Source organism: Jannaschia sp. L-14R (assembly GCF_056857695.1).
The window spans coordinates 171,247-398,700 of record NZ_JBSXNP010000010.1 but is presented as its reverse complement, the minus strand read 5'-3'; the positions used below and the strand labels follow the sequence as shown (position 1 = coordinate 398,700).

Sequence of the window (227,454 nt, the reverse complement as noted above, 5' to 3'; positions counted from 1 at the left end):
GCATGGCGAGGGGCGCGCGGCCAAGGCACTTGTCGAGCGAGCACGGGGGCAGGTGGCGGAGGCGTTCGGGGCCGTCGGGTCGGACGTGGTGTTCGTGTCGGGGGCGACCGAGGCGGCGGCGCTGGCGATGGCGGGGCGGGGGCTGGCCACGGCGCCGATCGAGCACGAGGCCGTGGCAGCCTGGGGCGACGGGTCGTTGCCGGTGGATGCGGCGGGGCGTGTCGGTCTCGATGATCCGTCACGGAGCGCGGTGCAGCTGGCCAACTCCGAGACCGGCGTGATGCAGGCCCTGCCCGAGGGGCTGGCCGTCAGCGACATGACGCAGGGTTTCGGCAAGGTGCCGGTGGCCTTCGACTGGACGGGAGTCGAGATGGCGTTGATCTCGGCACACAAGCTGGGCGGGCCGAAGGGCGTGGGGGCGCTGGTGATCCGGCGGGGCCTCGACGTCGCAAGCAGGATCAGGGGAGGTGGGCAGGAGATGGGACGCCGGTCCGGGACCGAGAACATAATCGGCATCGCCGGATTCGGGGCTGCAGCGCAGGCAGCGGTGCAGGAATTGGAGGCGGGGACATGGGACCGGGTTGCGCAACTTAGAACTTTTCTAGAAACAAGTCTTGAGGATGATATCAATCCGACTATTTTAGTCGGGAAGGAATCGAAACGCCTGCCGAACACCTCCTGCCTGATTACACCGGGCTGGAAGGGCGAGACGCAGGTGATGGCGCTGGACCTTGCGGGGTTCGCGGTTAGCGCGGGATCGGCCTGCTCAAGCGGCAAGGTCCGCGAAAGCGCCGTATTGCGCGCAATGGGATACGGGCCGGGCGAGGCCGATTGCGCGATCCGCGTGAGCATCGGCCCGGACACGACGGAAGAACAGGTGGCGCGGTTCGTGAACGCGTTCCGCCGCCTAAAGGACAGGAGACGGGCATGACGGCTTTGGATGATGTGGTGGTCAAGGACGGTGTCGACGCGGAAACCGTCGAGGCGGTGAAAGGCTTGTCCGGTGTCTACAAGCATGGCTGGAACACTGATATCGAGATGGAATTTGCGCCGAAGGGTCTGTCCGAAGATATCGTGCGCCTGATTTCCGCGAAGAACGACGAACCGGAGTGGATGCTGGAGTGGCGTCTGGATGCCTATCGTCGCTGGGTCAAACTGGATGAGCCGAAGTGGGCAATGGTCGAATACCCGGAGATCGATTTTCAGGACCAGTATTACTATGCCCGCCCTGCGTCCATGGCTGTAAAGCCGAAGTCGTTGGACGAAGTCGACCCCAAGCTTCTGGAAACCTACAAGAAACTGGGCATTCCACTGAAGGAGCAAGCGTTGCTGGCGGGCGTCGAACCGTCTCCGGAAGACCGCAAGGTCGCCGTGGATGCGGTATTCGATAGCGTGTCCCTGGGCACGACGTTCAAATCGGAACTGGCCAAGGCGGGTGTGATCTTCTGTTCGATTTCCGAAGCGATCAAGGATTATCCGGATCTGGTGAGGAAGTACCTCGGCTCGGTCATTCCGGCGTCCGACAACTACTACGCAACATTGAATGCCGCCGTGTTCTCGGACGGCAGTTTCGTCTATATCCCCAAGGGTGTGCGCTGCCCGATGGAATTGTCGACGTATTTCCGTATCAATGCCGAAAACACCGGCCAATTCGAGCGGACGCTGATCATTGCGGACGAAGGATCGTATGTTTCGTATCTTGAGGGCTGCACCGCGCCGCAGCGCGACATCGCGCAGCTGCACGCGGCCTGTGTCGAACTCGTGCTGCTGGACGATGCGGAGATCAAGTATTCGACCGTCCAGAACTGGTATCCGGGCGACGAGAACGGCAAGGGCGGCATCTATAACTTTGTCACCAAGCGCGCCGATTGCCGGGGCGATCGGTCCAAGGTTATGTGGACGCAGGTCGAAACCGGTTCGGCCGTGACGTGGAAATATCCGTCCTGCATCCTGCGCGGCGACGACAGCCAGGGCGAGTTCTATTCCATCGCCATCGCCAACAACATGCAGCAGGCCGATACCGGCACGAAGATGGTGCATCTTGGCAAGAACACGAAATCCCGGATCGTGTCCAAGGGCATTTCGGCTGGCCGCGCGCAGAATACGTATCGCGGGCTGGTGTCCATGCACCCGAAGGCCAAGAATTCGCGCAACTATACCCAGTGCGACAGCCTGTTGATCGGGTCGAAATGCGGTGCGCATACGGTGCCGTATATTGAGGTGAAGAACAATTCCTCGCGCGTCGAGCATGAGGCGACGACATCCAAGGTGGATGACGATCAGCTGTTCTACTGCCGGTCGCGCGGGATGGACGAGGAAGAGGCCGTGGCCCTGGTCGTCAATGGGTTCTGCAAGGAGGTGCTGCAGGCGCTGCCGATGGAATTCGCGATGGAAGCGCAGGCGCTTGTGGCGATCTCGCTGGAGGGGTCGGTGGGCTGAGGCCTGCTGCACGGGAACCGCGATATGACCGAGACTGCCGAGAACAAGGGCTTCTATGTCCCTGAACTGACGTTCCCGCCCGAAGAACAGGCACTGGTACGCGAGATGTATTCGGGGGCGCAGACAGTACTGGAATACGGCACCGGCGGCTCGACGGTGCTGGCGCTGGACGTTGGTGTGCCGCATCTGATCGCGGTGGAGAGCGACAAGGACTGGCTCGACAACATCCAGCGTATCGTGGACGACCGGAAGCCCAAGTCAAAGGTTGATCTGTATCACGCCGATATCGGGCCGACGAAAAAGTGGGGCACGCCTGACGGAAACGACTATTGGATGAAATATCCACGCTATCCGTTGCAGGTCTGGGAGCAGCCGTTTTTCGAGCATCCGGACGTGGTCCTGATCGACGGACGTTTCCGTGTGGGTTGTTTCCTGACCGTACTGGCCCGTGCAACCAAGCCGGTTACGGTGCTATTCGACGACTATACCGGGCGATCAACCTACAGCCGGGCGGGCCAGTTCATGCCTCCCTCGCAAACTGTCGGACGTATCGGCGTCTGGGAGTTAGACGGAACATGGAAGCTCGACGGTAAGGACCTGACGATCTTCGTGGATACATTTTTCAAGATACGCTGACCCAAAATTCGCTGACACGAGACAATGACGCCGACTGGCGAGAGGTATGACATGCTGACGATCAAGAACCTGCACGTAAAACTGGAAGACGAGGACAAGCAGATCCTCAGGGGAATCGACCTGACCGTTCCGGCGGGCGAAGTGCATGCCGTCATGGGACCGAACGGATCGGGGAAGTCGACGCTGTCCTATGTTCTGGCCGGGCGCGGCGGCTATGAGGTTACCCAGGGTGAGGCGCATCTGGGCGACGTCGATCTGCTGGATATCGAACCCGAGGAACGCGCTGCCGCCGGGCTTTTCCTGGCGTTCCAGTACCCGGTTGAGATTCCCGGTGTGGGCAACATGACTTTCCTGCGGACCGCAGTGAACGCGCAGCGCAAAGCGCGGGGCGAGGAGGAACTGTCGGCAAGTGAATTCCTCAAGGTAATCCGCGCCAAGGCCAAGGATCTGAAGATCGACGCCGAGATGCTCAAGCGTCCTGTCAATGTCGGCTTCTCGGGTGGTGAGAAAAAGCGTAATGAAATCCTGCAGATGGCGATGCTGGAACCGAAGATGTGCATCCTTGACGAGACGGACTCGGGCCTGGATGTCGATGCGATGAAGCTGGTGTCCGAGGGCGTGAATGCCCTGCGCGATCCGAACCGCGGATTCCTTGTGATCACGCATTATCAGCGGCTTCTGGATCACATCAAACCGGATGTCGTGCACATCATGGCGGGTGGTCGCATCATCAAATCCGGTGGACCCGAACTGGCGATGGAAGTCGAGGTCAATGGTTATGCCGACATCCTGGAAGGGACGTCCTGATGGTGGTCGACGCACGAAAAATAACTACGGATGAGCGTCTTGCGGCCCTGACCCTGCCGTCTGGTGGCGGCTGGCTGGGTGCGGCCCGGAAGAATGCGTTGGGCCGGTTGCAGGCCGTTGGCCTGCCGACACGACGCGACGAATACTGGCGTTACACCAACCCCGCACCGTTCAATCGGGCGACGCCTGCGCAGGGCGCGGGTGGACCGGGGGAAGACCCGTTCGCCGGAATGGATGCCTATGTAATCACGATCGACGGCGATGCGCTCGACCTGCCCGACGGTGCTCCCGACGGGGTCGAGATCAACACTCTGTCGCAAGCCGCCGAGGCCGACATCCACTGGGCACGCGACCTTTATGCGACGCTGGAAGCCGCCGGATCACGCCCCGTTTCGCGGCCTTTTGCCATGCTCAACAGCGCCTTCGCCACCGGCGGTCTGGCGATCCGCGTGACCGGCCCGGTCGCGCGCCCGATCCACATCCGCACCATCGGCGGCACTGATCCGATCCTGCATCATCTGATCAAGGTGGATGCCGACGCATCCGTCACCGTACTGGAATCGGGTACGGCGGGCGCAAGGTCCAATATCGTTACCGAAGTCGACGTGGCCGACACCGCCGCGTTCCATCATATTCGTATGCAGGGACCCGACGCGACGCAGCAGATCGACACCCATCTGTTCGCCCGGCTGGGTCGGAGCGCGACATTCAAGTCTTTCACCCTGTCGGCCAACGTTCAGTTGACGCGCAACGAGGCCATTCTGGAGATCGTCGGCGACGATGCCAGCGCGCATGTCGGCGGCGCGGCCTTCGGGCGGGGCGATTTCCACCACGATGATACGGTTTTCGTGACTCACGGCGCGCTGAACGGCGAAAGCCGTCAGGTGTTCAAGAAGGTCCTGCGCGACGGGGCAACTGGCGTGTTCCAGGGCAAGATCCTGGTGCGTGAAGGCGCTCAGAAAACCGATGGCTATCAGATCAGCCAGGCCCTTCTGCTGGACGACGACGCACAGTTCCTCGCCAAGCCGGAGCTGGAAATCTATGCCGACGACGTGGCCTGTTCGCATGGGTCCACGACAGGCGCGATCGACGAGACGGCGCTGTTCTACCTGCGTTCGCGTGGGGTGCCCAAACGGGTGGCGACAGACCTGCTGGTGCTGTCGTTCATGGCCGAGGCGGTTGAGGAAATCGCCGACGAGGATCTGCGTGCCCATATCGGCGCGGTACTCGCCGACTGGCTGTCGCGGCACTGACGTGTCGGTCACCCGCGATATTCCCCGCGCATGGCTGCGTCCGCGCGTCGTGATGGCCGAACATCTGGCACGCGGCCTGCGCGATGACACGGCCTTCGTATTCCTGATGGTCGGCTGTGCACTGGTCTTTGTCTCGCAATTGCCCCGCCTGTCGCGCGAAGCCTTCCTGCGGGGTGAGGATTTCATGATCCTGATGGGGGGGACGTTGATGGCCTGGGTCTTTCTGGCACCCTTGCTGTTCTATATTCTGGCATTGATCAGCCACGTGGCCGCCCGGCTGTTTGGCGGTCGCGGCACGGGCCTGGGTGCGCGGATTTCACTTTTCTGGGCGCTTCTCGCGGTGTCTCCGGCAATGTTGCTCAACGGGTTGACGGCGGGCTTCATCGGGCCAGGTCCCGCCCTTTCAGCGGTCGGTCTGGTGACCTTCGCGGGGTTCTTCTGGATCTGGCTCAGTTCCCTCTATGTGGCGGAATATTCGGTGTGAGACATGAGATATCGGGGCTGACCGGGGCAATCGGCGGTTTCCTGTCTGACCCCGTCGGCGCGCTCGACGGGATGCGGGCCACCACACCTCCGGTTCGCATTGCGGCCATGGCGCTGGTGTGGACAACGTTGCTGATGACCATCGTGGACTATACCTACGGGCCCTTGGCCTTTCCGCATACGCCGCAGGGCAAGCGGCAGTTCGGTGCGCTGTTCGGTGCGATGCGCGATGTGATCACCGTGTTCGCGATGGCGGGTGCGGGGCTTCTGCTGGGGCGCTGGTTCGCCAGGAGCCGGGCCACAGCCGCCGAAGCGATCTGGTTAATGGTCGCATATGCGCTTGCCCTCCTGCTGTTCGAACTGGTCCAGATGGGCACCTGGGTCTTCGCGCTTGCGACGGGGATCGATACCTATGGGCCGTTTTTCTTCATCGGCTTCTCTGCGACATTGCTGGTCCTTGTCGTCGTTGTCCGCGTGTTGCATCGGCTGGATGATTGGCTGACGGCACTGCTGATTGCAGGCGGCGCCTTCCTCGTCGCCTATTTCGTGGGACCGATCGTATCGGGCCTGATCTATCTGTCGCTCGGAGGACCGCTGCCATGATCGATATCGACGCTATCCGCGCGCAGTTTCCAATTCTGTCGCGACAGATCAACGGCAAGCCGCTGACCTATCTGGACAATGGGGCATCCGCGCAGAAGCCACAGGTTGTGCTGGATACGATCCAGCGCGCCTATGGTGAGGAATACTCAAACGTTCACAGAGGCCTGCATACGCTCTCGACGATTTCGACCGAGAATTACGAAGCCGTGCGCGGCACGGTCGCGCGGTTCCTGAACGCGCCGTCGGAAGACCACATCGTCTTCACCACCGGCACGACCGAGGCAATGAACCTGATCAGCTATGCCTGGGCCGCTCCACGTTTGCAGGCGGGCGACGAGATCATCCTGTCGATCATGGAGCATCACGCAAATATCGTGCCCTGGCACTTTCTGCGTGAAAGGCTGGGCGTCAAGCTGGTCTGGGTCGATACGGATGCGCGCGGCGATCTGGACCCGCAGGCGGTACTGGATGCCATGACGGACCGCACCAGACTGATCGCGATTACACATCTTTCCAACGTGTTGGGAACCGTAGTTGATGTAAAAACCATCTGTGCCGGGGCGCGGGCGCGGGGCGTTCCGGTCGTCGTGGACGGATCGCAGGGGGCCGTCCATATGCCCGTGGATGTGGCTGACATCGGGTGCGATTTCTATGCGATTACAGGGCATAAGTTATACGGGCCAAGCGGTTCCGGTGCAGTTTTCATTAAACCCGAGCGCCTGGCCGAGATGATTCCCTTCATGGGGGGCGGCGATATGATCCGCGAGGTTCATCGCGATACAGTGACGTGGAACGATCCGCCGATGAAGTTCGAGGCTGGCACCCCCGGCATCGTCCAGACCATCGGTCTGGGGGCTGCACTGGAGTGGATGATGGACCTTGGCATGAATGCTATCGCCACACATGAGGCCGATCTGCGGGATTACGCCCGAAGCCGTCTGGGCGGACTTAACTGGCTGAATGTGCAGGGCAATTCACCGACCAAGGCCGCGATTTTCAGCTTCACCCTGACCGGTCAGGCGCACGCGCACGACATATCGACGGTACTCGACAAGAAGGGCGTGGCGGTTCGGGCCGGGCATCATTGTGCCCAGCCGCTTATGGAACACCTGGGGGTCACGGCCACCTGTCGGGCCAGCTTCGGAGTATATAACACGCGTGCGGAGGTCGATACGCTGGTCGATGCGCTGGAGCTTTGCCACGATCTGTTTTCGTGACAGCTGGTTATGACGTGACGTTCAGCTAAAATCCGCAACGGTTGCTCCCGTCAACTTCACCAGTGATCCGGGTGCGATCGGGAAGACATGCCGCGGCGGCCTGCCGCGCTGTGCGGCACTCGCCCATTTCGACAGGCTCGGACGGGATGCCTGCTTCACTCAGTGCGGTGAGAACGCGGCGAAAACTCTTGCTCATATCGAATATCTGCCCGTTGACGCCGACGCTGCCAAGGGGTCAGACCGGAGCGATGTTTCGCAGCCGTATCACCCGCACACCGATCCCCTTCGACGCAGAGGCCGGACAGGTTGCCGTCGCGATTTTGTCGCCACCGCCAGAAGTTGCTCCGCTGATCGCGGGCACGGCGGGGTGCAGTCCGTTTCTGGCCGCCACGATGGAGCGGGAAAGGGACTGGCTGACAGACCTTTGGGACCGCGAACCGGATGCGGCATTGGCCGCATTACTTGCTGATATCGACGCCATCGACGGCGACCCGAAAGCCGCACTGCGACAGGCCAAGCGGCGGGCGGCCCTGTTGGTTGGATTGGCCGAACTGGGCGGGGTCTGGCCGGTAATGCAGGCGACGGCGGGCTGGACGCGCTTTGCGGACGCGGCGCTCAATCGCGCGCTGGCCTATGGATTGGCGCGGCACGCCAAAGGCCCGGTGACGGGCGATGGCGGGCTGGTTGCCATCGCGATGGGCAAGATGGGCGCGGGAGAGTTGAACTATTCCAGCGACATAGACCTGGTCCTCCTGTTCGACGAGTCGGGATATGACCCATCGGATTACGGCACGGCCCGCGCGATTCTTCTGAAAGCGGCGCGGACGGCGATGGGCGCGATGTCAGACATAACCGCCGAGGGTTACGTTTTTCGGACTGATCTTCGGCTGCGGCCCGATCCCGGATCGACGCCCATCGTTCTGTCGATGGAAGCCGCAGAACGGTATTACGAAGCCATGGGCCGCACATGGGAGCGGGCGGCCTGGATAAAGGCGCGCGCCTGTGCCGGGGCCAAGGCGGCAGGCGAGGGATTTCTGGAACGGCTGACCCCCTTCGTCTGGCGACGGCACCTCGATTTCGCCGTCGTCGAGGAGGCGCACGACATGCGCCGCCGCATCCGCGATCACAAGGGGCTGGCGGGCGAATGGGACGTACCGGGCCACGACGTGAAACTGGGGCAGGGCGGTATCCGGGAGATCGAATTTCTGACCCAGACGCAGCAGATCATCGCCGGAGGACGCGACCCACGCCTGCGGGTGCGCGGCACGCTGGAGGGGATGGACCGTCTGACCGAGGCAGGCTGGATGAAGCCGCAGGATCGGGATATCCTGTCCGAGCAATACCGCTATCTGCGATCGGTGGAGCATCGGGTGCAGATGGTGCAGGACGCCCAGACGCACCGCATTCCACGCGACCCGGAGCGATTGCGGCGCTTGGCGTGTTTCATGGGCGAGGGCGACGTGGACCGTTTCGTCACCGATCTCCGCGACCGGATGCGCGCGGTCGAAGCGATCACCGTGCCGTCCTTCCTGCCGCCATCGCAGGGGCAGGCAAAGGCGGGGCCGGTGGGCGAAATCATCGAAGGCGCGTCTGCCGTGACCGACCGCTGGGCGACCTATCCGGCGCTGCGCTCTGACCGGGCGCAGGCGATTTTCCATCGGTTGCGACCGGGCTTGCTGGCCGCATTGGCGCGTGCGGCCCGACCGTCCGAGGCACTGGCCGCCTTTGACGGGTTTCTGCGTGGACTGCCGGCAGGTGTGCAGGTGCTCTCTCTGTTCGAGGCCAATCCCAAACTGGTCGATTTGCTGGCGGATATCTGCGCCACCGCCCCCGACCTAGCGCAATATCTGTCCCAGAACGCAGGCGTTCTGGATGCGGTGATCGGCGGGACGTTTCTGGAGCCGCTGCCGGACGTGTGGACCTTGCCGCCCGTCGAGGGCGACTTCGAAGAACGTCTGACGCGTCTTCGCCAATGGCACCGCGAGGCGCATTTCCGCATCGGCGTGCACATGCTGCGCGGATTGATCGATCCGATTGACGCCGGAGCGTCCTATGCGCGGCTGGCCGAGGCGGTAATGGCCTCGGCCTGGGTGGCCACGGACTTCGAGACGGCGCGTCGTTACGGCCGGGTGCCGGGTTTGCGGCTGGTGGCGATGGGAATGGGTTCGCTGGGTGCCAGACGGCTGGCGGCGCGGTCGGATCTGGATCTGGTTTTACTGCATGACGGGGCGGACGACTTGGCGGAATCCGATGGCAGACGGGCAATCGGGCCGGGGCAATGGGCAGCGAAGTTCACGCAGATCCTGATTACCGCATTGTCCGCACCGATGGGTGAGGGGCGCCTCTACGAGGTCGATATGCGGTTGCGGCCTTCCGGACGTCAGGGGCCAGTGGCGACGCCGCTGTCGGGGTTCCTGAATTATCAGGCCAACGAAGCATGGGTCTGGGAACACATGGCGTTGACTCGTGCACGGGTCGTCGTGGGCGATCCTGCGTTGCGGCCGATGGTCGAGGGCGCACGCTGCGACGTGATTCGGGGCAGTCGCTTCACGGACGCCGAGGTGATCGAGGCCCTGACCGACATGCGCACCCGATTGGTTGATGCGGGACGGCATGGGGGTGGCTTGTCGATCAAGTCCGGACCGGGACGGATGCAGGACATCGAACTGGCCGCGCAGGCCCATGCGCTGATGGCGGGGAACACGGCACGGGACGTGGTCGGGCAGCTGGGCGTCGAGGGCTGGCTGACACCCGAGACACGCGCGGTGCTGGCCCGGGCGCATGAACATTTGTCGCGGGTCAATCAGATGCTGCGGCTGCTGACCGATGCCGACCCGCCCGGCGATCTGGGCGCAGGCGGCGAAGCCTTCGTGGCGCACGGCATGGATCTGCCCGATCTGGCGGCAGTCACGGCAGCCTGCGATGCGGCGGCGGCCCAGGCGGCGGCGGTCATTGACGAGGCGCTGAAATAGCTGCGCTGGACGGACGTGCGGGGCTGCGCTAGCTGCGGGTCTGGCGCATGAGGAGACAGGGATGGCCAAGGATGGACAGGGACCGGACGATCCCAAGGGTCTGATCGCAGACGCCTATCGCATCGACGGAATCGACAAGGCCGAATGCCGTTCGATCTTTCTCGACTGGGCGCTGAGCCTCTCGGGCGATACCGGCCCGGCCATCGAGCGGCTGCTGGTCGGGCGGGGCGATCACCCGATGACCGAAGTGTTGCGCGAAGGATTGGGCGAGCCTGTGCGCACCGGGCGGCGCGGCGGTCGGGCGGCGCGCATCGAACGCTGACACAAGGGGCGTCAGCTATGGGTGCCCCGTTCGCGGTAGGGGGTGGTGCTGTAATGCGCGCGATAGCATTTTGAGAAGTGTGAGGGCGAGGTGAAGCCGCAGGCAAGTGCCACGTTGATGATGGACATATCGGTCTGCATCAGCAGGTTGCGGGCGCGGCCAAGGCGCAGTTCCATGTAATATCGCTTGGGGCTGCGATCGAGATACCGGCGAAACAGACGCTCCAGTTGACGCGTGGACATGCCGACGTCTGCGGCCAGCCTGGCCGGGCTGACCGGGTCTTCGATCGACTGCTCCATCTCGCGGATGACATGAGACAGGCGAGGATGGCGGACACCGATGCGCGTCGGAATCGACAGGCGTTGAGTATCCTGGTCGGTGCGGATCGAGGAATAGATCATCTGATCGGCGACCTGCGCGGCCAGATCCTCGCCGAAATCGCGGGCGATCAGGTGCAGCATCAGGTCGACCGATGCGGTGCCGCCCGCCGTGGTGATCCGCTTGCCGTCGATGGTGAAGACCGCCTTGGTCAGTTCGATATCGGGGAAATCTTCGGCAAATCCGTCCTGATTCTCCCAGTGGATCGTCGCGCGCTTGCCATCCAGAAGACCGCTGGCCGCCAGCGACCACGCGGCAGTGCACAGCCCCGCGATCATGCCGCCGCGCCGTGCCTCGCGCCGCAGCCAGCTTTGAAGTCGCGTCGTGGTGGCCCGTCCGACATTGACTCCGCCGACGACCAGAACCGTGTCGTTCCGTTCGAGAGGAACAAGATCGCCGTCCAGGACGAATTTTGTGCCCGCCGAACAGGTTGCCGTCTTGCCGCCTTCGCCAACCAGCGACCATGTATAAAGGTTCGTGCCCGACATCCGGTTGGCCAGTCGCAGGGCATCCAGTGCGCTGGCAAGGCATAGCAACGTGAACTGATCCAGCAGAACAAAGACAAAATGGTGCGGACGCTCTGGCGCGACCACAGCCGATGTCTCCGGCGCAGTGCCGAGCTTGGCCGTTGCGTGAACCGCCATCGGCGCGGCCTCCCTTTGCGTGATCGACCTATCGAGTCGCATCAATCCCCCAGACGACGCCTACGCGCAACATTCGCCAAGGATCAAGCCAATCCGGTATTTGCGGCGGCGCGATGAATGGGCTATCGCACGAGCCTCGAATCCGGCCAGAGGGAATAGACACATGGCACACGACAAGACACACCAGAACGCACAGATGGGCGATTGGTCGAAGTCGAGCTGGCGCGCGAAGCCGCGCGTCCAGATGCCGGACTATCCAGACGCCGATGCGCTGAGCGCGGTCGAGGCCAAGCTGGGCCGCCACCCCCTGCTGGTTTTCGCAGGCGAAGCGCGGACGTTGAAGTCAGAACTGGCGGCTGCCGGACGCGGTGAAGCCTTCCTGTTGCAGGGCGGCGATTGCGCCGAAAGTTTTGCGGAATTCAGCAGCAACAACATTCGCGACACCTTCAAGGTCATGTTGCAGATGGCGATGGTCCTGACGTTCGGAGCCAAGGTGCCGGTCGTCAAGCTGGGTCGAATGGCAGGCCAGTTCGCCAAGCCACGATCGGCGCCCACCGAAATACGCGACGGTACGGAGTTGCCGAGCTATCGTGGCGATATCATCAACGAGCTGGCCTTCACGCCCGAGGCCCGCATTCCTGACCCGTCAAAGATGCTGGACGCCTACACGCAGGCCGCCGCGACGCTCAACCTGCTGCGTGCCTTCTCCAAGGGCGGCTTCGCGGATGTGCATCAGGTGCATCAATGGACACTGGATTTCGCAAGCGGAGAGCGGGCGGCGCAGTATCGCGACATGGCCGACCGCATTCAGGACACGCTGGATTTCCTGACCGCCGCGGGCCTGACGTCGGACACCAATGCGGAACTGTCGACGGTCGATTTCTATACCTCGCACGAGGCGCTGTTGCTGGAATACGAAGAGGCACTGTGCCGCGAGGACAGCACTCACCCCGGCGATTGGCTTGCCGGATCGGGTCACATGATCTGGATCGGTGATCGCACGCGGCAACCCGATGGCGCACATGTGGAATTCTGTCGCGGCGTCATGAATCCGATCGGGCTGAAGTGCGGTCCGACGACGACCGCCGAAGATCTGAAGCAATTGATCGAAACGCTGAACCCCCAGAACGAGATGGGTCGCCTGACCCTGATCGCGCGGTTCGGCGCGGGCAAGGTGGCCGAACATCTGCCGCGCCTGATCAAGCAGGTGCAGGAGATGGGCGCAAATGTCGTCTGGACCTGCGATGCGATGCACGGCAACACGATCAAGTCTCCCTCGGGCTATAAAACGCGACCCTTCGACAGCGTGCTGGCCGAAGTGCGGGAATTCTTCGCCGTCCACCGCGACCATGGCACCATCCCCGGCGGCGTTCATTTCGAGATGACGGGGCAGGACGTGACCGAATGCACAGGCGGTGTGCGTGCCGTCACCGACGAGGATCTGTCGGACCGCTATCACACGGCCTGCGACCCGCGCCTGAACGCCTCGCAATCGCTGGAACTGGCGTTTCTGGTGGCCGACGAACTGTCCGCTTTGCGGCAGGATCGGATGCGCGCGGCATCGTGACCGGCCCATAGCGCGTGACTGGCCTGAAACGGTCGGTCGCGCGGATGTATCAGGCCGGGTCAGCACGGACGCCGCTGCCGAAGGGTGCTCTGTAACAGGAGTGTCATCGGCAGTCGCGGACCCGTGAGCCATAGATGATGACGGCCGGTCAATGCCATGTGATCCAGTGGCTTGGATCGTTGACTTGGGGGCAAGCGAGGTCACAAGCACAATTGCACAGCCTTAAAAGCGAGACCCCCATGACACGTACCAACGCCATGCCCGCCGTCTTTCCGCCGTTGACCGCTGCCACGCTCGGCCTGATGTTCATCGGTGGTTTCTTCGGTACGGTCGCCTTTGATTTCTGGGGGCAGATCCTCAGCCCCGGCCTCGGCTTCGCCAATCTCTCGCCCCACGGCCTCGCCAAGAGCCTGCTCGGCGCGCTCGGTCTGCCCAACAACGATTTCGCGGGCTACTTCATGCATTTCTATCTTGTCGGATTGATCGGTTATCCGGTCGGTTGGCTTTTTATCTTCGCGCCGATCTGGGTGCGCGTGACCGGCGCGCCGGGTGGCTGGCCGCTGGCTTCGGCGGTCTACGGCTTCGGCTTGTGGATTTTCGCCATCGGCGGGATCACCGCAATCGCCGGTTTGCCGTTCTTCCTCGGATTCACGGGCATCACCTGGGTCGCCCTGGTGGGCCACGTTCTCTATGGCATCGTGATGGTCGCTGCGATGCAGGTCATGACGCGCCGCCGAGCCGTTATTTGACGACCCGCAGCCACGGGACAGGCGACGGCCGCGTCGCATATGGCGCGGCGTCCTCGGCCATGCCGGCCATGATCTCGACCGGCAGATGATGATCTGTGACGCGGCGGCGAAGCAGGCCTTGCCGGGGCGCAGCTGCCGCCCCGTCGACCGGCACAAGTGTCGCATTCGTGACCGCGAAGCGCCGCGGCGCATCGGTGATCACGCGGTCGGTCACCATCACGGTCAGCGCCTTGGTCACCGCGCCCGTCGCATCCAGCAGCGGCAGCACCAGCATCCGTCCCGTCATCAGTCCGTCGCAGCCTTCGGATATCAGGTCCAGTTCAAGCGTCGATGGCGTGTCGAAGACCTGTTCTATCAGATCGACGGCGCGGGTGCGGTCGGCCAGATCGAAGAATGCCCGGATCGGCAGGCCACGCACATCCATGCCCATCACCTGATGCATGACATTGCCGCCCAGGCGGACGCGAACGGTGCCATGGCGTACCTGATCCAGGATCATCGCGTGGCCCAGAATGCGCGACATTGCCTTTGGGTCCAGCGCGGACCGGCGCGGCAGGTCAGTCCCGGTGCGCAGCGAGGTCCAATAGCGCCAGGTCTCTTCCAGCAAGGGGGATCTGCGTATCATTCGAAGCCCCGTGAAGTCCCGAACGTCATTGGTCCGAACCGGATTTGGTCCGCGAATTTCGTCCTTGCCTGCCATTCCACCTTCCCCTGAAACCGGGCGCACCCGATCCTGAACCGGATCGTGGTGCCACCTGCTACACCGCTCAAGAGAAGAAATAAGGCATGTCTCGCCAAATTGCCCGCAATTCCTTTACCATTAGTTAATGACGGCGATCTCTTGCCGCACGAAATCCGAGAGGCTAGGCCCTCGGCAGGATTTGGGTAACGGGACCGTCCCGAAGCACCCGGAACGCGGGGGGAGCATGGAACGACGCATCATGGACCAGGGCACGCGACGCGGCCTGGCGATTATCTTGTCCAGCCCGTCCGGCGCAGGAAAATCGACGATGGCGCAGCGACTCATGGCCTGGGACACAAGCCTGACGTTTTCGGTTTCAGCCACCACGCGACTGCCGCGCGACGGCGAAGTCGAGGGTCAGCATTATTATTTCCGCAGCCGCGAGACCTTTGGCCAGATGGTTTTGGACGGCGAAATGCTGGAACATGCCGAGGTCTTTGGCAACCATTACGGCAGCCCCCGCGCGCCGGTCGAGACGGCGCTGGCGGCGGGGCGCGACGTGATCTTCGATATTGACTGGCAGGGCGGACAACAGATCCGGAATTCGTCGATGGGTCGGGACGTGGTGTCCATTTTCATCCTGCCGCCCTCCATCGCTGAACTGGAACGCCGGTTGCGCCAACGCGGGCAGGACAGCGACGATGTTATCGAAGACCGGATGGCGAAGTCCGAAGCGGAGATCAGTCATTGGGCGGAATACGACTATGTGTTGGTCAACGATGATCCGGATGCCTGCGAAACGCGGCTGCGGACCATTCTGGCGGCGGAGCGTTTGCAGCGGGACCGGCAACCCTGGCTGACGGGTTTTACCCGCGCGCTGAACAATGAATTTCGGGAAAGGGCCTCGACATGATCTATGAATTGGACGGCGTGACACCAATCCTGGCCGACGATGCCTGGGTCGCTCCAAATGCGAATGTCATCGGCAATGTAACGCTGGCCGAAGGCTCAAGCGTCTGGTTCGGCAGCACGTTGCGCGGTGACAACGAACCTATTGTCGTGGGTGAGCGGTCAAATGTGCAGGAAAACTGCGTGTTGCATACAGATATGGGGTTTCCGCTGACCGTCGGGGCTGATGTGACGGTGGGGCACAAGGCGATGCTGCACGGCTGCACCATCGGGGACGGGTCGCTGATCGGTATGGGTGCGACGGTGCTGAATGGCGCGGTGATCGGCGCGGGCTGTCTGATCGGTGCCGGGGCGCTCATCACCGAAGGCAAGGTCATTCCCGATGGTAGTCTCGTCATGGGCGCACCGGGCAAAGTGGTGCGGGAACTGGATGCCGCAGCCCGTGATAAGCTGCTGCTTTCGGCGCAGGGTTACAGTGCGAATGCCGCACGGTTCCGCAAGGGCTTGAAGGCGCGCTAGACGATCAGGCTAAGATGGGAATCGTCGGCGCTGACCGAAACCGGACGGCGCAACCGGCGTGAAGCGCGGGCAAGGATGCCGAACTGCACTTCGGACCCTTTCAGATCGGCGGGCAGATCGCCGCGACCCAGACACTGCCACAGCGTCTCGTCGATCTTCAGGCGCTTGGCGTCGACATGCAGCACCCAGGCCGCGTTATTGCGCGTTACTTCGATCTGCGCGCCCCAGGGTGTCGCCACTTCGATGCAATTGAGCGCCAGGCAGGCCAGACGGATTTCGGACCGGGGGCGGGTTTCCTCGTCACGCCACAGAATTCTGGTGCGGGTGGTGCCATACATCTCTTCCAGCGCCTCGCGAATTTCGCGGGCGGGCACCTGCGCATTATCAGCCCCGGCCCCGAAGGCGAACCGGAAAAACCGGATCCGCGCCATCGCGGCGGTCAGTGACGCGCGGATCAGCGCCATCTCCTCGATGCCATCGCCGTCGGTCATCTCGAGCAGTTCCAGCCCATTGCTGATCGCTCCGATGGGGTTGACGAGGTCGTGGCAAAGCCGCGATCCAAGCAGGGCCAGAAGGTCAGGCCCCTCCGCAGTATCGAACATGTCCTGATCCACAGAATCCCTCATGCGCAGGCCCCGTTCATGACTGACCCCAACTCCTTTCTCGAACCCGGCATGCTGGTGCGGAACCCGGCCCAGCCCGACTGGGGGCTGGGACAGGTGCAATCCTGCATCGACAGCCGTATCACCGTGAACTTCGAACATGTCGGCAAACAGGTTCTGGATGGTAAACGCGTCATCTTGCAGCCCGTCTTCGATCAGGGGGGGGCGTCCGGTCGATAGACCCGACCGGACGCTCATCAGTCTCTTGTCTTGCAGCAAATGGTTACCAGAGTCTTTACGCCCTGTCGTCTGCCCCGGCCCGGAGTCGGGATTTCGCCGCTTGCGCGTGGGCGGGCCGGGGCCTAATCAGCCGGTCATGCAGCCCGGACTGACCCTGACCGTCACCCGCGATCCCGATGCGATCCGGGAGGCCAGACGCCTGCGACATGCTGTCTTCGTCGAGGAACTGGGTGCGGTTCCGAGCGCCGGTGGTCCGGTTGCCGGTGGTCAGGTTGCCGGTGGTCTGGCGGGCGAGGGGCTGGAGGGCGATGACTTCGATGCCGAATGCGATCACGTCATTCTGCGTGATCCGGCGGACCCCGCCGCAGGCGTCGTCGCGACACTCCGCGTTGGACTGGGCACCGCCTATACCGAACAGGAATTCGATCTGTCGGCGCTCAAATCCGCCGGGCGCCCGCTTGCCGAGGCCGGGCGGGCCTGCCTGCATCCGGCCTATCGTAATGGAATGGCAGGATTTATTCTTTTCAAAGGCTTGCTAAACGTTCTTCACAGTCATGACATTGCATTTGCAGTCGGCACAGCTTCCTTTCCAGGGGCCGACCTGACCCGCCATCTGCCCGGCTTGCGCCGTCTGCGACACGCGGCGCTGGCCCCGGAAAGCCTGCGGCCGGTCGCACATGGGGATGGCGCGGTCGTCATCGAGGGTGAAGCGCCCCGGTCGGCCATGGCGGGCGTGCCCGCGCTGATCAAGACCTATCTTCGGGCGGGCGCGCAGGTCGGGGACGGGGCCTATATCGACCGGGCGTTCAATACCGTCGACGTCTGCATGGTCCTCGATCTGTCGCGTGTCGCGTTGCCCGGACTGCCGCGATGATCTGGGACGACGCGCCGCAACCGCCCGTGGTGACGCCCGGTCCGCTTGGCTGGTTGCGCACCGTCCTGCGTGGGGGCGCATTGGGCGGCATTGTGTTCGGCGGGTTGTTTTTACTTCTCACGGTGCGCCTGATCGAGCGACCGGCATTCGGAATGCGCCGCCCTGTGACGCCATGGATTACACAGGGCGTCTGCAAGGCTGCCTTCGTTATCCTTGGGATGCGGCGCGATGTGCGGGGGTCGGTGATGCACGGCACCGGAGCGGTGGTATCGAACCATGCATCCTGGCTTGATATATTTGCACTCAACGCATCGAAACGGGTTTACTTTGTATCGAAATCCGAAGTCGCGGGCTGGCCGGGTATCGGCTGGCTGGCGCGAGCCACGGGCACGGTTTTCATCCGCCGTGACCGGCGCGATGCGCGCGCGCAGCAGATCGTATTCGAGGAACGTTTGCGCCTTCGGCATCGTCTCTTGTTCTTCCCCGAAGGAACCAGCACCGACGGGCGACGCGTGTTGCCGTTCAAGACGACATTATTCGCGGCCTTCCATTCGACCGACTTGCCCGACGACATGAAGGTGCAGCCAGTCACCCTGGCTTATCATGCGCCCGCTGGCGCGCCGGTCACATTCTACGGCTGGTGGGGCGATCAGAGCTTCGGCGCGCATCTGCTGGCGATGCTGTCGGCCCCGCGGCATGGCATGGTCGAAGTGATTTACCATGCGCCGTTGACCGTCACCGATTACCCCGACCGCAAGGCACTGGCACGGGCGGCCGAGGCGGCGGTGCGCGCAGGGTTCGAAGCGGCTTTTTCCGAAACGATTTCGCCGGTCAATTCCGAAACGGTGCGGTAAGCCGCGTCAAGGCGGCGGCGGGGTCATCGGTGGACCAGATCTCCTCGCCCAAGGCGATGAAATCGGTTGCCTGTGCCAGCGCCTCGATCGTGGCGGGGTCTAGCGCGCCCTCGGCCACGACGGGAAGTTCGATCATCTGCGACCACCATTCGAACAATTCGACCTCGGCACGTTCGCCCGTGCCCAACGACGCAATTCCGGCGGGTCCGAAGGCAACGTAATCCGCTCCGGCTTCGCCGGCGAGCATCCCGTCGTGACGCGAAGTGCCGCAATACGCCCCGATGATGGGGTCCGGGCCCCAGTCGGTCCGTAGTTTACGCAGGGATCTCGGGTCGGACAGATGCACACCGTCCAGACCCAGACGGTCGACCAGTGCGGCATGGTCGGTGACGATCAGCGGCACGTCGTAGCGATGCGCGACGTCGCGACACAGATCGGCGGCGCGTGTGATGCGGTCCTCGTCCCGCGTGGCAAGGTCGAGACGCAGGCAGACAATTGCATGGGCATCGAGAACGGCGGACAGGCGTGCCTCGAACCCGGCATCGATTTCGGGCGGAGTCACGAGATAAAGTTGCGGCATGTCAGTCATCGTGCATTCCCTTGGCTGCGCCGGACCTACCCCATGCGTGGATGCAAGGACAAGCGGGTCGCAGCGGGCGTTCGGCCGCATCCGCCGTTGCGCGTGCCGGGCAGGCGGGGTAGGCGCCGGGCATGTCCGAACCCGCCCCCGACCCGCGCCCTGCCTTCGTCCTGATCCGCCCGCAAATGGGCGAGAATATCGGCGCCGCCGCGCGGTCCATGCTGAACTTCGGGTTGGAGCATATGCGCGTGACCGCCCCCCGCGACGGATGGCCGAACGAACGGGCTGTGGCCTTGGCCAGCGGGGCAGGACGGCTTCTGGATGACGCGATGATCTGCGACACTACCGAAGCGGCGGTGGCAGACTGCACGTTCGTCTTCGCGACCACGGCGCGCAACCGCGATCTGACCAAGCCGGTGTTCACGCCCGAGGCCGCAATGGCCGAAGCGCGCAAGCGCGGTGCGAGGGGTGAAAAGGTTGCCGTGCTGTTCGGACCGGAACGCACCGGGCTGGAGAACGACGACATCGTACTGGCCAACGCCATCGTCTCGGTCCCGACGAACCCCGACTTCGCCTCGCTCAACCTGGCCCAATGCGTGCTGTTGATGGGCTACGAATGGCGTCGCTCGGACGATATGCCGCCCGCGATGGAGGTCGAACTGGCCGGAACTGACTGGGCCACCCACGCCGAAATGGACGCGCTGTCAGTGCATTTCGAGGAGCGGTTGGACCAGGCCGGGTTCTTCTGGCCCGATGCCAGGGCCCCGGCGATGAAGCTGCACCTGCGGAACCTGTGGTCGCGGTTGCCGCTTACCCGTGCGGACGTGCAGATATTTCACGGCATGATGCGACAGATGGTGCGCTGGAAAGACCGGGGCTGACGGTCTAGGTCAGCACCCAGACGAGGGGAACAGCATGGCAAAACGCCCGATATTCGAAGAGGTCGCGACGACGACGCGCCCAGCTGCGGCAACCGGTGGAATCGACGCAGGCAGGCGCGGGTCGCGCAGGGCCGTGCGCGCATGGCTGATCTTGCTGTTCGTCCTGGTTCTGGCCATCATTCCGGTCGGCGGCATGACGCGGCTGACCGACTCCGGCCTGTCGATCACGGAATGGGACTTGGTGGCCGGAACCGTGCCGCCCCTGACCGCCGAAGCTTGGGATGTGGAGTTCGAAAAATACCGCGCCATTCCCGAATATCAGCTTCAGAACAAGGGGATGAGCCTGTCGGAGTTTCAGTCCATCTATTGGTGGGAATGGGGTCACCGGCAATTGGGTCGGGTGATCGGCGTCATCTGGGCACTGGGCTTTTTCGGCCTGTTGCTGACGAAACGCATTCCGCCGGGCTGGACAGGGCGGCTGGTGATCGTGGGGGCCGGTGTCGGGGTGCAAGGTGCGATCGGTTGGTGGATGGTGTCGAGCGGGCTGCAGGGCTCGATGCTGGACGTCGCATCCTATCGTCTGGCGGCACATCTGGGCGGGGCCTTCGCGCTGCTGTCGCTGATCGCGTGGTTCCTGCTGTCGCTGTCGCGACCAGCGGGCGCGCTGATCCAGGCCCGTCGCCTGTCGGAACCGCGGCTGAAACGCGCAGCCAGCTGGCTGATCGGACTGACGGGGCTGCAGATTCTGCTGGGCGCGCTGGTCGCGGGCATCGACGCAGGTCGCAATTACACCGACTGGCCACTGATGGCCGGGGGCTTCACCCCACCTGGCATGTGGGAGTTGCAGCCGGTCTGGCGCAACCTGTTCGAAAACGACGGCACCGTGCAGTTCTTCCACCGATTGACAGGCTATGTCCTGTTCGTCGTCATCCTCGCCGTCTGGTGGCGGGCGCGGCAGTCGGCGAATTTCAAGACGTCGGTGGCCTTTGGCGGGGTATTGGCGATGGCCACGGTTCAGATGCTGCTGGGCATCGTAACGGTGATGTATTCCAGCCCCTGGTATCTGGCGATCCTGCACCAGTTCGGGGCCGTCCTGCTGATCTGCCTGACAGTGCGCGCGCGGCACCGCGCGAAATATCCCTTGCCCCAATCCGTCAGGACCTGACCCGATGCCCGCATACGACGATCTGATGGCGTTCCAGCGCACGACCGAAGCTCTGGGACAGGTCGCTGGCCGGACCGGTTGGGATCAGGAAACGGTGATGCCGCGCGGCTCCGCCCCGCAGCGCGCCGAGGAAATGGCCGCGCTGGAAGAGGTGCTGCATGCGCGCCGCACCGACCCGCGCCTGGGGGACTGGCTGGACGAGGCGCATGCCCCGGACGCCGCCGGGGACGCCAATCTGAGGGAGCTGCGGCGCAGCTATCACCGAAATCTCAAGGTGCCTGCGAATCTGGCTTCGGAACTGGCGCGCGTCACCTCGCTGGCGCAGGGGCATTGGGCCTCTGCTCGTGCCGCCGAGGATACTGCCGCCTTCCTGCCGGTGCTGGCCGAAGTGGTCCGCCTGCGCCGCGAGGAGGGGGCAGCGCTGGCCGTCGGCACGAACATGGATGCCTACGACGCGCTGATGCAGGATTACGAGCCGGGCGGGAACGCCGCCGATATGGCCACCATGTTCGACGCGATGCGCCCTCGGCTGCTCGCGATCCGCGAGCGGGCACTGGCGGCCGAAGAGGCACCGACCCTGTCCGGTCATTTTCCACAGGCCAATCAGATGGCCTTGTCGCGTGAAATCGCGACGGCGTTCGGGTATGATTTCACGCGCGGACGGCTGGATCTGGCGGTCCATCCCTTCAGCTCGGGCAGTGGTCTGGACGTGCGGATCACCACGCGCGTCGACGAGGATGATCCGTTCAACTGCATCTATTCCGCGATCCACGAAGTCGGGCACGCCACCTATGAACAGGGCGTGGATGCCACACATCTGCTGACCCCGATCGGACGCGGCGTGTCGATGGGCGTGCATGAAAGCCAGTCGCGCAGCTACGAAAACCAGATGGGCCGGTCCGAGGCCTATTGCGGCTGGCTCTATGGCCGTATGCGCGATGTGTTCGGCGATATAGGTGTCGGGTCGGAGCGGGATTTCTACCGCGCCGTCAATGCTGTCGGGTCAGGATATATCCGCACCGAAGCGGACGAGGTGAACTATAACCTGCACATCATGCTGCGCTTCGATCTGGAGCGCTCGCTGATCCTGGGTGAGATGGAGGTCGGCGATCTGGAGACGGCATGGAACGACCGGTTCCTGTCGGACTTCGGCGTGGCCGTCGACGTTCCGTCGAACGGGTTCATGCAGGATGTGCACTGGTCGGTCGGGCTGATGGGATACTTCCCGACCTATTCTCTGGGCAACCTGTTCGCAGGCTGCCTGATGGCGGCCGCACGGCGCGACATCCCTGATCTGGATACCGATCTGGCGCGCGGCGACCCGTCGGCGGCGACCGGCTGGATGCGGAAGAACCTGCAGCAGTTCGGCGCCCTGCGCCCGCCACGAGAGGCCATCGAACACGCCACCGGCGAGGCCCTGTCGGCAGAGCCGCTGCTGACCTATCTGGAAGCGAAATTCGGCGACCTCTATCCCTGATCGGTCATGATCATGCGCGGGCGTGGGCGCCGTAATACAGGCCCACGACGTGCTCTGCCTCGGCGAAGAACAGCCAGCGCTGGACGAAAACCCCGGCCAGATACGACAGCACTGCAATTGCAGCCAGCACATGATGGACGGGGAACAGGACCAGAAGCACGACAGGCACGACCGACATGGCCAGGATGGCAATCACGCGCAGCTTGACGGCGTGTTTACGGGCGACATGGAAAACCATTTCATGCGTCAGGTAGTTCTGCCCGGTATGCGGCTTTTCCCAGAGGCTGACACGACCCTTTAGTTGGGTCGCTGTCTCGATGGTCGATCCGGCTTCGGCAAAGCGCTGGTCGCCTTTCCACCAGTGGAACACGGTGATGGCCCCGAGGATCGTCAGGAAGATAACGGCCGTTGTGACGTTGCCCGACAACAGCGCGCCACCTGCGAGGGACGCCGACAGAAAGAAGCCGGGTGTGGCGGGCTGGTTCCAGCGGGGAATGGTCCTGAGCTGGGCATAGATCATCGAAGTGGCGAAAACGGTGGCCAGCGACAGGGCCGCGCCGGTGAAACCGAGCGTGAAAACCGTCGTGTCGAAGAACACCTGAAGGAAAGCATAAAGCCCCATCACCAGCAGCCCCGTGACCGCGAACCAGCCTTCGCGCGACAGCCAGGACGTGCGCCACTGGCTGAAGCTTTTCCACGCGTTCTTCTTGTTTCCAAGGTGAAAAACCGACGCCAGCAAGCCGCCGACGGCCAGACCGAAGGCGATCAGGTAGAAAACGAACGCGACGCCGCCCGAGACGACGGGAAAGCCGATGCCGAGGAAGAACAGCAGGCCGAAGCCCGCGCCCGAAAGTGTCGAGAAGATTATGACGGAGGGGGCGGGTTGCATCAGAGCTTCTCCAGCGCGCGGTCGACCCAGGCGAGAAAGCCCTTCGGCTCTTCGGCGACGGGGGCGAGGAAGGGGGCGAGGATATCCTCGTCGCCCGACATCACGGGCTGGATCGTGTCGCGGGGACGGGGCGGAAGATACTGATTTACGGGCTTAGTTCCCTGTTCCGGCATCAGGTCGAGACCGCCGCGCTCGGCCACCAGTTTCGACACGTGACTGTCCGGATCGGCCAGGTCACCGAAGTGGCGGGCGCCTGCGGGACAGGTTCGGACACAGGCGGGTTGCCGGTCGATTTCTTCAAGGTTTTCATTGTAGATACGGTCGACGCAGAGGGTGCATTTCTTCATGACACCCGCGGCCTGATCCATTTCCCGCGCGCCATACGGGCAGGCCCAGGCGCATAATCCGCACCCCATGCAGGCATCTTCGTTGACCAGAACGATGCCGTCTTCGGCGCGCTTATAGCTTGCCCCGGTGGGGCAGACCGTGACACAGGGCGCGTCTTCGCAATGCAGGCAAGATTTCGGAAAGTGTGTCGTTTGAGCAATTTGCGGGACGTCGTTCACAGGTTCCGGCTGAACCTGAAAGCTGTGGATGCGGTTCAGGAATGTGCCCGAGGCATCGCCGTAGGCGTCCTGGTCCGAGAGCGGCGCGCCGTAATTCTGAGTGTTCCAGCCTTTGCAGGCGGTGACGCAGGCGTGACAGCCCACACAGGTGTCGAGGTCGATGACGAGGCCGAGTTTCCTGGCGGTTGTGGCGGGGAGTGCAGTCATGTCGTCAGGGCCTCCGGGTTGAGAGGTGGGAGGCCTCCGGCGGGGATATTTCGGGAAAGAGGTAGGCGTGGGATCGGATGTATTACGGCGGTGCATACCGCGGTATTATCTGCGTATGACGTCACTGGGCGCACCGATTGCCCTGTGGCGGTGCTGATCTGTGCGCTCATTTGACGACCCACTCCAGATCGTCCGGGCCTTTGCCCACAGGGCTGACCTGCGACCCGGCGTCGGGCTCCGACTTCAGATCGGCGGGGGCGGCGACTTTCTCGATCCTGACCTTCAGGTCGAACCACGCGGCCTGTCCGGTGATCGGGTCGGAGTTCGACCAGCGCATGCCGTCCTGTTTCGGGGGCAACAACTCGTGGATCAGATGGTTGAGCAGAAACCCCTTGTTGGTTTCCGGTGCGTTGTCGTGCAACGCCCAGGCTCCCTTGCGCTTGCCGATCGCATTCCACGTCCAGATCGTGTTGTGGTTCAGCGCGGGCATGTGCGCGACTGGCACGGTGATGTCGCCATGCGGCGAGGTGATGCGCGCCCAGCTGTCATCGACAAAGCCGTGCTTTTCCCAGATTTCGGTCGGCAGATACATCGGGTTGCGACCGTGAATCTGGCGCAGCCAGGCGTTCTGGCTGCCCCAGGAATGATACATCGCCATGGGACGCTGCGTCAGGGCGTGAACGGTAAATTCATCGGTGTCACCGCAGCGATCGGCGCCGTCGACCGGATACCAGATCGGCAGCGGGTCCATGGTCGCCTTGATACGCTCGCGCAGGTGATCCGGCGGTTGGCGGTCGCCGTGGCCTTCGGCGGCCAGCTGGAACCGGCGCAGCGGTTCGCACCAGAGCGTGAAAATATAAGGCGCGGGTTTGTCGAACAGGCCGATTTCCACCGCCCAGTCCTGATAGGCCTTGTTCCACGGTTTGTAGAATTGCGCCTCGTCCGGGATGTGGGCGACGCAGAAGCCGCCGTTCTCGATATAGCGGTCGAGTTGTGCCGGGTTCGGTGCGCCGCGTCCCGTTTCGTCACCGTTGCCTCGCCAACCCATCAACGGACCGACACCGGGGCGGCGTTCGTGGCTGACGATGTAGTCGGCATAATCGGCGAACTTCGGACTGCCGTCGTCCCGGACGAACCCCGGCAGGCCGAGGCGCGCGCCGAGATCGACGAGCGCGGACTGGAAACCTTTGACGTCGCGGTCCGGCTCGACCACGGGCCAGCGGATGGCATCGGCGGCGGCCTCGGCCTCGCAGATCGGGCGGTCCAGCAGCGAGATGCAGTCGTGGCGTTCAAGGTATGTCGTGTCGGGCAGGATCAGGTCGGCAAAGGCCACCATTTCGGACGAATAGGCATCGGAATAGATGATGTGCGGGATGACGTAGTCGCCATTCGCGTCCTTGTCGGCCAGCATCTTCATGGTGCCGGTGGTATTCATCGACGAATTCCACGCCATGTTCGCCATATACATGAACAACGTGTCGATCTTGTACGGGTCGCCCGCGTGTGCGTTCGAGATGACCATGTGCATCATGCCATGCGCCGACATCGGGTTTTCCCAGGTGAAGGCCTTGTCGATGCGCGCGGGGGAGCCATCGGGTTTTAGCGCAAGATCCGCAGGGCCATGGACAAAGCCCAGGTGCGGGCCGTCGAGCGGAGCACCGGGGGTGACCTTGCTGTGCGGCTTCGGGTGCGCGGTCGCGGGCTTGGGGTAGGGCGGTTTCATGCGGAACCCGCCGGGAGTCTCGACGCTGCCGATGATGATCTGGAGGAGGTGGAGCGCGCGGCAGGTCTGGAACCCGTTGGCATGCGCGCTGATGCCGCGCATGGCGTGGAAACTGACCGGGCGGCCCTTCATTGTCTGGTGGGTGCGACCGCGGAAGTCGGTCCATTGACGGTCGATCTCGATGGCCTCGTCGAAAGCCACGCGGGCGATTTCGCTGGCCAGCGCGCGGATGCGCCCGGCGGGAATGCCGACGCGTTCGGCAACGGCCTCGGGGGCATATTGCGCGTCGAGGTATTTGTCGGCCATGTGCTGAAAGACGGTGCGATGCTTGTGCCCGTCGATTTCCCAAATGCCGGTCAGGTCGGGTGCCACGTCGTCGGCGTCATAACAACGGGCGCGTTGCTCGGCGCGGTCCCAGACAAGCTTGTGGCCGTCGTCATCGAGGAGCGCGAGGCCGTGGGTTTGGCTGTCGGGATCGGCGTCGATCAGGACGGGGGCGTCGGTGAAGTCGCGCAGGTATTCGAGGTCGATCTTGCCTGCCTTCATCAGGCAATGCACCAGCGACAGGATCAGCAGGCCATCGGTGCCCGGCGTGATGCCGAACCAGTCGTCGGCCACAGCATTGTAGCCCGAGCGGACCGGGTTCACGCCGACGATTTTCGCGCCGTTCGCCTTGGCCTTGCCGATGCCCATCTTGATCGGGTTGCTGTCATGGTCCTCGGCGACGCCGAACAGGATGAAAAGCTTGGTGCGATCCCAATCGGGCTGGCCGAATTCCCAGAACGCGCCGCCCATGGTGTAGATGCCGCCCGCCGCCATGTTGACCGAGCAGAAGCCACCGTGCGCCGCGTAGTTGGGGGTGCCGAAGGCCTGCGCCCACCACGAGGTGAAGGACTGCGACTGGTCACGTCCGGTGAAGAAAGCCAGCTTTTCGGGATTTGTTTCGCGGATCGGGCGGAGCCAGGATTCGGCGATGGCGTAGGCCTCGTCCCAGGAGATTTCCTCGAACTTGCCGCTGCCGCGTTTGCCCGTGCGCTTCATCGGGGCGCGCAGGCGGGAGGGGGCGTTATGCTGCATGATCCCGGCACTGCCCTTGGCGCAGAGGACGCCGCGGTTCACGGGATGGTCGCGGTTGCCCTCGATATAGGCGACCTTCCGGGTGCCGTCGGGCTGATTCTTCATGTGGACGTCGATGCCGCAGCGGCAGGCGCACATGTAGCAGGTCGTCTTGCGCACCTCGTCGGAGACCTTGGGGGAGAGGTTCAGGACCGGTTGGTTCATGTGCTTTTCCCTTGATCGATCTGGGCGGAGGTGACCGCGATCATGTCGATGATATCGTCGGCGGTGCAACCCCGCGACAGGTCGTTGGCGGGTTTGGCGAGACCTTGAAGGACCGGGCCGATGGCAGTCGCCCCGCCGATCCGCTGCGCGATCTTGTATCCGATGTTGCCCGCGTCGAGATTCGGAAAGATCAGCACGTTGGCCTGACCCGCGACAGGGCTGCCGGGGGCTTTGGATGCGGCCACCCCGACGTCGAAGGCGGCGTCGAACTGAAGCTCGCCGTCGATGGGGAATGTCGCGGTCTTGCGCGCGATTTCAAGTGCTTCCGTGACCTTGTTGACGGCCATGTGGTGTGCGCTGCCCTTGGTGGAAAAGGACAGCATGGCGACTTTCGGTTCGGTGCCGAGCAGGGCGCGGGCGCTGGCGGCGGCCTGATGCGCGATGGCGGCGAGTTGGATGGCGTCCGGGTCGATGACGAGGCCGCAGTCCGAGAAGATCAGGCCCGTGCCGGGGCGCGTGGCATGCGTGTCGGGCAGGACCATGAGGAAGAAGCTGGAGACGAGCGGGGCACCGGGGGCCGTACCGATCATCTGGAGCGCGGCGCGCACGGTGTCAGACGTGGTGGCGACCGCACCGCCGACGGTGCCGTCGGCCAGGCCCGTCCGGACCATGAGAGCGGCGTGGATCAGGGGGTCGGTGACCGCCTGCGCGGCATCCTCGGGCGTCGGGTGACGCTTGGCGCGGGCCTCCATATAGGCGGCGATCATGGCGTCGGTATCGGCCGTGGCCGGGTCGCGCAGGGTGACGCCATCGGGCGTATCGGTGTCCGCCGGAGCCAGCAGCGTGACCCGCGCCAGACCGTCGGCCACGGCGCGGCCGGCGGCCTCGACGACGCGTGGATCGGTGCCTTCCGGCAGGACGATATGATGGCATGCGGCCCGGGCCATGTCGCGCAGTGCGAGGAGCGGCGAGGTCATGTCGCCGCTCCGCTTATTGTTTTGTAACAGATCACTCCGCCGCGACGTTCATGTCGTTCTTGTCGATGCCCGCCACGCGCACGGGCTTTTTCATGGCATCGCGCCGGAAAGGGTCGCCCAGCTCCTGGTTGAGGATGACCTCGATCAGCGTGGTCTCGTTGTTGTCCATCTGATCCTTGATCGCGGTGTCCAGCGCGGTGGTCAATTCGTCCATGGTGCGAACCTGCACACCCTTGAGACCGCAGGCCTGAGCGATACCGGCGTAGGACACCTTCATATCCAGTTCCGTGCCGACGAAGTTGTCGTCGAACCAGAGAGTCGAGTTCCGCTTCTCCGCGCCCCACTGATAATTGCGGAAGACGATCTGCGTGACGGCGGGCCATTCCTCGCGACCGATGGCGGTCAGTTCGTTGACCGCGATGCCGAAGGCACCGTCGCCGGCAAATCCCACGACCGGCACGTCGGGACAGCCGATCTTGGCGCCGACGATGGACGGCAGGCCGTAGCCGCAGGGACCGAAGAGGCCGGGGGCGAGGTATTTCCGCCCAGCGTCGAAGTCGGGATAGGCGTTGCCGATGGCGCAGTTGTTGCCGATGTCAGACGAGATGATCGCGTTGCGCGGCAAGGCGGACTGGATGGCGCGCCACGCCTGACGCGGCGACATCCAGTCGGGACGCGCCTCGCGGGCACGTTCGTTCCAAGTGGTGCCGGGATCGTCCTCCTCGTGATCCATCGAGGAAAGCTGCTGTTTCCAGGCCGATTTGGTCTGGGCGATCTTCGACTTGCGCTCGGCGCGGCCTGCGTCGCCCGCCGTATCGGACAGTTGGGCGAGGATGCCGTTGGCGGCCTTGGCGGCATCGGCGACGATGCCCACGGTGACCTTCTTGGTCAGACCGATGCGCGACGGGTTGATGTCGACCTGGATGATCTTGGCGTCCCTCGGCCAGTAATCCATGCCATAGCCCGGCAGGGTCGAGAACGGGTTCAGACGGGTGCCGAGGCAGAGAACGACATCGGCCTCGGAAATCAGCTCCATCCCGGCCTTGGAGCCGTTATAGCCCAGCGGTCCGGCAAAGAGAGGGTGCGATCCGGGGAAGGCGTCGTTGTGCTGATAGCCGACGCAGACCGGCGCATCGAGGCGTTCAGCCAGAGCCATCGACGCGGCGATACCGCCTTCGGACAGGACGACGCCCGCACCGTTCAGGATGACCGGGTTCTTGGCCTGCGACAGCAGATCGGCGGCTCGTTTCATCGCCTGTTCGCCGCCCGAGGGCAGTTCGAAATCGACGATCATCGGCAGGTCGATGTCGATGACCTGGGTCCAGAAATCGCGAGGAATGTTGATCTGGGCGGGACCGGAGGCGCGCTTGGCCTCCATGATGACGCGGTTCAGCGTCTCGGCAATGCGCGAGGGGTCGCGGACCTCTTCCTGATAGGCGACCATGTCCTCGAACAGTTTCATCTGTTCGACTTCCTGGAAGCCGCCCTGACCGATGGTTTTGTTAGCGGCCTGCGGCGTGACCAGCAGCAGCGGTGTATGGTTCCAGTAGGCGGTCTTGACGGCCGTCACGAAGTTGGTGATTCCGGGGCCGTTCTGGGCGATCATCATCGACATTTCGCCGGTCGCGCGGGTATATCCGTCGGCCATCATGCCTGCGGAGCCTTCGTGGGCACAGTCCCAGAAGGTGATCCCGGCCTTGGGGAAGATGTCCGAAATCGGCATCATGGCCGACCCGATGATGCCGAACGCATGCCGGATGCCGTGCATTTGCAGGGTCTTTACGAAGGCTTCCTCGGTGGTCATCTTCATGGGTCTCTCCTCCCGCTGGATATCAAAAATGAGACTCTAAGTCTCGATTTGTCTTATACTTGCCGTAACATTAGGCTTCCGGTCAAGGCTTCGATAGGGCCAGCAAGGCCTGCAGCCTAGGGCCAGTTGCAAGCTTGGAACGGCTTGTCCCATAGCCATCAGGCCGCCCCCCGCGCCATCGCCGCACATTCTTCGGCCACGCGGCGGATTCCTTCGGGAATGTCGGCCACCGAAATCGACGAATAGGCCAGCCGGTAATGGGCTCCGGGGTCGCGCCCGTCGCCGAAGAAGGCCGCCGCCGGTTCGATCAGCACCTGCCGCTGGCGCAGCCGTTCCGCCAGGGCCGCCGACTGGATTCCGGGCGGGGCCTCCATCCAGAACGACGATCCGCCGAAGCTGCTGGCACCGGCGATTTTCAGTCCGTTGGACTGGATCGCGACTTCGGCCACGGCGCGGCGTTCGCGGTAGGCGCGCGCCATCTTGTGGACCTGCGCGTCGTAATGCCCCTGCGCCAGAAAATAGGCCGTCGCACGTTGCATGTGGCCCGGAACGTGGCGCACCAGCAGCGATCGCAGGGTGCGAAGTTCGCGGATCAAAGGCTCGGGTGCGACGATGTAGCCAAGCCGCAGACCCGGAAACAGGGACTTGGCGAAGCTGCCGATATAGGCCACGCGGCCGCCCCGATCCAGCGACTTGAGCGCAGGTGACGGGGAGGCGGTGAACGCCAGTTCGAATTCGTAATCATCCTCGACGATCAGGAAATCATCCTGTTCGGCGCGCTCCAGCAATTCGCGCCGCCGGGCCACGGGCATCGTCGCGGAGGTCGGGCAATGGTGCGATGGCGTGACGAAGACGACGTCGGCTGTGGGAGGGACATCGCCGGGCGGCAGACCGTGGCCATCGACCGCCACATCCAGCGTGCTGCAGCGGGCCTGTTGCAGGATTTCGCGCAATGCGGGATAGCAGGGGAATTCCATCACGGCTGTGCGGCGTTGCGTCAGCAAGACCTGCGCCAGCATCCACAGCGCGTTCTGCGCGCCCATCGTCACCAGCACCTCGGCGGGGGTCGCGACGATACCCCGGCGCGGCAGGATGTTGCGGATGATCTGCTCGATCAGGTGCGGATCGTCGCGGCCATAGCTGTCTTCGGTCATCGCGGCGAAATCGCGGGCGCCCAGGGCCTGCAAGGCACATTTGCGCCAGTTCTGGTGATCGAACAGTCGGGCGTCGGCCTGGCCGTAGATGAATGGATAGCGGTAGCGCCGCCAGTCTTCGGGCCGGGTCAGGATTGTGGCGGGCGGAAACCGCTGACCCAGCACGCGCGACCAGTCGACGCGCGATTCCGAGGGGGTCTGTGTCGGAAAGCTGGGCGGGCGCGGGGCGCTTTCGGATACGAAATAACCCGATCGACCGCGCGACGACAGGTAATCGTTCGCCACCAGTTCGGTATAGGCCAGCGTGACGGTGATGCGGCTGATGCCCAGATGCCGGGCCAGTCCGCGGGACGACGGCATCCGGTCACCGGGCCGGAAGCGACCGGCGAGGATGGCACCTGTCACGATCTCCTGCAGTTGACGCTGAAGGGTGCCGCGGTGTGCGGGATCGAGGAAGAACTGTTCGACGGCAATGGCCATGTCTGGACCTATAGCGCCGGATGACTGGACTGAATAGTGGGGCGGATTTCGGCTGGATCGCGGTGTCTGGTTTGACGCCCGTCGTGGCAGATGGTCTGGGGGAGTAGACCTGTAAACAGACCGGAAGAAGATCATGACCCAGACACCAGACACGAACCGCCGCATCGTCCTTGCCAACCGGCCCGAGGGCCTGCCGGACAACGAGACGCTGCGGCTCGAAACCGCGCCCGTGCCGGACCCCGGACCCGGCGAGATGCTGTTGCGGACGATCTATCTGTCGCTGGACCCCTATATGCGCGGGCGCATGAGCGACGCGAAATCCTATGCCGAGCCGGTGCCGATCGGAGGCGTGATGACCGGACAGGTCGTGGCGCAGGTGGTGGCATCGAACCTTGAGGGATTCGAGCCGGGGGATCACGTGTTGGCGGGCAGCGGCTGGCAGGATTATGCGCTGTCGGACGGGACGCAGGTGCTGAACCTGGGACCATCGCCCGAACATCCGTCCTGGGCGCTGGGGATTCTGGGGATGCCCGGATATACTGCGCATGCAGGACTTTTGCGGATCGGCGAACCGAAGGCGGGCGAAACCGTCGTGGTCGCCGCCGCCTCCGGCCCGGTGGGCGCGACGGTCGGGCAGATCGCGCGCATCAAGGGGTGCCGTGTCGTCGGCATCGCGGGCGGGGCTGAAAAATGCGCGCATGTGGTCGATACGCTGGGCTTCGACGCCTGCATCGACCACCGGGCCGACGATTTCGAGACGCAGCTGAAGGCGGCCTGTCCCGACGGCATCGACGTCTACTTCGAGAACGTGGGCGGGCGCGTCCTGTATGCGGTGCTGCCGTTGCTGAACCCGTTCGCGCGGGTGCCTGTCTGCGGCATGGTGGCCTGGTACAACGAGACCGGCCTGCCCGACGGCCCGGACCACGGGCCGCAGATAATGGGCACGATCCTGCGGCAGAAGGTCAAGATGGAGGGGTTCATCATCTTCGACAGCTTCCCGAAATCGGCGCAGATGGAATTCGTCAGCGACATGACCGGCTGGCTGAAGGAGGGCCGCGTCAAATATCAGGAGCAGGTGATCGAAGGGCTTGAGGCGGCGCCGGGCGCGCTGAACGATCTGCTGGAGGGGCGGAACTTCGGAAAGATGGTGGTGAAGGTCGGCTGAGGCCAGGGGCGCGCGCGACTGTGACGGTCGTGTCGCTGCTGCCGCGCCAGGATTATACGGGCGGTGCCTGATGGACGGCGGGATGGCGAACGAACGGTTCGGTCCAGGCCGACCGATGTTCCGCGATGCGGCCATGATCAGGATGCAGCGGCTGACGTCGGTCAGCCGCTACGCCTGCGATGCGACTTCAGGGGCGCGGACCCAGTTCGCCTTCCAGTGAGAACAGGCGATCCGTCTCGGACGCCGACTTGATGGTCAGCGTGCCGACCCCCGTCATCGACGCGAATTGGCCGGTGCCCGAAACAAGCTCCCAGAAGCCGTAGTCGGCCAAACGCGGCTTGTCACTGTCGTTTATGAAGACCGCTCTTACGGTGAATTTGATATTCGCAACATCGCCGTTATCGGTTGTGAACTGAAGGTAGCCGCGGGGATCGCCGCCGTTTGGCGGATCGATATCATGCCAGCCGAATTCGGACACAGATGCATTGGCAAGCGCGCCTGTGCCTTCCGATTCGCCCTCTCGGCGAACCATCAGGACGAAACGATTGCTGCCGTCCCCGAAATCCATCCGAATGGATTCCTGCGGCACCATCACGGCCTGCACTGACACGGGTTCAGCATTGGCAGGAGACAGAAGTATCATCGTCGCTATGGCGGTCAGGCCAACCGTTTTCAGTACGTTCATCATGTGATCTCCATGGGAAAACATTCTAGGGCTAGAACCTTTTCACCGGCGGCGGAGCTTTAGTCAAAGCACGGTCCGTCACGGTCGATGACATTCGGGTGCGAGGGAGGATGGATCTGACATCGATACGGGCAATTTGTTTCTTGAGGGGCAGACTGCAGGATCGGGGAAAGATTGAGCCAGCGTTGTCATTCATCCATGTCGACAGCCATACCGCGTTCGTCACCGACCACCCTGACCTGTTCAGTTTGTTCAGCATGGATCACGCGGACGTTTCGCACGAAAGGCGTGCCCGCCCGGATGACCCGGACGGGGCCTGTGCAAGATCAGCCGAAAACGCGGCCCAAGGCGCCGTCGACAGCCTCCAGAATGTTGTCGATGTCGTCCTTGGTGGCAATCAGCGCGGGCGAGAAGCATAGCGTGTTGTTATGCCCCGGAACGCTGCGGTTGGTCGCGCCGATGATGACGCCCTGCTGCATGCAATCGGCCACGACGGCCTGCACCTGCTTTTCGTCGGCGGGCGCGCGGGTGTCGCGGTCCGCCACCAGTTCGGCACCCACGAACAACCCCTTGCCGCGGGCCTGACCGATGACCGCGTGGCGGTCGGCCATCGCATGCAACTGGTCCAGCATGTAGTCACCCATCCTGGTGCAGTTGGCGAGCAGGTCCTCGTCCTCGATGATCTTCATATTGGCCAGCGCCGCCGCCGGACCCGCCGTGCAGCCGCCGAACGTCGAGATGTCGCGGAAGTAGTGCATCGGGTCGGACGGGTCATCCTTGAACATCTCGAAGACTTTCTCGGACGTTACGCAGCACGAAATCGCCGCATAGCCCGAGGCGACGCCCTTGGCCATCGTCACGAAATCGGGCTTCACGCCGTAGTGCTGATACCCGAACCATGTGCCGGTGCGCCCGACGCCGCAGACCACTTCGTCGATATGCAGTAGCAGGTCGTATTTCTCGACAATCTCCTGCACCCGTTCCCAGTATCCCTTGGGCGGGACGATGACGCCGCCACCCGCCGTGATCGGCTCCAGGCAGAGCGCGCCGACGGTGTCGGGGCCTTCGCGCAGGATGACTTCCTCGATGGCATCGGCGGCGCGGCGGCCGTAATCCTCGACGTCGCCCCAGCCCTGATCGGCCTTGCGATATTCAAGGCAGTGGGGGACGGCGACAAAACCGGGCGTATAGGGTCCGTATTGCGCGTTGCGTTCCTGCTGGCCGCCCGCCGACAGGCAGGCGATGGTCGTGCCGTGATAGTCGCGGTCGCGGTACAGGATCTTGTATTTCTTGCCGCCGTGATGGCGCGCCGAAATCTGGCGGACCATCTTGAAGGCCTTCTCGTTGGCCTCGGACCCCGAGTTGGCATAATACAGCCGCGTCAGGCCCGGCATCTTGGTCATCAGCTTTTCGGCGAACTGCGACCCGGGGATCGATCCGGCGGATTGCGCGAAATAGTTCATCTTGACCAGCTGGTCGCGGACGGCATCGGCGATTTCCACGCGGCCATAGCCGACGTTGACGGTCCAGACGCCGCCGGACACGGCGTCCAGATGCTCTTTGCCCTTCTGGTCCCAGACGCGCATCCCCTTGCCCTCGACGATGATTCGCGGGTCGTTGGTTTCAAGCGGCTTGTGGGGCAGAAGATGGTGCCAGACGTGGGCGCGGTCCGCCTCGACGATGGCGGTCATGTCGTTGGGGGTAATGTTATCCATGATTTCAGATCCTCCCGGTAAGCGCGCACGGAGGCCCGGCGCCGCGATTGTCTTTAACATGATATAACAAGGGCACCAGAATCAGGCCAACCGATAGGGCCAGTGAGGGTGTGGTCCTATGTCCAGACTGACGACTGGGTTGGAGATACGGAATGCCATCCCTAGGGTCGCCGCACGCGGGATGAGACGGGAGGTCTCGATTCTGCGTCCGAGAGGGAGAGAATGGTAACCAAAACCGCCTTTTGGACAGTTACTGGCACCCCGGTGGATCATTACGATCCGATTGCAGGGGACGTGACCTGTGACGTGGTCGTGATCGGCGGAGGCTTTACCGGACTGCGGACTGCGCTGGATCTGGCTCATGCCGGGACGGACGTTCAGGTTATCGAAGGCGGGCAGATCGGGCAGGGTGCCTCCGGTCGCAGCGGCGGCCAGGTAAACCCGATGCTGCCCGTGGCAAAGCCCGAATATCTGCGTGATGCCGTCGGCGATACCTATTTCGAGCGAATGACAGCGGCGTCCCTGGCATCGGCGGACGATCTGTTCGAGCTGATCCGCACTGAAAACATCGACTGCGAGGCGCGGCAGCACGGCTGGATCCGGGCGGAACATTGTGCGTCTGCCGCCAGGGTCGCGCGGTACAATGCGGGGCTGTGGAATTCTTTCGGGGCCGGGTTCGAATTCATGGGCGCCGGGGAGACGCGCCGCAAGACCGGCGCGCACGGCTATCTCGGCGCGGTCATGGCGCCGAAGGGCGGCGCGGTGCAGCCGCTGTCGCTGGTGCGCGGTCTGGCCCGCGCCGCAGCCCGTGCAGGAGCGCGCATCGCGACGCAGAGCCGCGTGACCGGTATGACCCGCGCCGACGGCATCTGGACGGTTTCGGTGGGCGCGCACCGTGTGCGGGCCAGTCAGGTGGTGCTGGCCACCAACGGGTATACCGACGGGACGCAGCCGGGGTTGCGACGCACGATCCTGCCTTTCACCTCGATCCAGATCGCGACGGAGCCTCTGCCTGACGACGTGCTGGCCGAGCTGCTGCCCGAGGGGCATACGATTTCCGACACCCGCCGTCTGATCATGTATTCGCGGCGCGAGCCCGGTGGCCAGTTCATCTTCGGTGGCATCGGCTATACGCTTCCGGGCATGGGACGGCGCGGGTTTTCGTGGATGTTGCAGGACGTGCCGCGTCTGTTCCCGGCGCTGCGCGGCGTGACATGGAAATATCGCTGGGGCGGGCAGATCGCGCTGACGCAGGACCGCGTTCCTCATATGCACGAACCCCAGCCGGGCGTAATCGCCGGTTTGGGTTACAACGGACGCGGCGTTGCGATGTCGCATCTGATGGGGCGCGAGATGGCGCGGCGGACGCTGGGCGCGCCTGCTGACAGCCTCGTTTTCCCGATCACGCCGATGAAACCTTATGCTTTTCGCGAAATCCAGTCCGCAGGGTCGCCCTTGGCCTTGTGTTATCTGCGAATCCGCGACCAACTGGAAATGGGTCGCAGGACCGGTGCCGCCGCCGGGTCCCGGTCGATACCCAATACGGATCCCGCCTGACAGGGTGGGTCAACGAAGGGGCGGACGAACCGCGCCGTCAACAACTCGGAGTACTACAATGAAAAAATTCACTCTCGCCACCATGACCGCAGCCGCCGCGCTGATGTCCGGTCAGGCCGCCATGGCCGACGCCCATCTCGACGAGATCACGGTCGGTTATTTCCTGGAATGGCCGATGCCGATGCTGGCGGCCAAGGCCGACGGTTCCTATGACGAGGCACTGGGCGTTCCGGTCAAATGGGTCAGCTTCGAGACCGGCACCGCGATGAGCGCCGCCATGGCTTCCGGCGATGTGCAGATGTCTGTCAGCCAAGGTGTTCCTCCCTTCGTCGTCGCAGTCTCCGCTGGACAGAACCTGCAGATCATCGACGTCGCAGTGTCCTACTCGGAGAACGATAACTGCGTCGTACGCTCGGACCTGCAGATCACCAAGGACAATGCCGGCGACCTGGCAGGTAAGAAAGTTGCCGTCCCGTTGGGCACCGCCGCGCACTATGGTTTCCTTCGGCAGATGGACTACTTCGGCGTCGATATTTCGACGCTCGATATTGTTGACATGGATCCCCCGACCGGTTCCGCTGCCTTGGCGCAGGGCGATGTGGACTTCGCCTGCGGGTACGGCGGTGGCCTTTCGCGGATGAAGGAATCGGGCAACGTCCTGCTGACCGGTGCCGAAAAGGAAGAGCTGGGCATTCTGGTGTTCGACGTGACCTCCGCCCCTGCCGAGTTCATTGCAGAGAACCCAGAAATGGCGGCCAAGTTCGTCAAGGTGACGGCGGATGCCAATGCCGAGTGGGCCGCCAACCAATCTGAGGAGATGCTGCAGTCCATCGCCAGCGAGTCCGGTCAGGAACTGGAAACCACGCGCAGCGATCTTACCGGCTTCACCTTCCCGACCATCGAGCAGCAGCTTTCCGAAGCCTGGCTTGGCGGGAACGCGGCGACCTTCATGAAGGGTGTTGCCGACGTCTTCGTTGAGGCTGGCTCCATCCCCGCCGCGCTGGACAGCTATGAGGATACGGTCAACACCGGTCCGCTGACCGACGCAAGCAGCATGTAAAACGCCTTCGGGGGCGGCCTTGCGTTGCCGCCCCCGGACACGACAAAGGGCCCCACAGAGCGGCCCGGAACGGGGGACGACGAATGAACGGATTGTCGATAGAGAACCTTTCCATGCGCTTCGACCTGCCCAACGGGTCCTATGTTCAGGCGCTTGAGGATGTATCGCTCAACCTGCAAAGCGGCGAATTGATGAGCGTGCTGGGGCCATCGGGATGCGGCAAGACCACGCTTCTGAATATCGTGGCGGGGTTTCTGGCCCCGACCGATGGCAAGGTCATCCTGAACGGCCACGAGGTCAAAGGCCCCGACGCCGAGCGTGGAATGGTGTTTCAGCAAGGTGCCCTGTTCGAGTGGATGAACGTGCGCGAGAACGTGGAGTTCGGTCCGCGCATGCGCGGCACGCCCGTGGCCGAGCGTCGGGAAAGTGCCGACCGGCTGCTGGAAATCACCGGCCTGAAGGACTTCAAGGACAAGGCGATCTATGAATTGTCGGGCGGGATGCAGCAGCGCGTGGCCCTGGCCCGCTGCCTTGCGAACGATCCCGATGTCATCCTGATGGACGAGCCGCTGGGCGCACTGGACGCGTTGACCCGCGAGAAGATGCAGGGCCTTGTCCTGAAGCTGTGGAAAGAGACCGGCAAGACGATCATCCTGATCACCCACTCGGTCGAGGAGGCGCTGCTTCTGGGCGAGCGCCTGCTGGTCATGGCCCCGAGACCGGGTCGCATCCACAAGGAATATCGCCTGCCGTTCGCGGAAATGGGCGTTGCGCAGGACCTTCGCGAAGTGAAGAAACATCCCGAATTCGGGCAAAGGCGCGAAGAGATCCTCTCCATGATCTGGGAAATGGAAGAGGAAATCATGGGCCGGACGGAGGACGCCTGATATGACCGGATTTTTGATCATCGCGGTCTATGCCGCTCTCTTCGTCATCTCGATGCTGTTGGTAAATGCCATCACCGCCCGCACGAGGCGCAAGGATTTCACCTCGCTCAAGACGGTGACCTTCGGCGACGAAACCGCCGTACGGCCCAACCGCTGGGCCTCGGTCATCTCGGTGGTGGTGCTGTTCCTGATCTGGGGGGCGTTCACCGGCTCCAAGCTGTCGCCGATCCATGTGCCGGGACCGTTTCAAGGGGACACGACGTTCACCTATACGGCGCAGAACGCGGCCGGTGCGACCGACGATGCGACCGTCACCGTGCGGGTCCACGAAGTGGGCGCCGCCGTCGACGATCCGGTGGTCGAGCCGGGCGACGGATTCGCCAAGAACGATGTCGCGCGGATCGGGCTGTACCGCTCCAAGATCATCCCTATGACAGCCAATGACATCGGCGGAGATGAGGAAGGCTATATGATCATCGCGATCAATGGCGAACCCATCGATGCCAACCAAGCGGTCCAGACGGACAACGGCCGCATTTCGATGAACGCAAGGGGCGGCATGAACTTCGTACCCGACCGGGGCTTCCAGATGCAGCCGCTCTATCTACCGTCGCCCGAACGGGTGGTCGAGGCGCTGATCGAAGTCTCACGGGACGGCTATCGCAACTTTACCCTGCTGGAGCATCTGGGCTGGTCTCTGTTCCGGGTGCTGGCCGGGTTCGTGCTGGGCGCGATCGTGGGCATTCCATTGGGATACGCGATGGGCCTGTCGAACTGGTTCCGGGGCTGGTTCGACCCTATCGTCGAGTTCATGCGCCCGGTGCCGCCGCTGGCGCTGATCCCTCTGGTCATCATCTGGTTCGGCATCAACGAGACCGGCAAGGTCGTCCTTCTGTTCCTGGCCGCGCTCTGGATCATGGCGATCGGTGCGCGGGCAGGGGTGTCGGGCGTGAACATCAGCAAGGTGCACGCGGCCTATTCGCTGGGGGCATCGAAATGGCAGATCCTGCGGCACGTCATCATCCCGAATTCCCTGCCGGAAATCTTTACGGCGGCGCGGGTTGCGATGGGGGTCTGCTGGGGCACGGTGGTCGCCGCCGAGCTGGTGGCCGCGAATGTCGGTGCGGGCATGATGATCACCACGGCGTCCAAGTTCCAGCAGACCTATATCGTGGTCATGGGCATCATCCTGATCGGTGTCATCGGGTTCAGCATCGATATCCTGATGCGCAAGGCCGAGGACTGGCTGGTGCCCTGGAAAGGGCGCAGCTGAGGATCGGATCGGGGCGGCTTTCGGGTCGCCCTTTTTCCTGGCCGGAGACACCTTGGCCGGAACCACGCCCGACCTCGGGCCTGCGATCCGGACATGTCGCGCCGCCGGGCGGCTAGGCCGTCCGGTCGCGCGTCATCCGCAGCCAGATCAGCGCACCGCCCGCCAGCATCAGGAACGGCACCATCGCGTAGTGCACTGCCGACCAGCCGCTGACGGCATCGGCGGAGGAACTCATCAATCCGCCCGATGACAGCGACGCCAGCGTCACGAGGCCGAAGACCAGCGCGTCGTTCATCCCCTGAACCGTGCCGCGTTCCTCGGGCGAATGACTGGCGGTCAGCATGGTTGTCGCGCCGATGAAACCGAAGTTCCAGCCCAACCCCAGAAGGATCAGCGTGCCGTAGAAATGCGGCAGGGTCACGCCGGACAAGCCCACCGTCCCGGCGGCGGCCAGCAGGATCAGCCCCGCCGACACGATACGGGTCACCCCGAACCGTGCGATCAGATGGCCGGTGAAGAAGCTGGGCGCATACATAGCGATCACGTGGGCCGAGACGATGTCGGCAGCATTGCCTGTGCTGAACCCGGAGCCGACCACCGCCAGCGGGGTCGAGGTCATCACCAGGTTCATCAGCGCATAGGCCACCATCGCGCAGATGATCGACACGACGATGGCGGGCGAGCGCAGCAATTCGCCCCGTGTCCGCCCGCGCGCCGCGTCAAGTGCCGGTTTGGCAGGCGTCGGAATATCCAGCAGGAAAAACAGCCACAACCCGATCAGATTGATCGCGGCAACGGTGGCATAGCTGACCACGAAGGGGATGATGGTCGCGTCCGCCGTCAGCTTGACAATCTGCGGCCCGAGCAGCGCCGACAACAATCCGCCTGCCATGACATAGCTGATCGCCTTGGGCCGGAATGCGTCGGAGGCGGTGTCGGTCGCAGCGAAGCGGTAGAAGCCCAGAGTGCTCATGTAGATGCCGGTCAGATAAGCCCCGGCAAGAAAGATCGCGAAGCTGCCCAGCGTCAGGCCCAGCACCGCAAGCCCGGCCCCGGCGGCCCCGGCCAGCGCGCCCAGCACAAAGCCGAACCGGCGCCCACGCGCCTGCATCAGCGGGCTGATCCACGGCGCCGTGGTCATCGAGCCGAAGACGATCAGGCTGATCGGCAGCGTGGCGAGCAGGGGGGTGGGGGCCAGAGCGAGACCGGCCAGTCCGCCCGCGATGAAGTTCATCGGCAGTTGCGCGCCCAGCAGCGCCTGTGCCGCGACGAGGACGAGGACATTGCGCTTGGCGCGTGAGTCGTCTTGCAGGATGTCCAGGGAAGCTGTCGTCATGGATCATACCTACGCGCCGGTCGGGCGGGGGGCCAGCGCGGGATTGTATCCAGACGGTGCGTCAGGGGGGATCAGACCTGTGCGGGCGCGATGAGATGAGCGAAAGAGCCGCTGGCCCGACCGGCGCGCAGACCCGCAGCTGGCAGGGCTGTGCCTTCGGCGTCTTGTGCCGTGAACAGCGCGTCGCCTTCGGCGCGCAGGGTCGTGGCATAATGGAATTCGTGACCGCGCCAGTTTCCGGCAAAGGGGCCGTGGTTCGCCTGCAATCGGCGATACCCCAGATGAAGGCGACGCTCGGCAAAGCTGGTCTGCAACCGCAGAAGACCTGCCATGGCATGGCGCTGGCCCGCGGCGTCGGTCAGCGTCTCTCCCATCACCATATAGCCGCCGCATTCACCATAGACCTCCCGGTCCCGTAGCGAAGCAAGGAACGTCGTATTCGCGGCCAGCCGTCCGGCATGAAGTTCAGGATACCCACCGGGCAGATAGACCAGATCTGCGTCCGGTGCAGGGTCGTCAGCGAGGGGTGAAAACGTCGCGATCTCCGCCCCGGCGGCCTGCCAGCCGCTCAGCAGGTGCGGATAGACGAAGGCGAAAGCCGCGTCGCGGGCGACGGCGATACGCTGCGCGGGGGGCGGCAGAGGGCTGTGGTCCGCACCCTTCAGAGGTGCGGCAAGACCGATCAGCGCGTCGAGATCGATGCGGTCCGCCATGATGCGGGCGGCCTGCGTCAGAAATGTCTCCAGTGCGGGATGTTCCCCGGCCTGCACCAGCCCCAGATGTCGGGAGGGTGTCGCCAGCGCGGCATCGCGGGGAACTGCCCCCAGAACCGGCAGGGGACAGGCGGCGCGCAGCATGGCTTCATGACGCGGGCTGCCGATGCGGTTGAGGATGACGGCCGCGACGTTCACTGCCGGGTCGTGATCCGCGAACCCGGCGACCAGTGGCGCGATCGATTGCGCCATGCGGGCCGCATCGACGATCAGCACCACCGGCAGGTGCAACTGTCGCGCCAGATCGGCGACCGCACCGCGCCCGTCGGGAGGGGCGCCGTCGAACAGGCCCATCGCGCCTTCGATCAGCAGAAGGTCGGGCGTTGCGGCCAGCCCCGCGATCATTGCCGGGTCCATTGCCCAGGCGTCCAGGTTGGGGCAGGACGCACCGGAGGCGGCCTCGTGAAATCGCGGGTCGATGTAATCGGGGCCGGATTTCGCCCCCCGGACCGCGATGCCGCGGTCGCGCAACGCGCGCAGCAGGCCCAGCGTGACGGTGGTCTTGCCGCTGCCCGATGCGGGGGCGGCAAGGATCAGGCCCGGCATCGTCCTGCGGGATATGAATATTTATAGAGCAAAGACAAAAGCATCATCCGGTCTCGACAGGTCGTCTGAGGTCGAGGGGGTCGAGGTTACGCGGCGCCTCGCCCCGTGCCTGAGCCTGCCAGTCGAGAGCCTGTCGCAGCGCGACCGCCATGCCGATGCAGATGATGGCGGGCGGCTCCAGTCCGGCGGCGGCAATATCGGCTTCGACGTCCGCAAGCGTGGTTTCGATGGTCCGCTGAGCGGCCAGTGTAGCCGTCGTGGTGACGGCGACCGGCTCGGACTGGGAGCGGCCCGCGGCGATCAGTCTGGCGGCAATTTCACCGATATGCTTGATGCCCATGTAGATGACGATGACCTGGCTGCCCCGCGCCAATCCGGCCCAGTCCAGCGCCGTGGGGGCCGCACCCGCCCGATCGTGGCCGGTGACGAAGGTGACCGACTGGTTCACGTCGCGGTGGGTGACCGGAATGCCCGCATAGGCCAGCCCGGCGATGCCCGCCGTGATGCCCGGCACGATGCGGATCGGGATGCCGTGCTGCACCAGCGTCTGCGCTTCCTCGCCGCCCCGCCCGAAGACGAAAGGGTCACCCCCCTTGAGCCGCAGGACGCGTTTGCCCGCGCGGGCCAGCTCTACCAGGTGCAGGGAAATGTCGCGCTGATTGGCGGACGGTTTGCCGCCACGTTTTCCGGCATAGACCTTCTCGGCCCCGGCGGCGGCCCAGTCGAGGATACCTTCGTGGACCAGCGCATCATAGACGATCACGTCCGCCTGTCGCAGCGCATTCGCCGCATGCAGCGTCAGCAACCCCGGATCGCCGGGCCCGGCCCCGCACAGCCAGACCCAGCCGGGGGCCAGTTCAGGCCAGTCGTGAGAGGGGAGTTGCATGTCCATGACGTTCTATATGCCCGCCCCGGCCCATGCGAAAGGTGGCGCGCGACCATTGGCGCTTCGGGGGCGGCATGGCATGGAGGTGGAATGAACGAGACGCCCAAACTTCGCCGTGGCTGGACCACGGGTGCCTGTGCGACGGCGGCCTGCAAGGCGGCGCTGACCGGGATGTGGGGCGGGACGGTGCCCGACCGGGTGACGATCACGCTGCCCAGGGGCGAGACGCCGACGTTCGAGATCGTGAACGTCGCCGGTCATGAGGCAGGCGTCATCAAGGACGCGGGCGACGACCCCGATGTGACGCATGGCGCGGAAATCCGGGTCCGGGTCGCGGCCTCGAAGGGCGGTATCGTGTTCCGAGCGGGCGAGGGCGTCGGGACCGTGACGAAACCGGGCTTGCCGATTGCGGTTGGTGAGCCTGCGATCAACCCGGTGCCGCGCGCCATGATGGACGAGGTAGTGGCCGAACTGGCCGCGGAATACGCCCGCGCGCCGGATGTGGAGATCACCGTGTCCGTCGTCGGTGGCGTAGAACTGGCGGGCAAGACTTGGAACCCCCGGTTGGGCATCGAAGGCGGTCTATCGATCCTGGGCACGACGGGTATCGTGCGGCCGTTCAGTTGCGCGGCCTGGATCGCTTCGATTCACCGGGGCATCGACGTGGCCATCGCGTCCGGGCAGGACCATGTGGCGGGTTGTACCGGGGCGACCAGCGAACGCGTCGTGCAGGCGCTGCATGGCCTGCCGGATCACGCGATGCTGGATATGGGCGATTTCGCGGGAGGCATGCTGAAATATCTGCGCCGCCATCCCGTCGCGCGGGTCACCGTGGGAGGCGGAATCGGCAAGCTGTCCAAGCTGGCGCAGGGGGCGATGGACCTGCATTCCGGTCGGTCGCAGGTGGATTTTGGGCTTTTGTCGGACTGGGCCGGGGTGAATTTGTCCGAGTGCAACACCGCGCTGGAGGCGGTGGAGCGGGTGCCGTCGCTGGCCGGGGTCGTGGCGGGCAGAGCGCGCGCACAGGTCATGTCGATGATCGATGCACAGGTCGATATCGTGGTGATCGACCGGGCAGGCCGTATTCTGGCACACGATGGGTAAGGTGATGATCCTTGCCGGCACGGGGCTGGCGCGGCGGGTCTGCGCCGCTGTCGCGGATTGCGACGTGCTTGCGTCCCTGGCGGGCGTGACGGAGGTGCCGTGCGATCTGGAGGTGCCGACACGGATCGGCGGGTTCGGTGGCGAGGCCGGGTTTCGGGCCGCTCTTGACGGTGTGTCGGCGGTTCTGGACGTGACGCATCCGTTTGCGGCGCGGGTCACCGAACGGACGGTGCGCATCTGCCGCGAGATGGGCGTGCCTTATCTGCGGTTGCAACAACCGCCATGGCCGAACGATCCGACATGGCATGTCCATGCCACCACCGCCGCCGCCGCCGATGCCATTCCGACCGGCGCGCGCGTGTTCCTGTCGACGGGTCCGGGATCGCTCGTGCCGTTTTTGCAGCGTGGGTTGCATCTCTGGTGCCGCCGTATCGACCATGCCCCGACGCGCGACGGCGTGACGTGGATCGTTGCTCGTCCCCCCTTCACCGAGGATGGTGAACGCGCCCTTTTCGCCCTGCTGGGTGTCACGCATCTGGTCAGCAAGAATGCCGGCGGCGCGCGGGCCAAGCTGGACGCGGCGCGCGATCTTGGGCTAGCCGTCCACATGATCGCCCGGCCGAAAGACCCCGGCGGAGAGGAAAGTCATGACATCGACCGCGCCATCGCCTTCGTCCGACACCATTCGGCGGATCGAGACCGACGCTGACATTGCGGAAGGCGCGGCATGGCTGGCGACCCACGACCCGCGCCTTGCCGAAGCTCTCGATTTGACCGGACCGCTGCCGCTGCGCCGCCGGGCCGACGGGTTTCGCGCGCTTCTGGGCGCGATCGTCAGCCAGCAGGTCAGCGTCGCTTCGGCCAATGCCATCGTCGCGCGCTGCGAGGCGGCGGACTTGCATGACCCGGAGATCGCGCGTCGGGCAACGGAGGAGGAAATGCGCGCCTGCGGTCTCTCGCGCCAGAAGATACGCTATATCGGCGCACTGGCCGAGGCGCGGATCGACTTCGACGCCCTCCGCACCGCGCCAACCGATCAGGTCGTCGCCACGCTGACCGAAGTGCCCGGCATCGGACGCTGGACGGCCGAGATCTATGCGATGTTCTCGCTTGGTCATGCCGATGTCTTTGCGCCGAACGATCTGGCCCTTCAGGAAGCCGCGCGGATGCTGTTGGACCTGCCCGAACGGCCCAAGGAACGCGAAATGCGTGTCATCGCGGAACAATGGTCGCCGTGGCGGGCGGTTGCGGCCCGCCTGCTCTGGGCATACTACGCCGAGGCCAAGAAACGGGAGGGCATCCGATGACGCTGCGCCACGAACGCCGGGGGCCGGATGCGCCGAAGCGGCTTGTGATCTTTCTGCACGGGTATGGTGCGAATGCCGCGGACCTGATGGGTCTGGCCGATCCGCTGACACCGCATATGCCCGACACCGCCTTCATCGCCCCCGACGCGCCCGAAGCCTGCGCCGGTGCGCCGATGGGGTATCAGTGGTTTCCGATCCCGTGGATCGACGGATCGTCGGAGGAGGAGGCGATGGCGGGCATGGACCGCGCCGTCGACGACCTCAACGACTGGCTGGCCACGACCATGGAGGCCGAGGGCGTGACGGCGGCGCAGACAGTCCTGTTCGGGTTCAGTCAGGGCACGATGATGGCGTTGCATGTCGGGCCACGCCGGGCCGATGCCTTTGCGGGGATCGTCGGCTTCTCGGGCCGGATGCTCAAGCCCGAGGATCTGTCGGAGGAGGTCGTCAGCCGCCCGCCCGTCCTTCTGGTGCATGGTGACTCGGATGAAGTTGTTCCGATCCAGTCCCTTCCCGAAGCCGCAGAGGCGATGGAAGCCGCCGGATTCGAGCGGGTCTATGCGCATGTCATGAAGGGCACCGGCCACGGGATCGCGCCGGACGGATTGCAGGTCGCACTGGCCTTTTTGCGCGATGTCTTCGGGATTGAGTGACCACCGTCTGAAAACATTCATATTGCCCGTCTAGCCAGACCGCATCTTGAGGCTTGTCAGGGGATCGTCCCCAGATATAGTCGCAATCAACAGGGGCCGCGCGCCCGGATCAACGGACGCGCCGCCCCCAGATGTGGAGGGCGAGAGATGTCCGCCTTGTTGCAAGCCGCCTCGACCGCGACGGGGCCTGATTTCAGAACTGAATTCTCTCGCGATCCGGCGGGCCTGAAGCATTTTCCGGCGCTGGTTCTGAATGCGGATTATCGCCCGCTGTCCTATTACCCGCTGTCGCTCTGGCCCTGGCAGGACGCGGTGAAAGCGGCGTTTCTGGACCGTGTCACCATCGTCAGTGAATACGAGGAGGTGGTGCGGTCGCCCTCCACCACGATCCGCATTCCGTCGGTGGTGGTCCTGAAGGATTACGTCGCACCGCAGCGCCGCGTTGCCTTCACCCGTTTCAACCTGTTTCTGCGCGATGAATTCGCCTGCCAATACTGCGGATCGAAGGGCGATCTGACGTTTGACCATGTCGTGCCGCGCGCGCGGGGCGGGATCACATCGTGGGAAAACGTCGTCGCGGCCTGCGGGCGATGCAACCTGCGCAAGGGTTCGAAATCACTGAAACAGGTCGGATTCCATCTTCGCAAACCGCCACGCCGGCCCGAGGCCGGACAGTTGATGAATCTGGGGCGGAAGTTCCCGCCGAACCACCTGCATGCGTCATGGATGGATTATCTGTATTGGGACGCCGAGCTGGAGGCCTGAGCGCCGTTCCATGCGCAAGACGAAAGCCCGGCGAGCATTGGAGCAATCGTTCGATCAGCACATCCTGTGCTGGGGCGCGAAAACCATCGGCCAGTGGCGGTCTCGTCGCGGGAGGCATTACATCAACTCCGGCTCGCCCCCGAGTCTTTTCGCCAGCCGCGCCACCGTCAATCCCTGCACGATGATCGAGAACAGGACCACGATATAGGTGCAGGTCAGCATCAGCGGCTTCCATTCGTTCTCCGGCAGGGCCAGCACCAGCGCGACCGAAATGCCGCCTTTGAGGCCACCCCAGGTCATGATGCGGGTGATGCCGTCCTCGAAGTTCGGACCAAAGGGCTTGAGCAGGGCAATCGGCACGGCGACGGCGGCAAAACGGGCGACCAGATGCAGGCCGATGGAGGCGATGCCGGCAATCAGAAAGCTGGCGTCAAAGGCGACGGCGAAGACCTCGACCCCGATCAACAGGAACAAAACGGCGTTCAGGATCTCGTCCACCAGCGTCCAGAACGTATCGACATGGGCGCGGGTGTCGTCGGACATGCCGTATTTGCTGCCGACATCCCCGATCAGCAGGCCCGCGACCACGGCCATGATCGGGGCCGATATTTCAAGCCAGACCGCCAGTTGATAGCCGCCAAAAGCCAGGGCAAGGGTGATCAGAACCTCCAGCGGAGGATCGTCGATGCGACGCATGATGCGGAACGCGATCCAGCCCAGCAGGCCGCCAAGGGCGGCGCCGCCGAAAGCCTCTTGCACGAAAAGACCGGCGGCTGCCGAGAGGCCGGCGCCATGGACCTCGCCCGACGGGAAGGCGATGCCCACCAGAACGAGAAACACGACATAGCCGACGCCGTCGTTGAACAGCGACTCGCCCGCGATCTTGGTTTCCAGTGTTCTGGGCAGGCTGGCCGCGCGTAACACGCCCAGCACCGCAACCGGATCGGTGGGCGAAATCAGCGCGCCGAAGACCAGCGCGATCAGCAGGGGCGCGCCCGTGATCCAGCTGAAACCGACGCCAGCGATTGCAGTGGACAGGCCGACGCCAACCGTCGCCATAAGCAACACCAGCACCCATTCGCGTTTCAGGTCGGACACCTTGACATGCAGCGCGCCCGCGAACAGCAGCAGGCCGAGCATGCCTTCCAGCAGGGCATCCGAGAACTCGATGTTCAGAACGACCGAGCGCACGTTATCGGCCATGCCCAGACCCGGCGCGAACCAGTCGAGAACCATGATTCCGAAACTGGCCGCCAGGGCAACGATCAGGATGCCGATGGCGGAGGGCAGTTTCAGGAACAGATAGTTCACCGCCCCGAACGCCGCGGCCAGAACCAGCAGAAGAGACGCGATCTGAAGCAAATCCATGGCGTTAGGTCCCATTCTTCATGTGGGGAATGTCGAAATCGGATGGCGCCAGCGTGAAGCCTTCGAATTGAAATCCGGGACTTACGGTGCAACTGACCAGTGTCCAGTCGCCCGTGGTGCGGGCGGCTTGCCAGTGGTGCTTTGGGACCATGCCCTGAAACGCCATGGTTTCCATGTCGGGACCAAGGGTCAGGTCGGTGGCTGGTCCCGCGTCATTTGCCGACGTCGACAGGATCAGCGGCGCCCCGGCGTGCCAGAACCACAGCTCGTCCGCATCGACACGATGCCAGTGGCTGCCGCCACCATCACGCAGCAGGAACAGAATGGCGGTTCCGGCGGGACGGGTGCCAGCGGGTGCGTCGCTGACGAAGGTTTGGCGGTAAAATCCGCCTTCGGGGTGTGGCGACAGGTTCAGCCGGGTGATGATCTCGTCCGCCGTCATGCTCTCCACCGTTCTTGTCACTGGGTGCAAGGCCCGGTGCAGATTGTTGTGGCGATGCCTGCCCTTCGCAAGACGGACGGGACATCGCCGACGACATCAACCCGGTCAAGATCATCGGCAGTCCGACCATAGTGATGACGCCTGCCAAAGGGGACCGGATCGGGCCTTGACGCGATACGCCGGATCAGCCGCGCAGGATCGAACGACCGGCGAACACGGCCGTCTCGCCCAACATTTCCTCGATCCGGATCAACTGATTGTATTTGGACAGCCGGTCCGAGCGCGCAAGCGACCCGGTCTTGATCTGACCGCAGTTTGTGGCGACCGCCAGATCGGCGATGGTCGCGTCCTCGGTTTCGCCGGAACGGTGCGACATGACGCAGGTCATGCGGTTGCGATGGGCCAGCGATACGGCCTCCAGCGTTTCCGAAAGGGTGCCGATCTGGTTGACCTTCACCAAGAGCGAGTTCGCAGCCTTCCTTTCGATGCCGTCGGCCAGTCGAGCAGGATTGGTCACGAACAGGTCGTCGCCCACCAGTTGCACCTTGTCGCCCAACTCCTCGGTCAGGGCGATCCAGCCGTCCCAGTCGTCCTCGGACATGCCATCTTCGATCGACAGGATCGGATAGTCCCGGACCAGTTCCGCCAGATACGACACGTTCTCATCCGATGAGAGCGTTTTTCCTTCCCCGGCAAGGTGATACGCACCGTCCTTGAAGTATTCCGTCGCCGCGCAATCCAGCGCCAGCATGATGTCTTCACCGGGTGCGTAACCGGCCTTTTCAATGGACTTGAGAATGAAATCCAGCGCATCGCGGGTCGACGACAGATTGGGGGCAAAACCGCCTTCGTCGCCGATGCCGGTCGACAGGCCCGCCGCCGACAGCTCCCCCTTGAGAGTATGGAAGATTTCGGACCCCATGCGGACAGCCTCGGCGATGCTGGCCGCAGCGACCGGCATGATCATGAATTCCTGAATGTCGATCGGGTTGTCGGCATGTTCGCCGCCGTTGATGATGTTCATCATCGGCACCGGCAGAACCCGCGCCGAGGTGCCGCCGACATATCGGAACAGGGGCAGGGCGCTGGCATCCGCAGCCGCCTTGGCGACGGCCATCGACACGCCCAGAATGGCGTTCGCACCCAGACGGCCCTTGTTGTCGGTGCCGTCCAGTTCGATCATCGCGCCGTCGATGGCCTCCTGTTCGGTCGCATCGAACCCGGCAATCACCTCCGCGATTTCTCCGTTTACGGCATCCACGGCGCCCAACACACCCTTGCCACCATAGCGGCTTTTGTCGCCGTCGCGCTTTTCCACCGCTTCATAGGCCCCGGTCGATGCGCCTGATGGCACAGCCGCGCGGCCCATCGTGCCGTCTTCGAGGAACACATCGACTTCGACCGTGGGATTGCCCCGGCTGTCGAGGATTTCGCGGGCATGAATATCGGTAATCGTGAACATGGGGCCTCCGGGGCGAATTGTGCTTGGCCGAGGGTCTAGCGCGCCCTGTTACGCTTGGGAAGCCGCCCGCAGCCTCGCTTCGCGCAGCAGGGTGAAAACACCCGACCCGATTACGATCACGACGCCGACGATCATCAGGGCATCGGGCCGTTCGCCGAAGGCGACAATGCCGACGATCAGGGCGAACAGCATCCGGCTGTAGCGGAACGACGAGACGACTGAAATATCGCCCAATCGCGTGGCCCCCACGATCGCCAGGTAGCCGACCATGCCGACGGCGACGGCAACGGCGAGGATGCCGATCTGCGCCGCATCCGGGATCACCCAGGACGCGCCGGTCAAAAACTGCAGCAGCAAGCCTGCGGGCACCAGCGATGCGAAGGCGTGCAGAGACAGACGCGCGCCAGAGACGATGCCGGGCATTGTCCGTGTTACCAGATCGCGCGCCGCCAGGCCAAGCATGCCGCCCACCGCCAACAGGGTTGCGGGGTCGAAAGCGGAGGAGCCGGGGCGCAGGATGATCAGCACGCCTGCAAATCCGACACCGATGGCCAGCCAGCGCCGCCAGCCGACGCGCGCGCCCAGAAACACCGCAGCGCCCATCGCGACGACCAGAGGCGTGGCCTGAATGACAGCCGAGGCAGTGGCCAGCGGGATCAGCGCCAGCGCCGATACGAAACAGAGCGTGCCCGCCACCTCGAACCCCGAGCGCAACAGAACCTGCGGGCGCAGGTAATGGGGCGACCAGACCGTCTGACCTGTGGCGATCAGCCATCCGACGAAGGCCAGCGATCCGCCGAGTCCCAGCATCCAGATGATCTGAGCCGCCGGGAAAGTGCCCGACAGCGCCTTGATCAGCCCATCTTCCAGCGCGAAACAGGCCATAGACCCGACCATCAGCGCAGCACCGCGCAGCGTGTCGGTCATCGGGCGGTCCAATTGTCAGACATTCGAGACGAAACGCGGCGGCTTCGCCAAATGTCAGACATTTGGCTTTCGCTTCACGCCGAACAGCTCCAACCGGTGTCCCTTGAGGTCATAGCCCAGCCGTTCCGCGATCTTTTCCTGCAGGGCCTCGATCTCGGGGTCGACGAATTCGATCACTTTGCCGGTCTGCATGTCGATCAGATGGTCATGGTGTTCGCGTTCAGCGTCCTCATACCGCGCGCGGCCATCTCCGAATTCGCGACGCTCCAGCAGCCCCGATTCCTCGAACAGTTTCACTGTCCGGTACACGGTGGCGACCGAGATATTCGGGTCGATGGCACTGGCCCGCGCGTGGATCGTTTCGACATCGGGATGATCGAACGCATCCTCCAGCACCTGTGCGATGGTCCGGCGCTGGCCCGTCATACGCAACCCATGGGTTTCACAGCGGTCGAGGATGGAGGGCGCCGAGCTTGTCATATCCGCCTCCTAGCGGGCCACGACGCGCGCGGCAATTGTGGCGCGGTCGGTCATGTGCCGCAGAACGTCTGCGTGACCCGCTCGTGCGCGGCGGCGGGGATACGATAGGGGGCGTTGGCCTCGGTCTCCTGCCACGGATCGGTCAATACGGCATTGAGCGCATGGAAGGGTGCGAAGTCGCCCGTATACGCGGCGGCAATCGCCTCCTCGACGCGGTGGTTGCGGGGGATGATCGCGGGATTGGCGCGGCCCATCGCAGCCGTGTCGGGGTTGCGGGCCAGCCATCGCGCCTGCCAGTCGTCGAACCGGTCGCGAGTCAGGACTTCGTCCCGAGCGCGTCCTGGCGCGGTGGTCAGCGCGCGGAAGACATTCGTGAAATCGCCCTGACCTTCGGACATGATATCAAGCAGTTCCATGGCAAGGCTCATGTCGTCCACGCCGATCTTCGCGTTCATCACGGCGGTCCACTCGGCGGCATAGAGGTCGCGGAATCCGTCCAGAGCGCCGGTTGCTTCGGCCACCGCCGCCTCCCGCTCACCCATCAGGGGCAAGAGGGCGGTCGCCAGTTGCGCCAGGTTCCACAGCGCGATGTCCGGCTGGTTTTTCCACGCATAGCGTCCGAACTGGTCGATGCTGCTGAACACTGTATCGGGGTGATAGGACTCCATGAATGCGCAGGGTCCATAGTCGATGGTTTCGCCGGAGATGGTCATGTTGTCGGTGTTCATGACACCGTGGACGAAACCGAGACCCATCCATTGCGCAATCAGTTTGGCCTGAACACCCATCACATGTCGCAGCAGGCCCATCGGGCCTTTGGCGTCCGGCGCATGACGGGCGAGCGTGTAGTCCAGCAGAGCCTGCAAGCCGTCCACATCGTCACGCGCGGCAAAGACCTGAAACGTGCCGACGCGGATGTGACTGGAGGCCACCCGTGTCAGGACGCCGCCGGGCAGAGGCCCTTCCTGTCGCAGAACCGTCTCGCCCGTGGTCACAGCTGCCAGAGCACGGGTCGTCGGGACACCCAGAGCATGCATCGCCTCGGATAGGATGTATTCGCGGATTACTGGCCCAAGCGCCGCGCGTCCGTCGCCCATCCTGCTGTAGGGGGTCGGGCCGGAACCTTTGAGTTGCACGTCCACCCGGCGGTTGCCGTCCATATGTTCGCCCAGCAAGATCGCGCGCCCATCGCCCAGTTGCGGGGACCAGCCGCCGAACTGATGCCCCGCATAAAGCTGCGCCAAGGGGTCGGCCCCGTCCGGCAAGGCGTTCCCGGCAAATACGTCCAACTGATCGTGCAACAGGTCGGGGTCCAGCCCCAGATCGCGCGCCAGCCCCTCGTTCAATGCGATCCAGCCGGGTGTACTGACGGCGGTGGGTGCCATCTTGGTATAGAAGCGCCCGGGCAGGCGGGCGTAGCTGTTGTCGAAGGCGAACATGCGCTTCCTCTTTCCTTAAATATCCCGGCGCACGAGGCAGAGCCGCGCTACCCCAGCCGGGCCAGACGCTCGGTCAACAACGAAAAGAACCCGTCCGCATCGACGTCGCCGATGAACATCGCATTGGCCGGGCGGTCCGTTACACGCCACCAGTCCGCGACGGTCATACCGCGGGTCAGCGGGCTGTCGACCTCGATTTCCACGTTGATCTCGCGCCCGGTGAACAGGTCGGGCTTCAACAGCCAGGCAATCACGCAGGGGTCGTGCAGCGGCGCGCCTGCGGAGCCGTATTTTTCCTTGTCGAACCGTTCGAAGAAATCGGTCCATGCGGCGACCATGCGCCCGACTTCGGTGCCCAGATCGCGGAACGCCTGCACTCGATCGGCGGTGGTCAAGGCCTTGTGCGTGGCATCCAGCGGCAGGACGGTGATCGGTGCACCGGCGGCAAAGACGATCTTGGCGGCTTCGGGGTCGACATATATATTGAACTCGGCGGCGGGGGTGATGTTCCCCACCTCGAAATACGCACCGCCCATCAATACGATGCGCTGCACCCGCGCGACGATGTCGGGCGCGCGCCGGAATGCGGTGGCGATGTTGGTCAGCGGCCCAAGCGGGCAGAGCGTGACGGTGCCGGGCGCCTCGGCCCGTAAGGTCTCGATAATGAAATCGACCGCATGGATGTCCTGCAACGGCATCGTCGGTTCGGCCATCTGCGGCCCGTCGAGGCCGGTCTTGCCATGCACGTGTTCGGCGGTCACCAGGTCACGCGCCAGCGGACGATCGCATCCGGCGAAGACCGGCACATCGGGCCGCCGTGCCAATTCGCAAACGATGCGGGCGTTTCTGGCCGTCAGGTCCAGTGGCACGTTGCCCGCTACGGCGGTCAGACCCAGCACCTGCAATTCGGGCGAGGCCAGCGCCAGCAGGATCGCGACGGCGTCGTCCTGTCCGGGGTCGGTATCGATGATGATTTTACGTGTCATGCGGTCATCAAAACGCCGCGCCCCGGATTGTCCAGAGCGCGGCGCAACGTCAGGGACCGCAGGCGGTCAATTGTCGAAGTCGATTGACTGCATGATCTTCAGCGCTTCGGCACGATTGCTTGCTACGGCTGTCAGAGAGGTGGTGTCGGGCGTCAGCTCACCCCAGCTTGCAACCAGGTCCGACGGTGGGGTGCCCGGTGTCACGGGATATTCGTTCACCACTTCGGCATAGATTTGCTGCGCTTCGGGTGACGACAGGTATTCCATGAAGGCCAGCGCCTCCGCCTCGTTCGAGGCGCCATTGACCATCGCCACGCCCGAGATGTTCACATGCGTCCCGCTGCCGTCGGCGAAGGTCGGGAAGTCGAGGCGGACGGCATTGGCCCAGTCCTGCTGTTCGGGGTCGGCCAGCATCGCACCCATGTAATAGGTATTGCCCAGGGCGATGTCGCATTCCCCGGCCCAGATCGCCTTGACCTGATCGCGGTCGCCGCCCTCGGGCGGGCGGGCAAGGTTGGCCTTCACGCCCTCGGCCCAATCGGTCGCGGCCTCGATGCCGTCATGTTCGATGATCGCCGACAGCAGCGCTATGTTATAGGCGTGGGTGCCAGACCGGGTGCAGATCCGGCCCGCCCATTTCGGATCGGCCAGGTCCTCGTAGGTTGTCACTTCGCCTTCGCCGACACGTTCCTTGCTGGCATAGACGATGCGCGCGCGGGTGGTCAGGCCGAACCAGTTGCCGTCGGGGTCGCGCATCTCTGCAGGGATATTCGCGTTCAGGATCTCGCTTTGCACAGGCTGGGTGACGCCGGCTTCACGCGCCTCTTCCAGGCGGGCGACATCTACGGTGAAGATCAGATCGGCAGGCGACCGCGGACCTTCCGCGACCAGGCGTTCCGTGATGCCGTTGTCGATGTAGACGACGTTTGCAGTATTGCCCGTCGCCTGCTGGAAGCCCGCGATCAGCGGCTCAATCAGCTCGGGCTGACGATAGGAATATACGTTCACCTCACCTGCGAACGCAGGCAGGGCAGCGAGTGCCGTAGTGGCAAGGATGAAAGTTCTGAACATCGGAGAATCCTCTGTGGTTGGATGACGGAGGTATTCCCGACTCAAACACTCAGGTCAATCCCGACAAAATCACTTTGGTATTTTTTCAGCCGATTTTACCGCGTCCCATAGCCGGTCCATCTCCGCGAGATCGGAATCTTTCGGTGTACGGCCCTCAGTGGCCAGCGCGTCCTCAATGGCCTCGAAGCGGCGGGTAAACTTTGCGTTAGCGGCGCGCAGTGCGGCTTCGGGGTCGACATCCAGATGGCGGGCGAGATTGGCCATCACGAACAGAAGATCGCCCATCTCCTCGGTCACTTCGTCGGCGGTCAGGGCATCCCTGGCATCGACAAGTTCGACGGCTTCCTCGCGCAGCTTGTCCAGAACGGCGACGGTTTCGGGCCAGTCGAAGCCGACGCGCGCCGCCCTGTTTTGTAACTTTACGGCCCGCATCAGCGCGGGCAGGCCCAACGCTACGCCATCCAGAGTCCGGCCCTGCCGTTCCCTGGCCTTTGCTGCCTCCCAATCCTGCACCTGCTGCTGGGCGGTTTTATCGCGGCTGTCGTCGCCCCAGATGTGCGGATGGCGGTCGACCATCTTCTGCGCAACCTGCTCGGCAATCGAATGAAAGTCGAAGCGCCCGTCCTCGGCCCCCATCCGGGCATGATAGACGACCTGCAACAGCAGATCGCCCAATTCCCCCTCAAGTTCGTCCCAGGCATCCCGCTGGATCGCATCCGCGACTTCGTAAGCTTCCTCGATGGTGTAGGGTGCGATTGATGCGAAGTCCTGTTCGATGTCCCATGGACAGCCCGTGACAGGATCGCGCAGTCGGTCCATGATCGCCAGCAGACGGGGCAATCCCCCGCCGGGTGCAGTGCAAAGGTCGTTTTGCGGATTTTCCGGCATTGGTATTCCTCCGTTCTCTGTGTTGTCTGCCCCTCAAAGCGAACAGGAGACAAGTCATGCCAGTCCTCAATTCCATCGCCGCGCTGCAACCCGAAATGCAGGAGTGGCGTCGTTGGCTGCACCGCAATCCGGAACTTCAGTTCGACCTGCCCAGGACCTCGGGCTTCGTGGCGGGGAAACTGCGCGAGTTCGGCATCGGCGAAATTCACGAGGGTATCGCCACTTCGGGCATCGTCGCCATCATCGAGGGACAGGGCGACGGCCCGACCATCGGTCTGCGCGCCGACATGGACGCGCTGCCCATCAAGGAAGCGTCAGGGGCCGAATACAGCAGCGAAACCAGCGGCAGGATGCACGCCTGCGGCCATGACGGGCACACGGCGATGTTGCTGGGCGCGGCGAAATATCTGGCCGATACTCGCAACTTCAAGGGTCGCGTGGCGCTGATTTTTCAACCCGCGGAGGAGGGCGGCGGCGGCGGCAACGTCATGGTGCAGGAGGGTATAATGGACCGCTTCGACATCTCGCATGTCTATGGCATCCACAACGCGCCCAACTTTACCGAAGGTGAGTTCTTCACCACGCCCGGCCCGATCATGGCCGCCGTCGACACGTTCCACATCGACATAACCGGCAAAGGCGGGCACGGCGCGATGCCGCACGATACCAAGGACCCGATCGTCGCGGCGCTTGGCATCGGGCAGGCGATCCAGACCATCGTCAGCCGCAATCATTACGCGCTGGACGAACTGGTCGTATCGATCACGCAGATCCACACCGGCACGGCGGACAACATTATTCCGGGCACGGCTTATGTCGAGGGCACGGTGCGGACATTCGACCCGGCGGTGCAAGACATGGTCGAGCGGCGGCTGGGCCAGATCGTCGCGGGGCAGGCGGCGGCCTATGACGTCGAAGCGACATGCCGGTATGAACGGGGTTATCCGGCGACGGTGAACGATGCCGAGAAGGCCGCATTCGCCGCGTCGGTTGCGGCGGATGTCGTGGGCAAGGACAAGGTCACGTCCGATGCGCGCAAGGAAATGGGAGCCGAGGATTTCAGTTACATGCTGAACGTGCGCCCTGGTGCCTATCTGTTTTTGGGGACGGGGGACGGGCCGGTGCTGCACCACCCGGAATACGACTTCAACGACGCCATCGCGCCCATAGGGGCCAGTTTTTTTGCCCGGATGGTCGAGACGGCGCAGCCGCTTTAGGGCGCGATGCGACTCCGGCGGAGGTGGGCGATCAGGTCGCCTGCCAACCATCCCGAACTGCGGTAACTGGCAATACTGCGCGCATCGTCGCGTTTGGCCAGCCGCCTGCCTTCGGCATCCCGGACCAGATCGTGGTGGTGATAGGTGGGCGTCGGAAGGTGCAGCAGACGTTGCAGGGCAACATGGATCGGGGTGGCTTCGGCCAGATCCTCGCCCCGCGTGACAAGATCGATTCCTTGCGCCGCGTCGTCGATGGTGACGGCCAGATGATAACTTGTGCCCATCTCGCGACGGGCGATGACGACGTCGCCGATGCTGCGTACGAAAGTGTCAGCGGGCATTGACCGCGGGCTGCCCCGTTCGGTCCACGACAGGTTCGGCACCGCGTCCGCATCCAGCCGCAGAGCCATACCGTCGGGCCGGGGTCCGGTGCGGGATGCCCCCCTGCAGGTGCCGGGATAGACGATGCCGTCCGGCCCCATCAACGGCGCGTTTTCCTGCGGGGCGGAGGCGGCGGTTTGGATATCGCGGCGGTTGCAGGTGCAGGGATAGAGGACGCCTGCGTTCCACAGGCGGTCCAGCGCGGCAGTGTAAGATGTCAGGCGGTCGGATTGACGCATCACAGGTGTGGGCCAGTCCAGACCCATCCAGTGCAGGTCGTTGTAAATCGCGGCCTCCCATTCCGGGCGGGCGCGGGATTGGTCGATGTCTTCGATCCGCAGCAGCATGTTTCCCAGATCGTCCGCCACCATCGCGGCCCAGGCATGACCCAGATGCAACGGCCCGGTGGGGGACGGGGCGAAGCGAGTGATCATTCCGCTGCTTCGCGCAGCCTCAGCCAGTCCTGCCAATCGGCCTTGGCGCGGTCGGTGTACATCTTGTACCGGACCTGCCGCCCCTTGCGACCGCCCTTCGCGACCACGGGGGGGAACAGGCCGAAGTTGACGTTCATCGGCTGGAAGGTCTTGGCCTCGGCCCCTCCGGTAATGTGGTGGATCAGAGCGCCCATGGCGGTCGTCTGCGGCACCGGGGGCAGGGACGTGCCGGTCATCTCGGCGGCGGCCATCCGCCCGGCCAATAGGCCCATCGCGGCACTTTCGACATAGCCTTCGACCCCGGTGATTTGCCCGGCAAAGCGAATGTGGGGCTTGGATTTCAGACGCATCTGATTGTCCAGAAGAGTGGGTGAGTTGATGAAAGTGTTCCGGTGAATACCGCCCAGGCGCGCGAAGGATGCATTTTGCAGACCGGGAATCATAGAGAAAACAGACTTTTGCGCGCCATACTTCATCTTGGTCTGGAAGCCGACAATGTTATAGAGTGTGCCCAGCGCGTTGTCGCGGCGCAGTTGCACCACGGCATAGGCCTTTTCGGCCGGATTGTGAGGATTGGTCAAGCCGACAGGTTTCATCGGGCCGAAGCGCAGCGTTTCTCGCCCGCGATCGGCCATGACTTCGATGGGCAGGCAACCGTCGAAATAGGGGGTTGGGTCAGGGGAAGAACCGGCTTCGCCCGGCTTGAACTCGGTCTTCTCGGCGGCCAGCAGCGCGTCGATGAACGCCTCGTACTGTTCGCGGGTCATCGGGCAGTTGATATAGGCGGTGCGTTCTTCCTCGGTCTCGCCCTTGTCATAGCGCGACTGCATCCAGGCCGTGTCCATGTCGATGGTGTCGAAATGAACGATGGGGGCTATGGCGTCGAAGAAGGCGAGACTGTCCTGACCCGCTTCGGCGGCGATGGCCTGTGCCAGCCCCGACCCGGTCAAGGGGCCGGTGGCGATGATCCAGTTCCCGCTGTCGGGCAGGGCTGTGATCTCTTCGTATTCGATGGAAATCAGGGGGTGCGCCAGCAATCTGGCTGTCACCGCCTCGGCGAAGGGATCACGATCCACGGCCAGAGCGCCCCCGGCGGGAAGGCGATGTGCATCCGCCGTTTCCATGATGATGCCGCCCGCTGCGCGCATTTCCCAATGCAGCAGGCCGACGGCGTTCTGTTCGCTGTCGTCCGACCGAAAAGAATTCGAACAGACCATTTCGGCCAGTGATCCGGTGCGATGCGCGAAGGTGGCGACCTTGGGCCGCATTTCGTGGAGGGTAACGGAAACGCCCGCCTGCGCAGCCTGCCACGCAGCCTCGGACCCGGCCATGCCGCCGCCGATGATATGAAGTCTGTCTGCCATGCGCCCCTCATACGGCCCCGCCCGATCGTGCGAAAGCCTGTATGAGAAAATACCCGCCGACAGGGGCGATTTGCCGACCGCAATCCGGCTGGTCCGATCGCAGGCTAGCGCACTTTACCCGCCGAAAGCAGACTGTTCATGTCGAGTTGTTCATGTCTAGGGCCGACGGGTTTACTGGCTGGCCAGCTTCAGACCGCTTTTTGAACTGGAACTGCAAAACCAATCCACGACGGCGCGCAGTGTCGTGTCACTGTGGCGGGTTTCGTGATACGTGATCCACAATTCACCCTTCAGATCGTTGTTCGGCATATCGGCCAGAACCAGATTGTGATGCGGCTGAACCATGAAATCGGGCAGAAGCCCCGGCAGTCCGGTTTGAACAACCATATCCAGCGCCATCGGCATTGATTCAACGCGGTAGCGTGGACTGGGCTTGGCGTCGGGATACACCCTCAACAGGTAATCGGCATCAGGAAAACGCTGGGTCAGCCCGATCCATTCGCCGTTCAGCACGGCGTCAGGTGCGTGATAGACGCGGAGCGAATAGTCGCAGAATTTCCGCGCCTTGAGGCGCCCCCCTTCGGGGCGTCCGATGCGAACCTGAATATCCGCTTCACCCAGGCCTTGCGAAAAGGTCTTGTCAGTCAGCGTCAGGATCACCTGTGGAAGATATTCACTCAATTCGCTGGTGCGGGGCAGGATGAACTGCCGATGAACGGCGGGCGGTGCAGCGATTTCAATCGGAATCATCACGTCGTCATTGCCTTCGGCCATGCCGACGATTTCAGACCGCAGTCTGTGGTCCAGGTCTTCGGCGATCAAGGCCAGACGTTCAGCCGCAAGTGTCGCCACAAATCCTGTCCCGCGCTTTTCGAACAGCGAAATCGAGAGGTCGTGGCTCAGCCGGTCAAGACGGCGAGACACGGTCGCGACATTGGTGTCGAGATACCGCGCGGCGGCTGACATCGTTCCGTGCCGCGTCATTGCGAGCACGAATTTCAGATCATCCCAATTGTCCAAGGTTTTAGGCATTGTCGAGACATCCCTGCTTTCTGCGGGTTCCCTCACTCTTAAGACGAGATTGGAGGGACTGTCACGCCTGCGATTGCGGATTTGCGATTTTGTCGGTCAAAGTTGCCGTATATGGTTCACTCCATATCTGTGACGTTGGTCCCATCTTCCGACACATCGTCGTCCGAACTGTCAGCGACGCGCGCGACCGAGACCACTTTTTCCGAGCCCTTGGTATCAAAGACCTTGACGCCGCCGGCGCTGCGCGAACGGAAACTGATGCCGTCGACCGGGCAGCGGATCGACTGACCGGTTGATGTGGCAAGCATGATCTGGTCGTCCATCTCGACAGGGAACGCGGCAACGATCGGGCCGCCGCGCGCCGTCTTGTCCTGTGCCCCGACGCCCATGCCTCCGCGGCCCCGAACGGGATAATCGTGCGATGACGACAGCTTGCCCGCGCCGTTTTCAGTGATGGTCAGGATCAAATCTTCATGCGCCGACATCTCGGCATAGCGCTCGGGGTCGATGGTGGCGTTGGCGTTTGCCTCCTCGTCGTCGGGCGATTCCGCATCGTCGGCCAACCCGGCCACCGCGCGGCGCATTTTCAGGTAGGCCGTGCGTTCGTCGGACGTCGCATCGAAGTGGCGGATCACGGCCATTGACACGACGGCGTCGTCCTTACCGATCCTGATACCGCGCACACCGGTCGAGGCGCGCGAGTTGAAGACCCGCACGTCGGTCGCCGGGAATCGGATCGCGCGACCGAACCGCGTCACCAGCATCACGTCATCGTCGTGCGACGCGATGCGCGCGTTGATCAGCGACCATCCCGCGCTTTCGCCCTCGAACTTCATGGCAATCTTGCCGTTACGCATGACGTTGGCGAAATCCGAGAGTTTGTTGCGCCGTACCGTGCCGCGGTCGGTGCAGAAGACCACCTGCAAATCGCCCCAGTCCTCTTCTTCGCGGTCGACAGGCATGATGGCGGCGATGCCGGTGCCAATCTGGATCGGCAAAAGGTTGACCAGCGCCTTGCCCTTGGAGGTGCGTCCACCTTGCGGCAGGCGCCAGGTCTTGAGTTTGTAAACCATCCCGTCGGTCGTGAAGAAAAGAAGCGGCGTATGGGTGTTGGCCACGAACAGGGTGGTGACGACATCCTCTTCCTTGGTGGCCATGCCGGCGGTGCCCTTGCCGCCCCGCTTCTGGGCACGGAATTCGACCAGCGGTGTGCGCTTGGCATAACCGGACGAGGTGATGGTCACGACCATATCCTCGCGTTCGATCAGATCCTCGTCGTCCATGTCACCGGACCATTCGGTGATTTCGGTGCGGCGGGGGACGGCAAACAACTCGCGCACTTCGCGCAGCTCGGTCGAGATAATGTCGAGGATGCGCGCGCGAGATCCGAGGATTTCGAGGTACTCCTTGATCTTGCCCGCAAGCTCTTCCAGCTCGTCCGTAACTTCCTTGACGCCCAGTTGCGTCAGGCGTTGCAGGCGAAGTTCCAGAATGGCGCGGGCCTGAATCTCCGACAGGTTGTATGTGCCGTCGTCATTCAACGTATGGGTCGGGTCGTCGATGAGGCGAATGAACGGGGCGATTTCCTCGGCGGGCCAGGCGCGGGTCATCAGCTTTTCGCGCGCTTCGGCGGCGTCCTGGCTGGCGCGGATGGTGCGGACGACTTCGTCCACGTTGCTGACGGCGACGGCCAGACCGCAGAGGATATGGCTGCGTTCGCGGGCCTTGCGCAATTCATAGGCCGTGCGCCGGGCAATGACATCCTCGCGAAACGACAGGAAAGACGTCAGAAATGCCCGCAGGGTCAGCTGCTCGGGCCGTCCACCGTTCAACGCCAGCATATTACAGGCGAAACTGGTCTGCATCGGTGTGAAGCGGAACAACTGGTTCAGGACGACTTCCGCGGTGGCGTCACGCTTCAATTCGACCACGACGCGGACGCCCACACGGTCGGATTCGTCCTGCACGTGGGCGATACCCTCGATGCGCCTGTCCTTGGCGGCCTCAGCGATCTTTTCGATCATCGTGGCCTTGTTCACCTGATAAGGGATTTCGTCGAGCACGATGGCATAACGATCCTTACGGATTTCCTCGATACGGGTCTTGGCGCGCATCACGACGGAGCCGCGCCCCTCCAGATATGCCTTCCGGATACCGGTGCGGCCCAGAATGATGCCGCCGGTCGGAAAGTCGGGACCGGGAACGTATTCGATCAGGTCTTCGGACGTCAGGTCCGGGTTTTCGATCAGCGCAAGACAGGCGTCGATGACTTCGCCCAGATTGTGCGGCGGGATATTCGTCGCCATGCCGACAGCGATGCCGCCCGCGCCATTGACCAGCATGTTGGGAAAGCGGGCGGGCAGGACCGACGGCTCCATATCCTTGCCATCGTAATTCGGTACCATGTCGACGGTGTCTTTTTCGATGTCAGCCAGAAGGTATGCGGCAGGCTTGTCCATCCGCACTTCGGTATAGCGCATGGCGGCCGCGTTATCGCCGTCCATCGAACCGAAGTTGCCCTGACCATCAAGCAGAGGAAGCGACATCGAGAAGTCCTGCGCCATTCGCACCAGCGCCTCGTAAATCGCGGAATCGCCGTGCGGGTGATACTTGCCCATGACGTCGCCGACGGGGCGCGCCGACTTGCGATAGGACTTGTCGTGCGTGTTGTTTGTCTCGTGCATCGCATAGAGAATGCGGCGGTGAACCGGCTTCAGACCGTCGCGCAGATCGGGGATCGCGCGCGAAATGATGACCGACATGGCGTAGTCGAGGAACGAGGTTCGCATCTCGTCGATGATCGAAACCTGCGGCCCATCGTGGTGCATGACAACGCGCTTGGGAGTTTCGTCTTCGTTTTCAGGCATTTCCGGCTCGTCGTTCATGCGATTCTCGGCCTCGGATCGGGTCTAGATATGGTTGAAGGTTCTTCTAGCACCCCCCGGATATAGGCTCAACGCCCTGAACCTCTCGAAGTGCCGAAACTTCAGGCACGCCGCGCCGCCATGATCCAGACCACCGCCAGCGCCAGGGAAAATACGCCGTTCCAGCCTGCCATCGTCAGGCCCAGTTGCCAGACGATATCGTCGCACATGATGATTGTGTCGGACACGTCGGTCGACAGAAGATCTGCACCCGAGAGCGACGACAACCCATCGCCGTTGCCGGTGCAACTGCCGGGTCCGGGCCACCAGCCCTGTTCGACGCCCGCGTGGAAAAACCCGATGGCACTTGTGGTCAGGGCCGCCAGTGCGGCCAGGCCCGCCATTGTCCGCGGGATGACACCGCTCAGAGCGATCAGTCCTGACACGATTGCAGCCGCGTGTGGCCAACGCTGCCAGATGCACATCGCACAGGGGGCATATCCCGCAAGCTGAAACAGAAATGCGCCACCCAGCAGCGTGATATGGCCCGAGGTGGCAAGCGCAATCAGGCGTTTCATATGAATTTCATCAGATAGACTGCGCCCACCAGCAAGACCATGAAAACGGTGAATACCAGGCCAAGCCGGCGTTCAATGAATGTGCGGATCGGCGCACCGAATTTCCACAGCAAAGCAGCCACCAGAAAGAACCGCAGCCCCCGTGCGACGATGCTGGCGACGATGAAGACCGGCAAGGATAGCTGCGTCGCACCAGACAATATGGTAATGACCTTATAGGGGAAGGGCGTGACCCCCGCGATCAGCACAGCCCAGGCGCCCCAGTCATTATACCTGGTGCGGAACACATCGAAACTGTCGGCCTTGCCCAGAGCGCGGAGGATCGGTTCGCCCAAGGCGTCGAAGGCGTAGAACCCGATGGCATATCCCAGCATCCCGCCCAGGACGCTCGCCACCGTGCAGACGCCAGCGATCAGCCAGGCCCGTGACGGTGCGGCGATGATCATGGGTATCAGCAGGATATCCGGCGGGATCGGGAAGACCGAGCTTTCGACGAAACTGACCAGAGCAAGAACCCACAAGGCCCTCGGGTGTGCAGCCCAGGAAAGGGTCCAGTCATACAGGCTTCGGATCATGGGCTTGCCGGTCCCATGGAACCGTCGCAGGGTCAAGTGCGATTGACAGGAAGAAAACGGAGGGCGGCGATGCGCTGGCAGGGACGACGGGGAAGCCGCAACATCGAGGACCGCCGTGGGCGGCGCAGCAGGGGTGGCCGCGTGGGCATGACCGGCGGGGCCGGGGGCTTGGGCCTGATAGCTGTCGTGCTGATTGGCTGGTATTTCGGGATCGACGTCTCACCGTTCTTGCAGGGCGGCGGCACACAGTCATCGGTGACGCAATCGCGTCCCATCTCGGAGGCCGAACAGCGCGAGGCGGAATTCGTGTCCGTCGTGCTGGCCGATACCGAGGAAGTCTGGGCGGACCTGTTCCGCACGCAGGTCGGCACGAATTACGATGCACCTACGCTGGTGTTGTTTTCAGGTGTAACGCAAAGTCCCTGCGGCGGGGCCTCAGGCGCGACGGGGCCATTCTATTGCCCGGCGGATCGCAAGGCGTATCTGGACACGTCGTTCTTCACGACACTGGAGCAGCAATTGGGCGCGGGGGGCGATTTTGCCGCCGCATATGTGATCGCCCACGAGGTTTCGCATCACGTTCAGAATGAATTGGGCATTCTGGGACAGGCGAACCGGATCAGGGCTCAATCGTCGGAGCAGCAGTCGAACGCCATTTCTGTCCGGGTGGAGCTTCAGGCAGATTGCTATTCAGGCATTTGGGCCCGCGAGGCGCAGGCACGTTTCAACAGTCTGGAGCGCGGTGATATCGAAGAAGCGGTCAATGCCGCCCGACAAATCGGCGACGACCGGCTTCAGCGCAGTCAGGGCAAGGTGCCGATGCCGCACACCTTTACGCATGGAACGTCCGAGCAGCGGGCGGGCTGGTTCGCCATAGGCTATGAGGAGGGTCGCATGGAGGCCTGCGATACGTTTTCGGCGCAGAGCCTCTAGCGCGACGATTGACGAGACGCGGATGGCCCGCTAGGGCTTCGCGCGCTGTCGCCTGATCGGCCCGTGTGGCGGAATTGGTAGACGCAGCGGATTCAAAATCCGCCGCCGCGAGGCTTGCCGGTTCGAGTCCGGCCACGGGTACCAGGCAACAGCATCCCCGATCGACACCGGCATCCGCCGGGTCGATCGAAGCTTCGGGGGATCAGACACTCCGAATACTTCGGATGTCAGGAAATTTGTCACAATTGTGGTTGCCGTGAAAGAAACAGACCATCTTTAGCCAATCCAAATCCTGCCATATTTCGATGCCAGATCGTCAACGATGCGAATGTGGCTGGCCGGTCGGCATGGGTGCCATAAGCTGCGGCCTACATCACTCAGGAAGGGCAGCATTGGCTGATCGCCCTGCGATGAAAGGGTGATTGCAACGAAGAGCCACATCTTATTGTTTCTGCTACGGAAACGTGATTCGAGAATTTTTCGGACATTTCCGGTCGCGACGTTCCCCGACATGACGCAATTGTGGCCAAGTAACCTAAATTGCGCCACATTTCGCTTTCCTCGATAGCAGTCAGTTGCTACACCGGAAGCACGCCCTTTGGGGGGTGATGTCTGCTGGCCACGGGGGCGGCCGCACTTGTGAGCATCCGTATGGATGCCGCCTGTAATGTGCGGGCGCATGCCTTTTGGGCTGCGCGCGGGTCTGCCGACCCTTCTGCATTTTTATAGCGGCTGACTGTCGGGAAAGTGCCTTCAGGTGCGTCCGCAATCTATGGTCCGCCCATCTCCTCACCTTCGGGAAAGTCGCAACTGGACCGGGTGGAGATGCCGTCATGATGACGTCGCCGAACTGCAAGCGCCAAGAAGGTGCCGTCACCCGGATTGCCTCGGTCCGTTTTCATTTTATCTCTGCCGATCTGCTGCGCGACCTGCGCGCCATGTCGCGGTATTAAGGAGTCACTGCCATGACCATTACCAGTCAAACCCTCATTGATTTCAACGATCAAAGTGCCGGGACGATCATAGACGGCCAGTATTCCAGCCAGGGCGTTACGATCGGCAGCATCAACAACGACGGGTCGGTGGACACGAAGAACCCGGCGATGATCTTCGATTCGTCCAAGCCGAGCGGCGGCGACTGGGATCTGAAGACTGATAACCTGGGCAAGGTTCTGATCCTGTCGGAAGATCGCGACAGCAGCGACCCGGACGACAATGCTTGCGGTGGCAAGTTCCTGTTCACCTTTGACAATGAAGTTACCGTCGACTCGATCACGCTGCTCGACGTTGAAGAAGGTGCCTGGATCAGGCTCTATGACGAAGATGGCAAGTTTCTGAAGAAGATCAGCGTCAAGACTGCCAACAATGGTCAGAAGGACGTTCAGATCGACACGCCCGGCGCGAAATACATGACGATTGAGCTGGCCGGGTCCGGCGCAGTCGACAACCTGAAGTTCACTCCTCAGATGCAGCCCGACGGTATCGTCAACGGTACTGAGGCGGGCGAGCTGATCGACCTGGCCTATATCGATGCACAGGGCGACCGGATCGACAATAACGACGCCCTGGGAGTCGAAGGCACCACGGGTGACGAGGATCTGGTTCTGGCCGGTGCGGGCAATGATACCGTCTACGCGGGCGTCGGCGACGATATCGTGCGCGGCGAGGCGGGCAATGACCGTCTGTTCGGCGAAGGCGGCGACGACACGCTCGAGGGCGGCGAGGGCAACGACACGATCTTCGGCGACGCTGGCAATGACAGCATCGACGGTGGCGAAGGTGACGATGTGCTGAAAGGTGGAGCCGGAAACGACACCATCTCGGGCGGCAACGGTCAGGACACGATCGACGGTGGCGAAGGTGATGACCTGATCGACGGTGGTCGCGACAACGATTCCATTCTGGGCGGTGACGGCAACGATACCCTGCGCGGTAACGGTGATGACGATACGCTGGACGGCGGCGCGGGCGACGACTCGGTTTCGGGCAGCGCCAATGACGACCTGATGTTCGGTGGCGCGGGCGACGACATTCTGTCTGGCTCCGGCGGCAACGATACGGTGGACGGCGGCGCGGGAGATGATTCCATCCGCGGCGGCAAGGGCGACGATCTGGTCGAAGGCGGTGCCGGAAACGATACGATATCGGGTGCCGACGGCGCCGATACGCTGTCGGGTGGCGATGATCGCGATGATTTCGTCAATGTCACCTCGGGCGACATGATCGACGGCGGCGAAGGCGGTGACGATTTCGACACGCTGGACCTGACCGGTGCGAATGCCGCGGTCGAATACGATGCCGACAATGCCGAGAACGGTACGATCTTCTTCCTGGATGACGATGGTACGCGGACGGGCGAGACCGCCAGGTTCATCAATATCGAGAACGTCATCGGCGCGGTCGATACACGTGACGGCATCGTCGAAGGCACGTCAGGCGACGACAAGATCGACGATGGTTACGACGGTGATCCTGATGGCGATTTCGTCGACAACAACGATGCGCTGCTGGATGGCGAAGTGGGCGACGACGACATCATCGTTGCGGGTGCTGGCAATGACACGATCCTTGCCGGTGAAGGCAACGACGAAGTCGATGCGGGCGAGGGCGACGATGTCGTAGATGCCGGAAACGGCGACGATCTGGTCGATGGTGGTGCCGGTGCCGACAAGATCGACGGGAAAGATGGCCAGGATACGCTCAATGGCGGCGATGGAAACGACACTATTTCAGGTGGCGGCGGCGACGACGTGATCGACGGTGGTAAGGGTGATGACAGCATCTCGGGCAGCGCCAACGACGATTTGATCACCGGCGGCTATGGTAACGACACCATACAGGGCGCGGGCGGAACCGATACGATCGATGGCGGCAAGGGAAATGACAAGATCCTTGGTGGCAAAGGTGACGATAGCATTGCCGGTGGCGATGACGATGACACCATTCGCGGCGGTGACGGGACCGATACGCTCGATGGCGGTGAAGGTAACGACGATATCATGGGCGGTACCGGCAACGACTTCATTACCGGCGGATACGGCAACGACACCATCTCGGGCGGCGGTGGCAACGATACCATCGACGGCGGCAAGGGCGATGATACCATTTCAGGCAGCGCCAACGAAGATTCGATCCTTGGGGGCCGCGGCAACGACACCATTCAGGGTGCCGGTGGCAATGACACCATCAAGGGCGAAGACGGTGATGACAGCATCTTCGGCGGCAAGGGTGACGACGAGATCGGTGGCGGCGATGGTGATGACCTAATCACCGGCGGCGACGGCGTAGACTGGATCAAGGGCGGAGACGGTGCGGACACCATCTCGGGTGATGACGGCGCCGACATGATCGCCGCTGGCGACGATCGCGATTTGATCCTTGGCGCAACCACCGGCGACATGATCGACGGCGGTTCGGGCAGTGATGATTTCGACACTCTGGACCTGACCGGATCGGACGTGGCCTTCATCACCTATACCTCCGACGACCGCGAAGACGGCATCATCACCTTCCGCGATGACACGACCGCGCAGTTCGAAGACATCGAAGCGGTCGTTCCCTGTTTCACGCCGGGCACCCTGATCGCCACGCCGAAGGGCGAAGTTCCTGTGGAATCACTGGAGGTCGGCGACAGGGTTATCACCCGCGACAATGGCATCCAGGTGATCCGTTGGACCGGAAAGCGTAAAATCGCTGCTACCGAGCTGAGCGAAAACAGCGCGTTGCGTGCCGTTCTGGTCCGAAAAGGCGCGTTGGGTCATGGGTTGCCCGAACGGGATATGATCGTGTCGCCGCAGCACCGCGTCCTGATCGCGAATGACGAAACCATGCTCTACTTTGATGAGCGCGAAGTTCTAGTTGCGGCCAAGCATCTGGTCGGACGCCCCGGCGTCGAACGGATGGATGCGGTGGACGTTACCTATATCCACATCATGTTCGACAATCACGAGGTCATCCTGTCTGACGGGGCCTGGACCGAAAGTTTCCAGCCCGGTGATCACTCCCTCAAAGGTCTGGGCAAGGCGCAGCGCGAGGAGATATTCGCGATCTTCCCCGAGTTGCGCGAACGGGAAGGCCGCGAGGGATATTCCGCCGCGCGACGGATGCTCAAGCGTCAGGAAGCGGAACTGCTACTTAAATGATGTCATCCTGATTGGCCGCGCCCTTAATGGAGTGGCCATTTCGACGGAGCGGGGCGCGCTGAACTGCGGGCCCCGTAACCGTTTGTAGCGGTCGGTTTTCGTGATAAGTCGCCCTTCTGAGGTAACGCGCGGAGGCGACATGCAGCGCTGGCATTTCTACGTCATGGGATTGATCTCGCTGGGATACGGACTCGTCTCCCTGGCAGAATACGTGATGGTGTCCTACGGACTCCAAATGGGGTGGCTGGATATGTATCCGCCCGAGCAGATCGACTGGCTCGCCGGGGTGCCGGCCTGGGTCCAGGGTGTCTGGGGGGCGCATGTCGCGCTGGCCCTGATCGGGTCACTGTGTCTGTTGGCACATCTGCGTCCTGCAGTATGGATGACGGCGTTCGCGTTTCTGACGCTTGTCGTGCTGGCGGTCTGGGCAGCGTTTTTTGCAAACCCCACGATCATCGCGCTGGTCGGCGGTGGCGTCATGCCATGGGTGACGATGGGTCTTGTCATACTGCTCAGCTTCCTGATTTATCTTTATACCCGGCAGGAAAAGCAGGTCGGCGAGGTTCTCTGATCCGCTTTACCCCTTGCAATTCGGCTGTTAGGCACGCCTGACTTTAATGCTCGGGTATTCAATGACGCCACGCCTGCAGACCGAAGGACTGGTCCGCCACCTGGGCGGGCGCAACGTCGTCGATGGTATTTCTCTGTCGGTTCCGGCAGGGCAGGTGACCTGTCTTCTGGGCCCCTCGGGCTGTGGCAAGTCGACGACATTGCGGATTATCGCGGGAGTCGACCGGCAGGATGCCGGAACGGTCCGGTTGAACGGCGAGATCGTGGCCGATGCCCGCACTCATGTTCCGCCCGAGGCGCGGGGCGTGGGTCTGATGTTCCAGGACTTCGCCCTGTTCCCGCATCTTTCAGTCGCCCGCAACATCGGGTTCGGTTTGCCACGCGATGCGGTGTCGGCCGCCCGGATCGCCGAATTGCTGACCCGCATTGATCTGGTCGGGTATGATGACAAGCATCCGCACGAGCTGTCAGGTGGCGAGCAACAGCGTGTGGCCCTTGCCCGCGCGCTGGCACCGCGACCGAAGATCATGCTTATGGATGAGCCTTTCTCGGGGCTCGACAATCGTCTGCGCGATGAGATTCGGGACGCGACCCTGTCCGTCCTGAAGGAGGAAGGGACCGCCGTTCTTCTGGTCACGCACGAGCCGGACGAAGCCATGCGGATGGCCGATGAAATCGCGCTGATGCGGGACGGGCGGATCGTGCAACAGGCCGCACCCTATAATATCTACAATGCTCCCATTGATCGGGAAGCAGCGGCATTTTTCAGTGATATCAATGTTCTATCTGGCGAAGTTTACGGCGCATTGACGGATACGCCATTTGGTCAGTTCCTGGCCCCCGGTCTGCCGGATGGGACTGCCGTCGACATCGTGTTCCGGCCCCAGCATGTGCGCATCGATTTCGACCGGGCGGGCAAGGGACCGTCGCCGACTCCTGCGGAGGGGGCGCCCGCGCGCGGAACGGTTCTGCGCGCAAGATTCATGGGCAAAGAAAGCCTGGTGGAATTTCTGATGGACGACGCGACCAGCCGCGTCACGGCCACGGTGCCCGCTGTGTTCCTGCCGAAGCCTGGAACGGTGATGTGGCTGTCGATTCGACGGGATCGCTGTTTCGTGTTTCCATAACTGGATTAAGATCGGGACCTTTTAACCTGTCAGGGCTTCATCTGAATTCGTCCCGGCAGCCGCCTCCAAATGGCAAAGTATCCTGAGCTGGAGCGTTACTTCGTAATCTCGCGTTCATGGCCCGACGGATATGCGTGCCAGCACTACGGTATATGCGGTGGCCAGTTCCTCGAACGCTTCAACGACCCGTCTGAAGTGTCCGAATTTGCCGGGTATCGCGCGACCGAAGTTCGCAGAAGACTGATTGCCCGATCTGAAGGTGCAGCACGTCGCAGCCAAATTGAGGTGAGATATGTGACCGCCTGTGCCATGCCGTCACGTCGCGGTCTGCCAAAACATGGAGCATAATGAACCACGGATCATATGTTTTTAGGAAATCCTGCCCACAAGGACGGAACCTGACACATATAACCCGAGAAAGCCACCCCGGGGCAACAGGGCGGCTGATCGTTTAGCAGAAGAAAATCGGAGAAGCTGTCAGGCACCCCAATTGCGGACGGAGCCGCAATCAACATGCGTGAAGTTCGACCGTGAATATTTTCCCACACCGCCCGCGGAGATGGATGCGGCCGCACGCGAAACCTGATTGACGGACCGCGAAGACAGACGGATATCTGCGGCCTGGCACTTCAGGTGAAGAGAGTTGCGCGCGACACCGCTGGACCGCGATCGCAGCATCGCGTTCGTCGCGGGCGAGCGATAGCCCGACAGAAGAAGGAACGGTTCACGCGTATCGACCAGACGATGGGTCGCGGAGATGATATCGACGGCGCGGTTGTCGATCGGCTTGACCTCATTCCGGCGCCAGTCGCGGAAGAAAAAGCTGATTTCAGCAAGGGCATCGCGGACATAATCGCCCTCGACCCAATAGATCGTCTCCATGCTTTCGCCGGTACGGGCGTTGTGCATTTTAATGGATCGGATGTCGCCGCCGCCACGCAGAAACCCTGCAGCTTTGGAATATGTTGGCGCAGCAGCGACCGCAGTCGCAGCAAAAGCGCCGAGAAGTCCGCGTCTGGTTAAAGAAATCGGCATCGAAGATGCCTGCACGCCCGTTGAGGTGTGTTCATTCACGATAATTGCCCCATTCACTGTCTTGGACCGTCTTTGCGGCCTCAGGTGTCTCATCCCCATGTGACCTCGTCGGTGTGGCATAATTTTTTCGATTCTCCACTTCTGATGACACCTGCACAGCCAATAAGCAGAATTTCGCCCATCGGTGATCGGGATGGAACCTTTTCGAGTCCTGTTGCCAACCTGCCTACAAGCACTTTCTTTGGAAATAATGAATGAACCCGGAAAATCCTGACTGCATTAATTATCCGGACGATCCCTGCGCATGCAGCGAGCTGACTGCGCGGCGCGAGGCCGGGGTGGAATTGGGCGCGTTGCAGGGTTAGATCGGCGTCGAAAGGGGCACGCCACCCCAGGAGGACCGCCATGTTCACGCTTGCACACATCGCCGAAGTTCTGGGCCAGCCGGTTCTCGGGGATGGATCGCTGACCCTGCATCGTGCCGCAGAACCCGCTGTGGCCGGACCGGACGATCTTGCCCTTGCGATGTCACCTGACTACGCCGATGCGTTGAACGCCGGTCAGGCCCGAGCCGCGATCCTGTGGGATGGCGCGGATTGGGAAAGTTTCGGCCTGCGCGGAGCTATTCTGGTGCCACGCGCCCGGCTGGCGATGGCTGGGGTCACCGCCGCGCTGGATAGTGGACCACGCATGAACATCGGCGTGCATCCCTCTGCCATTGTTGAAAAAGATGCGATCATCGGCGAGGGTGCGGCCATCGGGCCTCTCGCTGTCATCGGTGCGGGTGTCCGCATCGGTGCACGGGCCCGCATCGCGGCGCATGTCACCATCGCGGAAGACGCGTTGATCGGCGACGACGTGTTGTTGATGTCAGGTGTCCGCATCGGATCGCGGGTAAACATCGGCGACCGGTTCATCGCACAGCCCAATGCCGTGATCGGCGGTGACGGTTTCAGTTTTGTCACGCCCGAGGAGTCGGGGGTCGAGCGCGCCCGAAAGACGCTCGGAGATCAGGGCGATATAAGCGAACAGCGCTGGATCCGCATCCATTCCTTGGGATCGGTGACCATCGGCGACGATGTCGAGGTCGGCGCAAACTCTGCCATCGACAAGGGAACGGTAGCGGATACCACCATCGGACGCGGTACCAAGATCGATAACCATGTCCAGATCGGCCACAACAACCGGATCGGAGAAGATTGCCTGCTGTGCGGTCACGTCGGCATTGCGGGTGGCACGACGATCGGCAACCGGGTGGTACTGGCGGGCAAGGTGGGGGTCAACGACAACATCACGATCGGCAACGACGTGGTCGCGGGGGGGGGCAGCGACATCTATTCGCGTGTCCGCGACGGCGAAGTCGTCATGGGCTCTCCTGCGGTGAAGATGGAAACGAACATGGCGATGTATCGTGCCCTGCGCCGTTTGCCGCGCGCATTGGAACAACTGGCCAGCCTTCGTGCAATTGTCATGAAAAAGGGGCTAGGGGACGGGAATGACGACAAAACATGACATCCGGGCGCGCGTCCATGAAATCGTGGCGGATCAGGCGATGATCGACACGACGGACGTCAGCGACGCCTCGGTTCCGGCCGATCTGGGCGTTGATTCCATGGGGTTGGTCGAAGCCATTTTCGCCATCGAGGAGGCGTTCGACATCCAGGTTCCGTTCAATGCCAACGAACCTGCCAAGTCCGACTTCGACGTCTCCTCCGTGGGCGCGATCGTGGAGGCGGTGACCCGTCTGGTGTGCGAGCAACGCGGGGTGACCGACCCCTCATGAGGCGGGTCGTCATCACTGGCGCGGGCACCATCAACGCTTTGGGCATCGATGTGGCGTCGACCATGGCCGCCATGCGTGAGGGTCATTGCGCAATTGGTGACCTCGATATCCGCGATGCCGACCGCCTGACCATCCGCATCGGCGCGCAGGTCAGGGACTATGATGAGAGTGCGCATTTCAATCGCCAGCAGATCGCGCTGTTCGACCGGTACACGCAATTCGCTTTGCTGGCAGCGGGACAGGCGCTGGCACAGTCGGGGCTTGCGTTTTCGGGCGAGCTTGCGGCGCGGTCCGGTGTCATTCTCGGCACGTCCGGCGGTGGTCTGAACACCCAGGATGAGAATTACCGCGTCGTCTACGAAGAGGGTAAGAACCGCGTCCACCCCTTCGTCGTGCCCAAGCTGATGAACAACGCCGCCGCCGCGCATCTGTCGATGGAATACAACCTCAAAGGTCCGTCCTTTACCGTGGCGACGGCCTGCGCCTCTTCGAACCATGCCATCGGGCAGGCATTCCAGTTCGTCCGTTCCGGCATGGCCGACGTCATGGTGACCGGCGGGGCCGAGGCGATGCTTTGCTTCGGCGGGGTCAAGGCGTGGGAAGGTCTGCGCGTAATGTCGCGTGATACCTGCCGCCCGTTTTGCGCCACCCGGTCAGGCATGGTCCAGGGCGAGGGGGCGGGGATCTTCGTTCTGGAAGAATACGGACGGGCGCGGGCGCGGGGCGCGGAAATTCTGGCTGAAGTCGCGGGTGTGGCGATGACGTCCGACGCGTCGGACATTGTCATGCCCTCCCGTCAGGGTGCCGAGCGGGCGATGGCGGGGGCGTTGCGCGACGCGAGCATGACCCCGTCGGACATCGGGTATATCAACGCGCACGGCACAGGCACGGCAGTAAACGACAAGACTGAAAGCGCCGCTGTCGCCCATGTATTCGGCCCCCATGCGGACCGTCTCGCCATCAGTTCCACCAAGTCGATGCACGGCCATTGCATCGGCGCGACAGGGGCGATCGAACTTCTGGCCTGTATCATGGCGCTGCGCGACGGGGTGATCCCGCCCACGGCGAACTGGCGGGAACCCGATCCGGAATGCGCGCTGGACATCGTGCCGAACACGGCACGGGAGGCAGTGGTGCGGGCCAGCCTGTCGAATGCCTTTGCATTTGGCGGCATGAATGCGGTGCTGGCGCTGCGCGCTGTCTGATCGACGAAAAGGGCGCCCCGAAGGACGCCCTTTCAGGAATTGGATTCGGAACGGGTCAGTTGTCGTTCGCCACTTCGATTGCCGCCATACCGGCAGTGAATCCAATCAGTGACATCGTCAGTTCGGCCCGCTGGTCAGGCGCCAGGGCAGGGACGACAATAAGCGTGGCCTTGGCACCGCGTTTGAAGGCGGCGATATCTTCGGCGGTGAAGCCCATCCTGCTGTAGCAACCCGTGGTGTCGCAGAAGCTGTAGGGATAGCGGCGCGGCTGGCCGCCATCGACGGTCATCGTGACCTGCGCCGTCAACAGCGTCTGCAGCGGTGTCAGCACCGTGGCCCCGGCGACGATCTCGTTGCCATCGGGCAGATCGAAGAAGTTCACGTCGGCTGTCGGGTTGCCCTGCTGATCGGCCAGACGCTGATACAGCTGGCAAGGGTCGTCCTGTCCTTCGGGCGCTTTCAGGCAGCGGATTTCCCAGTCGCCATGCTCTTCGCGCACATATATTTCGGGTCCGCCGCCAAGGGCCTGACCAACGCTCTGGCCGGTGGTCAGATCTCCACCCGGAGACGTCGGCGCCGGCGTCTCGTCGGCTGTGTCACCTGCGGCATCCTGGGCAGAAGCGGGCGATGCGAAGGTAAGGGCAAGGGCCAGCGCGGCAACGAGTGCGGAATGCGGGCGGATCAGTGCTATGGTCACGTTCAACTCTCCTCGTGAGGTCATTTCCGAAGCTGACTTAGCATGCGCCACCGCAAAGGTGCAGGGGGCTTCGACGACTTCCGGCGATCAAAAGCCGCCGCCGGGCCAACTTCCAGCGAGGCAAAGAAAAAGGGTCTGTGAACAGACCCTTTTTCATTTTATTTTTTCTCTCCCCGTCGGACTGGCCGACTTGATATGGCGGACCCTAAGCAGCGTTCTGCAACCCGTCAACGACATATTTCACAGTACTGTGTATTTGCGGCTGGGTTATGACCCCGTGCCGGATAAGAAAAGGACCGCGCCATCCAAGGACAGCGCGGCCAGTTCGACAGGGAGGTGAGCCGGGACGCGACCCTGTGCGTCGCAGCTCGGGACTGTTATGTCAGGGTAAGGTTAAGATGGGGTGAACATATGGCGAACGACAAGGATGTGATATTCGCAGGGGGGGGCGGAGATGCCTATGCCACGGCGCAGAACCTGCGGCTGGACTATGCGAACCGGCATGGGTTGATCGCGGGCGCGACCGGAACTGGCAAGACTGTGACGCTGCAAATCCTGGCGCAGGGGTTCTCGGACGCGGGCGTGCCGGTGTTCCTGTCGGACGTCAAAGGCGATCTGTCCGGACTGGCGTGGGCCGGGTCCGATGGGCACAAGCTGCACGACGCCTTCACCGAACGCGCGGATAAAATCGGGCTGGACCTGACCTATGCATCAGCGCCCGTCACCTTCTGGGATCTGTGGGGCGAATCCGGCCACCCGGTCCGCACCACCGTGTCCGAGATGGGTCCCCTTCTGCTGGCCCGTCTGATGGAGTTGTCCGACGCCCAGGAAGGTGTGTTGAACATTGCCTTCCGTGTCGCTGACGAGGAAGGCCTGGCCCTGCTTGATCTGAAGGATCTGCAATCATTGCTTGTCTGGGTGGCCGAGAACCGCAAGACGCTGTCGACGCGATATGGCAATGTGGCCAGCGCCTCGGTCGGGGCGATCCAGCGGGCGCTTCTGACACTCGAGACGCAGGGCGGTGCGTTGCTGTTCGGGGAACCGGCGCTCGATCTGGACGACCTGTTCCGGTTGACGGAAGACGGGCGCGGAATGGTTAACGTGTTGGCCGCCGACAAACTGATGGCTTCACCACGGCTCTATGCGACGTTTCTGATGTGGCTGCTTTCCGAATTGTTCGAACAATTGCCCGAGATCGGCGACCCGGACAAACCCAAGCTGGTGTTCTTCTTCGACGAGGCGCACCTACTGTTCGATGATGCGCCCAAAGCCCTGATAGATAAAGTGGAACAGGTTGCGCGTCTGATCCGATCCAAGGGCGTAGGGGTCTATTTCGTGACCCAGAACCCCGAGGACATTCCAGAGGATATTCTGGGCCAGCTTGGCAACCGCATCCAGCACGCCCTGCGCGCGTTCACAGCCAAGGACAGGAAGGCCCTGCGGCAGGCGGCGCAGAATTACCGCGAAAACCCGCGTTTCGATATCGAAGATGCGATCCGCGAGGTCGGTGTGGGCGAGGCGGTCACATCGCTCCTGGAACGCAAGGGCATCCCCGGTGTGGCCGAGCGGACGTTGATCCGTCCGCCCGCTTCGCAACTGGGGCCGATCACGGATGCGCAGCGCAAGGACGTGGTGCAGTCATCGGGCCTTGCCGGAAAATACGAAACTGAGGTCGATCGCGAAAGCGCCTTCGAAGTCTTGGCGAAACGGGCGGACGCCGCCGCAAAGGCCGCTGAGCAGTCCGAGGCGGAGGAGGAACAGGCCGAGGCGGCGGTGCGCGAATACAAGGCCGGCCGGCGCTATAGCGGTGGCGGTGTCAGCCGGTCGACGTCGAAGCGGACGCGGCGGGGCGACAGTGTCGGCGAGGCCTTTGCCAAGTCCTTTGCCCGGTCGCTGGGCACGCGCGCCGGGCGGTCGATCGTGCGGGGCGTACTTGGCGGCCTGTTCCGGGGACGCTAGGATATGATCCTGCGCCCGCCGCGGCCCGCCGATGCGATGCAGATCACGGCGATCCATGCCGAAGGGCTGACCACCGGGCACGCGTCCTTCCGGGCTGAGCCGATTGATTGGGACGCGTTCCACGACGCGTATGCACTTGCCCTGGTGGCCGAAGAGCACGGGACCATTCTGGGCTGGTCCGCGCTTGCCCCGACCTCGACCCGTGATACCTATGCGGGGGTCGGCGAAGTCAGCACATATGTCGCCGCCCAGGCTGTCGGGCGGGGACTGGGAAAGGCATTGTTGTCGCGTCTTGTCGCCGACAGTGAAGCGGCGGGCTGGTGGACCCTTGTGGCGCAGATTTTCCCTGAAAATCATGCCAGTCTGGCCTTGCATCGCAATTTAGGATTCGACGTTCTGGGCACGCGTCGCGGGTTGGGGCGGATGACGCACGGGCCTTTGGCGGGGCAGTGGCGTGATGTCATTTTTCTGGAACGGCGCAGCCGCGTACGGTGAGAGAAGTGTCAGACGACGCCACAGCCACCCAAAGAACGTAGCTGCAACGGGGAAATTTTAGGGGGAAGAATTCCGTGCCACCTTACAAGTTATTTAAAAACAATTACTTACAGGTGTTAGTGGCGGAGAGACAGGGATTCGAACCCTGGGTAGACGTTAATCCACAACGGTTTTCGAAACCGTCCCGTTCGACCACTCCGGCACCTCTCCGCACGGGTGGTGGCGCGTCTTTAGGCAAGAGGCGCGACTGCCGCAAGAGGATCGGGCCTCATTTTGTATCTTAACCCTGCGCCGGGTTATGCGACTCTCACTCCCTTGTACCGGTGCTCACACGCGAAGGGCTTGATGCGGGAGGGGCGTGGCATGAAAGGAACTGTCAGTGTTCAGCACTCTGGGGCCCTGTAGGGTCCGTTGACCGAACCGATCGACCGGGAGCACCGAGGCCTCGGCGCAGGCGCTATCCGGGCCAAACCCTGCGACGGATCAGATCGGTGCCCGCGCGGCCCCGATGACCGCTTTTATAATGCCGCCATGATCCGTTGGGCCGATGTGGCATTCGGAATGATTCCCTGCGGGCAGAGCGTTGCGGCAGCTTGGTTCATGGCACAAGTGGTATTCTGACCCGCTGATACTTTCGGCCCCGCTCAAGCCCGGCCTTGCCTTGACAGGCATGGGACCGCGTGAAATAGCCCCGTCGTGGCCGTAAGGATTCTTGCGGCCAATTGATTTTTACGCCTGTCCCCTTGGGACGCGCTGTCCGAGGTGGTCTGGCATCCGATGGGTGTCGGCCGGAACGCCCCGAAAGGGGGACCGCAGGACGCGGATATATAGCAAGGAGAGAGCGGATGTTTGCCGTTCTGAAAACCGGTGGGAAGCAGTACCGGGTCGCCGAAGGCGACGTGCTTCGCGTGGAGCGTCTGGCTGCAGAAGCCGGTGATACGATCCAGTTCAACGATGTGCTGATGCTCGGCGGAGACAAGGTCACCGTCGGCGCGCCCCTGATCGCCGGAGCCGCCGTTCAGGCCGACGTGATCGATCAGATCAAGGGCGAAAAGCTGATCCATTTCGTCAAGCGCCGCCGGAAACATTCGTCGCAGCGCACCAAGGGCCACCGCCAGAAGCTGACGTTGCTGCGGATCACGTCGATCTTGGCCTCGGGTGGTGACAAGTCGGGCGTCAAGGTTGCGACGGGCACCGGGTCACTGTCGGCCGCAGACAAGGCCGCCGCCAAGCCCGCGTCGAACAAGCCCAAGACGTCGAAGTCTGGCAACAAGTCGGTCGCCGGCAAGAAGTCGGATGACGGTGTTTCGACCGCAACCAAGGTGGCTGTGGCCACCGGTGCGGCTGTCGCCGCTGGTGCCGCCGTTGCTGCCGGTGCTGTCGTCGCCAAGAACGCGGCCGACACGAAGCAGGCCGCGGCTCCCAAGAAGGCTGCTGCAAAGAAGGCCGATGCAGCCGAAGCCTCGGTCGGAAGCAAGCCCGGCAACCTGCTGAAAGCAGCGCGCGGGGACAAGGCCGACGATCTGAAGAAGATCTCTGGCGTGGGTCCCAAGCTGGAAGGCCTGCTGCACGAGAATGGTGTATTCCACTTCGACCAGATCTCCGCTTGGGGACCGGCCGAAATCGAATACATGGATGACAAGCTGTCGTTCAAGGGTCGCATCGAGCGCGACGATTGGATCGATCAGGCGACCAAGTTCGCCGCAGAACAGGAGTAAGGACAGATGGCACACAAGAAAGCCGGTGGCTCCTCCCGCAACGGCCGCGATTCTGCGGGTCGTCGTCTGGGCGTGAAACTTTTCGGTGGCCAGGCGGCCATCGCAGGCAACATCATCGTGCGTCAGCGCGGCACCAAATGGTGGCCGGGCGAAGGCGTGGGCCTTGGTCGGGATCATACGATCTTTGCCACGACCGACGGCGCCGTGACGTTCCGCAAGGGCTTCAAGGGCCGCACCTATATCAGCGTCCTTCCCGTGGCGGAGGCAGCCGAGTAAGCCGAACCTTCAGGTTCACCTTTTCAAGGGGATCGGCGACAAGCCGGTCCCCTTCGTCGTTCATGCCCCCATCTGACCGCGAGGTTCCGATGATCAACCGCATCCCCCATGCTGCCGATCAGCCGCATGTGCCGACCCTGACGGGACCGCGCATCGTTCTGCGTGCGCCACAATCCGGTGATGCGGCGAGGCGGCTGGCCCTGGGCCACTCATCGGAGGTCTTGCAGGCCTACGGCATGGATTCTGCGACCGTGCCGTCGTTGACCGAAACGGCATGCCAAGGATGGCTGGCGGAGCAACAGGCGGCGCTGGCGTGGATGATCACCCTGGGCGGCGATCTGATCGGAACAGTGCGTCTGCATAGCCACGTCATGGCTGACCGTCGGGCAAACCTTGCCATCGGCCTGCTGGATGCAGCGCATCTGGGGCAGGGATACGGCACCGAAGCATTGCGTCTCGTGATTGAACAGGCCTTCGATGGCATGGGTCTGAACCGGTTGTCGCTGCGGGTTCTCGACACCAATGAACGGGCGATCCGGTGCTATGCCAAACTGGGTTTCGTCACCGAAGGACGCGAGCGCCAGTCGGCGCGCACCGCCGACGGCTGGCGCGACGATGTGATGATGGGACTTCTGGCCTCCGAATGGGTGCCGGATTGAGCGTTGCAGTCCTTCCCTTCGTGGCCTTCGCCATCAGTCAGGTCGGCACACCCGGCCCGGCGAACATGGCGTTGATGACCACGGGTGCGGCCCACGGTTTGCGCGCGGCGCTGCCCTTCGTGGCGGGCGTTGCACTTGGCAAGCAGCTTGTCATCTGGCCTGTCGGCTTCGGTCTGATGGAATTGGCCGACCGCGCGCCCTGGGCATTCGAGACGCTGAAATGGATCTCCGCTGCCTATATCGTCTGGTTGGCCTGGCGCGTTGCACACATGCGCCTGGAACATAGGGGCGCGGCAAAGGCACCGGGTTTTCTTGCCGGGCTGATTGTTCACCCCCTCAACCCAAAGGCCTGGGCGATGATCACCGGCGGGTTCACCGCCTTCACCGCTCCCGGCACGCCCGCTTTGCAGGCGACGGCGACCATCGCCGCGATCCTTCTGGCGACACAGGTTGTGTTGCACCCGCTCTGGACCTGGGGCGGCAGCCTGGTCGCTCATCACCTTCGCGGCACCACCGGGGAACGTTACCTGATGTGGACCCTCGCCACCCTTACCGTAGTTAGTGTTTTGTTCGTATTGTTCGGAGGAGGAACGTAATGACCCCGCAACGTGCGCCCCTGCGCGTCGATCGTGTCGAAACCGGTGACCAGGCCATACTGACCACCAGTCGCCTGACGCTGCGACCCCTGCGGCGCAGCGACATGGGTCTCATCGACCTCTATGCGGGCGACAAGCGCGTAGCGTTGAACACACCGTCGATTCCGCACCCCCTGCCGCCGGGTGCAACCGATGCCTTCGTCACCCGTGTCATGGCGGGCGAAGGAGAGGATACCGTCTGGGCGATGGACGCGACCGCCGCCGGGCTTGATGAAATTGTCGGGGTCGTAAGCCTTAAGCGAATGGACCGCGACCAGTGGGAAATCGGTTACTGGGTTGGACCTGCCGTTTGGAACACCGGCCTTGCATCCGAGGCTGTGACCGCGCTGATCGAAGCGAACCCGATGAATGCCAAACAGATTTTCGGAACGATCTTTCAGGACAACCCGGCCTCGGCCCGTGTTCTGACCAACGCCGGGTTCGACTACATCGGTGACGCCGAGACGTTTTGCGTCGCGCGCAACGCCGTCGTTCCGACCTGGACCTATATTCGGCAGATGCCCGCCAGCAAGGTGTGACCCCATCGCTTGAGCCTCTGGGCAAAGGCGTCTATCGGACGGGTCTGATCGCCCAGCGGATACCAGTCTCATGAAGTTTCTCGACCTCGCACGTGTATATATCCGCTCCGGCGGCGGAGGGGCGGGTGCTGTATCGTTCCGGCGCGAGAAATACATCGAATACGGTGGCCCTGATGGCGGCAATGGTGGGCGCGGCGGCGATGTCATCGTCGAAACCGTCGAGGGTCTGAACACCCTGATCGACTTCCGCTATCAGCAGCACTTCTTCGCCAGGTCAGGGCAGGGCGGCATGGGCAAGCAACGCACCGGCAAGGATGGCGACAGCATCGTCCTGCATGTTCCCGTCGGCACGGAAATCCTCGACGCCGATCAGGAAACCGTCATCGCCGATATGGACAAGCCCGATCAGCGCATCGTGCTGGCCAAGGGCGGCAACGGCGGCTTCGGCAACCTGCATTTCAAATCCTCGACCAACCAGGCGCCGCGTCGTGCCAATCCGGGACAGGAAGGCGTGGAGCGGGAAATCTGGCTGCGCCTGAAGCTGATTGCGGACGTGGGCCTTCTGGGCCTGCCCAACGCGGGCAAGTCGACGTTTCTGGCTGCGACCTCGAACGCGCGGCCCAAGATTGCCGACTATCCTTTCACCACGCTGGTTCCGAACCTTGGTATCGTGGCGGTCGACGGGATCGAATTCGTTGTCGCGGATATTCCCGGCCTGATCGCGGGTGCACATGAAGGCCGGGGCCTGGGCGACCGTTTTCTGGGCCACGTTGAGCGGTCCGGCGCGCTGCTGCATCTGGTCGACGGCACCACCGATAATGTGGTCGAGGATTATCAGACCATCATAACCGAGCTTGAGATGTATGGCGAAGACCTTGTCGACAAGCCGCGCCTGACGGTCCTGAACAAGACCGACGCCATCCCCGACGATCAGCTGGAAGAAAAGCGCGCCGCCCTGTCGGAGGCCATCGGAAGCGAGGTCATGACCATGTCCGGCGTGTCGGGCGACGGCGTGACAGACGTGTTGCGCGCCCTCCGGATCCTGATTGGACGCGCGCCCGCATCGGAGCCGGATGAAAGCATCTCGGACGCCCCGTGGTCACCGGTCTGACATCCGGCCACGGGGCCGTCGCGCTGCGCGACGCGCGACGGGTCGTCGTCAAGATCGGCTCGGCCCTTCTGGTAGATACCGAGACGGGCGCTGTCCGCGCGCCGTGGCTGGCCGGTCTGGCCGCAGATGTGGTCGAATTGCAGCAGGCGGGCGTGCAGGTGATCCTGGTATCGTCCGGTTCGATCGCCCTTGGCCGCCGAGTCCTGGGTCTGACGCCGCCCTTGTCGTTGGAGGAATCGCAGGCCGCCGCCGCCGTCGGCCAGTTGCGCCTGGTCGCTGCCTATGACGAGGTGCTGGCCCCTTCGGCCCAGATCCTGCTGACACTGGACGACAGCGAAAACCGCCGCCGTTACCTCAATATGCGTGCGACCTTCGAGACGCTTCTCAACCTCGGCGTCGTGCCAATCGTTAATGAAAACGATACCATTGCCACCGATGAGATACGCTTCGGTGACAATGACCGTCTTGCCGCGCAGGTCGCGGCGATGGCCGGTGCGGACATCTGCGTCCTGCTGTCGGACGTCGACGGGCTTTATACATCAAACCCGAATATCGACCCAGACGCTCAACATCTGTCAGTGGTGGAGACGATCACCGACGACATCGCCGCCATGGCGGGTGAGGGGGTCTCCGGCCTATCGAAGGGCGGCATGATCACCAAGATCATGGCCGCCCGTACCGCGACCGAAGCGGGTTGCGCGCTGGTCATCACGCGGGGCGGTGACCGTCCGCTTTCGGCATTGGCCGCAGGCGCCAGGGCGACATGGTTTCTGGCCCGGGACGATCCGCGTGCCGCACGAAAGCGCTGGATCGCGTCGATGAAGACGCGCGGGACCGTGGCAATCGACGATGGCGCGGCGAATGCCCTGGCCGACGGCAAATCGCTGTTGCCCGCGGGCGTCAGCTATGTCGGCGGTGCGTTCGGGCGCGGCGATCCGGTAACCATCGAAGGACCCGACGGGCGCAAGATCGGGCAGGGCCTGATCCGCTACACCGCCGACGAAGCACGGACGATCAAGGGCCTTCGATCCAGTGACATCGCCGGAACGCTGGGCTATCCGGGACGGGCGGCACTGATCCACCGCGACGACATGGCCCTCTGACGGAGTGCTCCGATGAAAGACCTGACCGACGACATTCCCGCCCTGATGAAGGGTATCGGCGAAGCAGCCTGCGCGGCGGCTTCCGAACTCGCCTGTGCCTCGGCCGAACGCAAGCATGCGGCCCTGATCGGTGCCGCCGAAGCGCTCTGGGCACGCCGGGGCGACGTGTTGGCCGCGAACGCCAAGGACCTGGCATATGGTCGCGAGAAGGGTCTGACCGACGCAATGATGGATCGTCTGGCGCTGGACGAAGACCGCATCCGCGACATCATCGACAGCCTGCGCTCCATCGCCGAACAGCCCGATCCAGTGGGGCGCATACTGGCGGAATGGGACCGGCCCAACGGGCTTCATATCCGCCGCGTCACGACGCCGCTGGGCGTGGTCGGCGTGATCTATGAAAGCCGTCCCAACGTCACCGCCGATGCCGGTGCGCTGTGCCTGAAGGCCGGGAACGCCGTCATCCTGCGCGGCGGCTCCGAGAGTTTTCATTCCAGCCGCGCGATCCATGCCGCGATGGTGGTAGGGCTTCGGAGCGCAGGCCTGCCGGAGGCTGCGATCCAGCTGATCCCGACCCGCGACCGCGCCGCCGTCAGCGCCATGCTGAACGCAACCGACCATATCGACGTCATCGTCCCGCGCGGCGGCAAGGGTCTGGTCGGGTTGGTCAGCCGCGAGGCGCGGGTGCCGGTCTTCGCCCATCTGGAAGGCATCGTTCATATCTATGTCGACGCCTCTGCCGATGCGGACATGGCGCGCAAGATCATCATGAACGCCAAGACCCGCCGCACCGGCATCTGCGGCGCCGCAGAATGCCTGCTGATCCACCGTGACGTGGCCGACACACTGGGTGCAGACATCATCGCCGACCTGATGCGCGAAGGCGTCGAGGTTCATGCAGGCGAGGGGTTGCAGGGCAGTGTCGTGGCGACGGACGACGATTGGGGAACCGAATACCTCGACATGACCATCGCCGCGAAAGTGGTTGAAAACATTGACGAGGCTATCGCACATATCCGCCAATACGGCAGCAATCATACCGATTGCATTATCGCCGAAGAGGCCGCCCCTGTGGCCCGCTTTTTCGAGCGACTGGACTCGGCGATACTCATGCACAATGCATCGACCCAGTTCGCCGACGGCGGAGAGTTCGGAATGGGCGCTGAAATCGGCATCGCCACCGGCAAGATGCATGCACGTGGGCCGGTCGGGGCCGAACAATTGACCAGCTTCAAATACCTCGTTACCGGAAACGGGGCGATCCGCTCATAATCAGTAGTATATAAGGCGACGTTCATGTCGAAACGCCCGAACCTCGTCCGCCGGACGGCCTTCCCAAGCAGCGTCAGCCGCGCGGTCGTCACACCGTTGCAGCCCTCGGTCGTCTATTCCTCGCCCAGTCCCGACGCGCTGGACGATCAATACGGAGGACGCGCCAAGGGATACACCTATGGGCGCGAGGGTCATCCGAACGCCGATGTTCTGGCCGGAATGATAGACCGGCTGGAGGGCGGGGAAGGCGGCATTATAACAGGCTCCGGCATGTCCGCAGTGACCGCCACGCTTCTGGGCCTGCTGTCAGCAGGCGATCATATCGTCGGCGGCAATCAGCTTTATGGGCGCAGCCTGCGGATGATGGTGCAGGATCTGCCGCGATGGGGCATAACCTCGACGCTTGTTGACCCCACCGATGTCCCGGCGATGGAGGCGGCGATCACGCCTGCGACCAGGTTGATGCTGGTCGAAGTAGTGTCGAATCCCACCCTGCGGATCGCCGACATGGAGGGAATTGAACGGCTGGCCAAGGACCGCGGTCTGATCCTAGTCATCGACAACACCTTTACCACGCCCTACGGTTTTCCGGCCTATGCACGCGGCGCGGATGTCGTGATCCATTCGGTGACCAAGCTTCTGGCAGGGCATTCGGACGTCACGCTGGGATATGTGCTGGCGCGTGATCCGGACCACCGCAAGGCGATCTACGACACCAACGTCACACTGGGTCTGACGCCAAGTCCCTGGGATTGCTGGATGGCGGAGCGGGGCCTGTATACGTTTGACATGCGGTTCGAACGGGCGCAGGCCAACGCCGCCGCGATGGCGCAGCTTTTCGCGGATCATGACGCGGTCGAGACGGTGCTTTATCCGGGCAGGTCCGATCATCCCGACCACAATCGGGCAGGCGCGCTGCTGGACGGGCAGTGGGGCAATATGGTCAGTTTCCGGCTGAAGGGCGGGCGGGCGCAGGCCAATGCGCTGACCCAGGCCGCGCCGAACCTCGCCTTCGCGCCGACATTGGGCGATGTCGGCACGACGCTGTCGCATCCGGCGTCCAGCAGTCATCGTGGCCTGACGCCCGAAGGCCGTGCCGCGCTCGGCATTACGGAAGGGTTCTTTCGTGTTTCCATCGGCTGCGAGCCGTTGGAGTTGTTGCAGCACGACTTCACCGTCGCACTGGATGCCGCGCGCTAAGCCGCGGTTTACCGGGGAATTAGATTCCGGCCAGGTTTGGCCGGGTCCGAGTAACACTGTGACGCTCTGGGGTTTGCTGATCATTGATCGAACCCTGTGCCTGGAATAGGCAATGCCGATCCCGCTGGCCTGACCGGAAGCCCCGATATGATTGAAGCAATTCTGAATGCGCTGGCGGAACCGGCAATGCTGCTGGATGCCGCCGGGCGGGTGGCGGTCGCCAACCCGGCCGCGCAGGATCGGCTCGGCGTCTGGGTTGTCGGTCGGTCCTATGTCAGCGTGTTGCGTCAGCCTTCCCTGCTCCAGCCGGTCGAGGAGGCCTTTGCAGAGGGCAAACCCGGTGTCACCCGTTTCGTCCACAGCACGGGCGCCGTCGAAACGCTGTTCGAGGTGACGGTCTCGCCGATTCCGGTACCGGACGGGAGGCGGCAGGTCCTTCTGGTGTTTCGCGACCTGTCAGAGGCACGGGCAGGCGAGTCGATGCGTCGTGACTTTGTCGGCAACGTCAGCCACGAGCTGAAAACCCCGTTGACCGCCATTATGGGATTTATCGAGACATTGCAGGGTCCCGCGCGTGAAGATCCGAAGGGGCGCGACCGCTTTCTGGCGCTTATGGCGCAGGAGACGGCGCGGATGAACAGGCTTGTGTCCGACCTGCTGTCGCTTAGCCGGTTGGAGGGTCAGTCACGCAAGCGGCCCACCGACCGCATAGACATGGCGGCACTGGTGTCCGAAACGATCGGCATGCTGCGACCCGGAGCCGAGGCGGATGCGGTCGAAATCCGCTTCGATGCACCTGCGTCCGCACAGGTTATCGGTGATCGGGATCAACTGGTCCAGATCGTAAGCAACCTGATCGAGAACGCGATCAAATACGGCGCACATCCCGGGATTGTCAGCCTGAGCCTGCTCCATATCGACCGCGAGCCGGTGCTGCGCGGCCCGGCCTGGCGGCTGACCGTGAGTGATACGGGGCCGGGAATTCCGCCGGAGCATGTTCCGCGACTGACTGAACGATTCTACCGCGTCGACACGGGGCGGTCGCGGACGCAAGGCGGCACGGGGCTGGGCCTTGCCATCGTCAAGCATATCGTCAACCGACATCGGGGGCGCCTTCGGATCGAAAGCGTCGAAGGGCAGGGGACAGAAGTTACGGTGATCCTGCCGGCCAGTTAACGCTGCGTCATGACTTTCACAGAACCGACTGTCATAAAACCGTTACGCTTTCGTCACAAAAGGCCAACGCGAATTGACTAGTGCTGCCCAGAGCGCACCTCAAGACGGGGTTCGCCTGACGTCAAATGCCAACCAGGAGCATTCCATGTCCATAAACAAAGCCACCGTTTCGGGTTTTGCAATCATCGCCCTCTCGGCCACCGTGGCAACAGCGCGCGAACAGGTCCAGATCGCCGGGTCGTCCACCGTTCTGCCCTATGCGTCCATCGTCGCCGAAGCCTTCGGCGAGAACTTCGGTTTCCCGACCCCGGTGGTGGAATCAGGCGGCTCCTCCGCCGGTCTGAAGCGGTTCTGCGAAGGCGTCGGCGAGAATACCATCGACATCGCCAACGCTTCGCGCAAAATCCGCGACAAGGAACTTTCTGCCTGCGCCGACGCCGGTGTCACGGATATCATCGAAGTCCGTATCGGTTATGATGGCATCGTTTTCGCCAGCCAGCAGGACGGCCCGGCCTACAACGATTTCACGCCGTCGCAGTGGTATCTGGCACTCGCCTCTCAGATCCCCGGCGAGGACGGAGCGCTGGTCGATAATACCAACAGCACCTGGGCCGACGTCGATGCGGCCTTGCCTGCCGAAGAAATCCTGGCCTTCATCCCTGGTACCAAGCACGGCACCCGTGAAGTCTTCGAGGAAAAGGTGATCCTTCAGGGATGCGAAGATACTGGCGCGCTGGAGCGGATGACGTCCGCTGGCATGTCCGAAGACGACGCCGAGACCGCCTGCATGTCGATCCGCGCCGATGGCCGCAGCGTCGACATCGACGGTGACTACACCGAAACCCTGTCCCGCATCCAAAGCGACGCCAACGGTATCGGCGTCTTCGGCCTGTCGTTCTACGAGAATAACACCGACAAGCTGAAGGTTGCGACGATGAATGGCGTCACGCCTTCGACCGAGACCATCGCTTCGGGTGAATACCCGGTATCGCGTCCGTTGTATTTCTACATCAAGGCAGCGCATCTGGGTGTCATCCCCGGACTGAAGGAATACGCCGAATTCTTCGTCTCGGACGATATTGCCGGTCCCGGCGGACCGCTTTCGGACTATGGTCTCGTTCCCGATCCGGAACTGGCAGCGACACAGGCAACTGTATCCGACGAAACGACAATGAAGTAAGACACGACCGAGACGGGGGGGGCGATTCCCCCCGTTTCTTTTCTGCCACGTCGACCCGGAGCTGCTGCCATGCCCCTCAGCTGGATTTTGCTGATCCTTGCCGTCATTGGCACCATCGCCTTCCTGATGGCCCGGTCGCGCGCGATCGCTACCGTCGACGGGGATGCACGTCGCCTGCACAGCCTTCCAATCTATTATGGCCTGAACGGCGCGTTGATGGCATTGACCCCGGCGCTTGGTCTTCTGGCAATCTGGCTTCTGGTCCAGCCGATCCTGTTGGACCGTTCCATCCTTGCCGATCTGCCTGCCGGCGCGGTTCCCGACGGCGGCACCGCCGCGCTCGTCATGTCGGATGTCCGCCGGGTGGCCGACGGGATCGACAGCGGCATTTCATCGGGTTCCTTCACACGCGACGAACTGCGCGATCTCTCGGTCGAAGATGTCGGCGGCTTGCTGGCATCCGAGGGCACAGCGCTCGGCAGTGCGCTTACAGGTGAGGTTCTCACGGCCGCGACGTCTTATTGGCAGGCCCGCAGTAGCCTGTCATGGATCATGACTATTGCTGTCATCGGTCTGGCGCTGATCGGCGGAGCCTGGGCCGTCAGCCGGTCCAGGGGTGAGTTTCGGGCCCGAAATGTAGTTGAGCGCGGCGTCCTTATCCTGATGATCGCCGCGGCATCCATCGCCATCCTGACCACCCTCGGCATCGTTTTGTCGCTGCTGTTCGAAACTGCAAACTTCTTCCGCCAGTATTCGTGGACGGAGTTTTTCTTCTCGACCACCTGGTCGCCCAGTTTCTCGGGCCGGGGCGGGGCTTCGCAACTTGGCATTCTGCCGCTGCTCTGGGGTACGCTGTATATTTCGACAATCGCGCTGATCGTCGCTGTGCCGATCGGACTGTTTGCCGCGATCTATCTGTCGGAATATGCGGGGAAGAAATTTCGCTCCGTCGCCAAGCCGCTGATCGAGATACTGGCAGGCATCCCGACCATCGTTTACGGGTTGTTCGCGTTGATCACCGTCGGGCCGTTCCTGCGTGATGCCTTCGCTTCGCCGTTGGGCCTCGGAAATTCGGCATCGTCGGTCATGACTGCAGGCCTGGTCATGGGCATCATGCTGATCCCCTTCGTATCGTCCCTGTCGGACGACATCATCAACGCGGTACCGCAGGCGATGCGCGACGGCAGCCTTGGTCTTGGTGCCACGAAATCCGAAACCATACGCCAGGTCATCGTGCCCGCCGCCCTGCCGGGTATCGTCGGGGCAGTGCTTCTGGCCGCGTCCCGCGCCATCGGCGAGACGATGATCGTGGTATTGGGGGCAGGGGCCGCGGCCCGGCTTGACCTCAATCCGTTCGAAGCGATGACAACAGTAACTGTCAAGATCGTCTCGCAACTGACTGGGGACACTGACTTCGCCTCGCCGGAAACGCTTGTGGCCTTTGCACTTGGCCTGACGCTCTTCGTTATCACGCTGGGTCTGAACGTACTGGCCCTGTTCATAGTCCGCAAATACCGGGAGCAGTACGAATGACCGACGCGACCGCGAACACCGCCCCGGCCGGCGCCGGGCAAGGCAGCCTGCTGATCAAGGATAGCCGCACCGCCAAGCGCAACGGGGCGGAAGGCCGATTCAAGATGTATGGCCTGATCGCGGTCTGCATCGGTATCGCCATGCTGATCCTGCTGCTGACGTCGATCCTGACATCCGGTCTGTCGGCGTTCTGGCAGACGACGATCCAGATCGAGGTGACTCTGCCCGAAGAGAAGCTGGACAAGTCCGGCGTCCGCGACCCCGAGGTGATGGCCAAGGTCACGACCTTCGGCTATGCGCCATTGCTGCGCGACGGGCTTGAGGCGACCATCGCGGCCAATGGCATCGAGACCGAACTTTCAGCCAAGGACGCTGCGGAACTGATCTCGGACGAAAGCGTCGCGCAGTTGCGCAACCGCGTCCTGCGCAACCCCGACCTGATCGGCCAGACCGTTTCGGTCGAGGTCATGGCATCGGGTCGCATCGACGGCTTCTACAAGGGACGTGTGACCTATGCCTCGGCTGAGCGCGATACCAATATCAGTCCGGCACAGCTGCAACTGGCCGAAGCGCTCGAGGATAAGGGCCTGCTGAACACATCGTTCAACTGGCTGTTCCTGACTGCACCGGATGCGTCCGACACCCGGCCCGAAGCTGCCGGTCTGGGCGTGGCCATTCTGGGGTCGCTCTACATGATGCTGATCGTGCTGGTGCTGGCATTGCCCATCGGCGTGGCGGCCAGCGTCTATCTTGAGGAATTCGCGCCCCAGAACCGCTGGACCGATCTGGTCGAGGTGAATATCTCGAACCTCGCCGCCGTGCCGTCCATCGTGTTCGGTATACTGGGACTTGCGATCTTCATCAACTTCGCGGGCCTGCCGCAATCGGCACCCATCGTCGGTGGGCTGGTCCTGACGCTGATGACGCTGCCCACGATCATCATCGCCACCCGCGCCGCGCTGAAATCCGTGCCGCCTTCGATCCGCGATGCGGCGCTCGGCCTCGGCGCATCCCGCATGCAGAGCGTGTTTCATCATGTCCTGCCACTGGCCATGCCGGGTATCCTGACCGGCACGATCCTCGGTCTGGCACAAGCCCTGGGCGAAACCGCACCGCTGCTTCTGATCGGCATGGTCGCCTTCGTGCGCGAATATCCCGAAGCACCGTGGGAGGGTGGATTGTTCGATCCGGCCACCGCACTTCCGGTGCAGGTCTTCAATTGGACGCAACGGTCAGATCCGGCCTTCGTCGAACGGGCCAGTGGGGCAATCATCGTTCTTCTGGTATTCCTGCTGCTCATGAACCTGACGGCCATCTTCCTGCGCCGCCGGTTCGAGCGGCGGTGGTAGGACAGGGGCCGAGGCCATGAATGACATGCGATTGACGGAGAGAGTCTTGGACACCGAAACCGATAAACCGAAGATCACGGCCAAGGGCGTGCAGGTCTATTATGGCGATACACATGCCATCAAGGACGTGAATGTCGATATCGCCGACAAGACGGTTACGGCCTTCATTGGCCCATCAGGTTGCGGTAAATCGACATTCCTGCGCTGTCTGAACCGGATGAACGACACTATTTCCATCGCACGGGTCGAGGGCGATATCCGTATCGATGGGGAGGATATCTATGACAAGCGCGTCGATCCGGTGCAGTTGCGCGCCAAGGTCGGCATGGTGTTTCAGAAGCCGAATCCGTTTCCCAAGTCGATTTATGATAACGTTGCCTATGGTCCGCGTATTCACGGGTTGTCCAGGAACAAGTCCGATCTGGATGAGATCGTTGAAAACGCCCTGCGTCGCGCTGCACTCTGGGACGAGGCGAAGGACCGTCTGTCGCAGCCCGGAACCGGCCTTTCGGGCGGCCAGCAGCAGCGTTTGTGCATTGCCCGTGCGGTTGCCACTGCGCCGGAAATACTACTGATGGACGAGCCCTGTTCTGCGCTTGACCCGATCGCAACCGCCCAGGTCGAGGAACTGATCGACGAATTGCGCCAAAGCTATTCCGTCGTCATCGTTACCCACTCGATGCAACAGGCCGCGCGCGTCAGCCAGAAGACGGCGTTCTTTCATCTCGGGCATCTGGTCGAATACGGCGAGACGGGAAAGATATTCACGTCGCCCGAAGATCCCCGAACCGAAAGCTACATTTCCGGCCGGATCGGCTGAGGAGAGAACCATGATCAGCAACACCCACATCGCCAGCGCCTTCGATCGCGACCTGGAGACCATTCAGGGTCTCATCATGAAGATGGGCGGCATGGTCGAAGAGGCAATCGAAAACGCGTCCACCGCGCTTCTGGACAGCGATCTGGACCTCGCCAATGCGACCCGGCGCGGTGACAAAGCCATCGACGCGCTTGAACTTCGCGTGAATGAAGAAGCGGCCCGTCTGATCGCCCTGCGCCAGCCCATTGCCACCGATCTGCGGACCGTACTGTCGGTGTTTCGCATCTCCGCCGCGCTTGAACGGGTCGGGGATTACGCGAAGAACATCGCGAAACGCACTGAAATTCTTCAGGAACTTCATCCGGTGGAGGGTGGGACTGCATCCCTGAAGCGCATGTCCAAGGCAGTTCAGACCATGCTGAAGGATGCCTTGGACGCCTATATTCAACGCGACTCCGCGCTGGCCTACGACGTGCGCGCCCGAGATGAGGAGGTGGACCAGATGTATAATGGTCTGTTCCGGGAATACCTGACCCATATGATGGAAAATCCGCGCAACATAACGGCCTGCATGCACCTGCATTTCATGGCGAAAAACATCGAGCGCATGGGCGATCTGGTGACCGGTATCGCCGAACAGGTCATCTATCTGGTCGATGGCGTCCTGCCGGACGAGGACCGTACCAAGGCCGATATCACCAGCACGACACGCGGTGGAACTGTCACGTGACCCAGCCCTCGGTCCTTGTGGTCGAAGACGAAGCCCCGCAGCGAGAGGTGCTTGTCTATAACCTCGAAGCGGAAGGGTTCGACGTTCGTCAGGCGACCTCCGGTGATGCCGCGCTGGAGCTTGCGCGCGAAGATAATCCGGACCTGATTTTGCTGGACTGGATGTTACCCGAGGTGACCGGCATCGAAGTCTGCCGCCGTTTGAAATCCACCGCTGAAACACGCGGCATTCCGGTCATCATGATCTCGGCCAGATCGGAAGAAGTCGACCGGGTGAGGGGGCTGGAAACCGGCGCGGACGATTATGTCGTGAAACCCTATTCCGTCGTCGAACTCATGGCCCGCATCCGCACGCAGCTGCGTCGGGTCCGACCGGCGTCTGTCGGTGAAAAGCTGGAATTCGCGGACGTCACGTTGGATACCGTCCAGCACCGTGTGTTCCGCGACGGCGTCGAGCTGCATCTGGGTCCGACCGAATTTCGCCTGCTGACAACATTCATGGAACGCCCAGGCCGTGTCTGGTCGCGAGACCAGCTTCTGGACCGGGTCTGGGGCCGCGACATCTACGTCGACAGCCGGACCGTTGACGTGCATGTTGGGCGGTTGCGCAAGGCGCTGCGCACAGCGACAGGTGTCGACGACCCGATCCGCACAGTGCGTGGGGCAGGTTATGCGCTTGGGTAGTAGTCTGCATTTTCAGTAACTTGAACCGTGACTTTCAAGCACTGCGAGTCCTGCCTGAACCAACACATAACTATCCGATAACCAAGATTATGTAAAATAATGCCATGATATTATGTGAGTTGCTCAGAGATCGATTTCCACCACACCGTCACGCTCCGTCGCCCGGCTTTGGCACAGGATGATCGTTGTCTCTCGCTGTGCCTTGGACAATACGTAATCCCGATGCTCGACATCACCTGACACCAGCGCGCATTTACAAACCCCGCATAGCCCATCGGAACATTTCACATCGACCGGTATGCCATTCCTGGTCAACACGTCTGTCGCGCTGCTATCTGCGGGAACGTGCAACTCTCGACCTGACCGCACAAGTCTGAGTATGAAGTCGCGGTTCTCATATTCGACCTGCTCCGGCACCGAGAAATATTCCAGATGCCGGGCCGCTTCCGGGATGCCGGCAGCCTCTGCCTCCGCCATGACCGCGGCCATGTATGGCTCCGCGCCGCAGGTATAAACATGTGCGCCTTCCGGCAGCCCGCTCAGGATCTTTGCGAGATCGGCGCGTGACCCTTCGTCGGTGACGTGCAATGTCGCGCGATTTGCCCATGGTGCGCCAGCGATGTCGTCCAAGAACCCCATGGCGGCCCTCGATCTTCCAGAATAATGCATTTCAAAACAACGTCCTGCGCTATGAAGCTCATGTGCCATGGCAATCATCGGAGTAATGCCGATGCCACCGCCCATCAGAACGGTATGTGATGCTTCAGGATCCAGCGCAAAATGGTTGATGGGACGCGACACGAACACACGTCGCCCCGGCGTGAAAATCCGGTGCATCAGCTTCGAGCCCCCTCGCCCACCGTCCTCGCGCAGCACACCAATGCGATAGGTGCTGCGGTCGGCGGGGTCGCCGCACATCGAATATTGCCGCAGGAACTCGGGCGCTACGACGATATCGAGATGCGCGCCGGCCTGCCATTCCGGCAGGTCGCCGCCGTCTGGCGACCGAAACGTGTATGACATCACACCCTCGGCCGTGACCTCCGCCGCCGCGACTTCGACCTGAATGACCGGGCTGTCGCCTCCGGTGTCATAGATGTGCAAATGCCCGCGCTCATCCCGCTCCAGCAGGGACTTGTATTCCTGCGCCGTTACCATCGCCTGATAAGCCGCAATGCCCGCCTCCCGATCCATCGGGAACGGATACGGCCATGGATGCGGGGCCAGAGGCGCGGGATAGACGGCCAGAGTCTGATCCTTGTATTTCAGCTCCAGATCGCGTTGCAGCGAGCGTTCGTTGACCGGCTTGTCTGTCGAGCGGTATCCGCCGTCGTCGTCCAGCTCCAGATCCCACCACCATTTCTTGATCGGGTTCAGGCCGCCGTTTCCGACCGCATCGTCCAGTCTTGCCAACGCAGGTGCCAGTTTCGGCACGTTCATCGCAGCCCAGCGAAACGGCTTTTCCTTGAACACGCCCTCCAGATTCCACGGGCAGGTCTTCATGCACCGGCCGCACATCGCGCCACCCTCGGTCGTAATCCGATACGTGGCGCATTTCTGGCTGTCGGATTTCCAGATCTCATAGCCGTTGAACATCAGCTTCGGACCGGCTGTGATTGCCCCCGACGGGCATTCCCGCGCGCATTTGTTGCAGCTATCGCAAAACGTCTGCAGACCGAAATCAATCGGTTTGTCATGCGCCATCGGCAGGTCGGTCGTGACGACGCCCGATTTAAGGCGCGGGCCCAGAAACGGGTTCAGGATCACCTCGCCGATGCGGCTGACCTCGCCCAGACCGGACAGAAGCAACAGCGGCGGCTGCAGAACCTCGCCGTCCATCACCGAATGGGCCTTGGCTTTGTAGCCCAGATTGCGGATTTGCCTGGCGATCACCCCGCCCAACAGTGAAAACCGCAGATAGGCACGCATTGACTGCGCAACGCTGATCCAGTCGTCGCCGGACGCGCCCTCCATCGTCTCGTAGCCCTGGTCGATGATCATGCTGATCGCCTGATCGTGCGGCGGGTCGATCACGTCGCCGCGCGCGTCATGACTATACCATGTCCAGTCCGGACAGCGACTGATCCCGATGGCATCGACCCCCAGCCAATACCCCGTCGCCTTGACCAGATCTGCGGCGGCCTGTGGGTCCAGACGTGCCTTTTCGACCGCTGAGTCCCCGTCTTGCAGCAATAAGAATGCCGCCAGGGCCCGACGCTGCGCCATCGACGGCGCGGCCTTGCGAACGTAATGCCCGCCCTTCGAGGCCTCCTGCAAAGGCTTGCCCATGTCGCCGAATTGCGCACGGGCAAACATGTCGGCTCGCTTGGGCACGCGGGCGACATTCGGCTCGTCTATATAGGTCGTGGGCGTGTCGACGCGGCGCAGCGTTTCGAACGGATGCGCGCCGTCGACAAAGCGGCGCTTGGCAAATGGCACCGCGTTGAATGCGTTCTTGGCGAACCCTGCCCCGACCTTCCACGCCAGACCGTGTGCCGAAGCTGGCTGCTCAGTGGCCAGCGGTTGGTCCGGCGCGATCTTGAACGTCGTTGTAACGGCGGCCAGTCCGAAACGAGAGCCGATGTAGGGGTGGGTCAGCCCCCCGTCCCGCACCACCGCTAGACCCGCCGCAACCGCAAGCCGGTTCAGATCGACATCCGATGACGACACAGTATGTCCACGCGCGGCATATCCCAGCAAACGCAGGTAATTGGCCACGACGATGGCAGTTTCCGAAGCCAGCAATCCCGCGCGATGGGCCTGCGCGTCGGCAATCCATTCGGTGCCGACCTCGTTCTTTTCCGGGTCGCGCGGGTTCTCGTACAGAAAGACGATCGCATGAGTATGATCGTCGATGGTCGTGGGCGGGGCTTCAAGCGAGTCCCTTAGGTCGGCCATGATCGTGTCGATGCCAGAGGCGAGCGTCTTGATCTGCCGGGTCTTCAGATCTCTGGCCAACCGGGCAACATCAGGGTTCGAATGCGGCTGTTTCAACAACGCCGCTCGTGGCAGGCGACAGACCCCGACGACAGCCGCATCACAAAAATAGCCAAATGCCTTCAGGTGGTTGGAACGATTTTTCACATCGGTTGGTGCGCCAGCCAGAATCGGGTTGACCGGACCGTCGCGGATCGCGTCCAGCATGGCCTGATGTTCGGCCATCGCATTGATGATCGACGCTGCATCGCTCTTGCGGAAGATCAGCGGGCGGGCCGAAGGGACAGTCGACAGATCAGGCATCGCATCGCTGCGCGCCAAGCGCTCCGAGGGATACGGTCCCATGTGAACCGGACGATTGGCATCGGAAAAGAAGCGGAGCGTCATAAGGTGCGGGTCCATACTGTCGGTGGCATATGTCCGCCGGATGGTCTGGAATACGCAACCCCGAACTCTGATGCGCACGAATTGCCTGCCCTGGATCAGGGCAACCCTGAAGGCAGGGTCGGCTCGACACGGGTGGAACGGTCGTCCAAGGTGAATTTCTTTGATAACGAGTTTGTTTGAATGTCAAAGCGTGCCACCGATACCGAGCAGTTTCTACTCGATCTGATGGTTCAGCCGGATATCGAGAATGCCTGGTCCAAGCTAAAGGATCGTATGGCCGGTTACGGGTTCGACCGTGTTCTTTATGCGGCCACACGGTTTCGGACGGATCACACGACAGGCGATCTCAGGGATGCATTCATCCTGACCAACTATCCCAAGGAATTCACCGACCCCTATCTCGAAGGCGGCCTGTTTCGCGACGCCCCCATGGTCCGCTGGGCTATGCAGAACGTGGGCACCTTGTCCTGGGGTGAAATTGCCCGTGATGCCTCCGAAGGCCGATTGCCTCCCGAAGTCATGCGCGTGGTCGAATTCAATCGGAAGCATGGCATCGTAGCGGGCTATGGTATCAGTTTCCCGCGCCATTCCGTCCGCGCAGGTCACGGGATCGGGCTGGGCAGCACGACCATGACGCAAGCAGAAGCGGATGCGATCTGGGCGAGCAGCGGCAACGAGATCGAGTTGATCTGCCACGTTACACATCTGACGTTCCTGTCCCTGCCCTATGGTCTGCACGGGCGGAATCTGACGAATCGCCAGCGCGAGGTTCTGGAACTGATAGCCGATGGCAAGACAGTCCAGGATATAGCAGTCCTGCTGAAAAAATCGCCTGCGACGATCGAGAAACACCTGAGACTGGCGCGCAAAGAACTGAATGTCGAAACGACAGCTCAGGCGATATTGAAAATATCAATTCAAAATCAGTTTTTTATGTATGATCCTTAACCAAATTTTAATTTTTACCGAAAGGTAAGGTTTTCCCTACTTACCTTGGGTAAAGGCAAATGACATCCTGAACGTGTTCTGTGAGTGATGGCAATTTCGCCAAGAACTATTCGGACGCGGTGTGACGGTGCCCTTAAACCGCCATTGCGCTCCGCCCGATGAAGTTCGGACCCGCGAGGTTCCGGGGAATTACCCCCGGAACCGAGCACTTCGGGGACAGTCTCTTCCCTACAGCCCCGAAATGGAATCGGCGCCAAGGTTCACCCTTGGCGCCGCACCATTATCGTGATGGCAGACAGATCAGCTCTTGCCGACTGCGGCGACTTCGGCGGCGAAATCTTCGACCACCTTCTCGATGCCCTCGCCCACTTCCAGACGCACATAGCCGGTAACTTCGACGCCCGCGTCCTTGGCGGCCTGGGCGACGGTCACGTCCGGGTTCACCACGAACTGCTGGTTGAGCAGCGTGACTTCGGCCATGTATTTCTTCATCCGGCCTTCGATCATCTTTTCGATGACCTGCTCGGGCTTGCCGCTTTCGCGGGCGATGTCGATCTGGACCTGACGCTCCTTGTCGACGATTGCCGCGTCGAGGTCCGCTTCAGACAGCGATGCCGGATTGGCCGCGGCGACGTGCATCGCGACCTGCTTGCCAAAGGCGTCGTTCGACGACGACAGCGCGACCAGCACACCGATCTTGCCCATGCCCGGCGCCGCGGCGTTGTGGACATAGGAAACGACTGACCCGCCGGACAACTTGGCCATGCGACGCACGGACATATTCTCGCCGATGGTGGCGATCTTGTCGGTGACCATCGATTCGACGGTCTTGCCACCGACCTCGGCGGCCTTCAGCGCGTCGATATCGTCGACCTTCAGCGCGGCCTCGGCGATATCCGACACCATTTTCTGGAAGTCGGCGTTCTTGGCAACGAAATCCGTCTCGGAGTTCACTTCGACGGCGACGGCCATACCGTCGGCCACGGCCACGGCGACAAGGCCTTCGGCGGCGGTGCGGCCGGATTTCTTGGCAGCCTTGGCCAGACCCTTGGTCCGCAGCCAGTCAACCGCAGCTTCCATGCTGCCGTCGTTTTCGGTCAGTGCCTTCTTGGCATCCATCATGCCCGCGCCGGTCGTGTCGCGCAGTTCTTTCACCATCGCAGCAGTAATCGCCATGATCCTGTCTCCTTTAGAAATGGGGATGGGCGCGGCCTAGATGACCGCGCCCCGTAACCGATTGATGTCCCTGGGCTTACGCCTCGGCAGGGGCTTCCTTGGCGGGGGCTTTCTCGGCCTCGGGTGCGGACGCGGACACTGCATCATCCACATCGGGTTCCACGGCTTCGCCCGGATCGACGGATTCTTCGACGTTGTCCATCTCACCGATGTCTACACCGGCGGCGCCCAGCTGTGCGGACATGCCATCCAGAGCGGCGCGGGCGACCAGATCGCAGTACAGGCCGATGGCACGCGCCGCATCGTCATTGCCTGGAATGATATAGTCGACGCCATCGGGCGAGCAGTTGGTATCGACGACCGCAACCACCGGGATGCCCAGCTTCCTGGCTTCGGCAATGGCCAGATCTTCCTTGTTCACATCGATAACGAACAGCAGATCGGGCAGGCCGCCCATTTCGCGGATGCCGCCAAGCGACGCCTGCAATTTGGTCTGGTCCCGCTCCATGCCCAGACGCTCTTTCTTGGTCAGGCCGGCAAACCCCTGCTCCATCGATTCGTCGATGGATTTCAGGCGGTTGATCGAATTGGACACGGTCTTCCAGTTGGTCAGCGTGCCACCCAGCCAGCGGTGGTTCATGTAGTATTGCGCGCAACGCTCGGCGGCGTCGGCGACGGGCTTCTGGGCCTGGCGCTTGGTACCGACGAACAGGATGCGCCCGCCACGGGCGACGGTGTCGCGCACGACCTGCAATGCCTGGTCCAGCATCGGGACGGTCTGCGTCAGATCCATGATGTGGATGCCGTTTTTGGCACCGTAGATGTACGGCCCCATGCGCGGGTTCCAGCGTTGGGTCTGGTGGCCAAAGTGAACGCCGGCTTCAAGCAGCTGACGCAGGGAGAAATCAGGCAATGCCATGTCTCTAATCCTTTCCGGTTTGAACCTGAGCGGGGGATCAGAGCATGACGCTCAACCGGTGGACCGTTCGGGGATGTCTCCCCCGAGGGCCCGCCCCCGCCTGTGAAGTGGGTCGCGTCTAGGGGGTGCGGTGTCCGGGTGCAAGGGGAAATCGCGGTGAACGCAATGTATGGCGACAGTGCATATTCGGGTATTACGCGGGTCATACGATCGGCGCAGGCTGCTGTGTTGCGCGCACTTCTTCTGGAATGACACCTTGTGGTCGACACCGGCGGAGCCGGTGCCACTCTGTCAGGGAATGATCCGGGTGTATTTCTGGCCTTCCAGCGTCGCACCGGCCAGCAGTCCCGCCTGTCCGAACACCACGGCGATCACCGGGGTCAGCAGTGCAGTCGTGTCGGTCGACAGGTTGCCCGCATTGGAGGACACGGCATATTCCAGGTTCGCCCCGGCGGTCCAACCCTGCGACGCGCGGAAATTGGCCAGCGCGGGTTGCGTCATGAAGAACAGCGCGTGGCTGTATTGCTGCCCGCCGATCTGCAATCCGAAGGACGCGGCAGTTGTGGAATAGTAATCCACAGTCACGTCGTCGATGCGCAGCGCACCGCGGCCATACGCCCCGCCGAAGCCGAAGCCGGCCTCGGTCACGACCGGCATCATCAGGATGCCCGCGGCCTTGCCCGCCAGGACCTGCGTGTCAGGCAGGGTCGCATACATAAAGTTGAAAGCTGCATCGACGCGACCATCAATGCGGTCACCGCCATCGCTGCCGATGCCGTTGCCGCAGGCGGCCAGCGCCAACGGGGCGGAAGCCGTCGCAAGGAAGCGACGACGTGAAAATACGGTCATGGGTTGTGTCCTGTCCAAGTCTGCTCTGACGGTCGAAGTCTGATGCCCGATCCGTTGCGAAATATTAGCAGCCCCTGTCGGACCTGTCACCCCTCAGGGATGCCACGGCTCTGACGCGGCGGGAGCAGCGCCCGGATCGGTGCCGGTCTCGGCGGTCCCGGTGCCCTCGGGCGCGACTTCAGGGAAGGCTGCGGCAAAGCGGGTGGCCTGCCGGTGAGTCCATCGCAGGGACAGGTAAATGCCGTCTTCGCCCTGCGTTTCTTCCAGGACGGCGCCTTCTTCGTGCAACCATGCGCGGGCCTTCCCGGCATCGAAGGGCAACGTCAGCGTGATTTCGCTCAAGGCCGCCGTCATCTCGGAGGCGATGCGCTCCAGAAGCGCATCCAGCCCCTGCCCCGTCAGTGCCGACCCCAGATAGACGTCGTCACGCCGGGCGGCCAGATTTTCCGCCGCGGCCATATCGTCGGATGTCAGAGCGTCGGCCTTGTTCCACATTTCCAGCCGCGTGATGTCGTCGTCGACGCCAAGCGCCTCCAGGATGGCTTCGACGTCCCGCGCCTGAACCTCGGTCTCGGGGTGGGAAATGTCGCGGACATGCACGATCAGGTCGGCGTCCAGCACCTCCTCCAGCGTGGCGCGGAAGGCGGCGACCAGTTGCGTCGGCAGGTCGGAGATGAACCCAACCGTGTCCGACAGAATCACCTTGGTATCATGCGGCAGGTCGACCGATCGCATCGTCGGGTCCAGCGTCGCGAACAGCATGTCCCTGGCCATCACGTCGGCCCCGGTCAGGCGGTTGAACAGCGTCGATTTGCCCGCGTTGGTATAGCCCACGAGGGCCACGACCGGATAGGGCACCTTGGCACGCGCGGCACGGTGCAATTCGCGGGTCTTCACGACCTTGTCCAACTGACGCCGCAGCTTGGTCATCTGCTCATCGATGGCGCGGCGGTCGGCCTCGATCTGCGTCTCGCCCGGACCGCCCACAAAGCCAAGGCCACCGCGCTGCCGTTCCAGGTGGGTCCAGGCGCGCACCAGACGGGTCCGCTGATAGGTCAGCGCCGCCAGTTCGACCTGCAACACGCCTTCGCGGGTGGCGGCCCGGTCGGCGAAGATTTCGAGGATCAGGCCGGTGCGGTCCAGCAGTTTGACCTTCCACGCCTTTTCCAGATTGCGTTGCTGTACTGGCGTGACGGTGCCGTCGATCAGGATCAACTCGATCTCGTCGGCCTCGATCCGGGCGCGCAATTCCTCGACCTTGCCCTTGCCGAACAACATGCCGGGATGCGGGTTGGGCAGGCGCACGACGTCTCCGCCCGCCACGTCCAGCCCCGGAAGGGCGTGGGCCAGCGAGATGCATTCGTCCAATGAGTGTTGTGGCGTTCGACCGGAGCGGTCGCCAGCGCGGGTGTCGGGGTGCAGGACCAGGGCGCGCGTCGGCACAGCCTCGGTCGAGTGGGTGACGTCAGGTGGGTTCGCCAGCGGTTTCTTCCTCACCGTTGTAAAGGCTGATCGGCTGCGCCGGCATCACCGTGGAAATCGCGTGCTTGTAGACCAGTTGGCTTTGGCCGTCGCGGCGCAGCAACACGCAGAAGTTGTCGAACCAAGTGATAACGCCCTGCAATTTGACGCCGTTGATCAGAAAGATCGTCACCGGCACCTTCGTCTTGCGGACGTGATTGAGAAAAGCGTCCTGAAGGTTCTGCTTGTCCGATGCCATGTCAGCCCGTCCCTGTCCCACGCGCCCATTTTCGGGCGTCAGTTAACAATCCGGACTTTATGGGGCGGGCACGATGAAGTTTCCACCCCTGATCCGCAGGATTCTGACGTGGCGTGACAGGGCGTTGCCGAAACGACAGTCGGGCCGCCACCGCAGGACGTCCCCGGTCGATCAATCGCGCCAGAATTCCGGGTTCAGAAGTGCGATAAACGCAAGCGCTTCCAGGCGGCCCAGCACCATGGCCAGGGCCGAGACGATCTTGGCCATATCGGGCAGGGCATTCATCGCCCCCTGCCCGCCCAGCACGATTTCGGCGAGCGGTCCGGTCGTCGTCAGACAGGCCACCGCCAGGGCGAGCGCGCCGTCGAAATCGAGGCCGGTCAGTGTCAGGGCCAGCGTCACGGCCGCGATGGAGGTGGCGAACAGCATGAAGAACACCCAGGCCGCCTCGATCCCGCCGGGGGGAATACGGCGCACAGCCCCGCTGTTGCCCGCGACGGAATGCGGATGGACCAGCATGTTCATCTCGTGGCGGCCCTGCGCATAGAGCGTATAGATGCGCAGCAGCTTGACACCGCCCGCCGTGGTCGCGACCCCGCCCCCGAAGATCGTCAGACCCAGCAACAGGACCGAAGGCGCGCCCAGACCCGACCAGGCCTGCGCCGCCTGCCACTGCGCACTTTCGAATCCGGTTGTCGTCAGGAAGGACAGCGCGGTGAAGGCCGACCCCCAGATCGCGCCGACGGCGGCACGCGCATCGTCCGCGCGACCCACCTCGTAGGCGCCGATCCAGTGACGGGCGAACAGGACGACCGTCACCGTACCGACGATCATGCCCGCGATCCGAAGCTCCCGGTCATTGGCAAGATTGCGCATGTGATCGCGGTTCATGTCCGTCGTGAAGGCCTGCCGGGTGATCGCGAAGATCAGGAAGGCCGCCACGGCCACCTCGCCCGGCCAGCCCGCGCCGCTGCCTGAAATCTTGGTGCCGTCGGTGATGCCCGAGGTCGACATCGTCGACATGGCATGGATCAGGGCGGTCGTCCCGTTTTCCCCAGCGATCACGAGAATGCCCCATAGCACCACCGTCAGCGAGACGTAGACCGGCACCAGCGTCGACACTGCCCTGCGGACCCGCGATTCGGGCTCGATGGCCTGCGCCAGATCGCGGGTGGAACGGGTTTCAGCGCGCCGCGTCGTGTTCGCCTCGGCCACTTCGAAGCCACCCAGGTTCAGGGGGGCCAGGATCGCGATGGCCGCGACCCATACGATCATGCCGCCCTGCCATGCGACCATTGCCCGCCACAGATGCGCCGTCGACGACAGGCGGTCTGGCGAGAACAGACTGCCGCCGGTGGTGGTGATGGCGGCGACCATTTCGACATAGAGGTTGATGGCGCGGGTGTTCGAGACGATGCGGCCCAGCGGCAGCGCGGCCATCAGGGGCAGCAGGGTAAAAGCCGACAGCAACGCGATCAGATGGCTGCGCGTCGCATTGCGCGAGCGGTCGCGCGCCGTCGCCACGGCGATCGCCGCCAGCAGCGCCAGCAGAAGCGTTCCGGTATAGAAGAAGGCCTGTGCCTCGTGGTGCGCCCTGAGGGTCAGTGCGTGCAGTGCCGGAATATACATCGACGCCGCAAACACCGCCGAGAGCTTGACGATCAGCGGCACGCGGCGGAATACGCCGGTCACTGCGCCGGCGTCCGCACTGTGAAGCTGCCGTCCGGGTCCGTCACGGTGCGGGGCGTCAGAAACCGGCGCATCAGAAGAAGTCCACCTGCACCTGCAACAGCCGCTCTACTTCCGGGATGTCGGAGGACAATGCGAAGATCGCGACCACGTCCCCCTCCTCGATGCGGGTGCTGCCTTCCGGCCGGATGACGCGCCCGCCGGATTTCTGGATGGCGCCGACCAATGCGCCTTCGGGAAAGTCGATTTCGCTGATGATGCGACCGGTCATGGGCGAGGTGGACAAGACCTGCGCCTCGATCACCTCGGCCTCGGCATCGCCGACGGAATAGACGTTGCGGACCCGGCCATGTCGAACATGCCGCAGGATCGACGACACGGTCGTCTGCCGGGGATTCACATAGGCGTCGATACCCAGCGGTTCCAGAAGCGGCACCAGCGTCGGATCGTTGATCAGCGCGATGGTCTTGGAACACCCCGCGGCCCTGGCGCGCACGGCAGCCAGCAGATTGGTCTTGTCGTCGTCCGTTACCGTCAGCACGGCATCCGCACGGTCGATGTTCGCTTCGCGCAGAAGATCGATGTCCAGGCCGTCGCCCGACAGAACGATCGTCCGCTCCAGTGCTTCGGCCGCGCGCTCGGCGGATTTGCGGTCCCGCTCGATCATCTTGGCGCGGATGCGTTCGGGGGCCGCCTCCAGCGCCTCGGCCACGGCCAGGCCGACATTGCCGCCGCCGATGATGACGACGCGTTCCTGCTTGCGGACCTTCTTGCCAAAAATCTCCTGCGTGCGGTTCAGATCGTCGGAATGCGTCAGGATATAGACCTGATCGCCCGCCTTGAGCTGATCGCCGGGATCGGGCGCGAACAGGCGCCGGTTTTGCCGACGCACACCCACAACAACGGCACGTAACGTGCTGAAAAGTTCAGACAATTGCCGCAGCGGTGTGTCCAGAACCGGACAGTCTTCATCAAGTTGCAGACCAAGGAATTGCACCTTTCCGTCCATGAATTCCTCGACATCGAAGGCTGCGGGCGCGCGCAGGCGGCGCAGCGCGGCCTGCGCCACCTCCCTCTCGGGGCTGATGACGACGTCGATGGGCAGGTGGTCGCGGCGATACAGATCCGCGCGCACCGCCGACAGGTAGGATTGCGCCCGCAGGCGGGCGATCTTGCGCGGCACGGTAAAGATCGAATGCGCCACCTGACAGGTCACCATGTTGACCTCGTCCGAATGGGTCGCGGCGATCAGCATGTCGGCGTCCTCGGCCCCGGCCCGCTCCAGCACGTCCGGATAGCTGGCAAAGCCGGTAATGCCCTGCACGTCCAGCGTATCGGTGGCCCGGCGCACCAGTTCGGGGTTGTTGTCGACCACAGTGACGTCATTGCGTTCGCCCGCCAGATGGCGCGCGATCTGCCAACCGACCTGCCCTGCGCCACAGATGATGACCTTCATAGTGCGCCCTTTGCGGCCCGGATACAGAAGGCAATGGATAAGCCTGCCCGGCGGTGCGGGTCAACGGGGCCAGCAGATGTCTGACATTTGGTCAACAGGTCGAAATCAAATGTCTGACTTTTGAAAGCCTGCCCCGAGTGATTGCCAGCTTTGTCGCGGCTGCTAGGTAAGAAGCCATGAAGTACACGTTACCCTTCCTGATCGCGCTGAGCGCTTGCGGGGCCGGTCCCACGCAGCCCGTCTGGCTCAAACCCGGAACGCCAGCCCTGACCGCCGAGCAGGATTACCTTAGTTGCGCCGCCAAGGCCCGTCGCGATTTTCCCGCTGACCGCAGGATCGACACCTCGCCCCGTGTCACCATCGGGGCGGGTGGCTGTCGCAGCGGTATCTGCGTCGGTGTCGAAAACGGATCGGACGTATTCAACCGCGATGCCAATGCCGGTTTGCGCGACCGCGCGGTGTCGGCCTGCATGACCGGGCGCGGGTACAATCAGCGCAGCCTGCCCGTCTGCAAGGCCGGCACTGCAACGCAACTGCAAAGTCAGCCGTTCGACACGACCGGCCTGTGTGTCGCGAATGGCCGGATTGCCGCGCCCGCCCGATGATCCGCCGCTGTTAGTCGTCGACGCGCGCGACCCGTGATCCGCCGCGCGCGCTGGTCACCACGCCCAGCGACTTCAGTTTGCGGTGCAACGCCGAGCGCTCCATCCCGACGAAGCTTGCCGTGCGGCTGATGTTGCCACCGAAACGGTTGATCTGCGTCATCAGGTATTGGCGTTCGAACAATTCGCGCGCCTCGCGCAGCGGCACCGACGCCAGGCTGCCCGATAGTGTCATGTCGCCGGAATCGCCGCCGCCATTGTTCGGACTGGGCAGTTCGGTCGGCTCGATCGGGCCGGTCCCCTCGCCCAGAATCAGCACGCGCTCGATGACGTTGCGCAATTGTCTGACATTTCCGGGCCAGCGCATGGTTTGCAGCAGGGCCTTGGTCTCCTCGCCCAGTTCCCGCAACGGCAGGCCCTGCGCCTTGTTCAGCGATGCGATGAAGTGATCCGCCAGCACGGGAATGTCGTCGCGGCGGTCCTCCAGGCTGGGCACCGGGATCGGGACGACATTGAGGCGATGAAACAGTTCTTCCCTGAAACGGCCGGCGCGGATTTCATGATCCAGATCGCGGTTGGTCGATGAAATCACCCGCAGGTCCACGCGGACTTTCTCAGTCCCGCCAACCCGTGTGAAGGCCTGATCGACCAGCACCCGCAGGATCTTGGACTGCGTGCCAAGCGGCATATCGGCCACTTCGTCGAAATAGATGACGCCTTCATGCGCCTGTTCAAGAAGACCGGGTTCAACGCCTTTTTCCGGGCTTTCACGACCGAACAGCACGGTCTCCATCCGGTCCGGTTCGATCGAGGCGGAACTGACCGAGACAAAAGGCGCCGAGGCGCGGTTCGACTTGGCGTGAATGTAACGGGCGGCGACCTCCTTGCCCGAACCGGCAGGCCCGGTCAGCATGACGCGCCCATTCGAGTTCATCACCTTTTTAAGCTGCGCCACCAGACCCTTGTAGGCGACGGACTGGCCGATCATCTCGGCGGACGATGCATCTTTGCGTCGCAATTCACTGTTCTCCCGGCGCAGACGCGAGGTTTCCATCGCCCGGCCCACGACAACCATCAACTGGTCGATGTTGAAGGGTTTTTCGATGTAATCGTAGGCCCCCTGCTTGATGGCGGCGACCGCGATCTCGATGTTGCCATGGCCCGAAATGATGATGATCGGAATATCCGGGTGGCTGCGGCGCACGGATTTCAGAATGTCGATCCCGTCCATGTCGCTGCCCTTGAGCCAGATATCCAGGATCATCAGGCTGGGCGCCTCGTCCTCGATCGCGCTCATGCACTGATCTGCAGTACCCACTTTTCGACAGGAATATCCTTCATCTTCAAGGATATCCGCGATGAGACTGCGGATATCTGCCTCGTCGTCCGTGATCAGGATGTCGCCCATGTGTTAACTCTCCTCAATGCGGGGAAGCCTTATGACGGCCTCCGCCCCTGTATGACCTGTGGCATCCGGAGCGGCATCCGCCAGTTCCAGCGTGCCGCCGTGTTCCTCGATGATCTTCTTGACGATCGGAAGGCCAAGCCCGGTGCCCTTGTCGCGCGTCGTCACATAGGGCTCGAACAGTTTCGCGCGGTCTTCCGGAAGACCTATGCCATTGTCGCTGATGCGAATTTCCAAATGGCTGCCATTTGGGTCGTTGATCAGTGAAACACCCACCCGCTTGTCGAAATCATCGCCCGTCTTTTCCACGCGCGTCTCGATCGCCTCGCCCGCGTTCTTGATGAGATTGGTAAAGGCCTGTCCCATCATCGTCTGATCGAATTCCGCCTGCAGCTTGCCTGCGGGGATATCCTCGACGATCTCCACCGGGTCCAGCGCGGCGCGTTGCAACATCACGGTTTCCCGCAGAAGACCGGCCAGATCGCCGCGACGGCGCTCGGGTTCGGGCATGCGTGCAAATTTACTGAATTCATCAACGATGCGTCGCAAGTCATTGGTCTGGCGCACGATCACATCTGTCAGCTCACCCAGTTTCTCGGCGCTTTCCGGCTCCAGCTCGCGGGTGAAGCGCCGTTTGAGGCGTTCGGCGGACAACTGGATCGGCGTAAGCGGATTCTTGATCTCATGCGCGATGCGCCGTGCCACGTCGCCCCAGGCCGCCATGCGCTGCGCCGAGACCAGTTCGGTCACGTCGTCGAAGGCCACCACGTAGCCTTCGGCAGCACCGTCGGCACCGGGGCGGGTTGCGATGCGGACCAGCAGGTTCTCCAGCCGTCCGCCCCGGGCCAGCCGGATCTCTTCCTGCATGGTTTCGGACCGGACGTCGCGCAGCCGTTCGAACAGCGGTGTGAATTCCGGTACGACCTGATCCAGCAGCACCCCATAGCGTTCGCCGTCGATGCCAAGCAATCGCTGGGCCGAGCGGTTCATGAAGTCGATCTTGCCATCCGGGTCCAGCCCGATGACACCCGCTGTCACCGACCCCAGCACGCTGTCGAACAGGCGACGGCGGCGTTCGGTCTGCATGTTGGTCTCGACCAGCGCGTCGCGTTGCCCTTTCAGTTGCCGGGTCATCTGGTTGAAGATACGGCCCAGCATGGCGATTTCATCGTCCCCCGCCTCCTCCTTGACGCGAACGGAGAGGTCGCCCTGCCCGACCCGCTGTGCCGCTCCGGCCAGCCGACCGACCGGGCGCGACAGACGTTCGGCGAACCACATTCCGGCCCAGGTCGCCGCCAGAATCAGGATCAGCGCAAAGCCCAGATAGAGCAGCCCGAATTCGAACAGCAGCCGACCGCGATCCTGTTCGAGCTGCTGATAGAGCTTGGCCGTCTCGCGGGTTTCATCCAGCAGTTGCAGGATGTCCCCGTCGACCGTGCGCGACACGTAAAGATAGCGATCATTGAAGGCTGTCAGTTTAAGAAGGGCGCGGAACTCATTGACATCCTTGTCCTCCATCAGAATGACAGAGCCTTCGGCAGCCTGTTGCAACCGCAGCGGGTCGATCGGTACGAAGTCGAACAGATAGGAACGGTCGCCCCGGGCGCGGATTTCGCCGGCACCATCGACGACGAAGGCTTCGGCCAGGCCGCGCTGCACCAGCTCCTGGCCCTGCGCAAGAACCTGTCGCAGATCGCCATCGGCCATGAAAAACAGCGACCGTTTGGCGACATTCAGATACCCCGCCAACGCGCGTGCATCCTCGGTCAGGCCATCGCGGTGTTCCTGCGCATAGGCCTGCGCGGCCTCAACCGAATTGCCAAGCGCGTTGCGGACACGGTCGGAAAACCACCCTTCCAGACCGATATTGATCGTGACCGTGGCGAAAACCGCGGTCAGGATGGTCGGGATCAGAGCGATGCCAGTGAACACCCCTGTCAGCCGCAGGTGCAACTGAGACCCGGCAGAACGGTTGCGCCGGGCAGCGATCATCCGGGTGACACGGCGGACCACCAGTGCCGCGACAGCCAGGATATAAACCAGATCGGCCAGCAGGACAGCGCGGAGCCACGACAAGTCACCCGCATCAGGCCCCCGCAGACCCAGTGACAGAAACGTCAGGACGACAAGAACCGGCCCCATCACCACGAGGGAGACCGTCAGAATCGCCTGTGCCTGGCGACGACCGCTCCAGAGTATGGCGCGGGGCACAGGGCTCACGTGGCTGGCAGAAGCCCGCAAAATATCCTCATTTCAATGTCTTACCGCGCGACTGCCTGCCGGGTTGTTCCCGATCTGCAACGCCTGTGGCGGTTTTACATCAATTTGCGCCGCCGTGTCACGAGGATATCGAGATCGGTGATCTTCTTGCGCAGCGTATTGCGGTTTATGCCCAGAAGATCGGCGCATTTCGCCTGATTTCCGCCGGTCGCATCCAGCGCGATCTCGATCAGCGGGGCTTCGACATCGCGCAGAATGCGCTGATACAGGCCAGGGGCCGGAAGCTGTCCGCCCTGCAGATCGAAGTGACGCCGGAGATGCTTTTCCACCGCCTCGCTCAGTTTGTCGGTCGCGGCAATGACGCGCGGCCCGGCGGCGAAGGTGCCCAGAACCTGTTCCACCTCGGAGCGGGTGATCTCCTCGGCGGGCGACATCACGACCAGACGGCGTGTCGTATTCTCCAGTTGCCGCACATTGCCGGGCCAGGGATGCGCGCGAATCTGCGCCATGGCGTCGTCGGAGAAACGGCGCAGGGTGGCGCCGTCGCGTTCTGCACGGCTCAGGAAATGTGCCGCCAGAAGCGGAATATCGTCGACCCGTTCACGCAGGGCCGGCACGTCAAGCTGAGCCCCGGCCAACCGATAATAGAGATCGGATCGGAAACCACCCGGCCCGTCGACGTCCAGCCGGGGCGTCAGATCGCGTTGCGCGGTCGCCATGATGCGGGGGCCGTCGCTGGGAAGACTGTCGATCAGGCGCACGACGCGAGCCTGAATTTCAGGTTCCAGATCGCCCACTTCGTCAAACAGGATCGAGCCGCCACGCGCCTTGGCCAACAGGTCCGAGGGTCCATCGAAACTGACCAGATCCGCTCCGGTCGCAATCACGAAAGGCAGAGTCCGGCGATCGCTGAAGTCATGGATTGCATGGGAAATCAAAGATTTGCCAGTTCCCGATTCACCCGTAATCAAAACCGGAAGGTCGTTGTTCATCACCCGCGCGACCATCCGATATAGCGCCTGCATCCGCGGCGTGCGACCAACCAGCGGCAGGTCGTCGGTCTTTTCCGGCTCGGCCGTCGCGGGACTGGTGGTACGCTTCTGTTCCAGGGCGCGGGCGGCGCGTTTCATCAGGTCGGGCAGATCGAAGGGCTTGGGCAGATAGTCGTAGGCCTCGGCCTCGGTCGCCTGGATCGCGGTCATGATCGTGTTCTGGGCCGAAATCACGATCACCGGCAGGCCGGGTCGTTCGGCACTGATTTTTGGCAGCATTTCCAGACCGTTGCCATCCGGCATGACAACATCCGAAATAACCAGATCGCCTTTGCCCTCCTCGACCCAGCGAAGAAGCGTCATCAGCGATGACGTGGCATGCACCTTGCATCCGGCACGGGTCAGTGCCTGCGTCAGGACGGTGCGGATCGTGCGGTCGTCGTCGGCGACCAGAATTGTTCCGTCCATTCTTGTTACTCCTCAGTGCTTTGCAGGTCGGTCTTCATATCTTTTGGGGCAAGCGGCAGAGATATGCGAAACACCGTCCGACCTGGCACACTGTCGACCGAAATCCAGCCGTCATGGTCCTGAACGATCTTGGAGACCAGCGCGAGGCCCAGTCCGGTGCCGTTCTCGCGGCCGGATACGAAAGGTTCGAACAGGTTGCCGGTCAGCTCCGGCGGGATGCCTGGACCATTGTCGATGATCTCGATCTGGAGCGGCACCGATCCGCCGCTTCCATCCGGCCGACGCACACGCAACGACAGTTCATAGAAGGTTCTGATAGTAATTTCACCATCATTTTCAGCCGCTTGCGCAGCGTTCTTCAGGAGGTTCAGAAACACTTGCTGCAATTGATCGGGGTCCGCCCAAGTCGATGGCAACGAGGGGTCGTAGGCTTCGATAATGTTCATGTGGGCGGCAAAACCGACCATGGCGGAGCGGCGCGCGCGGTCGAGGATGTCGTGGATATTCACGGCCCGGCATTGCGGCGGGCGCAGGTTCCCGAACTGCTCCACCTGTTCCAGGAGTTTCACGATGCGGCGGCTTTCCTCGACTATAAGATCTGTTAATTCAACGTCTTCTCCGGTAAGGTTCATCCCCAAAAGCTGAGCCGCGCCGGTAATCCCTGCCAGCGGGTTCTTGATTTCATGGGCCAGCATTTCGGCCATGCCAATGGCACTGCGCGCCGCCGAGCGGGAATCGCGCGCCCGGTCCAGCCGTCCGGCAATATCCTGAGGCGAGATCAGGATCAGAATGCCGTTGTCCAGCGGGGCCAGATGCAGGTCGCAGCGCACGGCAAGCGACGGGCCCAGCCGCACCGTCGCATCGTGCAGAGTCAGCGGGGCGAAGGTCCGGCGCACCCGCGTCGTGGCGGCAGCCAGCCCGTCTTCCAGGTCCATCAGCGACGGCAGGGCCGCGCCCGCCAGATGCTTGGCCGACCGGTTCAGGAAGCCCTCGGCCGGGCCGTTGACGGCATCGATCCGATCGTCGGCGTCCAGAACAAGCGCCGGGATCGGCAGGGCCTGCCAGATGGGACTGCCGGTCATGCCGCGCACCGGGTCGCCGGGATCAGCGCGGCAGGCAGCAGGGCCGGAACATCCGTAGCATTCGCGGTCAGGATGCGGCGGCGCAGATCCGCTGGCGTCGCGGCCGCGTCCATGTACCAGCCCAGATGCTTGCGCGCGACGCGACCGCCCAGAATGGCACCGTAGAAGTCGATCAGCGCGGCATAATGCTCCGTGACGAGATGCACCAGACCGGAGCCGGTCGGGACATCCGGTGCAGCCCCGTGACCCAGGGCCTGCGCGATCTGCGCCAGTGCCCATGGCCGCCCCTGAGCGCCGCGTCCGACCATAACGCCCGCCGCGCCGGACTGCGCGATGGCGCAACGGGCGGCGGCGGCGTCGGTGATGTCGCCATTGGCCAGCACCGGAATATCCACGGCCCGCACGATGGGTGCGATGGCCCCCCAATCGGCGGCACCCTTGTAGAACTGGCACCGTGTGCGCCCGTGAATTGTCAGCATCCGGATGCCCGCCGCTTCGGCCCGGCGGGCCAGATCGGCGGTATCGCGGCTGTGGTCGTCCCACCCCAGCCGGGTTTTCAGCGTGACTGGCAGGTCGACGGCACCGACCACTGCCTCGATCAGGCGCAGGGCGTGGTCATGATCGCGCAGCAGGGCCGATCCGGACAGGCCGCCTGTGACCTTTTTGGCGGGGCATCCCATGTTGATGTCGATGATCCGTGCGCCCTGCCCGGCCAGCAGCTTTGCCGCCTCGCCCATCCAATAGCCGTCGCGGCCGGCGATCTGGACCGCCGTGCCGGTGACATCGGCACCCAGTTCGGCGCGGTCACGGACCGAAGGCTTGGCTTCGACCATCTCCCGGCTGGCGACCATTTCCGAGACGACGAGACCCGCCCCGAAGCTCTGGACCACCTGCCGTGTCGGCAAATCCGTGATTCCGGCCATCGGCGCCAAGGCGACAGGCGAGGTCAGGCCCAGAGCGGCCAGCCGGGGGTCGAGTGGGATTGCAGTATTTTCAGGCACGTGCTGATTTTCCGGGCGGTTCCAGGGGAAGTGCTACGAAACGGACGTCCCTATTGGCAGGGCTGACCTGCATCTTGCGGATGAACCGATGCCCTATGCACAAAAATTAGGCAACACGTTACAGGAATGCCTGTCAGATCGCCATCTTCTTGCCGAGTCTGTCTGGCGAAGGATAGGAAGGCGCGACCGACTGAACGGAATTCCCATGCCTTTCTCCGACGCCACCGCCCTGATTGTCGCCGCTGGATCCGGCACACGGGTCGGCGGCGATATCCCCAAGCAATTCCGCGATTTGGACGGTATTTCGGTACTGGCCCGGGCGGTGCTGCCCTTCAGCGGACTGGTGGACGAAGTGATTGTTGTGATCCGGCCCGAAGATCGGGCGCGGGTCGCCGCATTACTGCCCGGCACGACGTTGATTGACGGCGGTGCGACACGCGGCGCTTCGGTCCGGGCGGGGCTTGCGGCGGTGAAGACGGGTCGTGTGTTGATTCATGACGGGGCGCGGCCTCTGGTGTCGGCCGCGTTGATCGGTCGGGTGCTGACGGCCCTGAACGACGCGCCGGGGGCGGCCCCCGCAGTGCCGGTTACGGATGCGCTGTGGCTGGGGGACGACCGGGTCGCGGCAGTGCAGGACCGCACCGGGTTGCACCGCGCACAGACACCGCAGGGGTTCGATACGGCAGCTTTGCGTGCGGCGCATGATGCCTTCGATGGCGATGCTGCGGACGATGTGGAAGTGGCGCTAGCCGCCGGGCTGGACGTCACGATCGTCGCGGGCGATGAGGACAACATCAAGATCACCACACCGGGCGATTACGCGCGGGCAAGGCGGCTTATGGGACACGGAACGGACATGGATATCAGGGTCGGGAACGGGTTCGACGTGCATCGGTTCGGACCGGGCGATCACGTGACGCTGTGCGGTGTACGGGTGCCGCACGGGCGCGGGCTGCAGGGACATTCGGACGCCGATGTCGGCCTGCACACGATCACCGATGCAATCTATGGGGCGCTGGCGATGGGCGATATCGGGCAGCATTTTCCGCCTTCGGACCCGCAGTGGAAGGGCACGAACAGCGCCTTGTTCCTGAACCATGCGGCAGGTCTGGCCCGCGCGCAGGGGTATCGGATCGGAAATGTCGATGCCACGCTGATCTGCGAAGCCCCGAAGATCGGGCCGCACGCGACGGCAATGCGCGAAAGACTGTGCGATATCATGGGACTGGAACTTGACCGGGTTTCGGTCAAGGCCACGACGACAGAGCGGTTGGGGTTTGCCGGGCGCGGCGAGGGGATCGCCTGCATGGCGACTGTAACCCTGGTGAAATCATGAGCGGCGACGTGGGGCGTGACCAAAGGATCGCCAGGGCCGTCGCGACGGTCGGATACGTCGGTCTGTTGCGCCCTGCCCCGGGCACATGGGGCTCGCTGGCTGCCCTGCCGCTGGGCTGGCTGGCTATGCAGGGCGGGCCGCTGGTGTTCACCGTCCTGACCGCATTGATCCTGCCGCTGGGCTATTGGGCGACGGCTGCGGCAACGCGCGGACAGGCTGACCACGACCCATCGGAAATCGTGATTGACGAGGTGCTGGGCCAATGGATCGCATTGCTGCCGCTGGTCTGGGGCGCGGCGAATGCGGGGGTTGCGGTCGAACGTCTCTGGCCCGGATGGATTGCGGCACTGCTGCTGTTTCGGCTGTTCGATATCTGGAAGCCCGGTCCCGTCGGCTGGATGGATCGGCGCACGGATGCCTGGGGTGTGATGCTGGACGATGCGATCGCCGGAGGAATGGCAGCCATTTGCGTCGTGGCGCTGGCTGCATTGGCGCATCTGTGAGTGGGGTCGCGGACCTGCTGGCGGCGGCACGGGTCAAATGTCTGACAATTGCGACTGCCGAAAGCTGCACCGGTGGGATGGTCGCCGCCGCGCTGACGGATTTGCCCGGATCGTCAGAGATGTTTCTTTGGGGGGCGGTCACATATTCCAACCCGGCCAAGCGGTCGATGCTGGGCGTATCGCAGATGACGCTGGTCACACATGGCGCCGTGTCCGAGGAGGTCGCGCGCGAAATGGCGCAGGGTGCGCTCGCTCGCTCGGGTGCGGATATAGCGATGTCGATCACCGGGATCGCGGGCCCCGGCGGATCGGAGTTCAAGCCAGAGGGGCGTGTGTGTTTCGGAATAGCTACGGCGGACGAGACACGGACGGAGACGGTGGAATTCGGCGCCCTGGGCCGGGATGCCGTGCGCCTGGCGGCGCGGGATCACGCGTTGATGCTGTTGGGTCAGGCCGTTGGTGTGCCCGGATCGGAGCCATAAAGCGCCCGCGCGCGTTTTTCGAAGGCCGCGACTACCCGCAGCATCGCTTCGTTGAAGACGACGCCGACGACCCGACCGATGATGACGTTGCGAAACTCGTAATCGATCCAGAAATGCACGCGGCAACCGCCGTCAATCGGCTCGAAGCGCCATTCGGAATCCATGCGCTTGAAAGGACCGTCCAGATATTCCGTTTCGATCCGATACTCCGATGGCCACAGGACGACCCTGGACCCGAAGCTTTCGCGGAACACCTTGAAGCTGACCACCAGGTCGGCCAGCATCACTTCGCCTTCGGGTCCGCCATCGCGCGACCGGATGCGGGCGGCAGCGGTCCAGGGCAGAAATTCGGGGTATCGGGCGACATCTGCCACCAGATTGTACATCTGCTGGGCGGAATAAGGCAGATCTCGGGTCTCGGAATGGCGGGGCATCGTGCCTCTTGGGTTGGGGATCATCCTCGTGTTAACGCGCGTCTAGACCGGAAGGTCCGGGGGGAGCAACATGACCGAAAGCTATGTGATCGACCAGATGATCAGCGCGAAATCCATCGCCGCGCGGATCGAGGAACTGGCACGCGAGATCGAGATGCGATTCGCAGGAACCGACAAACTGATCGTGGTGGGGTTGCTGCGCGGATCATTCGTGTTCATCGCCGATCTGGTGCGGGAGCTGGACCTGCCGGTCGAAGTCGATTTCCTGGAGGCATCGAGCTATGGCAACGCAATGGAATCCAGCCGCGAGGTTCGCATTCTGAAAGACTTGCGCGGCGAGATCGGCGGGCGCGACGTGCTGGTGGTCGAGGATATCGTCGATACCGGCCACACGCTGAACCAGGTCACGGAGATGTTGCGGTCCCGCCATCCGGCCCGGTTGGAGACAATCGCCCTGCTGGACAAGCCGACGCGGCGTGAAGTGGACATTCGCGCGACGTGGACAGGGTTCGAGATTCCCGATGCCTTCGTCGTGGGGTATGGCATCGATTATGCCCAGCGGAACCGCAACCTGCCCTATATCGGAGCGGTGCGGATGACCGGGGATGCGGTTCAGGGCTGACCCATGCGGGCCAGTCGCAGATCATGGAGCTGTTGCTGGCTGAGCGAGACTTTCGGATCGCCCTTGTAGTCGACCGCAGGCAAGGTGTTGAGCTGTCGGAAGAAGGCGATCAGCAGGACCGAGGTGACGGCGATGCCGGCAATGGCCTTGAACAGGTTGGGCACGGTCGCGATCAGCGTCGGGCGATAGGCTTCGGGCGCGAACAGTTCGATTGCAACGCTCAGCGGTGTGATCAGCACAAAGGCCACAGCCACGAGGATCACCGCTTTGACAAGTCCAAAGCCGACATGTCGCGGTGCCGCGATGCGGCGCGGCAGCAGGAACGGCAGGGCGATGATCGCACCGACCGCGGCATAGGCATACATGGCGCGGGTCGGATCGTTGCCGAAGGCCAGCTGCCCGGCCTGAAAGGTGCGACCCGTCGAAATCATGTCCCACAGCAGATAGGCCGTGCCCATCAGTCCCAGCCCCAGCAGGCGCAGGATCAGCCAGTCTGCGGCAACGTAGAGTTTCATCGCGCCGCCGATGGCAGGAAGCTTCTTGTTGAAGTCTGCGATCGGGACCGTCTTGCGCTCGGCCACCGGGATGGCACGGGCTGGGTCGTTCGGGTCGGGGCGCGGCGGTTTCTGCCGACGCATATCCGGCATGACCAGCAGCAGCATCAGACCGAATGGAATGAAGAGTGACCACATCGGGGAGGCCGACTCCTGCTGGGGGGCCGTAAACGGAATATCGGGAAGCGCGAGGATCGCGGCCTGCATCGGCTCTAAAAGAAGCGGGTAGACGACAACGATAATGCCATGCACCGAGAGCCAGATCAGATCGCGGCCCTGCGTCGGACGGCGGAGGCCTCGTGGCAGCCACCAAGGGATCAACAGGAACACACCGAGTCCTGCCAGCGTGGCCTGCACCCAAAGTTCAACCGGAGGAATTGTCACGCCGAGGTTGTTGCCGGCATTCGTTTTCAGTCCGAAATAAACGAACACCATGAACAACAGGCCCAGGCCGGTCAGACGCAGATACAAGGCATAGATAAAACGCAGAACAGCCATCGGAACCTCGGGCAGACGGAAAACTCCGCGCCATACTGGTTCTGCAATCAGGCCAAAATCGGGCCTATTGTCGGTAAAGCAGAGACACTCCGTTTCGAAATACATGCACTTTCGCCGGATCTGCGGTCAGGCGCAGGGTTTTGCCGCGCAACCCGGTATGGATGCCGGGCAGCTTGGCGATGACCGCATCGTTTTCGGGGGCGCTGCGCTTGAAATAGATCAGGGTGACCTCGCCCAGCGACTCGCGGATTTCGACTTCACCTTCATAGGCATAGGCGTCGCCATCGGTCTGCACGACGTCTTCGGGGCGGAAGCCGACATTGACCTGCGCGCCCATGTCCTCGGCCTCGGACGGCACGTTCGAGGTAATCGTCCCGCCGCCTTCATGCACCTTGAGCGTCGTGACCGGCCCGGTGCCGACGATTTCACCGGCGACAAGGTTCATCGCTGGCGAGCCGATGAACTGCGCGACGAATTCGGAATTGGGACGCTCGTACAGGTCCAGCGGGGTGCCGACCTGCGCGATGCCCTTGTTGGCCAGCACGACGATGCGGGTGGCCAGCGTCATCGCCTCGACCTGATCGTGGGTGACGTAGACCATCGTGGAGTCGGGCATCTGTTCCTTGAGCTGGGCGATCTCGATGCGGGTGGCGACGCGCAGCGCGGCATCGAGGTTCGAGAGCGGCTCGTCGAACAGGTAGACCTTGGGGCTGCGCACGACGGCGCGCCCGATGGCGACGCGCTGGCGTTGACCACCCGACAGCTCCTTGGGCAGGCGGTCGAGGTATTCCGTCAGTTGCAGCTTGCTGGCGGCGGCGTCGACCGCGGCCCTGATCTCGTCCTTCGGCATCTTGGCGATCCCGAGGGCGAAGGCCATGTTATCGCGCACCGTCATATGCGGGTAGAGCGCGTAGGACTGGAACACCATGGCGATACCACGCTGCGATGGCGGGATGTCGTTGACGACCTGTCCGTCGATTTCCAGCGTGCCGCCCGAAATCTTTTCCAGCCCCGCGATCATCCGCAGAAGGGTCGACTTGCCACAGCCTGACGGGCCGACGAAGACGATCAGCTCACCCGTCTTGATGTCCAGATCGATGTTTTTCAGGACTTCGACTTTGCCGCCGTAGGTCTTGGCCACATCGGTCAGCTTCAGGTTCGCCATGATCGTCCCTCCATCATCCGTTCAGGTTGCACGCATCAGCGCATAGCCCCATCCGTTCAGCGTCAGGCCTGAGGCGTCCGGCGCGGTCCCGCCGATGCCTTCGACCGGCAGCCATGTTCCGTCGGGCAGTGCCGTCTGCGCAGGCTGATCACCCATGTTGAACGCGCAGAACAGCGTTTCGCCGCCTTCCGACCGGATGAAGGTCAGCAGGTCGCCATCGACTGTTAGCTTGTCCTGCGTGCCGTGCCGCAAGGCCGGGTTGACGGATCGCAGGGCGATGATCCGTCGGTAATGGTGTAGAAGTGCATCCTCCCGATGCTCCTGCACGCCGACGGATGCGGCCAGATGTTCGCCCGCGACCGGCAGCCATGGCTTGCCGTCCGTGAACCCGCCATTCCGGTTCGACGCCTCCCAGACCATGGGGGTGCGGCAGCCATCGCGGCCCTTGAACTCGGGCCAGAATTCGATGCCGTAGGGGTCTTGCAGATCCTCGAAGGCGACGGTGGCCTCGGGCAGACCCAGCTCCTCGCCCTGATAGAGACAGACGGAGCCGCGCAGGCAGCAGATCAGCGTCGAATAGAGCCGCGCGCCCTTGTCGCCCAGGCCCCAGCGGGTGACATGCCGCGTGACGTCGTGATTTGAAAACGCCCAGCAGGCCCAGCCATCGGGCGCGGCGGTGTCGAGGTGGTCGAACACCTCGGCCACCCGCTCGGCGGTCAGTCGATCCGGCGACAGGAAGTCGAAGGCGTAGCACATCTGCACACCCTGCCCCTCCTTCGTATATTGGCCCAAAAGCTCCATCCCGAGCTGCGCATCGCCGACCTCGCCCACGGCGGCGGTGCCGGGAAATTCGTCCAGCAAATCGCGGAAGCGCTTCAGAAAGGCCAGATTTTCCGGCTGGTTCTTCGAAAACAGGTGTTCCTGATGGTTGTAGGGGTTCACCTGGGGCGCGATCTTGGCGTTGCGCCGTTCGGCCGGAAGGGCCGGATTGTCGCGCAGTTGCGCATCGGCGAAATAGAAGTTGATTGTATCCAGTCGGAAGCCATCGACGCCGCGCTCCAGCCAGAACCGCGTCGCGTCCAGCAGGGCATCCTGAACGGCAGGTTCATGAAAGTTCAGATCAGGCTGCGAGACGAGGAAGTTATGCAGGTAGTATTGCTGCCGCCGCGCGTCCCAGTGCCAGGCCGGACCGCCGAAGATCGACAGCCAGTTGTTGGGCACGGTGCCATCGGGTTTCGGATCGGCCCAGACATACCAGTTGGCGCGGTCGTTGATGCGGTTGCTGCGGCTTTCCTGAAACCAGGGATGCTGATCGCTGCTGTGCGACAGCACGAGGTCGATCATTACCCGAAGGCCAAGGCGGTGCGCGGCCTGGATCAGGCGATCGAAATCCTCCAGCGTGCCGAACATCGGATCGACATTCCGGTAATCGCTGACGTCATAGCCGAAGTCCTTCATCGGCGAGGTGAAGAACGGGCTGATCCAGATCGCATCCACACCCAGCGATGCGACATAGGGCAGACGGTTGGTGATGCCATTCAGATCGCCGATGCCATCGCCCGAGGTATCCTGAAAGGACCGGGGATAGATCTGGTATATGATGCCGCCCCGCCACCAGTCGAGGTCGGACGCGGGCGCAGGGAATTGCGCGGTCGAGATCGCAGTCATTCGTTATCCTATTTCACGGAGCCGGCAAGCAGGCCGCGCACCAGATAGCGTTGCATGGTGAAAAACACCAAAAGCGGAACCGCGATGGAAATGAAGGCCGATGTCGCCAGAATTTCCCAATCGCCGCCGCGCGACCCCATCAGGTTAACCAGCCTTCCCGTCAAGACCAGACTGTCGTCATCCGCGCCCAGAAACACGATCGCGACCAGCAGGTCATTCCACGTCCACAGGAACTGGAAGATCGCGAAACTGGCCAGCGCCGGAAACGACAGCGGCAGGATGATCTTGGTAAAAATCTGAAAATCGCTGGCGCCGTCGACCTTGGCATTTTCGATGATGTCGCGTGGCAGGCCGACCATGTAGTTTCGCAACAGGTAGATGGCGAGCGGCAGGCCGAATCCGGTGTGCGCCATCCAGACGCCCAGGTAACCCTTCCCGATTCCGATATTATTGTGAAGCTGCAGCAGCGGGATCAGCGCCAGTTGCAGTGGCACCACCAAAAGGCCGACGATGGCCGCGATCAGCAGTGCGCGGCCGGGAAATTCCATCCAGGCAAGGGCGTAGGCCGCGAAGGCCGCGATCAGGATCGGGATGACCGTCGCCGGGATCGAGACCGTCAGCGTGTTGATGAAAGCCTTTCCGATGCCCGCCGCTGCCGTGCCCGAGAACAGAACGTTGCGGTAATTGTCGAAGGTGAATTCGGGCGGGCTGGAGGCGGTCAGGAAGACACGCGGCAGGCGTGTGCCCTCGGTCGTATCAGGACTGGTCAGGAAGAAACTGCTGTCCTCGGCGACGGTCAGGGTCTGGCCGTCGCCGATGTCGACAGTCTCGCCCGGCGCATAGGCCTTGGGCGCGCGCGACGACGCGCCCCAGGCACTGACCGTGGTATCGCCCGCGATCAAACGCCCCTCGATGGTGAAAGCACCGTCTGCGGGAACCTCCTCACCTTCGATGCGGATGGCGGGAAGCTGGCTTTCCTGCGTCGACAGCGCCTGCCACCAGCCGGAACTGCTGATCTGGTCGCCGGTCCGGAACGATGACACGAACAGGCCGACAGTCGGAAACAGCCAAAGCGCCACAAGGACGGCGACGGAGATGTGAACGGCCCACTGGAGGGACGATCTGGTCCCGGCGATGTTATCCATCAGCGCATTTCCTTGTTGGCGCTGTAGACGTTCCAGATCAGGATCGGCGACACCAACAGCATGATGATCATCGCCGCCGCCGATCCGACGCCCCAGTCGAACGACCGGAACAGCTTGTCGTACATGTAGTTGGCCAGAACCTGCGTCTCCCACTGGCCGTTGGTCATGGCCAGAACGATGTCGAAGACCTTGAGCACGACCAGCGTGATCGTCGTCCAGACCACGACGATGGTCGGCATGATCTGTGGCACCTTGATGCGGAAAAAGATCGTCCAGGGCGATGCGCCGTCTACGATGGCCGCCTCGACCGTTTCTTCGGGAATGCCGCGCAGGGCCGCGCCCAGAATGACCATGGCGAAGCCGGTCTGAATCCAGATCAGAACGATCATCAGCAGCAGGTTGTTCCAACCCGGAATCGTCAGCCATTGCTGTGGCTCGCCCCCGAAGGCGACCCAGAGCGCGTTCAGAACACCGATCTGGTCCGTGCCTGGCGGGCGGGCGTCATAAATCAGTTTCCAGATGACGGACGCACCGACGAAAGAAATCGCCATGGGCATGAAAATCAGCGATTTGGCGATATTGCCCCACGAAATCCGGTCGGTCAGCTGCGCGGCAATCAGACCGAAGGCGGTCGAGGCGGCGGGCACGACAACCAGCCACATCATGTTGTTCAGAATGGCTTCGCGGAACTTCGACTCCCCGAACATCTGCACATAATTGTCGAGGCCGACGAATTCGCTGCCGCCTCCGGCCACACGGTCATTCAAGGACAGCCAGAAGGTCGCGACCACCGGGTAGGCAAGGTAGAGGCCAAGCGCCAGAAGCGCCGGGGCAAGGAACAGCCAGGGCCTGATCGCATTCGCCCGATTGATGTTTCGCCCCGCATTGGGGCCGCGCGGCGGGAAAATCACGTTGTCCAGCAGCAGGTTGGACAACCAGAAATAGCCGATGCACCCGCCCACGCCCAACACTATGGTAATCAGTCCGAGTAACGCGGGGTTCATGGCGGGCCTCCGATCATGGAAAGGGCCGCCCACGCAGTCTGCGGGCGGCCCGGTAAGACACGCCTCAGTTGGCGGGCCAGCTTTGCTCGATCTCTGCGGCGACCTCGGCGGCGTCCTTGCCCCCGGCATAGTCGACCATCCCGGTCCAGAAGCTGCCTGCGCCCACGGCGCCCGGCATCAGGTCGGACGCATCGAAGCGGAATGTCGTGGCATCCAGAAGGATATCGCCCTGCTTCTTCAGCGTATCGTTGGCATAATTGGCGGTGTTGACCGATTTGAACGGCGTCAGGAAGCCCGACTGAGCCATCCAGATTTCATGCGCGATGGGCGTCTTGAGGAATTCCAGAAATGCGCGGGCCCCATCGCCGTCCTTGGTAATGAAGGCCAGCGTGCCTGCGCCCAGAACCGGATTGCCCAGATCTTTGCCAGCGTAGGACGGCATGTAGAAGAAGTCGGCGTCCAGACCCAGTTCGATCCCATCGGGGAAGAACGTCGGAATGAAGCTGGCCTGATGGTGCATGTAACACTGCGGCGGGCTTGCAAACAGGCCTTTGGGGCTGTCGCGGAAGTCGGTCGAGGCGACAGCCCCCGCCCCACCGGCGACGAAATCGTCGTTGCGGGCGAAATATCCGAACTCCTCGATGGCGCCGATGACGGCAGGGTCGTCGAACGGAATCTCGTGGTTGACCCATGCGTCATAGGTTTCCGGTGGCTGCGTACGCAGCATCATGTCTTCGACCCAGTCGGTGGCGGGCCAGCCGGTCGCACCGCCCGACCCCAGACCGATACACCAGGGCGTGCCCCCGTCGGCGACAATCTGTTCGGTCAGCGCCTTCAACTCTTCCATGGAAGTGGGGACTTCATAGCCCGCGTCCTCGAAGTTCTCAGGCGAATACCAGACCAGTGATTTCACGTCGATTTTATAGGGGAAGGCATAAAGGCGGTCTTCGCCGTCCGGCCCGGCATAGGTGCCCAGACTGACCCAGCTTTCGCCAGCGGCGTAGTTTTCTTCAAGCCACGTTTGCGTCTCATCACCCAGCGGTGTGATGAAACCACGGCTGGCCAGGTTGGCGATCAGGCCGGGCTGCGGCAGGACGGCGACATCCGGCGGACTGCCCGCTTCGGCGTCGATCACGATCTGCTGCTCGTAGTTCTCGGATGAAGAATATTCCACGGTCGCGCCGGTCGCATCCTCGAAATAGGCGATGACATTCTCGACCAGGGCCTGATCATCGCCGCGCCACGGACCGAACACCGTCACGGTCTGGCCGGTCAGGTCATTGGCTTCACCGAATGCCGTCAGGCTGTCCCAGTTGAAGTCACCCTCACCGGGGGTGAATGCCAGGTGCCCTTCGGCGGATGCGATCCCCGCGGTCAGCATCGCCACGGCGGTGCCGGTCAACAGATTTTTCATCTTTCCTCCCAGTAGGCATTTCTGCCTGTTCTCGCTGCGCTGCGGCGTAATAACCAAACCGCTTTCATGTTGCGAGATTGTCCGAATGTGACATCTATGTCAACGATCACAATGGCTCAGATGCCATGCTGGCAATGGCAATTTGAGCTTGCGCGCGACCTGCTTTGAGGGGCACCAATATGACCATCCGGATAATACTCGGAAAATTTGAAAACGCTTTATATGGGAGGTTCGGGTGAACCTCAGGGAATTCTCGAAGGTTTTGGGTTTGTCGCCTACCACGGTCAGCCGGGCGCTCGGTGGCTACTCCGAAGTGAAGGAGGAGACCCGTCGCCGTGTCCACGACGCCGCCATCGCCCATGGGTATCGTCCCAATCGACGCGCCGCGGCCCTGGCGACCGGGCGCGCCATGGCGATCGGCCATGTGATCCCCACTGCCTTCAACCACGAGATGGTGAACCCTGTGTTCGCCGACTTCATTGCGGGTGCCGGCGATGTCTATGCAAAGGCCGGATACGATATGCTGTTGTCAGTGGTGTCGGACGGCGACGAGGAACGCGCCTATCGTCAGATGGCCAGCGCCGGATCGGTGGATGGGCTGATCGTTCATGGGCCAAGAACAGGCGACCCCCGGATCGCGCTGTTGCAAACCACCGGCCTGCCGTTCGTCGTCCATGGCCGCGCCCCGGTCGAGCCGAAGGATTACAGCTATGTCGATATCGACAATATGCGGGCGTTCAAGCGGGCAACCGATCTTCTGCTGGATCTTGGCCATCGGCGGATCGGCTTTCTCAACGGGATCGAGACGATGGACTTCGCGCGTCGACGCCGTGACGGGATGACGTCAGCATTGACGGCACGGGCTGTGGAACTTGATCCGGAGTTGATGGCATCGTCCGAAATGACGGAACTCAGCGGCCATTCCGGAGCCTTGTCGATGCTTGCTCTGCCTGATCCGCCGACCGCGTTTCTGGTTTCGTCACTTATCATGGCAATCGGTGTGCGCCGGGCGATCGAGGACCGTGGCTTGCGGATGGGACGCGACGTCTCTGTCGTGATCCACGACGATATGCTCAGCTATCTGGCCAACGGGGTCGAAGTGCCGATCTTCACGGCCACGCGATCCTCGGTCCGGGCTGCAGGACGGCGTTGCGCCGAGATCCTGCTGGACCGGATCGGCGACGACACCCCCCCGCCCGTGCAGGAGACATGGGAATGCGAACTGGTTCTCGGGGCGTCCACGGGGCCGGCACCGACATGACAGACTTCACCTTCAGACGCAGCGATTTTCCCGACGGATTTCTGTTCGCCGCCGCCACCTCGGCCTATCAGATCGAGGGGCATGCATATGGCGGTGCAGGACGGACCCATTGGGACACTTTCGCCGCCACGCCCGGCAAGGTCGAAGGCGGCGAAAACGGCGATATCGCCTGCGATCATTACCACCGCTGGCCCGAAGACCTCGATCTGATGCGCGATCTGGGGCTGGACGCCTATCGGTTCTCGACGTCATGGGCGCGGGTGATGCCGGACGGCGTGAACGTCAACGCGGAAGGTATTGATTTTTATGATCGGCTGATTGATGGCATGCTGGAGCGCGGGCTGAAACCAATGGCGACCCTGTATCACTGGGAACTGCCCGATACGCTGGCACATCTTGGCGGCTGGACGGTTCGCGACATCCCTGAACGGTTTGCAGATTTCGCCGCGCTGATCGGCGACCGGCTGGGCGACCGGCTGTTTTCCGTCGCACCGATCAACGAGCCTTGGTGCGTTGCCTGGCTCAGCCATTACATGGGGGTCCATGCCCCCGGACTGACCGACCTTGGCGCGGCGGTCCGGGCGATGCACCACGTCGGCCTGGCACACGGATTGGCCATTCAGGCCCTGCGCGGCGCTGGCGCGACCAATCTGGGGGCCGTCTGCAACATGGAATATGCTATCCCGGCCAGCGACAGCCCGGAAGATCGCGCCGCAGCACAGCGATATGACGGCATCTACAACCGGTGGTTTGCCGGGGCGATGATGCAGGGAAGCTACCCCGTCGATATTCTCGAGGGGTTTCAGGCGTATCTGCCGAACGATTGGCAAGGTGACATGAAGATCATATCGCAAGATATTGATTGGTTTGGTGTAAATTATTATACATGCCAGCGGATCGCGGCTGGCACCGGGGACTGGCCAAATATGGAACTGGTTCAGGGGCCGCCCCCCCGAACGGAAATGGGATGGGAAATCTGCCCCGAGGGTTTCGATTGGCTGCTGCGCCGGACCGTCGCCGACTATACCGGCGACACCCCGCTTTTCATCACCGAGAACGGCATGGCCAATCGTGACACCGCCGCCCGTGCCGACGTCGAGCGCATCGCATATCTGGACGCGCATGTCACCGTGGCCCGCGAGTTGATTGCCGAAGGCCTGCCGCTGAAGGGCTATACGTTCTGGTCGCTTTTGGACAATTATGAATGGGCGCTGGGCTATGACAAGCGGTTCGGTCTGGTCCATGTCGACTTCGCGACACAGGCGCGCACGCCCAAGGCAAGCTATCACGCGCTTGCCCGCGCGCTGGCCGATTGATACGGGCTTGAGCATGTCAGATGCGCTCTTCCTCGTGGCCGATGTCGGCGGAACCAATACCCGCGTGGCCATGGCCGAGGGTGGCATCGTCCTGCCTGACACGATCCGCCGCTACTCCAATCGCGACTTCGCCAATCTTGCGCCTGTTCTGCGCCAATACCGCGTCGACCTGCCCGGACCCGACCCGGTGGGCGCCTGCGTTGCCGTCGCGGGTCCTGTGGCCGAAGGGCGGGCCGAGCTGACCAATCTCGACTGGTCGATCGACACTGCACGCCTGATCGAGGCGACCTCTGCGCGACAGGGCGCGATTCTCAACGATCTGCAGGCGCAGGGCCATGCTCTGGGTCATCTGTCGGCCGATGCCTGCCAGACGGTGATCGCTGTTGATGGCGTCCCGGAAGCCGTCCGACTGGTCATCGGCGTCGGCACCGGGTTCAATGCGGCCCCCGTCCATCAGACCGCGCAGGGCCGTCTTGTCCCGGCCTGCGAAGCCGGTCACGCCAATCTGCCGATCCGCACCGAAGCCGAACTGCGGCTCTGCACCTTCGCCTCGACCTCTCACGGGTTTCCGGCGGTCGAGGATGTGTTATCGGGGCGCGGTCTGGAACAGGTTTATCGCTGGCTGGCATCCGAGGCAGGCAGCACCGACGAACTTCTGGCCGCCGAAATCATGCAGCGGGTTACATCCGATCCCCGGGCGCAAGCCGCCGTGCAGCAGTTCATCCGCATCCTGGGCACCGTGGTGGGTAATCTGTCGTTGATCCACCTGCCGCTGGGCGGTGTGTATCTGGTCGGCGGCGTAGCCCGCGCGATGGCCCCGCATCTGGCCGCGATGGGCTTTGCCGAGGCCTTCCGCGACAAGGGCCGGTTCGCCGGATTCATGGCGAATTTTCCGGTGCATCTGGTGACCGACGACTTTGCCGCCCTGACCGGATGCGCGGCGCATTTGCGCGAGATCATCGAACACTCGGAATGATCGGCATTCAAGGGTTGGTCCGGTAACGGTTTCTTAGCGACCTGCGATTAGGCATGCCTCATCCAATTGCGAGAGGCGGTGTGCGATGCAACTGACGACAGCATGACTGATGGCGGCACGACTGCCTCCGAAGGTCGGGGCGAAACGATCGTCCTTGCCGACCGGCTCGACATCGTGACAGCACGCGATCTGCGCACGGCGGTGCTGGCGGCGGCTTGCGACATCGTCCTGGACGCGAGCCATGTTTCGGTCATGACGGCACCTGCAATTCAGGTTCTTGCCGCGGCGCGTGATCATCAGATGGCCGGACAGCACAGTCTGCGGATCGACCGTCCCTCGGCGGCGTTCATGGCATCGGCGCGGATACTGGGCGTGTCGCTTGAGCGGATGCAGACGGCGGAGTGTCCGACATGAGGGTTCTGGCCATAGACGATAGCCGGACAATCCGCGACATGGTGCGCCTGACGCTGGAACGCGAAGGTATCGAGACGACCCTTGCCGAAGACGGACTCCACGGGATCGAGGTGCTGGACGGGCTGGAAAAGCGCCCCGATGCCATCCTGACGGACCTGAACATGCCAAGGCTCGATGGGTTCGGATTCATTGAAAGGATACGCAAGCAGGAGAAATATTCGGGGATACCGATCCTTGTCCTCACAACCGAAAATGCACGCGAATTGAAATTGCGCGCGCGCGCCGCCGGGGCGACGGGCTGGATCGTCAAACCTTTCGATCCCGCCCGACTTGTCGGGGCATTGCGGACTGTGACCGGACTGACCTGATGGATCCGATGGACGCGATCAGGGTCACTTTCTTCGAGGAATGCGCGGAGCTTCTGGAAAGTCTGGAGGCCGGGCTGCTGGCGCTGCACGCCGGGACGCAGGATGCCGATACCGTCGATGCGGTTTTCCGGGCCGTGCATTCGATCAAGGGCGGTGCTGGAGCCTTCGGCCTGAAGCCGCTGGTCGCGTTCTCGCACGAATTCGAGACGGCTCTCGATGCACTTCGCAGTGGCCGCCTCGCCCCGGACGCCGCCGCCGTCAGTGTATTGCTGCGAGCCGGAGACCAACTCGGCGACCTTATCGAAGCCTGCCGCAACGGCGATACGCCCACCCTGCCAGATACGGCGGATTTGATGGGCTTGCTCGCCGGGACGGACGATGCTGCTGTCAGCTCCGATCCGGCGGTGGATTTTGCACCGGTTATGCTGGATCTGGATGTCGCGCCCCTGTTCGATGACGCCTTTACGGACATGCCGGAAACGACAGGTGTCCCTGATAATCGCACCTGGATCGTTACATTTGAACCGCTTCCTGATCTTCTGATCAGCGGGAATGAACCGCTGTTCCTGTTTCGCGCTCTTGAAGTCCTCGGCCGGATCGAGGTCGAGGCTCTTCTCGAAGGCCTGCCCCCGCTCGGGAACATGGACCCGCAGGTGCTTGGCCTGCGGTGGATGATCCGGCTGATCCCAAGTGCACCAGATCTTACCGAGACCGAGATCGAGGCGATATTCGAGTTTGCCCTCGACCTTTGCGTCCTCGACATCTGCCTGGCCCCGGCCCCAACCATCGCCCTGACGTCCGCTCCTGTCACCCATCAATCCGTAACCCCGCCCATGGAAGGATTGCGGCAACAGCCCGATGAGCCGGGGCTCGACAGTCTGCCCGACACTGAGCCGTGCAGCCCGCGCCCGCCCGACGCGCCAGCGACGCCGCTCCCTAAACCGCCCCCGATGACAACCATTCGGGTCGACCTGGAGCGCGTGGACCGGCTGGTGAACCTGGTCGGCGAACTCGTCATCAGTCAGTCGATGCTGGCACAGGGCATGATCCGAGCCGGTCTGGATCAGCATTCGGAAGCGGTAACCAACCTTGACGACCTGCAACAGCTGACGCGCGACATGCAGGACAGCGTCATGTCGATCCGCGCCCAGCCGGTCAAATCGTTGTTCCAGCGGATGACCCGCATCGTCCGCGAGGCGGCGCAGTCCACCGGCAAAGACGTACGCCTTGAAACCGATGGTGAAGGTACTGAAATCGACAAGACCGTCGTCGAACGGCTTGGTGATCCGCTGACCCACATGATCCGCAACGCTATCGACCATGGGCTGGAAGATCCCAAGGCACGTACTGCGGCTGGAAAGCAACCGACCGGAGTGGTGCGCCTGTCGGCCCGGCAGCAATCGGATCGTGTCGTAATCGAGGTATCGGACGACGGTCGCGGCGTTGATCGAGATCGCGTTCTGGAACGGGCCATCGCCCGCGGCCTGGTGCCCGCAGGAAAAATACTGGACGCAGGCGAAATTGACAGATTGCTGTTCTTGCCGGGTTTCTCGACATCGGAGACTGTGTCGTCATTGTCGGGCCGTGGCGTCGGAATGGACGTGGTGCAGCGTGCGATCCGCGATCTGAACGGCACTATCGCAATCACATCGACCGAAGGACTCGGTTGCGCGATTTCGATCAGCCTGCCGCTGACCCTGGCAATCCTTGATGGTATGATCGTGCGCAGCAACAGCCAGCGAATGGTGATACCGCTCTCTGCAATTATCGAAACGCAAACCATCAGTGCCGCGCGGATCGAACGGTTAGGCAGTCGGCAGACGGTAGTTCAGCTCCACGATCGCTTCGTTCCGATGGTCGATCTGGCGCAGGGCATGGGCTTTCCGTCCGCCTTACGTTCCCGCTCAGATGGCAGCGCCGACTGCGATGCGGCCGATGATGACGACAATGCCCTGTTGTTCGTGCAATCCGACGATAGCGGCCCCTTCGCCATTCGGGTCGATGCCATCGAGGCTCAGCGACAGGTGGTCATCAAGGGCCTCGGCGAGGATTTCGGCCATGTTCCCTGCGTTTCCGCTGCCACCATTCTTGGCGACGGTCATGTCGCACTGATTGTCGATCCGGCCGGAATCGCCGCGACATCTGGTCTGCAGACCAAACGTCCGACACCCGCCCTTTTTCCTGAGAGTTCGCTTCAATGAACCAGACCGCCACCATCGCCCCATCCGTCGCTGCCGCTGGTCCGGTCGATCCGCTTGAGGACCGCAGCGAATTGCTGACATTCCGCTGCGGCGGTCAGCGCTATGCTGTCGACATCATGTCCGTACGTGAAATTCGCAGTTGGAGTCAGCCGACACCCCTGCCCCATGCCCCGCCTTTCATGCGCGGCATGGTCAATCTGCGCGGCTCGGTCCTGCCTGTCATGGATCTTGCCCATAGGTTGGGCAGCCCTCCGACAGATGACGATCCGCGCAATGTCATCATTGTCATTCAGGACCGGGCCCGCGTTCACGGCCTCTTGGTGGAGGCGGTTTCGGACATCGTGCATCCGCGGATGGACCAGTTGCAGGACGTGCCGCAGGTCGGGGACGGTGATGACAATGCGATGGCGGACCGGCTGTTTGTGGTCGACGATGTGATGATCCAGGTCCTGCTCATCGCGCGCATCCTCCCACCTATCGGAACGCAATTCGCTGGGACGATGACGTGATCGCGCTTGCCGACCGATCTTATCGGGCAATCGCTGCGATCGTTGAGCGCGAAGCCGGACTATATATGCCCGAGACGAAAAAGACCTTTCTTGCGTCCCGCTTGCAACGACGCCTGCGGTTTCATGGGCTGAACGATTTCGAGACCTATGTCCGGCTGATAGGCGATCCGGGTGCGGCCGGTACGACCGAGCGGCGGCACCTCGTATCGGCCCTGACCACCAATGTCACGGCAATCTACCGCGAGCCACATCACTTCGATCTGCTGGCGCAGCACCTGCTGGACCGTCGGCGGCAGGGTGTGGAGGCGGGCGGCGGATTGCGGATATGGTCGGCGGGGTGTTCCACGGGGGAGGAGCCACTGTCCATCGCCGCGGTCTGTCTGCATGTCTTCGGGCCGAGCTGGACAAATGATGCCCAGATCATCGCCACCGATGTAGATCTGAGCGTGTTGGAAACGGCCCGCACCCGCGACGACAGCGCCACGCTTGGACCTGCCCTGGCGGCGGTTTCGAGTTTGCCTGGAGGACGCACCCGAGATCTGCCGCAAGCTCCCGATCACCTTCTTGCGCTGCTGCGTGGGGGAATAACATATCGGCATCACAACCTGCTGGATGATCTCGACCTGCCCGGCCAGTTCGACGTCATTTTCTGCCGCAACGTGACTATCTATTTCAGCGCGGTCGTACAAAAAGCAGTGCATGAACGGTTGCGGGCGCGCCTGGCTCCTGCCGGAATGCTGGTACTTGGTCACTCCGAGCGCCTGCTGGGTGACCGACCCGAACTGGTATCTGCCGGTCGCACGACCTTTCGACGTCCCTTACCGGATGAAAATGTTTTAGCCCGAAAGGCCATCCGATGCCGTTGAGGGACATGTTGCGCGTTCTTGTCGTCGACGACATGTCGACCAGCCGGGGGATCCTGCTGCAGGCTCTCGATACGCTTGGGATAGGCAACGTGAGCTATGCTGAAAACGGCAGAACCGGCATGCTTTACGCGCGTGAGAAAGTTCCGCATCTGGTGCTGTCCGATCTCTATATGCCGGAACTGAACGGGCTGCAGCTTTTGCAGCATCTCAGGGCGGAACCCTTGACCCAGAAGGTCGGGTTCATTCTGATCTCGGGGCGGGGCGATGCCACGGTCATCGAGACGGGGCAGAGGCTCGGGATGAACAATTTCCTGACCAAGCCTTTCACCGCGGCACAGTTGAAAAGCTGTATCGAAGCGGTGGTGGGTCGCCTGTAGATGACCGTCTGTTCCGGGGATTTCGCGGGCCGCGTTGCGAGCGAATGCCGGGAGGCGGCGTTTCGTCTTCTGCGCCTGCAAGATGCCATCAGCGAAGAAATCGCGGCCCAGGATGTATCCGGCCGTATGATCGCTGAGCTTCAGGTCCTGGATCAGGTCAGCCAGACGATCGCCGATCTGGGAGAGGTCTTTGCAAAACTGGCAGTTGCCGACGGGGAACCGATTTCCCTCGCCACTATCGCGCTCGCGCGGCAGAAGAGCCTTCGACAACGGCTCAGCGGTCAGCCCGATCTCGGGGAAACGGATGGCGACGAATTGTTCTGACGGGCACGCGCTACAGAGATCTGCGGCGGTAGATCCGGTTCAACCGATTGTACTGCTATCCGAAATTAGCTCCTGTCCGACGTACAGGCGATCCGCCGGTGCCAGGTTCGACAGCCTTCATTGTCGTATACCCTGCCTGTACGACCGCCTGTGCAAATTGCGGTGACACCCTGCTCTTCCCCCTGTCCGAACCGCACGGTTCCACCGCGAACGGGGTCAAATGCAAGATCGACAACTCGGAGTTCGCAATCGCGGGCGGGACAGACAGACCATCGCGCGCTTGTCTGGTCAGGCTGCTTCGTCTTCCGACAACTGCCGCTGCCACATCGAGGCATATCGACCGTCGTGCAGGAGAAGCTGATCGTGCGTGCCCCACTCCACGATCAGCCCGTCTTCCAGCACGACAATCATATCGGCATCCACAACCGTCGACAGGCGGTGCGCGATGGTGATGACCGTCCGACCCTGCGACATGGTCCGCAATTCGGACTGAATGGACCGTTCGGTTTCAGTATCCAGAGCCGACGTCGCCTCATCCAGCAACAGGATCGGCGGGTCTTTCAGTAAGGTCCGCGCGATCCCGACGCGTTGTTTCTCGCCGCCCGACAGCTTAAGCCCCCGTTCTCCCACCGTTGTCTCATAGCCATCGGGCAGCATGTCGATGAACGTCTCGATGCGGGCGGCGCGTGCGGCTTCGCGAATTTCCTCAAAACTGGCATCGGGGCGACCATAGGCGATATTGTAGCGGATCGTATCGTTGAACAGCACGGTATCCTGCGGCACCACGCCGATCTTGCGGTGCAGGCTGGACTGCGAGACGGACCGGATGTCGACCCCGTCGATCTCGATCGCACCGGCGTCGATGTCGTAGAACCGGAACAACAGACGTCCGACGGTCGATTTGCCGGACCCGGACGGCCCGACCACGGCGACCGTCTGCCCGGCCCCGACGGTCAGCGATACACCTTTCAGGATCGGGCGCGCAGGATCATAGCCGAACCGGATATCCCGAAAGACGACCTCGCCCCGATCAACGCGCAACTCCGGCGCAGACGGCGCATCGCGCACTTCGGCCGGTTGCCCCAGCAGGCCGAACATCTCGCCCATGTCGACCAACGACTGACGGATTTCGCGATATACTGTACCAAGGAAGTTCAACGGCAGCGTAATCTGGATCATGTAGGCATTCACCATGACGAAATCGCCGACCGTCAGATCGCCCGCCTGCACCCCCATCGCCGCCAGAACCATAACACCGACCAACCCCCCGGTGATCAGAACGGATTGACCGAAGTTCAGGAATGCGAGCGAATAGGCCGTCTTGAGGGCCGCGCCCTCGTATTGTGCCATGGCACCGTCATAGCGGGCCGCTTCGCGCGCTTCGGCCCCGAAATACTTGACCGTCTCGAAGTTCAGCAGGGAGTCGATGGCCTTCTGGTTCGCGTCGGTATCCTGATCGTTCATCACCTTGCGGATTTTCACCCGCCATTCGGTGACCTTGAATGTGAAGGCGACGTAGGCCGTGATGGTGACCAGCACGATCACCAGATACCAGACATCGAACACGAAAAAGAGGATGACGCAGATCATCGCCAGTTCCAGCACCAGCGGTCCGATGGAAAACAGCAGGAACCGCAACAGGAAGTCGACACCCTTGACCCCCCGTTCGATGATGCGGGACAGACCGCCGGTCTTGCGGCTGATGTGATAGCGCATCGACAGGCGGTGCATATGCGTAAAGGTTTCGGCGGCAAGACGGCGCAGTGCCCGCTGACCCACGGGGGCGAAAATCACGTCGCGCAGCTGTTGGAAACCGATGTTGAAGGCCCGCGCAATGCCGTAAACGACGGTCAGGCCGACCGCTCCCAGGCCGAGAGCCCACGCCGGTGTCATCGTATCGGGTGCGAGTGCGTCGACGGCGGCCTTGTAGAAAAACGGTGTCGTCACGGCGATGACCTTTGCGACCACCAGCATGATCAGCGCCGCCGAAACGCGAATTTTGACCCCGCTGTCGCCGGGGGGCCACAGATACGGCATGACGCGGCGGATGATGCCCCAGGCGTCCGCCGGCGCTTCTGTCGTGGTCAGGGTGGTGGGGGCCATGGATGTTCCGGATATATCGGTTTCTTGCAACCTATGGCGCGGTGGCCAGAATGGAAACCTGTGCTGCCGGTGCCTATTCCACGTCGGGGAGTTTGAAAACCTGACCGGGGTAAATCAGATCAGGATCGCGGATGAAATCCTGATTTTCCTCGAATATCTGAACGTACCGAATGCCTTCGCCGAAATACCCCTCGGAAATCGCCCAAAGCGTATAGCCGGGCTGCACGGTGATCGCGGTCACGCCATCGCGGCGCGAGGCCGCGGCGACTGCCGGGGCGGTGCGCTGGAACGGTGTTTCCACACGACCGGTGACGGTGCCATCGGCGGCCAGCGAGTCGATGCGCAGGGTATAGGTTCCGCTGTCGACATTGGGCAGTGGCGAGGTCCAGGTGCCTGCGCGATCGACGCGGGCCTGCTGAATGGGCCGATTGTCGAGGTAGATGCGGATCTGCGTGTCGCCGACACCGCGTCCGGCCAGCTGCACTTCGCCCGCCGCGTCATAGCTGATGGCGTCGATGCCCAGATCCTGTCGCACGTCCGGCGGGGACGTGTTGTCGGGCAAAACCGTTACGCCACCTGCCCCGGCACGGAACAGACGCGGCGGCGTCGCGGCGCGTGCAGGTGACGGGGACGGCACAGGCGGCAAGGGCGCATCTGACGCGGTAATCGACGACACCGAAGAGGGGGCGGCTGGCGCGACGTCGATCTGAGGGGGGACGGTGGGGACATCCCCGGCCGTCACGATCCGGGTTGTTCCGATCTCCGGGGCATCGGACGTCTGCGAGGGTGCGATGCCCGCAGTCGCGTCCGTCCCGATCTCATCCGACACGGTCTGGTCTTTAACGATTGCGCCCGTCCCGGTCGCATCCGCCACGCTCACGTCCTCCGCAATCACGCCGCCCTCTGCGGTGGAAGCGCTATCGAGGCGAGTCGGCGCGGGGGCGATCTGCGGGGGCGGCACCGCCGCGACGCGAAGGTTATCGCTGTCCACTGGCGGGAGTGCGCCGTTGTCCGGCGGTCGCGGGACGTCGGCCTCCGACGCGACCGTTTCCGTCACAGTTCTGGGGATGTCGTCTTGAGTGGGCGCCGTCGGGAAGGTCGGGGCAACGATGATGCTGTCGGTGGCGCGCGCCACCACGCCGTCCGCACCCCGCGTCTCGACCGTCAGAATGCGGGGTGCGTCGGTTATGGGCAAATCGAACAGCGATACGAAATTACCGTCGGCATCGGTGCGCGCCGTGGCCACCTCCTGCCCGTCCAGGCGTAATATGACGTCCACGTCGCGGGCGGCATTTCCGGCCACGACCGTCGCGCCCAATCCGTCGACGCGCACGACGTCCATCTTTGGCAGGGTCATGTCGGCCAGGACCTTGGGCGCATCCGGAGTTTCGGGCGTCGGTACGGTATCCGGCATGACCAGAACCTCGCTTGGCCCCGAGACTTTGTCGGGCGATCCGGTCCCCATCTCCGGCATCGACGGCAGGTCGCGCGGTTTCAGCAGGACGAACCCGGCCCACCCGATTGCCAGAATGACGAGGACCCCGATGGTCCTACGCCCGGCTGAAACGCCGTTCGTCATTTCCTTAATCCCCCTTGGACCCGTAGCCGGGCTTTCCGCGACCCTAGCAACGGCATAGGCTTCGGTCAAAACGACAAAAGGATGTATGCCATGACGAAATCGGTTTGTGTCTATTGCGGCTCGCGCGATGGCAACGATCCATCCTTCGCCACGGCGGCCGACGCTTTGGGTCGCGGCATCTCGGATCGGAACTGGCGGTTGGTTTATGGCGCGGGCGACGTTGGCTTGATGGGCCGGGTCGCCCGCAGCGTCCAGGCGACGGACGGCACAACCTTTGGCGTCATTCCCGTGCATCTGATGACGCTGGAGGTCGGCAAGCTGGACCTGACGGCCTTCGTCGTCACCGAAACCATGCACGAGCGAAAAAAGGTCATGTTCATGAACGCCGACGCCATCATCGTTCTTCCCGGGGGTGCGGGTACGCTGGACGAATTCTTCGAAGTGCTGACCTGGCGCCAGCTCGGACTGCACGAAAAGCCCATCGTTCTGCTGAATATCGCGGGATACTGGGACCCGCTTCTGACGTTGCTGGATACCATCGTCGCACGCGGATTCGCGGACGCGTCGATTCTGTCTTTCTTCAGAACGGCCCCTGATGCAGAGACCGCCCTGTCCATGCTGGAATGACTGTCAGGCGGCAGAATTCATTTCGGCCAAATCGTGTTTCACCAGCTTCTCGATTTCGTTCAGCGGGTGATTGGTCAACGTCTTGGGAATTTCGGCGACCACCTTGTCGGCGACTTCCTTGTGCATCTCGGCGCGCAAGACGCCCAGCACCTGCGGCGACGCGACGATCACCAGCGATGTGAACCGACCCTTGTGCGCCATCATGTAAAGCTTCTCGGCCAGATCGCTCGCAAACCGCTCCTTTTGCAGCTCATGAAAATCCGTTTCTTCGTATGCGGATACTCCGGATCCGGCGCTTTCCTGCACCCGGCCGCGACGGTTCTCGGTCTGCTCGCGATCGGGCGGATTGTCTTCCTCGTCCTTGCGTACGACTTCAAGGTTCGGATCCTCGGCGTCCGTCAGGTTCACGAGGAACAGGGCCTTTTCACTGTCGGCGACAACGACCATCGTGCCGTTTTTCAGACTGGGCATCATTTGTCCTCCAAATCTTGATCTTCTTTGGACTTCGTAACGCGCGTCACACCGGACACACCTTGTCTGGTTGACCGCTTGAGCGCGTCTTCGGTGCCAATATCACGGGCAAGTTCCCCACCCGTGCGACCTTGCTGGCTTGGCGTGTCGGGCATGTCCTTGATGAATTGATCCGTCTCGCGGGTTCCGTCGCTGGAGCGATGTCGCTCGGCCATGGTTTGTCCTCCGTTGCAAGTTCGCTAATCAACGTTCCATCACGTAGGCCGGTTCCAGGTGTGAAAAAAGGGGCCTGTTGGCCCCTTTTCATATGTCTGACATTTGATGGGGCTTCACATACGCGAAGCGACGTTTTCCCAATTCACAAGGTTTTTCAGGAAGTTGTCCAGATAAGCGGGCCGCTTGTTGCGGTAATCGATGTAGTAGGAATGTTCCCAGACATCGCAGCCCAGAAGCGCGGTCTGACCGAAACAAACGGGGTTCACGCCATTCTCGGTCTTGGTGACTTTCAGGCCGCCGTCCTTGTCCTTGACCAGCCAGGCCCAGCCCGAGCCAAACTGCCCGGCACCGGCGGCGGCGAACTCCGAATGGAAATCGTCGACCGATCCAAAGCTGTCAGTCAGCGCCTTTTCGACTTCGCCCGGTATCTTGCTGTCGCCCGGTCCCATCATTTCCCAAAACTGGTTATGGTTCCACAATTGGCTGATGTTGTTGAATATACCGCTCTGGGCAACTGACCCGGACTGATAGGTGCCGGTGATGATATCCTCAAGGGACTTCCCCTCCCACTCGGTCCCGGCAATCAGCTTGTTGCCGTTGTCGACATAGGCCTTGTGGTGCAGGTCGTGGTGATATTCCAAAGTCTCTTTCGACATCCCCTTGGAGGCCAGGGCGTCGTGGGCATAGGGAAGGTCGGGAAGCTCAAAGGCCATGATATCTCTCCTGTTGGGTTCACTTAGGGACATGTCGGTCTGAACCTGTCCGGGTCAAGCCCCGACAGGCATCGCGTTGCGCAGCACATCCTCGGCATAGAGGGCGACGGAGCGGAAGCACATGACCCGCCAGTGGTCGCCCCCGCGCCAGATCGCGGCGGGAATTTGCGCCATTCGGGTGCGGCGCACTTCGGTTTCAGCAAAAGTGTCGAAATTGACGGGCATCAGTTTTGACAGAAAATTTTCGACATCTTTTCCTTTAATATCAAAAATCTGCCGTGCGTCGCTCACGTTGATGACGGTGGTGAACGACGTGCCGAGCACCTGTGTCATATCGGCGACCAAGCGATCCGCATAGCTGTGATCACATACCAGCATCAGTTCATCCGGCGACATCCACATCAGGCGTCCGGTGTCGGACGCGGTCGACATCCGCATCGGCGGCAAAGCGCAGGCCGCTACTTTCTTCGTGGCCTTGCCAAGTGCTGTCATGTCGCCGCGAAGGGTGATCATGCCGACCGGCGGCCGGACGGTAATCGAAATGTCAGACATTTGATTTCTCCCCCTCCCGATCAAAGAAAACAGGATCGACGATCCTGGCTTCGACCGGCGACTGGCCGATACGGGTAAAGCGGATCACCTCGCCCATTCGGTCCGGGCCGCGTTCGACGAGACCCATCGCGATACCCCGGTCCAGCGTCGGCGACATATAGGTCGAGGTGACGCGTCCCTGCACGATCGCCTGCCCGTTGTCGTTAACGCCTTCGCCCACCGCATAGGCCCCGTCTTCCAACGCCGAACCGTCCAGCGTTTCCAGCCCGACCAGTTTCCATCGGTCCGGTTTCTGAAACTCGGACCGTGCCTGACCGCGCTTGCCCAGATAATCGTCCTTCTTCTTCGAGATCGCCCAGTCCAGCCCCAGATCCTGCGGAATGACTGTGCCGTCAGTCTCATCCCCGATCATGATGAATCCCTTTTCGGCCCGCATGATATGCAACGCTTCGGTGCCATAGGGAGTCGCGCCGAATTCGGCCCCGGCCTCCATCAAAGCCGTCCAGAGGGCCAGACCCTGCGACGCGGGCACGGCGATTTCATAGGACAGTTCGCCCGAAAAGCTGATGCGGAAAACGCGGACAGCAAAGTCGCCCAAACGTCCGTCGGTCCAGGCCATGAAAGGCAATGCCTCGGCAGACACGTCCATACCGCCCAGCTTTTCCAGCACCTTGCGCGCATTCGGCCCGACGACGGCGATCTGCGCGAATTGTTCGGTGACATTGACGACATGCACCTTCCAGTCCCACCATTCGCATTGCAGCCAATCTTCCATCCACCCATGTATGCGATCCGCTCCGCCGGTCGTGGTGTGGCAAAGCCATGTCTGATCGTCGATCCGCGCCACGACGCCATCGTCGATCAGGAAACCGTTCTCGTCGCACATCAGACCATAGCGGCATCGTCCCGGCTTCAGCGTGGACATCATGTTGGTATAGAGCATATCCATCAGCCGCCCGGCATCCGGCCCGCGAACGATGAGTTTACCCAAAGTTGAAGCGTCAAGCATTCCAAGGCTTTGCCGGGTGTTTTTCACCTCGCGCGAGACGGCTTCCGCATGGGTTTCACTGCCCTGCGGAAAGCAATAGGCGCGACGCCATTGGCCGACGGGTTCCCAAAACGCACCGTGGGCCTCGTTCCAATCGTGGATCGGTGTGCGGCGCAACGGTTGGAAAATAGCCCCGCGTGCTTCGCCTGCCAGAGTCCCGATTGTCGTCGGCGTATAAGGCGGACGGAACGTCGTGGTTCCAACCTGCGGAATAGTTGTATCCAGCCTATCAGCAAGGATAGCCAGCCCGTTGATGTTACTTAATTTCCCTTGGTCCGTCGCCATGCCCAGCGTGGTATAACGTTTTGCGTGTTCGACCGACTCGAACCCTTCCTGCGCGGCAAGCCGGACGTCGGAGACTTTCACATCGTTCTGATAGTCGAGCCACATCTTCGACCGCAGCGCATGATCCGCGCCTTCGGGCATCATCCAGACCGGCAGGATCGGCACCTCGGGTGAGCTTTCGCAAGGTGGGGCGTCGATTGCGGCGGCTTCGGCGGCATCGTCCAACACCTCGGCGGTGGTCAGCGCACCCGATGCCATTCCGGCAGTGATCACAAACCCCTTGCCGTCTGCCCCCCTCGGCGGCTGATCGGGATCGGGGCGGAACATGGCGCGTTCCTCATCCCACCAGAGCTTGCCCCCGCAGTGCGACCAAAGGTGGACGACCGGCGACCAACCTCCGGACATAGCCACGGCATCGCAGCGAATTTCCTGCAGGACGGTGCCGTCACCGGATTGCAGACAGATGGACACAGCCGTAACCTTGGCATTTCCATGCACCTTGGCAATGGCGCGACCCTTGTGAACATTGACCCCGAGCGCTTTGATTTCTTTTACCATTGTACTGTCGACAGCTTGGCGCGCGTCGATGATTGCCGGAACCCTGAGGCCCGCTTCGATCAACGCCTTGGCTGTGCGATAGGCATCGTCGTTGTTGGTCACGACGACCGTGCGCTCGCCCATCGAGACGCCATGATTGACGACATAATCGCGCAGGGCCGAGGCAAGGATGACACCGGGCACATCGTTGCCCGCGAAGCTGAGCGGGCGCTCGATGGCCCCCGTTGCCGTGATCACACGCCCGACCCGTATGCGCCAAAGCCGCTCACGCGGACCGGTCTTCGCGGCCAGATGACCGGTCAGATTTTCCGTGCACAGGACATATCCGTGGTCGTAGACGCCCGATCCTTCGCAACAATTTATCATCGTCACATTATCTTTTTTTTCAAGTTCTTCGATTGCGTTCTTTACCCAATCCGCTGCGGTCTTCCCGTCGATGGTCGCTCCGTCCACCACGGCGCGACCGCCCCAGGTCGCGCCCTGCTCGACCAGGATGACGCGCTCACCCGTCTTCGCGGATCCAAGGGCTGCCGTCAGGCCCGCGATGCCGCCGCCGACAATCAGGGTGTCGCAGAAGGCATACTGATGTTCGTAGCGATCGCCGTCTGCCTCGGTCGGGGCGGCCCCCAGACCGGCGGCGCGGCGGATTACCGGCTCGAATACATGTTTCCAGAAGGCGCGCGGATGGATGAACGTCTTGTAGTAGAATCCGGCGGGCAGGAAACGCGACCCGAAGTCGTTGATCCGTCCGATATCGAAGGCGAGCGACGGCCAGGCATTCTGGCTGTGTGCAACCAGACCGTCATAAAGCGATTGCATCGTGGCGCGCTGGTTCGGCTCGAAATGCGCTCCCTCGCCGATCTGCATCAAGGCATTGGGTTCTTCGGGGCCTGAGCCGACGACGGACCGGGGTCGGTGATATTTGAAGCTGCGGCCCATCACAATCTGGCCATTCGCCAGAAGGGCGGAGGCCAGCGTATCGCCGATATAGCCACGCAGGCTTCGCCCGTCGAAAGTGAACTCGATCGGTTTGCTGCGGTCGATCAGACGGCCGCCGGTCTTGAGGCGGCGGCTCATGCGCTGCGCCCTTTGGCGATGCGGGCAAGGATGTCGGCAGGCGGTTCGGTCGTCTGTGCACAATAGGTGCCGTAGACCTGCAAACTGGACGTATCGCGCGCAGCGAGGAACCACTTGCCGCAGCCATAGGCGTGGCGCCAGCGCTCGAAGTGCACACCTTTAGCGTTGTCCCGCAGAAACATGTACTCTTCGAATTGCTCGTCGGTAGATTCAGGCCCGAAGCGTTTCAGATGCGCCTGTCCACCGGGCGCAAGCTCTGTTTCTTCGACCGACAGGCCACAGTTCGGACAGGTCAGCAGCAGCATCGCACACTTCCGTCAAAATGGGCGGAGGTGCCCGGTGTCAGGCTGTTATTGCGTCGCGGAGCTGGCTTCGATCCGAACTTCAGGCGCACCGCCGACCCCAAGGTCGAACGATCCGCCCAGAAGCGCGAACATGATGAAACCAACGGCGACGACAATACCGCCGAGAAGGAAGTTGATACCGCGCGGAAGGCGTCTGGGTAAAATGCGAGCCATGGCAGTTGGCCTATGTAAGAAAACAGGTAATCCTTAACACATAGAGTCTGCCATAGGTTTCGCCTAGTCCTGCGACACAGTGTTTCAAAGTGTCGTGAAGTGTCGCGCACGGCGCACAAGGAACCGGCCATCAGTGCGCCACCCCGGCGGCGACAGATTCGTCGATGAACCGACCCTCGCGGAATCGCTCCATGCCGAAGGCGGCTGTCAGGGGGGAATGACCCTTCGCCATCAACTCGGCCATGCCCCAGCCCGATCCGGGGATCGCCTTGAAGCCGCCCGTGCCCCAGCCGCAGTTGACAAAGAGACCGTCCACCGGAGTTTTCGACAGGATCGGGGAGCGGTCACCCGTCACATCAACGATTCCCCCCCATTGGCGCAGCATTTTCAGACGCGATATCATCGGGAAAGTTTCGACCAGGGCGCGCAACGTCTCCTCGATATGCTGGAAGCTGCCGCGTTGGGTATAGTTGTTATAACCGTCGGTGCCGCCGCCGATCACCATTTCACCCTTGTCGGACTGGCTCATGTAGCCGTGGACGGTGTTGGCCATGACGACGACATCCATGCAGGGCTTGACCGGCTCGGACACCAGGGCCTGCAGCGCGACCGACTCCAGCGGCAGGCGGAACCCGGCCATCTGCGCCAGAACGCCGGAATGACCTGCCGTCACCAGGCCCAGCTTGCCACAGGCGATATCGCCTTGCGTCGTCTGCACACCTGTAACCTTGCCGCCCGATTGCGCGATGCCGGTGACTTCGCATTTCTGAATGATGTCCATGCCCATGTCGGTGCAGGCGCGGGCGTAGCCCCAGGCCACCGCGTCGTGGCGTGCGGTGCCACCACGGGCCTGCCACAAACCGCCAAGGACGGGGTAGCGCGGCCCTTCGATGTTCATGATCGGGCAGAGCTGTTTGACGCGCTGCGGTCCAATCCATTCGGTGGTCACGCCTTGCAGCGAATTGGCATGGGCCGTGCGCTTATAGCCCCGCACCTCGTGATGGGTCTGGGCCAGCATGATGACGCCGCGCGGCGAGAACATGATGTTGTAGTTCAGTTCCTGCGACAGGCCCTCATAGAGCGAGCGCGCCTTTTCGTAGATCGCCGCCGATGGATCCTGAAGATAGTTCGAGCGGATGATTGTCGTGTTGCGCCCGGTGTTGCCGCCGCCCAGCCAGCCCTTTTCAAGGATCGCGACATTGGTGATGCCGTGGTTCCTGCCAAGATAATAGGCCGTGGCCAGCCCGTGCCCGCCCGCACCGACGATAATGACGTCATAGCGTTTGCCGGGCGGTCGCCTGGCCCAGGTGCGGCCCCAGCCCTCGTGGTTGCGGAGGGCTTCGCGGGCGATGGCAAAGGCGGAAAAACGTCGCATGCGCAAAGGCTCCCCTCGATACGTATGGCCCGGTTTGCCCCGATCCGGGAGCGGGCAATATGGGCACAGCGGCATGTTTGTGAACATCCGCGACATCGGTCCCTTTCCGAGGCCCGTTTCGCATGGCCTAGACCGTCCGATCACGAAGCCGCAAGGGGGGCTTCTGTCGCGGCTCCAAGACCGTTAGAGGAGCGGAATGATAGACCGGGTGGATTGCTGATGTTCTGGATTGTCGTGGCGCTGCTTCTTGCGGCTTGTATTCTTGTGATGGCGGCTGCGCTGCGCGGCGGTGCCGGGCCGGGCGTTCGCCCTGACGTGGATGTCTATCGCGATCAGCTGCGCGAGCTGGAGCGGGACGCGGCGCGCGGAACCCTGGACCCGGAGGAGGCCGAGGCCGCCCGCACCGAAGTGGCGCGCCGTCTTCTGGCTGCCGACCGGGTCCGCGACGACGGCGTACGCGGGAGCGGCAATTCCTGGCTGGGACTGGGCCTGATCGGGGTGCCGGTGATCGCCGTATCGCTGGGCATCTATTTCTGGATCGGCACACCGGGCAAGCCGGATTACCCCCTGCAAGGGCGCATTCTGCGGATCGAGGAGGCGCGTGCCGCGCGCCCCGACCAGACCCGTGCCGAGGCTGCCGTGCCCGACGAGATCGACGACAGCCGCGCCGACGTGACCCGTCTGGCCGAGGAGCTGAAGCAGGTTTTGGCGGCCCGTCCCGACGACTTGCGGGGCTGGCGGCTGGCGGTGCAGACACAAGCGGGACTTGGCGATCTGGAGGCGGCCTGGCAATCGCAGGACCGGGTAATCGCCATTCTGGGCGAGGAGGCCGGGGCCGAGGAATTCGCCCTGCTGGCCGAGCTGATGATTCTGGCAGCGGGCGGCTATGTCTCGCCCCAGGCCGAGACCGCGCTGTCCGAGGCGGTGCGCCGCGACCGGGCAAACGGCACAGCGCGATATTATGCGGGGCTGATGTATGCGCAGGGCGGTCGCCCGGATCGTGCCTTTGGAATCTGGCGCGGCTTGATTGCCGAAAGCGCACCGGGTGACCCCTGGCTGGACCCGATCTATGCCCAGATCGAAGAAATTTCGGTTCTGGCCGGCGACCCGACCCCGCTGGATGAGCTGCCGCAGCCGCGCGGACCGTCGGTGGATGATATCGAGGCGGCGGGCGACATGACCCCGCAGGATCGGATCGAGATGATCGGCAACATGGTACAGGGCCTGTCCGAACGGTTGGCGAGCGAGGGCGGGACGGCGGAGGAATGGGCGCGGCTGATCACCTCCTACGGCGTGCTGGGACGCACCGATGCTGCCGCGACCGTCTATGCCGAGGCAAAGACCGTGTTCGCCGCCGACCGGGGGGCGTTGGACACGCTGGCCCGCGCCGCAGACCGTGCCGGGATCAACCCTTGATCCACGAGACCATCGAAGGGTTCGCCGCCGCCCTGCCCCCGCACGGCGCGCTGATGGGGCTGGACCTTGGGACCAAAACCGTCGGCGTGGCCGTCAGCGACACCTTCCGCAGCGTGTCCACGCCATTGCAGACGATCCGCCGCACCAAGTTCACCGCCGATGCCGTCGCAATCGAGGCGCTGCTGACGGCGCGAACGGTCGTCGGCATCATCCTTGGCCTGCCACTGAACATGGACGGCAGCGAGGGCCCGCGCGGTCAAGCCACCCGCGCCTTCGCCCGCAACATGGCACGGCGGATCGATACACCCATCGGATACTGGGACGAACGTCTGTCGACAGTAGCTGCCGAACGCATCCTGCTGGAGGCGGATACGTCTCGAAAGCGTCGCGCAGAGGTCATAGATCACGTCGCTGCCGGGTTTATCCTGCAAGGCGCGCTGGACCGTCTGCGCCATATCGGAGCCGCCCTGTGACTCATGATCCGACATCCGATGGCGTCTGGAGCCGTTCCGAAATTGAAAGTCCCTGCGTGAAACTTTGCGTGGTCCATCCGCAAACGCGGTTATGTATGGGCTGTCATAGAACCATGGACGAGATCGGGGAATGGTCCCGCATGACGTCCGAAGCCCGCCGCGCGATCATGGATGCCCTTCCCGCCCGTGCCGAGGCCGCCGCCCCTGTGCGGCGAGGCGGTCGTGCGGCCCGGTTGAAACGCGGTGGCTGACCGTCAGGTCGGGCGCGTCTTGGCCCTGTTGCGGTCGCGCAGACGCTCTTTCATGCGGGCCTTCGCCTCGGGTGAGCCGTCGTGGAACGTACCGAACCAGCGGTCCAGCGGGAACATTCCGTCGGCGTAATTGCACTCGAAATATTTGTGATGGAGGTAATGGGCGTAGCAATGCGTCTTGATCGACGTCTTGTCGCCGACCTCGATACGTTCGAACCCGGCATGGCCCGGCGCGGGGCTGAGTGCGGTGTGGATCAGCACAGAAAGCACATGCAGCGGGTGGAACGGGATCAGCAGGAAGACCAGCACGCCGGAGAAATAAAGTATGTGTTCGATCGGGTGCATCGACAGGCCGGACCATGGACCGGGATTGACGTTGCGATGATGCACATTGTGCGCCAGCCGATACAGCGGTGGCCAGTGGATTGCCCGGTGGATGGCATAGAAATGCAGATCGCGCAGAACCGGAACAAGCACCAGAAGGACAACAAAATAAACTGGATTGTCAGCGAAGGTCACCTGCGGCACATAGCCGTTCGCCGCGACCCAGAGCATCAGCACCTCGAACGCGGTCCAGATCGGAATGGCGCTGGCAAAGGTCCATGTCAGGTTGTCGAGCGTCTGGTTGCGGAACAGGAACTGCCCGCTGTCGCGCGACGGCCAGCGGGCATTGAACTTGAAGCGGTCGCCCTGTGCCCGCTGGACGTAGAGCCGCAAATGGAACGCCCCGAAAAACACGGCGACAATGGCGGCGTTGCGCGCCAGCAGATACGCGATCCATAGCGGGTCGAGGTCTGCCATCGCCTGCATCGGCGGGCTGAGGTACACCCAGACGACCAGCGCGACCAGGAAATACAGCATGTTCCAGGGCATGAAATACCCCGGCCAGCCAAAGATCCAGCGCAGCGCGGCGACCGGTTTTGCTGGCCATGTCAGCACCGGGGGATAGGCGATGCGCGCCTTGGGGGCCCAATCGCCGCGCCGGTCACGCTCGCCGATTTGCGTATCGTCCATGTGGCCCCCTCCGATCCCTTGTGCCAGTGCATCAGATCGCAAGGTGACCCGAAGTCAAGCCATAACCGTCAGCCCGCAAAGACCTTGCGCAGCATGTTCAGCGCCACGAGGAACAGAAAGACCGCGAAGACGCGCTTGAGCGGGGCCGGGGTCATCGAATGGGCCAGTCTTGCGCCCAGGGGGGCCGTCAGCAGGGTCATGGCAATTACGATCAGGAAGGCCGGTATGTTGACCAGACCGATGGTCATCGGCGGGCGCAGACCAGACGTGGGCAGGATCAGAAACAACAGGACGGCTGGCACCGCGATCAGCAGTCCGAAACCCGCCGCGGTGGCGACCGCGCGGTGGATCGGCACGCCGTGCAACGTCATCAGCGGCACCCCGAAGCTGCCGCCGCCGATGCCCATCAGGACCGAGGCGAAGCCGACGGCAGGCGAATACAGATATCGCTTTGCCCCCGTCGGCATGGTGTCGGCCAGCCGCCACTGCGGGCGAGAAAACGCCATGTAGAATGCCACGATCAGGGCCAGCCCGGCGAAGATAGCAGTCAGCGTTTCCGACCGAAGCTGCGTTGCCACCAGAGAGCCGACCAAAGCCCCCCCGACGATGCCCGCGCCCCAGCCGCGCAGGATCGAAACCTCGACCGCGCCCCGGGCATGATGGGCGCGCACAGACCGCAGGCTGGTCACGACGATTGTGGCCAGCGAGGTTGCAACGCAAACCTGCATGATATTGGGCCCGTCATAGCCAAGAATCTGGAAGACATAATAAAAAGAAGGCACCAGAACGATGCCGCCCCCGACCCCCAGCAATCCGGCAAGGACGCCCGCGAAGGCCCCCACAACCATCAGAAACGCGACGAGCGGAAGAAAGGTGGCGAGGTCTGGCATCGGCATGGTCCGTTGGTTTGTGTCCCGCGGCGTCTACAACCCAGCCCGGCCTGCTACCAGTGGCGATTATCGGCAGCGTCCGCGTCGGATCTTGACCTCTCTGCGCTACGGGTTCAACCGGACGCCACCCCCACGAAAGGTTTCCCGATGTCCGAGATGTTCCGCCGCGCCGCGATTCTTGGCCTGCTGTCCGCCGTCGGGCCCTTCGCCATCGACATGTATCTTCCTGCCATGCCCGCCATCGCAGAAGATCTGGCCAGCACAATCGCCGGGACACAGACAACACTGATTGCGTTCTTCCTGTGCTTCGGTCTGGCGCAGCTGGTCTATGGTCCTTGGGCCGACTCCGCGGGGCGCAAGCTGCCGCTGTATTTCGGTCTTGGCGTCTATCTTCTGGCGTCTGTCTGGGCCGCGTTGGCACCCGACATCACGAACCTGACGGCGGCGCGAGCAATGCAGGGCCTGGGTGCTGCGGCGGTGATGGTCATTCCCCGCGCGATCATCCGCGACTGGTCCACCGGAACGGAAGCGACGCGGCTGATGGCGATGGTCATGCTGGTGATTTCCGTATCCCCGATGCTGGCTCCGTTGGCAGGATCGATGGTGATATTGGTGGCGGACTGGCGCGCGATCTTCTGGGTGATGGCCGTCGCGGGGACCATCAGCCTGACGGTCACGGCGCTGGCTTTGCCGGAAACGCTGACCCCGGCGCGCCGCCGCCCCATCGCGCCCGCCCGGTTATTGGCGGATGCCGGATATCTGCTGCGGCATCGCGGGTTCATGGTGCTGACCTTCGTGGGCGCCTTCGGCATGGCCAGTTTCTTTGTCTTCATCGCCTCGGCCAGTTTTGTCTATACCGGCGAATTCGGCCTGTCGCCGACGGGCTTTTCGCTGGCCTTCGCGATCAACGCCGCCGGATTCTTCACCGGCAGCCAGTTAGCCTCGAATGCGGGCAACCGTTGGGGCATGGGCCGGGTCGTGCGCGGCGCGACGACCGGATTTGCGGCCAGCACGGTCCTGCTGCTGGGACTGGCGCTAGCCGGTCTGGCCCCCCTGCCCGTGATTGTCGGCCTGCTGGTCGCGGGCAACTTCTGCCTGGGTTTCGTGATTCCGTCGGTGATGGTCATGGCGCTGGACGATCAGGGCGAAATCGCGGGGCTGGCGTCGTCGCTCGGCGGCACGTTGCAGATGGTCACGGGCGGCGCGATGGTCGCCGTCGCCGGTCCGTTTTTTGACGGAACCGCCGTGCCGATGATCGCGGTCATCGCCCTGTGCGGGGTGCTGTCGGCGGGTTTGGCACGGCTGGTCCCGGTTCAGGCCGCCACCGTCGCCACGTGATCCAGCGCCGTGCGCACCACGTCCGCTCCGGCGCCGGGCTTCGCTGCGCCCTCCGACAAGGTCCGCCGCCAGCCGCGCGCGCCAGGCAGACCGGCGAACAGGCCCAGCATGTGTCGCGTCACCTGACCCAGCTTGCCGCCGTCGGACAGATGCGCCTCGATGTGCGGGATCATCCGCAAGGCTGCCGTCACCCGGTCGGGGCAAGGGTCGGGCCGATTGAAAATGCGGCTGTCGGCCTGCAACAGGACCGCGCCAGGGTCGTGATAGGCCGCTCGCCCGATCATCACACCATCCACGACTTTCAAATGCTCCAGCGCGTCATCCAGCGTCGCGATGCCGCCGTTGATCGAGAGATTCAGCGCCGGAAAGCGCAGCTTCATCGCATAGACCAGATCATAGTCAAGCGGCGGGATGTCCCGGTTCTCTCTGGGGCTGAGGCCTTGCAGCCAGGCCTTGCGCGCATGGACAGTGACGCGACCCACCCCCGCATCCTCCATCCGTGCCAACAGGTCCGGAAGCACGGTGGCCGGGTCCTGCTCGTCGACGCCTAGACGGCATTTCATCGTGACCGGAATATCGCCTGCCGCCTGCACCATGGCCGACAGGCAATCGGCCACCAGACCGGGTCGTTCCATCAGGATTGCGCCAAAGCAGCCAGATTGCACCCGGTCGGACGGGCAACCGACGTTCAGGTTCACCTCAGCATAGCCATATGCCACGGCCATCTCGGTCGCCTCGGCCAGTTCCGCCGGATCACTGCCGCCAAGTTGCAGTGCGACCGGGTGTTCTTCCGTGCCGTAAGCCAGCAGATGCGTCGCCCCGCCCCGCACCAGCGCCGCAGCCGTGACCATTTCCGTATAAAGCAACACTTCACGCGACAGGACACGGTGGAAGGCCCGGCAGTGCCTGTCGGTCCAATCCATCATAGGGGCACAGGATAATCTAGCGTGTTGATTTATTTGCATTTTTTGTGTATCTTCAAGCTGTTGGCGGCGAATGCTGCTACGCTGGAATACGCCCCGATATCCCCGAATTTGCCCCTCTACGACGACTCATTGCACACACAGCGCACACGAAAATGGCCTCCATCACCAAGCTCCCCTCCGGTGCCTACCGGGTTCAGATCAGACGAAAGGGCCGCTACGCGAGCGAGACGTTTCTCCGTCGCGACGATGCCCATCGCTGGGCCCGCCAAGCGGAGACCCGGGTGGATCAGGGGTTGGCGCCGAACAAGTCGTCCGTCTCCCGCCTGACCACCTTCGGCGATCTCATCGATCTCCACATAATCGATATGTGCGAGGTAGGCAAACCACCGCGTCGCAGCAAGGCCGCCACGCTCAAGACGCTCAAGCGCGATCTGGGCAAGGAGAAGATCGGGCACCTCGACCGGCAAAAGCTGATCGACTACGGCAAGATGCGCGCTGATCAAGGCGCCGGTCCGGTGACCCTCAGCATCGATATCGGCGTGATCAAGATGATCATCACCCACGCGGCAGCCGTGCACGGGCTCGACATTTCTCCGGAACCCGTCGATCTGGCGCGCGTCGCGCTCAAGCGTCTCGGGCTGATCGGCAAAGGCACCGAGCGGGATCGTCGCCCTACCATCGATGAGTTGAACCGCCTCTTCCGTTGCTTCGATGACAACGAACGCCTGACCCTGCCGATGACGCGGATCGTCAAGTTCGCGGTGGCCACGGCCATGCGGCTCGACGAGATCTGCCGCGTCGCATGGACCGATCTCGACGTCGACCGCCGGATGCTCATGATCCGCGACAGAAAGGACCCGCGCAACAAGACCGGGAACGACCAGCGGATCCCACTCTTCGCCGCCACGGGGTTCGATGCCTGGGCATTGGTCACCGAACAGGCCAAGGAACTCGGGCATGCAAGGGGCCGGATCTTTCCCTACAACTCGAAATCGGTCGGAACGGCCTTCCGGCGCGCCTGCGTCGAGGTCAGCGTGAAGGACCTGCATTTCCACGATTTGCGCCATGAGGGCACAAGCCGCCTTTTCGAGGCCGGCTTCGCCATTGAACAAGTCTCGCTGGTCACCGGCCACAAAGATTGGAAAATGCTGCGCCGGTACACACATATCCGCCCGGAAACGCTGCACCGGCTGGCCGCGTCGCGCGCCCCTTCCCCGCTGGGGGATCTCGCAGCGGAGTGACCCGAGAGTCAGAGGGGTGCCGTTCCGGCCCGTGACGGGTTTGGAGGTCGAGAGAGAGGCTTTCGGCCGCCCGTCGCGGGAGAAAACCCATGAATACCGAAATTATCGATGCCGGGCGTGATATCAGCGGCGGCTACAAGGTGGATGTGTCGCGCGGCACGAACGTGGATCGCGTGTCGTCCGAATGGTTCTCGCGGCCGGATGACGAGCGGTATCTGTCGCTCGACGATCTCTTCGCATCCGTCAAAGGCCGGGCGGAGCGGAGCCGGACCCGGACGGTGGATAGCGCGGCGATCCGGGTCGAGGCGGATCGCGACAACCCGGAGAAGCTCGGGCTGGTCCTGCCCGGGGTGGATGAGCCGATTGCGCCGACTCATTGGAGCTTCGGTCAGCTCTCGAGCCTGGTCGGCGCACCTGCGGCCTATTTGCGGCAACTGCCCGCGCCGCTGGCGGGCATCAACCTGCAGTACGGGCTGACGAACCACCGGGCCGAGCAGATCAAGACCATGGAGGTCGCGAATGGCCGCACGGAACTGCGCGCCGTGACCGGACCCGACTACGGCCGCATCTTCGACCATGAACTGGTCTCCGCCGTCCAGCGCATCGCGGGCAACGGCACGGGCGACACGCGCTGGAAAGTGCCGGGCGTGCTCGACTGGTCGACGGGCATCTACAACCCGCGCGTGGACGTGACAAAGGAGACGACGACACTCTACGCCTCGGACCGCGACGTGTTCCTGTTCCTCGTCGACGATCTGAACCCGATCGAGGCGGGGCTGCTGCCCGACGGCTCGCCCGATCTCTATTTCCGGGGATTCTATTGCTGGAATTCCGAGGTGGGCGCCAAGACGCTCGGCATCGCCTCCTTCTACCTTCGGGCGGTTTGCCAGAACCGCAACCTTTGGGGCGTCGAGGACTTCCAGGAGATCACCATCCGGCATTCGAAATACGCGGCCTCCCGCTTTGCCCATGAGGCCGCCCCGGCGCTCAGCCGCTTCGCCGAGTCCTCGCCCGCGCCCTTCATCGACGGCATCCGTGCGGCGCGGGAAAAGATCGTTGCACGGTCGGACGAAGACCGGCAGGACTTTCTGCGAAAGCGCGGGTTCTCGAAGGCGGAGACGGGGCGGATTGTCGAGACGGTTTTGGCCGAGGAAGGCCGCCCGCCCGAGAGCGTCTTCGACTTCGTGCAGGGGATCACCGCGGTTGCCCGGTCAAAGCCGCAGCAGGATGCGCGGCTGGTGATGGAGGGCAAGGCGAAGGTGTTGTTGGAGAAGGTATAATGCCGTTTAATATGTATGTTTTTCAATGCTCTAACGAGTTAATCTCAAGCACTAAATGAAGATTTCGAGGGGCGTTATAGCCCCTCGATTGTGTACTCGGGTGCACCTTGCCAGACCAGCTTCCAGCTCGCGCCAGGGCGGACATTCTGGATGATCCCGGGATCGCAGGCGACGAAGCACCGCCCGCCCGAATGACGGACGGAGGGGTAGATCAGCCCGCGATGCCCCTCTGATCTCAGATCCGCTGCAAGGCGCTGCCCGGCCGCGTAACCCCGCTCGGGGACCGGATCGAGCGCCGGATGCTCCTCCCCGTGCAAATCCGGGAAATCCCCGATGAAATCCGCCAGCAGTTCCACGTAGCGGGCCTCGTCCTCGTAGCGGCCGATGAAGCCCAATTCACGGGTCCGGTGAAACCCAACCTCCTGCGCGCTCGTCAGCATGTCCCAGGCGCAATACCACGCGCCGCGCTCACCGGTGTTGAACCGGTTGCCCGAGGGTCGCGTGTAGGTGAAGGCCGCATTGATATGGCTATGACCGTAAAGGGTCAGGTCATGAGACCGCCGCGCGAAGGCCAGTTCGCGACGGTCGAGCGCGGGGCTGCCCTGCGCTTCAGCGATCAGGCGCGCACTGGTCTCGCCTTCGATCTCGGCGAGAACCGCGGCCTCCTCGTCACTGTCGACCAGCCCCCGCAGCACTGGGGGCTTGTGATGGGTCTCGGAAATCAGCCTAACAAGAGCACGGTCATTGACCGACGTAATCCTCAAACCCCGCCCCGCAGTGCATCGACATAGCCCCGCACGCGCAGGATCTTGGGTAATCCCCCTTCGATCATCGCGTCCACGGGCCGCGCACCGTCGAACTCCGGACCCCGGTTCGGCAGCTTCGCCCACTCCCGCGAGATCGGTTCGTTGAAGTAAAGCTCAAGCGACTTGTAAAGGCCGATCAGCGCGCTCAATCGCAGCATCTGGTCCCGCGTCAAATCCCCCGCAAAATCGGGCTTCTTCGCCCGCTTCCAGGTCGACTCCGACATGTCCGCCAGTGCCGCCGCTTCCCGCAGGGTGAGCGACCAGGCGTCCGCAATCCGAGCGAAGGCCTTGAGAGCAACACCCTGCCGGTCCGGTGCAGGACGTTCTAGAACAACGTTTTCCATGTTTTTGCGCTCCTTCATAGCTTGACTGATGATATAAGTCCATATGGATCGCATTGCAAGTCCATATGGCCTATTTGGTGCCTCCAGAGTAAGAGGGGTGCCGGGTTTTCCGTGACGGGTTTGGAGGTCGGGAGAGAGGCTCCCGGCTGGCCTGTCGCGGAGATATCCCGATGACAAAGCAACAGAAAATCACCCTCAGCGCCTCGCGCGACATTCCCTTCAACAAGCTGATGCTCAGCCAGTCGAACGTGCGCCACGTCAAGGCCGGCGTGTCGATCGAGGAGCTGGCCGAGGACATCGCGCGGCGGACGCTGCTCAGCTCCATCACCGTGCGGCCCGTGCTGGACGACAGCGGCGCCGAGACCGGCATGTACACGATCCCCGCCGGCGGGCGGCGGTTTCGGGCGCTGGAACTGCTCGTGAAGCAAAAGCGGATGAACAAGACCGCGCTGGTGCCCTGCATCGTGCGAACAGACGGGCTCGCCGAGGAGGACAGCCTCGCCGAAAACGTCCAGCGCGCGCCGCTGCATCCGCTCGACCAGTTCCGCGCCTTCCAGGCGATGCGCGTCAAGGGCCGCACCGAGGAGGAGATCGCGGCCGCCTTCTTCGTCTCGGCCAGCGTGGTCAAGCAACGGCTGAAGCTCGCCGCGGTCGCGCCATCGCTGCACGACGCCTATGCCGAGGAGGAGATGACGCTCGACCAGCTCATGGCTTTCACGGTCAATCCCGACCATGCGCGACAGGAACAGGTCTGGGAGGCGCTGCAGCGGCATTATTCCCGGCAGCCCTACGAGATCCGCCGCATGCTGACCGAAGGTTCGGTGCGGGCCTCGGACAAGCGGGCGCAGTTCGTGGGGCTCGACGACTACGTCGAGGCCGGGGGCGAAATCCTGCGCGACCTGTTCCAGCAGGATGACGGCGGCTGGCTGCAGGATGCCGCCCTTCTCGACGTCATGGTGCGCGAGAAGCTGGCCGAAGAGGCGGAGGGCGTACGCTCCGAGGGCTGGAAATGGGTCGAGGTCGACACCGAGTTCCCCTATGGCCACACCTTCGGGATGCGCCGGGTCCACGGCGAGGCGGTGCCGATGACCGACGAGGAGGCTGCCCGCTACCAGTCGCTGAAGGCCGAATACGACGCGCTCGAGGCCGAGCATGCGGAGGCCGACGAGTTGCCCGACGATGTCGATGCCCGGTTGGGCGAGATCGAGGAGGCGATGGAGGCGCTCGAGGCGCGTCCGATCCGGTTCGAGGCCGACGACCTTGCGCTGTCCGGAGCCTTCGTCAGCATCGACAGTTCCGGGCGGCTGCGGGTCGAACGCGGCTACGTGCGGCTCGAAGATGAGCCCGTCGAGGAGGTGGAGGACACCGGCGAGATCGCACCGGAAACGGCGCCGGTCGAGGACTCCGACAACACCGTTGCGTCGGCTTCGGACGAGGAGGAAGAGGACGACGGCCTGAAACCGCTTTCCGACCGCCTCGTCATGGAACTGACGGCCCATAGGACACTGGCACTGCGCAATGCGCTGGCCCAGGATCCGCAGGTCGCCTTCCTCGCGGCGCTGCACGCGATGGTCCTGCGGCTCTTCTATCGGCATGCCGTCAGCAGCTGCGTCGAGATCGAACCGCGCAACGCGGGGTTCGGATCGCAGGTGCCGGGCCTCGGCGACACGGCCTATGCGCAGGCCATCGACCAGCGCCACGAGACCTGGGCGCGCAACCTTCCGAAAGCATCCGAGGATCTCTGGGAGGCGCTGACCGAGTTCGACAGTTGCAGCCGCGAGGCGCTCTTCGCCCACTGCGTGGCGATGAGCGTGAATGCCGTCCACGACCCCTACCAGCGTCGCCCGCGCGCCATCGCGCATGCGGATGTGCTGGCCGGGACCGTCGGGCTCGACATGGCCAAGGCGGGCTGGACGGCAACAGGCGACAGCTACCTCGGTCGCGTGACCAAAGCGCGCATCCTCGAGGCCGTGTGCGAGGCAAAGGGCGAGGACGCCGCTGATCGGATCGCGGGGCTGAAGAAGGCCGAAATGGTGACCGCCGCAGAGGACCTGCTCGTCGGCACCGGCTGGCTGCCCGACGCGCTGCGCACGCCGCCCCTGCCGGAAGAGGACGCGCCTGAGATCGAGTTGATCGACGACGCCGACACCGCCGACGGAGGACCTTCGGACGACGATCCCGACAGTGGCGAAGCGCAATCGGCGGAAGACGGCGGCGAACCGGCTGTCGGAGATTCCGACCCCTCGGGCGAAGATGATCCCGTCGCCGGTGACGCCTTCGCCCGGACAGCAGCCGAGTGACCTTCGAGCAGGTCGGAGCTCCTTCCCCCCGAGTTCCGGCAGCCGGGGTCCGCCAGAAACGGCGGGCCCCTTTTTCTATCCACGACAGGAGGCACAAAGCATGCACAGCCCCGCCGCCGACATCGCCCGCCACCTTGCCGAGGATGCCGAGGCCGTCTGCCGTCATTACCTCACGAACGGGCGCAAACAGGGCCAATACTGGATCGTTGGCGATGTGCAAAACACGCCGGGCCGAAGCCTCTATGTCCGACTGACCGGTCCGATCTCTGGTCCCGGTGCCGCCGGAAAATGGACCGATTCCGCAACCGGGCAGCACGGGGACCTTCTGGACCTGATCGCCCTGAACATGGGTATCACCACGCTGAGGGACGCGCTGGACGAAGCGCGCAGGTTTCTCAGCCTGCCGCAGACGGAAGGGTACCGCGTGACCGGCCGGCCAGCCAGTCGTGGCTCACCCGAGGCCGCGCGGCGGCTCTGGGCCATGGGCCAGCCGATGTCGGGCACCTTGGCCGAACGCTATCTCGCCGGACGCGGCCTCACCGGGCTGGGCCATCTCGACAGTCTACGGTTTCACCCGAACTGCTTCTACTGGCGCGAGGATCACGCACTGAACGATCCGCCCGAGACTTGGCCCGCCCTGCTCGCCAAGGTGACGGACCTCGATGGACGGCTCACCGGCCTGCACCGCACCTGGCTTGACCCCGCCACTGCGGACAAGGCCCCGGTCATTCCACCGCGCAAGGCGATGGGCAATCTCCTCGGCCATGGTGTTCGCATGGGCAAACCGGTCAGCGTGCTGGCCGCAGGCGAAGGGCTTGAGACCATGCTCTCCATGCATCTGGCCCTGCCGGGGTTGCCTGCGGTGGCGGCTCTGTCCGCCAATCATCTCGCAGCCCTGCAGTTGCCCGCCGATCTTCGCCGCCTCTACATCGCCGTCGATGCCGACCCGGCAGGCCTGTCCGCCGCAGACCAACTGGCGCATCGGGCCATTGGGGCCGGGATCGACGCGATCCACCTCTCCCCCTGTCTCGGCGATTTCAATGACGATCTGCGGGCCAATGGCCGCGACGCGTTGCGCGCGCATCTGCGTCCGCAACTGGCGCCCGAGGATGCCGTGACCTTCCTCGACCACGCCATCGATTGATCGGGATCGGCGCAGCCGGCCAGCGCCTCCGCGATCAGAGCCACGCCTTCCGGCCCTCCGAGAGCGGGCTAGACGGAGCAGAGCCCGGACGGTCCCGCAACGGCCATGGCCGTCCTCCGCTACGCTCCGGTTCCACCCCATCGCGCGGGCGCGACGGGGACCCCTGAGAATGCAGACCCGCCCGGCCCCCGCTTTTCCGTCGCCCGGGAAGGCCGCGAGAGGCGCGGTCTTCGACAAACGGAGACGACATCATGACCGACACACATCTTCAAACCCGATCCTCCACCGCCGTCGTGCTCGAGGAACTGCAGCTCTACGGCTGGCGCCCCTTCACCGACGAGCCCGATCCCCGCCCCTTGCCGGAGCCCGACGCCATTCGCACCGCCGTCGTCGACATTTTCGACGCGCTCGTCACGACGCTGTCTGACACGCGGCTGGAACCCGACCTCGAAGATCTGCTCTGGTCCACTACGAACCTGTTTCACCGCATGGCGACGCGGATAAACCGTGAGCTCGACAGCAACGAACAGGCGCAGAAACGGGCGCAGCGCGAACAGGACGGCTCCGAGGTCCGCTCGGTCGAACTGGAAACCCTGATCGCGGAGGGCATCACGCTCATCGAACGGCGCAATGCCTTTGAGGCCATGCGCGATCTCGCCGCCGAGGGCTTCGAGGCGCATCTCGGCCAGACCTGGCACCCGCGCACGGGCAGCCACGTGAAACGCCGCACCCTGACCGCCTCGTTGATCGACAGCCGCGATCACTTGGCCGCAAGACGTAGGGCCGATCTGGAACCGCTCCTGCCCCAAGGCACAAAAATCGCCTTCACCGGCGGGCTGGACTGCAACGATCACGCGGCCATCTGGGCAGCGCTCGACCGCGTCCACGCGAAACACGCTGACATGGTCCTGTTGCATGGCGGCGCACCGCGCGGGGCCGAACGGATTGCCGCCGCCTGGGCCGACAACCGCGGCGTGACGCAGATCGTCTTCAAGCCCGACTGGACGCGGCACGGCAAATCGGCCCCCTTCAAGCGCAACGACCAGCTGCTCGACACCCTGCCCATCGGGCTCATCGTCTTTCCGGGCTCGGGCATCACCGAAAATCTCGCCGACAAGGCCCGCGCGATGGGCATTCCCCTCTTCGACTTCCGGCCGAAAGCCGCCCCACTGGCATGACCGGATTTCCGCCGATGCCCGCCCCGGACCCTCCCGGGGCGGGCCGTTTTCTGCTATGATTTGCCCGTGCCAATGGAGGAGGTGGCGGCGCGATCCTTGTTCTCGAAAGGAGTGCCTCATGTTTTTCTCCACCCTCTTCACGCTGTTCGGCCTTGGTGCCCTCTGCTGGATCCTGTTCAACTTGGCCGTCTACGCCCTGCCCTTCGCAATCGGGCTGACGTCCGGCATGTATCTGTATGAAACGGGCCAAGGCGTTTTCCTGTCGATCATTGCGGGCCTCTTCATCGGCGGCTTCGTCGCCGCTCTCGGAGAATTCGCCTTTGACCGCATCCGATGGGCCCCGCTCAAACTCGCAATCGGTCTGATCTACGCGGTCCCCGCCGGTATCGCCGGATTTCATGCGGCAAAGGGTCTTGCCGAGTTCGGCAGCGCGGGCGACGCGACCATCACCCTCCTGTCTTGGCTGGGCGCGTTGGTCGTGGGCGGGACCGCTTGGGCGCGGGTGTCGGGCTGGTCCGAGGTCAACGCCATGTCCGACCCGCATCCGCACAGGTCTTTCGACGAACACTGAACGCCCTGTGAAGCTTGCGCCGGTGCCTACCGTCCCTCCACATCGTCAGCGTGCGCCGCAACCGATTGCTGCAAAAGGTCTCGATCCTCGCCGTCACCGCAGCGTTGCGGTTGGGCGGGATCGGCTGAGCAAAGCCAGATCACTGAGACCCACGTTGTGGCGCATGGCCCCGGTCGCGCATGCACCTGGATCGCCGGCAGACCGAACATCACGGCAGACAAACACAGACACAGCGAGAGGGGGCAATCCCGGAGCAGCGAGGCACGTCCGGGACATGCACCGTTTCCGCCTGCACGCCAAAACCTGTCTTTGCACGACGTCCGCTGCCGGGGTCTTGCGCGGTCCAGAGGTAGCCTGTCATCCCCTCTTCCATGGCATGACGCCACGCGTCCCTTGCGGGCCTCTCAGCGGCTGATCTGACCGGGATCGGCTGACGCCTCGACCGCCTAGGCCGCAACGGCCGGTCCGGACTTTCTTCCCCTGGCGGACGCCATTCCTCGCGCGGCAAGAAAGACCGGCCTTGCCGTCCTCCGCTGGCGCTGCGGGCCACAGGGGCTGCGTCTGCGGATCGCCCCGGTCCTGACGATCGCCATCGAGGCCGCGAAGGGCGCGGGCTCGAACAAGCCAAAAGGAGATATGACATGGCCACCATCGGAACCTTCAAGAAGACCGGCAGCGAATACGTCGGCGAAATCGTCACCCTGAGCGTTCAGGCGAAAGCCGTCCGCATCGTCCCCGAGGACAGCACCCCGAACGACAACGCCCCCTCCCACCGCGTCTTCGTCGGCCGTGCCGAGATCGGCGCCGCCTGGTCCAAGCGCTCGACCGAGGGCCGCGACTACCTGAGCCTCAAGCTCGACGACCCGAGCTTCACCCAGCCGATCTACGCCAACCTCTTCGACGACACGGTGATCGAAGGCGGCGAAGAGACCTTCAGCCTCATCTGGTCGCGCCCCAACACCCGCCGCAACGGCGACTGACAGCAGACCGCCCCGTCCGGGATCACCGGGCGGGGTGAACTTTGCTCGTCTTATGTTGACCGCGAGCGGCTCGCGGTGATGCTTAAACACAACGCGTCCAGAAAACCTGCCGTTGCGGATGTCGTCAAGCACTGTGGTGCAGCTTCGCAAGAATAGACTTTCGGACTTCGTCTTATTGATGCATTAGCCTTAGACCTTAGAACAGCTCGTTCCGTACTATACCTCTACCCATGCTTGTAAGACTGCTCAAATAGGCTGCAACCAACATGAACCGGCTACTGCGCCGCCGATAGTACTCCCTTCGTCTTGCGGTCATAGTTTGACCGTCCCTCAAGCATACTAACGAACGCCTCATTGCGGTTGCTGGCCCGGTCAATTAATCTATCGAACGCAAGTACTTCGATAATTAGGTTCAACTCCCTATAGTAACGGTAGGCCATCTGCCCGCCAAAATTAGTGCGGATGAAGTCTTCCGTTTTCAAGTAGCGCTCAAGCTTATCGTTCCAGTCGGCCAAAATGTATCCACGCACCATGGATGTGTCATCAATCGCGATTTCCCGTCCGCCAGAAGTGATGACTTTGCCGCGCTCACGGATGTCCAAGACTTGGTTCTTCAACTGGTCTACGGGGTTCTTTGTGTCGGCCTCCTTAGTGCCGTCATAATCCTTTTTCTGAGGTCGCTTCATTTCAACAATCATGAGCTCATCGTCATTATTTATTAGTAAGTCGTGCGCAAATTCACCCTTTCGCCGAGCGTTTCCTTCCGGTGTTCGGTCACTTGAGATGTAGCGCGCATAGGCAAGATCGTCGTCAATCAGCCAAAGATTGTGAGACGAATAGTCGATTTGCTCACTGTCCCTGTATCGAGGGTAAATCAGCTTGTGGACCTTGTCTTCCGTCGCTAAGCCGTCATCGTCTTTGTTGAGCAACTGCCGGAAGACTTGAATCACGTTGTTCCGGTATGCCACGTAGACCGCCAATGCCTCTTTGGCATCTTCCGGTATCTTGTCCCGCACAAGCCGTACAAGTTCTTCGACGCTCGTTTCTTCACTCAGCTTGGTGAAATCAAATTTCTGTCGAAAGCGTTCGACAAATAAGTCTTGCGCCAATTGTTCGCGGGTTTCTGTGATGCCGCGCTTCTTGACAAACTCTTCGCTGGTCTTGCCGCCCAAGCCACGCCTCAGAAGCGGATCAATCGCAATTAGGTGGTCAACGTGTTCTTTCATCTTTGATCGTCGGCCGGACGTGTATGCTTGTTCAAGGTCCAAGATGTGCGCTTTCGCCATCGCAATCAGATGGTCCTTAATCGACTTCTTGGTTCTGTTATGGTCAATCTTACCGTGTAGGTTTGTGATCCGGTCACGCGACTGGGAAGACTTAAAGAAGTCGCTCGAAACAGCCACCAAGTAGTAATATCGGAATTCATCTTCGCCCTTCATTTCGATGAATGGGTTCGAATTCAAGCCAGAAGAAATGCTTTCCAGGTCGCTTGCTGCGCGGTTGTTCGCATAAAAATATAAGCGATGCTTCTTGGCGTGTTCTTCCCCAACTTTGAAATAGTCGAACGTAAATTCAACGGTCTCACTGCCTATGATCATTTCCTCTTTTCGATTGCCACCGACCGCTAGAGACTCGTGGAAATACTGATATATGTTGAATTTTGCACCCTGAATGCTGAGGACGAAGTGTTTTGGCACTTTCTTCTGAATGAACTCGATAAGAAAGTGATCCAAAAGCGCAGATACAATGTCTTCTGCAGTGTGGTTGTGTTTCCGTTCTTTGCCCTCCAAAACGAAATAGTCTTCAAAATCTGCCTTGGGCGAGCGCATTAACACCGTAACGCCACAGTCATGCGAATGCGCCCCGGCACCATCTGCCTCTTCGACCACGATTAGGTTGTCATCGCTCGAAAAAGGATCGTAACGATAGCAGCCTTTCGTCTGCATCCCGTCTGAAATTTTCTGCCCCGATGAATAGAAGACTCTGCTATAAACCTTGAACGCCATAAACCGGCCAAAACCCTTGCCGCCGCGCTCATACTTGTTGCCCGTAAGAGGCGTCAAGAAAGCTGATAGGTTTGCGTCATCGAAGCCACTGCCGTTGTCTACGACCGTGACTTCGCGCGCTCGATCGTCAAAGACCACATCCAAGCGGCCTTTTTCTTCCAAGGCGTCATCCCACCTATCTTCAATTGAGTGTAAGGCATTGGAAATTGCCTCGTATATGGGGAAGAGGAAGCCATGCAGGCCGTCCGGCAATGCAGCGCGCTTTACTTCCGTAGCCAAATCGATCGGTTTATGTTTCAAATAGAATGGCCTTCATGTTTCAGCATTGCGTCCGTGATGGGCTTGGCCCCGTCAGATCTTTGTATCACTTGGTTTGAACAACGCCAACGTCCGCTCACCGCCCCAACCCGAACAGGTTGCAAATCTTCCAACGCTCGTTAATATGACTAAGTCATACCACGGAGCCAGACATGACCGTCAAGACAACCCTCAGCTTCACCGACCGCCACCACCGGTTCCTGATCGACAAGGTGGGCCAAGGCGTCTTTGCCTCGCAAAGCGCGGCTGTGGCGGCGGCGCTGGAGCAGATGATGCGCGATGAAGAGGAACGCGAGCTGGCCCTTGGCGCGATTGCCGAGGAGATCCGGGCGCGGCTCGACACGCCACGCGCCGACTATGTCCCAACCGAGGACGCCTTTGCCACCGCGCGGGCACGGCTGCAGGCTGCGCGTGAGGCGTGAGCTATTGCATCCGGTTCCATCCGACGGTCACGGATGATCTCGACGCGATCACGCGCTGGCTGATCGACTATGCCGGCCCGCAATCCGCCTCGCGCCGGCTGGACGAGATCGAGGCCACCATCGCCAGCCTCGCTGACCTGCCGCACAGGGGCAGCCGCCGGGACGAGATTGCCCCCGGGCTGCGCGCTATTCCAGCAGGCCGCAAGGCCGTGATCGCCTTCGCCGTCGACGATGATGCCCGCGAGGTTCATATCCACGCCGTAACCTATGCCGGAGCCGACTGGATCACGCGCAGCAAAGCGCGCGGGCGGTAGCAGCATGGCGCGCAAACCTGTCCACAAATGGGCCTTCAAACCCGGCATGCGCGCAAGCGCTTTCGGATGGCGCGGCTCCGCCAAGGCGACCCAGCGGTTGAAATCGGCCAGCGCGGAGATCCGGGCCGTAAATCGCGCGGAGCCTGTCACGGCGGCGGACGGCGTGGTCGCATTGGCCGCGCGGATCTGGCCCGCGTTTGAGCATATCGACACCTCGTCGGGTGCGCTTGGCACCGCCGTGCGCCGCACACTTGATGACCTTGTGCCGATTCTGATCGCCGCCCCTGCGGATGAAAAGACGCGCGCAAAATGGCTGGAGCAGCTGCGCGCGGCGATCGAGGACGATGGCGTCGACTACCTCGCCCCGATCTCGGAGCGGTTCGGCGAGATCGCTATATATCCCGCGCTCATGACCTTACATGCCGACCGGGATCTCGTCTTGATCCATCGCGCCTGGTCGGATTGGGAGCGGTATTCCCATGTCAGCACCGCGACGCTCACGCTGTCCTGCCTGCTGGAGGCCGGGCGGTATGACGATCTGCTGGCGCTCCTCGCGGTCAAGAAATCCCGGCTGTGGTTCGATGACAAGTTCGGGGCCGAAGCCCTGCTTCGACAAGGCCGCGAGGATGACGCATTGGCCTATGCCGAGGCGCTTCTGGAGGGGGACCGCCAGACATGGGGCCATCACGACATCTGCCGGTTCTGCGAGGCGATCCTGGTACGCCAAGGCAAGGCGGACGAGGCCTATCGCCGTTTCGGTCTGCCCACTGCAAGCGGGAACACCTGGCTGGCGATGTGGCGCGATCTGGTCAAACGCTACCCTGACCGAGATGCCCGTGCATTGCTGGAAGACCTGATCGCGCTCCACGGTCGCAAGGGCAAATGGTTCGCTGCGGCCAAGACCGCGACGTATTTCGACATCGCCCTCGACTGCGCGGCCGATCATGAGGCGGCCCCAGCGACGCTCATCCGGGCTGCCCGCGATTTCGCGATCAAGCAACCAGCCTTCGCTGCCGATGTCGCTCTGCATGCCATCAGGCATCTTCTGGCGGGCCGTGGCTATGAACCCAGCCCCTTCGACATAGACGAAGCGGTCGATCACCTGATGACTGCCAGTACGCGCATCGACCGGCGGGACTGGGCCATTAGGGCGCTTCAGCGACTGATGGAGACCACGCCCGGCGATGATCTGATGCAACGCCGCCTTGGCCAGAAGCTGACCGAACTCAGTGCTGAATAGCGGATTGATCGCTATGAAAGACTATCCTGCGCAGCGCGATGAAACCAACCCATGCTCTGCCCTGACTTCGCAAGTTTCGGCCCAACAGCTGACTGCCCGGGCGAACGATCACGGTTTTCGGGAACGCACATCGCCTTCGGCGCGTTCTTCGATCAACTGTGCTGGTGCCACATCCAGATGCGTCGCGACCCGCTGAAGAGTCTGCAAGGTGACATTCTGCTGACCGCGCTCCATTGAGCTGACATGCGCGCGGTCGACATCCATTGCAGCCGCCAACGCAGCCTGTGTCAGCCCGCGCAATTGGCGGTAGTGCTTGAGATTCCTTGCAAAAACAACGCGGATGTCCATCCGCGAGTAAAGAACCTATCGCGTATTTTGGTGCGACGTATTATAATACTGATCTACCATCTGAATGACCGCAATCCGACCTTGCACACGCAATCTGATGTGCTGTTATGAGCCGTAACGCCCAATGGCGAGGGGGAATCATGTCTGCCACCGGCACCACGCCGATCGCTGATCTCGCACCGCAAAGCGATGACCTGACCGACTACGACCATGCACACATGACGCTGTACCTGCGCCTGTTCGACGCTGCTGAAAGCGGTGCAAGCCTGCAGGAAGTCAGCCAGATCCTGTTCGGCATCGATGCGGTCAAGGAACCGGAGCGTGCCCGAAAAATCTATGACAGCCACCTCGCCCGTGCGCGCTGGATGACCGAACACGGCTATCGCAAGCTGTTGAAGGGTCGTACTGGCTGAACTCCGCGTAATCTGGCTCCCATCGGCAAACACCCGCGCAGGTTGCGCAAGTTGACCCTTCGCGTCGTCGTTTTCTTGCGCCTCCCGGCTATACTTTTCCCCATCGAAACCTCTGATGCGGAGCTTCGCCATGACCAGGGATTGGCAAGACGAAGCGGCGTATCGGCATTTCGACAGCCTCGACCTGTCCGGGCTGGCTTGGGAATGCCTGCGCCGCAATTCAGACTATCGCGCCACCTACCCGCTGATGCGGGATGGATTGAGATCACCGGCTGCATGGGGGTTGCGATTTCCCGGTTGATCCGGACATCGACGCACCCAATGCACCCGTGTTCTGGACGCCTTCAATCGCCCCGGCAGCGGTCGGGTATGCTGTGCCGGTCCCCGGCGGTGACGCCGCCGCGCCGCATATCGATGCAGATGATCTGACCGTCATCGGAACGCAGGATGGCCTGGTGTATGTGCGCCTGGAAACAGGCGCGTTGCTCGTGCTGGATGCCAAAAGCCTCCAACGCCCGATTGGGATTCTGGTGCCGCTGGACGAACATTGGGGGGCACGGGTCGACATACTCAAGGCGCTTCGCGCGCAGCTGTTGTACCGCAAACGATCCCCTCCATCCCTGACGCCGCAGCAGCGGCGGCGCATTCAGCTTGCACTGCGCACGCTCGACGCGCGCCGGGATCGTGCCAGCTATCAGACAATCGCGGGGCATTTGTTCGGCGCAGAGGCTGTGTCGCGCGAGCATTGGAAGACCAGCTCCCTCAAGGCCCAGATCACCCGACTGTCGGCCCATGGCACGCATCTGACCACCAAAGGCTATCGCTTTCTCCTTCTCGGCAAAGGACCCACGGAGCGCTCCAAGCCGCGCAAGTGATCACCGCGCGATCTCCGAAAATCGAACCCTCATCAGTCCCTGATCCTGTTGGCCCTTGGGGGTGACGTTTTCGCGCCGCGATCTTCGTCATCCCTTCCCATGGCCCGTCTGCGTTTTGATGACCTCCGACAGCCCGCGACGCGCCGTCGCTAGGCCTAGCCACCGGAGATACTCAAATGCCCGACCCAAATGAAGGACTACCGCCCCGCTACCTCAGAACCCCGGAAGCCGCCCGATTTCTCGGTCTGTCTGGCCGCACGCTGGAAAAACACAGGACTTACGGGACCGGCCCGCGCTATTCGAAAATCGGCGGGCGTGTTGTCTACGCGGTCGATGATCTGCAGGCCTGGGTCACACGGGGCGAGAAAAACTCGACCTCGGACGAGACCGAAGACCGCGTCCTGCCTGCCAAACGCCATGCCGCCGTTTCGCCGGCCTATCTGCGGCGTGGGCGCTGAGCCGATGCAGACACTTGTCCACCTCACCTGGATCGAAGGGCGTATCGAGCGCTGGATCCGTTTCGGTCGGATGGCCGGGGAAACCATCCTGACGCGCACGGAAAAGCGCGTGGCCTTCGCTCCCGGCGCGATCTTCGCGCTCGTCCGCTGGTCGTCGAACGACTATGGCACCGTTGAAAGCCGGATCGACATTCTGCGCGCCGTTGGTGCAGGCGAGCCCTGCTCCACGGTGCCCTGTGTCACGCCAGGCGGAGAGCTTTTGCTGCGCCTCTCCGGTTGGCCCAAGGTCGAGGCGGCCCTGCGGTCCGTCGATATCGTGGAAAGCTGTGGCATCGCACCGGAAGATGTCTGCCCCGACCATTGGCGGCAGGTCCACAACCGCCTGACCGCTGCATTGGAGCCTCGGCCCTACACCCCTGCCCGGCACGCGGCCTGGCTCAAGCGTCGCATGGTGACGTCATGAGCGCGGCGGCCCCTCCCCTCCTCGCGGCCGGTTTGTCCCTCGGTTTGCTTGCAGTCGCACCGATCGACCTCGCACCGCGTCTGATTTGGAATGCCTCAGCAAGCGTGCCGATCGGCCTCTACGTCGTTCGAGCGTCACACGGGCCATCGCTGGGCGATCTCGTTGCCGTGCGCCTGCCGGAAGACCTGTCATCCTGGGTGGTTGAGCGCGGATATGTCGGTGCGGATACCCTGCTGTTGAAACGCGTCGCGGCCGTCTCCGGCATGACCGTCTGTCGCGATGGTCTCGATATCGCCATCGGCGGTACCGTCATTGCCGAGGCAGCATCCGCTGACCAACAGAGCCGCCCGCTTCCCCGTTGGACGGGATGTGTCACGCTCGGCTCCGACGAGGCTTTCCTGCTCCTTGCCGGTGTCGCAGACAGCCTCGATGGACGCTATTTCGGGCCCTTGTCAGCGGACACGATCCTCGGGCGTGCCATCCCTCTTTGGACATTTGGAGGGGCGGCAGATGCGTAGTCTCGAACCCAGGCACAGCCGTCGGCACGCGGGCGTCACGACCACGCTTTTACTGATCCTCTGCATGCCGATCACCGTGGCACCATCCGCCGTGATCGCTCAGGACCGCAGTGTTCCAGCATCTGAGCAGCACTCCATCGACATCCATATCGCAGAAGCCGCGCGCAGGTTCGGCATCCCGCAGCCCTGGATCCGTGCCGTCATGGAAGTCGAGAGCACGGGCAATCCGCGCGCGGTGAGCCACGCGGGCGCCATGGGGCTTATGCAGATCATGCCCGGCACCTGGGCCGAATTGCGTGTAGCCTATAGGCTTGGCAATGACCCTTTCGATCCACGCGACAACATCCTGGCCGGTACCGCCTATCTGCGGCAAATGTACGACCGGTTCGGTTCGCCCGGCTTTCTCGCGGCCTACAATGCGGGCCCTGCACGCTACCAAGAGCACCTTGATACAGGGCGCGCCCTGCCGCGTGAAACTCGCAATTACCTCGCCATCCTCGCACCCCTCATCGGCGACGGGACCAGCGTTGCGCGGGCAGTCAGCCGCCCGCACAGGACGCAGGACTGGCGCGACGCCCCGCTGTTCGCGGCAACGGCTGAGGAGCGTCAAACCCCGGGTGATGACACCCAACAGATTGCGTCTGACGCGACTCGAAACGGCATCTTCGTGCCTCACAGCCGGGGGCAAACGCCATGATCCGCGGAATCGCACCATGGCGAGGTCTGGAAAGCTCTGTCGCAGGAATGTGCCGGGGCGGGTCGACGCGCAGGGTCTCAACAGAAAGAGCGCAAGATAAAAGAGGTGCCGCAAGCGGACCTCAAGTTGTTGTTTCTCTACGAGGATTTGCGCGGCACATCCAAGCTGCATGCCGCAGGACTTCATCTAAATTACTGGTTTTGCGATATTCTTTGTGCGGCAGCATGTTCTGCGAGCGTGCGCAACCATGACCGGGCGCGACGACGACCTCCGTATCCGGCCCGGGCGAATCCGCGACGGCGGCAGGACCTCGAAGCAACCGACACGCTTTGTCAGTGAGGTAATGCGCGCTGCCCGCAAGTCCGGTCAGACTGGTTATCGTTTCGGAGCCAAGCAATCTCAATCGACTTCCGGATCATTCGGACGTGGGCGCTTTCAGAGAGCAGCGCTGAACATGTCACGCACATCTCGGCGCGTCATAGTCAATGCACGCGTCGTGCGCCACCAGGGCAAGCGCTTTCGCTCCGCGCCCATGGCCAAGCATCTCGGCTACCTGCAGCGCGATGGCGTCGGTCAAGACGGGCGCGACGCCGACTTGTTCGGGTCTGAACGCGATGATCTCGACCGGGGCGGATTTGCGGCGCGCTGCGAAGACGACCGGCATCACTTCCGGTTCATCGTCTCGCCGGAAGACGCGGGCGACTTGGAGGACCTGCGCGCCTTCACCCGGGATCTGATGGCCCGCGCGGAGCGGGATCTCGGAACCGGATTGGACTGGGTCGCCGTCGATCACTGGAACACCGACAATCCGCATATCCACATTTTGGTGCGTGGAAAGGCCGACGATGGCCGTGATCTCGTCATCTCGCGTGACTACATCAGCCGGGGGCTGCGAGCGCGCGCGGAAGACCTCGTACAACTGGAACTGGGACCCCGCAGCGAACGGGAGATTTCCCAAGCGCTCGAAACGCAGGTCACGGCGGAGCGCTGGACCGATCTCGACCGCGGCCTGCGATCGCTGGCGGACGATCATGCCGGCATCGCCGACCTGCGCCGCGGGACGCCGGAGCCCCGCGATCCGGAGCTCCGCCGCTTGATGATCGGCCGCGCCCAGACAATGGAGAGGCTCGGACTCGCCGAACAAATCGCCCCTGCCGTCTGGGAGTTGAAACCGAATGCGGAAGACACCTTGCGCGAGCTAGGGATGCGCGGCGACATTATCAAGAGGATGCACCGGGCCATGGGCGCCGACCGCGACCGCGCAGCGGGTGATTTCGCCATCGAAGGCACGCCCACCGCGCCGATCCTCGGGCGGCTCGTGGAACGCGGCTTTCATGACGACCACGCCGGCACCGGTTATGCGATCATCGATGGCGTTGACGGTCGCGTTCATCACCTGCGCTTTAGGGATCTCGATGCGACCGGCGACACGCCGCAGGGTGGTATCGTCGAAACCCGCCTCTGGACAGGGAAGACGGACGGGAAATCGTTGCTGTCACTTGTCGGTAGATCCGATCTGTCGCTTGCTGCCCAAGTCGAGTCCGATGGCGCCACCTGGCTCGACTGCCTCCACCTCGCCCGCGACCGCGGCCCGTTGAGCGATGCCGGTTTTGGCGCGGAGGTTCGCCACGCGTTGGAGAGGCGAAAGGATCATCTCGTCGCCCAAGGGCTCGCCCAAAGGCAAGGCCAGCGCGTGACCTTCATCCGCGATCTGCTGGCAACCCTGCGCAACCGGGAACTGGACGGCATCGCCCAAGACCTCACCGCGCAAACCGGCCTCCCCCGTTACAAGCCGAGCGAGGGCGAGCCCGTCGCCGGCACGTTCCGCCGACGCCTCGATCTCGCATCGGGCCGCTTCGCAATGATCGACGATGGCCTCGGATTCTCGCTCGTACCCTGGACCCCGCAACTCGAACGTCATTTCGGCCAGACCGTCACAGGCACGATGACGCCCGGCGGCGGGATCGATTGGAGCCTCGGGCGCAAGCGCGGGCTGATCCTCTGAGCAGAAAGGACATCACCATGAGACGTCAGGACACGTCATCGGCCACCAAGATCCTCTGGGGCCAGATCATCATCGTCAGCATCGTGGCGCTACTCTTTGTCTGGGCAGCCACGCAATGGGTCGCGTTTCGTCTCGGGTTCCAACCCCAGCTTGGCGCGCCTCTGACCACCCTGTTCGGCCTGCCGATCTACCGCCCGTGGCAGGTCTTCACTTGGTGGTACTGGTACGACGCCTACGCGCCGCGCGTCTTCATGGAAGGGGCCGCGATCGCCGGCGCAGGCGGGATCGCCGCCATTGCCGTCGCCATCTTGCTGTCGGTCCTGCGGGCGCGCGAGGCGAGCGACGTCACGACCTATGGCTCTGCCAGATGGGCAAACCCCAAGGATATCACCGCCGCCGGGCTGTTCGCGGAAGACGGGGTCGTGCTGGGTCGTCTCAACAAGCGCTACCTCCGGCATGACGGCCCGGAACACGTGCTGTGCTTCGCCCCCACCCGCTCCGGCAAGGGCGTCGGTCTCGTCATCCCAAGCCTGCTGACCTGGCCCGGCTCCGCGATTGTCCACGACATCAAGGGCGAGAACTGGCAGCTGACGTCCGGATGGCGGGCGCGGTTCGGGCGTGTCCTGCTCTTCGATCCAACCAATGTGGCCAGCGCCGCCTACAATCCGCTGCTCGAGGTCCGTCGCGGCGAGCGCGAGGTGCGGGACGTGTAAAACATTGCGGATATCCTCGTCGATCCCGAAGGCCAGCTCGAGCGGCGGAACCATTGGGAGAAGACCAGCCATTCCCTTCTGGTCGGCGCGATCCTGCATGTTCTCTATGCCGAGAAGGACAAGACACTGGCAGGCGTCGCGGCCTTTCTGTCAGATCCGCGGCGTCCCATCGCCGCCACGCTGACTGCGATGACACCACCAGCGGGTCGGGCCGCACCGAGCGCGTCCATATCCTCGTCAAGCCCACGCGCCCCGACATCGCCACCAACCTCGTCGTCAATACCGACCGGCGCACCTATCACATCGAATTGCACGCGGACGAAGAAACCTGGATGCCCAGCGTTGCATGGGCCTACCCGGAAGTGCGATCCACGCCCCGCGCCCCGATCCTCCGGCGTCCGGCAATCCCGCCCGAGGCAGAACGGCACTACCGCTATGGCCTGCAGGGCGACACGCCGCCCTGGCGGCCGGTCTCGGTCTTCGACGATGGACGGCGTGTCTATGTCGTCTTCCCACCCGGCATCGCCCAAGGCGAAATGCCCCCGCTCTTCGTGATCGGCGCGGATGGGCGTGGCCAGATCATCAACACCCGCGTGCTCGGCAATGTGCTGATCGTAGACCGGCTCTTCGGGGCCGCAGAACTGCGTCTCGGAGAAAGACAACAGCAGGTCGTGCGGATCGTACGGACGGATGGCGACCAGCGCCCGCCGCGCGCGCCCCAGCCAGAGGTGGAGCGATGACACAAACCCCTGATATGCAAGAGCCGCCACGGACCGAGGAAGACATCGCCCAGGAGCTCCGTCTCCGGCCCGATCCGCCCCGTGTCATGCGCCTGTCCCGCCGGGCCATCGCCCTTGCCACCGCCATCGGCGGACTTGGCCTTGGCGCAATCCTGATCGTGGCCCTGCAAGACAACCGGCAGGAGGGCACCCAGACCGAGCTCTTTTCTACCGAACGCATTCAGGCAGCCGAAGGGCTGTCCACATTGCCTCGGGACTACGCCGATGTCCCGCGTCTCGGCCCACCCTTGCCCGGAGAGTTGGGCCGCGCCATCCTTGGGGCGCAAGATCGCGGCCAGCCGGTCCCGGCACCGCCCCTTTCCGGTCCATTGGCCCCCACAGTCGATCCCGAGGAACAACGGCGCTTTCAGGAACTCGACGCCGCCCGGCTGAGCGCCCTTTTCGCCGAGGCGCAAACCGTGCCGCGCGGCGGAGCACAGGCCACACCGACGCCCCCCGCAACCGGCGCGCTCTTCCCCTCCACATTGGGCAGCCCTACGGCAAACGATCCGGTCTCAAACCGGGAGGCGTTCCTTACCCGTCCCGGAAACACGGACACCGTCAGTGCGCAGCGCATGACGCCGCCGCCCAGCCCCTACATCCTGCAGGCCGGAACGGTGATCCCGGCCGCCCTGATCACCGGCCTGCGCTCCGACCTACCCGGCCAGATCTCGGCCCAGGTGACTGGAGACGTCTATGACAGCCCCTCCGGGCGATACCTGCTGATCCCGCAAGGGGCTCGGCTTCTGGGAGAATACGACAGCCGCATCGCGTCCGGGCAAAGCCGCCTGCTCCTCGTCTGGACCCGCCTCATCCTTCCGGATGGTCGCTCCATTGTGCTGGAACGCGCGCCCGGCACGGACGGAACAGGCGCGTCCGGCCTGCAGGACCGGGTCAACTATCATTGGGGTCGCGTCTTTCTCGCCGCAGGCCTCGCCACGATCCTGAACCTCGGCCTGGAAAGCGGGGCCGACAGCGAGGATGACGTCGCCCGCGCCATCCGCGAGGCCGCGCAAGACACGATCGGACGGACCGGAGACGAGATCGTCCGGCAGCAGCTCGCCGTCCCGCCGACACTGACCATCCGCCCGGGCTTCCCCGTCCGCGTCATGGTCACCCGCGACCTGATCCTCGAGCCCTTGGGAGAAGTCCGATGACGAAGCTGAAGCTTGGTCCGATCCATGACGACAAACCGGTCAAGCTGACCGTGGAACTTCCCGCCGATGTGCACCGCGACCTCTGCGACTACGCGGCTGTCCTGGGCCATCAGACCGGCCAGGACCTTGAGCCCGCCCGCCTCGTCGCCCCAATGCTTGCCCGCTTCATGGCCACGGACCGCGGGTTCGCAGCAGCGCGGAAAACGGGATCGAGGGCGAACCGCAAGAAACCAGACCCATCGAAGTCTCTGGATACCGATCAGGGCTAAGTATCTGAGAAAACGTAAGTCTCTTGGCGGATCGCATTGCACATGGATCGCACATAGGCACCCCCTACCCGCCTGAAGTTGCGACGTAGTCGAGCCGATCCTCCATGGGTGGCTTCGGCAAAGTCATTCAACGTTTGCGGGAGCGGACATTCCGACTGACCGCAGCGAAGGTGTCGGAAGAGCCCATAGTACCGAATGCCGCGTGATGCATGGATGGCTGCTTTTGGAGTACCGGGGTTCAAATGCTTCCGGAAATATGTTGAATTACATTAGTCTGGCCCATCACACTTCGTTTGCAAAAATAGCTGCCGCGCGGACACCGTCTATCAGACGAATTTCGGAAGAGTATGCACTTCTTTGCTGAATATCCACCATGCCACCGCAACCAAGCACGACGGATCGGATGCCGTCTTCGCGTACTGCTTTATCAATCTCTGCGACGACTTGATCGCTAGCCGCATGGGCGTCCTGCTCAAGTGCCAAAACTGGAACGCCGCTTGCCCGCACCTTGCCGAGGTGGCCTGCTAAACCGTAGGAGCTAATATTAGCCTCCAGAATGGGCACGGAAATATCCAGCGTTGTGACAACAGAGAAACGTCCGCCAGCAACGGCTGCAAGATGATAGGCTGCTTGGCCGATGCCAATCACCGGACACTGCGCAAGATCACGCGCTGCATCAAGAGCCGTGTCGTCAAAGCAACCGATGATGATCGCAGACGCGCCTCGGTCAGAGGCTTTCGACACCAGTTCCAACAGCGGCCTTTCTGCCAGTTGGCCGTCCTCCACCCCTTGAATTGCGGGAGGACCTTCATGGGATGTCCACCCTTCAAACTCGGCCGTAGGAACAGTTTCCTGCGCGGTGCGCAGCATCGCGTCAGTCATCGAAACCGTACTATTCGGATTGATGAGAACGATCACAGCATCCCCTTGCCTGCATCTGACCCTGCGCGGGCCTTGCGGCGTGTGCTCCATAGCGCAAGGCATAGGAACAAGCCGATCACCAGCAGCGAGAAAACCGTCGTGAGGGTGCCTAAAGCATATAGAACTGGTGTGGTGACATTGGTTGTCATCCCGAAGATTTCCAGCGGCAATGTGTTATAGCTGCCCGCGGTCAGCAACGTACGCGCAAACTCGTCGTAGCTGAGAGTGAAGCCGAAAAGGGCAACACCAATCAGTGATGGCCCGATGATCGGCAGGACCACATGGCGTAGAGTCTGCCATGAGGTTGCGCCCTGATCACGGGCTGCTTCCTCATAGCTTTTGTCGAAACGGTTGAAGACTGCGAACATGATCAGCAAGCCGAAGGGAAGCGTCCATGTAAGCTGTGATCCGAATCCAGAGGAGGCCCAATGCACATTAAGCCCTGATTGGGAGAAGATCAGCCCGACGCCAAGCGAGATCAGGATGGACGGGATCACAAGCGAGGTTATGATCAGATAAAACAGAATGCCGGAGCCTCTGAATTTCTTCCGAAACGCCAGCCCACCCATGACCGACAGGACTACCGTAGTCACCATCACCATCAGTCCCAGCGCAAAGCTCCGGCGGAAGCTGCCCCAAATGTCGCCCACAGCCTGCTGTTCGAACAGATTGCGGAACCAGTGCAGCGAGGTGCCCCGCATCGGGAAGGTCAGCCCGCCACCTGGCCCTTGGAACGACAGGACTGCGATGGTGATCGTCGGCCCGTAAAGGAACAGCAGAAACAGCGCGAAAAAGGCGCTCAGGGCATAAAAGGACCTGGGGCGCGGCTCCATGTCAGAGCTCCTTCCTGATATCAACGAACCGCAGCAGGACGCTGATCACGATTAGCACAGTCAGCAGAAGGATCACAGCGGTGGCGGATGCAGATGGATAGGCCAGAAGCGCGATGTCATTGGAGATGAGCCGACCCACATTGGCCGACTGGGACCCGGACATGAACCGTACGGTGATGAAATCCCCCATCACCAGCGTGACGACAAAGATCGTGCCGATCATGATGCCCGGTTTTGTCAGTGGAATTATGACGTTCCACAAAATCTGCGCGCCGGATGCACCCGCATCGCGCGCCGCTTCGATCAGCGATTTGTCGATGCGCATCATGGTGTTGAAAATCGGGACCACCATAAACAGCGTGTAAAGATGCACAAAAGCCAGGATCACCGCAAAGTCGCTGAACAGCAGCCAGTCCAGTGGTTCGTCAATCACCCCCCACGAGATCAGCGTCGAATTGGCGATGCCATTGCGGCCCAAAAACGGAATCCAAGAGATCATGCGAATGATATTGGATGTCCAGAACGGGATGGTGCACAGCAGAAACAGGACGATCTGCCAGGTCAGGCTGCGCACATGAAAGGCGAGGAAATAGGCAACGGTAAAGCCGATGCCGAGGGTGAAGACCCACGTTATGAACGCATATTTGAACGTGTTGAAAAAGACCCGGTAGGTGACGTTTGATCCAAAGAGGAACTCGTAATTCTCAAGGTCAAATGCCGGGATGATCGAAAATTCCGTGGCCTGCCAAAAGCTGACCATGATGATCATCACGATCGGCAAAACCAGAAAAAACATCAGCACCGCCATGATCGGCAGAGCCATGAGCCATCCCACAAAGGTATTGTTCTTCAGCACATTACAGACTTTCGGGAGGGGTAGGACGGGCGCAAGCGCGCCCGCCCCCTTGATCATCAGGCCGAGATGAATTCGTTCCACTTGCGGACCATGTACTGGTTTTCGTCCATGACCGAGTTCCACGCCGCAACGGCACCCATGCGTTCCTCGAAGGAGCCGCCATCGCGGGTTTCGCCCGCCTTGGCCAGCGCGTCGCCGGTGGGAGAGGTGATGATGTCGGTGGCTTCCTTGCCTTCGAACCAGTAGCCCCATTCGTTTTCGGACATGAAGTTCTTGGACGTTTCCGGCACTGCCGAATAGTAACCCTGCCGCATCAGATAGCCGCCGACCCAGCCGTCGAGATACCAGTTGATGTATTCATAGGCCGCGTCACGTTCGAGGCCGGTCAGCGCTGCGGACAGGCCGAGACCGCCACCCCAGGAACGATAGCCTTCTTCGAGCGGCTGGTATACGCTCGGTACACCCTTGGCTTTTACGGCGGTGATGGCGGGCGACCACATGGACTGGATCACGACCTCGCCGGACGCCATCAGGTTCACGCTTTCATCGAAGGATTTCCAGAAGGCGCGGAACTGACCGTTCTTCTTGGCCTCGGTAAAGATGCCGATCGTCAGGTCGATCTCCTCACGGGTCATGTTGCCTTTGTCGGGGTATTTATACTCGCCCATGGATTCCACAACCATTGCCATGTCCATGATTCCAATAGAGGAAATGTCGAGTATCGACGCTTTGCCCTTGAATTCGGGATTCAGGAGTTCTGACCAGTTGTTGATAGGACGCCCAATCAGGTCAGGCCGGATGCCCAGAGTGTCAGCGTTGTAAATCGTCGGGATCAGCGTCATCCATCCGGACTCGTTGTCCACGAAACTTTTGCCTTCCGGCCCTTCGACAAACCCGACCGTATGGGGAGCGGTGCCTTGGGCGATGATGCTTTCGGGGGTCAATTTGCCATTGCGGAAAATACCGACGATCTTGTCGTAGTTCTTGATCTTGGACGTGTCCATCGCCTGCAGGTTGCCCGAGGGCCAGACCTTTTTGACAATCCAGTATTCAATGTCCGCTATGTCAAAGCTATTTGGCTGGGTGGCCGCACGTTGCGTCACACTATCAGAATCCAGTGCGGTCATCTCAAGCGTGAAGCCGAGGTCTTCTTTCACTTTGTTGGCAACATCATTGAGGTTCGACACGCCTGTGCCGAACTGGCGCAGTGTCACGTCCTTGATGTTCTGCGCCCAGATCATTGGCGCGCCGAGCGTTGTTCCCGCGGCAAAGGCGGCACCACCTTTAAGAACATTCCGTCTTGATACTTTGGTCATGTCTTTTCTCTCCATGTCAGATGAATTCTAGGCCGTAAGTTTGTGCAGATTTGCGTCATCCCAGATCACACCGACCTGATCGCCCGGGTTGAATGGATTATTGAAGAAAGTGCCTTCCGGGATCAGCGCGCTGATTTCCTGATCCCCGGCGATCCGCGCCGAAACCGAAACATGCGTGCCCTGATATTCGACCGCTGATATGTTGCCTCGCAACTTTCCTGTCTGACTTTGCAAAACGCCGACGGCATCTGTGCGGATGGCAAAGCGCCCCTCGGGGAGCGCGATCACGTTATGCCCGCCGATGAATTGAGCGACGAACGCAGTGGTCGGCGCGTTGAACACGTCGCGCGCACTGCCTGCCTGCTCAATGACTGCGTTGTTCATGACGACGATCTCATCCGCGAGGGCCAGTGCCTCGTCCTGTCCGTGGGTCACATGTACAAAGCTGATCCCCAATTCCCGCTGCAACTTGCGCAACTCACCCCGCATGCGGATGCGCAGGAACGGGTCAAGCGCGGACAGCGGTTCATCCAACAGCAGTACCTGTGGCCGCGTGATCAAGGCGCGCGCAAGGGCCACGCGCTGCTGCTGACCGCCGGAAAGCTGATCCGGCAACCGGTCGCTGAGGGCGCTAAGGTCCACCAGTTCCAGCATTTCGCCGGCCCTCTTCAACCGGTCCGCCCTGTTGTCACCACGCATCTTGAGGCTGAAGGCCACGTTGTCGGCAACGCTCAGATGCGGAAACAATGCATAGTTCTGAAACATCATGGCCGTGCCGCGCTTGGCCGGCGGCAGATCAGAGATGTCGGCGCCCCCTAGCAGGATGGACCCCTCTGAAACGGCCTCATGGCCAGCGATCATTCGAAGGGTCGAGGATTTGCCACAGCCCGAAGGCCCCAGAAGACAGGCGTATCCGCCCGGCTGGAACTTGTGGTTGATTGCATCCACGGCAACCGTTGCGCCGTAACGCTTTGTCACAGATATCAATTCGATTTCTTTGATCGGTGCGGTCATACTTCCCCCGGAGCGATGAGCCAGTGAAGTCTGCAGGCATGTTCCGACGCAATTTCGGTGGGTGCATTTCAGAACGCCCAAAGCGGTTCTGCTTAAAATTTCCGCGCTTTGTTCTTCTTGTGGTTAAACATTGAACACATTATTGTATACAATATTTGATTCAGTTTCGCGTGTGTGAGAACCTTGAGGCAGATGAAGGGCTCTGCCATGTGGGATGCGGAAGGAAAAATATGACCCGAGCCGCAGATTCGATATCAATGCCGCCTGCGACCAGCGATAGCATCGCGCAGGCGCTGTCGCTCGCCATCCACGAACACAGGATCGCGCCTGGCACGAAGTTGGGCGAGGATGAGCTATCCGAGATCTACGGGGTATCGCGCACGGTGGTACGCGCGTCTTTGCAGACCCTCTCGCACATCAAGCTTGTTGATATCAAACGCAACAAAGGGGCGTCCGTTGCATCCCCCTCTACGATGGAGGCCCATGAAGTTTTCGAAGCGCGAGAACTGCTGGAGCCTTGTACTGCACAAAGTGCCGCCAAACGTGCATCGCCTGCGGATATTGCGATGTTAGAGCGGCATATCAACGATGAACATGCGGCACTTGACGCAAATGATCCCGGCCGAGCGCTCTACCTTTCTGGTCTTTTTCACACCGAAATCGCGCGCATTGCACAGCAGGCAACAATTGCCGGATTCATCGAGGCGCTCATTGCAAGGTCTTCGCTGATTATTGCGCTCTACTGGCGACGCGAAAGCGCCCTTTGCGAAAAACACGCACATCACGCCTTGGTGCAGGCCCTGGCCGATCACAATGAAAAGCAGGCGGAGGAGTTGATGCGCAGCCATCTGGTTGATCTGCACTCAGCGCTTGATCTGCGAGAGCGCAATGCGTGCACAGTGTCTCTCAAAGATGCGCTTTCCTCATGACGATCCGCACGATGACCCTTGGAGATTTGCAAGAGGTCCTCGGTTGGGCTGGCGATGAAGGATGGAATCCTGGTCTGGATGATGCGAAGGCATTTCTTGCAGCCGATCCGCAAGGATTTCTGATAAATGAGGTCGGCGGCGAACGCGCCGCCGCGATTTCCGTTGTCAACCACGACCCCGGTTTTGCGTTCCTTGGACTGTACTTATGTAGGCCGCAGTTCCGTGGCCAAGGTCATGGTCTAGATGTCTGGCGCGAGGGGATTGCCCACGCAGGAGGGCGCAGCATCGGCTTGGACGGCGTGCCCGAGCAGCAAGACAACTATGCACAGTCAGGCTTTATAAAATACAGCAGCACTATCCGGTTCGAAGGACGGATTGATGCGGAACCAGATCCCAGAGTCCGACGCGCTTTACCAAATGAGATGGAAACGCTGATCGCCTGTGACGCAAAAGTATGCGGTATGAACCGGACGGCATTTGCAGAGGCATGGTTTGCCAGATCGCTAAATCGGCAGACTGTGGTTGTGACAGACGGGGGAGAGATCAAAGGATATGCGACTTTCCGGCACTGCAGTTCTGGCACCAAAGTCGGCCCTCTTTGCGCCGCCTCGCAAGCCGATGCTCAGGTCTTACTGGCGTCAAATCCATTTGCAGAATATGACGCGCCAGTCTTTGTTGACGTGCAGAAGCAAAGTCCAAGGCTTGTTGCAATGCTAAAAAACTGTGGTTTCGAACCGGTTTTTGAAACTGCCAGAATGTTTAGAGGCGCGCAGCCCGAAGCTAACCCCCCAGCGTTCCATGCTATAGCGACAATGGAACTTGGGTAATTGTACCAGGCCGCGTTTCTGACCAAAACAGCGGCCATTGGCGCAGACGCAGCGAATGCTCACAACGTCCGCAAAGCGGCCCTGCACGACACCCACTTTGAACGGCTGCTTGCCGCAAACTAGCCATCATCAATCGTTCGTCGCCGGTAAACACTATGCGGCCCCGACGAAACCGATCTCTGCCAGCACACCGAAATGCCCGCGACCGAGTGCGAAATCACGCGATCGAAACATGAACATGTACTGCACACGACGCCTAGCAACCAATTGAAATCAGGGCCTAATCGCTACCATCCATCATAGGGGCAATGGATAATCTCGCTGCCGCAGTGGCTGCGTCATTGGGCATTCCAAATTCTCCTATGGTCCGCGATCCGGTTTTGTGGGCCATATTGCACACATACTGCACACGAATTGGGGCAGTCTAGCCCACCGAGGTGAAGGCAGGAAAACGGCAGTGTTTGGGTGGGACAATATGGACCAGTGCACAGATTTTCATATCGCGGGACGACTGTGAATTTGCCGCGCCCTCTCCGAGATCCGCATAAAAAATTTATCTTCTCAAGTTCATTTTCCAATGAGTTGCCGCGCCGACAATCGTTCGACCAGAAAATCCATGAAACACCTGACTTTCGGCGTGAGCACGTTTGATCTTGGATAAATTAGCCAGAGCACCGACTGATCGTTCAATTGCCACTCAGGCAGGACCCGCACCAGCGCGCCTGCAGCAAGGTCGTGCGCGACGCTCCAAAGGGAGTTTATCGAGACGCCCATTCCGCTCCTCGTTGCAAGACGTTGGGATGTGCCATCATCCAAAACGGTTCGTGTCGTCATGTCGCCGGGGATGAGGCAGGCAGTATGACCATCTCGATGCACGATCTCGCGAGGCCCCATATCGGACCACGCGAGAAACCGGTGGCCTAAAAGATCCTCGGGCGAATTCGGCACTCCGAACCGGTCGAGATAGGCGGGTGCCGCGCAGAGAACGCGCGTATCATCTGCCAGTTTACGACCCATCAGGCTGCTGTCTTTCAGCGGCGCGTTGCGCAGGGCAAGATCAAAACTTCCGTCGATAATATCGAACCGCGTGTCGGAGAGCCGAAGGTCCAATGTTATGTCTGGGTAAAGGTTTTGAAATTCTGGCAGCAGCGGAATGATGTGAAGCTGGGCAAAACTGCTTGGGGCTGCAAATCGCAAAACGCCGCTTGGTCTAAGGGTGTCCTGCCCCAGTGCGGCCCGGCCTGCCTCTGCCTGCGCGATGATGTCTCTGGCATAGGGAAGAAACGCCGCGCCGTCCTGACTGAGCGATACCTTCCGCGTCGTGCGGTGGAGCAGTTCAACGCCCAACTCTTTCTCCAGCTTTGCCAAACGATTGCTCGACATTGCAGGCGCAAGGCCAAGGACCCGCCCAGCGGCTGTAATGTTCAACCGCTCGGCGACGGCTACGAAAAGACGAAGTGCCTCGAGGTCCATCACCCCATATTATATCAAAAATCAGAATTATGAAACAGTATGTGTGCCGTTTATCTCGAATATCTATCGATATATCTCTCCCCTCGAACAAGCACTGGAGAAATAATGAAAGCGATCGGTTACAAATATGCTGGCCCCGTGGATGGCAATGGCGCGTTGCAGATGATAGACATGCAATCCCCAAAGATTGGCCCACACGATCTGCTGGTTGCCGTCAAAGGTATCTCGGTCAACCCCGTCGACGTCAAACTGCGTGCGGCCCGCGCGCCGGAAGATGTCTCCGGTGTGTTGGGGTTCGATGCTGCGGGGACCGTGGTCGAAGTCGGGTCCGAGGTGTCGCGTTATGCCGTGGGTGACGATGTTTTCTACGCAGGTGACGTGACCCGCGCAGGGACCAATTCAGAGCTGCATGCCGTTGATGAACGCATCGTTGGGAAGAAACCCGCTAAACTCGACTTCGTCGAAAGTGCCGGACTTCCCCTGACATCCATCACGGCATGGGAAATGCTGTTCGACAGCTTTCGCCTGTCCGAGAATGCTGGTGAAGGTCAGAGCCTGCTTGTGATTGGCGGTGCCGGTGGCGTGGGGTCGATCCTGATCCAGCTTGCCAAGACTTTGACAAAGCTGACTGTCATCGCAACGGCATCGCGTTCTGAAACCGAAACTTGGGTTCGCAAGATGGGGGCGGATCATGTGATTGACCATCGCGGCGATATGGTCGCGCAGATCAAAGCCCTGGACCTGACGCCGACTTATGTCGCGGCGTTGACGGCTACCGATCAACACTGGCCTGCAATTGTCGAACTCATGGCACCGCGCGGGCACATCGCGCTGATCGACGATCCAGGGAACCTCGATATCGGACCCGCCAAACCCAAGGCCCTGACGATCTCGTGGGAATTCATGTTCACGCGTTCGATGTTTAAGACGGTCGACATCACCGTGCAACGTGATCTTCTTAATCGCGTTTCAGACATGATCGACGCAGGAACGCTGCAATCCACCGTAACCGAACGGGCTGACTCGCTCACCGTGGAAACTCTGACACAAGCACACAAGCTGCAGGAAAGCGGGCGCGTGATTGGGAAGCAGGTTCTTCCCGGACTGCCATCTTAACCCTGAAAAGAAAGAAATACTGTTATGATCTACTACTCCGTACTCGACGTGACCCCGACCAGCAAAGACTGGATTCCGGATTACCTTCCGAAAGCAAACGAACGTGTTGCAGCACATGGCGGACGCTACATTGCACGCACCGCAACCTTTGAACAGATGGAGGGTGACGCCCAAGCGGCGGGGCTGCGTATCATTATTGAATGGCCGTCCGAGAAAGCTGCAAAGGCCTTTATGGCGGACGAGGACTATGCACCGCACCTTGCCGAGCGGACCAAAGGGTCCGTCAGCCATCACTATTTGATTGCGGGCCAAGACGACCTTGCCTGAACCAGATGCGCTGCCTTTGAAGGGCAGCGCAAACCATCGGAGACAGTCACATGCGTGACGAGACAACCTTACACTTTCCGCAGATCAATCGCGGCTATGATGCGACGTTCCGTAACGGTCGGCTCAGCCTCGGTCTTGTCGTGCCAATTGCGCAATACGGGGCAAGTCCCGTGCCGGATATGACGGGTCATGTGGATCGCGTGAAACTGGCAGAGACGCTGGGGTTCAAGGCGGTTTGGTTGCGCGACGTACCGTTCAACGTGCCAAGCTTCAGAGATGCGGGGCAGATGTTTGATCCGTTCACCTATCTGGGTTTTCTGGCCGGACAAACGACCGATATTGCCTTGGGTGTGTCGAGCATCATCCTGCCCCTGCGCCATCCGGCCCATGTGGCCAAGGCCGCAGCCACGGCCGATGTCTTGTCCGGTGGCCGATTGATCCTTGGCGTCGCCTCCGGTGATCGTCCCGAGGAATACCCGGCGATGAATGCCAATTTTGAGGGTCGCGCGCAGGCGTTTCGCGACAGTTTTGACTATATCCGCGCGATGGGAGAGAGCGTTCCAAAGATTGCCAACGGATTCGGGGGGGTTGCGGCCCCGATTGATATGCTGCCAAAGCCTGCGGGATCGAGGCTGCCGCTGCTGATCACGGGATCAAGTCGGCAGTCTCCCGACTGGATTGCCGAAAACGGCGACGGCTGGATGACCTATCCGCGCCCGGGTATTGCGCAAAACCGCGTGCTAAACGATTGGCGTCACAACCTTGCGCGGCTGGGCCAGACCCCCAAGCCCGTCCTGCAGCCTCTTTATATTGACGTCGCAGTTGATCCCGATGAACCACCCAGCCCGATACATCTGGGCTTTCGATCCGGTCATCGGCCGCTCTTGCGGTATCTGAAGCAACTCGAAGACATTGGCGTCAATCATGTCGCCCTGAACTTGCGGTTCAGCACCGGTTCGATTGAAGCCACACTCACCCAACTTGCAGAGCACGTCCTGCCCGCGTTCCAAGAAGGAGAATAACATGACAAAGACCATTCTGATCACCGGCGCGACAGACGGCATTGGCCGCGCGACTGCACTGAAATTGGCGGAACAAGGCCACCGCCTGATCGTCCATGGTCGCAGCGCAGAGAAATTGGAGGCCGTGACGCAGGAAATTGGCTCAGGGGCAACAAGCGTTCAGGCGGACCTGTCGGACTTGTCCCAAGTTGTTTCCATGGTGCAAAAAATCAAAGCGTCTCACGATCAGATTGACGTCGTGATCAACAACGCAGGAGTGTTGAAACTGGCTGAACCGCACACGGCGGATGGGCAGGCGGATGGGCAGGATGTGCGTTTCGTGGTCAACACATTTGCACCTGCGCTACTTTCAGAGCTTTTGACGCCGATCCTCCCTAGCACGGGGCGGCTTGTACACCTTTCATCTGCGGCTCAGGCCCCGGTGGATATTGCCGCACTGGATGGCAAGCGGCGGTTGGATGATATGGAGGCCTATGCGCAAAGCAAGCTTGCCCTGACGATGTGGAGCCAGGATTTCGCCGCGCGTCATCCGGATGGTCCGGTCTCTGTCGCCGTGAACCCCGGATCGCTTTTGGCCACAAAAATGGTCAAGGAAGGCTTTGGAACGGCCGGTAACGATCTCAATATCGGGGTCGATATTTTGGTGCGCGCGGCCCTTTCAGATGACTTTGCAGACGCGTCGGGCCGTTATTTCGACAACGATAGCGGACGCATTGCGGCACCGCATCCCGATGCCGCAAATGCAGTCAAAGTCCGCGACGTTGTCGACGCGATTAACAAGCAAATCCATAATGTGTCTTAGACTTAGTAGGACCTACGTTCTTGACGCAGCACTTGAATAAATAAAGCCCTAAGAGATCGGTTTCTGAACCATGTCGGCGAGGGCAACTGCCGTTCACCGATTTGATCCAGAGCTATGGCCAATGAGTGGCGAAACTGATTTCGATCCCAAAATCACCGAAGCATCGGAGCGCGCAAATGTTCGCAGCGGCGAGGCTCAATTGAACACGTCTCACCCGGCGTCAGTCAGAACGCCCAATTGAAGCCGGTCGCCTCTTCAGATGCTGTCCACAGCCTTTCCATGACTGGCTTGTCATAGGCATGGGGGTTGAGTGTGCCACGGCCGACAGGACCCACGAATTCCATCCGGCCCGTGGGACCATAAAGAGCGCGCTGTTCCAACCCGTCCTCAGTGGCGCACATCACCTCGGGGTAGGCGCCCTTTTCAGCGGATTGCACCATAGGAGTGAGGGTCATGAGCCTGAAGAGCAGTTTGGTCAGCCAATTGCCGCTGGTGGTGATCAGCGACGTTGCCGAGGATCCCGGATGGCAGACGTAGACCTCGACGCCTTTGCCGGTTGATGCGATGCGATCCTGTAACTCATAAGCAAACATCATCTGCGCGAGCTTGCTTTGGCTGTAGACGGGATTGGCGCTGTAATTTTTGTCCCAGTTCATATCGTCGAACTGGATTGTTTTGATCCCCATGTTATAGCCGAGGCTGGCGACAACGACGATCCTGCCCGTTGACTCCTCAATACGGTCAAACAGCATACCGCATAGCAGGAAATGACCGTAATGGTTGGTGCCAAGCTGGCTTTCAAAACCGTCCTCGGTGAGCTTCTGGGTCGGCACCTGCGCGATGGCGGCGTTGCAAATGAGAGCGTCGATTCGGGACACAGATCTTAAAGTCTCTGCCGCAGCTGCGCGTACGCTGGCGAGCGACGCAAGGTCCATGCGAATGAAGCTGACATCGGCGTCTGTCCCGAACTCGGTCTTCAGGTCCGCGACTGCCGCTTGCGACTTCTCGGCCGACCGGTTCAGCATGACAACCCTGGCTCCCTTGCTCAGCAGAATTCGTGCCGCTTGAAATCCAGCGCCCGCGTTGGCCCCCGTTACAAGGTAGGTCTTGCCCTTGAGGTCGCCGAGGCGCTCCGGGGTCCAGCCATTGGGGCCGAATTTCGTGTCCGTCATTGTCTTTCTCCATTTGGATGCGGCAAAGAGGCCGCGCAACTATCCGTCTTGGGATTGCGGATAAGTCTCATCCGCGCAGTGAAATAGATTATATCGTCTTGATTACTTGCCTGATTGTATCAAGGTGGTTGCGAGAGCTGATCTGAAGCCATGAGACTGCTCCCATGAGCAAAAACGAAATCAAGCAACTCATCGCGCGCCGGACTGAGAAAGACGGCAACCAACTTCCGGTAGGAGTTGCTTGAAGCCGTGCAGGCAGCTTTGCTTCGTCGTTAGCGACCAAGCGCGTCAGCGAGAAACCGGACGAAAAGCAAAGTCAGCGTTTCACGCCGTGAGGAATCAGGCCAGACCGCATGCAGGTCGATGTCGCCCAATCGCCACTTCGGCAGAAGCCGGACAAGCGAACCGGATGCTACGCCCCGCGCCGCCAGGTTTTCCGGCAGGACAGACGCTCCCACGTCTTGCATGGCGAAGTGGTAAAGGGCGTTGGCGCTGTCGACCTCGATCTGCGATCTCCCCGTGACGCTTTCGGTCTCGCCCTTGTCGGATGTCAGTTCTATCGTGTCGGACCGTTGCTGGTATCTGATCCAGTCCCAATCCTCCATATCAGCGGGCCGTGAGGGCACCGGGCGGGCGCTGGCATATTCTGCACCCGCAACCAGCGCGCGAGGGATGACGCCCAGCTTGCGGGACATCATCGCACTGTCCGAAAGCGACCCCGCTTTTATCGCAAGATCGAGCCCGTTCTCGATGATCTCGACCCTGCGATCACTATAGAACAGCGACAGGGCCACGTTTGGATACCGCTTGATGAACGCTGCCATGGCAGTCGAAAGATCCGATGTAGACAGGAACGCCGGGATGGACACACGAAGCGCGCCTACAGGATCCTGCATGGTCGCGTTGATTTCGTTCAATCCCGCCTCCGCACTTCGCAACATCTGGGTGACGTGCGTATAGAGCGCTCTGCCTTCGCCGGTCAGCGCGAGCTTGCGAGTTGTCCGATAGAGCAGCGTCGTGCCCAAATGGTTCTCCAGATCGGTGATCGTCTGACTGACGCGAGAGGGGGCCACACCGATATCCTGTGCCGCAGCCCGGAATGACCCTTTGTCGACCACGCGGGCGAAGACGGCCATGTGTTTGAGGTGGTCGATCATTGTTCTGCATTTCAGAATTATAAAATCAGCATTCATCAGATATTCGAAATCGCCCCAAGTGGATAGATGTCGCTTCAACAATCACGGAGCGACCCGATGAACACACAGGCGACATTCAAGACAAGCAAGGCGCAACGGTATCTCGGCACGCTCTGCAAGCATTTCGGTCATAAGGTTCCTGTGCAAATGGATGGCGACCGTGGCCGGATCGAGTTGCCGTTTGGCCAGTGTGAGCTAGCCGCAAGTGACGACGCACTGCAGATCGAGGTGTCGGCCGAAACGAAGGGTAACCTCGACAAGGCAGCGCGGGTCATTGCCAACCATCTTGAACGCTTTGCCTTCCGCGAGAACCCGCAAATCGAATGGCATTGAGCAACCTCACACGCCCCTCCGCAGCACCCATCTCCTGTCAATGGAGCGCTACATGACACTGAAAACACTTATGGCATCTGCGTCATCGCAGATGACGACCTCGTCGCTGTCCACGCCCGGTATGAAGACGTCGGCACCACTCCGGTCACCGGCTTCGACGTCTTCTGCATCGAGAACCGCAAGTTCGCCAGGCATTGGGACGTCATCGCGCCGAAGCCAGGCCCGGATGCAGCGCGCAACGAAGCAGGGCAAAATCTGATCGAACCCGGCTCCGCATTCCGCCCCGGAGCCCCAAACAGGAGCAAACAATGAACCGCAGAACTCTTATCACGACATCGCTTGGCGCATCGCTGGCGATCATCCTGGGAACACATGCAGGAGCACAGGAAATGGACGAACAGACACAAGCATCTTTCGACACCGTAATGGCCTTCATGGGCGCGATGGGATCGGGCGACATGGAAACGATGAGCAGCCTGATGGCCGATGACATGGTCTGGCACAACGAAGGCGACGAAAGCCTGCCCTGGATCGGCGAGACCCGTGGCAAGGAGAATATCTTCGAATTCCTCGGCATATTCTCCGAAAACCTGCAAACGACCAAATGGGAAAACACAGACGCCTTCGCCTCGGGTGACACGGTGGCCGTGTTCGGTGTGATGAACGCCATCACCACCCGGTCAGGCAAGGAGACGGGAGACTTCTCCTTCGCGCTGCGCGCCAAGGTCCGCGATGGTCAGGTGGTGCTGTGGCACTGGTTCGAGGACAGCTTTGCCGTCAGCCAAGCTTATCACGGCTGACCCAGACCAGTGGCATGGCCGGTGCCGACGCCCGGCCATGCAATCGCCAACCAAGGAAGGCGCGCGTGCAATGACCTATGCAATCACCGCCGTTTCGGGCCAACTCGGCCGGGAAATCGCCCTGAAATCAATTGACAAGCTTGGGGTCAAAGATGTCGTGGGCCTGGCCCGCACGCCGCATCATGTTAAGGACCTCGGTATCAAAGTTCGCCCCGGTGACTATGACAAACCGGAAGAGCTTCGGGCGTCGTTGCAGGGCATCGATGCGCTTGTCCTGGTGTCCGGCATGGCCGCCCCCGAAGACCGTATTCAGCAGCATCGCAACGTGATTGAATCTGCCAAGGCCGAGCAAACCGGGGCGGTTTCCGAAGATCGCAGAAAAGGGTCATGGCCCCGCGTCGGGGGCCATGACGGTTCGCGATCAGTTATCGTTCATCATTGAATCGTTGCTCGTGTCTTGGTCGACGCCGCCTCGCATGCTCTGCATCCGCGTCATAACATCTGCGGGGGCAGTCATTTCCCCGGCGGTCACGATCCCGTCACCGTCTGCGTCGAGATACTGGAACCGATCCACCATCGTTTCGCGGATCATCGCGCTGTGCAGTGTCTCGAATTCACTGATGGAAAGAGACCCGTCGCCATCGGCGTCGAATTCTCCGAGCTTGGCCAGTAGACCGGTGCGCAGTTCCTCGGGCGAAACGGTACCGTCGCCATCTGTGTCGAAGGCCAGCATCATGGACAAGGGGCCCATACCGCCCATCATGCCGCCACCCATTTTTTGCATATGGGCCATCATCCCTGACATACCGCCTTGGCCGCCCATCATGCCGGACATGCCACCTTGGCCGCCCATCATGCCAGAAGCCGCACCTTGCTGCATCACACCACCGCCCTGTCTGGCGCCAGTCTGCCCCCCGTGCTTTTGATCGGCATCGGCGAAGGCGGCTCCGCCGAATGCGACGCCGACCAGAATACCTGCTGTAAGAAGTGTTTTGCGAACCATGATATGTTCTCCTTTCGGGTTTGTGACGTATTGAACATGGAGAGCGATAAGCCGTCTTGAAACGCAGGTGAATGAAGGATTTGTAACGCTTTGTCGTAACGGGGCGCGTGGTTACACTTCGCGACAAATCTTTTGGAGATAGGTCCCGCCGAACCCGGTAAAGGACATCCCATGACCGATTTGCCGCATATTCTTGTCGTAGACGATCACCGCGAAATCCGTGATGCCGTTACGCGTTATCTCGAACGCAACGGGATGCGGGCGACTGCGGCGTGCGACGCAGTCGACATGGATGCCAAACTGGCCAAGGGCCAGTTCGATCTGATCGTTCTGGACGTTATGATGCCGGGCGAGGACGGGCTGTCAGTCTGTCGCCGCCTGTCGGCCAATGGGACATCGCCAATTTTGATGCTGACTGCATTGGGCGAGGAGACGGATCGCATCGTCGGGCTGGAAATCGGTGCCGACGACTACCTGGCCAAACCTTTCAACCCGCGTGAGTTGCTGGCGCGGATAAAGGCAATCCTGCGCCGCGCGTCCCGGCCCGAACCCTATGCCGGCGCGCTTTCGGGCCGCCGTATCCGTTTCTCGCAATGGACACTGGATACCGATCAGAGAAGCCTGACAGGCGAAAACGGCCGCAAGGTCGACCTGACAGGCGCAGAGCTCAAGCTGCTGACCGTGCTGCTGGAGCGTCCTCGGCTGGTGCTTAACCGCGACGAATTGCTGGACCTGACTGCCGGTCGCTCGGGCTCGGCTCTCGACCGTACCATCGACAACCAGATCAGCCGTCTGCGCCGCAAGATAGAAAATGACCCATCCCGCCCCCAGCTTATCGCAACGGTGCGCGGGGGCGGCTATTGCTTCGCTGCCGACGTGCAGGAAGAGGAATGATGCGCGTCCTTTTCGACAGTCTGCGCGGTCAACTCGTCCTGCTGATCGTCTTGGCACTGGTCGTGGCGCAGGCTGTAAGTCTGTGGTTGTTCGTCGACGAGCGCAGTCAAGCCGTCCGCACCGCGCTTTGGTTCGAAGTGGCGGGCCGTGCCGCAAATGTCGCTCTGCTTCTGGAAGAAGCGCCCGAAGACCTGCATTCGGCGATCCTGACAGCGGCCGACTCGCCGCTGGTGCGGTTCGCGTTGTCGGAAACACCTGTCGTTGCTCAGGACGACCGTGCTGTTGGCGGCGCGGTCGAGGCTCGGGTGCGCGGCCTTATGGGCGGCATACCGGGTCGCGAGGTCCGGGTGAAACTGAATGTAGTCGATCAGAGTATTCCTCCGCCGATGGCGGGTGCCGGACCGGAAATGGTGCAGATGCACATGGCGATGATGCAGGGTCAACTGTCGGCAATCGAGATGCAGTTGGCCATCGCGCTGGCGGATGGCCCCTGGTTGAATGTCGTCACCCGGTACGAACGACCGCCGCTGCAATGGCCGGTCGCGTCGATCCTGAGTTTCGTTACCACCGCGGCCATCATCCTGGTTACCGTCTGCTGGTTTTTGCTGACTCGCCTGACAGGTCCTTTGCTGCGTGTTTCGCGTGCCGCCGAAAAACTGGGCCGGGGTGAGGATGTATCACCCCTTCCGGCACATGGGCCTGCCGAGGTACGAGATCTGACCCAGACCTTCAACCGGATGCAGGACAGGCTGACACGATTTGTCAGCGACCGGACCCGGCTGCTGGCGGCGCTCGGGCACGACCTGCGCTCGCCGTTGACCGCGCTGCGTGTCCGCGCCGAAATGGTCGACGAACAGGAAACGCGCGAAGCCCTCGTCTCGTCAATCGAGGAGATGCGGGAAATGGTGGACGCCACGCTGGCCTTCGCGCGCGGCGTCGCGACGTCCGAGCCCTATGAGCCGGTCGATCTGCAACAGTTTCTGGAGAAATTGCGCACCGACATGCTGGACGGCTTTGAACTGGTGCCATCTGCGCCTGTGCAAGTGCGTCTGCGCCCGCAAGCCTTGCGCCGCGCCCTGCGCAACATCCTCGATAACGCCGTGCGCTATGGCGGAGGCGCGCGTGTCAGCTATGGTCAGGAGGACGATCACGCGGTCATCCGCATACGCGACGAAGGCCCCGGAATCCCTGAACCCGAGCTGGATCAGGTGTTCGAGCCGTTCTTCCGGCTGGAAAAATCCCGCTCGCGGGAAACCGGAGGCTCCGGTCTGGGCCTATCCATTGCGCGGACATTGTTGCGTGCGCATGGCGGTGATGTCCGCCTGTCGAACCACCCCGAAGGCGGCCTTTTGGCGGAAGTGACACTTCCGCTTCATCCGCGACCCCAACCAAACGAAGGTGACTGACATGAGTAAATACATGATACCAACCACGATGGCGGCTTTTGCTGCGGCTGCCACTCCCGGATTGGCCGATACCGGCAATGGGTTCAGCCATATGTGGGGTGCCGGTTATGGCATGACAGGCGGGCTGATGATGGTGCTGTTCTGGGGCGTGATCATCGGGATCATCGTTCTGGCTGTGCGCGGCTTATCCGGGCGCAGTTCAACCGGAAATACGCCGACCGCACAGGATATTCTGCGCGACCGCTATGCGCGGGGCGAGATCGACGAAGATGAGTTCGAGCGCCGCAAGGCCAAACTCGATATGTGAGGCCTGACCACAACAGCCACGCACGGAGGTCATGAAAAGCGCCGCAAATCATTGGACAGTATCAAGCGTTCTGTACCGCCCCGTTGGCCATGTCGGGAAGAAGGTCGTCCAGCAATTCTTGGAACGTGGCGACGATAACCACGGGCCCGGTTCATCAGGCTGGTTGTCATGACTTACCTCTCGTAGGTCGGGACGCGATCATTGAGAAGAAAGCGTGCGGGGTTCTGGTCGATCCGGCGGACGAGTGTCTCAAGGGTTCATACCAAGGTGCGGGCTTCTTGGACGAGCCGTGTAAGTTCACGAAGACCGGTGTTGGCGAAATCGCCGACGCCCGGCGCACTGACCGCGACCTCTTGCTGGACTTGGGCCACGACGGCATCGGCACGTGCGATCAAGGCCTGCAGATCGGTGGCGATCATCGGAGCGTCGCGGGCCACGGCTTCCACAGTTACACCGATCCTTTCAGATGTCAGGCGGATATCGGCGAGAACCGGAACGATATCAATTTCCATAAGGCCGCTCGCCGCATCGAAGGCAACTTCCGCAGAAGCCAGTGCACTCTCCGCCCCGGTCATTGCGCCATCCAGAGCATCCAGAGAGCGCTGCGCTCGCTCCAATAGCGCGTTTGCGGATGCGATCGTCTGTTCGGTCTCAGTTGCCAAGGGGGCAAACCGGCCGGTCAATCCGGTCAGATCGGCGGCCACCTGATCGATGGCCGCCGCTGCGGTCGCGACGCCCGCGCGTATATTTGTGACCACGGATGGCACATCTTCATTTATGACAACCTCGAGGGTAGCGATGGCAGATCCTGCACGGGTCAATATCTCCCGCGCCTCGACGACGAGCAGCGTGCCATCCCCATCCACAAGCTCGTCGAAACTATGGGAGGCATCAGTTACAGCGGCAAAGGCAATTTCGGCCCCTCGCAAGGTCGTTTCCAATTCCGCCAAACGGGCGTTCAGCAGGGTTGCTGTTGCTGCATATCCTTCAAGCGTTTCGCCAGTCCGGTTTCTGAGATCCAGGATGGTTTCACTCATTAGAATAACCGCCTCGGAAACCTGTTCCAGGATTAGAGGTACCTGGTCGCTCAGGATAGCGTCAGATCGGGTGAACGTATCGTCGACTTTCTCGATTGCATCGCCTGACCTGCTCAGCGTCAACTCGGCTGCACCGAAAGCTAGCTGTGCTGACGCCAGCGCGGTATCTGCCCGCTCCAGCGTCGTCTCGACCGCTGCCCCGATGCTGTCGAGCCGGTCGGTGAATCGGGTTATCTGAAGCGTGGCATCGCTGACGGTTCCGGTAATCTCGGAAAAAACCTTGCGGTCGGCCAGAACCGCAACCCGGTCGCAAATCGCATGCAAGCTGTCCAGATCATGTGTGACGAGGAACACCGTTAACCAAGAACATTCTGTAACTGCTTGATGAGAATGTTGAATGCTGCCGCGACGGTGGGGTCGAAACCGGCCGTAGGTTCATCGAGAAAGACAATCACGGGATCGAGCGCGATGGCGCGCGCAAAGCCCGCACGTTTGCGCATGCCGCCCGACATTTCCGATGGATACTTGGTCTGGGCGTTTTCAGGCAAACCGACCATGCGCACCTTTATGCCCACCAGCGTTTCGCGCAGGTCATTATCCAGATGCAATTGCTCTCGCATCGGCGCCTCTACGTTCTGACGTACGATCAGTGAGGAAAACAGCGCGCCGTCCTGAAACATTACGCCCCAGCGGCGGCGCCGACGGCGGTATTCGGCCTCTGGCGTATCGCGAACACTCTGACCGAATACCTCGATCTGGTCCCGCTGCGGTTTCATCCGACCGACGATAGCAGGCAGGAGAACCGACTTGCCGGTCTCCGATCCGCCTACGATGCCGATAATCTCGCCCCGACGCACGTCGACGTCGAGATCTTCATGTACGATATGTGTGCCGAACCGCGTCACCAGGCCCCGGACGCGAATAATATGGTCGTTGGGCGTATCAGACATCAGACACCCACCACGGCAAAAAAGACTGAAAACAGCGCGTCCATCACGATGACCATGAAGATCGACAAGACAACGGAAGCCGAGGTCAACCGGCCGAGCGATTCTGCATCGCTGCCAACCATCATCCCTTCGTAACAACCGATGATTCCGATAATCAGTGCGAAGAATGGTGCCTTGATCATGCCGATACCGAAATGCCAGACATCGGTGTTCGATACGAGCCGCGACTGAAACACAGCTGGCGAAACCCCAAGTTCGATCCACGACATGATGGCACCGCCAACCAGTCCAGAAATATCGGCGATGAAGCCGAGCGCGGGCAGCATCAGCATCAGGGCAAGTACGCGCGGCACCACCAGGATTGTCACTGGATCGAGACCAAGGGTGCGCATTGCGTCAATCTCTTCACGCATCTTCATCGACCCGATGGCGGCAGTGAAAGCCGACCCCGAACGGCCTGCCACGATGATCGCGGTCAGTAGGATGCCAAGTTCGCGCAGCACCGAGATGGCAATCAGATCGACGACGAAAACCTCGGCACCGAATTGGCGCAACTGCGCTGATCCCTGAAAGGCCAGGACCACACCGATAAGGAACGCCATCAACGCCACGATCGGCACCGCATTCAGCCCCACTTCCTGACAGTGGTGGACCAGCGATGTCAGCCGCAACCGGCGCGGATTGACCAGGATCGCCGCCATGGCGCCGACTGTCTGACCGAGAAACGATATCATTTCAAAACCGATCCTTGCCCCACGCACTACCTTGCGGCCAATGCGTTCAAGTCGATCAGCCAACAGGCTTGGTTTTATGGTCGCGATATCTTCGGGTGGCAGGTTGCGGCGTACGGTCTCGAGCAGCTGGGTCTGCGGTTCGCTCGCTCCTTCAAGAGCGATAGTCCGGTCGCCTGTTGCACCTGACCGTTGCAGATCGACAAGGAACCAAGCCCCGGCCGTATCGATCCGGGTCAAACGGGCCATGTCGATGACCTTCACGCCGCGCGCCATATTGCGTGCACGCGCGCGGTCAAGGCCTTGCAAGGCATCGATATGCAATCGGCCCGACAGCACCAGACGCGGCCCGTCGATCACAAGATCAAATATGTCTTTCGGTGTTTTCCGGCCTTCGCTCACCCCCCGCCACCCTCAAGGTGGATCAGAGTACCGGCCTGCCCCGACAATAGTTTCGGAGCATCTTCAAGGCGACCGATAGCAGCCGTGGTGCCGCCTTCCCTCAGGAACGACAGTGCGGCTTCCACTTTGGGCCGCATCGACCCGGCGGGCAGGTCCATCGCACCGGCTTCGGCCTCGCTCAGGGTCTTGAGAGGCTGCGCTGTGGGTGTATCGAAATCCACAAATACCGCTTCGACATCCGTCAGAAACAGCAGGGCCTCCGCCCCGAGACGTGCAGCAAGAAGCGCGCTTGCCCGGTCCTTGTCCACGACTGCCTCAACCCCATGATGAGTGCCGTCGGCACGGCGCACGACAGGGATTCCGCCACCGCCGCCACAGATTACAACGGCACCATGTTTCAACAGTATTTGGATGGCCTTGAGATCAGGCAGATCGAGCGGCAGGGGCGAAGGTACGGTGCGGCGCCAGTGATCCCCATCCTGCGCGATGGTCCAGCCGCGCGGTGCGGCGATGGCCTCGGCTTCGGCGCGACTCCAGACCGGACCGATGAACTTGGTCGGAGCGGCAAACGCCGGATCGTCGCCATCGACCACGACCTGCGTCAGAAGTGTCACGACGGGCCGGTCGTGCGCCAGCGCATTCTCGAGAGCGCGTTCGATCACATAACCGATCATTCCGTCTGTCTCCGCCCCCAGAATGTCGAGCGGCCAGGGATCGGCCTGCATCGCCAGCATACCCACTTGCGGGCCGTTGCCATGGGTGACGACGAGACTGTGACCCGCGCGCACGATTTGGGCCAGATATTCAGCCGCAAGCGTTACATTACGCTCCTGTGCTGCGGCCGTCATCTCCTCACCACGGCGAAGCAGGGCATTCCCACCCAAGGCTGCGACAACTAACACCTCAGGCTCCCAGCGTCGCGACGAGCACGGCCTTGATCGTATGCATGCGGTTCTCGGCCTGATCGAACACGATGGAAACGGCGCTTTCAAAGACTTCGTCCGTCACCTCCAGTGCGTCCAATCCATGCTCACGTGCGATCCTTGCGCCGACCTCGGTGTCGACGTTGTGAAACGCCGGCAGACAATGCATGAATTTCGTATCCGGGTATCCGGTTTTTTCCAGCATCGCCGCGTTCACCTGATATGGCATCAGCGCTTCAATCCGGCGGGCCCAGACGTCTTCAGGTTCCCCCATTGACACCCAGACGTCCGTGTACAGGAAATCACAGTTCCGCACGCCTGAGCCCACATCTTCGGTAAGCGTCAGGCGAGCGCCGGTCTGCTCGGCTATGACCCTGGCCTCCTCAATCAGTGTCTTTTCCGGCCAGAGCGGCTTGGGTCCGCAAAGCCGCACATCCATGCCCATCTTCACGCCGCCGATCATGAGGCTGTCGCCCATGTTGTTGCCGGTATCCCCGAGAAAGCAGAATGCGATCTGGGACAACGGCCGGTCGCAGTGCTCGCCCATCGTCATCAGATCAGCAAGAATCTGGGTCGGATGAAACTCGTCCGTCAGGCCGTTGTAGACTGGCACGCCTGCCCATTCGGCCAGTTCTTCGACAATCTTCTGGCCGAAACCGCGATACTCGATCGCGTCATAGACCCGGCCCAGAACCCGTGCGGTATGCATGAACCGCTGTCGTACGGAGTGCGTGGTCCGCGACGATAGAGCGCGAGGGGTCGGCCTTCACTTTCGCCGCATAGCGCATCACGAAAACCACGCAGATCAGCCAGCCGATTCCAAGGATCGCCAGTCTCAGGAGCAACCCGTCGGTAAACGGAATATTTGCGGCATCGGAGGCGATGGCGGTTGCGAAGGGATTGATCGTCGATCCCAACACTCCGATCCCTGCACCGAGCAGGATCACCGCCACGCCGGTCACTGCGTCGTAGCCTGCGGCGATCATCACCGGTATCAGGATTGCATAGAAAGTCAGCGTCTCTTCTGCCATGCCATACGTCGTGCCTCCCGCGGCAAACAGAGCCATCAGGATCGGGATCATCCACTTTTCGCGGCCTTTCATGACATGGCTTTCTTCTGTCGCGTCCGACCCGTTGCGGGACCTTTGGCTCAGGAATGCCGGAATCACCGGTGCTTCGATTGATGCCGATCAAGTCCGGAACCGCATTTTCCATGCACTAGCTTGCATGACCTTACGCGATGAGGAGATTTTCCGATGACGATCCCCCAGACGATGAAAGCTGCCGTGGTTACCGAACTCGGCAAACCGCTGGATATCCGCGAACATCCCGTGCCACAGATCGGAGTCGGTCAGGTGCTGGTCCGGGTACGGGCGTCCGGTGTGTGCCACACTGATCTGCATGCAGCTATGGGTGACTGGCCCGTAAAACCAACGGCACCCTTCATTCCGGGGCACGAAGGTGTAGGCGAGATCGTAGCCCTTGGTACCGGTGTTACCCATCTGAAGGAAGGCGACCGGGTCGGCGTGCCCTGGTTGCACTCAGCCTGTGGCCGGTGCGAACATTGCACCGGAGGCTGGGAAACCCTTTGCGAAAGTCAACAGAACACCGGCTATTCTGTCGATGGAGCTTATGCCGAATACGTTGCGGCAGATGCCGATTATGTCGGCCAATTGCCTGACGGGTTCGATTTTGGTCCTGCCTCGCCTGTGCTTTGTGCGGGCGTGACCGTCTACAAGGGATTGAAGGAAGCCGAAGTTCGGCCCGGTCAATGGGTCGCCATTCTGGGGATTGGCGGACTCGGTCATATGGCGGTACAATACGCCAAGGCCATGGGGATGCATGTCGTGGCAATCGACATCGCCGACAGCAAGTTGAAGCTCGCGAAATCCTTGGGCGCCGACGAGATAATCAATGCCGCGGACGTCGATCCGGTCAAGGAGGTCATTTCGCAGATCGGCGGCGTGCATGGCGCGCTCGTCACTGCCGTGAACACCAAGGCATTTTCCCAGGCGACGGGCATGCTGCGCCGTCATGGCACGATGTCACTCGTCGGCCTGCCCCCCGGCGACTTTCCCCTGCCGATCTTTGACGTCGTACTGAAGCGTCTGACGATCCGCGGCTCCATCGTCGGCACGCGCCTCGATCTGTCCGAAGCCTTGGCCCTTGCGGCGGAAGGGCAAGTGAAGACGACATTCAACTGGGCAAAACTCGACGACATCAATGAAATTTTTGATTGGATGCGCGAGGGCCGGATTGAGGGCCGGGTTGTTCTGGAGATCTAAACTGAGGTCGTAACATTGCTTCATGAGCAGCTTGACCCAAAATCTGACACGAACGAGATCAGCTTTGCCGCCCTTCTCGAAAGTCTGGGCAATCAAGCCCGCGCTGGCACGGAAGTAACACTTGGCAGTGCGCTCGATCAGGCAGGGGCGCGGATGCACGGTGTCGCGATCCTGCTGTTCGCCCTGCCCGACTCTATCCCTCTCCCCATCCCGAGTGCAGGGGCAATTCTTGGTGTTCCGCTTATGATCATCTCGGCTCATCTGGCTCTGTACGGAGAACGGGGCAGTCTGCCGCGACGCGCCAGACGCATACGTCTGCCGCTGCGGATGATCGAGACCATGATACGGTTTCTCGCTGTTCCGTTACGATGGGCGGAAAGCAGGAGCTACGAGCGACTGCCGATATTCGCGAAACGCGAAAGGCTTGTCGGTGTCGTCTGCCTGCTCATGTCTTTACTTCTGGTGATGCCCATTCCGCTTATGAACGCACCGCCGGCCATTGCGATAGCCTGCATGTCTTGGGGCCTGGTTCAGCGAGATGGCGTTTTCGTGGGGATAGGAATAACTGTCTCCATCGGCGTTTTAGCCAGCATCCTCATTTTTGCCGATCTGATCCTGAACGCGCTTACCGCATAGCGGTACGATAAGAATGTCAAAATTCGAATATGACAAAAGTTCGTGCGCTGTGCTGCCCAAGATCGCGGAAGACAGCCAGGAACGGCTATGTGCCCCAACACAAATCAGGTCCGAACCCAATTCTGCTGCAACGCGAGGTAATATATCTATTGCGCTGCCTTCGTGTAGAATTACGTCGCGCTTTTCGATTTTGATCGGCATGCTATTGAGCCATATGTCGACTTCTCGCCTGATATCGTCTTCGATTCCTCTCTTGTCAGTGGCCGATATGCTCCCTGTTCGGTCGGTGGACATTGTGAGGTTTTTGAACGGTACATGATAGGCGTGTATCAAAGCCACGTTATTTGCTCCAACAAGCTCGGTCGCGAGAGATACCGCGTTCGATGAACAGGTCGAAAAATCCAAGCCGACGACGGCGCGAGCATAGTGGGCGACGGGCTCCCGCCTTGCCACCAAAATCGGAACCGCTGAGGTGCGCGCCATGCGTTCGATGGTTGTTCCACGGAAAAACTCAGCAATTCCGCGATCTCGGTGGCGACCTATGACAATAAGATCCGCACCAAGATCGACGGCGGTAGAGGCGATATCAATACTGGGATCACCGAATATGAAAGAGACCTCGACATCGAGCGCCTTGGTGTCTTCGATCTTCGCTAGCTGTGACGTGATAAACTTCTCGGCGACCTGTTTCTGCATATCACCGATGATCAATGGCCAGTCCCCGTCGACGACATGAATGACATGCAGCTTGGCTCCGGATCTGTGGGCGATCAAAGACGCCCGTCGCAGTGCAATATCGGATCGATCAGACAGATCTGTGGCCACCAGAATTTTCTTCATCGCTCCTCTCCGGTTAGAATAGATTACACTGAGTCATAATAATCGCCAAGTCGTTTGAAAGTCCGGAATCGATATTCACGTTTCATTTTCAGCTGCTCAATACTTGAACATGGGTAGATTCACCCACTATCGGCTTGCAGACTGCCGAATGGCAAAAATGACGGTACCGCTGAAAATGAATCACCTTGTCCTGCAGCTGCGAACTCTGTCGTGCCTACCTGTCGCACCCCGTGTTATTGCTCATCTATTTCTGTCGGGTAGATGCCCCCAATGCCGTATAGATAGGACAGGACCGGACATATGCGGTAACTACGAGAACGATGCCGACGACCACGGAAGCTGCAACAATCAATGGGGCGAACGATAGAATATACTGGTTCCAAAGCGGTGCCAGTATGAGAAACAGTCCAATAATATATCTGATGACGCGGTCAGCCGCTCCGATATTGATCGTCATGGTTTTTTCTCTTCTTCATGTTGCGTTATATTGCTGTCCAAAGGGCATTTACTGTCTGCCCCGTCAGGTTGTTTAGCCGATAAAGTGCAAGCTTCATTCAGGCGCCGACTTTCCGACGATTTCAGTTAGCTTCGCAGTCTCGGCATAATATTGATTGATCGCCTTCTGGACGAACTCCGCCTGCACCTGCTGCATCTCCGGGACCGATTTGCATTGAAAAAGCTTTTGCTGGGTCTGGACGTCTTCCTTCATCCGTGCGGCTAAGAATGTCGTCAGCTCAGCGCCAAAATTCGCAAGGTTCTCCAGCCATGTCATCCCGTCCCAGGGTGTATGTGAAATCGGCCGGAAGCAGGCATCCGGGTCGCCAATATCCTGAGCCGCAGGGGGAGTGTCGCTGTTGCTGTCCATCTCGGTCTCCTTGATTCTGCCTACATGCCGAAAACGATAGGACATGTTGCAGTGCGGAGATTGATTTCGCTCAAGCCATGGTCCGGAAAAAACGCTTAGTATTGACATGCATCTCTCCTGGTCGGCAGGCAAATGGGTAAGAACAGGCAAAAAAGTCATGTCAAGACGAGCGGGTCCGCGGCTCAGGCAGAGGTCATTCGCTTTCTCGAGAGCGGAGCGGGTTTCGGAGGCAGCACGCAAAGGATCGACACGCATGGTGCTATCATCTTCCTGACCGGAGATCGGGCTCTAAAAATCAAACGCGCCGTGAAGTACGACTACATGGATCTGTCGACCGTCGCAAAGCGTCATACCCTGCTTGATCGCGAACTCGAACTCAACAAGAGCACTGCGCCGTCAATCTACAGGAGCGTCATGCCGATTGTCCGTCGGAAAGACGGGACGCTCGCGTTGGACGGCCCCGGAGACGTGCTTGAATGGGTACTGGTGATGAACCGTTTCCCTGCAAAGACAGAACTGGCGCACATTGCCGACGATTGCGGAATTGACGATGCTCTGGCCCTGAAATTAGGGGCTTCGATTGCCCGATATCACGCGGCATCACCGGTCCGCAATCTGGACGGCGCAGCCCTGATTGAGGAAATAATCGACGAACTCGAGCGTGTATTCCGCTCCATGGGCGAAGCAATCAATGTTGAAGCCTCCGATTTCATAGCGCGAAGCCGAAAGGTTTGGTCTGACCTGTCCGTGATTTTACACCAAAGGTCCAGAAACGGGCACATTCGGCGATGTCACGGCGATCTCCATCTGCGCAATATCGTTGTGATCGGCGGCGTTCCAACGCCTTTCGATGCCCTCGAATTCGATGAACGCCTAGGCACATGCGATACCCTTTACGATCTTGCGTTTCTGCTGATGGATCTCGACCACCGCGAAATGGGTCACCCGGCAAATCTGGTGCTGAATGCCTATTTCTCCGAAGCGTGCTCGGATTTGACCGATTCCGGGCTGTCGCTTCTGCCGTTATACCTCTCGATCCGGGCTGCAATACGCACGATGGTAGATGTTCAGACCGCTGCCGTCGCGGCAGACGGAATCGAAATGATGGGCGAGGCACGCGCCTATCTGATGCAGGCCATGGATTATCTCGATCCGAAGCCGACTGTCCTCCTGGCGATCGGCGGTTATTCCGGCTCCGGCAAATCTACGATCGCGCGTGCCATCGCGCACAAGATCGGTGCAGCACCGGGCGCGATGCATATTCGCAGCGATGTCGCTCGCAAGACGCTTCTGCATCATGATCCACTCACCCACCTCGGCGCGGAAGGCTATACGCCCGAAGTAACGGCCCGAACTTATGACGCCATACGCCATCAGGCCCGTATTGTTCTTGAACAAGGTCATTCGGTGATCCTTGACGCCGTTCATGGAAATGCTGATGCGCGCCGGGCCGCCGAAGATATCGCGACAGATGCCGGATGCGATTTCGTCGGAATCTGGCTGGAATCGAAAACGGCTACACGGCTGGCGCGAATCTCAACGCGCGGACCGGACGCGTCCGACGCGGATTCAACCGTTGTGATACGACAGGCCGGGGCGGATCCGGGCGCGATGCAATGGCATCGCATCGACACAGATCGATCCCTGGAGGAAGCCCTGTCAGCCGTTTCAATGACCCTGAATCCGCATAAGATAACTGATAAACAAACCCTTGGTGAATCTGATGTGGGGTAATGCCATAAGGATTGCACGGATCCATGGTTTCGAGATCAAGGTCGATGCAAGTTGGCTTCTGATCGCCGCGCTGATCGTCTGGAGTCTTGCTACCGCCTACTTTCCGGTCGAATTCCCGGATGCCCGGACTCCGGCGCTTCTTGTCATGGCCGTGGCGGCGATGCTGGGACTTTTCGGGTCATTGATCGTGCACGAATTGGCGCATGCCATCGTCGCGCGACGCTTTGGCCTTCGCATTTCAGGTATCACCCTGTTTCTTTTCGGAGGGGTCGCAGAACTCCAGTCGGAGCCGGTGAGCGGAGCGACCGAATTCTGGATCGCCATCGCCGGGCCGTTTGCCAGTTTCTGTCTCGCGCTCGGATTCTGGTTCAGCGCTCTGGTCTCTGACATCATCGGGCTGCCGGCCGCCGCGCTCTCGATCTTCGGCTACCTGGCCGTAATCAACCTTGTCCTTGCCCTGTTCAATCTTCTGCCTGCATTTCCGATGGATGGGGGTCGGGTGCTGCGCGCCTGGCTCTGGACGCGATCGAGCGATCTGGTGATGTCCACCAGACATGCAGTTACCGTTTCGAACATGATCGCCTATGGGGTGATAGCGCTGGGTCTTTACGCCGTTTTCTCCGGTGCATTGACTGCGGGGCTCTGGCCGATCCTGATCGGACTGTTCCTGTTGGCGACATCGCGTGCGTCCCTTGCCCGGCTGGAGACGGAGGTTGCGTTCGACGGGCGGACTGTCGCGACCTTCATGACGCGCGATCCATGGACGGCACGCGTGGATCAATCGCTGTCGGACCTGGTGAACAATGTGTTCCTGGAACATGCCATCACATTCGCACCCGTTTTGGAGGACGGGACACTGCTGGGGTATGTCGATACCCAGATTGTCCGCAAGATCGACCGCGAACACTGGACGACAGTGATGGTTGAAGATGTGATCGAGAACGTGAATAATGATAATTCTGTTTCCTGTGACATGACTGGCCTCGACCTTATGGCGCGGATCATGAAAACAGGTCGGAGAAAATTCCTTGTCGTCGATGCAGAAAGGCTGGCCGGTGTGATCACTCTCACAGATGTTTTAGCGGTCATTAACGTATCGCGAGAGGTTGGGCCTGCGCCCCACCAATCGTATAGTCGAACTGCCCCGGAATGAGCTCAGGCGCTTTTCTGCTAATTGATTCAGAGTACTGACTATGGATATTGCCGATGATCGCGCCGTCCTTTTCGCGATTTTCGATGCTGCGGTCGATGCGATCCTCGTGTCGGATCATGACGGCACCATATTGCGCGTCAACAAGGCAACCGCCCTGCTCTTCGGCAGGTCCGTAGACGATCTCATGGGACAAAACGTCCGTATTCTGATGCCTGACGACATGGCAGCACGTCACGACGGATTCCTGCACCACCATCTCGAGACGGGCGAGAAGCGCATCATAGGGATCGGGCGAGACGTCGAGGGTCTGCGCGCAAACGGAACCGTCTTTCCACTGCATCTATCGGTCGGCCGCGCGGACATCGACGGCGAAGTCCTGTTTGTAGCGATTTTACATGACCGATCACATCGGCAAGCCGCCGAAGAGGCTGCGGCCCGATCTCAACGAATGGATGCGATCGGACAGATGACCGGAGGCATCGCCCACGACTTCAACAATTTGCTTACGGTGGTTGTCGGCAATCTGGAACTCTTGGAGATGTCCGGGCCTGCCGCACAAAGTCGTGCGTTGATTTCCGACGCGCTGGAGGCCGCGGAACTGGGGGCAGACCTCACCTCCCGGCTTATGGCTTTCGCCCGCAAAAGCAGTCTGAAGTCCGAGGTCATCGTCCTGAACGATCTGGTCGAACAATCCCTGGCCATGTTGAATCGAACCATCGGCGCACACATTTCGATCGACGCTGTTTTTGCCGAAGACGCCTGGCCTACGCGTGCGGATGCGACCCAACTTCAGACGGCCGTCCTTAATCTTGCGCTCAATGCACAGGACGCCATGCCTGGCGGTGGAAAAATCCTTGTCGAGACGCGCAATGTCGAACTGGACGATCGCTACATTGCGCAGGAGATCGGGGTCGAACCCGGAAAATACGTCCGGCTTTCAGTCAGCGATACGGGTGAAGGAATGTCGGCCGAAACGCGCAACCGGGCGATGGAGCCATTCTTTACGACAAAGCCGGTTGGCCAGGGCACGGGGCTTGGACTTTCAATGGTCTATGGCTTCATCAAACAATCGGAAGGTCACATCGCCATCTACAGCGAAATCGGAGAAGGAACGACAATCAGCCTCTATTTCCCTGCGATGGTGGATGAGACAGAGACCGGGAACGCCGTCGAGGAAAGCCAGGATGGGCTATCGCGCTTCGGGGCGGAGAGGCTTATTCTCGTGGTCGAGGACGATCCCCGCGTGATGCGACTGTCGCAGACCCGTCTGATGGCCTTCGGATTTCGGTGCATTACCGCAACGACCGGCGATGCTGCATGGAGCATCCTGAAAGACCGAGACGATATCTCCGTCGTGTTCACAGACCTGGTCATGCCCGGCAGGATGTCGGGTCACGATCTTGCCCGGAAGATCGCCGAAGACAAGCCCGGAGTGCGCGTTCTTATGACCTCCGGCTTCTCCGAAAGCGTCCTGCGCGGCGGCAGGATAGAGGCTGAATTCGCGATTTTGCGCAAACCTTACCGGCAAGCCGATCTGGCGCTGGCCCTTCAGACCGCGCTCGAAGACCGGTAATCCTGTTCGACTGCTATTTCGGTCAACATGTATCCAATGCCCCGGACTGTCTTTATCAGCGTCGGACGAGAGGGATCACGCTCGATCTTCTTGCGAAGGCGAGCCACCTGATTGTCGATCGTGCGGTCCAGCGGCGCCCATTCCGTCCCATCGATAAGATCCATCAGGCGATCGCGCGACAGGGGGCGCTTGGCATTGGCCAAGAAGGCCGCCAGAAGTTTGAAGTCGGCTGTCGTCAGATTGCAATCTTTACCATCGCGGTCGGTCAGCTGCATTCGATCAATATCAAGCTTTAATCCATCGAGATCGTGCAGCAGGTCTGTTGGCGGACTTGCGTCAACGGGTTCCGCGCGGCTTGCACCCCGCATCTCACTCCGACGCAATACGGCGTGCACACGGGCAAGAACCTCGCGTACGTGAAAGGGTTTCGTCAGATAATCGTCGGCGCCGAGTTCAAGACCAACCACGCGATCGATCACATCGTCCTTTCCGGTCACCATGATGATCGGCACATCATGGGTGCGGCGAATGTCCCGCGCGATATCTAGTCCGTCTTCGGTTCCCAAATTCAGATCCAGGGTCACAAGATCGGGTGGGGCATCCGAAAATGCCTCCCGCACACCGTTGCCGTCTGACGCTTCTTCCACGACGTATCCGGCCCCTTCCAGACAGCGTCTAAGGAGTGTGCGAATTTTCTGATCGTCTTCAACGACGAGAATGGTCTTGTTGGCCATGGCAATGATCCGGCGGAACGACCCATGAAATAACGATAAATACAGGATGTGGCCAGCCGCAACACGCTAATCGGCGGAAAGATACAAACCGATACAAACCGATACTGCCGCGCGTGTCCGCCTGCGACACATCCTTGGGATGGTCCCTGCGAACCAAACCGGAGAGCGCAGCATGTACGTAACACTTTCAGCCGAACCGATGTCCTTCCTCGCGCCATCGGTTATTCAACCGCCTTGCACGCAATCGAAGGCGCTTCCGCAACGGCAATTCAAGTCCGGTGCATATCTTTATCACGAAGGCGATGACGCCACCAATCTTTACGAGGTCGTGTCGGGTGTCCTCCGCCTGACCCGTGTCCTTGAAAACGGCAAGCGGCAGGTCATCGCATTCGGACTGCCTGGCGATATCGTCGGCTTCCCGAACGGGACACGACACCACACCGATTGCGATGTGCTCTCCTCCGCCGAGATCGTCATCTACAAGCGCCGCGTTTTCGAAGCGGGCGAAAGCGATCCGGAAACGCATCAGCGCCTTCTGTGCGCCGCGCTCCGCGAGATCAGCGCGATGCAGGACCACTTCATGATGCTCGCACGCAAATCGGCGATGGAGAAGGTCGCATCGTTCCTTCTTGTCCTGTCGCAGCGGACGGGCGCTCCCATCGGCAACTATGCGACGTTCTCCCTGCCGATGAGCCGTGCAGACATCGCGGATTTCCTTGGCCTGACGATCGAAACCGTCAGCCGTACGTTTACCATATTGCGCAAGTCGAGGACGATCGCCCTCGACACGCCGCAGACGGTTCTTGTCCTCGACCTGGATGCCCTCATCGACGCATCGCAGGCCGACACCTGACGAGGTCGCGCTAGTAGCTACCGTCTTCCAGAAGATGATCGTGACCAAGTTCCTCAAGGCCGCTGGCGATTTCGTCGGCGGCCATAGGGTGAGAAAGCAGATAGTGGGACGCCGGCGCGTCCGCGCGTTGCATAGCCAGCGCCAGGGCCTCCGGCCACTCGTCGCTGTCGAAGTCACCGCGCCCGACCCACATCAACGCAACAAGCTCCTGTTGATGATCGGGGTCCAGCCCATCGATCTCTGCGACCAGCTCCTCCCGGACAGCGCCGGTATCCACCTCTTCCTTGAGCGTAATGTGGTGTTCACCGTACAAAGCATTGTCGCGGGCATCTCGCGGCGTGTCCGCATCCCCAAGGCTTGCCGCCCGCAATTTGAACAACAGTCGCCGCAGATATCCCGGCTCAATTGTCAGGATATTGATATTTTCCGTTTCCATCGTCGCATCCTTTCAATCGGGCCACATGTCGCGGATCGCTTGCGGCAACCCCGCTTTGACGTCCCGGATCTCGCCTTCCGAAATCCTGTTGTCCAAGGTGCGGAACACAGCCTCGATGTCACGTGGGCCGCGCCAGTCGAGGACAGCCTCAACCTGTTTCTCGATGGCGGTCACGAAGTGCTCCGCCTTCCGGTCACGCACTGGCGTATGCGCCGGTTGCCAACCTTCAAAGAACATTCCGCGGATCAAAAGGGGCATCTGCGCAGACAGCTGCGCGGTCTCGTCGTGCCCCAGGTGATCGCGGAGCTGGACCAGTGTCACGCGCAGCAGGCGCATCGCATCCCGGCTGCTGCTCCAGCCCAGCCTGTCCCGCACCTCGTTGATCCATTCGTGGGTCAGTTGCACGGTATGATCGATCACTTCCAGTCCCTGCGCAGACATGGCTTTACTCCTGTTCCGGGTTGCGTTGAATTGGCTGCATGTCGACATCGAGCGCAGGGTCAATATTGCCGACCATCCGTTCGAACAGCGCCGTCGTTATTCCGCCTATCCCCAGCAGGACCAGGGCGAAATTCGCCATCCAGCCGAGCACCGGGATGTAATTCAGCAGCGCTGTGAAGCTTACGCCGATCACGAGAGCCAGCAGTCGCATCCAGATCACCGGATTCTCGGCGGTTCCAAAGGCCCGAAGAACGCGCATGGCAAGGACGTAGGCACCGAGGATGTATCCCAGGACCCAGACAAGCAGGATTGCCAGCAGGACGATCGGCACGAGTGGGATACCTAGTATGGTCATCGCACTGACAGGCACCAACCCGAAGAGCATCGACAGGCCGATCACTCCGGTCAGCAAGGCCATGCCGGGTCGTGCATCGATGCTTCGGCGCAGCCGCCGGACCTGCACCGGAGCGAGGGTGAGAAACAGCGCACCGATCACGACGAAGAAACCGAGCGTGACCAGAAATCCGCCGAATACCGTCAGGAACGTTGGACCGCGCGGCATCTCCCAGCCTTCCCACATCTCGTAGGCATTATTGAAAATCTCGCTGCGCTGGAAAGGCTCATATACAATCTGGTCTGCCGATAGGACGAAGTCGGGGATATCGATGCGCTCTGGTGTCGAATATGTCAGTTTGCCGCCGATGCGGGCATCCGGGCCGAACATGAGCGTCTCCGCACCGAGCAGGACATCCCCGGTGACTTCGGAATTGAGGGTGATCTTGCCGCCGACCGCTGCCAGCGCCCCCCGTATCGGACCGTTGATCGTGATCCTTGCACCCGCCAGACGTGCGTTGCCCGCAACCTCCGCGCCCGGACCGGTCACGACGCTGAATCCCGTTGCCGTCAGATCACCGCCTACCGTGCCTCTCAGGCCGACGGAAAAACCGGCCCCATAGAGATCACCGCCGGTCGTCGCATCCACCCCGACCGCAAAACCGGCCGCGTGACCGTCCTGCGCGATCATACCGTCCAGGGTCACGGTAAAGCCGGTCGCCAGAACGTCCCGGTCCGCCTGCAACTGCGCAGCCGAGTCTCCGCTTCTCAGAATGTCGCCGCCGATCTGGCGATCCGGGGTCTCCGCCGCTCCTGGGCTGGACAGAACAGCCAGCACAGCGGCGAGCATTGCACCCTTTATCCCGATCATCACATCTCTCCTCGGACCGATTTGTCCAGGGAAGGATGCGCACCGAAACACGCAAGCGGGTTGATCGCGATCAACCGGCGCCGGGTAAGGCGCTGTTAGGCCCGGTCAAGTCACACAAGGCCAAGAGAGGCCGACTGATCGAGAGAGGCCGGAGGAGTGACATGCGCCAGGATCGCTATCGAGGTTGTCATACTTTCAAGCCCGGCGCCGCCAATCTTCGCAGGCCTGTGCCGCAAGGGTTCGCCCAAGGACGGAAAAGTCGGCGCGGCGTTCGAGGATGGTGAGATGCTTTTCACATCGCAAACCCCACCGTCGTTTCACGGTCCGCGCGTCGGATCGACACCATCACTACCAGACATTGGCCACGGGTCACGCACATACCCGTTTCGTGCCTGACGTCGCGCAGCCGTTCCAGCAAAGGAGGACATCATGTCCATCAAGACCATACTTGCCTGCCTCACCTCTGAATCCAGCGCCGACGCCGTCATGACAGCCGCCTGCGCCCTGGCCCGCCGTCACGACGCGCACCTGATCGGACTGCGCACAATCGAGGCTCTGATGGTCTATCCCGGTATTGCCCTGCACATTCCGGACTCCGCCCATGACGATTACGGGTCCTCACAGCTCGAACAAACCGAAGCGTTGAAGGCGGTTTTCGAGAAGTACACCCATGCAGAACAGTTCGTGTCCGAATGGCGGACGGTAAGGACCGGGATGGCAATGGCTGCCGACCGGATCGCAGAAAGCGCGGGTTGCGCCGATATCGTCGTCATTGCGGGAGGCGGAACGGACATCCACCAGTCGGCGGATATGAAACTCCTGGAGACGGTGATCCACGATTCCGGTCGTCCGGTGCTCGTCGTTCCCCCGACCGCTCGCCCCGATACACTCGGTCGTTCCGTTCTGATCGGCTGGAACGGCACGCGCGAGGCTGTCCGGGCGGCCCACGATGTTCTTTCCCTGCTTCAGGAAGGGGACATTGCCCATATCGTGCACGTGAACGACAGCAGCCATGGTGCTGACCAGGATGCGACCTCGCGCGAACTTGCGGCCGCCTTCGCCCGCCACGGGGTCGAGACGACACTCGTTCAGAAGACATGGACGCACCCTGGTGTCGCTACTGCCTTGAACAAGGAGGCTTTCGAGAGGGGCGCAGACATGATCGCCATCGGGGCCTTTGGCCACTCCCGCGCCTATGACTTCATTATCGGCACGGCAACGCGGGACCTGCTCGGCAGATCCGATCTGCCGGTCCTGTTCTCGCGCTGATCCCGGATATCGGCACAGTCCTGTCCGTGTGAACGCAGTGGCGGCATCCGCCCTGCGCCGGATGCGACCCATGTCGATCTGCCTGCAAGGCGGCAATCGCCAGGGCACTGAAACGGTGCTGATGCCGAGGATGTCATGAGATCGCACAGACCGGTGGATCAACCCGGCTCCGCCAATATTAGCAAAGTTTGTACATGACAAAGCAGACCCCGGCCGAACCGATCCGCATTGCAACGAACGGTGCCGATGCACCGGCGGGTTCACCGCCGACTGAACCGTTCACCCTGACGGTCGACGACGTGCTGATATCGCTCGACGCCGGTCGCACGGGTCTGAGTGAAGCGGAAGCCATCGACAGGCTCCAGCGACATGGACCGAACCGCCTGCCCTCGTCGGCGCGGCGCAATCCGTTTCTCCGTTTCCTCGCGCATTTCAATAACGTCCTGATCTACGTCTTGCTTGCCGCCGCGATCACGACGGCCAGCCTGCAGCATTACATCGATACCTCAGTCATCCTCGCGGTTGTGATTGCGAATGCGATTATCGGCTATATTCAGGAGGATCGCGCCGAGAAGGCAATGGACGCCATCCGGGACATGCTGGCACCGCAAACCACCGTGCTGCGCGACGGCGAGCGCCGCGCAATCGACACGGCCGATGTGGTTCCCGGTGATCTCGTCCTCCTTGAGCCGGGGGAAAGGGCACCCGCCGACCTGCGCCTGATCGAGGCCACGGGTCTGTTCATTGACGAAGCGATACTTACCGGTGAATCCGTCCCGGTCGAGAAATCGATCGATGCCCTAGCCCGCGCGGCTCCGATCGGCGACCGGACCTGCATGGCCTACAGCGGCACGCTGGTGACCAACGGGACGGGCCGCGGCGTTGCTGTCGCCACGGCAGAAAATACCGAAATCGGCAGGATCGGCGGACTGATTTCGCGGGTGCAGACGCTGACCACCCCTTTGGTCGCGCAAATGGACGTCCTCGCCCGATGGCTCACCATTCTGATCCTGCTGATTGCTTCGGTCCTGTTGGCCTATGGCTACTTCGTCAGCCAGCTGCCCTTCGACGAGATTTTCATGAATGTCGTCGGCCTGTCCGTCGCCGCGATTCCGGAAGGACTTCCGGCAGTGATGACCATCGCCCTTTCGGTCGGTGTCAGGGCCATGGCGCGCCGCAATGCCATCATTCGTCATTTGCCCGCGATCGAGACGCTGGGTTCCGTTTCGGTAATCTGCACCGACAAGACCGGCACCCTGACGCGCAATGAAATGATGGTGGTGACAGCACAGACGCAGGCAGGGCTTTTTGCGATCGAGGGGCATGGCTACGATCCGACCGGTGCCATTCACCCCAGCCCCGCATCCAATGCCCTGGCCGAGCTCGGCCGCGCGGCAGCGCTTTGCAACGATGCCGCATTGCGTCTGTCCGGTTCGACCTGGCAGTCAATCGGCGATCCGATGGAGGGTGCCCTCCTCGCGTTTTCGGCGAAGACAGGGGTCGATATCTCAGGTTGGTCCCGACGCGACGAAATACCCTTCGACGCCGTTCACCGCTACATGGCGGTGCTGGTCGAAGCCCCGGACGGTCGGCATTCCATAGTGGTCAAGGGGGCGCCGGAACGCGTGCTTGCGATGTGCAAAACCCAACGTGGCGACGGTGCCGACGTCCCGCTCGACCAGGACTACTGGCAAGGCGAGGCGCATCTCATCGCATCGAAGGGACAGCGTGTACTGGCTTTTGCAATGCGGGACGCGACCGTTGACGGCTTCGGATCAGACCAGCCCGACGGCGAATTCACCTTGATCGGCCTCGTCGGCATGATCGATCCGCCACGCCCCGAGGCGATTGGTGCAATCGAGGAGTGTCATGCCGCAGGCATTACCGTCAAAATGATCACCGGAGACCATGCCGGGACCGCTTCGGCCATCGGTCAGCAGATCGGGTTGCGAAATCCCACATCGGTGCTGACCGGTGCAGATCTCGATGCACGGAGCGACGCAGATCTGGCGCAGGCAGTTCTGGATACAAACATTTTCGCGCGCACCTCGCCCGAGAACAAGCTGCGCCTCGTCACCGCATTGCAGGCCCATGGTCTGACCGTCGCGATGACCGGAGACGGAGTGAACGATGCGCCGGCCCTGAAGCGTGCCGACGTCGGCATTGCGATGGGGGTCAAGGGTTCGGAGGCCGCCAAGGAGACGGCTGTTCTGGTGCTGGCGGACGACAACTTCGCTTCCATCGCCGCCGCCGTCTCCGAGGGGCGCACGGTCTACGACAATCTGCGAAAGACCATAGTTTTCGAGTTGCCAACCAGCTTTGGAGAGGCGGGCGCGATCACCATCGCGCTGATACTCGGCCTCGCCTTGCCGGTCTCGCCCTTGCAGGTCCTCTGGATCAATCTCATCACAGGTATCACGCTGGGTCTGGCCCTGGCATTCGAACCGACCGAGCCCGGCACGATGCAGCGCCCGCCGCGTGCGCGCGAGACGCCGTTGCTGGATGCCACGCTGGGCTGGCATATCGTTCTTGTCTCCGTCCTGTTCGTCCTGGCCGTGTTCGGTATCGGTGCCTATGCCACGGCCAAGGGCTATCCGCACGCGCTGTCGCAAACTCTGGCGATGAACCTCCTCGTGGTGTTGGAGATTTTTCATCTCTTCTTCATCCGCAATATTTTCGGCACATCGCTGACCTGGGCCAGCGCGAAAGGAACGAGGGTGATCTGGACATGTCTGGCCCTGATTGTTCCCGCCCAATTCATCGTCACCTACTGGTCGGCGGCACAACAGGTTTTCGGCACAAGGGCGGTGTCCGTTGTGGACGGATCGGTGATCATAGCGATCGGGGTCGCGTTCTTCGCAATTCTGGAAGCGGAAAAACAAATCCGTCTGTCACTGTCGTCCCGTGCCGGGCCTGTCCATGAATAAGTCCTCCGATCGTCAGATCCCTCGCTGTCCCGACCGGGCTTTTACATGCGAGAATTGCCACCTGTCGGCCGTGAAGGCTGTCACGAAGACCCGTTTGCCACCTGATGCGCGTCAGGGTTTCCGGGGACATCTTCGATCCCGCGGTGAACCCGGCGCGACATTTGCAGCGGTGTCCGCCCCGGACCACCAATATGCGCCGGACGTTTGCTCGGAAACCGTGCCCCGTTGATCTCAGTCAAAGCCGAACCGCCCCCGACGAAGTAGGTGCCAGGCTATGGAAACCTTACGCACACTTCTTCAGTCCCTGCAGACTGGCGGTCTCTTGTCCGGGCACCACCGATCCGCGCCGGTAACTTCGTTCCCGGTGTTTTCAATTCCCGTCGCCAGCGCCGCAATCGGCATCCGTCTCAAGCGCTTTGTGCAAAATCCGATCAGGCCCGGCCGACAACAGCCTGAAAAGGAGCTATCATGCCCTATCCCGTCGACATGACAGTTCGGCCCGACGTCTCGGGCCATTTCGATCCCGCAACGAACACCATAAGTTATATCGTAAGGGACAGTGCCAGCGACCACTGTGCCATCGTAGACAGCGTCATGGACATCGACTACGCCGCTGGACGTATCACCTACGACCATGCCGATGCCCTGATCGCCGAAATTGAACGGCGCGGCCTGACGCTGGACTGGATCATCGAGACCCATGTTCACGCCGATCACCTGTCCGCCGCCCCCTACATCCAGCAGAAACTCGGCGGCAAGATCGGCATCGGGGCCCAGATCGTCACCGTGCAGGAAACGTTCGGCAAGATCTTCAACGAGGGCACCAGGTTTCAGCGCGATGGCAGCCAGTTCGACGCCCTGCTCGAGGATGGCGATACCTATCAGATCGGCGAAATGACCGCCTTCGCCCTTCATACGCCGGGCCATACGCCTGCCTGCATGACACATGTGATGGGCGATGCCGCATTCGTCGGTGACACGCTCTTCATGCCGGATGGCGGAAGCGCGCGGGCGGACTTTCCCGGCGGGGATGCGGGCACACTCTATGACAGCATTCAGAAGGTGCTGCGCCTGCCTGACGCAATGCGCCTTTTCATGTGCCACGATTATGGCCCGAACGGACGGGACATTGCCTGGGAAACAAGCGTGGCCGAGGAGAAGGCTCACAACATTCATGTCGGCGGCGGCACCACACGCGCGGCCTTCGTGAAGATGCGGCAGGCACGTGACGCCACCCTGGACATGCCCAAGCTGATCCTGCCGTCCCTTCAGGTGAACATGCGCGCGGGCGAAGTGCCCTGCGACGACGACGGCCATCCCGTCCTCAAGGTCCCGGTCAACGCGATCTAAGGCAGGTTGCATGGATATCAGGATCCTGACGCCCCGCCTGTCTGTCTGGTCGACACGTTAGGCCGAAACGGGGTGACGTCGAATTATCGCTATGACCTGGCACCCTATACATGGGAGCTGGTGTGCGGGCTGATCGTGGAAGGGCCGTTTTTACCCAACCCCCCATGCCGATCAAATGTGCGGGTGCGCCGCATAAGGCAATGTACCTGTCAGGCGAAGCGTGGCAGCGGCGGTGCGTCCTGGGTCGTATCGACATCCATTTCGCCACTGCCGGTCCCGTCCTCTTTGGGGTGAAGGATTATTTCCCCGCACTGATGGAGTACGTCGACCGCTATGGCGTGTCGCTTGACTTCCATCATAATCTCGTTGCTGTCGACGGTCCGGCGAAAGTCGCCACCTTTGAGGTAAAACGCCCCGATGCAGCGTTGAAAACGGTCGAAATGCCCTTCGACATGCTGCACGTCTGCCCACCACAGACCGCACCCGACTTCATCAGGGTTTCACCCCTGGCCGATGCCGACGGATGGGTGGACGTCGACCAGGCGACGTTGCGGCACAAGACCTTCGACAACATCTGGTCGCTGGGTGACGTCATGAACGCGCCGAACGCGAAGACTGCCGCCGCTGCGCGGCTTCAGGCCCCGGTGGTCGCGGCAAATGTTTCCGCCGACATGGATGACCACGCGCCCACAGCACAATACAATGGCTACGGCGCCTGCCCGCTGACCGTGGAGCGGGGCAAGATCGTGCTGGCCGAGTTCGGTTATGGCGGGATGCTTCTGCCGACCCTGCCGAAGGCGCTCATCGACGGAACCCGGCCAAGCCGCGCAGCATGGTTTCTGAAGGAGAAAATCCTGCCGCCGCTCTATTGGCAAGGAATGTTGAAGGGCCGCGAATGGATGGTGCATCCCGAAACTATCGAGCCTGACTGACTGACTGTCGGTGCTCCTCCGGGAATGCATGGCATCGAGAACTCGTTCTGTCTGCTCTGGAAACGCTCACGGCGATCGATACACAGCTGTCGGAGCCACCACCCCGATCAGGAAGGGTATTGCGTGCACGGGGTTTCTGCGTCACCTTTCCGGGGCAGTTTCCTGTTTCGAATGACGTCGCCTGCTGGCCGGGCCCGCCGGATCGGTCTGCGATTCTGCATATGGTCTCTGCCCCCCGCTCCGGGCCGCAAGCCGACTTGATCGTTGTCAATTGCAGCTCTGAGTGAACCGCTATCCTGAGCCGAGACCCAGCCATGAAGGGGTGCAGCGTCCAATGACTTCTGCCGTAATTCCCCACAAGTCCGCGACCGCTCCGGCTCGTTTGCCCGTTCCCCTGCCCCTTCCCAGCACTGCACCGGCCAAGGCCGCTCACCCCCATGCGGTTCTCGATCGTGCATCACGGGCTGTGCTGGCAAGGTTGACCGGCGGCGTATCTCCTTTCTCGATCCAGTCGGTCTGGCAGGGCTGGGCGCTGAATCTCGCCCGGTCGCCCGGTCGCCAACTGGAGCTTGTGGAGCGGGCGCAGGTGAACGCCGGAAAGGTGGGGGTTCTTGCGCTGTCGCATGCCCTGGGCCGAGAGGCCGAAGCACCGTTCAGGCCCCGGTCGTACGACCACCGCTTCGCGCATGCCTCCTGGGACATGCCGCTGTTCGCACTCTGGAAGCAGGCGTTTCTTGCAACGCAGGACTGGTGGGAAGCCGCGACGGACAACATGCCCGGACTGCGCCCGCAGGACGCCGACCGGGTCCAGTTCCAGGTTCGTCAGGCCCTCGATCTCGTCTCTCCGTCGAATTTTCCCTGGTTGAATCCCGAGATCATGGAGGAGACGGCAAGAACGGGCGGGCGAAACCTCATGGAAGGGATGGCGCTCCTGACACAGGATCTCATCCAGACCCTTCTGCAGACAAAGCGCCCCGCCCCGGAGGGTTTTCGTATCGGCATCGATCTCGCCTGCACGCCGGGCGAGGTCATTTTTCGCAACGAGATGTTCGAGCTGATCCAATACGCGCCCCAGACCAAAACGGTGCGCCCCGAACCGATCCTTTTCGTTCCGGCCTGGATCATGAAGTATTACATACTCGACCTGTCGCAGCAAAACTCCATGGTCCGCTATTTCGTGCGGCAAGGATTCACGGTCTTCATGATTTCATGGCGCAATCCGGGGCCCGAACACGCTGATTGGTCGCTGGAGGATTATCGCACGAACGGCATCATGGCCGCGCTCGATGTGATCGGGGCCGTCGTGCCTGACGTGAAGATTCACGCCAACGGTTATTGCCTGGGTGGCACCCTCCTCGCGATCGCCGCCGCGACGATGGCACGAGACGGCGATGATCGCCTGGCAACGATTACCCTGATGGCAGCACAGGTAGATTTCGCCGAGGCCGGCGAACTGCTGCTGTTCGTCGACGAGAACCAGGTCGCCTTCGTAGAGGACTTCATGTGGGATCAGGGCTATCTCGACCGCCCGCAGATGACCCGCACCTTCGCCTCCATCCGGGCCGAGGATCTGATCTATACGCGTGCGGTCAACCGCTACTTTCTGGGCAAACCGGACTTGCCGACGGATCTGGGCGTCTGGAACGGCGATACGACACGGATGCCGGCAAGGATGCATTCCGAATACCTGCGCGGACTGTTTCTCGAGAACCGGCTGACGGCAGGCCGGTTTGCAGTGAACGGTCGCGTTATCGCGCTCAAGGACATCACAACGCCCATGTTCGTGGTCGGAACCGAGACAGACCACATCGCGCCCTGGCGGTCGGTCTACAAGATGCGCCTGTTTAGCGATTGTGATTTGACCTTCGCCCTGACCAGCAGCGGTCACAACGGCGGCATTCTGAGCGAGCCGGGCCATATCGGCCGGCACTACCGGATCGGACGGCGCGCGCATGGCGATCTCTACCAGGACCCCGACACATGGTTTGAAAACCACGACAGCATCGAGGGGTCGTGGTGGGAAGAATTGTCAGACTGGCTTCTGGCGGCATCGGGTCCGGCTGTTCCGGCGACGTCTCGGCCAGCAGTCCGGCGGTCCCCCGACAATGCGACAAATGCACCGGGCCGTTACGTGTTCGACTAGGTCCGGTGGCCGTCCGAATGGATGACTGGGCGATCGACCGGGCATACCGGGCCTATCGCATCTGCCACCGAAGATCCGAAGTTCCTTGGAGCAACGTCTGTCGGTGCACCGCGGGGGATGCGCCCGCGGTGCGGCCCTTGGTATACCTATTTTGCCATCGCCTCTGAATCCGCCTCCACTTCTGCATCCGCCTCTTCCTCGGGTGGGGCGGGGTGCGGTGCCGCGCCGCTTTTCTCGAGCCGCACCTTGTCCGCATCGTCATCCCAAAGAGCGCGCACCTCGTCGCCGTCCTCGACCGCTCCACTGAGCATTTCGCGCGCCAGCACCGTCTCAAGCTCGGACCGGATCAGACGCCGCAACTCGCGGGCGCCGAACTCGGGCGCATAGCCTTCGTCGGACAGGTGATCGATCAGACTGGCATCCGGGATAAGCGTCACACCCTGCCCTGCGGCTGTCGCAGCCACGCGGGCCAGTTGCATCTCGACGATCTGGCGGATCTCGGAACGGTCGAGCGCGTGAAACACGATCACCTCGTCGATCCGGTTGATAAACTCGGGCCTGAAATGGCTCCGCAGAACGCCCATCAGATCGGCCTTGAGTTTCTGTGCATCCGCCTTCTCGGTGCCGCGGATCGCCAGATCGCGCTGGATCACGTCCGAGCCAAGGTTCGATGTGGCGATGATGACCGTGTTCTTGAAATCAACGACACGCCCTTTGCCATCCGTCAGGCGACCGTCATCGAACACCTGCAACAGAATGTTGTAGACGTCGCCATGCGCCTTCTCGATTTCGTCCAGCAGAATTACGCTATGGGGTCTGCGGCGCACCTTCTCGGTCAGTTGACCGCCTTCGTCATAACCGACATAGCCCGGCGGCGCTCCGATCAGACGAGCGACAGTGTGCCGCTGGCCATATTCGGACATGTCGATGCGGATCATCGCATCTTCATCTCCGAAAACAACTTCCGCGAGCGCCTTGGCCAGTTCCGTCTTGCCGACGCCCGTCGGACCGAGGAACAGAAAATTGGCGATCGGCCGATCCCCTTCGCGCAGGCCCGCGCGGGCAAGCCGGATGGCGTCCGAGACCGCGGCGATGGCCTCGTTCTGTCCGACGACGCGCCTGTGCAGCCGGTCCTCCATATGCAGAAGCTTCTCCTTCTCCTCGACAGTCAGTTCCGTCACCGGAATGCCGGTCAGCTTCGAGACGACCTGAGCGACGTCCGCGGCGCGCACCTCGGAAGAGCCTGACGCCTGCGCGCGTTTCCACTCCTCGGTCGCCTTCTTCAGATCTGCCTCCTTTTCGGTCAGACGCGCGCCGATTTCGGCGGCTTCGTCGAAATGCTTGCGTGCGGCGGCATAATCCTGCTCACGTTTCAGCTGCCTGACCTCGGCGTCCATTTCCTGCGCCTCGACGGGACGTGCACTCTTGGCAAGCTTCACGCGCGCCGAGGCCTGGTCGATCAGGTCAATTGCCTTGTCGGGCAGGAACCGCGCTGTGACATAGCGGTCCGATAACTCGGTGGCCGCGATGATCGCTTCGTCCGAGATCGTGACCTTGTGATGCGCCTCGAACATGTCGCGCAGGCCACGCAGGATCATGATGGTCTGGGCTATGGTCGGCTCCTCGACATAGACCGGCTGGAAACGGCGCTCCAGCGCCGCGTCCTTTTCGATGTATTTCTGATACTCGTTGAGCGTCGTTGCCCCGATCAGGTTCAACTCGCCGCGTGCCAGCGCGGGTTTGAACACGTTGGCAATATCGAGGCCACCCTCACCTCCGCCCTGCCCCGCACCCACGATGCTGTGGATCTCGTCGATGAAAAGAACCAGGCTTTCCTTCTGATCAAGGATTTCCTTCAGGATCTCCTGGAGCCGTTCCTCGAATTCCCCCCGGTACTTGGCCCCCGCCACCAGCGCGTTGACATTCAGTTCGACCAGCCGCTTATCGGCCAGCGCTTCGGGCACCTCGCCGGCCAGGATACGCTGCGCCAGCCCTTCGACGATCGCAGTCTTGCCGACACCCGGATCGCCGATCAGCACAGGGTTATTCTTCTTGCGCCGCGCCAGAACCTCGATGGTGGTCTCGATCTCACGCGCGCGCCCGAAGACGGGGTCCAGTTTGTTCTCGGCCGCCAGTTTCGTCAGATCGCGCGAATATTTATCGAGGTTGGGCGTATTGCTCGGCGCATCGACGCGTCCCCCCTCGGCACCCCGGCCGACGACCTTCGTGACTTTTTGGCGGATTGCCTGGGACGACAGGCCATAGCGGCGCAGGATATCGGCGGCCATGCCCTCCCCTTCTTCGGCCAATCCGATCAGCAGGTGTTCGGGACCGACATAGGAATGACCCAGATCCGAAGACGCCTGTAAGGCGCGCGCCATGGCGTCCTTCACGCGGGGTGCGACGCCGATCTGCGTCGTCTCCGAGACATCCTCTGCCTTGCCGCGCGGGGCCGCGTCTTCAAGTTGCTGCCGCAGATCGGTGGACGAAACCTTGAACTGGTCAAGTATCGTCGCGACAACCTCGCTTCCGGTCAGCGCCAGCAACAGGTGTTCGGTATCGACCTCCCTGCGCCCGAATTCTGTCGCGGTGCGGGCGGCATCCTGCAACAGCTTCTCGGCCTGGGAACTCAGTCGTTCCGTCAGGGCGCCGCCATGCCGCTGGCCAGCCCGCATCGTATCGGCCTCACCGGCTGGCCGTTCGGTCCCGGCCCCTCTGTGTGTCTGGAATAACCCGTCACCGATGAAATCGTCGAACAGGCTGCCGCGCCGCCCAAACAGCGATTCAAGCGGCGAACTGGACTGCTGCTGCCGTGCCGCTAGACGTCGGTAATCCACATCGCAAAGCTCTACGGTGCGCCGCTGACCGTTTTCCACGATCTGAGCGCGCAGGCTTGCAGGACGGGTGTTGCAAATGTCGCAAATACCATTCGCCATGTGATGCTCTCCTGATGCAATTTTCTGGTGCAATTCTTCGGCACGGGGGGTCTCGTGCGGGCCGACACGTGCCAGACCAACACGGAACCTGCGCCCGTGGATTGATTGATATCAACGGCTGCCACGTTCAGTCTAGGTCACAGCCGCGCCGACGCCGGTATGGGAAATAAGATGCGCAGCATCACCTTCCCATCCTCACCGCAGCGGCTTCTGCGTCTGCCCGTTTCGCGCTTCAGATACGTTGATCCCGATCAACCCGCCGCCCGCCATCTCATGGCAGGACTGTCCCGGACTCCAGCCGCGACGTTCACCAAGAGGGTGCGGAAACCGCCCGCACGAAAGGTCATCATGAAAAACGCAAGCCTTCTCATCCTGGTCTCCGGTTCGGCAAAGGCCGAAGATCTCGATCCGATCCTGCAATCCGCCGACGCGGAGCGGATGCACCTGTCGTTTCTGGTCCTTGGGGGCCTGCCCCGCACTCCGATCTATGCCTACGGAACGGAAGCCTATGGCATTCCCATGATCCCGGACATCTGGCAGGAGGAAATCGAAACGGCGACCGCAGGGCTGACCGAGGCTGCCAGGAGGATCGAAGCGCGCCTCGACGCTTCCGGAGCGACCGGCGACGTCGACACTCTCGCCTGCGATATTGCCGCTCTGCCGGCCATCGTCGGCCAGCGGGCGGCAACCTGCGATGCCGTCGTGATATCGAACGACCTGCGGGGCAACGACTCCCTGTTTCGCAACGCCGTCCAGGGCGTCCTCTTTCAATCCCCGTCCGGTGTCATCCTCAATGCGACCCGCGCCGCTTCCGCCCTCCATCCCACCCGCATCTTCATCGCGTGGGACATCGGCCTTCCGGCAGCGCGCGCAGTCCATGCCGCCCTGCCCCTGCTGAAGGAAGCGTCTCATGTGACGATCGCGGTCTTCGATCCCGTCACGTCACAGGACCGCTACGGAGAAAACCCCGGTTCGGATGTCGCACGCTGGCTGAGCCATCACGGATGTCATGTCGACCTTCAGCAATATCCGAGTGGCGGAGAAGAGATCGGAACCTGCATCCAGAAGCGCGCTACCGAGACGGGGGCCGATCTGATCGTGATGGGAGCCTATGGCCACTCCCGCATGCGACAGGCCGTCTTCGGAGGGACCACAAAGTCGATGGTCGAGCAGACGGACAGGCCGGTCATGCTCGCGCATTGATCTGCCCGAGACGCGCCATTTTCTTCGGTCTACCGACTTGGCCATCCTGCCAACGATTTCGGCCTTCTTGCCAAGGGTAACATGCAGATGGCGACGTGGCGCGGCCGACCGGAGGAAAATTATCCCGACACTCCGGCCAGACGTGCCGGGGCGCAAATTCAGGGTGTTCCTGAAACCCCATCCCGCAGACCCTGATCTGCGGTTTGTCGCAGGTCCGTCTGTCCGGCCACCTGCGGATTTATCCTCAGGGCACGGAGCGCGTTGAGGATGACCGCAATGTCGATAACCTCCTGCAACAGTGCGCCCTGGACCGGGGTGATATACCCCAGCGCTGCAACGACCATTCCCGCCACCGAAAGGCCCAGCCCCGCGACAACGCTTTGAAGCGCAATTCTGTGCGCTCCGCGCGCCACCTCGATGCCCGACAGCAGACGGTCCAGTCTGTCGACCAGAAGCACCACGTCCGCCGCCTCGACCGATGCGGCCGCGCCGCGGGCCCCCATGGCCACGCCGACGTCTGCCGACGCCAGCGCAGGCGCATCGTTCACGCCGTCGCCCACCATCATCACCGTCCCGTGGCTCCGCTCGGAAAGAACCAGGCTTACCTTCTGATCGGGTGTCAGGTCGGCGTGAACCCCGTCCAGCCCCAGAGTGCCGGAAACCGCATCCGCGACGACGCGACGATCGCCTGTCGCCAGTATGATCCGCTGGATTCCGGCTTTCCTCAGGCCCGCAAGAAGCGTGGCGGTGCCGGATCGCAATGAATCTGCCAGAACGAAATGACCGGCCAGCACCCCATCGACTCCCAGGGCGACAACCACGGAACCCGGTTCACCGGAAACCCGGCTGACGTCGTTGACCACATTGCCCGAGGTGCGGGCAGCGACGAAGCCGTGGCTCCCGACCAGAACGGCCTGACCGTTGATAGTGCCCGCAACGCCCTCGCCTGCGGTTTCCACGACATCCGCAGGGACCGGCAGAACAAGGCCGCGGTCCCGTGCTACGGCGACGATGGCCTGTGCAATGGGATGTTTCGACGCCTGATCCATGGCCGCGGCAAGAAACAGCATGTCATCGCCGGACAGGTTGCCATGCGACTGTGTGGACACGATCCGGGGTTGCCCGTCAGTCAACGTGCCGGTTTTGTCCAGGATCAGCGTGCGGATGCCTGCCAGCGCCTCAAGCGGCGCAGCCCCTTTGACCAGCACGCCGAAGTGCGTGGCCCGCGACAGCCCGGCCACAAGCGCCACCGGCACCGCCAGGATCAGCGGACACGGAGTCGCCACGACCAGCACGGCGACCGCCCTGACCGGATCGCCCGTGAACCACCAGGCCGCCGTCGCCAGCGCTACGGTCACGGCCAGGAAAAGCAGCGAATAGCGATCGGCCATACGCGCCATCGGTGCCTTGGACTTCTGTGCCGCCTCGACCAGCCTGACAATCCCGGCATAGGTGCTGTCCGCCGCGCGGCGGCCTGCGCGCAGATCGAACGTTTCGCCCGCATTCATCGCGCCGCTCATCACGTCGTGTCCCTGCGCCAGACGAATGGGCATTGCCTCGCCCGTTAGTGCCGACTGATCGACCAGCGCCGCGCCACTTGCCACCGTGCCGTCGACGGGTGCCACTTCGCCCCGGCGGACCAACAGCAGATCGCCTGGCTCGATATTATCGAGGGAAACATCCTCCAATGTGCCATCCGCATATCGCGTGGCGGTTCTGGGGACCCGCGACAACAAGGCGCTCATCTCGCGTCGCGCGCGGCCTGCGGCGAAGCTTTCCAGATAGGTTCCGCCCGAATACATCACCGCCACGACGGCTGCGGCCAGCGTTTCGTCGAACACGAGCGCGGCCGACATCGACAGGGCCGCGACGATATCGAGACCGACATCTCCGTTCCGAAGACTGCGCACGATCTCGACCAGGAGCGCGGCAAGGATCGGCACGACACCGACCGACCACACAAGATCCGCTGACCCGCCACGGCCCATGGCAAGAAGCGCAAGCCCCGTCAGCAGGCCCAGAAGCCCGATGACCAGAAGTGCCAGATCCCGGCGTGTCGATAAGAATGTCGCCATCCGTATATTCCTTCCAGATCGGTGTGTGCGCCGCTTCATCTTCGAACGTCGCATCTGCGATGCCCCGGTTTCGGTGCGAAGGCCGGCCATGCGAAATCCAGGTGCACCGCTGGCAGGATGACACGTCGCAGGCTAAGGTCCTGAATTGCAGCCATTGCCGGTTGATCGAAATCAACCTCTCTGCTCCGAATACGCGTTCGCATCGGTCCGGGTGATGAGGATCGGGTTCTTGCGGCCCCGGCGCGTCGGTATGCGAGGCAAGCTCCCTGCATTAATATTGCGTCACCGGACCCGGCCGCGCCGCGCCACCATCCGCATCAGCGAACGGGTATTTCAGGGGTAAATAGACGTCCGACCTGGATCACCCCTGTATCCGACGTGGATCACCCCTGGATCGACCCGGTCAAAATCGGGTCTTGCACCCTGTCGCAACGGGGGCTATCCCGCCCCTCGTAGTGCGCTGGTAGCTCAGTTGGATAGAGTACTTGACTACGAATCAAGGGGTCGGGGGTTCGAATCCTCCCCAGCGCGCCAAAGCCTCCTTTTCCGCAATAGCTTGCAGCCCGATGCTCGGCATCATTCCGATGGTCGCCGCCTGAACCATCTGCCCGCAGCATCCGCTCGCCCAAGGGGCACGTCATTCTTTGTCGAACGGACTCTATACAAATCGGGTTGGATTTAGGGCGCAGGACGTTTTCCCGCGAGCGATATTGCCTTGAAGACAGCGCAGGATTTGGCTACCCCGTAATGTATGCGGGTGTAGCTCAATGGTAGAGCATTTGCTTCCCAAGCAAGTGACGAGGGTTCGATTCCCTTCACCCGCTCCAATCCTGCAGACCTCGCGTTCTCGCCCTCTAATCTCCTGCAGGATACGGGCCAGCCCCACAGATCATCACAGGCGAGGAAACAGGAATGTCGCCTGCGTTTCCCGATCTCAAGCCAAAGCACACCCTTAAATTTTATTTTAACTTTCAATGAATTAAGAGGCGACATTAATGTGGTTGCGCCTGTGTCACGCGGCGCTAAAACCTCCGCATGACAATCCCGCTTCTGACATCCCTCGCCAGTGCCGCCCTGCGGGACATCGGCATCCCGGCCCCCTATACCTTCGGACAGGCCGACCGTGTGCGCTTTCACGAATTGGATGTGCTCAACCATGTCAACAACGCCCGCTACCTGTCCTGGTTCGAGACATTTCGCATCGCCTATCTTCGCGATTACGGCATCAGCACATACTCCGATATAGCAAGCCGCCCGGTGCTGGTGCTGAAATCCGTCGCCGTCGACTACAAGGCCCCGCTGCACCTTGAGGATGTCTACGTTGTCGCCGGACGCACACGCGCATTTCGCAATACATCCTGGACGATGGAATACGGCGTCTGGTCCGAAGGACGTCTCTGCGCGACAAGCACGGCAGTTATTGTGCTGATGGAAGCGGATCTTGTCACACGTAAAAAGCTGCCTGACAGTTATGTCAAAGCGTTCACCGGACGCGACGATGCGGTTTACGAGGGGTGAGCGGGTAAAGTCGGTCCCCCCAGCATTGTATATTGACCAAGGATGAAATGTCAGCCGCGCCAAGCCTGCAGTTTCGCAAGAAGCGTACGGGTTGACGCGTCCTTGGCCGACGCGTCGCCCCCTTCGACCAGCGGACCCAGCGAAGTGGCCAGTTCCTTGCCGAGTTCCACCCCCCATTGGTCGAAACTGTTGATATCGAGCATCATACCTTCGACGAAAACCCGGTGTTCATAGAGCGCGACGATACCGCCCAGAACCTCGGGCGTGAGGCGCGGATAGATCAGCGTCGTAGACGGGCGATTGCCTGGGAACACGCGGTGGGCTGCCTGACGTTCCAGTTCCGCGCCATCGAAGCGGTCGGCGATGGTGGCGCGTGCTTCGTCAAGGCCGCGGCCTTTCAGCAAAGCTTCGGACTGGGCCAGGCAGTTGGCGATCAGCAATCTGTGGTGATGATCCAGCGCCGGTTCCGACCCCATTGCCGCGATCATGAATTCGCAGGGAACCGGCGTGATGCCCTGATGGATCAACTGGTAGAACGCGTGCTGTCCGTTGGTCCCCGGCTCCCCCCAGACGACGGGACCGGCTGGGCCAGGCAACGGATCGCCCGCCATGGTGACGCCCTTGCCGTTGCTCTCCATCTCAAGTTGCTGAAGATATGCGGGCAAGCGCGACAAACGGTTGTCATAGGGCAGCACGGCGCGGGTCGGATAGCCGCAGACCTGATGGTGCCATATGCCCTGCAAGGCCAGCAGAACAGGCATGTTTTCCGCCAGGGGCGCGGTGCGGAAATGGGCGTCCATTTCGCGCGCACCTTTCAGGAAGGCATCGAAATTGCCCGGACCGATGGCAATCATCAGCGACAGGCCGATCGGACCCCAGACAGAATAGCGTCCGCCCACCCAATCCTCAAACCCGAAGACGCGGGACGGGTCGATACCGAAGGCGGTGGTCTTGTCTTCCGCCGTCGACAGCGCCGCAAACTGCGCCGCCGGGTCGCTTATCGTTTCCGCCATCCAGTCGCGGGCGGTTCGTGCGTTGGTCAGCGTCTCGATCGTTGTAAACGTCTTGGATGCGACGATCACCAGCGTCGTCGCCGGGTCCAGATGTCGC

The 227,454-nt window shown here is 61.9% G+C and carries 214 protein-coding genes, 4 tRNA genes and 4 pseudogenes (2 of these 222 cut by a window edge); 127 read left to right on the top strand and 95 right to left on the bottom strand.

Going from position 1 to position 227,454, the window contains the following annotated elements:
- The 10 genes from AC13C2_RS10295 to AC13C2_RS10250 all read left to right on the top strand — a co-directional run.
- Positions 1–931 carry the 3' portion of a cysteine desulfurase family protein gene (locus AC13C2_RS10295; protein WP_339641918.1) on the top strand. It extends 107 nt beyond the left edge of the window, so 931 of the gene's 1,038 nt are visible here — the last part of the coding sequence; its start codon lies off the left edge, out of view; its stop codon occupies positions 929–931.
- Positions 928–2,439: a Fe-S cluster assembly protein SufB gene (gene sufB, locus AC13C2_RS10290; RefSeq protein WP_482886754.1), complete on the top strand. Its 1,512-nt coding sequence runs from the start codon at positions 928–930 to the stop codon at positions 2,437–2,439. Before AC13C2_RS10295 ends, sufB begins: the two co-directional genes overlap by 4 nt.
- Before the next feature lie 24 nt (positions 2,440–2,463).
- Positions 2,464–3,075 carry a hypothetical protein gene (locus tag AC13C2_RS10285; protein WP_092761574.1) on the top strand — a complete coding sequence of 204 codons (612 nt, stop codon included), beginning with the start codon at positions 2,464–2,466 and terminating at the stop codon, positions 3,073–3,075.
- A gap of 51 nt (positions 3,076–3,126) precedes the next feature.
- Positions 3,127–3,882, top strand: coding sequence for a Fe-S cluster assembly ATPase SufC (gene sufC / locus AC13C2_RS10280; RefSeq protein ID WP_482887010.1), 756 nt, complete (start codon positions 3,127–3,129; stop codon positions 3,880–3,882).
- Positions 3,882–5,135, top strand: a complete 1,254-nt coding sequence (locus tag AC13C2_RS10275; protein WP_482886753.1) for a SufB/SufD family protein — start codon at positions 3,882–3,884, stop codon at positions 5,133–5,135. Before sufC ends, AC13C2_RS10275 begins: the two co-directional genes overlap by 1 nt.
- A gap of 1 nt (position 5,136) precedes the next feature.
- Positions 5,137–5,619, top strand: coding sequence for a YIP1 family protein (locus AC13C2_RS10270; RefSeq protein WP_482886752.1), 483 nt, complete (start codon positions 5,137–5,139; stop codon positions 5,617–5,619).
- On the top strand, positions 5,616–6,221 hold the full coding sequence (locus AC13C2_RS10265; protein ID WP_482886751.1) for a hypothetical protein: 606 nt from the start codon (positions 5,616–5,618) through the stop codon (positions 6,219–6,221). The genes AC13C2_RS10270 and AC13C2_RS10265 overlap by 4 nt, the downstream gene beginning before the upstream one ends.
- On the top strand, positions 6,218–7,438 hold the full coding sequence (locus AC13C2_RS10260; RefSeq protein ID WP_482886750.1) for a cysteine desulfurase: 1,221 nt from the start codon (positions 6,218–6,220) through the stop codon (positions 7,436–7,438). Before AC13C2_RS10265 ends, AC13C2_RS10260 begins: the two co-directional genes overlap by 4 nt.
- Positions 7,439–7,686: 248 nt before the next feature.
- Positions 7,687–10,410: a [protein-PII] uridylyltransferase family protein gene (locus AC13C2_RS10255; RefSeq protein WP_482886749.1), complete on the top strand. Its 2,724-nt coding sequence runs from the start codon at positions 7,687–7,689 to the stop codon at positions 10,408–10,410.
- Between the two features lie 61 nt (positions 10,411–10,471).
- Positions 10,472–10,732, top strand: coding sequence for a hypothetical protein (locus tag AC13C2_RS10250; RefSeq protein ID WP_092761563.1), 261 nt, complete (start codon positions 10,472–10,474; stop codon positions 10,730–10,732).
- A gap of 11 nt (positions 10,733–10,743) precedes the next feature.
- Here the strand turns inward: AC13C2_RS10250 and AC13C2_RS10245 are convergent, their stop codons facing one another.
- Positions 10,744–11,754, bottom strand: coding sequence for a GlxA family transcriptional regulator (locus tag AC13C2_RS10245; RefSeq protein ID WP_482886748.1), 1,011 nt, complete (start codon positions 11,752–11,754; stop codon positions 10,744–10,746).
- Between the two features lie 196 nt (positions 11,755–11,950).
- Here AC13C2_RS10245 and AC13C2_RS10240 point away from each other — a divergent pair, with 196 nt between their 5' ends.
- The gene (locus AC13C2_RS10240; protein ID WP_092762001.1) at positions 11,951–13,321 is read left to right on the top strand and encodes a class II 3-deoxy-7-phosphoheptulonate synthase; all 1,371 of its coding nucleotides are present in this window, start codon (positions 11,951–11,953) and stop codon (positions 13,319–13,321) included.
- A gap of 239 nt (positions 13,322–13,560) precedes the next feature.
- The gene (locus AC13C2_RS10235) at positions 13,561–14,070 is read left to right on the top strand and encodes a hypothetical protein (RefSeq protein ID WP_092761559.1); all 510 of its coding nucleotides are present in this window, start codon (positions 13,561–13,563) and stop codon (positions 14,068–14,070) included.
- Here AC13C2_RS10235 and AC13C2_RS10230 read toward each other — a convergent pair.
- Positions 14,063–14,695 (bottom strand): PAS domain-containing protein, encoded by a 633-nt coding sequence (locus tag AC13C2_RS10230; RefSeq protein ID WP_175495804.1) that lies wholly within the window; start codon positions 14,693–14,695, stop codon positions 14,063–14,065. The genes AC13C2_RS10235 and AC13C2_RS10230 overlap by 8 nt on opposite strands.
- A 316-nt stretch (positions 14,696–15,011) precedes the next feature.
- On the opposite strand from AC13C2_RS10230, the gene gmk reads away from it, so the two are divergent.
- Both gmk and AC13C2_RS10220 read left to right on the top strand, forming a co-directional pair.
- The gene (gene gmk, locus AC13C2_RS10225) at positions 15,012–15,665 is read left to right on the top strand and encodes a guanylate kinase (RefSeq protein WP_482887009.1); all 654 of its coding nucleotides are present in this window, start codon (positions 15,012–15,014) and stop codon (positions 15,663–15,665) included.
- The gene (locus AC13C2_RS10220; RefSeq protein WP_092761555.1) at positions 15,662–16,180 is read left to right on the top strand and encodes a gamma carbonic anhydrase family protein; all 519 of its coding nucleotides are present in this window, start codon (positions 15,662–15,664) and stop codon (positions 16,178–16,180) included. The genes gmk and AC13C2_RS10220 overlap by 4 nt, the downstream gene beginning before the upstream one ends.
- Here the strand turns inward: AC13C2_RS10220 and AC13C2_RS10215 are convergent.
- Positions 16,177–16,806: a histidine phosphotransferase family protein gene (locus AC13C2_RS10215; RefSeq protein WP_482886747.1), complete on the bottom strand. Its 630-nt coding sequence runs from the start codon at positions 16,804–16,806 to the stop codon at positions 16,177–16,179. The genes AC13C2_RS10220 and AC13C2_RS10215 overlap by 4 nt on opposite strands.
- A 15-nt stretch (positions 16,807–16,821) precedes the next feature.
- Here AC13C2_RS10215 and AC13C2_RS10210 point away from each other — a divergent pair, with 15 nt between their 5' ends.
- The 3 genes from AC13C2_RS10210 to olsA all read left to right on the top strand — a co-directional run bounded on the left by AC13C2_RS10210 (position 16,822) and on the right by olsA (position 18,750).
- The gene (locus AC13C2_RS10210; RefSeq protein WP_092761551.1) at positions 16,822–17,022 is read left to right on the top strand and encodes a DUF3553 domain-containing protein; all 201 of its coding nucleotides are present in this window, start codon (positions 16,822–16,824) and stop codon (positions 17,020–17,022) included.
- Between the two features lie 136 nt (positions 17,023–17,158).
- Positions 17,159–17,896, top strand: a complete 738-nt coding sequence (locus AC13C2_RS10205; protein WP_482886746.1) for a GNAT family N-acetyltransferase — start codon at positions 17,159–17,161, stop codon at positions 17,894–17,896.
- Positions 17,893–18,750: a lyso-ornithine lipid O-acyltransferase gene (gene olsA, locus AC13C2_RS10200; RefSeq protein WP_092761547.1), complete on the top strand. Its 858-nt coding sequence runs from the start codon at positions 17,893–17,895 to the stop codon at positions 18,748–18,750. Before AC13C2_RS10205 ends, olsA begins: the two co-directional genes overlap by 4 nt.
- On the opposite strand, the gene AC13C2_RS10195 is transcribed toward olsA, so the two are convergent.
- Positions 18,728–19,339 carry a thiamine phosphate synthase gene (locus AC13C2_RS10195; protein WP_092761545.1) on the bottom strand — a complete coding sequence of 204 codons (612 nt, stop codon included), beginning with the start codon at positions 19,337–19,339 and terminating at the stop codon, positions 18,728–18,730. The two genes, olsA and AC13C2_RS10195, sit on opposite strands and share 23 nt — an antisense overlap.
- Positions 19,340–19,461: 122 nt before the next feature.
- Between AC13C2_RS10195 and AC13C2_RS10190 the strand changes: the two genes are divergently transcribed.
- Genes AC13C2_RS10190 through AC13C2_RS10180 form a run of 3 tightly spaced genes read left to right on the top strand, consistent with a single transcriptional unit; the run spans position 19,462 to position 22,853 of the window.
- Positions 19,462–20,211: an RNA methyltransferase gene (locus AC13C2_RS10190; RefSeq protein ID WP_092761543.1), complete on the top strand. Its 750-nt coding sequence runs from the start codon at positions 19,462–19,464 to the stop codon at positions 20,209–20,211.
- A gap of 34 nt (positions 20,212–20,245) precedes the next feature.
- Positions 20,246–21,376 (top strand): heme A synthase, encoded by a 1,131-nt coding sequence (gene ctaA, locus AC13C2_RS10185; RefSeq protein ID WP_482886745.1) that lies wholly within the window; start codon positions 20,246–20,248, stop codon positions 21,374–21,376.
- A 4-nt stretch (positions 21,377–21,380) separates the two neighbouring features.
- Positions 21,381–22,853, top strand: coding sequence for a carboxypeptidase M32 (locus tag AC13C2_RS10180; protein ID WP_482886744.1), 1,473 nt, complete (start codon positions 21,381–21,383; stop codon positions 22,851–22,853).
- A 10-nt stretch (positions 22,854–22,863) separates the two neighbouring features.
- Here AC13C2_RS10180 and AC13C2_RS10175 read toward each other — a convergent pair whose 3' ends face one another.
- The 6 genes from AC13C2_RS10175 to pdxR form a co-directional block, all read right to left on the bottom strand.
- On the bottom strand, positions 22,864–23,742 hold the full coding sequence (locus AC13C2_RS10175) for a dimethyl sulfoxide reductase anchor subunit family protein (protein WP_424337990.1): 879 nt from the start codon (positions 23,740–23,742) through the stop codon (positions 22,864–22,866).
- The gene (locus tag AC13C2_RS10170; protein ID WP_482886743.1) at positions 23,742–24,515 is read right to left on the bottom strand and encodes a 4Fe-4S dicluster domain-containing protein; all 774 of its coding nucleotides are present in this window, start codon (positions 24,513–24,515) and stop codon (positions 23,742–23,744) included. The genes AC13C2_RS10175 and AC13C2_RS10170 overlap by 1 nt, the downstream gene beginning before the upstream one ends.
- 166 nt (positions 24,516–24,681) lie before the next feature.
- Positions 24,682–27,519: a molybdopterin oxidoreductase family protein gene (locus tag AC13C2_RS10165; RefSeq protein ID WP_482886742.1), complete on the bottom strand. Its 2,838-nt coding sequence runs from the start codon at positions 27,517–27,519 to the stop codon at positions 24,682–24,684.
- Positions 27,516–28,496 (bottom strand): phosphate acetyltransferase, encoded by a 981-nt coding sequence (gene pta / locus AC13C2_RS10160; protein WP_424337987.1) that lies wholly within the window; start codon positions 28,494–28,496, stop codon positions 27,516–27,518. Before pta ends, AC13C2_RS10165 begins: the two co-directional genes overlap by 4 nt.
- Positions 28,497–28,527: 31 nt before the next feature.
- Positions 28,528–30,306: a sulfoacetaldehyde acetyltransferase gene (gene xsc / locus AC13C2_RS10155; RefSeq protein WP_424337986.1), complete on the bottom strand. Its 1,779-nt coding sequence runs from the start codon at positions 30,304–30,306 to the stop codon at positions 28,528–28,530.
- Positions 30,307–30,464: 158 nt separating this feature from the next.
- Positions 30,465–31,940 carry a MocR-like pyridoxine biosynthesis transcription factor PdxR gene (gene pdxR, locus AC13C2_RS10150; protein ID WP_424338196.1) on the bottom strand — a complete coding sequence of 492 codons (1,476 nt, stop codon included), beginning with the start codon at positions 31,938–31,940 and terminating at the stop codon, positions 30,465–30,467.
- Positions 31,941–32,073: 133 nt separating this feature from the next.
- Between pdxR and AC13C2_RS10145 the strand changes: the two genes are divergently transcribed.
- A complete protein-coding gene (locus AC13C2_RS10145) occupies positions 32,074–33,105 on the top strand; it encodes an NADP-dependent oxidoreductase (RefSeq protein ID WP_482886741.1) in 1,032 nt (343 codons plus the stop codon).
- A 187-nt stretch (positions 33,106–33,292) separates the two neighbouring features.
- Here the strand turns inward: AC13C2_RS10145 and AC13C2_RS10140 are convergent, their stop codons facing one another.
- Complete coding sequence (locus AC13C2_RS10140) at positions 33,293–33,790, bottom strand: hypothetical protein (RefSeq protein WP_482886740.1); 498 nt, start codon at positions 33,788–33,790, stop codon at positions 33,293–33,295.
- Between the two features lie 326 nt (positions 33,791–34,116).
- Positions 34,117–35,505, bottom strand: coding sequence for an aminotransferase family protein (locus tag AC13C2_RS10135; RefSeq protein ID WP_092761524.1), 1,389 nt, complete (start codon positions 35,503–35,505; stop codon positions 34,117–34,119).
- 222 nt (positions 35,506–35,727) lie between these two features.
- Between AC13C2_RS10135 and AC13C2_RS10130 the strand changes: the two genes are divergently transcribed.
- The 4 genes from AC13C2_RS10130 (at position 35,728) to AC13C2_RS10115 (ending at position 40,282) form a co-directional block, all read left to right on the top strand.
- On the top strand, positions 35,728–37,062 hold the full coding sequence (locus AC13C2_RS10130; RefSeq protein WP_482886739.1) for an NAD(P)/FAD-dependent oxidoreductase: 1,335 nt from the start codon (positions 35,728–35,730) through the stop codon (positions 37,060–37,062).
- Positions 37,063–37,144: 82 nt separating this feature from the next.
- Positions 37,145–38,122, top strand: coding sequence for a taurine ABC transporter substrate-binding protein (locus AC13C2_RS10125; RefSeq protein WP_482886738.1), 978 nt, complete (start codon positions 37,145–37,147; stop codon positions 38,120–38,122).
- Positions 38,123–38,205: 83 nt separating this feature from the next.
- Positions 38,206–39,009: a taurine ABC transporter ATP-binding protein gene (locus tag AC13C2_RS10120; protein WP_092761518.1), complete on the top strand. Its 804-nt coding sequence runs from the start codon at positions 38,206–38,208 to the stop codon at positions 39,007–39,009.
- A 1-nt stretch (position 39,010) separates the two neighbouring features.
- Positions 39,011–40,282, top strand: coding sequence for an ABC transporter permease subunit (locus tag AC13C2_RS10115; protein ID WP_474521909.1), 1,272 nt, complete (start codon positions 39,011–39,013; stop codon positions 40,280–40,282).
- Between the two features lie 112 nt (positions 40,283–40,394).
- Here AC13C2_RS10115 and AC13C2_RS10110 read toward each other — a convergent pair whose 3' ends face one another.
- From AC13C2_RS10110 to cobA, 3 genes are all read right to left on the bottom strand, one after another.
- The gene (locus AC13C2_RS10110) at positions 40,395–41,618 is read right to left on the bottom strand and encodes an MFS transporter (protein ID WP_482886737.1); all 1,224 of its coding nucleotides are present in this window, start codon (positions 41,616–41,618) and stop codon (positions 40,395–40,397) included.
- 71 nt (positions 41,619–41,689) lie between these two features.
- Positions 41,690–42,937: a cobyrinic acid a,c-diamide synthase CobB gene (locus tag AC13C2_RS10105; protein ID WP_482886736.1), complete on the bottom strand. Its 1,248-nt coding sequence runs from the start codon at positions 42,935–42,937 to the stop codon at positions 41,690–41,692.
- Positions 42,938–42,980: 43 nt separating this feature from the next.
- Positions 42,981–43,829, bottom strand: coding sequence for a uroporphyrinogen-III C-methyltransferase (gene cobA, locus AC13C2_RS10100; protein WP_092761510.1), 849 nt, complete (start codon positions 43,827–43,829; stop codon positions 42,981–42,983).
- A gap of 84 nt (positions 43,830–43,913) precedes the next feature.
- On the opposite strand from cobA, the gene AC13C2_RS10095 reads away from it, so the two are divergent.
- The 5 genes from AC13C2_RS10095 to AC13C2_RS10075 all read left to right on the top strand — a co-directional run bounded on the left by AC13C2_RS10095 (position 43,914) and on the right by AC13C2_RS10075 (position 47,652).
- Positions 43,914–44,927, top strand: a complete 1,014-nt coding sequence (locus tag AC13C2_RS10095) for a cobalt-precorrin-5B (C(1))-methyltransferase (RefSeq protein WP_482886735.1) — start codon at positions 43,914–43,916, stop codon at positions 44,925–44,927.
- A 4-nt stretch (positions 44,928–44,931) separates the two neighbouring features.
- Positions 44,932–45,636 (top strand): precorrin-6A/cobalt-precorrin-6A reductase, encoded by a 705-nt coding sequence (locus tag AC13C2_RS10090; protein ID WP_482886734.1) that lies wholly within the window; start codon positions 44,932–44,934, stop codon positions 45,634–45,636.
- Positions 45,575–46,234 (top strand): DNA-3-methyladenine glycosylase family protein, encoded by a 660-nt coding sequence (locus tag AC13C2_RS10085; RefSeq protein ID WP_482886733.1) that lies wholly within the window; start codon positions 45,575–45,577, stop codon positions 46,232–46,234. Before AC13C2_RS10090 ends, AC13C2_RS10085 begins: the two co-directional genes overlap by 62 nt.
- Positions 46,231–46,887 (top strand): alpha/beta hydrolase, encoded by a 657-nt coding sequence (locus AC13C2_RS10080; protein ID WP_092761502.1) that lies wholly within the window; start codon positions 46,231–46,233, stop codon positions 46,885–46,887. Before AC13C2_RS10085 ends, AC13C2_RS10080 begins: the two co-directional genes overlap by 4 nt.
- A 147-nt stretch (positions 46,888–47,034) precedes the next feature.
- Complete coding sequence (locus AC13C2_RS10075) at positions 47,035–47,652, top strand: HNH endonuclease (RefSeq protein ID WP_092761501.1); 618 nt, start codon at positions 47,035–47,037, stop codon at positions 47,650–47,652.
- 117 nt (positions 47,653–47,769) lie between these two features.
- On the opposite strand, the gene AC13C2_RS10070 is transcribed toward AC13C2_RS10075, so the two are convergent.
- From AC13C2_RS10070 to mazG, 9 genes are all read right to left on the bottom strand, one after another.
- Complete coding sequence (locus tag AC13C2_RS10070) at positions 47,770–49,020, bottom strand: cation:proton antiporter (protein ID WP_482886732.1); 1,251 nt, start codon at positions 49,018–49,020, stop codon at positions 47,770–47,772.
- Between the two features lie 4 nt (positions 49,021–49,024).
- The gene (locus AC13C2_RS10065; RefSeq protein ID WP_482887008.1) at positions 49,025–49,462 is read right to left on the bottom strand and encodes a cupin domain-containing protein; all 438 of its coding nucleotides are present in this window, start codon (positions 49,460–49,462) and stop codon (positions 49,025–49,027) included.
- Positions 49,463–49,646: 184 nt separating this feature from the next.
- The gene (gene eno, locus AC13C2_RS10060) at positions 49,647–50,924 is read right to left on the bottom strand and encodes a phosphopyruvate hydratase (RefSeq protein WP_482886731.1); all 1,278 of its coding nucleotides are present in this window, start codon (positions 50,922–50,924) and stop codon (positions 49,647–49,649) included.
- 48 nt (positions 50,925–50,972) lie between these two features.
- The gene (locus AC13C2_RS10055; RefSeq protein WP_482886730.1) at positions 50,973–51,851 is read right to left on the bottom strand and encodes a DMT family transporter; all 879 of its coding nucleotides are present in this window, start codon (positions 51,849–51,851) and stop codon (positions 50,973–50,975) included.
- Positions 51,852–51,905: 54 nt separating this feature from the next.
- A complete protein-coding gene (locus tag AC13C2_RS10050) occupies positions 51,906–52,331 on the bottom strand; it encodes a Fur family transcriptional regulator (protein ID WP_482886729.1) in 426 nt (141 codons plus the stop codon).
- Between the two features lie 50 nt (positions 52,332–52,381).
- Positions 52,382–53,770 carry a protein adenylyltransferase SelO gene (locus AC13C2_RS10045; RefSeq protein ID WP_482886728.1) on the bottom strand — a complete coding sequence of 463 codons (1,389 nt, stop codon included), beginning with the start codon at positions 53,768–53,770 and terminating at the stop codon, positions 52,382–52,384.
- Positions 53,771–53,817: 47 nt separating this feature from the next.
- Complete coding sequence (locus tag AC13C2_RS10040) at positions 53,818–54,756, bottom strand: nucleoside hydrolase (RefSeq protein WP_482886727.1); 939 nt, start codon at positions 54,754–54,756, stop codon at positions 53,818–53,820.
- Positions 54,757–54,822: 66 nt separating this feature from the next.
- Positions 54,823–55,827 carry a Fe(3+) ABC transporter substrate-binding protein gene (locus AC13C2_RS10035; protein WP_482886726.1) on the bottom strand — a complete coding sequence of 335 codons (1,005 nt, stop codon included), beginning with the start codon at positions 55,825–55,827 and terminating at the stop codon, positions 54,823–54,825.
- A gap of 69 nt (positions 55,828–55,896) precedes the next feature.
- A complete protein-coding gene (gene mazG, locus AC13C2_RS10030; protein WP_482886725.1) occupies positions 55,897–56,715 on the bottom strand; it encodes a nucleoside triphosphate pyrophosphohydrolase in 819 nt (272 codons plus the stop codon).
- Between the two features lie 56 nt (positions 56,716–56,771).
- Here mazG and AC13C2_RS10025 point away from each other — a divergent pair, with 56 nt between their 5' ends.
- The gene (locus AC13C2_RS10025) at positions 56,772–57,932 is read left to right on the top strand and encodes a M20 aminoacylase family protein (protein WP_482886724.1); all 1,161 of its coding nucleotides are present in this window, start codon (positions 56,772–56,774) and stop codon (positions 57,930–57,932) included.
- Here the strand turns inward: AC13C2_RS10025 and gluQRS are convergent.
- From gluQRS to AC13C2_RS09995, 6 genes are all read right to left on the bottom strand, one after another.
- Positions 57,929–58,747 (bottom strand): tRNA glutamyl-Q(34) synthetase GluQRS, encoded by an 819-nt coding sequence (gene gluQRS, locus AC13C2_RS10020; RefSeq protein ID WP_482886723.1) that lies wholly within the window; start codon positions 58,745–58,747, stop codon positions 57,929–57,931. The genes AC13C2_RS10025 and gluQRS overlap by 4 nt on opposite strands.
- On the bottom strand, positions 58,744–60,162 hold the full coding sequence (gene trmFO, locus AC13C2_RS10015) for a methylenetetrahydrofolate--tRNA-(uracil(54)-C(5))-methyltransferase (FADH(2)-oxidizing) TrmFO (RefSeq protein WP_482887007.1): 1,419 nt from the start codon (positions 60,160–60,162) through the stop codon (positions 58,744–58,746). Before trmFO ends, gluQRS begins: the two co-directional genes overlap by 4 nt.
- Positions 60,163–60,282: 120 nt before the next feature.
- Positions 60,283–61,131, bottom strand: coding sequence for a LysR family transcriptional regulator (locus AC13C2_RS10010; RefSeq protein WP_482886722.1), 849 nt, complete (start codon positions 61,129–61,131; stop codon positions 60,283–60,285).
- Between the two features lie 128 nt (positions 61,132–61,259).
- The gene (gene gyrA / locus AC13C2_RS10005; RefSeq protein WP_482886721.1) at positions 61,260–64,028 is read right to left on the bottom strand and encodes a DNA gyrase subunit A; all 2,769 of its coding nucleotides are present in this window, start codon (positions 64,026–64,028) and stop codon (positions 61,260–61,262) included.
- 101 nt (positions 64,029–64,129) lie between these two features.
- The gene (locus tag AC13C2_RS10000; RefSeq protein ID WP_474521928.1) at positions 64,130–64,585 is read right to left on the bottom strand and encodes a disulfide bond formation protein B; all 456 of its coding nucleotides are present in this window, start codon (positions 64,583–64,585) and stop codon (positions 64,130–64,132) included.
- Positions 64,582–65,160, bottom strand: coding sequence for a YqaA family protein (locus AC13C2_RS09995; protein ID WP_092761472.1), 579 nt, complete (start codon positions 65,158–65,160; stop codon positions 64,582–64,584). The genes AC13C2_RS10000 and AC13C2_RS09995 overlap by 4 nt, the downstream gene beginning before the upstream one ends.
- Before the next feature lie 69 nt (positions 65,161–65,229).
- On the opposite strand from AC13C2_RS09995, the gene ypfJ reads away from it, so the two are divergent.
- The 5 genes from ypfJ (at position 65,230) to AC13C2_RS09970 (ending at position 71,932) form a co-directional block, all read left to right on the top strand.
- Entirely contained in the window at positions 65,230–66,093 is an 864-nt protein-coding gene (ypfJ, locus tag AC13C2_RS09990; protein WP_482886720.1) for a KPN_02809 family neutral zinc metallopeptidase, read from the top strand.
- Positions 66,094–66,152: 59 nt separating this feature from the next.
- A tRNA-Leu gene (locus AC13C2_RS09985) sits at positions 66,153–66,237 on the top strand.
- An 821-nt stretch (positions 66,238–67,058) separates the two neighbouring features.
- Entirely contained in the window at positions 67,059–70,235 is a 3,177-nt protein-coding gene (locus AC13C2_RS09980; RefSeq protein ID WP_482886719.1) for a Hint domain-containing protein, read from the top strand.
- A 139-nt stretch (positions 70,236–70,374) separates the two neighbouring features.
- Positions 70,375–70,806: a hypothetical protein gene (locus AC13C2_RS09975; RefSeq protein WP_482886718.1), complete on the top strand. Its 432-nt coding sequence runs from the start codon at positions 70,375–70,377 to the stop codon at positions 70,804–70,806.
- Positions 70,807–70,867: 61 nt separating this feature from the next.
- The gene (locus AC13C2_RS09970; RefSeq protein WP_482886717.1) at positions 70,868–71,932 is read left to right on the top strand and encodes an ABC transporter ATP-binding protein; all 1,065 of its coding nucleotides are present in this window, start codon (positions 70,868–70,870) and stop codon (positions 71,930–71,932) included.
- A 477-nt stretch (positions 71,933–72,409) separates the two neighbouring features.
- Here the strand turns inward: AC13C2_RS09970 and mepK are convergent, their stop codons facing one another.
- The gene (gene mepK, locus AC13C2_RS09965) at positions 72,410–72,967 is read right to left on the bottom strand and encodes a peptidoglycan L,D-endopeptidase MepK (RefSeq protein WP_092761467.1); all 558 of its coding nucleotides are present in this window, start codon (positions 72,965–72,967) and stop codon (positions 72,410–72,412) included.
- 405 nt (positions 72,968–73,372) lie between these two features.
- On the opposite strand from mepK, the gene lpxD reads away from it, so the two are divergent.
- The 3 genes from lpxD to AC13C2_RS09950 are packed head-to-tail and all read left to right on the top strand — an operon-like array spanning position 73,373 to position 75,955.
- A complete protein-coding gene (gene lpxD / locus AC13C2_RS09960) occupies positions 73,373–74,479 on the top strand; it encodes a UDP-3-O-(3-hydroxymyristoyl)glucosamine N-acyltransferase (RefSeq protein ID WP_092761465.1) in 1,107 nt (368 codons plus the stop codon).
- Positions 74,463–74,750, top strand: coding sequence for an acyl carrier protein (locus AC13C2_RS09955; RefSeq protein ID WP_092761463.1), 288 nt, complete (start codon positions 74,463–74,465; stop codon positions 74,748–74,750). The genes lpxD and AC13C2_RS09955 overlap by 17 nt, the downstream gene beginning before the upstream one ends.
- Positions 74,747–75,955, top strand: a complete 1,209-nt coding sequence (locus AC13C2_RS09950; RefSeq protein ID WP_482886716.1) for a beta-ketoacyl-[acyl-carrier-protein] synthase family protein — start codon at positions 74,747–74,749, stop codon at positions 75,953–75,955. Before AC13C2_RS09955 ends, AC13C2_RS09950 begins: the two co-directional genes overlap by 4 nt.
- 55 nt (positions 75,956–76,010) lie before the next feature.
- On the opposite strand, the gene AC13C2_RS09945 is transcribed toward AC13C2_RS09950, so the two are convergent.
- The gene (locus tag AC13C2_RS09945) at positions 76,011–76,652 is read right to left on the bottom strand and encodes an invasion associated locus B family protein (protein WP_245737542.1); all 642 of its coding nucleotides are present in this window, start codon (positions 76,650–76,652) and stop codon (positions 76,011–76,013) included.
- Positions 76,653–77,063: 411 nt separating this feature from the next.
- Here AC13C2_RS09945 and AC13C2_RS09940 point away from each other — a divergent pair, with 411 nt between their 5' ends.
- Positions 77,064–78,611, top strand: coding sequence for a helicase HerA-like domain-containing protein (locus tag AC13C2_RS09940; protein ID WP_482886715.1), 1,548 nt, complete (start codon positions 77,064–77,066; stop codon positions 78,609–78,611).
- 3 nt (positions 78,612–78,614) lie between these two features.
- The gene (locus tag AC13C2_RS09935; RefSeq protein ID WP_482886714.1) at positions 78,615–79,106 is read left to right on the top strand and encodes a GNAT family N-acetyltransferase; all 492 of its coding nucleotides are present in this window, start codon (positions 78,615–78,617) and stop codon (positions 79,104–79,106) included.
- A gap of 120 nt (positions 79,107–79,226) precedes the next feature.
- Here the strand turns inward: AC13C2_RS09935 and AC13C2_RS09930 are convergent.
- Positions 79,227–79,316 (bottom strand) — tRNA-Ser (locus AC13C2_RS09930).
- A gap of 635 nt (positions 79,317–79,951) precedes the next feature.
- Here AC13C2_RS09930 and rplU point away from each other — a divergent pair.
- The 16 genes from rplU to phoB all read left to right on the top strand — a co-directional run bounded on the left by rplU (position 79,952) and on the right by phoB (position 95,090).
- Positions 79,952–80,824, top strand: coding sequence for a 50S ribosomal protein L21 (rplU, locus tag AC13C2_RS09925; protein ID WP_482886713.1), 873 nt, complete (start codon positions 79,952–79,954; stop codon positions 80,822–80,824).
- 6 nt (positions 80,825–80,830) lie between these two features.
- Positions 80,831–81,100, top strand: a complete 270-nt coding sequence (rpmA, locus tag AC13C2_RS09920; RefSeq protein ID WP_092761450.1) for a 50S ribosomal protein L27 — start codon at positions 80,831–80,833, stop codon at positions 81,098–81,100.
- Positions 81,101–81,189: 89 nt separating this feature from the next.
- Positions 81,190–81,759, top strand: coding sequence for a GNAT family N-acetyltransferase (locus tag AC13C2_RS09915; RefSeq protein ID WP_482886712.1), 570 nt, complete (start codon positions 81,190–81,192; stop codon positions 81,757–81,759).
- On the top strand, positions 81,756–82,355 hold the full coding sequence (locus tag AC13C2_RS09910) for a LysE family translocator (RefSeq protein WP_482886710.1): 600 nt from the start codon (positions 81,756–81,758) through the stop codon (positions 82,353–82,355). The genes AC13C2_RS09915 and AC13C2_RS09910 overlap by 4 nt, the downstream gene beginning before the upstream one ends.
- Complete coding sequence (locus AC13C2_RS09905) at positions 82,355–82,933, top strand: GNAT family N-acetyltransferase (RefSeq protein ID WP_424337798.1); 579 nt, start codon at positions 82,355–82,357, stop codon at positions 82,931–82,933. Before AC13C2_RS09910 ends, AC13C2_RS09905 begins: the two co-directional genes overlap by 1 nt.
- Before the next feature lie 70 nt (positions 82,934–83,003).
- Positions 83,004–84,044 (top strand): GTPase ObgE, encoded by a 1,041-nt coding sequence (gene obgE, locus AC13C2_RS09900; RefSeq protein ID WP_482886709.1) that lies wholly within the window; start codon positions 83,004–83,006, stop codon positions 84,042–84,044.
- The gene (proB, locus tag AC13C2_RS09895; protein ID WP_482887006.1) at positions 84,041–85,147 is read left to right on the top strand and encodes a glutamate 5-kinase; all 1,107 of its coding nucleotides are present in this window, start codon (positions 84,041–84,043) and stop codon (positions 85,145–85,147) included. The genes obgE and proB overlap by 4 nt, the downstream gene beginning before the upstream one ends.
- A gap of 12 nt (positions 85,148–85,159) precedes the next feature.
- Positions 85,160–86,419 carry a glutamate-5-semialdehyde dehydrogenase gene (locus AC13C2_RS09890; RefSeq protein WP_482886708.1) on the top strand — a complete coding sequence of 420 codons (1,260 nt, stop codon included), beginning with the start codon at positions 85,160–85,162 and terminating at the stop codon, positions 86,417–86,419.
- Positions 86,420–86,443: 24 nt separating this feature from the next.
- Positions 86,444–87,619: a trans-sulfuration enzyme family protein gene (locus AC13C2_RS09885; protein WP_482886707.1), complete on the top strand. Its 1,176-nt coding sequence runs from the start codon at positions 86,444–86,446 to the stop codon at positions 87,617–87,619.
- Positions 87,620–87,766: 147 nt separating this feature from the next.
- Positions 87,767–88,795 carry an ATP-binding protein gene (locus tag AC13C2_RS09880; protein ID WP_482886706.1) on the top strand — a complete coding sequence of 343 codons (1,029 nt, stop codon included), beginning with the start codon at positions 87,767–87,769 and terminating at the stop codon, positions 88,793–88,795.
- 145 nt (positions 88,796–88,940) lie between these two features.
- Positions 88,941–89,975 (top strand): substrate-binding domain-containing protein, encoded by a 1,035-nt coding sequence (locus tag AC13C2_RS09875; RefSeq protein WP_092761436.1) that lies wholly within the window; start codon positions 88,941–88,943, stop codon positions 89,973–89,975.
- Positions 89,976–90,044: 69 nt separating this feature from the next.
- Positions 90,045–91,508, top strand: a complete 1,464-nt coding sequence (pstC, locus tag AC13C2_RS09870; protein WP_092761434.1) for a phosphate ABC transporter permease subunit PstC — start codon at positions 90,045–90,047, stop codon at positions 91,506–91,508.
- A complete protein-coding gene (pstA, locus tag AC13C2_RS09865) occupies positions 91,505–92,857 on the top strand; it encodes a phosphate ABC transporter permease PstA (protein WP_092761432.1) in 1,353 nt (450 codons plus the stop codon). Before pstC ends, pstA begins: the two co-directional genes overlap by 4 nt.
- 16 nt (positions 92,858–92,873) lie before the next feature.
- The gene (gene pstB, locus AC13C2_RS09860; protein WP_339639946.1) at positions 92,874–93,677 is read left to right on the top strand and encodes a phosphate ABC transporter ATP-binding protein PstB; all 804 of its coding nucleotides are present in this window, start codon (positions 92,874–92,876) and stop codon (positions 93,675–93,677) included.
- Positions 93,678–93,687: 10 nt separating this feature from the next.
- Complete coding sequence (phoU, locus tag AC13C2_RS09855) at positions 93,688–94,407, top strand: phosphate signaling complex protein PhoU (protein WP_482886705.1); 720 nt, start codon at positions 93,688–93,690, stop codon at positions 94,405–94,407.
- Positions 94,404–95,090, top strand: a complete 687-nt coding sequence (gene phoB / locus AC13C2_RS09850) for a phosphate regulon transcriptional regulator PhoB (RefSeq protein ID WP_092761426.1) — start codon at positions 94,404–94,406, stop codon at positions 95,088–95,090. The genes phoU and phoB overlap by 4 nt, the downstream gene beginning before the upstream one ends.
- A 123-nt stretch (positions 95,091–95,213) precedes the next feature.
- Here the strand turns inward: phoB and AC13C2_RS09845 are convergent, their stop codons facing one another.
- Positions 95,214–98,414: a reductive dehalogenase gene (locus tag AC13C2_RS09845; RefSeq protein WP_482886704.1), complete on the bottom strand. Its 3,201-nt coding sequence runs from the start codon at positions 98,412–98,414 to the stop codon at positions 95,214–95,216.
- A gap of 180 nt (positions 98,415–98,594) precedes the next feature.
- Between AC13C2_RS09845 and AC13C2_RS09840 the strand changes: the two genes are divergently transcribed.
- A complete protein-coding gene (locus AC13C2_RS09840) occupies positions 98,595–99,362 on the top strand; it encodes a helix-turn-helix transcriptional regulator (RefSeq protein ID WP_482886703.1) in 768 nt (255 codons plus the stop codon).
- A 300-nt stretch (positions 99,363–99,662) separates the two neighbouring features.
- Here the strand turns inward: AC13C2_RS09840 and tsf are convergent, their stop codons facing one another.
- From tsf to trkA, 7 genes are all read right to left on the bottom strand, one after another.
- On the bottom strand, positions 99,663–100,538 hold the full coding sequence (gene tsf / locus AC13C2_RS09835) for a translation elongation factor Ts (protein WP_092761419.1): 876 nt from the start codon (positions 100,536–100,538) through the stop codon (positions 99,663–99,665).
- A 76-nt stretch (positions 100,539–100,614) separates the two neighbouring features.
- Positions 100,615–101,457, bottom strand: coding sequence for a 30S ribosomal protein S2 (rpsB, locus tag AC13C2_RS09830; protein ID WP_482886702.1), 843 nt, complete (start codon positions 101,455–101,457; stop codon positions 100,615–100,617).
- 291 nt (positions 101,458–101,748) lie between these two features.
- Entirely contained in the window at positions 101,749–102,306 is a 558-nt protein-coding gene (locus AC13C2_RS09825) for a lipid-binding SYLF domain-containing protein (RefSeq protein WP_092761415.1), read from the bottom strand.
- A 93-nt stretch (positions 102,307–102,399) separates the two neighbouring features.
- Positions 102,400–103,803, bottom strand: a complete 1,404-nt coding sequence (gene hflX / locus AC13C2_RS09820; RefSeq protein WP_245737541.1) for a GTPase HflX — start codon at positions 103,801–103,803, stop codon at positions 102,400–102,402.
- Positions 103,772–104,026, bottom strand: a complete 255-nt coding sequence (gene hfq / locus AC13C2_RS09815; RefSeq protein WP_092761411.1) for an RNA chaperone Hfq — start codon at positions 104,024–104,026, stop codon at positions 103,772–103,774. Before hfq ends, hflX begins: the two co-directional genes overlap by 32 nt.
- Positions 104,027–104,197: 171 nt before the next feature.
- Positions 104,198–105,718, bottom strand: a complete 1,521-nt coding sequence (locus AC13C2_RS09810; protein ID WP_482886701.1) for a TrkH family potassium uptake protein — start codon at positions 105,716–105,718, stop codon at positions 104,198–104,200.
- Positions 105,719–105,788: 70 nt separating this feature from the next.
- Positions 105,789–107,171, bottom strand: coding sequence for a Trk system potassium transporter TrkA (gene trkA, locus AC13C2_RS09805; protein WP_092761409.1), 1,383 nt, complete (start codon positions 107,169–107,171; stop codon positions 105,789–105,791).
- A gap of 176 nt (positions 107,172–107,347) precedes the next feature.
- On the opposite strand from trkA, the gene AC13C2_RS09800 reads away from it, so the two are divergent.
- Positions 107,348–107,776, top strand: a complete 429-nt coding sequence (locus tag AC13C2_RS09800; RefSeq protein ID WP_339639954.1) for a hypothetical protein — start codon at positions 107,348–107,350, stop codon at positions 107,774–107,776.
- Between the two features lie 10 nt (positions 107,777–107,786).
- Here AC13C2_RS09800 and ntrX read toward each other — a convergent pair whose 3' ends face one another.
- From ntrX to dusB, 5 genes are all read right to left on the bottom strand, one after another.
- The gene (ntrX, locus tag AC13C2_RS09795; RefSeq protein ID WP_092761405.1) at positions 107,787–109,181 is read right to left on the bottom strand and encodes a nitrogen assimilation response regulator NtrX; all 1,395 of its coding nucleotides are present in this window, start codon (positions 109,179–109,181) and stop codon (positions 107,787–107,789) included.
- A 3-nt stretch (positions 109,182–109,184) separates the two neighbouring features.
- Complete coding sequence (locus AC13C2_RS09790) at positions 109,185–111,320, bottom strand: sensor histidine kinase NtrY-like (RefSeq protein ID WP_482887005.1); 2,136 nt, start codon at positions 111,318–111,320, stop codon at positions 109,185–109,187.
- A 173-nt stretch (positions 111,321–111,493) separates the two neighbouring features.
- A complete protein-coding gene (locus AC13C2_RS09785; protein ID WP_092761401.1) occupies positions 111,494–112,858 on the bottom strand; it encodes a response regulator in 1,365 nt (454 codons plus the stop codon).
- 5 nt (positions 112,859–112,863) lie between these two features.
- Positions 112,864–113,940, bottom strand: coding sequence for a two-component system sensor histidine kinase NtrB (locus tag AC13C2_RS09780; protein ID WP_482886700.1), 1,077 nt, complete (start codon positions 113,938–113,940; stop codon positions 112,864–112,866).
- The gene (gene dusB, locus AC13C2_RS09775; RefSeq protein ID WP_281243210.1) at positions 113,937–114,941 is read right to left on the bottom strand and encodes a tRNA dihydrouridine synthase DusB; all 1,005 of its coding nucleotides are present in this window, start codon (positions 114,939–114,941) and stop codon (positions 113,937–113,939) included. The genes AC13C2_RS09780 and dusB overlap by 4 nt, the downstream gene beginning before the upstream one ends.
- Before the next feature lie 205 nt (positions 114,942–115,146).
- On the opposite strand from dusB, the gene AC13C2_RS09770 reads away from it, so the two are divergent.
- From AC13C2_RS09770 to AC13C2_RS09760, 3 genes are read left to right on the top strand one after another with little or no spacing between them, the layout of a single operon-like run.
- Positions 115,147–116,277, top strand: coding sequence for a bifunctional 2-C-methyl-D-erythritol 4-phosphate cytidylyltransferase/2-C-methyl-D-erythritol 2,4-cyclodiphosphate synthase (locus AC13C2_RS09770; protein ID WP_482886699.1), 1,131 nt, complete (start codon positions 115,147–115,149; stop codon positions 116,275–116,277).
- Positions 116,274–116,780: a phosphatidylglycerophosphatase A family protein gene (locus AC13C2_RS09765; RefSeq protein WP_092761395.1), complete on the top strand. Its 507-nt coding sequence runs from the start codon at positions 116,274–116,276 to the stop codon at positions 116,778–116,780. Before AC13C2_RS09770 ends, AC13C2_RS09765 begins: the two co-directional genes overlap by 4 nt.
- Positions 116,777–117,262 (top strand): CinA family protein, encoded by a 486-nt coding sequence (locus tag AC13C2_RS09760; protein ID WP_482886698.1) that lies wholly within the window; start codon positions 116,777–116,779, stop codon positions 117,260–117,262. The genes AC13C2_RS09765 and AC13C2_RS09760 overlap by 4 nt, the downstream gene beginning before the upstream one ends.
- On the opposite strand, the gene AC13C2_RS09755 is transcribed toward AC13C2_RS09760, so the two are convergent.
- Positions 117,229–117,696 carry a type II toxin-antitoxin system RatA family toxin gene (locus AC13C2_RS09755; RefSeq protein WP_092761391.1) on the bottom strand — a complete coding sequence of 156 codons (468 nt, stop codon included), beginning with the start codon at positions 117,694–117,696 and terminating at the stop codon, positions 117,229–117,231. The two genes, AC13C2_RS09760 and AC13C2_RS09755, sit on opposite strands and share 34 nt — an antisense overlap.
- Positions 117,697–117,766: 70 nt before the next feature.
- On the opposite strand from AC13C2_RS09755, the gene hpt reads away from it, so the two are divergent.
- Positions 117,767–118,318 (top strand): hypoxanthine phosphoribosyltransferase, encoded by a 552-nt coding sequence (gene hpt, locus AC13C2_RS09750; RefSeq protein ID WP_092761389.1) that lies wholly within the window; start codon positions 117,767–117,769, stop codon positions 118,316–118,318.
- Here the strand turns inward: hpt and AC13C2_RS09745 are convergent.
- The 6 genes from AC13C2_RS09745 to AC13C2_RS09720 form a co-directional block, all read right to left on the bottom strand.
- A complete protein-coding gene (locus AC13C2_RS09745) occupies positions 118,309–119,370 on the bottom strand; it encodes a hypothetical protein (protein WP_482886697.1) in 1,062 nt (353 codons plus the stop codon). The two genes, hpt and AC13C2_RS09745, sit on opposite strands and share 10 nt — an antisense overlap.
- Positions 119,371–119,434: 64 nt before the next feature.
- On the bottom strand, positions 119,435–120,535 hold the full coding sequence (locus tag AC13C2_RS09740) for an ABC transporter ATP-binding protein (RefSeq protein WP_482886696.1): 1,101 nt from the start codon (positions 120,533–120,535) through the stop codon (positions 119,435–119,437).
- 21 nt (positions 120,536–120,556) lie between these two features.
- The gene (locus AC13C2_RS09735) at positions 120,557–122,203 is read right to left on the bottom strand and encodes an alpha-glucosidase (RefSeq protein ID WP_482886695.1); all 1,647 of its coding nucleotides are present in this window, start codon (positions 122,201–122,203) and stop codon (positions 120,557–120,559) included.
- 8 nt (positions 122,204–122,211) lie between these two features.
- Positions 122,212–123,348, bottom strand: a complete 1,137-nt coding sequence (locus AC13C2_RS09730; protein ID WP_092761381.1) for a carbohydrate ABC transporter permease — start codon at positions 123,346–123,348, stop codon at positions 122,212–122,214.
- The gene (locus AC13C2_RS09725; protein ID WP_339639967.1) at positions 123,348–124,352 is read right to left on the bottom strand and encodes a carbohydrate ABC transporter permease; all 1,005 of its coding nucleotides are present in this window, start codon (positions 124,350–124,352) and stop codon (positions 123,348–123,350) included. Before AC13C2_RS09725 ends, AC13C2_RS09730 begins: the two co-directional genes overlap by 1 nt.
- A 64-nt stretch (positions 124,353–124,416) precedes the next feature.
- Positions 124,417–125,766: an ABC transporter substrate-binding protein gene (locus AC13C2_RS09720; RefSeq protein ID WP_482886694.1), complete on the bottom strand. Its 1,350-nt coding sequence runs from the start codon at positions 125,764–125,766 to the stop codon at positions 124,417–124,419.
- Between the two features lie 235 nt (positions 125,767–126,001).
- On the opposite strand from AC13C2_RS09720, the gene AC13C2_RS09715 reads away from it, so the two are divergent.
- From AC13C2_RS09715 to AC13C2_RS09670, 10 genes are all read left to right on the top strand, one after another.
- Positions 126,002–127,027 carry a substrate-binding domain-containing protein gene (locus AC13C2_RS09715; RefSeq protein WP_092761376.1) on the top strand — a complete coding sequence of 342 codons (1,026 nt, stop codon included), beginning with the start codon at positions 126,002–126,004 and terminating at the stop codon, positions 127,025–127,027.
- Positions 127,024–128,343, top strand: coding sequence for a GH1 family beta-glucosidase (locus AC13C2_RS09710; protein WP_482887004.1), 1,320 nt, complete (start codon positions 127,024–127,026; stop codon positions 128,341–128,343). Before AC13C2_RS09715 ends, AC13C2_RS09710 begins: the two co-directional genes overlap by 4 nt.
- Before the next feature lie 13 nt (positions 128,344–128,356).
- Positions 128,357–129,319 carry a glucokinase gene (locus AC13C2_RS09705; RefSeq protein ID WP_092761374.1) on the top strand — a complete coding sequence of 321 codons (963 nt, stop codon included), beginning with the start codon at positions 128,357–128,359 and terminating at the stop codon, positions 129,317–129,319.
- Positions 129,320–129,421: 102 nt separating this feature from the next.
- On the top strand, positions 129,422–129,733 hold the full coding sequence (locus AC13C2_RS09700; protein ID WP_482886693.1) for an STAS domain-containing protein: 312 nt from the start codon (positions 129,422–129,424) through the stop codon (positions 129,731–129,733).
- Complete coding sequence (locus AC13C2_RS09695; RefSeq protein WP_092761372.1) at positions 129,730–130,101, top strand: response regulator; 372 nt, start codon at positions 129,730–129,732, stop codon at positions 130,099–130,101. The genes AC13C2_RS09700 and AC13C2_RS09695 overlap by 4 nt, the downstream gene beginning before the upstream one ends.
- Positions 130,101–132,302, top strand: a complete 2,202-nt coding sequence (locus AC13C2_RS09690; RefSeq protein WP_482886692.1) for a chemotaxis protein CheA — start codon at positions 130,101–130,103, stop codon at positions 132,300–132,302. Before AC13C2_RS09695 ends, AC13C2_RS09690 begins: the two co-directional genes overlap by 1 nt.
- Positions 132,299–132,811, top strand: coding sequence for a chemotaxis protein CheW (locus tag AC13C2_RS09685; RefSeq protein ID WP_092761368.1), 513 nt, complete (start codon positions 132,299–132,301; stop codon positions 132,809–132,811). Before AC13C2_RS09690 ends, AC13C2_RS09685 begins: the two co-directional genes overlap by 4 nt.
- Positions 132,808–133,677, top strand: a complete 870-nt coding sequence (locus tag AC13C2_RS09680) for a CheR family methyltransferase (protein ID WP_482886691.1) — start codon at positions 132,808–132,810, stop codon at positions 133,675–133,677. The genes AC13C2_RS09685 and AC13C2_RS09680 overlap by 4 nt, the downstream gene beginning before the upstream one ends.
- Entirely contained in the window at positions 133,668–134,054 is a 387-nt protein-coding gene (locus tag AC13C2_RS09675) for a response regulator (protein WP_092761364.1), read from the top strand. The genes AC13C2_RS09680 and AC13C2_RS09675 overlap by 10 nt, the downstream gene beginning before the upstream one ends.
- Positions 134,055–134,378 (top strand): hypothetical protein, encoded by a 324-nt coding sequence (locus tag AC13C2_RS09670; protein WP_092761362.1) that lies wholly within the window; start codon positions 134,055–134,057, stop codon positions 134,376–134,378.
- A 288-nt stretch (positions 134,379–134,666) separates the two neighbouring features.
- Here the strand turns inward: AC13C2_RS09670 and AC13C2_RS09665 are convergent, their stop codons facing one another.
- The gene (locus AC13C2_RS09665) at positions 134,667–136,481 is read right to left on the bottom strand and encodes an ABCB family ABC transporter ATP-binding protein/permease (protein WP_424338263.1); all 1,815 of its coding nucleotides are present in this window, start codon (positions 136,479–136,481) and stop codon (positions 134,667–134,669) included.
- Between the two features lie 73 nt (positions 136,482–136,554).
- Positions 136,555–138,060, bottom strand: coding sequence for a LysM peptidoglycan-binding domain-containing protein (locus AC13C2_RS09660; protein WP_092761358.1), 1,506 nt, complete (start codon positions 138,058–138,060; stop codon positions 136,555–136,557).
- A 90-nt stretch (positions 138,061–138,150) separates the two neighbouring features.
- Between AC13C2_RS09660 and AC13C2_RS09655 the strand changes: the two genes are divergently transcribed.
- Positions 138,151–138,687 (top strand): LOG family protein, encoded by a 537-nt coding sequence (locus tag AC13C2_RS09655; RefSeq protein ID WP_092761981.1) that lies wholly within the window; start codon positions 138,151–138,153, stop codon positions 138,685–138,687.
- 3 nt (positions 138,688–138,690) lie between these two features.
- On the opposite strand, the gene AC13C2_RS09650 is transcribed toward AC13C2_RS09655, so the two are convergent.
- From AC13C2_RS09650 to AC13C2_RS09615, 8 genes are all read right to left on the bottom strand, one after another.
- Positions 138,691–139,158, bottom strand: coding sequence for a host attachment family protein (locus AC13C2_RS09650; RefSeq protein ID WP_482886690.1), 468 nt, complete (start codon positions 139,156–139,158; stop codon positions 138,691–138,693).
- On the bottom strand, positions 139,158–139,373 hold the full coding sequence (locus AC13C2_RS09645; RefSeq protein WP_092761355.1) for a hypothetical protein: 216 nt from the start codon (positions 139,371–139,373) through the stop codon (positions 139,158–139,160). The genes AC13C2_RS09650 and AC13C2_RS09645 overlap by 1 nt, the downstream gene beginning before the upstream one ends.
- Before the next feature lie 114 nt (positions 139,374–139,487).
- Positions 139,488–140,087 carry a superoxide dismutase gene (locus tag AC13C2_RS09640; protein WP_092761353.1) on the bottom strand — a complete coding sequence of 200 codons (600 nt, stop codon included), beginning with the start codon at positions 140,085–140,087 and terminating at the stop codon, positions 139,488–139,490.
- A gap of 54 nt (positions 140,088–140,141) precedes the next feature.
- On the bottom strand, positions 140,142–140,579 hold the full coding sequence (locus tag AC13C2_RS09635; RefSeq protein WP_482887003.1) for a sarcosine oxidase subunit gamma: 438 nt from the start codon (positions 140,577–140,579) through the stop codon (positions 140,142–140,144).
- A gap of 52 nt (positions 140,580–140,631) precedes the next feature.
- A complete protein-coding gene (locus AC13C2_RS09630) occupies positions 140,632–143,607 on the bottom strand; it encodes a sarcosine oxidase subunit alpha family protein (RefSeq protein WP_482886689.1) in 2,976 nt (991 codons plus the stop codon).
- Complete coding sequence (locus AC13C2_RS09625; protein ID WP_482886688.1) at positions 143,604–143,912, bottom strand: sarcosine oxidase subunit delta; 309 nt, start codon at positions 143,910–143,912, stop codon at positions 143,604–143,606. Before AC13C2_RS09625 ends, AC13C2_RS09630 begins: the two co-directional genes overlap by 4 nt.
- Before the next feature lie 45 nt (positions 143,913–143,957).
- The gene (locus AC13C2_RS09620) at positions 143,958–144,125 is read right to left on the bottom strand and encodes a hypothetical protein (protein WP_175495799.1); all 168 of its coding nucleotides are present in this window, start codon (positions 144,123–144,125) and stop codon (positions 143,958–143,960) included.
- Positions 144,126–144,255: 130 nt separating this feature from the next.
- The gene (locus AC13C2_RS09615; protein ID WP_482886687.1) at positions 144,256–145,500 is read right to left on the bottom strand and encodes a sarcosine oxidase subunit beta family protein; all 1,245 of its coding nucleotides are present in this window, start codon (positions 145,498–145,500) and stop codon (positions 144,256–144,258) included.
- 219 nt (positions 145,501–145,719) lie between these two features.
- On the opposite strand from AC13C2_RS09615, the gene ccmI reads away from it, so the two are divergent.
- The 3 genes from ccmI to AC13C2_RS09600 are packed head-to-tail and all read left to right on the top strand — an operon-like array spanning position 145,720 to position 147,640.
- Complete coding sequence (gene ccmI / locus AC13C2_RS09610) at positions 145,720–146,916, top strand: c-type cytochrome biogenesis protein CcmI (RefSeq protein ID WP_092761343.1); 1,197 nt, start codon at positions 145,720–145,722, stop codon at positions 146,914–146,916.
- Positions 146,913–147,389, top strand: a complete 477-nt coding sequence (ruvX, locus tag AC13C2_RS09605) for a Holliday junction resolvase RuvX (protein ID WP_092761341.1) — start codon at positions 146,913–146,915, stop codon at positions 147,387–147,389. Before ccmI ends, ruvX begins: the two co-directional genes overlap by 4 nt.
- Entirely contained in the window at positions 147,386–147,640 is a 255-nt protein-coding gene (locus AC13C2_RS09600; RefSeq protein WP_092761339.1) for a DUF1289 domain-containing protein, read from the top strand. Before ruvX ends, AC13C2_RS09600 begins: the two co-directional genes overlap by 4 nt.
- Positions 147,641–147,643: 3 nt before the next feature.
- Here the strand turns inward: AC13C2_RS09600 and AC13C2_RS09595 are convergent, their stop codons facing one another.
- Positions 147,644–148,654 (bottom strand): sterol desaturase family protein, encoded by a 1,011-nt coding sequence (locus AC13C2_RS09595; RefSeq protein WP_482886686.1) that lies wholly within the window; start codon positions 148,652–148,654, stop codon positions 147,644–147,646.
- A gap of 68 nt (positions 148,655–148,722) precedes the next feature.
- Complete coding sequence (locus tag AC13C2_RS09590) at positions 148,723–149,544, bottom strand: sulfite exporter TauE/SafE family protein (RefSeq protein ID WP_482886685.1); 822 nt, start codon at positions 149,542–149,544, stop codon at positions 148,723–148,725.
- A gap of 147 nt (positions 149,545–149,691) precedes the next feature.
- Between AC13C2_RS09590 and AC13C2_RS09585 the strand changes: the two genes are divergently transcribed.
- Positions 149,692–150,882: a multidrug effflux MFS transporter gene (locus AC13C2_RS09585; RefSeq protein ID WP_342707746.1), complete on the top strand. Its 1,191-nt coding sequence runs from the start codon at positions 149,692–149,694 to the stop codon at positions 150,880–150,882.
- On the opposite strand, the gene dusA is transcribed toward AC13C2_RS09585, so the two are convergent.
- Complete coding sequence (gene dusA, locus AC13C2_RS09580) at positions 150,858–151,808, bottom strand: tRNA dihydrouridine(20/20a) synthase DusA (protein ID WP_482886684.1); 951 nt, start codon at positions 151,806–151,808, stop codon at positions 150,858–150,860. The two genes, AC13C2_RS09585 and dusA, sit on opposite strands and share 25 nt — an antisense overlap.
- Positions 151,809–151,960: 152 nt before the next feature.
- On the opposite strand from dusA, the gene AC13C2_RS09575 reads away from it, so the two are divergent.
- Positions 151,961–153,049: a site-specific integrase gene (locus AC13C2_RS09575; protein ID WP_482886683.1), complete on the top strand. Its 1,089-nt coding sequence runs from the start codon at positions 151,961–151,963 to the stop codon at positions 153,047–153,049.
- A gap of 89 nt (positions 153,050–153,138) precedes the next feature.
- On the top strand, positions 153,139–154,329 hold the full coding sequence (locus tag AC13C2_RS09570) for a DUF932 domain-containing protein (protein ID WP_482886682.1): 1,191 nt from the start codon (positions 153,139–153,141) through the stop codon (positions 154,327–154,329).
- Between the two features lie 74 nt (positions 154,330–154,403).
- Here the strand turns inward: AC13C2_RS09570 and AC13C2_RS09565 are convergent, their stop codons facing one another.
- Positions 154,404–155,093 (bottom strand): RES family NAD+ phosphorylase, encoded by a 690-nt coding sequence (locus tag AC13C2_RS09565; RefSeq protein ID WP_482886681.1) that lies wholly within the window; start codon positions 155,091–155,093, stop codon positions 154,404–154,406.
- On the bottom strand, positions 155,090–155,479 hold the full coding sequence (locus tag AC13C2_RS09560) for an antitoxin Xre-like helix-turn-helix domain-containing protein (protein ID WP_482886680.1): 390 nt from the start codon (positions 155,477–155,479) through the stop codon (positions 155,090–155,092). The genes AC13C2_RS09565 and AC13C2_RS09560 overlap by 4 nt, the downstream gene beginning before the upstream one ends.
- A 170-nt stretch (positions 155,480–155,649) precedes the next feature.
- Here AC13C2_RS09560 and AC13C2_RS09555 point away from each other — a divergent pair, with 170 nt between their 5' ends.
- The 5 genes from AC13C2_RS09555 to AC13C2_RS09535 all read left to right on the top strand — a co-directional run bounded on the left by AC13C2_RS09555 (position 155,650) and on the right by AC13C2_RS09535 (position 161,652).
- Entirely contained in the window at positions 155,650–157,779 is a 2,130-nt protein-coding gene (locus AC13C2_RS09555; RefSeq protein WP_482886679.1) for a ParB/RepB/Spo0J family partition protein, read from the top strand.
- A 100-nt stretch (positions 157,780–157,879) separates the two neighbouring features.
- Positions 157,880–158,923 carry a DUF7146 domain-containing protein gene (locus tag AC13C2_RS09550; RefSeq protein WP_482886678.1) on the top strand — a complete coding sequence of 348 codons (1,044 nt, stop codon included), beginning with the start codon at positions 157,880–157,882 and terminating at the stop codon, positions 158,921–158,923.
- Positions 158,924–159,174: 251 nt separating this feature from the next.
- Positions 159,175–160,101 carry a DUF2493 domain-containing protein gene (locus tag AC13C2_RS09545; RefSeq protein ID WP_482886677.1) on the top strand — a complete coding sequence of 309 codons (927 nt, stop codon included), beginning with the start codon at positions 159,175–159,177 and terminating at the stop codon, positions 160,099–160,101.
- Positions 160,102–160,219: 118 nt separating this feature from the next.
- Positions 160,220–160,672, top strand: a complete 453-nt coding sequence (locus AC13C2_RS09540; protein WP_482886675.1) for a hypothetical protein — start codon at positions 160,220–160,222, stop codon at positions 160,670–160,672.
- Between the two features lie 641 nt (positions 160,673–161,313).
- Positions 161,314–161,652, top strand: a complete 339-nt coding sequence (locus AC13C2_RS09535; protein WP_021100681.1) for a DUF736 domain-containing protein — start codon at positions 161,314–161,316, stop codon at positions 161,650–161,652.
- Positions 161,653–161,927: 275 nt separating this feature from the next.
- Here AC13C2_RS09535 and AC13C2_RS09530 read toward each other — a convergent pair whose 3' ends face one another.
- A complete protein-coding gene (locus tag AC13C2_RS09530; RefSeq protein ID WP_482886674.1) occupies positions 161,928–163,958 on the bottom strand; it encodes an ATP-binding protein in 2,031 nt (676 codons plus the stop codon).
- A 170-nt stretch (positions 163,959–164,128) separates the two neighbouring features.
- On the opposite strand from AC13C2_RS09530, the gene AC13C2_RS09525 reads away from it, so the two are divergent.
- The 3 genes from AC13C2_RS09525 to AC13C2_RS09515 are packed head-to-tail and all read left to right on the top strand — an operon-like array spanning position 164,129 to position 165,952.
- Entirely contained in the window at positions 164,129–164,398 is a 270-nt protein-coding gene (locus AC13C2_RS09525; protein WP_482886673.1) for a hypothetical protein, read from the top strand.
- Positions 164,395–164,712 carry a type II toxin-antitoxin system RelE/ParE family toxin gene (locus AC13C2_RS09520; RefSeq protein ID WP_482886672.1) on the top strand — a complete coding sequence of 106 codons (318 nt, stop codon included), beginning with the start codon at positions 164,395–164,397 and terminating at the stop codon, positions 164,710–164,712. Before AC13C2_RS09525 ends, AC13C2_RS09520 begins: the two co-directional genes overlap by 4 nt.
- 4 nt (positions 164,713–164,716) lie before the next feature.
- Positions 164,717–165,952 carry a hypothetical protein gene (locus tag AC13C2_RS09515; RefSeq protein ID WP_482886671.1) on the top strand — a complete coding sequence of 412 codons (1,236 nt, stop codon included), beginning with the start codon at positions 164,717–164,719 and terminating at the stop codon, positions 165,950–165,952.
- A gap of 108 nt (positions 165,953–166,060) precedes the next feature.
- On the opposite strand, the gene AC13C2_RS09510 is transcribed toward AC13C2_RS09515, so the two are convergent.
- The gene (locus tag AC13C2_RS09510; RefSeq protein ID WP_482886670.1) at positions 166,061–166,300 is read right to left on the bottom strand and encodes a helix-turn-helix domain-containing protein; all 240 of its coding nucleotides are present in this window, start codon (positions 166,298–166,300) and stop codon (positions 166,061–166,063) included.
- A 140-nt stretch (positions 166,301–166,440) separates the two neighbouring features.
- Here AC13C2_RS09510 and AC13C2_RS09505 point away from each other — a divergent pair, with 140 nt between their 5' ends.
- From AC13C2_RS09505 to AC13C2_RS09450, 12 genes and pseudogenes are all read left to right on the top strand, one after another.
- Positions 166,441–166,713, top strand: a complete 273-nt coding sequence (locus AC13C2_RS09505) for a DNA -binding domain-containing protein (RefSeq protein ID WP_482886669.1) — start codon at positions 166,441–166,443, stop codon at positions 166,711–166,713.
- Between the two features lie 130 nt (positions 166,714–166,843).
- Positions 166,844–167,014 (top strand): transcriptional regulator domain-containing protein, encoded by a 171-nt coding sequence (locus AC13C2_RS09500; protein WP_209056323.1) that lies wholly within the window; start codon positions 166,844–166,846, stop codon positions 167,012–167,014.
- Positions 167,015–167,042: 28 nt separating this feature from the next.
- Complete coding sequence (locus AC13C2_RS09495; RefSeq protein ID WP_482886668.1) at positions 167,043–167,588, top strand: DUF2285 domain-containing protein; 546 nt, start codon at positions 167,043–167,045, stop codon at positions 167,586–167,588.
- A 176-nt stretch (positions 167,589–167,764) separates the two neighbouring features.
- Positions 167,765–168,046, top strand: coding sequence for a helix-turn-helix transcriptional regulator (locus AC13C2_RS09490; RefSeq protein ID WP_417607201.1), 282 nt, complete (start codon positions 167,765–167,767; stop codon positions 168,044–168,046).
- Between the two features lie 4 nt (positions 168,047–168,050).
- Positions 168,051–168,509 carry a DUF2840 domain-containing protein gene (locus AC13C2_RS09485; protein ID WP_482886667.1) on the top strand — a complete coding sequence of 153 codons (459 nt, stop codon included), beginning with the start codon at positions 168,051–168,053 and terminating at the stop codon, positions 168,507–168,509.
- A complete protein-coding gene (locus AC13C2_RS09480; RefSeq protein WP_482886665.1) occupies positions 168,506–169,027 on the top strand; it encodes a S26 family signal peptidase in 522 nt (173 codons plus the stop codon). Before AC13C2_RS09485 ends, AC13C2_RS09480 begins: the two co-directional genes overlap by 4 nt.
- Positions 169,020–169,724, top strand: a complete 705-nt coding sequence (locus tag AC13C2_RS09475; protein WP_482886664.1) for a lytic transglycosylase domain-containing protein — start codon at positions 169,020–169,022, stop codon at positions 169,722–169,724. The genes AC13C2_RS09480 and AC13C2_RS09475 overlap by 8 nt, the downstream gene beginning before the upstream one ends.
- 532 nt (positions 169,725–170,256) lie before the next feature.
- Entirely contained in the window at positions 170,257–171,729 is a 1,473-nt protein-coding gene (locus AC13C2_RS09470; protein WP_482886663.1) for a relaxase/mobilization nuclease domain-containing protein, read from the top strand.
- 17 nt (positions 171,730–171,746) lie between these two features.
- A pseudogene (locus tag AC13C2_RS09465) lies at positions 171,747–172,685 on the top strand (type IV secretory system conjugative DNA transfer family protein); the annotation flags it as partial.
- Positions 172,634–173,182: pseudogene (locus AC13C2_RS09460) on the top strand (TrbG/VirB9 family P-type conjugative transfer protein); the annotation flags it as partial. The pseudogenes AC13C2_RS09465 and AC13C2_RS09460, both read left to right, overlap by 52 nt.
- Complete coding sequence (locus tag AC13C2_RS09455) at positions 173,179–174,378, top strand: TraB/TrbI/VirB10 family type IV secretion system protein (protein ID WP_482886662.1); 1,200 nt, start codon at positions 173,179–173,181, stop codon at positions 174,376–174,378. The pseudogene AC13C2_RS09460 and the gene AC13C2_RS09455, both read left to right, overlap by 4 nt.
- Positions 174,375–174,647 carry a DUF2274 domain-containing protein gene (locus AC13C2_RS09450; protein ID WP_482886661.1) on the top strand — a complete coding sequence of 91 codons (273 nt, stop codon included), beginning with the start codon at positions 174,375–174,377 and terminating at the stop codon, positions 174,645–174,647. Before AC13C2_RS09455 ends, AC13C2_RS09450 begins: the two co-directional genes overlap by 4 nt.
- Before the next feature lie 282 nt (positions 174,648–174,929).
- On the opposite strand, the gene AC13C2_RS09445 is transcribed toward AC13C2_RS09450, so the two are convergent.
- From AC13C2_RS09445 to AC13C2_RS09425, 5 genes are all read right to left on the bottom strand, one after another.
- Positions 174,930–175,565, bottom strand: a complete 636-nt coding sequence (locus AC13C2_RS09445; protein ID WP_482886660.1) for an aspartate/glutamate racemase family protein — start codon at positions 175,563–175,565, stop codon at positions 174,930–174,932.
- Positions 175,562–176,401: an ABC transporter permease gene (locus AC13C2_RS09440; protein ID WP_482886659.1), complete on the bottom strand. Its 840-nt coding sequence runs from the start codon at positions 176,399–176,401 to the stop codon at positions 175,562–175,564. Before AC13C2_RS09440 ends, AC13C2_RS09445 begins: the two co-directional genes overlap by 4 nt.
- Position 176,402: 1 nt before the next feature.
- On the bottom strand, positions 176,403–177,224 hold the full coding sequence (locus AC13C2_RS09435) for an ABC transporter permease (RefSeq protein ID WP_482887002.1): 822 nt from the start codon (positions 177,222–177,224) through the stop codon (positions 176,403–176,405).
- Between the two features lie 89 nt (positions 177,225–177,313).
- On the bottom strand, positions 177,314–178,573 hold the full coding sequence (locus AC13C2_RS09430) for an ABC transporter substrate-binding protein (protein WP_482886658.1): 1,260 nt from the start codon (positions 178,571–178,573) through the stop codon (positions 177,314–177,316).
- Positions 178,574–178,600: 27 nt separating this feature from the next.
- Entirely contained in the window at positions 178,601–179,587 is a 987-nt protein-coding gene (locus tag AC13C2_RS09425; protein WP_482886657.1) for an ABC transporter ATP-binding protein, read from the bottom strand.
- Between the two features lie 230 nt (positions 179,588–179,817).
- Between AC13C2_RS09425 and AC13C2_RS09420 the strand changes: the two genes are divergently transcribed.
- Together AC13C2_RS09420 and AC13C2_RS09415 are read left to right on the top strand one after the other, a co-directional pair.
- A complete protein-coding gene (locus AC13C2_RS09420; protein ID WP_482886656.1) occupies positions 179,818–180,516 on the top strand; it encodes a GntR family transcriptional regulator in 699 nt (232 codons plus the stop codon).
- Positions 180,513–181,343 (top strand): GNAT family N-acetyltransferase, encoded by an 831-nt coding sequence (locus AC13C2_RS09415; protein ID WP_482886655.1) that lies wholly within the window; start codon positions 180,513–180,515, stop codon positions 181,341–181,343. Before AC13C2_RS09420 ends, AC13C2_RS09415 begins: the two co-directional genes overlap by 4 nt.
- 567 nt (positions 181,344–181,910) lie before the next feature.
- On the opposite strand, the gene AC13C2_RS09410 is transcribed toward AC13C2_RS09415, so the two are convergent.
- Positions 181,911–182,816, bottom strand: coding sequence for a LysR family transcriptional regulator (locus AC13C2_RS09410; RefSeq protein WP_482886654.1), 906 nt, complete (start codon positions 182,814–182,816; stop codon positions 181,911–181,913).
- A gap of 105 nt (positions 182,817–182,921) precedes the next feature.
- Here AC13C2_RS09410 and AC13C2_RS09405 point away from each other — a divergent pair, with 105 nt between their 5' ends.
- The 4 genes from AC13C2_RS09405 to AC13C2_RS09390 are packed head-to-tail and all read left to right on the top strand — an operon-like array spanning position 182,922 to position 186,083.
- On the top strand, positions 182,922–183,932 hold the full coding sequence (locus AC13C2_RS09405) for a zinc-binding alcohol dehydrogenase family protein (RefSeq protein ID WP_482886653.1): 1,011 nt from the start codon (positions 182,922–182,924) through the stop codon (positions 183,930–183,932).
- A 24-nt stretch (positions 183,933–183,956) separates the two neighbouring features.
- A complete protein-coding gene (locus tag AC13C2_RS09400) occupies positions 183,957–184,259 on the top strand; it encodes a DUF1330 domain-containing protein (protein ID WP_482886652.1) in 303 nt (100 codons plus the stop codon).
- A gap of 50 nt (positions 184,260–184,309) precedes the next feature.
- A complete protein-coding gene (locus tag AC13C2_RS09395; RefSeq protein ID WP_482886651.1) occupies positions 184,310–185,281 on the top strand; it encodes an LLM class oxidoreductase in 972 nt (323 codons plus the stop codon).
- 1 nt (position 185,282) lies between these two features.
- Positions 185,283–186,083: an SDR family NAD(P)-dependent oxidoreductase gene (locus AC13C2_RS09390; protein WP_482886650.1), complete on the top strand. Its 801-nt coding sequence runs from the start codon at positions 185,283–185,285 to the stop codon at positions 186,081–186,083.
- A 224-nt stretch (positions 186,084–186,307) separates the two neighbouring features.
- Here the strand turns inward: AC13C2_RS09390 and AC13C2_RS09385 are convergent, their stop codons facing one another.
- Together AC13C2_RS09385 and AC13C2_RS09380 are read right to left on the bottom strand one after the other, a co-directional pair.
- Positions 186,308–187,255, bottom strand: coding sequence for an SDR family oxidoreductase (locus tag AC13C2_RS09385; protein ID WP_482886649.1), 948 nt, complete (start codon positions 187,253–187,255; stop codon positions 186,308–186,310).
- A gap of 272 nt (positions 187,256–187,527) precedes the next feature.
- Positions 187,528–188,412 (bottom strand): LysR family transcriptional regulator, encoded by an 885-nt coding sequence (locus tag AC13C2_RS09380; RefSeq protein ID WP_482886648.1) that lies wholly within the window; start codon positions 188,410–188,412, stop codon positions 187,528–187,530.
- A 96-nt stretch (positions 188,413–188,508) separates the two neighbouring features.
- Here AC13C2_RS09380 and AC13C2_RS09375 point away from each other — a divergent pair, with 96 nt between their 5' ends.
- The gene (locus tag AC13C2_RS09375; protein WP_092763403.1) at positions 188,509–188,784 is read left to right on the top strand and encodes a DUF2218 domain-containing protein; all 276 of its coding nucleotides are present in this window, start codon (positions 188,509–188,511) and stop codon (positions 188,782–188,784) included.
- Between the two features lie 48 nt (positions 188,785–188,832).
- Here the strand turns inward: AC13C2_RS09375 and AC13C2_RS09370 are convergent, their stop codons facing one another.
- The gene (locus AC13C2_RS09370) at positions 188,833–188,979 is read right to left on the bottom strand and encodes a hypothetical protein (RefSeq protein ID WP_482886647.1); all 147 of its coding nucleotides are present in this window, start codon (positions 188,977–188,979) and stop codon (positions 188,833–188,835) included.
- 113 nt (positions 188,980–189,092) lie between these two features.
- Between AC13C2_RS09370 and AC13C2_RS09365 the strand changes: the two genes are divergently transcribed.
- Together AC13C2_RS09365 and AC13C2_RS09360 are read left to right on the top strand one after the other, a co-directional pair.
- Positions 189,093–189,584 carry a nuclear transport factor 2 family protein gene (locus tag AC13C2_RS09365; protein ID WP_245737601.1) on the top strand — a complete coding sequence of 164 codons (492 nt, stop codon included), beginning with the start codon at positions 189,093–189,095 and terminating at the stop codon, positions 189,582–189,584.
- Positions 189,585–189,621: 37 nt separating this feature from the next.
- Positions 189,622–190,026 carry an NAD(P)H-binding protein gene (locus AC13C2_RS09360; protein WP_245737602.1) on the top strand — a complete coding sequence of 135 codons (405 nt, stop codon included), beginning with the start codon at positions 189,622–189,624 and terminating at the stop codon, positions 190,024–190,026.
- On the opposite strand, the gene AC13C2_RS09355 is transcribed toward AC13C2_RS09360, so the two are convergent.
- Positions 190,006–190,587, bottom strand: coding sequence for an EF-hand domain-containing protein (locus AC13C2_RS09355; RefSeq protein WP_482886646.1), 582 nt, complete (start codon positions 190,585–190,587; stop codon positions 190,006–190,008). The two genes, AC13C2_RS09360 and AC13C2_RS09355, sit on opposite strands and share 21 nt — an antisense overlap.
- A 171-nt stretch (positions 190,588–190,758) precedes the next feature.
- Here AC13C2_RS09355 and AC13C2_RS09350 point away from each other — a divergent pair, with 171 nt between their 5' ends.
- From AC13C2_RS09350 to AC13C2_RS09340, 3 genes are read left to right on the top strand one after another with little or no spacing between them, the layout of a single operon-like run.
- Entirely contained in the window at positions 190,759–191,481 is a 723-nt protein-coding gene (locus AC13C2_RS09350; RefSeq protein ID WP_482886645.1) for a response regulator, read from the top strand.
- Positions 191,478–192,887 (top strand): ATP-binding protein, encoded by a 1,410-nt coding sequence (locus tag AC13C2_RS09345; protein ID WP_482886644.1) that lies wholly within the window; start codon positions 191,478–191,480, stop codon positions 192,885–192,887. Before AC13C2_RS09350 ends, AC13C2_RS09345 begins: the two co-directional genes overlap by 4 nt.
- Before the next feature lies 1 nt (position 192,888).
- Positions 192,889–193,194: an SHOCT domain-containing protein gene (locus tag AC13C2_RS09340; protein ID WP_339644483.1), complete on the top strand. Its 306-nt coding sequence runs from the start codon at positions 192,889–192,891 to the stop codon at positions 193,192–193,194.
- Positions 193,195–194,477: 1,283 nt separating this feature from the next.
- Here the strand turns inward: AC13C2_RS09340 and AC13C2_RS09335 are convergent.
- From AC13C2_RS09335 to AC13C2_RS09315, 5 genes and pseudogenes are all read right to left on the bottom strand, one after another.
- Positions 194,478–195,181, bottom strand: a pseudogene (locus AC13C2_RS09335) (ABC transporter ATP-binding protein); the annotation flags it as partial.
- On the bottom strand, positions 195,181–196,314 hold the full coding sequence (locus AC13C2_RS09330) for an MlaE family lipid ABC transporter permease subunit (RefSeq protein WP_482886643.1): 1,134 nt from the start codon (positions 196,312–196,314) through the stop codon (positions 195,181–195,183). The pseudogene AC13C2_RS09335 and the gene AC13C2_RS09330, both read right to left, overlap by 1 nt.
- Positions 196,311–197,216: a carbamate kinase gene (locus AC13C2_RS09325; protein ID WP_482886642.1), complete on the bottom strand. Its 906-nt coding sequence runs from the start codon at positions 197,214–197,216 to the stop codon at positions 196,311–196,313. The genes AC13C2_RS09330 and AC13C2_RS09325 overlap by 4 nt, the downstream gene beginning before the upstream one ends.
- A 1-nt stretch (position 197,217) precedes the next feature.
- A complete protein-coding gene (gene argF, locus AC13C2_RS09320) occupies positions 197,218–197,946 on the bottom strand; it encodes an ornithine carbamoyltransferase (protein ID WP_482886641.1) in 729 nt (242 codons plus the stop codon).
- Complete coding sequence (locus AC13C2_RS09315; protein WP_482886640.1) at positions 197,912–198,340, bottom strand: hypothetical protein; 429 nt, start codon at positions 198,338–198,340, stop codon at positions 197,912–197,914. The genes argF and AC13C2_RS09315 overlap by 35 nt, the downstream gene beginning before the upstream one ends.
- Before the next feature lie 153 nt (positions 198,341–198,493).
- On the opposite strand from AC13C2_RS09315, the gene adhP reads away from it, so the two are divergent.
- Together adhP and AC13C2_RS09305 are read left to right on the top strand one after the other, a co-directional pair.
- Positions 198,494–199,522: an alcohol dehydrogenase AdhP gene (gene adhP, locus AC13C2_RS09310; protein WP_482886639.1), complete on the top strand. Its 1,029-nt coding sequence runs from the start codon at positions 198,494–198,496 to the stop codon at positions 199,520–199,522.
- A gap of 15 nt (positions 199,523–199,537) precedes the next feature.
- On the top strand, positions 199,538–200,158 hold the full coding sequence (locus AC13C2_RS09305) for an exopolysaccharide biosynthesis protein (RefSeq protein WP_339644454.1): 621 nt from the start codon (positions 199,538–199,540) through the stop codon (positions 200,156–200,158).
- On the opposite strand, the gene AC13C2_RS09300 is transcribed toward AC13C2_RS09305, so the two are convergent.
- The 3 genes from AC13C2_RS09300 to AC13C2_RS09290 all read right to left on the bottom strand — a co-directional run bounded on the left by AC13C2_RS09300 (position 200,105) and on the right by AC13C2_RS09290 (position 201,863).
- A complete protein-coding gene (locus AC13C2_RS09300) occupies positions 200,105–200,998 on the bottom strand; it encodes a universal stress protein (protein WP_482886638.1) in 894 nt (297 codons plus the stop codon). The two genes, AC13C2_RS09305 and AC13C2_RS09300, sit on opposite strands and share 54 nt — an antisense overlap.
- A gap of 244 nt (positions 200,999–201,242) precedes the next feature.
- Positions 201,243–201,455: a YgaP family membrane protein gene (locus tag AC13C2_RS09295; protein ID WP_175495878.1), complete on the bottom strand. Its 213-nt coding sequence runs from the start codon at positions 201,453–201,455 to the stop codon at positions 201,243–201,245.
- Between the two features lie 93 nt (positions 201,456–201,548).
- Positions 201,549–201,863 (bottom strand): phasin family protein, encoded by a 315-nt coding sequence (locus AC13C2_RS09290; protein WP_482886637.1) that lies wholly within the window; start codon positions 201,861–201,863, stop codon positions 201,549–201,551.
- 306 nt (positions 201,864–202,169) lie between these two features.
- Between AC13C2_RS09290 and AC13C2_RS09285 the strand changes: the two genes are divergently transcribed.
- Genes AC13C2_RS09285 through AC13C2_RS09275 form a run of 3 tightly spaced genes read left to right on the top strand, consistent with a single transcriptional unit; the run spans position 202,170 to position 206,323 of the window.
- Complete coding sequence (locus tag AC13C2_RS09285; RefSeq protein WP_482886636.1) at positions 202,170–203,597, top strand: bifunctional aminoglycoside phosphotransferase/ATP-binding protein; 1,428 nt, start codon at positions 202,170–202,172, stop codon at positions 203,595–203,597.
- The gene (locus tag AC13C2_RS09280; protein WP_482887001.1) at positions 203,578–204,750 is read left to right on the top strand and encodes a site-2 protease family protein; all 1,173 of its coding nucleotides are present in this window, start codon (positions 203,578–203,580) and stop codon (positions 204,748–204,750) included. Before AC13C2_RS09285 ends, AC13C2_RS09280 begins: the two co-directional genes overlap by 20 nt.
- 40 nt (positions 204,751–204,790) lie before the next feature.
- Positions 204,791–206,323: a PAS domain S-box protein gene (locus AC13C2_RS09275; protein ID WP_482886635.1), complete on the top strand. Its 1,533-nt coding sequence runs from the start codon at positions 204,791–204,793 to the stop codon at positions 206,321–206,323.
- On the opposite strand, the gene AC13C2_RS09270 is transcribed toward AC13C2_RS09275, so the two are convergent.
- Positions 206,299–207,057, bottom strand: coding sequence for a response regulator (locus AC13C2_RS09270; protein WP_482886634.1), 759 nt, complete (start codon positions 207,055–207,057; stop codon positions 206,299–206,301). The two genes, AC13C2_RS09275 and AC13C2_RS09270, sit on opposite strands and share 25 nt — an antisense overlap.
- 172 nt (positions 207,058–207,229) lie before the next feature.
- Here AC13C2_RS09270 and AC13C2_RS09265 point away from each other — a divergent pair, with 172 nt between their 5' ends.
- A complete protein-coding gene (locus AC13C2_RS09265; protein WP_474521996.1) occupies positions 207,230–207,910 on the top strand; it encodes a helix-turn-helix domain-containing protein in 681 nt (226 codons plus the stop codon).
- A 10-nt stretch (positions 207,911–207,920) separates the two neighbouring features.
- On the opposite strand, the gene AC13C2_RS09260 is transcribed toward AC13C2_RS09265, so the two are convergent.
- From AC13C2_RS09260 to AC13C2_RS09250, 3 genes are read right to left on the bottom strand one after another with little or no spacing between them, the layout of a single operon-like run.
- Entirely contained in the window at positions 207,921–208,346 is a 426-nt protein-coding gene (locus AC13C2_RS09260; protein WP_339646596.1) for a DUF3775 domain-containing protein, read from the bottom strand.
- A 12-nt stretch (positions 208,347–208,358) separates the two neighbouring features.
- Complete coding sequence (locus AC13C2_RS09255; protein ID WP_339646593.1) at positions 208,359–208,787, bottom strand: DUF2267 domain-containing protein; 429 nt, start codon at positions 208,785–208,787, stop codon at positions 208,359–208,361.
- A 4-nt stretch (positions 208,788–208,791) separates the two neighbouring features.
- On the bottom strand, positions 208,792–209,991 hold the full coding sequence (locus AC13C2_RS09250; protein ID WP_482886633.1) for a DUF8173 domain-containing protein: 1,200 nt from the start codon (positions 209,989–209,991) through the stop codon (positions 208,792–208,794).
- Between the two features lie 429 nt (positions 209,992–210,420).
- On the opposite strand from AC13C2_RS09250, the gene AC13C2_RS09245 reads away from it, so the two are divergent.
- The 5 genes and pseudogenes from AC13C2_RS09245 (at position 210,421) to AC13C2_RS09225 (ending at position 218,612) form a co-directional block, all read left to right on the top strand.
- Positions 210,421–211,260 (top strand): universal stress protein, encoded by an 840-nt coding sequence (locus AC13C2_RS09245; protein ID WP_482886632.1) that lies wholly within the window; start codon positions 210,421–210,423, stop codon positions 211,258–211,260.
- Between the two features lie 194 nt (positions 211,261–211,454).
- Entirely contained in the window at positions 211,455–214,187 is a 2,733-nt protein-coding gene (locus AC13C2_RS09240) for an HAD-IC family P-type ATPase (protein WP_482886631.1), read from the top strand.
- 468 nt (positions 214,188–214,655) lie between these two features.
- Positions 214,656–215,537, top strand: a complete 882-nt coding sequence (locus AC13C2_RS09235; protein WP_482886630.1) for an MBL fold metallo-hydrolase — start codon at positions 214,656–214,658, stop codon at positions 215,535–215,537.
- Between the two features lie 45 nt (positions 215,538–215,582).
- Positions 215,583–216,469: pseudogene (locus tag AC13C2_RS09230) on the top strand (NAD(P)/FAD-dependent oxidoreductase); the annotation flags it as partial.
- 334 nt (positions 216,470–216,803) lie between these two features.
- Complete coding sequence (locus AC13C2_RS09225) at positions 216,804–218,612, top strand: PHA/PHB synthase family protein (protein ID WP_482886629.1); 1,809 nt, start codon at positions 216,804–216,806, stop codon at positions 218,610–218,612.
- Between the two features lie 146 nt (positions 218,613–218,758).
- On the opposite strand, the gene AC13C2_RS09220 is transcribed toward AC13C2_RS09225, so the two are convergent.
- Positions 218,759–221,548: an ATP-dependent Clp protease ATP-binding subunit gene (locus tag AC13C2_RS09220; protein WP_482886628.1), complete on the bottom strand. Its 2,790-nt coding sequence runs from the start codon at positions 221,546–221,548 to the stop codon at positions 218,759–218,761.
- 348 nt (positions 221,549–221,896) lie between these two features.
- Here AC13C2_RS09220 and AC13C2_RS09215 point away from each other — a divergent pair, with 348 nt between their 5' ends.
- A complete protein-coding gene (locus AC13C2_RS09215) occupies positions 221,897–222,751 on the top strand; it encodes a universal stress protein (RefSeq protein WP_482886627.1) in 855 nt (284 codons plus the stop codon).
- A gap of 158 nt (positions 222,752–222,909) precedes the next feature.
- Here AC13C2_RS09215 and AC13C2_RS09210 read toward each other — a convergent pair whose 3' ends face one another.
- Positions 222,910–224,826: a heavy metal translocating P-type ATPase gene (locus AC13C2_RS09210; protein ID WP_482886626.1), complete on the bottom strand. Its 1,917-nt coding sequence runs from the start codon at positions 224,824–224,826 to the stop codon at positions 222,910–222,912.
- A 457-nt stretch (positions 224,827–225,283) separates the two neighbouring features.
- Here AC13C2_RS09210 and AC13C2_RS09205 point away from each other — a divergent pair.
- The 3 genes from AC13C2_RS09205 to AC13C2_RS09195 all read left to right on the top strand — a co-directional run bounded on the left by AC13C2_RS09205 (position 225,284) and on the right by AC13C2_RS09195 (position 226,344).
- Positions 225,284–225,360: transfer RNA gene (locus AC13C2_RS09205), tRNA-Arg, on the top strand.
- A 219-nt stretch (positions 225,361–225,579) separates the two neighbouring features.
- Positions 225,580–225,653 (top strand) — tRNA-Gly (locus AC13C2_RS09200).
- A 208-nt stretch (positions 225,654–225,861) separates the two neighbouring features.
- Positions 225,862–226,344, top strand: coding sequence for an acyl-CoA thioesterase (locus tag AC13C2_RS09195; RefSeq protein ID WP_482886625.1), 483 nt, complete (start codon positions 225,862–225,864; stop codon positions 226,342–226,344).
- A gap of 50 nt (positions 226,345–226,394) precedes the next feature.
- On the opposite strand, the gene pgi is transcribed toward AC13C2_RS09195, so the two are convergent.
- Positions 226,395–227,454: the 3' portion of a glucose-6-phosphate isomerase gene (gene pgi / locus AC13C2_RS09190; protein WP_482886624.1), read on the bottom strand. Its footprint extends 530 nt past the window's final position; the window shows 1,060 of its 1,590 coding nt (coding positions 531–1,590); its start codon lies off the right edge, out of view — the gene reads right to left on this strand; it ends in the stop codon at positions 226,395–226,397.

What these genes read in the sequence shown, in the direction of transcription:
- sufB (WP_482886754.1), top strand. Translation starts at nt 928, where the DNA reads ATGACGGCTTTGGATGATGTGGTGGTCAAGGACGGTGTCGACGCGGAA.
- AC13C2_RS10285 (WP_092761574.1), top strand. Translation starts at nt 2,464, where the DNA reads ATGACCGAGACTGCCGAGAACAAGGGCTTCTATGTCCCTGAACTGACG.
- sufC (WP_482887010.1), top strand. Translation starts at nt 3,127, where the DNA reads ATGCTGACGATCAAGAACCTGCACGTAAAACTGGAAGACGAGGACAAG.
- AC13C2_RS10275 (WP_482886753.1), top strand. Translation starts at nt 3,882, where the DNA reads ATGGTGGTCGACGCACGAAAAATAACTACGGATGAGCGTCTTGCGGCC.
- AC13C2_RS10260 (WP_482886750.1), top strand. Translation starts at nt 6,218, where the DNA reads ATGATCGATATCGACGCTATCCGCGCGCAGTTTCCAATTCTGTCGCGA.
- AC13C2_RS10255 (WP_482886749.1), top strand. Translation starts at nt 7,687, where the DNA reads ATGTTTCGCAGCCGTATCACCCGCACACCGATCCCCTTCGACGCAGAG.
- AC13C2_RS10250 (WP_092761563.1), top strand. Translation starts at nt 10,472, where the DNA reads ATGGCCAAGGATGGACAGGGACCGGACGATCCCAAGGGTCTGATCGCA.
- AC13C2_RS10245 (WP_482886748.1), bottom strand. Translation starts at nt 11,754, where the DNA reads ATGGCGGTTCACGCAACGGCCAAGCTCGGCACTGCGCCGGAGACATCG.
- AC13C2_RS10240 (WP_092762001.1), top strand. Translation starts at nt 11,951, where the DNA reads ATGGGCGATTGGTCGAAGTCGAGCTGGCGCGCGAAGCCGCGCGTCCAG.
- AC13C2_RS10235 (WP_092761559.1), top strand. Translation starts at nt 13,561, where the DNA reads ATGACACGTACCAACGCCATGCCCGCCGTCTTTCCGCCGTTGACCGCT.
- AC13C2_RS10230 (WP_175495804.1), bottom strand. Translation starts at nt 14,695, where the DNA reads ATGATACGCAGATCCCCCTTGCTGGAAGAGACCTGGCGCTATTGGACC.
- gmk (WP_482887009.1), top strand. Translation starts at nt 15,012, where the DNA reads ATGGACCAGGGCACGCGACGCGGCCTGGCGATTATCTTGTCCAGCCCG.
- AC13C2_RS10220 (WP_092761555.1), top strand. Translation starts at nt 15,662, where the DNA reads ATGATCTATGAATTGGACGGCGTGACACCAATCCTGGCCGACGATGCC.
- AC13C2_RS10215 (WP_482886747.1), bottom strand. Translation starts at nt 16,806, where the DNA reads ATGAGGGATTCTGTGGATCAGGACATGTTCGATACTGCGGAGGGGCCT.
- AC13C2_RS10210 (WP_092761551.1), top strand. Translation starts at nt 16,822, where the DNA reads ATGACTGACCCCAACTCCTTTCTCGAACCCGGCATGCTGGTGCGGAAC.
- AC13C2_RS10205 (WP_482886746.1), top strand. Translation starts at nt 17,159, where the DNA reads ATGCAGCCCGGACTGACCCTGACCGTCACCCGCGATCCCGATGCGATC.
- olsA (WP_092761547.1), top strand. Translation starts at nt 17,893, where the DNA reads ATGATCTGGGACGACGCGCCGCAACCGCCCGTGGTGACGCCCGGTCCG.
- AC13C2_RS10195 (WP_092761545.1), bottom strand. Translation starts at nt 19,339, where the DNA reads ATGACTGACATGCCGCAACTTTATCTCGTGACTCCGCCCGAAATCGAT.
- AC13C2_RS10190 (WP_092761543.1), top strand. Translation starts at nt 19,462, where the DNA reads ATGTCCGAACCCGCCCCCGACCCGCGCCCTGCCTTCGTCCTGATCCGC.
- ctaA (WP_482886745.1), top strand. Translation starts at nt 20,246, where the DNA reads ATGGCAAAACGCCCGATATTCGAAGAGGTCGCGACGACGACGCGCCCA.
- AC13C2_RS10180 (WP_482886744.1), top strand. Translation starts at nt 21,381, where the DNA reads ATGCCCGCATACGACGATCTGATGGCGTTCCAGCGCACGACCGAAGCT.
- AC13C2_RS10175 (WP_424337990.1), bottom strand. Translation starts at nt 23,742, where the DNA reads ATGCAACCCGCCCCCTCCGTCATAATCTTCTCGACACTTTCGGGCGCG.
- AC13C2_RS10170 (WP_482886743.1), bottom strand. Translation starts at nt 24,515, where the DNA reads ATGACTGCACTCCCCGCCACAACCGCCAGGAAACTCGGCCTCGTCATC.
- AC13C2_RS10165 (WP_482886742.1), bottom strand. Translation starts at nt 27,519, where the DNA reads ATGAACCAACCGGTCCTGAACCTCTCCCCCAAGGTCTCCGACGAGGTG.
- pta (WP_424337987.1), bottom strand. Translation starts at nt 28,496, where the DNA reads ATGACCTCGCCGCTCCTCGCACTGCGCGACATGGCCCGGGCCGCATGC.
- xsc (WP_424337986.1), bottom strand. Translation starts at nt 30,306, where the DNA reads ATGAAGATGACCACCGAGGAAGCCTTCGTAAAGACCCTGCAAATGCAC.
- pdxR (WP_424338196.1), bottom strand. Translation starts at nt 31,940, where the DNA reads ATGGCCATTGCCGTCGAACAGTTCTTCCTCGATCCCGCACACCGCGGC.
- AC13C2_RS10145 (WP_482886741.1), top strand. Translation starts at nt 32,074, where the DNA reads ATGACCCAGACACCAGACACGAACCGCCGCATCGTCCTTGCCAACCGG.
- AC13C2_RS10140 (WP_482886740.1), bottom strand. Translation starts at nt 33,790, where the DNA reads ATGAACGTACTGAAAACGGTTGGCCTGACCGCCATAGCGACGATGATA.
- AC13C2_RS10135 (WP_092761524.1), bottom strand. Translation starts at nt 35,505, where the DNA reads ATGGATAACATTACCCCCAACGACATGACCGCCATCGTCGAGGCGGAC.
- AC13C2_RS10130 (WP_482886739.1), top strand. Translation starts at nt 35,728, where the DNA reads ATGGTAACCAAAACCGCCTTTTGGACAGTTACTGGCACCCCGGTGGAT.
- AC13C2_RS10125 (WP_482886738.1), top strand. Translation starts at nt 37,145, where the DNA reads ATGACCGCAGCCGCCGCGCTGATGTCCGGTCAGGCCGCCATGGCCGAC.
- AC13C2_RS10120 (WP_092761518.1), top strand. Translation starts at nt 38,206, where the DNA reads ATGAACGGATTGTCGATAGAGAACCTTTCCATGCGCTTCGACCTGCCC.
- AC13C2_RS10115 (WP_474521909.1), top strand. Translation starts at nt 39,011, where the DNA reads ATGACCGGATTTTTGATCATCGCGGTCTATGCCGCTCTCTTCGTCATC.
- AC13C2_RS10110 (WP_482886737.1), bottom strand. Translation starts at nt 41,618, where the DNA reads ATGACGACAGCTTCCCTGGACATCCTGCAAGACGACTCACGCGCCAAG.
- AC13C2_RS10105 (WP_482886736.1), bottom strand. Translation starts at nt 42,937, where the DNA reads ATGCCGGGCCTGATCCTTGCCGCCCCCGCATCGGGCAGCGGCAAGACC.
- cobA (WP_092761510.1), bottom strand. Translation starts at nt 43,829, where the DNA reads ATGGACATGCAACTCCCCTCTCACGACTGGCCTGAACTGGCCCCCGGC.
- AC13C2_RS10095 (WP_482886735.1), top strand. Translation starts at nt 43,914, where the DNA reads ATGAACGAGACGCCCAAACTTCGCCGTGGCTGGACCACGGGTGCCTGT.
- AC13C2_RS10090 (WP_482886734.1), top strand. Translation starts at nt 44,932, where the DNA reads ATGATCCTTGCCGGCACGGGGCTGGCGCGGCGGGTCTGCGCCGCTGTC.
- AC13C2_RS10085 (WP_482886733.1), top strand. Translation starts at nt 45,575, where the DNA reads ATGACATCGACCGCGCCATCGCCTTCGTCCGACACCATTCGGCGGATC.
- AC13C2_RS10080 (WP_092761502.1), top strand. Translation starts at nt 46,231, where the DNA reads ATGACGCTGCGCCACGAACGCCGGGGGCCGGATGCGCCGAAGCGGCTT.
- AC13C2_RS10075 (WP_092761501.1), top strand. Translation starts at nt 47,035, where the DNA reads ATGTCCGCCTTGTTGCAAGCCGCCTCGACCGCGACGGGGCCTGATTTC.
- AC13C2_RS10070 (WP_482886732.1), bottom strand. Translation starts at nt 49,020, where the DNA reads ATGGATTTGCTTCAGATCGCGTCTCTTCTGCTGGTTCTGGCCGCGGCG.
- AC13C2_RS10065 (WP_482887008.1), bottom strand. Translation starts at nt 49,462, where the DNA reads ATGACGGCGGACGAGATCATCACCCGGCTGAACCTGTCGCCACACCCC.
- eno (WP_482886731.1), bottom strand. Translation starts at nt 50,924, where the DNA reads ATGTTCACGATTACCGATATTCATGCCCGCGAAATCCTCGACAGCCGG.
- AC13C2_RS10055 (WP_482886730.1), bottom strand. Translation starts at nt 51,851, where the DNA reads ATGACCGACACGCTGCGCGGTGCTGCGCTGATGGTCGGGTCTATGGCC.
- AC13C2_RS10050 (WP_482886729.1), bottom strand. Translation starts at nt 52,331, where the DNA reads ATGACAAGCTCGGCGCCCTCCATCCTCGACCGCTGTGAAACCCATGGG.
- AC13C2_RS10045 (WP_482886728.1), bottom strand. Translation starts at nt 53,770, where the DNA reads ATGTTCGCCTTCGACAACAGCTACGCCCGCCTGCCCGGGCGCTTCTAT.
- AC13C2_RS10040 (WP_482886727.1), bottom strand. Translation starts at nt 54,756, where the DNA reads ATGACACGTAAAATCATCATCGATACCGACCCCGGACAGGACGACGCC.
- AC13C2_RS10035 (WP_482886726.1), bottom strand. Translation starts at nt 55,827, where the DNA reads ATGTTCAGAACTTTCATCCTTGCCACTACGGCACTCGCTGCCCTGCCT.
- mazG (WP_482886725.1), bottom strand. Translation starts at nt 56,715, where the DNA reads ATGCCGGAAAATCCGCAAAACGACCTTTGCACTGCACCCGGCGGGGGA.
- AC13C2_RS10025 (WP_482886724.1), top strand. Translation starts at nt 56,772, where the DNA reads ATGCCAGTCCTCAATTCCATCGCCGCGCTGCAACCCGAAATGCAGGAG.
- gluQRS (WP_482886723.1), bottom strand. Translation starts at nt 58,747, where the DNA reads ATGATCACTCGCTTCGCCCCGTCCCCCACCGGGCCGTTGCATCTGGGT.
- gyrA (WP_482886721.1), bottom strand. Translation starts at nt 64,028, where the DNA reads ATGAACGACGAGCCGGAAATGCCTGAAAACGAAGACGAAACTCCCAAG.
- AC13C2_RS10000 (WP_474521928.1), bottom strand. Translation starts at nt 64,585, where the DNA reads ATGAAACGCCTGATTGCGCTTGCCACCTCGGGCCATATCACGCTGCTG.
- AC13C2_RS09995 (WP_092761472.1), bottom strand. Translation starts at nt 65,160, where the DNA reads ATGATCCGAAGCCTGTATGACTGGACCCTTTCCTGGGCTGCACACCCG.
- ypfJ (WP_482886720.1), top strand. Translation starts at nt 65,230, where the DNA reads ATGCGCTGGCAGGGACGACGGGGAAGCCGCAACATCGAGGACCGCCGT.
- AC13C2_RS09980 (WP_482886719.1), top strand. Translation starts at nt 67,059, where the DNA reads ATGACCATTACCAGTCAAACCCTCATTGATTTCAACGATCAAAGTGCC.
- AC13C2_RS09975 (WP_482886718.1), top strand. Translation starts at nt 70,375, where the DNA reads ATGCAGCGCTGGCATTTCTACGTCATGGGATTGATCTCGCTGGGATAC.
- AC13C2_RS09970 (WP_482886717.1), top strand. Translation starts at nt 70,868, where the DNA reads ATGACGCCACGCCTGCAGACCGAAGGACTGGTCCGCCACCTGGGCGGG.
- mepK (WP_092761467.1), bottom strand. Translation starts at nt 72,967, where the DNA reads ATGCCGATTTCTTTAACCAGACGCGGACTTCTCGGCGCTTTTGCTGCG.
- lpxD (WP_092761465.1), top strand. Translation starts at nt 73,373, where the DNA reads ATGTTCACGCTTGCACACATCGCCGAAGTTCTGGGCCAGCCGGTTCTC.
- AC13C2_RS09955 (WP_092761463.1), top strand. Translation starts at nt 74,463, where the DNA reads ATGACGACAAAACATGACATCCGGGCGCGCGTCCATGAAATCGTGGCG.
- AC13C2_RS09950 (WP_482886716.1), top strand. Translation starts at nt 74,747, where the DNA reads ATGAGGCGGGTCGTCATCACTGGCGCGGGCACCATCAACGCTTTGGGC.
- AC13C2_RS09940 (WP_482886715.1), top strand. Translation starts at nt 77,064, where the DNA reads ATGGCGAACGACAAGGATGTGATATTCGCAGGGGGGGGCGGAGATGCC.
- AC13C2_RS09935 (WP_482886714.1), top strand. Translation starts at nt 78,615, where the DNA reads ATGATCCTGCGCCCGCCGCGGCCCGCCGATGCGATGCAGATCACGGCG.
- rplU (WP_482886713.1), top strand. Translation starts at nt 79,952, where the DNA reads ATGTTTGCCGTTCTGAAAACCGGTGGGAAGCAGTACCGGGTCGCCGAA.
- rpmA (WP_092761450.1), top strand. Translation starts at nt 80,831, where the DNA reads ATGGCACACAAGAAAGCCGGTGGCTCCTCCCGCAACGGCCGCGATTCT.
- AC13C2_RS09915 (WP_482886712.1), top strand. Translation starts at nt 81,190, where the DNA reads ATGATCAACCGCATCCCCCATGCTGCCGATCAGCCGCATGTGCCGACC.
- AC13C2_RS09905 (WP_424337798.1), top strand. Translation starts at nt 82,355, where the DNA reads ATGACCCCGCAACGTGCGCCCCTGCGCGTCGATCGTGTCGAAACCGGT.
- obgE (WP_482886709.1), top strand. Translation starts at nt 83,004, where the DNA reads ATGAAGTTTCTCGACCTCGCACGTGTATATATCCGCTCCGGCGGCGGA.
- AC13C2_RS09890 (WP_482886708.1), top strand. Translation starts at nt 85,160, where the DNA reads ATGAAAGACCTGACCGACGACATTCCCGCCCTGATGAAGGGTATCGGC.
- AC13C2_RS09885 (WP_482886707.1), top strand. Translation starts at nt 86,444, where the DNA reads ATGTCGAAACGCCCGAACCTCGTCCGCCGGACGGCCTTCCCAAGCAGC.
- AC13C2_RS09880 (WP_482886706.1), top strand. Translation starts at nt 87,767, where the DNA reads ATGATTGAAGCAATTCTGAATGCGCTGGCGGAACCGGCAATGCTGCTG.
- AC13C2_RS09875 (WP_092761436.1), top strand. Translation starts at nt 88,941, where the DNA reads ATGTCCATAAACAAAGCCACCGTTTCGGGTTTTGCAATCATCGCCCTC.
- pstC (WP_092761434.1), top strand. Translation starts at nt 90,045, where the DNA reads ATGCCCCTCAGCTGGATTTTGCTGATCCTTGCCGTCATTGGCACCATC.
- pstA (WP_092761432.1), top strand. Translation starts at nt 91,505, where the DNA reads ATGACCGACGCGACCGCGAACACCGCCCCGGCCGGCGCCGGGCAAGGC.
- pstB (WP_339639946.1), top strand. Translation starts at nt 92,874, where the DNA reads ATGAATGACATGCGATTGACGGAGAGAGTCTTGGACACCGAAACCGAT.
- phoU (WP_482886705.1), top strand. Translation starts at nt 93,688, where the DNA reads ATGATCAGCAACACCCACATCGCCAGCGCCTTCGATCGCGACCTGGAG.
- AC13C2_RS09845 (WP_482886704.1), bottom strand. Translation starts at nt 98,414, where the DNA reads ATGACGCTCCGCTTCTTTTCCGATGCCAATCGTCCGGTTCACATGGGA.
- AC13C2_RS09840 (WP_482886703.1), top strand. Translation starts at nt 98,595, where the DNA reads ATGTCAAAGCGTGCCACCGATACCGAGCAGTTTCTACTCGATCTGATG.
- tsf (WP_092761419.1), bottom strand. Translation starts at nt 100,538, where the DNA reads ATGGCGATTACTGCTGCGATGGTGAAAGAACTGCGCGACACGACCGGC.
- rpsB (WP_482886702.1), bottom strand. Translation starts at nt 101,457, where the DNA reads ATGGCATTGCCTGATTTCTCCCTGCGTCAGCTGCTTGAAGCCGGCGTT.
- AC13C2_RS09825 (WP_092761415.1), bottom strand. Translation starts at nt 102,306, where the DNA reads ATGACCGTATTTTCACGTCGTCGCTTCCTTGCGACGGCTTCCGCCCCG.
- hfq (WP_092761411.1), bottom strand. Translation starts at nt 104,026, where the DNA reads ATGGCATCGGACAAGCAGAACCTTCAGGACGCTTTTCTCAATCACGTC.
- trkA (WP_092761409.1), bottom strand. Translation starts at nt 107,171, where the DNA reads ATGAAGGTCATCATCTGTGGCGCAGGGCAGGTCGGTTGGCAGATCGCG.
- AC13C2_RS09800 (WP_339639954.1), top strand. Translation starts at nt 107,348, where the DNA reads ATGAAGTACACGTTACCCTTCCTGATCGCGCTGAGCGCTTGCGGGGCC.
- ntrX (WP_092761405.1), bottom strand. Translation starts at nt 109,181, where the DNA reads ATGGGCGACATCCTGATCACGGACGACGAGGCAGATATCCGCAGTCTC.
- AC13C2_RS09790 (WP_482887005.1), bottom strand. Translation starts at nt 111,320, where the DNA reads ATGGGGCCGGTTCTTGTCGTCCTGACGTTTCTGTCACTGGGTCTGCGG.
- AC13C2_RS09785 (WP_092761401.1), bottom strand. Translation starts at nt 112,858, where the DNA reads ATGGACGGAACAATTCTGGTCGCCGACGACGACCGCACGATCCGCACC.
- AC13C2_RS09780 (WP_482886700.1), bottom strand. Translation starts at nt 113,940, where the DNA reads ATGACCGGCAGTCCCATCTGGCAGGCCCTGCCGATCCCGGCGCTTGTT.
- AC13C2_RS09770 (WP_482886699.1), top strand. Translation starts at nt 115,147, where the DNA reads ATGCCTTTCTCCGACGCCACCGCCCTGATTGTCGCCGCTGGATCCGGC.
- AC13C2_RS09765 (WP_092761395.1), top strand. Translation starts at nt 116,274, where the DNA reads ATGAGCGGCGACGTGGGGCGTGACCAAAGGATCGCCAGGGCCGTCGCG.
- AC13C2_RS09755 (WP_092761391.1), bottom strand. Translation starts at nt 117,696, where the DNA reads ATGCCCCGCCATTCCGAGACCCGAGATCTGCCTTATTCCGCCCAGCAG.
- hpt (WP_092761389.1), top strand. Translation starts at nt 117,767, where the DNA reads ATGACCGAAAGCTATGTGATCGACCAGATGATCAGCGCGAAATCCATC.
- AC13C2_RS09745 (WP_482886697.1), bottom strand. Translation starts at nt 119,370, where the DNA reads ATGGCTGTTCTGCGTTTTATCTATGCCTTGTATCTGCGTCTGACCGGC.
- AC13C2_RS09740 (WP_482886696.1), bottom strand. Translation starts at nt 120,535, where the DNA reads ATGGCGAACCTGAAGCTGACCGATGTGGCCAAGACCTACGGCGGCAAA.
- AC13C2_RS09735 (WP_482886695.1), bottom strand. Translation starts at nt 122,203, where the DNA reads ATGACTGCGATCTCGACCGCGCAATTCCCTGCGCCCGCGTCCGACCTC.
- AC13C2_RS09730 (WP_092761381.1), bottom strand. Translation starts at nt 123,348, where the DNA reads ATGGATAACATCGCCGGGACCAGATCGTCCCTCCAGTGGGCCGTTCAC.
- AC13C2_RS09725 (WP_339639967.1), bottom strand. Translation starts at nt 124,352, where the DNA reads ATGAACCCCGCGTTACTCGGACTGATTACCATAGTGTTGGGCGTGGGC.
- AC13C2_RS09720 (WP_482886694.1), bottom strand. Translation starts at nt 125,766, where the DNA reads ATGAAAAATCTGTTGACCGGCACCGCCGTGGCGATGCTGACCGCGGGG.
- AC13C2_RS09710 (WP_482887004.1), top strand. Translation starts at nt 127,024, where the DNA reads ATGACAGACTTCACCTTCAGACGCAGCGATTTTCCCGACGGATTTCTG.
- AC13C2_RS09705 (WP_092761374.1), top strand. Translation starts at nt 128,357, where the DNA reads ATGTCAGATGCGCTCTTCCTCGTGGCCGATGTCGGCGGAACCAATACC.
- AC13C2_RS09700 (WP_482886693.1), top strand. Translation starts at nt 129,422, where the DNA reads ATGACTGATGGCGGCACGACTGCCTCCGAAGGTCGGGGCGAAACGATC.
- AC13C2_RS09695 (WP_092761372.1), top strand. Translation starts at nt 129,730, where the DNA reads ATGAGGGTTCTGGCCATAGACGATAGCCGGACAATCCGCGACATGGTG.
- AC13C2_RS09690 (WP_482886692.1), top strand. Translation starts at nt 130,101, where the DNA reads ATGGATCCGATGGACGCGATCAGGGTCACTTTCTTCGAGGAATGCGCG.
- AC13C2_RS09685 (WP_092761368.1), top strand. Translation starts at nt 132,299, where the DNA reads ATGAACCAGACCGCCACCATCGCCCCATCCGTCGCTGCCGCTGGTCCG.
- AC13C2_RS09675 (WP_092761364.1), top strand. Translation starts at nt 133,668, where the DNA reads ATGCCGTTGAGGGACATGTTGCGCGTTCTTGTCGTCGACGACATGTCG.
- AC13C2_RS09670 (WP_092761362.1), top strand. Translation starts at nt 134,055, where the DNA reads ATGACCGTCTGTTCCGGGGATTTCGCGGGCCGCGTTGCGAGCGAATGC.
- AC13C2_RS09665 (WP_424338263.1), bottom strand. Translation starts at nt 136,481, where the DNA reads ATGGCCCCCACCACCCTGACCACGACAGAAGCGCCGGCGGACGCCTGG.
- AC13C2_RS09660 (WP_092761358.1), bottom strand. Translation starts at nt 138,060, where the DNA reads ATGACGAACGGCGTTTCAGCCGGGCGTAGGACCATCGGGGTCCTCGTC.
- AC13C2_RS09655 (WP_092761981.1), top strand. Translation starts at nt 138,151, where the DNA reads ATGACGAAATCGGTTTGTGTCTATTGCGGCTCGCGCGATGGCAACGAT.
- AC13C2_RS09650 (WP_482886690.1), bottom strand. Translation starts at nt 139,158, where the DNA reads ATGCCCAGTCTGAAAAACGGCACGATGGTCGTTGTCGCCGACAGTGAA.
- AC13C2_RS09645 (WP_092761355.1), bottom strand. Translation starts at nt 139,373, where the DNA reads ATGGCCGAGCGACATCGCTCCAGCGACGGAACCCGCGAGACGGATCAA.
- AC13C2_RS09640 (WP_092761353.1), bottom strand. Translation starts at nt 140,087, where the DNA reads ATGGCCTTTGAGCTTCCCGACCTTCCCTATGCCCACGACGCCCTGGCC.
- AC13C2_RS09635 (WP_482887003.1), bottom strand. Translation starts at nt 140,579, where the DNA reads ATGACAGCACTTGGCAAGGCCACGAAGAAAGTAGCGGCCTGCGCTTTG.
- AC13C2_RS09630 (WP_482886689.1), bottom strand. Translation starts at nt 143,607, where the DNA reads ATGAGCCGCCGCCTCAAGACCGGCGGCCGTCTGATCGACCGCAGCAAA.
- AC13C2_RS09625 (WP_482886688.1), bottom strand. Translation starts at nt 143,912, where the DNA reads ATGCTGCTGCTGACCTGTCCGAACTGTGGCCTGTCGGTCGAAGAAACA.
- AC13C2_RS09620 (WP_175495799.1), bottom strand. Translation starts at nt 144,125, where the DNA reads ATGGCTCGCATTTTACCCAGACGCCTTCCGCGCGGTATCAACTTCCTT.
- AC13C2_RS09615 (WP_482886687.1), bottom strand. Translation starts at nt 145,500, where the DNA reads ATGCGACGTTTTTCCGCCTTTGCCATCGCCCGCGAAGCCCTCCGCAAC.
- ccmI (WP_092761343.1), top strand. Translation starts at nt 145,720, where the DNA reads ATGTTCTGGATTGTCGTGGCGCTGCTTCTTGCGGCTTGTATTCTTGTG.
- AC13C2_RS09595 (WP_482886686.1), bottom strand. Translation starts at nt 148,654, where the DNA reads ATGGACGATACGCAAATCGGCGAGCGTGACCGGCGCGGCGATTGGGCC.
- AC13C2_RS09590 (WP_482886685.1), bottom strand. Translation starts at nt 149,544, where the DNA reads ATGCCAGACCTCGCCACCTTTCTTCCGCTCGTCGCGTTTCTGATGGTT.
- AC13C2_RS09585 (WP_342707746.1), top strand. Translation starts at nt 149,692, where the DNA reads ATGTCCGAGATGTTCCGCCGCGCCGCGATTCTTGGCCTGCTGTCCGCC.
- dusA (WP_482886684.1), bottom strand. Translation starts at nt 151,808, where the DNA reads ATGATGGATTGGACCGACAGGCACTGCCGGGCCTTCCACCGTGTCCTG.
- AC13C2_RS09575 (WP_482886683.1), top strand. Translation starts at nt 151,961, where the DNA reads ATGGCCTCCATCACCAAGCTCCCCTCCGGTGCCTACCGGGTTCAGATC.
- AC13C2_RS09570 (WP_482886682.1), top strand. Translation starts at nt 153,139, where the DNA reads ATGAATACCGAAATTATCGATGCCGGGCGTGATATCAGCGGCGGCTAC.
- AC13C2_RS09560 (WP_482886680.1), bottom strand. Translation starts at nt 155,479, where the DNA reads ATGGAAAACGTTGTTCTAGAACGTCCTGCACCGGACCGGCAGGGTGTT.
- AC13C2_RS09555 (WP_482886679.1), top strand. Translation starts at nt 155,650, where the DNA reads ATGACAAAGCAACAGAAAATCACCCTCAGCGCCTCGCGCGACATTCCC.
- AC13C2_RS09550 (WP_482886678.1), top strand. Translation starts at nt 157,880, where the DNA reads ATGCACAGCCCCGCCGCCGACATCGCCCGCCACCTTGCCGAGGATGCC.
- AC13C2_RS09545 (WP_482886677.1), top strand. Translation starts at nt 159,175, where the DNA reads ATGACCGACACACATCTTCAAACCCGATCCTCCACCGCCGTCGTGCTC.
- AC13C2_RS09540 (WP_482886675.1), top strand. Translation starts at nt 160,220, where the DNA reads ATGTTTTTCTCCACCCTCTTCACGCTGTTCGGCCTTGGTGCCCTCTGC.
- AC13C2_RS09535 (WP_021100681.1), top strand. Translation starts at nt 161,314, where the DNA reads ATGGCCACCATCGGAACCTTCAAGAAGACCGGCAGCGAATACGTCGGC.
- AC13C2_RS09525 (WP_482886673.1), top strand. Translation starts at nt 164,129, where the DNA reads ATGACCGTCAAGACAACCCTCAGCTTCACCGACCGCCACCACCGGTTC.
- AC13C2_RS09515 (WP_482886671.1), top strand. Translation starts at nt 164,717, where the DNA reads ATGGCGCGCAAACCTGTCCACAAATGGGCCTTCAAACCCGGCATGCGC.
- AC13C2_RS09510 (WP_482886670.1), bottom strand. Translation starts at nt 166,300, where the DNA reads ATGGACATCCGCGTTGTTTTTGCAAGGAATCTCAAGCACTACCGCCAA.
- AC13C2_RS09505 (WP_482886669.1), top strand. Translation starts at nt 166,441, where the DNA reads ATGTCTGCCACCGGCACCACGCCGATCGCTGATCTCGCACCGCAAAGC.
- AC13C2_RS09500 (WP_209056323.1), top strand. Translation starts at nt 166,844, where the DNA reads ATGACCAGGGATTGGCAAGACGAAGCGGCGTATCGGCATTTCGACAGC.
- AC13C2_RS09490 (WP_417607201.1), top strand. Translation starts at nt 167,765, where the DNA reads ATGCCCGACCCAAATGAAGGACTACCGCCCCGCTACCTCAGAACCCCG.
- AC13C2_RS09485 (WP_482886667.1), top strand. Translation starts at nt 168,051, where the DNA reads ATGCAGACACTTGTCCACCTCACCTGGATCGAAGGGCGTATCGAGCGC.
- AC13C2_RS09480 (WP_482886665.1), top strand. Translation starts at nt 168,506, where the DNA reads ATGAGCGCGGCGGCCCCTCCCCTCCTCGCGGCCGGTTTGTCCCTCGGT.
- AC13C2_RS09475 (WP_482886664.1), top strand. Translation starts at nt 169,020, where the DNA reads ATGCGTAGTCTCGAACCCAGGCACAGCCGTCGGCACGCGGGCGTCACG.
- AC13C2_RS09470 (WP_482886663.1), top strand. Translation starts at nt 170,257, where the DNA reads ATGGCCAAGCATCTCGGCTACCTGCAGCGCGATGGCGTCGGTCAAGAC.
- AC13C2_RS09455 (WP_482886662.1), top strand. Translation starts at nt 173,179, where the DNA reads ATGACACAAACCCCTGATATGCAAGAGCCGCCACGGACCGAGGAAGAC.
- AC13C2_RS09450 (WP_482886661.1), top strand. Translation starts at nt 174,375, where the DNA reads ATGACGAAGCTGAAGCTTGGTCCGATCCATGACGACAAACCGGTCAAG.
- AC13C2_RS09440 (WP_482886659.1), bottom strand. Translation starts at nt 176,401, where the DNA reads ATGGAGCCGCGCCCCAGGTCCTTTTATGCCCTGAGCGCCTTTTTCGCG.
- AC13C2_RS09435 (WP_482887002.1), bottom strand. Translation starts at nt 177,224, where the DNA reads ATGGCTCTGCCGATCATGGCGGTGCTGATGTTTTTTCTGGTTTTGCCG.
- AC13C2_RS09430 (WP_482886658.1), bottom strand. Translation starts at nt 178,573, where the DNA reads ATGACCAAAGTATCAAGACGGAATGTTCTTAAAGGTGGTGCCGCCTTT.
- AC13C2_RS09425 (WP_482886657.1), bottom strand. Translation starts at nt 179,587, where the DNA reads ATGACCGCACCGATCAAAGAAATCGAATTGATATCTGTGACAAAGCGT.
- AC13C2_RS09420 (WP_482886656.1), top strand. Translation starts at nt 179,818, where the DNA reads ATGACCCGAGCCGCAGATTCGATATCAATGCCGCCTGCGACCAGCGAT.
- AC13C2_RS09415 (WP_482886655.1), top strand. Translation starts at nt 180,513, where the DNA reads ATGACGATCCGCACGATGACCCTTGGAGATTTGCAAGAGGTCCTCGGT.
- AC13C2_RS09410 (WP_482886654.1), bottom strand. Translation starts at nt 182,816, where the DNA reads ATGGACCTCGAGGCACTTCGTCTTTTCGTAGCCGTCGCCGAGCGGTTG.
- AC13C2_RS09405 (WP_482886653.1), top strand. Translation starts at nt 182,922, where the DNA reads ATGAAAGCGATCGGTTACAAATATGCTGGCCCCGTGGATGGCAATGGC.
- AC13C2_RS09400 (WP_482886652.1), top strand. Translation starts at nt 183,957, where the DNA reads ATGATCTACTACTCCGTACTCGACGTGACCCCGACCAGCAAAGACTGG.
- AC13C2_RS09395 (WP_482886651.1), top strand. Translation starts at nt 184,310, where the DNA reads ATGCGTGACGAGACAACCTTACACTTTCCGCAGATCAATCGCGGCTAT.
- AC13C2_RS09390 (WP_482886650.1), top strand. Translation starts at nt 185,283, where the DNA reads ATGACAAAGACCATTCTGATCACCGGCGCGACAGACGGCATTGGCCGC.
- AC13C2_RS09385 (WP_482886649.1), bottom strand. Translation starts at nt 187,255, where the DNA reads ATGACGGACACGAAATTCGGCCCCAATGGCTGGACCCCGGAGCGCCTC.
- AC13C2_RS09380 (WP_482886648.1), bottom strand. Translation starts at nt 188,412, where the DNA reads ATGATCGACCACCTCAAACACATGGCCGTCTTCGCCCGCGTGGTCGAC.
- AC13C2_RS09375 (WP_092763403.1), top strand. Translation starts at nt 188,509, where the DNA reads ATGAACACACAGGCGACATTCAAGACAAGCAAGGCGCAACGGTATCTC.
- AC13C2_RS09370 (WP_482886647.1), bottom strand. Translation starts at nt 188,979, where the DNA reads ATGCCTGGCGAACTTGCGGTTCTCGATGCAGAAGACGTCGAAGCCGGT.
- AC13C2_RS09365 (WP_245737601.1), top strand. Translation starts at nt 189,093, where the DNA reads ATGAACCGCAGAACTCTTATCACGACATCGCTTGGCGCATCGCTGGCG.
- AC13C2_RS09360 (WP_245737602.1), top strand. Translation starts at nt 189,622, where the DNA reads ATGCAATCGCCAACCAAGGAAGGCGCGCGTGCAATGACCTATGCAATC.
- AC13C2_RS09355 (WP_482886646.1), bottom strand. Translation starts at nt 190,587, where the DNA reads ATGGTTCGCAAAACACTTCTTACAGCAGGTATTCTGGTCGGCGTCGCA.
- AC13C2_RS09350 (WP_482886645.1), top strand. Translation starts at nt 190,759, where the DNA reads ATGACCGATTTGCCGCATATTCTTGTCGTAGACGATCACCGCGAAATC.
- AC13C2_RS09345 (WP_482886644.1), top strand. Translation starts at nt 191,478, where the DNA reads ATGATGCGCGTCCTTTTCGACAGTCTGCGCGGTCAACTCGTCCTGCTG.
- AC13C2_RS09340 (WP_339644483.1), top strand. Translation starts at nt 192,889, where the DNA reads ATGAGTAAATACATGATACCAACCACGATGGCGGCTTTTGCTGCGGCT.
- argF (WP_482886641.1), bottom strand. Translation starts at nt 197,946, where the DNA reads ATGCATACCGCACGGGTTCTGGGCCGGGTCTATGACGCGATCGAGTAT.
- AC13C2_RS09315 (WP_482886640.1), bottom strand. Translation starts at nt 198,340, where the DNA reads ATGAAAGGCCGCGAAAAGTGGATGATCCCGATCCTGATGGCTCTGTTT.
- adhP (WP_482886639.1), top strand. Translation starts at nt 198,494, where the DNA reads ATGACGATCCCCCAGACGATGAAAGCTGCCGTGGTTACCGAACTCGGC.
- AC13C2_RS09300 (WP_482886638.1), bottom strand. Translation starts at nt 200,998, where the DNA reads ATGAAGAAAATTCTGGTGGCCACAGATCTGTCTGATCGATCCGATATT.
- AC13C2_RS09295 (WP_175495878.1), bottom strand. Translation starts at nt 201,455, where the DNA reads ATGACGATCAATATCGGAGCGGCTGACCGCGTCATCAGATATATTATT.
- AC13C2_RS09290 (WP_482886637.1), bottom strand. Translation starts at nt 201,863, where the DNA reads ATGGACAGCAACAGCGACACTCCCCCTGCGGCTCAGGATATTGGCGAC.
- AC13C2_RS09275 (WP_482886635.1), top strand. Translation starts at nt 204,791, where the DNA reads ATGGATATTGCCGATGATCGCGCCGTCCTTTTCGCGATTTTCGATGCT.
- AC13C2_RS09270 (WP_482886634.1), bottom strand. Translation starts at nt 207,057, where the DNA reads ATGGCCAACAAGACCATTCTCGTCGTTGAAGACGATCAGAAAATTCGC.
- AC13C2_RS09265 (WP_474521996.1), top strand. Translation starts at nt 207,230, where the DNA reads ATGTACGTAACACTTTCAGCCGAACCGATGTCCTTCCTCGCGCCATCG.
- AC13C2_RS09260 (WP_339646596.1), bottom strand. Translation starts at nt 208,346, where the DNA reads ATGGAAACGGAAAATATCAATATCCTGACAATTGAGCCGGGATATCTG.
- AC13C2_RS09255 (WP_339646593.1), bottom strand. Translation starts at nt 208,787, where the DNA reads ATGTCTGCGCAGGGACTGGAAGTGATCGATCATACCGTGCAACTGACC.
- AC13C2_RS09250 (WP_482886633.1), bottom strand. Translation starts at nt 209,991, where the DNA reads ATGATCGGGATAAAGGGTGCAATGCTCGCCGCTGTGCTGGCTGTTCTG.
- AC13C2_RS09245 (WP_482886632.1), top strand. Translation starts at nt 210,421, where the DNA reads ATGTCCATCAAGACCATACTTGCCTGCCTCACCTCTGAATCCAGCGCC.
- AC13C2_RS09240 (WP_482886631.1), top strand. Translation starts at nt 211,455, where the DNA reads ATGACAAAGCAGACCCCGGCCGAACCGATCCGCATTGCAACGAACGGT.
- AC13C2_RS09235 (WP_482886630.1), top strand. Translation starts at nt 214,656, where the DNA reads ATGCCCTATCCCGTCGACATGACAGTTCGGCCCGACGTCTCGGGCCAT.
- AC13C2_RS09225 (WP_482886629.1), top strand. Translation starts at nt 216,804, where the DNA reads ATGACTTCTGCCGTAATTCCCCACAAGTCCGCGACCGCTCCGGCTCGT.
- AC13C2_RS09220 (WP_482886628.1), bottom strand. Translation starts at nt 221,548, where the DNA reads ATGGCGAATGGTATTTGCGACATTTGCAACACCCGTCCTGCAAGCCTG.
- AC13C2_RS09215 (WP_482886627.1), top strand. Translation starts at nt 221,897, where the DNA reads ATGAAAAACGCAAGCCTTCTCATCCTGGTCTCCGGTTCGGCAAAGGCC.
- AC13C2_RS09210 (WP_482886626.1), bottom strand. Translation starts at nt 224,826, where the DNA reads ATGGCGACATTCTTATCGACACGCCGGGATCTGGCACTTCTGGTCATC.
- AC13C2_RS09195 (WP_482886625.1), top strand. Translation starts at nt 225,862, where the DNA reads ATGACAATCCCGCTTCTGACATCCCTCGCCAGTGCCGCCCTGCGGGAC.